This window comes from Pedobacter sp. KLB.chiD, assembly GCF_047040275.1.
Lineage (GTDB): Bacteria > Bacteroidota > Bacteroidia > Sphingobacteriales > Sphingobacteriaceae > Pedobacter.
On sequence record NZ_CP178207.1, the window covers coordinates 2,824,684 to 3,055,369 of the forward strand.

Genomic DNA, 230,686 nt, shown 5'->3' on the forward strand with positions numbered 1-230,686 from the left:
TACATGATGGGTAGTAGACCATTGCTTAATGATCAGCAATTTATCGTGTACCGCTCCGGCCTTTCCCTCATTTTGGTAATTTTTATAATTTGCTTCTCCGGCCGTACCCTTTGCAGATGGGGCCAAAGGAGGCATTTGGCGATCCTGGTAAGGAAAAGGGATACCCGTGGTAGATACCTGTTTTCCAATCCAATCGGCTCCCTGGTGGGTAAATATAAACGGTTCGTAAAAATGAAAGGTATATATGATGTTTTTAAATGGTAACGGGGTAATCCTGCTTAACTCATACATGCTGTTATAGTTTGAGGCTCCTACAATAATTGTCCTATCCGGCGACATCTTCCTAATAACCGCGATCAGCTGCTGCGCAACAGGGAGCCATTGCTGATCGCTTATTACCGGTTCGTTCAACAGTTCAAAGTAAAGGCTGTTGCAACTTATTTTTCGGTAACGTTTTTCAAGAAACGTCCAAAGTGCCGCCAGTTGTTGCGTATCATACGGTAAATATTCTGCCCTGAGGTTTCCATAATGGTTTACCAGTACCAATCGAACCTGGTATCGGATGGCTTTTTTAATCACTGCATCAATATCAGAAAGCAGTTTAGCTTTCTGCAAATCGTTGCCCTGTATATAGAACTGCTGAAAAGCAACAGGCAGACGGATTGTTTTAATTCCTAAGCCAGTAATCAACCGGAAATCGGCATCGGTTAATTTATCAAGATATAATGCCTTGGGATTCCAGTATTGTTCGAGCCAGGATACATTAATACCACGGCCTAACTGGCCCGCGCGCCATTGAGACAGACGGTATGTTTGTGCATAACCGAACTGCACAAAAACCATCAGAAGCAATACTACGTAATTTTTTTGTGTCAATTCTTTTTTTTTACTATGTTTAAAATTCATCCCTGACATTATGAATATCTCTACTGTAACTGGTACCACAGCCGCTGTTTACGTCAGTGATGCGGTATATGAAAAGCAATTAACAAAAAAATCGAAATACTACGCCAATATTATTATTTGGACCGTCATATTCTTATATCCATTATTGGCCATACTTGATTATATATACGCTTACCCAATTTATCAGGCGCTTTTCCTCACTAAAATAATCATTGTCGTAATAATATATGCGGTTTACGACATTTCCGTCAGGCTCGGAAAATCCAAAGATTTTGCCTTGCATACCACATTTCTCCTGATATCACTTAATGCTTCCATCATCTGCAATATCGTAACGTTCGATATTGCTCCTGTATTTTTCACGGCTTTTGCGAGTTTAGCAATGCTTTTCAACCTGATTGTTTTTTGGAATCCTATAAATTCCTTCGTCCATTTTTTTACTACACTCTTATTTATGGCTCTGGGATACCACCTGCTGAATACTGTTAGTATAGAAACATACATTACTCAGGGCGCCGGACTGTTTATCGTGATTCTTTTTTTTTCCAGCTTTATCCCGATGGCCAGGTATGATATTATCAGGAAAAACACTTTGAATAATCTGCGTGTAAAGCAAACTACAGCTCAACTTAATTTGCTTCATGAGGAACTGATAGAGAAAAACCAGCAGGTAGAAATATCAAACTCCAGGTTAACCGGCCTGGTCATGCAACAGGACAGCTTTATGGCCTTTGTACGTGAAGATATCCTGAGTTTTGTCCGTTCGATCAATATATCGGCCAATGCCATGAGGGATTTCGCCCATGAGCATCATCGCCTGCATCACATCGAAATCATCAACGAAAATATACTCAGGCTGAAACAGCTTGCGGAACTTTTCCCTGCTGACCATTCGGCACTATCAAGTGATATTGCACTATCTTTAAAAAAAGTCAATCTTCTTGCCAGTGCCCGGGCGGTAGCCAATTGTTTGATCAATAGTTTTGGGTATCCTGACATAAACTTTAGTATAGATCCGCAAAAACAATGGCCAACAGTTCAGTTGGACCAGCTTTATACCGATCAGATTCTTTTTAACCTCTTTGCAAACTGTTTTAAGTTCTGCAACCATAACGAAATTATTGATTGCCGGATGAAGGAGCGTAATAACAGGATTTATCTTATCGTCAACTGTATCCCTCCTGGCATAGCAGCAGATAGTGTGGCAAACGAATGGGAATCTGCAATAGTAACGGCACAAAGCCTTCATAAGGGGCTTGGCCCTGGTTTTTACATTGGGAAACTGCTCGCTGAAAAAATGGGGGGAGAACTCATTTACCACAAAAACCAAACCCATAACGGTTACGTACTGGCTTTTAACCTATAATACTTTTCAAATTTTTATCCAGATGAAAAAATTACTGATCGTTTTCGCACTTTTTATTTGCTATATACCAGGTTTCGCACAGAAATCTTTCGAATCTTACGGATATCAATCCCAGCTGATCAGAGGTACTGAAGGACAATTTATTTATTATATACGCATACTTCCGAGCCAACAGATGGATAAAAGTACCCTAATCATCCATTTCCAGGCGTCAAAGATATTGAATACAGCAAGATCATTTATCCATATACTGGTCAATGATATGCCGGCCATGAGCAGCAATTTTCAAACAGATAGCATCAACAGGCTTGTGGTACCCATACGTAAAAGCAATAACAGCACTTCTGATTTTTTAAAAATTACCGTCAAATCACAGCTGATGATTGGGGATGATATCTGCCAGGATGATAACCATGCTGGTTTATGGGTAAATATTTTGCCAAGCTCCACTATATATTGGGCAAAGAACAAGCAATATGGGCCTTCCAGCGTAAATCTTTCCAATGCTCTTTTTAGTAAAAAAGCGATTGTTTATCCTAATGATATTTCGGCTTCTGAACTACAGACGGTTGCATTAACCTATGCCAAACTGTTAAGGAGTGGTACAGACCGGGTAGATCTTTATCCGGTTTCTCAGATGCCACAAGGGCTGGATAATTTTATCGCTATCGGGCTAATGCATAAGCTCAAGCCAAAATTTGGCTCCAAATTAAATATTGCCCCGAAAAAGGGCCAGGGCATTCTTTATCTGAACAAAGAACCCGATACTACAAAGTTTGGATTACTCAGGCAGATCCTGTTTGTAACTGCAGCAGATGTTGCCGGAATGAGCAAAGCTACTGACGCACTGTTAACCCCGGGGATTTTGGGCAGTAGCTTTCAGGATATATTAAAAGTTGACAGAGCAGGTTATAAGCAATTGGAGAAAAAAAGCAGGCTGAATCTCTCAGATCTTGAACAGAATAACAATCTAATGACAGGGTCAGGAAGCTTAAGTCATGATTACCGATTTAAAACATCGGTATTCAGTGCACTTCCTGCAGCATTAAACTGTCAGTTTGAAATCAGGTTTTCTGGCATTGAGCAACGAGACAGGGGTTATTTTAATGTTTATTTAAATGATATATTGCTTACCAGCAGACAGTTAAATGAATCTGGCACATTACAGGTAAGTGCAGCAGCTAACCGCTACCAGATCAAAAAATTTAATATACTCAGAACAGAATTTGTTTTTTACCCTGCCAATGGATTATGTAAGGGTAATTTTCAACATTTTATCGGACAGGTTGATGCTTCAAAATCGTTTATAGAGGTGGCTGATAACCTGGAGGAAAAGCAGGTCAGTTTTTACAGTTATCCTGATGTTTTTCAACAGGGAACAGCAATTTTGGTTGCAAAAAATATGCTTTCTTACGCCGTAAAAGCAATTTGTGAGTTAGCCTACCAATTAAACGATCACCCTAGTAATGAGATTGTATACCGCCCTGTTATTGATTTCAGCAACAATGCGGCTAAGTATAAAGGACACAACATTGTATTGATCACCGACAGGCAGGATCGGTTGCTCAGCAATTTTAAGGAGATGCCATTGCAGTATAAAACTGATTTCACCATATATGACGAGCAGCCCGGTGAAGCGATCTACAAACTTTCGTCACCTGAAGCTGCATCCATTTCGCAGATATTCAAGGATCGGGATTATCCTTTGGTACTTTCAGTTACCGCATTGCCAGATCATGCCTCCGCTGTGCTATTAGCAAATAGCATTCTGGATTTAAATGAACAATTAAACCTGCTTTCCGGAAACACAATGATCAACAGTAAAGATAGCCATCTCATCTTCAACCTCGAAAGAAACAGTAACAATGTTGTTTACCAGGGTGACGGCACTGGCCACTGGCAAACACTTTGGCTTAAATACAAATTACTTTTACTTGCAGGCGTACTGTTCCTCATTTTCCTTGCCTACCTATATGTCCGTTCAAAGGTAAACAAGTCACAAAAAATTGTAACCCAATAACCTATTGCCATGAATATCAAAGCCATAAAATTTATTTTCGCAACCATTATCCCGTTTTTCATGGTACAATATGCTATAGCAAGTGGTTTTCCAATGCGGAAAGGCAAAGCGCTGCTTGCCCCATACCTAAGTTATTTTGTGGCCAACCAGTACCGGGATCTTAAAGGGCAGAAGTACGATTATGCCAATAACGGAAAATATAGCTCCTTTACGATGCAGCTTTATATGGAATATGGCATTACCGATCACCTCGATCTGGTTGCAAAACTTCCCTTGACTGCTGCACAGTTTAAAGATAATGTACAGCGAAACAGCAATACCGCACTTTCGGATGTAGAAATAGGTTTTAAATATAACCTGCTGGAATTTAACCAAAAAAAATACTTTCTGTCGGCACAGGCGCTGGCGGCAATTCCGCTGTATGGAAAAAATGGTAACCCCAGCACTGGTTATGGCCAGTTCGGTTCGGAACTTAAATTGCTATTTAGCGGGAGCATACCTGCAGCTTATTTTAATGTTGAGGCAGGTTACAGGCAATATTTTGGTAATAGGTTCGGTAATGTGGGGCAAGTGAGCTACATCGCCACATCAGGCTTGCATCTGGGCAAAAATAATCAGGTTATGGGTGAGATCAACGGGATCAGTTCGTTAAGATCGAATCTGTTTAATCCCGAAAATCCTGCCACTAACACCGAATTCACTTTTATAAAAGCCAACATCAGTTTTGGGCAGCGCATTACTGGTGATAACTGGATATTTGCAGGCCTTTTTCACGATATACTCAACAGGAACTCGGGCATTGGCCAGGGTGTTGCCTTGACCGGAATTATACGCTTTTAGCATGAGCAGGAAACAAGGGCCTTATATTATAGAAATACTCTCTGCTCAGGGTTATATTACGCAGGATGATGTGGTGCGGATTGCTTCGTTTAATGAAACCAGCGGACTATCGCTGGTAAAAATTCTGCTTAATTTTGGGTACATCAGCCGGAAGGATTACCAAAAATGCCTGAGGCAGGAGGGTTACGACTTTAAAGACCTTCGGTTAGAAGATACCGACCTCCAGGTAATAATGCCGATGGATCTTAAAAGGGTTGACCGCGACCTGATTCTGCCATTGCGTATAGAAGATGGCCATCTGGTCGTTGCAGTCGCCGATCCTACTGCAACGGCAGATTTTCTTTTGATGGAAGAAAAATACGGTTGTCCTGTAAAAGTCCTGCTTACCTCCGATCTGGATATTCTTTGGCTAGGGCATAAACTACTGGGTACAAACTATGTAAAAAAAGCGGTATTCGAATTGCTCAACAGAGATCCGAAAAGCTCAGCAATGGTTACCTTTACCCAAACTCAGCTCATTATCATTTTTTCAGTTATTACGCTGGTTACAGTTGCTCTCTTTCTTAGTTTTACAAACACTACGATCATCATTAACATGTTAATGAGCGGCTTTTTCTTAGTGTCTATTAGCTTTAAGCTGTTTCTTGCACTTACCGGCTCAAAGCTAGAACTTTTTCAAGCAGTGAGCAAAAAAGAACTTAAGGAGGTAAAACAGGCAGAATTGCCCGTTTTCACCATTCAGTTGCCTGTTTACAGAGAGGATAAACTGATCAAAAAACTGATCTGGAACCTGCAATCGTTGGATTACCCCAGAGAAAAGCTTGACATTAAACTGCTAATCGAAGAAGATGATGAAAAAACATTAAATGCCGTAAGAGATCTTGATTTTCCGGCTATTTTCGAAGTGGTTGTGGTTCCTTTCCACATGCCAAAAACAAAACCTAAAGCTTGCAACTATGGTCTTTATTTTTCGCGTGGTGAATACCTTACGATATATGATGCTGAAGATGTACCAGACCATGACCAGCTCAAAAAGGTGGTGGTGATGTTCGGCAAGCTTCCCAAAAACTACATCTGTATACAATGTGCACTGAATTATTTTAACAGGAATGAAAATTTTCTTACGAGGATGTTTACCCTCGAATATTCGTACTGGTTCGATTACATGCTGCCCGGCCTAAGCAGCCTCGACATTCCCGTTCCATTAGGTGGTACCAGTAATCATTTTAAGTTTGAAAAGCTGATGGAACTGGGTGGCTGGGACCCTTTTAACGTGACCGAAGATGCAGACCTTGGCATAAGGGCTTTTGCAAAAGGCTATAAGGTTGCATTGGTAAACTCTACCACTTATGAGGAAGCCAACAATGAACCTTTTAACTGGATCAGGCAACGTTCGCGATGGATAAAGGGTTATATGCAAACCTATCTGGTACATATGCGCAACCCTTCAAAACTGATAGAAAAAATAGGTTGGAGCGGTTTTTTGGGATTTAATTTTTTTATAGGCGCAACACCTATTACCTTCCTGATCTACCCGCTTCTGCTGTTGATTTTTATCTGCTACCTCATCTTCGATCTCGAGGATATCCGTACTATATTTCCCGATTGGGTACTTTATATTTCGATGTTCAACCTGGCAATAGGCAACATACTCATTATATACGTGAATATGATCGCTGTGTTCAAGCGACGATATTATGAACTTATTTTATTCTCTGTTCTTAACCCATTTTACTGGTTAATGCATTCCATAGCTGCTTATAAAGGCCTGTGGCAACTCATTACCAAACCTTTTTACTGGGAAAAAACAACTCATGGATTAAGCAAGTTACAAACAAAACGGGACAAAAAAATTGGATAACAGATGAACAGTTCACAATTAAATAAATCCCTAATCCTGATATCGTTTTCATTGTTTGGATATTATATTTATATCGCTTACATTCTTTATACGGGAGGAGTACATAGTAATGAAGCGCTTTTTTTTACAGAAAAATCTGCGCTGCTGCGAGAGGGTAATATAGATGAAATCAAAATTGCCGGGCTTACTTTCCCGCAGCTGCCTTTCATCCTCTCCTGGCTTTTCTCTTTTCTGGATATCAGGTTTTCTTCGGTTATCGCCTCAACCTTAGGTACTTCTGCATTATTCTACATCATTACATTTTCAATCAGAACGCAGCATTACCGAAACTGGTTGTCTTTGGGTATACTCATTACCTTCATGTTCCATCCGGCATTTATTTTTTTCGCTGTATCAGGAAAAAGTTCGTACATGGTGCTCATCTTTTTTTATCTTTTTGTAATCAGCATTTTCAGGTATTTTCGCAACAATACGTCTTACCATATTTCAGTTGCCAGTATCTATTTTACATTGCTTATTTTCTGTTCATTCAAGTTTATCTGGCTGATACTGTTCATTTTTCCTATTATTTTTTTTGTAGCGCTTCAATCCATGACCATTGCAAACAACGACCTCATGAACAAAATCGCAATCGCATTTAATACCATATCGATAAGACGTAAGCTAGTTAATAAAACTTTGGCTATCTATCTTATCATCTTTGCGCTTCCGATAACCGCGATGTTGATTTTCAGGATATTGAACCAGGCTTACACCGGAGATGCAGATTATTACTTAAATAGTCCTTACGCAAATTATACTGCTATTACCGATCAAACAGATAACCTCCTTAATTTAACAGACAACAAACTGGGACGCATACTTCCGGAGTGGCATTTTTTAACAACGGTAAGGATATTGCTATTTGCCCCTCTTATCGTATTCTGTCTCGGCATTTTCAAGAGCATTAGCCGTAACATCTTTGTGGTTTTTTCCCTTTTCTTCTTTATGGAATTTTTAAAAATAAAATATCCTAATGTTTTTATACTAAGTCACTTTTATGCTGCCTTTATTTGCCTTTCCTGGGCAGTTATAGCTAACGCGAAAGATATCAGAAAATTGAAATTCAGTAAATATTTTTATCTCTCCATTATTATCGTACAGCTAGTTACCGCATATTTCGCCATAAATTCGAGCCATATACCTGAAGAGAAAAAATTCCAGCATGCATTGGTATCTCTACTGATGGGAAAACCGATAGAAAGAGATGATACCGAAAAAATAACCAGCTACATCAAAAAGATCAAATCTGACGAAGTCATACTTGCAGATGATGCCAATGCATATCGGATGATTGCATTGACAGGATCTGCAGAAATGTTTCTCACACCGGGTGAGAATAGTTTCTTGGCTGCACTTGCCCGGCCGGCAAAACATGTATCCTACATATTAGCTACCAAAAAAGACAGTCCTTACGATTCGTTTGGACTATTAAATGCCAATATGATACAAACACTGGTTTCAAAGGGAGTTTTGCTAAATCCGGTCCGCTCCAATAAAAACTGGATATTGTGGCGTATCGAAAATAAGGGGAAATAAGAATTAAGTAAGTGTTATACCATTTAGGAGCATCACAGGATTGTTTATCAATAAAATTCAGGTTTTAGTATATCTTCAATCGGTTTATCGCCCATCAAATCGATAGCGGTATAACAAAACTTCATCACCCGGCTTTAAGCCCTTCCTGCCGACAAAAAACAGGAGAACAAATATACATCACAGAAGCTGTAATTTGTCACAAATAACTTATAACTGTATATAATGCAGAAACAGCAGATTCATCACAGATTTATGGTGATTCGTCAAACAAAAAAGCACCTTTGTAAATAAGCAATTAAAAAATCTCATTTACCCGTAAAATTTCCTCATTTTCGATGCTTTCACCATTGTAATTATCCATATTTTTATGGCTTAACGCGCTATATATTATGTTAAGGCGGATACTGATATTTATGCTTTCGTTTGTTTTTATTCAAGCACAAGCGCAGGTTCCTGTGAATGATGACATCAAAACGGCAATCACGCTTAAAAATGTTACGGCGTATTGTTCGGGCGATGCCGCTTATACCAGTATCAATGCTACTGCTAGTGGATATACAAAGGGAAGCTTTTGGAACAGTGAAGGAAACGATGTCTGGCTTAGGTTTACAGCCATAGGCACTGATGTTACCGCTACGGTGACCGGACAGGCTATAAGTAATAGCAATACGCTGCTTAGCCCCCTTATTGCATTCTATACCTATAAAGACAATATCCTTTCCGAGCAAATTGGTGCTATGGCTGCTGAAAATAACCTGACTACTGCATATAAAGGCGGACTGATTATCGGTGAAGTCTATTACATCCGTATCAGTGCTGAAAATAATGCCACTGGTAGTTTTAAACTCTGTGTAAATAGCTATAACCCACCAAACAAACCCGGACAGGATTTCTCGTCGGCATCGCTTTTATGCAATAAAGACAGTTTTACAGAGCTTCAGGTGAGCGGCGCGGGACTTAATAATCGCGAAGCCTATGGAACTTGTTTAAGCGTTGAATCGAACAGCGCCTGGTACACCTGGATAGCCGCCACTAGTGGTACGCTAGGCTTTACAATTACGCCAACAGCAGTTACTGATGATATAGATTGGGTACTGTTTGACCTGGGACCGGCCACTGCAGCTTCCGCGCCCTCATCTGCAAATTCAATCCGGTGTGCAGCTGGCAGTGGCGTTGACTGCACTCCAAGATATTACATTACCGGTGCAAACAACAGTTCTCTGGATCTTACAGAGCAAGGAGGCTGCAATATAAGCCAAGATGGTTTTGTAAAGGCTATTGATATGGTAGAAGGACATCAATACGCATTGCTGGTTGATAATTTTTCAAACAAAAATAATGGTTTTACACTTGCATTTAATGGTGACGGGGAGTTTGCAGGACCGAAATCGGACATCGAAGTAAAAACGGAAGACGCCTGTTTAAGCACACAGAAATTTATATTTTCGGCAAAACCCAGTAACTATAGTAGTTTAAAATGGAGTTTTGGCGAAGGTGCGAGCATAACTAATGCCACTACGTCCGGCCCCTTCGAAATTAGCTACTCTACCGCTGGCACCAAAACGGTAGTACTCGAAACCTTTTCAGCGAGAGGATGCCGTACCGTAAGCAGTTACACTTTTTATGTAGCTTCAAAACCTGACAAACCAGTTATCTCTGCCAATGCCACAAATTTTTGTCTTGGTGGAACAATGGAATTACGGATACCAGAGGTATCAGGTGCAACATATCAATGGACAGGGCCGGCCAATTTTAGCGATTCAACCGCAGCAATCAGTGTACAAATAAAAAATGTTGCCCACGCCGGTAATTATATGGTGACGGTAAAAGTAGGCAATTGCTATAGCGAAACGGCCACCATCAATATTCCTGGTATTGTAAAAAATCCTGTAGCAAGTTTCCAGACAGATCCTGTGGTACCGGGTAAGTTTTCAGCCCCGGTTCCCATCACCTTTTTAAACCATTCGCGTGATGCAGATTATTTTGAATGGAATTTTGGAGACAACGAAACTTCTACCGACTACCAGCCGACACACGTTTACCAAAAAAAGGGAACTTATACGGTAACCCTCAAGGCTTTTACCAATAATGGCTGTGTGGATATATATGCGCTTAATAATCTGATGATACTGGATGGTAGTACGCTGCAAATCCCTAACTCTTTTTCTCCAAACGGGGATGGCATTAATGACCTGTTGAATGTTAACGTCAGCAATTTAAAAAGATCCAGTTTTAAAATCTTTAACCGCTACGGAGATCAGGTCTTTTTTAGCACGAATATTTTCGACTCATGGGATGGTACATGGCATAACAAGCCTGTACCGGTAGGAGCTTATTATTATATATTAAATGGAACAGATGTCTTTAATAAAGAGGTACGCTTTACCGGATCAATTACACTGATCAGATAAGTTACCACCGTCTTTGTGGACAAACCACTTTGTAAACATTATTAAGCAATAAACCCAATACAATTTCATGACTTCCTTTACTAGCCTGATTAAGCGTGGATGTGGTTACATCATAACTATAGCTAAGGTTAATCAGGTGACTGATATTGAAGCCCGCCATCAAATTCAAGGCATCCTGTTTTCGATAACCTGCACCAATCCAGATCCTGTCTTTAAAACCCATTTTTACGTTTAAATCAAATGAAAATGGAACGTTAGGAACATATTTCACCAAAACAGATGGTGTAATATTCAGGTCTTCGACCAGATAAAATTTATAACCTGTATGTAGAAAAGTGTGCGGCACTTGTTTACCTTTTTGGTATCGTTCATCACCGGAGAAGTTTAGCTTTTGCGGCAAAACCTGCTGAACTGAAAGTCCGGAAAAAAAATTAGCGCCATATAACCATAAGCCTGCCGATAGATCAGGTAAAATCCTTACATCAGCTGCGTTGTTTAATGCAGGATCATTAGGGTTTTCGAGCAAAAGGGCATTAATATCGATTGCTGCCCGGTTAATCCCTCCGGCTATCCCTACAGAAAGGTTTAATTGATTATTTAATTGCAGGTGGTAGGCATAACTGACGTCAAAGGTAGTGTTAGCGAGCTGACCGGCGTGGTCAGACACCGCTACAAAACCTAGCCCATGGTGCGCCGGCGAAGCCGTATAGTTTTGCGTATAACTTCTGGAACGTGGATCGTTTCCATTATTTTCGAAAGATAAGGCATTTGACCATAAATATTCATTACCTAAAGCCCAATGCGCAGATACAAAGGCTGTTCTTGGCGACTCCTGAAGTCCTGCCCATTGGTGCCTGTAACCTATTTTTACATCCGTATAATTTTCGATACCGCTTAAAGCGGGGTTTAGGAGGTAACTATTTAAAAGGTATTGACTATATTGTGGCCGTTGCTGTGCGTGAAGGCTTAAGCAAACAAATATCGAAAATAAGAAAATCCAGTTTTTTCTTTCCATTCTTACTATCTTTGGCGGCCATTTACAGCTTACGCAACCTTTTCTCCAGTAAACGAATACGCTCATCCTGTTTTTTCACATTACCCAAAAGGCCGTTATACTGCTTATCTTTTTCTATTAAATGCAGCGTAAGTTCCTCTATCTTTTTCAACAGCAATTTGTTCATTTCTCCAACAGCCATTCCATCCCTTTCAAGCTCTTTTGCAGAAGGCACCTCAGGCAGGTGTTTATTTGCTTTGATATAACTTTCCAGCGCCGGCAAGGTTAAATTTTGGTAATTTTCTTCAAATACATAATCCGGTGCGCCTGTACCATCCACTCTTACTTCTTTCGCCTTTATTCTTCCATTAACACTAAGCATTTCAGTCGGATTTTTAAGACCAATTCCGACCTTACCCCAGGGATCGATCCGCATCTGTTCGATATTATCATTCGTGCTAAAGGTGATAAAACCACCAGTTACACCAGTGCCCCTGTAAAAATTAATTGAATTATTTGTACGCCCATAAAAACTGTGCTCTAGTGAGAATGTCTTTCCTTCGTAATCAGCTGGCTGAGTACCGTAGGCCTTTACGCCCAGATAAGTTCCCTCCCCATTTCCATCACCTTCAGGCAACCTGGAAAATACGGAACCCAGGCTTCCTCCTCCCTGATAATTGGCCACATCAAAAAAAGCCCTTGGGGCAATGGTACCAATCCCCACATTGCCATCTCCCGAAATCCTTAAACGCTCTGTCATACCTGAAAATAAGGCCAGGCCGGTTTTATTGCTGTGCAAGCTTTCTGAAATACTGGCAATACCTGCCCATTTATCTTCACCGATATAACCAGAATAGAATTTTAATCCATTTATTTCCCCTGCTGTTACTGCATTAACCCGGCTATTCATCGTCCAACCGCTTGTAGCCTGCATTACTTCTAATTTGGTGGCAGGGAAAGTAGTACCAATGCCCACATTACCTCCCTGTGGGTTGATAAAAGTATTGCCCTGATTATAGTAGTTGATATAGGTACCAAAACCGACTTTTGAATCAAGATGCAGATTCCCGTTTGTTACGGCCACAAAGGCATGATTGGTTACCTGTCCATTACCCCCTACCTGCAAATATTGACCCCAGACAGAATTAGGGCCATATAAGTGGTATTGATCGTTAGCCATGTTTACCGCTTGTCCATTTGCAGAAACAACCGCATAGAAAAAGTACAGCGCAATAAATGTGAAGCGTTTAATTTCCATTATTTTTTAGTTTTAGGTTCTCTGCCTCTAATTTTTCCATCCGCTTATTCATATCAATTACATGAATAGTAAGTTCCTCTATCTTTTTCAACAGCAATTTGTTCATTTCTCCAACAGCCATTCCATCCCTTTCAAGCTCTTTTGCAGAAGGAACTTCGGGCAGGTGTTTATTTGATTTGATATAACTTTCCAGCGCTGGCAAGGTTGCAAGTTCATATTCTTCTTCAAATACATAATCAGGTGCGCCAGCACCATTTACCCTGATTTCAGTAGCCGCTATCTTCCCGTTTACGGAAAGCATTTCCTTGGGTTCATACGTACCGATGCCTACTTTACTTCCGGTAGGGTTGATGATCAGATCGCCACCCCATTGGGTTAAGTTATAATTATGAGTACCAATGATTGTTCTTCCCCCAAAACCGCTTCCGATTACCAGCCGGTCTGATGCATTATCAGATCCGCCAAAATCTGCAGCAATCCATCCGGTATGCACGTTAGGATCTTGCCCGGTATTAAAGGAATTGATCGAATTACGACTATTGCCACTAAAGTTAGCATTACCTAAACGCAAGCGGTCTAACTGAACATTTCCGTTTACGTTAAAAAGTTCTGTAGGATTAGATGTTCCTATACCCACATATCCGTTTGATCTGATTGACATCGCCGTCCTTTTACTATCTGCTAAACCTGCATCCAGATGCACATTAAAATTAAGGGCAATATTTTTAATCCCTGGATACCCTCCTGAAGGATAACCGCCACAGCAAAGCCACTCTGGAACGGCTTCGATAGAAGCACCGAAATAGTTTGGAATAACGTCCCTGTAACCGGCAAACTGGATGCCTTTTACACCGCTGCCGGCGTCGTAACTGCCCAAGGTGATAAATTCATCGCCTGCGACATGAAGTTTGCTGGCAGGAAGCGGCGTGCCAATCCCGATATTGCCATTTTTATTTATCGAAAAAGCTTCCTGCTCGGGGCTTTGCCCACCATTTATAGAAAAAAAACCTAAGCGTTCATAGTGAGTATTGATGCCATTCATTTCGATTTTAAAACGCCTCGAATTATCAGACACATGGAAACCAATGCGTGGCCGTTCAGACGCTTCGGCTCCGATGGCAATGCCAGAATTATTATCATAACCATAAGCTTTAATATCGCCGCCCGCAACCGTTAGTTTATAGGCAGGATTTTGTGTACCAATACCCAAACCTGCGGCTAAATAGCCTTGTCCGTCTGCCCTTACCGTAAAATTGGTGATTCCGGCGGTAACACCTTCATAAAAAAAATTGCTCTGCCCGTTAGCGTTATCGGTTATGGCTTTAAAAATTCCACCAGGGTAGCTATAAGTACCCCCCGCCTGGTGACCGGTAAAAAAATTCTGACCACCTGAGGTAAGCATATATAACTTTCCATTTAGATTACCATTAGTCTCGGTAATTACCCTCGACCATTCTGCATTTGGTAAGTTATTCGTCTTTCTAAACCAAAGATTCTGATCAAAAAAACTGCCTGCAAACTGCATGGCGAAGTTGTTGTTCACGTTGCTGTGCCTCACATCAAGCAAGTGCCACCAGCCACCTGCCCCGGCAGGAAAGTTGACAGGATTATAAGTTTCGAAAAAACCGGAAGTGCCACCCATTTGGCCTGCATCGTCTTTAGGTTGAGTGGTTTGTGAGAAAAGAAAATACGGGATAAACGCGAAAAATAATAGTGCAAAAAATTTCATCATAAATTTGTTTGATTCTAATGACCCAAAAGAATTAAATGAGGCTAGTTAGGTCTCCAACATACATAATGGGCCAATCTAAAATCTCTAATTAAAATGGAATAAAAAACCACGTTTGATGAAACCCGGGTTTTTGACCGTCTGAAACCGTCAATTAACTGACCAATTTACCTGTTGTTATTTGTTAATCTTTTCCAATTTTAATAATCTTTCCTGTACATCGCTTAGTATTTTATCTTTTTCGATCAGGTGTAAAGTCAATTCTTCTATTTTTTTTAACAACAGTTTATTCATTTCACCAAGGGCAATTCCGTTTTCGGCGGCTTCATGAGCTGATGGAATTTCGGGCAGGTGTTTGTTCTTCTTGATGTATTGCTCGATTTCTTTAAGCGATAAAATCTTGTAATCCTCTTCAAAAACGTAATCTGGTGTTCCCGCACCATTAACCCTGATTTCATTCGCCTTGATTTTACCATTTACAGTGAGTTTTTCTGATGGGTTGTTGATCCCGATTCCGACATAACCAGAACCATCGATGATAATATCATCACCATAGTACCACTGTGGGCCGTTACCATTTTTATCGAACATTCTTCTGGTTCCTAAAATCATCCTACCCGTAGCATTATAACTTTGATCGTTCCCGGCAACTGTAATAATCCGGCCCTGACTATACATATTACTTCCATCGGTATTGGCCGGTATAACAAATTCCAGCTGCGCCCCGTTTATCTGGGACCGGCCCCCGGTATTGGCCTGAATGACCAGTCCACCCGCAGTAATGGGATTTTCATTTCCAATATTTTTCGAAATCCCACCATCAACAATATGGAGCTTGCTATGGGGGTTGGCGGTACCAATGCCCACATTCCCCGCGGCGCTCCATACTCCGTTTGGTAATCCAATATTTGCTTTGCCAAATCCACCGTCATAACCCAAATCAATGAGTCCGTTACCCGCCCGGATAAAATCAACCCGGCTGCCAGAATCGTGAAAACCAATCGTAGCATAATCCTGAGCATTCAGGAGTAACGTAGTTTTACTGGTCCAATCCTGGATGGTTGGCGAAGAGCTTTCTAAAATATTTCCTAAACTCATATAACCATCGGTATTATGGCCAGGTGTATGGCTCCCCAACACAAACGCCCCTCCTTTTACGGTAAGTTTAGCTTCAGGATTTGCCGTTCCTATACCTACAAATTGGTTATCCGAACGGATATGAAATAAGGCATCGTGCTGTATACTCCCTGCTTGATGGCTAATGGTAAAGTCATTTCCAGTTGAGCCAGCATAACCAATAGCCCAGTTCCCTTCATAATTTCCGGTACTGGGATCATTTCTGGTAAAGCGAAGGCCAGACCAGCCAATCGGTTTTACTATCGTTAGCCCCTCAGCCCAACCTTCATCTGTAGCCATGATTTTTACATTCCCCTCAAATAAACCCTTGCCCATAACATGTAGTGGCACCTGAGGCGCAGTTGTTCCAATGCCCACCTTACCACCACTTTCGGTTACAATTTTTACCCAGGGCTGTTGAGCATTGTCATTGGTTTTGCGCAGATAAAAGTTCTGATCGAAAAAGCTACCGGCAAGTTGCATCGCATAATTGTTCGCCCCATTTGAATGCCTTACATCAAGCAAATGCCACCAGCTGGAGGCACCGGCCGGAAAATTGACAGGTGCTGATGCTTCATAAAAACCAGCGTTGATGTTGGCCTGGCCAGCATCATTGCGGAAAATGGTTTGTGAAAAGGCGCCTATAGGTAAAAGTACCATTAAAAACGGGAATAGTTTGAGTTTCATCTAATTGTGCTTTGGTTTATGGCAATTGCGAAGCAGATCAGCTAATCTCATAACAATATGCCATATTAAATATCAGACAAAGGAAGCATTAAAAAAAACCTGATTGACGGAACCACGGTGTTTGATAGCTGAAAACCCTAAATTAAATGACTAAATCCCTCGACGTGGTTGTTAGGTTTATAACGCTGATGGATCAAATAGCGCTTATTTAACTTTGTATGCCCATTAAATTTCTGATATGGTTAAACACTGAAAACTACTAACCGCTAACTGAAACCTGTTCGTGCTTACATGAAAAAGAGGTATGATGAAAAGGATCTGGAAACGAATGGTTCCGTGTTTTGGGGTTTGCAGCCCTGCCATCGCTACAATCTTTTTGTTGCCGTGATCTCTGAGATTTATGGAAGTGGCAACAAAAAGGATTTCCCCTTTTGTCAGGTTTATTGAGAAGGGCTTGTAGTTTTTGGGAGAGGCTGAATAGCGACTGTTAACTTACATGCCATTAAAATTTCTGATATAGTTAGACAGTTAATTGTTTAGTAGACACTAATCAATAGTAAACCATCATATTTAGTTCTGAATATATCTTGATAGGATCCTGAAACACCCGGCCGGGCAGAAGTTCGGGATGACGATTTTTTGAGAAAAATCGTCTACACTATACCCGCACTGGTAAATGAAAATAATTTAACCACCTCCAGCCTTTGGGCACCCCTCCTTAAAAAGGAGGGGAGTGGCCCCTCATAGCTGAATAGGTAAAGGGCCAATTAGGATTTTGAACGTTTATAGCGAGGCTACTAATGAGATTGTTTCCCCAACTGGTGCGAGCTTGCAGCTCGGATCCAAATTAATTAAATTATATCGATTTCTAACAATCCCCTTTCTCCAGAAAAATCTATTGCACTAATATACTTCCAATGATAATCTGCTGTTAAAAAGCCTGCCTCAATTGGATTATGGTGTCTCGAAAATTATAAAAAATTAGGATTGAGACTTCTAAATTTTATAACTATAGCATTTTATATGGCGGGTTAATTATTTAAATTATAAGCATTTTAATTTTTCTATCCACTCTTTAGCGTTTCCTGTTCCTATTAGATAATCGTGATCATTATAAGCTATTAAAAAATCGCCATGCATATTTGTGATATAGAAAACAAATGAATAACAATTTTCTAAGATCTCAGTAAGTATTGAACCATCTTCTAAAAAAAACATGTTTTTATCATCGTCTAATTCAAAAAAGAAAACAACTTCTTTACCTTTTAGCATTGTTTCAAATTTTTCCCAACCATATTCACATTTAATAGAGCTAAATTCGAACATATATTCCCATAATGGGTAGACATACTTTTTTTTCGTTATATTTTTTTCAAATACTTTTTCCAAAAGAATGTAATTTTCATTTTTGGAAAGCTGAATAGTTTTTTTTTTAAAAAGTTTTAATGCATCTAAAAATTCAATACTATGACTTCTTAAAATTTCATAATTAAGGCTTTTTATCTGTTCTACCTGCAGGCACATAATCTACTATTATATGTCCGACTTTTTTGTCTTTACCTTTACCAGGTGTTTTCCATCCCACATGTGGTTTATCGGGTCCATTATTTTCACGACCAAAATCAATACTCACCTCTGCCCCCCCCTTTGCAGTATATTCAACAGGAAAAGATTTCCCATATTCATTTGTTCCCCACTTCGTAACTGTAAAATCTTTTCTGTCGACTACTGTTTTTTCAAAAGCATACTTTAATGCATCTAAAAAATTAATTCCACTACCCCTTAAATCTGCATCATTACTTCCTAAATCATATCTTAGTTTTTCTAAACCTGGGGAATTTCCTTGACCTAAACGACTATCTATTTTGCTTTTATATATTAAGTCTTGAGCAGTTGCCTCCGATCGACTAATTCTATCTTTGATTTGCTGAATTTCGAAATCTGATAATTTAGCAGGATCATTGGTTATTCTTTGGTAAGGTCTGTCACTGCCTTTACCTGCATCTAATGATGAAAATACTAAAGTTAGTGTTAAGCTAGCTGCTCTCCCTAAAAATGCAAAAGCTCCGCCAGCAGCTTTCTCAACAGTTATTCCCTTATCTGCTTGTGTCCCGCCATTCCTTACAGCTCCCACAAAAGCTTGTTTAGCCAACTCTTGTGTAGCACTTGTTCCAGTTGTAGCAAGCAGTGCAGTACCGGCAGCCTCTTTAACGCTATTATCCTTACTACTTTGTCTTTCTAATCCATCCAAATCAATACTTTCAATTGGACTATTACTCGCAAACTGATATGGTATTAATTCCGGATACTGATTAGCTATCGGATCCACGCTCAGAAACTTACCTATCCTCGGATCATAGATCCGCATACCATAACCGAGGCTTCGCCGAGCTCATGAACGCCTATAAAACTGCAAACAACTGTGAATAATCCTGCTGGTTACCCTGCCCTTTTACCTCATTATCATTCTCTTTACCATTAAAACCATAGCGGTAAGGTACAGATCCGCCGAGGTTGTAGCTCCGGCCGCCCATCTGCCCGCCAAAAGCGTAGTAACCGAGGCTTTGCCGAGCTCATGAACGCCATTGATCAACAACGATAACAGGTGAATAATCGTTGGCAGATATGACCGTAGGTTTATACGTTCCATTATCGTTTACGACCTCATCACTGATCACCGACATCACATTGCCCATCCCGATAGCTATCGGGAGATTGCTTAGTTCAAAGAACTTTTTGCCTGTTTGCGTCCATACTGAAGGCGCATTGGCAGAGGCTAAGTTAACATCCGGACGCCACATTCCCAAATGGTTGAAGCCATACAATTGCTGCTCTTTCCAGGTGACCGCTCCGCCGGAAGTTGCCGCCTCGTAAACCGCCAGGTTATTGCCCTGCGCATCCCGTACATACCAGCTATTCAGGTTGCCCACCGTTTTGCGTACCCTGTTTCCTGCAACATATTTAGATTTATGCGAAAGATCTTCTTATATCCATAAGAACATGACTCATTTAACCTAAAACTAGAAAAGAAAAAAGCCAGGCGAAGATTATTTTAAAGCACAATTCATCTGGCCCGCAATCCTGCTCGCTAAGACTTGCACTATCTTCAAGCTTGATTTTATAATTGCGCTAAATTTTGTTTCTCTAAACATTTTATTGCAATTATAAAATCCATTTGACATAGTTGTCTTTTCTCTTAGAACAAGAATATCATTATCAATATACTTTAAAATATCAAACTCGTTAATTTCATCTAATAAATAATGATTAAGAGGGCTTGGCCAATTAATATTCGACTTTGTTTTTGGGAGTTTTTTATGCCTTTTATGGTCTCTTGTTTTAACTTTTTATCTTCCAATTTTACATCTGAAAAATATAGTAAAAAGAATTGGTCAAGTCCACCTGATACGTCCTGATAAGGTAATCTAATGGCCTGTTTCTAAATTGAAATGGCTTCTTCTTTTTTGTTTAAAATCCATAATGCAATTCCCAAAAAATATAATCGCCAGCTGATGTTCCATCTAAAGCAATAATATCATATCCTAATTTTACTATATCATAGCAGAGACACTGCCTCCCCCCACTAAGACTTGCACCAGCGAGGGTCATTATTTAAAATTACGAAATTCATCTTGATGTAACTTTATCCAAGCTGTTTCTTCCTCTGAAATCTTACTATTTAAAGGATGTTCTGAATAATCTTTTATGACCTCCAAGCACTCTTTTTTTAATCGATTATCAGGGTTCCCATAATCATATATTATATGAGCTGCCCACAGTGAAACAAAATATTGGCTCTCTCTGAATAAATTCGCAAACTCTTCAATTTCATTACCATTAAGATACTCCATTCCAATATCAATTAATAGCTGGTAATCCAAGTCCTGATAATTAATTGGATTAGATGGAGTAATCCCTTTAAAATAGTTCACTTTGCATTGCAATAAAAAACGATCGCCTCTGTTATTCATTATTTTATTATTTAACTTTATTTAAGGTGACTCCTGCCGCATTTTTAGGTATCCCGTTAATAATACCTTCCGTAGTTCCACCAACTGTTTTTCCCCCTGGTATAAATAAATTATTTGCCCCTACTTCATTTCCAGTTGGTAATCTAAGATTTAACTCCTTTAATGTACTAGGTTTAATATGGACTCTTATTAAGTCACCCTTGAAAACAATGGATCCTCTATACCTAATTTTGCAGCTATTTGTTGTCTAGTTGCCCCGCTAGATAATAATGCATTAATCTCACTAGTTGGTGCTATAAATGTTTCTGCTGGGTTTCCTACAACAGGACTCCCTGGATACTTAGCAAGCATTTCAGAAGAAACCAACTTAGTTCCGCCACTTTCGAAAGCCGATAAAGCAGATTGACTAATTGGTTTAAAAAGCGAAGTGCTAAAATTAAAAATCTTACCTAAAGCAACCCCGGTTCAATAAGCAAAAACAGCTTGACTTATTGCATTTCGTGAATCCTTTTCTTGCTGAATACGCCCCTCTAATGTTTTAGCTTTGTTATCGTTAAACCCACTAAAAAATTGTGCTCCTAGAAAAAACTGGGATACTTTACCTCCAGTAAAGTATAAATCAGCTGCAACTGCTGATGCAGTAGTAACTGCAATCAGACCTTTTTTATGACCTTCTCTTAATCCTTTATTAAAGTTATCGCGTTCACTGGCCGGAACTCCTTGCAGGGCGCCAGCCCATGAACCTTCTAATCCGTCTAAATCAATAGCTTGAATAGGACTATTGCTGGCGAACTGATATGGAGTCAGCATCGGATAATTTGCAGTTATCGGATCCACACTCAAAAACTTCCCAATCCTCGGATCGTAGATCCTCATCCCGTAATCCTGCTGGTTACCTGCTCCCTTTACCTCGTTATCATTCTCTTTGCCGTTAAAGCCATAGCGGTAAGGCACAGATCCGCCGAGGTTGTAGCTTCTGCCGCCCATATGACCACCAAAAGCATAATAACCGAGGCTTTGCCGAGCTCATGAACGCCATTGATCAACAACGATAACAGGTGAATAATCGTTGGCAGATATGACCGTAGGTTTATACGTTCCATTATCGTTTACGACCTCATCACTGATCACCGACATCACATTGCCCATCCCGATAGCTATCGGGAGATTGCTTAGTTCAAAGAACTTTTTGCCTGTTTGCGTCCATACTGAAGGCGCATTGGCAGAGGCTAAGTTAACATCCGGACGCCACATTCCCAAATGGTTGAAGCCATACAATTGCTGCTCTTTCCAGGTGACCGCTCCGCCGGAAGTTGCCGCCTCGTAAACCGCCAGGTTATTGCCCTGCGCATCCCGTACATACCAGGTATTCAGGCTGCCTACTGTTTTGCTTACCCGGTTTGCTGCAGCATATTAAGTTTTATGCGAAGGATCTTATTACATCCATAAAAACAAGAATCATTTAACCTGAAACTAGAAAACAAAAAAGCCCGGCATAAAGGCCAGGCTAAGATTGTTTAAACGCACAAGTCATCTGCTCCGCTAAGACTTGCGCTAGTGAGAACAATTACTAACGATACATGTATCCAGTTGCAGTAACTGAATACTCACCAACTATTTCATCTTTATAAACTAAGCCATATTTAATTAAATTTTCTAAGCCTAAAGAAATAGCTTCCAGGCTAATTGATTTATTGAGTTTCAGTTTTTGCCAAAGGGAATTAATACCCTCAAAGATTTCTTTTTCACTTAAAAGAATATGTCCCCTCAAATAGGCAATAATACTTCCTCCATGATACTTTTCTAAAAGTTCATTATTAAAAAGCCATAAATGACTGCGAAAATTTAAAGTCAAAGCAGCAGCATTGTATAACTGTACCTTACACGCTAGTTCAAAATCTAGGTGATTCCTCAAATTAATTTTATAAGACTGTCCTTTAAACTTCAAAAGACTGGTTGTAAATTCATTTGGTTTGTAATCATATAATATCTTCCGAATCTCTTTATCCAAACTAAAAACCAAAGAACTTACCTTTTCATCTGCAATTATTAAGAATGGCCAGCAATTATTATCTTCATCGTAATCATCTACAAGTCTTCTACATAAATCTGCATTAATTGTCGTATAGAAATTTGATACACTTGAACTTAAACAAAAATTCTTCATATAATTTATTTAGTAAACGTAGCCTCAACTCCATTACCTATTCGCTGAACTACAACATTTTTAAAGCCAGCTGCCTTTGCTTGCTGACCTGACCAAGTAGAAAATGCAGCCTCTGTATCTTTAGCCCCCACTTTTATGGCATTATAAAAATCTTTTAAATTAGTAGACATTCCTCCCTCATATCCTTCATCCATAATCCACTTAGCTGTAAATTTATCAGCTTTTGTGGTCTTAACAGCTGTTTCGAAGATTTTACTACCTAAACCTTTTCCCTGCAATTGCTTTGGTATATTTAAATCTAATTCTAATCCCTTAGTAGACGAATACGAATAGGTTCCAAGGTTGTTCCCTTCGAATTCGGCGAAAGTTGTAGTACTACCTTTAAAGGAGATAAATTTGATTGATGATTTAAAAAAAGGTGCAGCAACAGAGAATACTTTTCCTAAAGCAACACCAGTTCCATAAGCAAAAACAGCTTGACTTATTGCATTTCGTGAATCCTTTTCTTGCTGAATACGCCCCTCTAATGTTTTAGCTTTGTTATCGTTAAACCCACTAAAAAATTGTGCTCCTAGAAAAAACTGGGATACTTTACCTCCAGTAAAGTATAAATCAGCTGCAACTGCTGATGCAGTAGTAACTGCAATCAGACCTTTTTTATGACCTTCTCTTAATCCTTTATTAAAGTTATCGCGTTCACTGGCCGGAACTCCTTGCAGGGCGCCAGCCCATGAACCTTCTAATCCGTCTAAATCAATAGCGTGAATAGGACTATTGCTGGCGAACTGATATGGAGTCAGCATCGGATAATTTGCAGTTATCGGATCTACACTCAAAAACTTCGCTATCCTCGGATCATAGATCCGCATACCATAATCCTGTTGGTTGCCGGTTCCTTTTACCTCGTTATCATTCTCCTTACCGTTAAAACCATAGCGGTAAGGCAAAGATCCGCTGAGGTTATAGCTCCGGCCTCCCATCTGACCACCAAAAGCATAATAGTCGTTACTGTTAATTACATCGGGTACATAAGTATTGCCGCTTTGTAAACGGTTATCGCTCACCACCGCCATTACGTTACCCAGGTAGAAGTACCAATTTAAGCTAGATTAAGAAATAGTTAAGAGCTTACTGAGGTAATTTTCAAGATAAAGTATATCTTGAATTGCTTCTTTAATATCTCCTCCAATTAGTAATCTTTGCTTAATATAATTCCATAATTCCGCATTATAACCAAAGGCCTCTCTCTCAACCCCAATCTCCAAATCCATTCTTTCATCCATACTTTTAATAATTGTACTATATTGGTTTTTTAAGTATTCTTTAACATCATTATAAAAACCATTAATCTTCGCATATTTCAATATTAATTCTAAAATATTGACTTCAATATATTTATAAGAGAATTCTATAAGCAAAAAATAAGAAATACTGTTGCTAAATTTTTTTAGTAGGTAATCAAAATCATCTTCGCTAAAGTTGGTCCATAATTCTGGCAAGCATAAAAAAAGCGCTTTAGTATAAGTTGGATTAATTAGCTCTATATTGTAAAGTATAAAATCAATATTATTTACAGAAACTATTTGATTAATGAACTGCTCTAAAAAAGCCCTATCAATTGGAAAGTACGTTGCTTCGTTTATTGACCTTGTCAATATTTCACGAGAAAGTGAAATTATTTCTTCATTAAAATGTAAATACATCAGTTCGCCTTAAAAGTTTTTTCTATCCTACCTTCACTATTATATAATTTAACATTTGCTCCTGTTGTATTTACTCCAGCCTTATTAAGTAAACCTACAGCACTTACGCCCTCAGCCAATGTTGGTTGATAATGCCCCGAATTATTTGATATTTCCATTACCTGTCCTTTATATATCTTTAACGTTCCAGCTGCCTTTACCGTTTCAGCCCCCCCAGACAAATTATAATGGCCTACGCCGATTTTTACTTGTCCTTCATTAGTAATTACGAAATCAAATCGACCATTAGTTACGGCTCTCTCACCAATGTTTATTTTTCCTCCCGCAATACTAGGACTATATGAGACAAAACCATCTCCTATCTGAGGGTTATTGTTCTTCAGTGTTACTCCTACATTGGCTGGTGATACGGATTTTTTTACATTTGAAGCTACATTTTGTTTTGCCAAAAATCCTAATGTTGCACCTTGTGTGATTTCACGTAAATTATAAACAATAGCATTGAATATAACTTGTTTTTGAAATGCTTGCGTCGCCTCATCTTGAGATATATAGTTATCAGGATTTGGGTTTCGAAGGAATGTTCTCATTTCTGTTAAAGAGTATACGGGTTCTAAACCATCTCCTTTTCGCGCATCAGAAAAATTATAGGTTTGTCCTTGATATTTAACATTATATTCTAATGGTACATCTCTTGTAAACGTCCCTCTTCCCAACATTTGAAGGAATGAAAGTTGTTTAGGGCCCTCACTTAATGTTTTTATTACAGGCTTTCCTTCTTTCATTGTTAACTTTACAGAAATCTTTTCAAGACCGTCCAGATCTATATTTTCTATTGGGCTATTGGATGCAAATTGATACGGTGTTAAATCTGGATACTGCTTCTGCAACGGATCCACACTCAAAAACTTCCCAATCCTCGGATCATAAATCCTCATGCCATAGTCCTGCTGGTTACCCTGCCCTTTTACCTCGTTATCATTCTCCTTACCGTTAAAGCCATAACGGTAGGCCTGTGCACCAGGGTTGGTAAAATCGCGGCCCTTCATCTGCCCACCAAAAGCGTAATAGTCATTGCTGTTAATTACATCAGGCGCATAAGTATTTCCAGTCTGCAAACGGTTATCGCTCACCACCGCCATAACGTTACCCAGGTGGTTACTCAACTCAAAGAACTTAAGGCCATAGCTGTTCCAAATACTGCTGCCATTGCCTGTAGCTAAATTAAGGTTTGGTTTCCACATTCCCAAACGGCTACTGCCATACAGTTGTTGCTCGCGCCAGTTGCTGGTATTGCCGGCATTGTCGTAAACTGCCAGACTATTGCCCTGTGCATCGCGCACGTAATAAGTGGTTATATTATTGTAAAGCTTGCTTACCCGGTTGCCCGATGGATCGTAAGTATAATTAATGCCTCCGCTGTTTTTGCTGATGCTCCTGATTTTACCATACACACTCCAATCGATATTGCTGATACCTTCGGCAGCATCGGTTTTTAAATTGCCGATTTCGTCGTAACTGTAATTGTTATTGCCAATATCGTTTCCATTGTTTACGCCAACGGCATCGTTTACAGCGGCCAGGCGGTTATTAAGCAGTTTGCCCTCGGCATTACGGTTATAGACATAGCCCAAATTATCCATTGCATTGCCATTCTGGTTATTGCGCAGCAGGTTTAAAATGTTTCCGTTACCATCGTAATTAAAACTTTCTTTAAACTTATTGCCTGCACTGGCAAAACTCCAGTTACCGGTACCCAAATCGTGCTGGTTTACATTTTTAATGCGGTTTAACTGATCGTAACCGTAACTGTAACCAACGGTTGCACCACTGTTAATACCTGCAATGGCGTAAGTGCTGTTACTGATGTTACCATTAAACAAAGGCTTACCCGTAAGATCGCCATTGGCCCCCACATAGGTTTGGGCAAAAGCACCATTGCCACCAATCGGGCTATAATCGCCATTGTAATAACCCAGGCTGTAAGCCAGGGCATCTTTGCCGATGGTGGTATTCTGGCCCGGTCCGGCATCCGCACCCATCTCTATGCCTGGTTCTAATCTGGTACCATTTACCCCCTTTAACCAACCCTGCAAGGTATAAGCATAATCCATTCCCTGTACTTTCTCCAGGTTCCGGCCAAGTTCCATCCTGGCCAGCGGGCCATGCAGATAATATTGGTAACTGGCATCCAGGCGCCGGCTGGGATCAGTCAGCGTACTACCAAAACCATAATTAACTACACTGGCCTGGGTGCTGCTCCATGCGGCGGTTAGGCGATTATCGGCATCATATTTATATTGGTAATAAAAGGCATCGTTCTGTCCATGCTGATAAGCCAGAAAATTAACTTTACCGCTAATTAAATCGTATTCGTAATTGATGGTTTTTAAACCCAGTCCGTTAATTTGCTGGTATAACGTTTTCACATTGCCACTTACATCATAGTTATAATACGTTGCATTGATGGCTGATGTTCCCGGTGTTTCACGGTACACACTTGCTGATACAAGCTTACGCTGGTTCTCCAACCCCAGGTTGGTTAATGTGCCATTACCGCTAATCAAACCATCATAGTAAGTTTGGGTAATCTGTGTATTATTTCCTGAGCTTAAAAAGTTACGGTAAAAAGTATTGTCTACGTAAGCCGGTTCGGTTAAACCGCTGCTTGTGGTGTTTTTTTGGCCTACCTCTTTTATCCTGCCCAATGCATCATAATCGGTATAGCTAAAATTATTACCTGTGGCCTGTTTTGCATTTTGCGAAATCACCAAACGGCTGAGGTAATCGTACCAGAACTTGCTGGTGCCGGCATCAGGGGTATATTGTTTTACCACCTGATTGGTGGCGTTGTAAGCATAAGTAGTGGTTAACCGGTGTAAAGGATAAGTACCGTTAAACTGGGTTTCCAGGGTACTGTTTTCGGCAATAGTGGTAGGTTCTCCCGCTGCCGGTATATTAAAACGGTACCAGGCCAAAGCTGTGCCATCGGCAACGGCAAAGCAGGGGCTTGCGGCGTTGGCGGCAATTTCGCCGGCCGCCATTAAACGACCGTTATAAATACGCAGGTGTTTCAGGTTAGTAAAATTGCGCGGCATATTAATCGGGTTACTGGTAATGGCCCAGCCACAACCTGCTGCCGGTGCGCCTGCCACCGGGTTATAGGCTTTCCCGTTTACCCAGATCTGTGCAATACCCTGCGCAAGATCTGTTCCCTGTACCACCACGTGTGTCCATGGCGATAATGGTAAAATATCGCTCACATTGGCGGTAATGTGCCTGCTTAATACAATACTTACCTGATCTGCTGCCGTTTGGTTTAAGGTAAAAATATCAACATTAACCAGGTTTCCGTTTACGCAGGCCTGTAACATGTATTTCATATCTGGCGTGGCCGCAATAAATTGCTTGCCCCCATCAGCATCTGTATACAACCACATTTCTACCGCGGTATTGCCGTGCGCCTGTAAAGTATTGCTTAGGGTTTGTAAAGCGGTATTCTGATCGGCCGCAGTTAGCGGGCCATTATAATTGCAATCTTCAGGCTGTGCTTTCCTGCCACGCTGTACCAGTTCAATCTCATTATCGTTTAAAAGTGTCACTCCTTCTGGCGGTACGGTACGGATGAGGTTACCGGCCAGATCGTAATAGTATAGTGTATAATGGTAAATCTGTTGCGAAGCCTTAAGCATAACATTAGCCTTTGCAGCTGCACAGGTGCTTACATAGGCATTAACAAATTTTCTTTTCTCTTCATTAATATAACTGCTGTATTGCTCGCTCCCTGTTCCGTAAGCCTGATCGATTAATGTTTTTACGCATGCCATCGGATCAACAGGTGCGGCAACATAAGGAGGCTCGTTACACAATAGGTCGCGGTTGCTGGAACTGTAATCCACGTAATCCTGGTACGACAGGAAAAAGCCGAATTTCTGGTTTAAGTAGTTGCTAAAAATGGTTTCGTAATGGGCAGATGCCGGATTTAAGGTATTACCAAAAGCTGTATTTAATTCGGAAACAGCCGTATTATAAGCATTTCTAGTTACACAACCAGTTGCCCCTGCATCCAGAAAAACAGGAAGTTTGATATCGTAATCAAGCAGGTGTTTACAGTTGGTACAGCCTTTGATCAGGGTATTTAATTCTGCTTCGGTTAAAGTCATTGCACCACCGTACTGCGCCACCAGTGTATTATAAAAACCCGATGTACCATAACCCGGCAGGTTCTTTAACTTAGTACAGATCGCATCTGTAGTAGCGGAGATGGAAACCTGGGTAGGTTGCTGTATCACCTCATGCGGATAAGGCGAATCGATTAACCATGGGTTCAGCAGATCGGTAAAAGTATTAATTCCTAGTGTGTATTTAATGACGTCGCCAAAATTTCTGGCCGCATGTCCATTAATATTTATAGTAGTTGAGCCGGGTAAACTACTGGCACCAAAAGGATGATCGAGGTCTCCTCCCAGCGTACATAAAGTGATTAAGTTGTTTCTGAGTTCATCTATTTTTGAGGTGAAGTTACCCGCTTCCAATCCTTTTTGAAGACGCTGAATCCAGCCATCGGCACTACCGGTACAGGAAGTATTGATCTGGCTGGTTAATGCAGCATATTGCTCTGCCTTATACTGCGCCTCGGTTAAACCTGTTTTGGGCGCGATGATATCCGGATCGAACCTGCTCTTTTTTTCAGCATAAATGGCCGGGCAATTGGCTGAAGGTGGTGTTGGAGTGCAAAAACTTGCTCCTGATATGGTATTCTGGCTTAAATATACCTTTTGGAACGGACTACAATTCTGTACTTGTATGTAATAGGTCGAGTCGTAAAAATAAGTAGCAGAGCTTTGTCCGTTTGGAACTGATATGACTACCGATTCGTATGTGCTTGAGTAGTCGTGGTCAACCCGGAAATTTACCGTTACCTGTACATCCATATGGAATGATACCGGATTACCATTCTGATCAACCAGTTCTACCGTTGTTTTTCTGGGATTGTGAAAGTAATAACCATAACAATCGATATATTTCGAAATATTACCATCGTTTAAGTTGGCCTCATCGCTTATTTTTGCACAAACCGTAACCGTGTTTGAAACCCGCATTGCATTTTCCTCTTGCGGCGCACTGCTCCTCGTGGTCATCGATGGTGTAGAGGCAAGCTCTGGCTGGTACCGGGCTACCCAAACATTTCGGTAAATCTGATAACTCCCTTTCTCATTTTGCACCGCGAAATAAGGTTTAAATTCATATTCACCAAATTGGCCTGGTGTATATGATACAGAAGTATCGCTATTACTTCTTCTGGCCTGTGTTGTAGCATGGCTATTGCCCTCTTCAGCGTTTACTTTACTAACGCTATAAATCTTATTGCTGTCAAAATCGGCCAATACCTGCTGCTCATCAGTATTATTGGCCATTAGCTGCATGGTAGTTTCGCAAGGCTGTTGTTCAACATTGCTCGTGGTGGCTTCAACTGCTTTAAAAAGTGCGGTAGGCTGCTGATCACATGGATTACCGCCACCTCCGCCGCCGCCGCCTCCTCCAATATAGTTACTACAAATACTTACCCATACATTATTGAATAAGTAACTTGTATTGTTATAAAAAACGGTATAACAAGGATAAAAAGTAAGATCGCTATTATATAAACCTCCGTTACAGCCTACAGCGGGTGGATCAGCTTCATCATAACCTTCAAAAATGGTATATTGATATTGATAAGGATAATTAACGGTATAATAAGAACCATAACCATAACTGCCATTGGGAGTCAAACTACCCTCAAAAGTGCAGCCTGCAGGAGTACTTTCTGTGCAGGTCATTTCCCACACATTGGTATACCTTATTGTTGCCCCCGACGGCATAGCAACCTCTAAGCAGCTGTAAAACTGCCTGGTTCCCAGATTGCTGCAACTAATTGCAGGCGGTGCACTATGCGTTCCCGTAATGTAGGTATATGTTACCTGCTGGTTATTGAGGTAATCGAATGTTTTATAGCTATTTGGAGACAGCTGCTGTGTGGACGCTGCGAATATTCTTGTTGAGCAATCGCCATTGTTAGTGTAATCATATTCAGCACTAACAGGTTTCCCTATGGTACAGGCAGTAGCGGGATTACAGGTTTCGTTATTTCGGATTATTTCTATATACTTTTCTTTAAGCTCGAGATAATAATCGCGGTAAAGTTGCCATTCGCGGTTTTCTACCCTGCAGGCATCATTGGGGCTGCAGGCATTCCAGTTCTGTACGGTTGTACTTGCCCCCAAATTAGCAGTACCTGTTGTATCAGAACAGTAAAGAACAAAATCAATAAAGCCATTGATATTTTTTACGGCAACATCATTACGCCCGGTTTTTACCACACTGAAATTATTCAGATCGAATTCCATATTGCTCTTGTAGGTCGCATATGCAGAATTGGTAAAAAAGGGATCGGTATTGAGCAGCCAGTTTATCGAATTGCTGCGGTGGTAACCAATTGCTGCTGCCGTTTCTATTTCCTTTAAATGGTTATCCCATGCTTTTTCTCCGGAGTGGTTAATACAAAACTGAAGTTTGCAATATTCGGGGTGGAAACGGAGAAATTGTTCTGCCCAATCGGGTTTCCAATACTTTACCAGGTCATCTAATGTAAATGAGGCATCATATGGATAAATAATACTGCCATCTTCTTTGGTTACGGCACTATTGATATAAGCGGGATCAGCACTATCCAGGTTATCAAATGCACCATGTTTAAAATATAGTTGTAGTACGTTGGTAGCCGTCTCTAAAAAGTTACCAGCATCATCAACCATGGCATATTGCCCGCCAGGCGAAACATCTGACAACATGGGGTTGCGGTAATCATCGCAAGGGCTGGCTGTGCTCACACAAGACGCTTCAAGTGCCGCTACTTTATTTAAAAGATCATCGTAAGTACTTGAAATCAGATTCTGATAAGCAGCCGGGGCTTCGCCAAGCTGATTCAGCCTGGCGATAAACATGGCTGTAAAATCTGCCTTATTGCCCAGTTTTGCCCTTGCCGTTTTACAATCGGCAAAACAATCCTGAAAGCGGCTTTCGGCAAGATACTTCAATACAAAATCAGACTGTTTTTGAAGGTAAAGCGCATTCTGGCCTTTTTTTACATATTCGTTTGTAAAGTAATTGATTACGCGCTCGCTCAGGTTAAAATTAAAGGTGATGTAGTATTCGCCGATCTGGTTAAATGCGGTTTCAATAGTACCATTTTGTATGCCTACATTTTCACAACTGGAACTATCAGCGCCAATTATAACGGGTGCAGCAGTATTATAAACCACAACATTACAGTTATCCCGGATGGTGATGTCCAGCTCATAATAGCAATTACTGCAGGGTTGAAAAGTGGTACCCGGATATTGGGCAATCAGTTTTTCTATATCATACTTTAGCGTAACAGGGCCTGGTACCGATGCGGTGTAAGTGGTAGTGGCATTTAGGCTCAAGCGGCTGGCATCAAAATTAAACTGCTCCGGTTTTAATATTTTCATATTAATCTCCTGTACAGCTGGCTTGTTATCCAGGCCGGAAACATTATCAGGTGTATTACCGGTTAATGCAGTAGCAATAGTTTTACCGCTGGCATTGAGGTAGCTGATACTGATCTGTCCGTTTGGATCGATCACCATATTTTTAAGGTAATGCTCTGCAAAGCCAACATCGTTACCAAACAGCCTGTCTAATTCCCACTGTTCAGGTTTAGCATAATAATATCGGGTAGTATGCTTTTCACCGGTACCGGGCTGAAAGGTATAACCCACACCGCCCTGCAATTTTATCCGACCGGTTTGATCTGGCGTATATTGTGTTACCGATAAAGGATAACCACCGGCATCAGGAAGATATTGATTAAATGAGGTAAGGTTTTTAAACTGATTTTGTGCTGAATAATAGCGTGACGCGCCGGATGATATATTCAGAGCCGACGGCAAAGGTTCGCAATTGGCCGCATTTAAATCGGTATAACTATATGGCAAATTGCTGGCATTCCGGTTAAAAGCTGGAAAATAATGCAAAGATTGGTTGGTTGTACTTTCTCTAACCGGCGCAGGTAAAATACTCGCTGCAGGGCGCCCAAACTCATCGTAAATATTCTCTTGTACAACAGCTACATCATCACTATTGTTGAGGGTTACGGTTTGGCGCCCCCTTAGCGAACCATCAAAGTAACTGACTACTTCTTTCTTTTTGCCTTCTTCGGCATAAGTAGCAGCATATTGCCAGTTTAAATTCTGCTCATGCCAGCCCGGCTCCCATATTGCATAGTTATTATTGTTATCCTGTTTATAAAACCAGTCGCCGGTATTTCTAAGCCCATCAGTAGTGTATTGCACTTGCCTCATCCTCACCAGAATATATTTGGCATTATACAGCAAAGAAATGGTATAGTTATTTTCGTGGGTGGTTATCCGTGTGGCATTGTTTCTGAAGATGGCTCCGATATCATCATTAGAATATGCTCCGCTGTTTAATTTTAATGCGTCTGCAATCGTTTCCCATTCTGATCCATTATCAATACTTACCCACTCTACATCATATTCTTCTGCACCGGGCACTAAAGACCAGCTCAACCTTAACTGATTATCCTGAACAGTTCCAACGCTTAACCTTTGCAAACCTTTATTTTTGGGTTGTTCTGCCTGCTCGCCATTAATACCTAAAAACAAGTAAGGTTTAAAAGCATATTTACGGTCGATATTGATCATGCTGCTCAATTGCAATACCGGAGGCAGCTGCGTTCCGAATTCCGGACTGTTAATAGAAACTACATATACTTTTACATAAAAACCATTTTGAAAACTATAGGTATCTATACCTTTGTAAACGGCTCCTGCATTTTTATTATAACTTACATTAAGCGTTACATCGTCAATTTTAGTTGCATCGATCTGCGCCGGAGAACTAAAATATTCAATCCTGATTTTTAAGCTACAGCTAAAAGACTGGCTGATGTCCTGTTCATCCAGGACCTGCAAATTAATGCTGTTTTTAACTGAGATATTGGTGATATCAGCCCAGTTGAACGTTGTATTTCTAAACTTTTCGTCTTTTACCGATAAGGAGTCGCCAGCTTTAATGTTCCCTTTCAAAAAGTTTTGATAGGGTTCTACCGCTGCAAATACATATTGTTGCAGCAATACCAATAAAGAAACCACAAAAACAAAACGGAGCGTTTTTAACATAACTAAATATTCTTAATAATATCTTATTTCAATCAGGCATCATTACCTGATTATTCTCATCTCAATAAGTTAAAACACCATGGGTGTTTAGTCGGGCACTTTGCCGCCTGGCTTCTCTTCTAATTGAAGGGCAGGTGTCAAGCTAATTAACGGCCTATCTCAATTACTTCGTAACCTGTATAGTCATGAACAGCTTTAAATCCGTGATCTGATTTCGCCAGTATCCGTTCTATGGACAATAACGCAGTTTCGTTCAGGTTGCTCCTTTCTGAATATCTCATCAAAATGGTTTTATCCATTTTTGAATTTAAAGGATCGTCCAGGTTACTTAACCGGATAAAAACTTCGGTTGGCTTAAAGGTATCGCGATTAAAAGTGATGCTATATTCTTTGCAGGTTACATGATGTGGATTGATAATGGATATTTTACGAAACCCTTCCGGAGCAGTCATTTCTACCACACGATATCTTTCTTCGCGTAAGCTTGAAACGAGCTTTTCTATTTGGGGGAACATGAATTGCGGGTTTATGCTTTTATGAGGCGAAAGCATTATTTTTTTTTGCTGTCCGTCTACCTGCACACAATAAGTATTCGTATTGATCATTTCCACCAAATTCATCTTATAGTAGAAACTACTGTCTTTTTTAATAAAACAATAAGCGGCATTGTCAACATTTACCGAACTATCATTCCCATCGTGAACACTTAAGGTACCTGATAAGGTAAGTTCGCCGGCATTAAAATCGATGGCTTTACCAGCCATTGCAAATAACTTCAGTTTTGCGGTATCGATATTAATCGTTTCAACAGTATCTTGTACAACAATTGCCATTGCTTCGCTTTTATTCGCAGCTATTTTTGCACTGGCAATGGCAACAAAAAGGATAGCCGCAAGGCCAACTGACGAAAAGAATAGTTTTTTATGTAAGGTTTTCATTAGTTCTTTTTTCTGTAAGATGAGCGGTTTTCTTTAATGGTAGCAATGCCCCTTTCGGTTTCTTTCTTCACCCTAACTAACGATCCCTCATCATCATATTCATAAAAGGTTGCGAATGCATTTTCATCCAACTCGGCCATGAGTTTAAAATTGCGGTTATCATAAGTGTATGACTTTAAAAGGCCATCTTTTGGATAGATCCTGATATCATCAATGTAAATTCCGCCATAGTTGGCTTTCAGTACCAAATCCATTTTTGAATATCCGTTTACCTTTGTATCTATTCTGCCTTCTAACAATTTCCATCCTTCTACAAGGGCTTTAAAGTTTAATGTTACCGGATAACTATAATTATAATATGGCACCTGGTAATAAGCGCTTATATTGACACTTTTATTGGTAGGCTGATTATCCTTAACCCAGACATTAAATACGTACTCATTGCCCTGTACAGGCTCGAAACCCCGAGGCAATAAACCATAATGATTAAGCAGGTTAAATTCACCGTTAGTGTTTCTTGTTAAGTAAGGTGAGTTTTTTTGTTCCTTATTATGCTTTACGGTAGAAAGCATAATTCCATCAGTTGACAATGCCAGGCTATGTTTACCAGTGTGTGATACCAAATCAGAAAGTGACGAATATAATGGTTGGTTATATGGTTTTGATACAAACTCTTTCACGATATTAGAATCTGGCATAACCGCGTGGCGGTTGCGGTCTTCAAAGCTATTGACATAGATTTCCCTGTTTCTGGCATTTGATGCCACTGCCGATGGTAATTCACCCTTAAAGTCAAAACTTGCAGCACTATATCGGTTTAAGGCATCTTTATTTTCCAACTCCTGACCATATTTATCGTATTGAGTAATGATATTGGAGGTAATCCATTTCGGTTCCCAGAAGTTTTCTACCAGGTATACCCAAGGACTACCAGTGGTCCAGTAAGACTTAAAACTTTTTAAGTAACCGGCATTGGTTGTATTCATTCCTTTTTTGCCTAACGTAAAAATATTATCGTAAGCTCTGTTCTCTTGAAATACTTTCTGTTGATACGGACGCCAGTTACCTTTTAGTCCTTGAACAAAAGGGTTGTAAAAGGTACTATAGGTAAAGTGCCATGTTTTAGGTGCATTGAGCGATCTAAAACTTTGAATCTCATTTGTATTTGCAAGATTTAATGTTGTAAAAATCGTTTTTGGCGGGTTACCGGCAGAAGATGCAAAAATCTGACCAATAGTGTTATCGTAAATTTCGACGCCTAAAGAACCTGGGTTTTGACTCCAGTTATGGCAACAGTTAGGCACATTGTAACCTTCAACTTCGATATTATGCGTTCCGGCTTCCAGATACAATGGAAAAATATTCCAATAATCACTTTGCCCTATATTGGTTAAGCCAGGTTGGAACACATTACCATCTATAGTAATGGTTATTCTATCATCACCGGCAAAGCCGATATAATATTGTTTACTTACCTCGGCATTAAATGTTGATGAAAACCCAACTGCCTCAGATAAAGCCGGTAAATCTTCACCTTGATATCTGTTTGGAAATATACCAATAGAAGCCATTCTGGTATTGAGGTAATTATTGCCAGAATTATAATAATAGTCTGGATTTCCCTGATATTCATTCGTACAATTTTCACAATAGGGGTCATAAGGATTATAAAAACGAACTCCTAGCCTTCCGTGTTCAACATGATTTCCAACTAATCTGAAAATAAAATTAAATGAGGTGTTTTCAATACGCTCTGTAACCTGCCCTTGTGCATCAACCGGCCATTCATCATCGTAAGTGGTTAACGATGCAGATATTACCTTTAACTGACTTAAATCGCCGTTAATATTAAGTTTATTGTTTTTTATCGGATTATTAACTGATACAATACTTTCGGTTGAGGCCAATAAAGTATTTCTAAATCCTGAACGCACTACTTTAAAAGTTTTGGCTACTCCTTCACCTGTAATCGATTTTAACACTTTACCGTTGCGGTCAATCAGTATTTTTGATGGTTCCAGGAGGTTGGCCGCAATTGTATTAGGATCTGTAGGGTTACCATAATAAATTGTACTTCGGTTATCGATAACCCAATAATGCGTCCCTGTTCCCAAATTAATTAATTCATCTCCCTGTGTTAACAAGGCCCAATACGTATCATTAATTTCATATAGATTGTTCAGGGACACATTTTTGAGCATCATCCCCAGGTTCTGGTAGGCTCCTCCCATTTTCCGGTAGGCCCAGTAAGCGGGTAAATTAAGCGAGTAATAATCTTTATTAAATTCATTTTGCGTTTTAGTCAGTAGTGCTTCTCCTGTTACACCATCATAGGCTACATTTTCTACCGCAATAGAAGAACCGTTCTCCTTTTTTATGACGGTTTTAATTAGACCATTGGTTTGAATAACCTTTACAGCACAAGCCGATCTGAATAACTTGTACTCATTATTGCTGTTCACCGGAAAATGCGGAATAACTAAAGGTGCGAAGATAAAAGGGATTACATCAACCCCTAAGTTTACCGCCAGCCCCGAATTGTTTGTTTCCTGCTCCCTAAAATCGGTATAAAACTCTATATTCCTTCCAATTACACCAGCACTAACATTTCCATCTGGTGCAACAATACTCACATTATTCTTTAATCTTTTCTCAACAGCATTCTGGTTTTCAACCTGATAATTATATTCAGTTGAGGATATATCTACTCCAGCATTGTTATATATACGGTTAGCCTTCGGTTTTCCATGCATATCGTTCAGTTCTATACAATAGCCTTGAGCGAGTACCAATTCTTCCACACTACTGGTCTTGATAAGAGAATAACTACTTTGGGGTTTTGGGTTGTATTTTTTTAAGGGCAAAACATTAACCCTTACCGGAAAATCTTTGGCGGTATAAAATTCGTTTACAACATAACCGGTTTTGGGGATGTGATCAGACGGTAAACTTCCACCGGCTTCAAGGTCCTTAATGATTACTTTACTGTACCCAACACCGGGCGATGGATACAGGGACTCGCCAAAAGGTGCTTCCAGTTCAAAATAATTATTAATTGCTCCCTTTATTTTCTGAATATATGGAACCGGCTGTTTCAAAGCATTTTCATCATTACCAATAGATGGTTCGTAAGTAGCTACCCCGCTGCTTATTTTTTTTCCGTTACCCGAAGTGGTTGTGTACTCATAACTTTGGCCATAAATCCCTTTAGGGGCATTGGTTCCGGTTAATGTATCCCATTCATCTTTTACGGTAACCTGTTTAACCCTGGAGCCCCCACCTAATTTTGGCGATGCCGTTAAACTGATACGTGCAAAAGCCTTGCCCCCTTCTACTGCACTGCAATAACCTTTACGTGTTGCTTTTTGATAAAAATTTTCACGGAGTTCTTTAAGGTTTCCTGCAGCGTTCATTACTGCGTTTACAGCTGCAGCAACGCCTGTATGCTGATTATCACCTACCCTGTTCTCATAGCCTGGATAGGCAAACTTCGGATATTCGTTTTTCATCTTTTGCCAGGCAGCAAAACGAATGGGGTTAGTTATTGGTCCACCTTCAGCGATTTGCTCTAAACTTAGTTTTGCTATGCCCGAATTCACATTAACTGAGGTAACTTTACAATATGCGGATACAAAATCGATTCCATTATTACTGGAGGGTGCATTTGAGGTACCTACCTTAACCTGCGATTTTGTGTAGATATAATCCGAACCATTTAGATAGGTATTTTTGAACCATTGGGTTTGGTTCTGGCCCGACGGCGGATCAGCATCTACGTTAAGCTGTATAGCAATGGCATTGGCTAAAGTTGTGCCATCAGGAAAACTATAGGGAACCATCACTGCAGCGTGCTTATTTTGCACATAGGCATAATCGTCTGCTTCGTACATTATTCCGATATTTCCACCAGAAGGCAATTCGATATTGCTGATGTGCCATAAACCAGCGGCCTGATCTGCATAAGCTTTATCCTGTGTAGCATAAGGATATTCCTCATTTGTTAAATTTCCGGGATTGGTCTGATTTTTATAATTACCCCAACGGTCAGTCATCATGGTTCCATAAGGGATGTCAATGCCATTTATTTTAGAGTTGTAGGTAAATACATAGGGGTGATATTGACCCTTGTGTGTATTTCCGTATTCAAACCAAACTTTTTTCAAGGTTAATTTGCCTGCACCGCTTGCGATAGAGTTAGGGGTATTCGGACATAAATCATATCCATACTCAAATTTTACCACCTTAATAGGCTTACTTAAATTCTCTTTTGAATACAGGCGGATTTCTTTTAAACATTTTTGTTTTGTGCCGGCATCCAAAGCACCTTTCCAATCTGTTACCCCCAGGCCATCAAGCCTGTCTTCGGTAAGAAAGTAGGCGATTTTTGTTTTTGATTCGATCGAGTGAACATAATAGATTTCCTTTTCTCCGTAAACGATAGATCCCTTGTCATCATCCGGATCGGCTAATAAGCCCCTGTTTAAACTTCCCTCGGGCACATGTGCACCTCCGTTTTTCTTATTGCCAAAAGGAGTACGCCATTTGTAGGAATCAATTTTGCTATAGTTAAATTTAATGCCGGTCCCATTATCGTCCGAACTGATTCCATCACCGGTTTTATCTACATAATCGGGAGATAAAATTCCGCTGATCAGATAGCTGTAAGCATATGCAGGTTGAATATCCCGATGATAATAGTTATCCAGCCCCTGATTTTCATGGAGAATTTGATTGCCATTTAAAGGCACGTCAACTTTTCCTGTACCATTATTTCCGGCATTGTTTACTGCAAATGAAATTTCTTCCTGACGTTTATTATATACGGGAATGCCATAAACCATTCGTTGTCCGGAGGCGTTTGTTACTGTTATTTCGGAGATATGGTGTTTTTTCCTTAAGGTATCAATCCTTGAAACGCGTGCAGGCAACACTGCCCCTGTTCCCATATTATTTGGATCAAAAGTTTGTGCATCTATAAAACTGTAGGTATCAATTGTTTTATTTAAACCGGCCATAGATGCTTCTCCAGCTGTTAAATATGATATTGATGTGCGCTGAATCTGGCGTTTATCTTTCTCAATTTTTTCGTTAGCCGGTAATGATACATTACTACCAAAGTTATTTACGGTGCTAAAACTCTGTGACGCTGTTTTATTGGACGTTGAAATCGAAAGCGGAGTTGCCCCGTATATCTTTGATACCATGGCGCTGTCTTCAATATTCTTATCTTCTGCATCCCGAAAGAAAACATGTTGCCTGGCCGGATTAGCTGTGGGTTCATCCTGAAAATCACCGTTTTTAAGATAACTGTTATCGTTAGTCCATTTTCTGGTTACAAGTGAGGTAGATTGATTAAAAACAGTTACCCCACCATGTGCATAAGCACCAAATCCAATATCGCCACCAAGGCTCCTAACTCTGCTATTATCCGCAACTTCATTATCAAAGTATATCCCTGTTCCACCCCTGTAGAGCCTGAATTGGCCCGAGCCCGTCTGACTATTATAGGTAAATACATCAGGTGTAGCAATGGGCAATGCCAGGTTAGGCAATTCTGGTATTACCGGATTATCTTTTTCCCTGATAAAATCATGTATAGCTTTTTTTTGATTTTTACCGCGCTCTGAATACAAATAACCATATTCCGGATTTCTGAATTTGCCTCCATTAGAGATATACCTTTCACTCTTATAACCTGTTCCGCCTGCACTCCCGTAAACGCCAAAAACGACTCCACCAACGTCTACACTAAAAGAACCATATTCTGAAGTATAAGGCACCTGAATTTTCGGCGTTACAGGTTCAGTGTTATAAGAGATGGATGAAGAGGTATTATAACTCATAAAACTCTTATTAAAACTTAATGCCTTTAAACCTGAGCGGCTATTGTACCCTAAAGAGGAACTGAAACCTGCGTTTACCAGGGTCTTTTCTTCTTTAAATGCGGATATAGCTAACGATGCATTTGGTGTAACATCTACTCCAGAAGCGGTATTGGATAAAATACCGATCCCCAAACCTGCTGTAAGCTGGCCATCATTAGCCAATGAAAAAGACATACCGGCATTTGCACCGATTTCGGCACCTATACCCGTATAATTATCACTAAAAATACCAAGAGTGAGAGAGCCGTTTATTCCGGCTCCACCTTTAAAAGCCGTATTCTTTCCAAAGAGCTCTACTTTAGCGGTTAATTTACCGCCCACCGTTATTTTTGGCTTAGTATATTGTTCTGTTACCAGCTCATCTCCGCTTAAATCATCTGGTACGCCTCTTAACTGCCTGTTAATGGCGCCCACGTTCAGGTTCCAGCCCAAACCAACCCAGCTGGCTTCATCATCAATGCCCACCCCCGATTGATAGTTTAAATTGATGGGATAGCCATCAACATCCAAAAGTGGGATATTGTATTTAAAATCACCGCTAAACAAATCTACCATGTCTGAAACACCTGCCGGTTGAAAAGATTGTGCTTCCGGCTGGGCCGGCCCGGTGGTTAACGCATATACAGCTAATGGCTGAAAAATCTGCAGAAGCCATAGTACAAGCAAAAACTTAGCAATAAATTTGGTCTTATTAATTAAAGTATAACCCATATTATTTAATCGTGAGAACGTATTTTTTTTTATTAATAATTTGGTCCTGATAAATCAGTGTATATTCTTTTGACGAAAGGTCCTGGTTGTTGAATCCTACAAGAAATTCGTAACTTCCTTTTATCCCATTGGCTATGGGTTCTACATATTCGGGATATAACTTTGCATTGTTTTTAAGTAGATAAAAGCAACTGTCAGCGTGATACAGAAAAGATTCGGTAATTTGTTCTTTTCCATGCTCCATAATTTTTTGATCAGGAAATACCCTAACCATAAAGGTCTGCATCCTATCGTTTGATGTTGTTTTTTTTAATTGGGCCATTACCTTAATGTCCTTATCGAAATACTGACCTGATGGACTCTTAGCAGTACAGGAAATGATACCAAATAAAATTATTATAGCGTACCTTCTCATTCTGCAGGTTGTTTATAAAGAAATCTTAAACTTTTCTGACTGCCATCTGGCATTTGAATTTTCATGATATAGGAATAGTTATCATCAAATGAAAAATTATGGCTCAAATCAATATTAACTTTATTTTGACCACGTTTAAGCCTTAACTTCGGTAGTTTTTTTATCTTTTTTGAGGGGTTATTAATGCAGAGAACAGTGTATTTAAGCGGCTGGTCATGATAGGAATTAATCAGTGCAAACCTGATTTGCCCGTTTGCCACATAAAAATTGCCCTTAACCAAATCCTCTATATCCCGATATCCATGATCGGTAGGAATCACATTATTTACGCTATCCTGACAGTTTACTTCGAACGACCAGATATCTGATCTGTTGATGATAGTTTGATCGCGGTAGGCGCTTACCTGCCAGGCATATTTTTTACCTGCAACCAATTCTTTCGAATTTGGTGGATAAACCAACAAATTGGCCACTACCCCTTTCTGGTTTACAATCGGCAAATTATAGTTTAGCGCTTCAACAGCATTTTGTTTATCCTTAATCTCTACGAGCATGACCTGATAAAGCAAACCATCAACCTTGGGTACAGAGGGCTGCCAGGTAAGTAACGGGCGTTTTTCACAGATTTGATCCTGATCGTAAGGCTCAATCAGATCCAGTGGTGCCGGAGGGGTAATTTCATTATTAAAAGTCTGATCGATAATAATCTCCTGACTTGAAGAGGCTGAATAGATATTAAATTCATACTCGTAATCGCCCTGTGGAAAGTATTGGTTACGCCTGATAAAATTTGCCGTTGCATTCTGCGCCATGGCTACACTGGCCGTACGGGCCACACCCGGCGGAATGATATTGTTCCCCGGTACAATGGTGAATGCTTCAGTTTGTATGGCAGCGATTTTTCCGGCGCGGGCTTCCCTCACGGTAATGTTCATCCTTACCGATTTAACTCCCGATGGATTATAGATAGATGCCCGGAAAAGTCCGTTAAGGGTATTACCATAAACCTCAGGAACAAATACGATACTGCTTTGCGCCCAAAGGCTGGAGACCCGGAAAATAAAAAAAACGACTACTATTAATTTAAGCTTGCTCATTGTCTGTCGAGATAATAACGTATAGATAACTCTCCCCTGTTGGTCGAAAAAAGATCGGGATAGGTTGGGGTAATCAGGTTTTTGCGAATGTCTACGTAAGCGGAGATATCGAAATGTTTCTTCAGCATAAACTGAATACTTTGTTTAATACCGGCCTGGCGGGCAAGATTTTGATTATCAAGATAACTTAGTCCGCTAGACATGGAAACGTTCCTAAATAAAAGATACTGCAAAGAAGCATCTGAGTTTAGCATATTGCCTAATATGGTGTTTGCATTAAGCTCGCGGTTGTAAAATACATTCCCTGAAAGTGAAAAGTTCTTAAATACTACAGTCTGTACATAGTTTAATTGCATCAAACTCGAATTGCCCAACGATAGTGGATTGGCAATTTCCTGCTGTGCTACACTTACATGGCTAAAACCGCGCTGACCAAAAAGTTTATAATTTGAATGGAGATCAAGCTGGAATTTTTTAGCCGCATAAACCGGTGTATTGCCCTGCGATACTTTATCCACTCCGTTATCAATATATTTTATACCTAAACTGGTTGATCTTGAAACCCGGAATCTTGAATCGAGCTGAATATTGTGGTTGCTCCAATGCGAATTATCGGTTGCGCTGACCGGCATATTCTTAAAATCGGAACGTACTGAAAGCGTTATTTTATTGTGAAAGAAATTTTTACGGATATTACCGCCAAACCTTAAATTGAGGTTGCCAATACTCTGCTGGCCTGGGTTTTGAAAGCCTGATCCGGCATAGTTAACAAATACAGTACTTCTAAGCCCAAGCTTTTTAGCATCAATGAAGTGGTTAAGCCCAACAGACATGGTTTGAAGAAAATCATCCCTGAAATAATTTCCATTGGTATTTCTATCTATCATTAACTGATCCGGACCAAATGCAGCAAGCTCTTTGTACTGGGTAGAAGATTTAGAAACATCGAAAGTGAACGTACCTGCTTTACTAAAATTAAAGGCCTGGCTAAGGGTAAATACCATGTTATTACGTGGCAAAGCACTTTGTGCAAAGCCAATGTTACCATTAAATTGCCGATCATAAGTACCCACCCATGAAAGCTTGCCCGAGCCGAATGAAAAGTTGGTAGTAGGTACACTTAAATAACTATACAATTTCGGAATTGTATAGGTAGAAGAGTTAAAACCAGCATCTTTTGATGAGTTAAGATCACGGTTTGTACTTACGCCTGCACTAACAGGTCCCCTTGCCGTACGTAAGGAGAAATGGAATCCATTTAAGAAAAGATCCCGATTAAGGAAACTACCGGGCAATTGGTGACCAAAATTACCAGCCTGAAATTCGCGCAGCCGGGCATAACTTTTTTGTAAAAATCCCATATCCTTTCCTTTAGAAAGTTCTGATACAAAGAAATCCTCCAGTTCTCTTTGTGAGATTTTACCCTGGGCAACTTTTTCGAGCAGTTCGAGTTTTTCGGGATCTAGACCGCTCTCGTAAACCGATTGCTGCACTTTTTGGATTTCGGTAAACAGCTCCTGCTTTTTAGCATTTAAAAGGTTGGTAAGCGAATCCTGCCCATTTTGGCTAAGCTGTCTGCCCCCATTCTGTGTCTGATTTTTAATTTCATCCGTAAACTCGTTCAATTTTCCTTTCAGTTCCAACTCATCCATTTTAAGCATGCTCCTTAAATTTTGTGGATTGTTTAAATAGGCCTGCAGTTTTGGGGAAGCAGAAAGATCGATGTTTTTAGCAATTTTATCCTGTATCTTTTTACGGAGAAAAGATTCGGCAGTTTGTCCGCTTAACATCTTTTTACGCAGATTACGATACTTATCCAAGTCGGCCTTAAAAAACTCGTTAAAGCTGGGTTTAGGTAAATTGAATTTAAAAAGATTGCCCTGATCGAACCTGAAATCGCGCATGGACGTATAATTATTTGCCAAAGAAAGATCGATTGGGATATTGTATATTTTTAGCTGCCCCGCAAAGGTTACGTTGTTCAACAGGTTTTTACCATTGGCAGGATTTTGCGTTTTAATGTACTGGGTTTCATTTCCTACAGAAACATCACTAAGTTGTATTTTATTGCCCTTATTAATCGTATCTTTCTTAAATAGCTTAGCAATATCAGATTGTTTTACCCGCTGTTCTGCCCGGGCCAATACCGATTTTTTAGCAGCCTGAATTTTGTCCTTCGCCAAAGAATCGGCTTTAGATAGCTTTTGCTTCCCAAATTTAAGTGTATCAATAAGGCTTTGCTTCGTTTTAACATATTTAGCTGTTGCTTCTGCTGAAATATTTACGGGTTCTCCTTTAGGTACTTTTTTAAGGGAATCTTTTTTTACCAATCCGGTTAAACCTGGTTGATTAAAACTTTCCTTCACCTGTGAGACAATCGCTCTTTTCGTTGTTTTGATTTTCTGTAAAGCCAGAGAATCTAATTTCTGAATTTTCTGCTTGCCCGATTTCAGGCTGTCTGCAGCAGCCTGCCCTATTGAAGGAAGCTGCGCAAAAAGCTGCACCGATTGCAGGCAGAAGAAGACCAGCACAGTAGCTGTTATTAGGGCTTTGTTCATACGTTATTTAGCGTTGCTTTATCAACGCTTTCCACACCATTAGGCAATAGCAGGGATAGACATCAATAAGGCGTTAATTTGTTTGGTTTATGAGCTGGAGAACTCATTTTCGAATATCATCATAAAATTAGCAGCAAAAAAGCTCAACAAAGCCCTTTTCCACAAACCGTAACTTTCTGCTGACGAAAGCGACCTAATGTTTGATGAAACCCATAATATGTAAATCTGATTTTTTAAAAAAATAATAAATGCCTGGTCATCGCAATTGCGTAATACGCCTATAAACATGGGAACCATCACTTTTTATTATTTCTAAATTGTTTTTTATATTAAAGTCTCGTTAAAATAATTGCTACTTTTTCATTTTCTTTTTGGTTGTTTGGTTATTAGTCGTATCACCTCTGCCCGTAATGTTAAAAGTATTTGCTTTTGATCTTCTGCCTGCTTTTTCAGTATATTGATATCGTTTTGCTGGACAATCAGGGCTTTATCTTTTTGAATCAGATGCAAGGTCAGCTCTTCTATCTTTTTCAATAGCAATTTATTCATTTCGCCGATAGCCATTCCATCACGTTCAAATTCCGCAGCTGATGGTATCTCAGGCAGGTGTTTGTTCTTTTTAATATAATTTTCCAATTCATTCAGCGTTCCGAGTTTATATTCTTTTTCAAAAACATAATCTGGTGCACCCTGGCCATCCACGCGGATCTCATTAGCTTTAATTTTACCATTTACCACAAGCCTCTCAGAGGGTAAATCAGTTCCTATACCCACGTTCCCATCCATCACATTCAGGTTGCCAACATAAGTATGAGCATTGTCCCTTATCTTATTATAGATAGTTACTATGGCACCATTATCATTTAAGTTATCGTCACTGGTGGAACCGAGTTCTAATGATCCTGCTAAAATGTTATTCACTTTAAAAATTCCCATATCAGCGCTTGGTGCTGCTTTTACCCATATTTGGCTTTCTCCTCCAAAATTTAATAGTGCGAACTGAGGCTGCAGCCATCTTGCATACCCCATGCTATGATGCTCCTGGATAGAAAAATTCTGTGAATTAATAAACTGGATTCTACCGGAAACCAGTGATGGAGTGTGCGCTGTGGTATGTTTATAAGTATATTCAAATTCAGTATGCTGACCTCCAATTTTGGCCACCAGATACCATTTCCCATCAGCAGGTAAATTGAACTGCTGGGCAGACAGGTTTATACTACTAAAAAAAACGAAGATTAAGATGTAAAAATGCTTCATTTGATCTTTCTTTTAAGTTCGGATATTTCCTTTTGTTGTTTGATTAATATTTCTGTCTGCTCATTCATTTTACACTCGTGCACGATCAAATGTAAGGTCAATTCTTCTATCTTTTTCAATAGCAATTTATTCATTTCGCCGATAGCCATTCCATCACGTTCAAATTCCGCAGCTGATGGTACCCCAGGCAAGTGCTTGTTCTGTTTAATATAATTTTCCAATTCATTCAGCGTTCCGAGTTTATATTCCTTTTCAAAAACATAATCTGGTGCACCCTGGCCATCCACGCGGATCTCATTAGCTTTAATTTTACCATTAACGGTTAATTTTTCACTTGGTGTAGAAGTACCAATTCCAATATTGCCGTTTGGCCATATGGTCATTCTGGTCTTTAACCCATCGCCATCACGGGTGTAAAATTTCAAACCTCCTCTGTCCACATACTGGCCAGTTCCGTAATAAGCTTCTACCCTTGCATTTTCCAGGGCAAAATTAGAATTAAAGAAACCCAAGCTACCATAATCACGGTCAACCCCCGTATTATTGGGATTAGGGGTATCTGCCTTACTCAATGCTAAATTGCTATAGGTATGGTTATCTCTTGCAGTAACGCTGGCAAATGTTTCTCCTTGTGATGGAATTCCAAGAAAGTTACGAACGCTGGTTACATCAAATTTTCGAACGAATTCATCTCCTGAAGAGGCAAAAATGCCTGTAAGTCCCGTCGCACCAACCTCAAGCATTGCCTGAGTTCTAAAATAGTTTGCCTTTAAATGCCCTCCTTCGTCTCTTCTGGCCATCGTGTAAGGATTAGCATCATAAGCAAACCCTATAAAAGCTGAATTCCCAAGTTCCGAAACCAAGGCTAAACGATCCCAAGGTGTATGTTGTATACCGGCACCCCAATCCCAGTTATTTCTTACCCATACAGCATTACTGGCAGTTTCAAACATTAGCTGGGCATTTCTGGAAGGCTGCCCTAAGCTGATTACCTTAAAATTAGAACTGGTTACTGTGCCATGTGGTGTGTTGGTTAAGAACCCTCCTGCTGTTTCAAATTCATATAAACCAGGTTCCTGATAAGTATTAAAATCTGTGTTCCCGGGAACATAAGTACTCAATGCATAAGGGCCAACAAATGTCCTCATAGAAACAACGGGTGGCGAATGATCTGTAGTTACGCTGATATCCCGTAACGAATAGATATTTATCTTATTTCGACCTGTCGTTTTATTTTTATTGATGGATCCAGCATCGGCTAAGAAATGAACATACTGTTGCGAAAATACAACAGTCGAATTGCACATCAATATCATATAAAGCAATATTTCTTTGATTTTCATAAGCTTTAATTTTTTATACTTTTTACCCTGGTATTTCTTTTCAATTCATCGATATCGGTTTGCTGTTTGTGGATTATTTTTTCCTGCGTTATCAAATGCAAGGTCAACTCTTCTATCTTTTTCAATAGCAATTTATTCATTTCGCCAATAGCCATTCCATCACGTTCAAATTCCGCAGCTGACGGTACCTCAGGCAGGTGTTTGTTCTTGTTAATATAATTTTCCAATTCATTCAGCGTTCCGAGTTTATATTCCTTTTCAAAAACATAATCTGGTGCACCCTGGCCATCCACGCGGATCTCATTAGCTTTGATTTTACCATTAACGGTTAATTTTTCGCTTGGTGCAGTTGTACCGATACCTACATTGCCTTTATGATAAACATTCCCCATTGCATCGAAGGAATGATACAGATTTCCACTGTAGTTTCCACAGCCATAGCCTACGCACGAGTTTCCATAAATCCTGAAAGATTCCGTTTCATCATCGTTAAGCTGAAGTTCTAACCAATTGGAATTCGACCCCCCTTGAACTTTCCTTAACCGGTATGGGTCTGAATCATCTCCTCCATCCGCATTTCGAAAAGCAATCTCAGGCGTACTAATAATCCCTCTTACATCCAAAGCTGTTGAGGGCGATGATGTACCAATTCCGATATTTCCGTTTCCATTCATGGTCATCAGCTCATTTTCAATACCCTGGTTATTATGGTTATAAAAAGTAAATCCACCACTAGAGCCGGCTCCCTGGTTCGCAATAAAGCTTGCCTCTCCCCTGCCACCTGACCGGTTTAAACCAATTAACAATTTTCCTGTCCCGTTCAGATAGCCCAGGTTCCCAATGCTGGAATTTGGATTGATGTTACTCCCAAATACAGCTGCACCCGAAACTTCAAATGCGGCAAGAGGACTCTGCGTACCAATACCAAATCCGTTTGAGCCAAAAAAGGTGGGATGATGATTCCCATTAGACAGCTGGATTACAGGCACGCCACCTGAATTGGCATCATTGATCCTAATTCCGTAGCTGAAACGATGAGTTGCCCAACTGTCATTCAAGTCAACAATATCTCCATCATCAGCTAGCTTTATACCACCTCCAGTTGCATTGTTTGCAGAAACATAAAGGGTGCCGGAAGATCTGATATGACCTGCCACATCAAGTTTAAAAGCTGGATCCTGATTGCCGATACCTATATTACCTGATGGAAGCATAAAAAGTCCTTCAGTTGTTGCATTACTCCCCCCCGGCTGCAAGCCAAAAGTGCTTGAATTATTCAGGAAACCTAAACCATAGACCATATTACTACTTCTGATTAGCGATATATGGAACAAATTTCCCTGGTTAGCCGGGCGTGCAACTTGCAAAAAACCGTATCTTGATGGATCATAAGCATCTCCTATATCAACCGAAGAATTAATTCTGAGTCCATTATTAGTGGTATTGCCCCTGTCTGTTACACTTTGCAGGGTTTCTTGTGCACTTAATTTCGAAAAGCCACTAACAATGGCTAAAACGGTTAAAATAAATCTTAATTTTTGATTGAAGTCATCTTTCATTTTAATATCTTATAGTAGATTACTCATTTTATTTGTTGATTATATTGTTAAACCAGCTGAACGTATCAGAACGAAAGGCCATACACTGCATGTGTATTTAGTTTGTTGGAATGAGGGAAAACTTAAATTCGAAGATGCGTCAAATAGCATAAAATTTATATATCGAAACTTCACTGTTACGCATAAAGGCAGTATTTGTAATATAAACAGGATAAAATGTATGATGAAACTGCTTTTTTTTTGTTATTTATCGCTACAGATTATATATTTGGTTGAAATAGCTCTCCCCTGTATGAAATTAAAGTGTATTGCAGTAGATGATGATCCTGCAAACTTAGATTTACTCCGTGATTATCTCACCTCGCTCGACGATTATGAGCTTTTAGAAAGCTTTACAGACCCCATTAAAGCGATGAAACACATTACTTCAGGTAATAGTCTTGATATGGTTTTCATGGACATTGAGATGCCGGGTCTTTCAGGAATAGATTTAGCCAAAATTATCCGTGATAAAACAAGAAACCTGATTTTTACAACAGCCCATTCCAAGTATGCACTGGATGCATTTGATATTGAGGCTGATGCTTTTCTCCTCAAACCTTTCTCAATGGGTCATTTTGCTTCGGTGCTACATAAATTACACAGCAGGCGTTTGCTCTGCACCCCGGAGAAAAAAACTGATGATCAGTATTTCTTTATTAAAAGTAAAAATGATAAATCAAAATTGGTAAAAATCAGATTTGATGAAATTGTGGCAATAGAAAGCATTCAGAATTACATTTCGATATACACTACCCAGAAAACTGTTGTTGCGCATATAACCCTTACAAAAATGAAAGAAATACTCAAGCACAATAACTCATTTATTCAAATTCATAGGTCTTTTATCATATCAAGAAACTATCTGGAGGAAATAGAAAATAATCTGGTAAGAATGAAAAACGATCTTTTACTAACCATTGGTGAAAATTACCGTGATGAACTTATCGGTTTCGTAAAGACAAAAACAATTAAAACCGGACGGAGTTAATCCTTCATTATGCTATCAGCGAGATAGATATCATCTCATTTTCTAATAAAATACAGGCATCATACATCGGCTAATCAAAACTAATCGTTGTTTTCTTTACGATGGCTAGAATTCAAGTTCAAGCCGAAGAAAGATAATAAACCAGGCAGATATCAGTAATGTAGCAAAATCAATTTTAAAATACCCCTTTTGGCAAAAATGCCATCGGTTTTTATCAATTTTCTCTCAAACAATATGAGGTGAATCCGGTTTTTTTTTACTGGTAAACTAACTGAGCCGACCTTCTTAGCCATGGGAAAAACATACAGGATAATGCGGCTCATTTTGGGCGATCAGCTTAACATACAGCACTCTTGGTTTAAGAAACCAGCACCCGATACGCTGCATGTATTGATGGAAGTAAAAACAGAAACCAATTATGTTTGGCACCACATCCAGAAAGCATGCGCTTTTTTTGCAGCAATGGAAAATTTTGCCGGACTGCTAACCAATAAGGGATTTGAAACCATTTACTTTCGACTTAATGATGCTAAAAACAAACAAAACTTTTCAGATAACCTGAACTATTTAATAGAAAAGTTTGGAATAGCAGAATTTCATTATCAATTACCCGATGAATACCGGCTTGATCAGGAACTGAACAATCTTTGCAAAAGCCTGTCTATTACTCACTGCGCTTTTGACACTGAACATTTTTACACCAGCAGAACTGAGCTGGCAAATTTCTTTTCCGGGAAAAAAGAACTGTTAATGGAAAGTTTCTACCGGGCGATGCGCTCAAAACACAACATCTTATTAGAAGATGGCCATGATCCGCTAGGTGGTAAATGGAATTTTGACGGGGAAAACCGACAAAAACTTCCTAAAAACCACAAGCCAAACCCTCCCCTGCTGTTCGATAATGATGTAAGCCAACAATATAACAGAATAAGGGCCGCAGAAATTGAAACCATCGGCAATATCGACCCTAAACACCTGCCCTGGCCTGTTAACCGGGATCAGTCATTAAAATTGCTGCATTATTTCTGCGCAAACTGCCTCCCGCTATTTGGCACTTTCCAGGATGCGATGCATACCAGAGAATGGTCCCTTTATCATTCGCGTTTATCGTTTAGCATGAATACCAAACTTATTTCACCGGTCGAGGTAGTCAACATTGCAATTGACTATTGGCGGGAAAATAAGAAATCGATCCAAATAAATCAGATAGAGGGGTTTGTTCGGCAGATTTTGGGCTGGCGTGAATACATGAGGGGGATTTACTGGATGAAAATGCCGGCATTTGAAAAAATGAACTTCTTTGACCATACCAGAAAACTGCCACAATGGTACTGGACAGGAAAAACGGATATGAACTGTTTAAAGCATTCCATTGTTCAGTCTCTCGAATATGCCTATGCACATCATATCCAGCGTTTAATGATAACAGGGAATTTTGCATTGCTTGCCGGCATCCATCCTGATGAGGTAGATTTTTGGTACCTGGGTATCTACATTGATGCGATACAGTGGGTAGAAATCACCAATACAAGGGGCATGAGCCAATATGCAGATGGCGGAATTACGGGCTCAAAACCATATACTGCAACTGCCAACTATATCCATAAGATGAGCAATTATTGCGATAACTGTAAGTATGATCGCACTGAAAAGACTGGCGAAAATTCCTGCCCGTTTAACAGCTTGTATTGGGACTTCCATGATCGAAACCGAGACCAGCTTGGCAAAAACCACCGGCTTTCTATGGTTTACCGGATCTGGGATAAAATGGACGCCAATTTGAGATCCCAGGTGCTGAAAAGGGCAGATATTGTCTTAAATAACCTGGATCATCTGTAGTAATGACTGATAGTATATTGCCTCAGATATAAAATACCATTTTTTGCTGATTGGTAGCTATTGCTAGGTAAAAGAAACTCAACACATCAGGTGTTTAGCTCGTTTTTATGATTCAGTCATTTGATCTGGGTATAATGTTTAATAAACCAGGTTAATGCCGGGTTTTCATTGAATTCTTTATAAGCCAATACTACTTCCGTGTTAATCGGAATGGCATCAAGTTCAATAAATGATACCTTTAACTGTTCGTATTGCGTTTTTAAAGACCGCGGCAGAATGGATACGCCCAAGCCTGCTTCTACCAATTGTAAAATAGAATGTACATTATTAGCCTCGTGGGTAATATCCGGAATAAAACCTATTCTCTTGCAAATCTCCATCAGTTTCTGGTTATATTGCGGTGCAAAATCTTTATTGAAAAAAATAAACGGACTCTTCCTTAAAAAATCAGCCAGTCTATACTGATCTGCTGTTTTTTGTTCCATTAGAGGAGTAACCACTACGAAGGGATCAAAAAATAAGGTTTTAACCTTCAATTTTTCGGATAAAACCGGGGCTCTCAAAATCCCAACATCTAAGGCACCATTTTCCAGTGCTTTAATTTGAGCCAGTGTAGGTATTTCGAACAAACTCGTTTTCAGATAGGGAAATTCCTGATGCATCAATTTTAAAATTTCGGCCAGATGCGATTGGTAAACCGAACTGATGTAACCGATCTTAAATTCGCCGCTTACCCCTTCATGGATTTTACGAACTACTTCTTTACTTTCTTCCAGCTTAGCCAACAGAATATCCACTTCTCTCTTAAAATATTTACCCGCATCTGTTAAGGTAACCCGCTTGTTATTCCGAACAAACAGCTTTACCCCGAGTGCTACTTCCAACTCTTTAATCTGCCTGCTCAGGGGCGGTTGTGAAATAAACAGTTTGGTTGCTGCTTTGGTAAAATGAAGTTCTTCTGCAACCGTTTTAAAATATAATAAGTGTCTAAGTTCCATTTCTATAATACTTATTAAGTATTAATCTATGCCAAAATTGATATTTTACAAATATGATCAACGACACTAACTTTACAAAAAAAATAAAAGCAATGAATAAAGATTATAAGCATAAAGCGACAAATGAGGAGATCAAGCAACGGTTTGATCACGATGTGGAACGTTTTTCCAATTTAGAAAGCGGTCAACAAACCACCATTGATGCACCGCTCACTATGGAACTTTGCACCGAAGCTGCCAAATACATTAATCCAAATGCTACTGAACTTTTAGATATTGGCTGTGGTGCGGGCAACTACACGTTAAAAATGCTGAGCAAAATCCAGAACCTGAACTGTACACTGAATGATTTAAGTTTACCCATGTTAACACGTGCAAAAGATAGGGTATCGGCACAGACCACAGGAAAAATAACCCTTGTACAAGATGATATGCGAAACCTTGATTTACCCGATAATCATTTCGACATCATACTTGCTGCAGCAACATTCCATCACTTGCGTACTGATGCCGACTGGGAACTTGTTTTTAACAAAGTTTTCCGGGCGCTGAAACCCGGAGGCAGTATCTGGATTTCAGACCTTATTGCACACCATTCAGTTTTGATAGATAGACTTTTTCAGGATCAATATGGGGCTTACCTGGAAAAACTTGGTGGTAAAGATTACAGACAAAAAGTACTAGATTATATTGAATATGAAGATACCCCACGGTCGCTAAACTATCAACTGGGCTTATTGCAGAAAGTGGGTTTCAGCGTTACCGAAATTCTGCACAAAAACTCCTATTTTGCAGCATTTGGTGCGATAAAATAAAAAGTTTATACCAGGTGGAGGATCACCAATATCTGGTATATCCTTATCAGAAAAAATACTTTATGTTTTCATCACAACAGAAATCGAAAAATAAATTTGGGTAAAATATGAAAGTAGCAATGTCAATTATCGGATGGTCTGGGGTAGTATTTTGCACGCTGGCATACCTTTTTTTAAGTATGAAATTAATCCGTTCCGATTCATTTTCTTTTCAGGCCCTCAACATTCTGGGTGGATTGTGTTTAGCCATAACTGCGTTAAACACAAACGATCTACCCAATGCTGTCGCAAATGTACTCTGGATGTCTATTGGTTTGTATGCTTTAAGCAAGCAGTTTAGCAAGCAGGAGCAGAAACAGCCTTAAGCGGTATACACAGCGCATCGTATGCCTTTTGTTTATAATAGGCTAAACGATCTGAATAAGCCTTCTTATCACTTTCCATTGATAGGTAAAAATAAGCACCATCTACCAGTACAAAAATAAAATCGGCAGTAACCTGAGGGTTCTCAACCTTCGTGATCTGCTGTTCGTTGCACTGCTCAATCATGAGGCACAGGCCATTACGCAGCGCATCTAAAATAAGTTTATATTTCAATTTGATCTTTTTTTCCCTGAATGCCAGGGCATAAAAGGTATAGAATAATCCATCATCAAACAGCAGATTCCATTTTTTGGAAAACAACAGCTCAATAGTGTCCTGTAAATCATCCAAGGTTGCTTTCCCTTTATTTTTTACAGTATAAATCAGTAAATACCGATCGAGTATATGATCGATCAATTCATAAGTAAGTCCCTCTTTGGTTTCAAAATAATGAATAATAAGACTTGGGTTAATATCCATCACCTTAGCAATCTTGGCAATAGAAGTATTTTCGTAGCCCTCTTTTTTGGCCACCTGGTAAAATACCTTAATTATTTCCTGTCGCCTTGTCTCTTTCAGGCTTTTACGTCCCATTATGCAGTTAATTTAATGGGGCAAACTAATCAAAAGTAGCGGGATTTTGCAAATTTATTTTTATGAATAGATTGAATGAATATTCAATTAATATAATAATTTAGTCTTAACCTAATTTTAACATGATATGTTCAATTTAGCGCCGCTGAAAAGAGCTTATCATTCCAATCAAACAACTAAATATTAAGAAAATGAAAAAAAAGCTACTCTGGATGTTTATGCTATTGATCCTGTCTGCCAGCGGCTTTGCGCAAGGGATCACCATAAAAGGTGTGGTCACTGATGCAAAGACAGGTGAAACCCTCCCTGCCGTAAACATTATTGTGAAAGGGACGAACCTGCATATCGCCACCAACAATAATGGTATTTATACCTTAAGTAATGTAAAACCTGATGCCACACTTATTTTTTCCTACATTGGCTATAAGCAACAGGAAATTGCAGTAAGTGGCAGGGCAAAAATCGATGTTTCTTTATCTCCTGATTTTGCCAACCTTGATGAGGTGATGGTCGTTGGCTTTGGAACCAAGAAAAAAATCAATGTTGCCGGTGCAATTGATCAGATTTCCGGTAAGCAGCTCGAATCGCGACCTGTTACCAATGTATTGCAGGGTTTACAGGGCATCAGTCCCGGGCTTAATATCACTTACACAGGCGGTGCGCCCGGCAGTGTACCCAACATCAACATCAGGGGCTATACTTCCATTAATGGTGGCTCGCCATTAATCGTTATCGATGGTATTCCTGCTACCAGTAATGATGATATGTTGCGCTTGACCCCTACCGATATTACTTCATTTACCGTATTGCGCGATGCGGCATCGGCAGCCATTTATGGGGCACGTGCAGCATTCGGTGTAATTCTGATCACCACTAAACAAGGTGTTGCCGGTAATAACGTAATCAGCTATAATACTTTCCAATCATGGGCAAAACCAACTGTACTGCCTAAACCGGTAACAGATCCCTACATTTTCTCCAGAGTATTAGAAACTGCTACAGATAATACTCCATGGGATTATGTAAATTATTCTGACGAATACTACCGTTGGGCGAAAGAAAGATCGGATAACCCTGCTATAGCCGATACCCGATTAAATCCAAACGATCCGACCAAATGGGCCTATATGGGCAGTAACGACTGGTATAAATATTTCTTTAATCACTCAAGTTTATCCAAAAGCCATACCCTTACTTTTTCTGGTGGAGCTGCCGTAAACGAGAAACCATTAACTTATTACCTTTCTGCAGATTATACCAGAGATAACGGGTTAAATAAACTGACTGCCGATTACTGGGACCGTTATGGATTGAGGTCAAAAATGGGTTTTTCTCCCCTTTCGTGGCTTAAAATTGATAATAACCTGAATATTTATCAAACTAAACGGGCACTTCCTAACGGGAACATTACTGACCTGTATTACCTGATGCCTACCGACGTAGCTACAAATCCTGATGGCACCTGGGCGAATACTGCTGCCGGAAAACTGGCTGCGAAACTTGTAGACGGAGGAAATAACCTTCAAAATATGTTTGGTTTTCAGAATATTACCAGTGCAACAGCTTTATTTTTAAAAGGTGATCTTCAGGTAAACGCTGACGCATCTTTTAAACGTGAACTCTGGAAAACACATAATGACAGCAAAAAATACAAAATCGGCTATGGTCCGAATGATATCCGTGAAGAAGGAGGAACCGGTTCTGTAACCGAAAACAACGGTTATCTGTTTAATAACGCATTTAATATCTATAGCACTTATAAAAAAACGCTTGGTGACCATTTTTTTAGTGCAATGGTGGGTTTTAATAGTGAAGATTACAGCTATTCTACCGTAAACGCGAGTAAAGACATTCTGATTTCTTCTTCTCTACCTTACCTGTCGCTCACCAGTGGAACGGCAACTGCCAGTGCAGGTTATTCCGCTTATGCTACCAATAGCGCATTTTCGAGATTAAATTACACGTATAAAAATAAGTACATCCTGGAAGCTACAGGAAGGTACGATGGTTCATCGCGGTTCCCGATAGACAGACGTTGGGGATTTTTCCCTTCGGCATCGATTGCCTGGATAGGAAGTACAGAGGATTTCTTTAAACCATTATTATCTACGGTATCTACTTTTAAACTTCGCACTTCATATGGCGATCTTGGGAACCAGAATGTAGGCGATTTTGGTTATATCCAATCTCTGGTACCTGGTACTTCAGGTTATTTAATCGGAGGCAATGGCCAGAACCAGGTGATCAATGGCGCCCCGGGATTAAACGTGGATCCACGCACCTATACCTGGGAAAGGGTATCTACCTTAAATATGGGTACCGATATTGGTCTGTTGAATGATAAACTTTCTTTCACTTTCGATTATTATATCCGTGATACCAAAGGCATGCTCACTGCAGGGCAGGAACTTCCGGGGGTTTTAGGCACGGGTGTACCACGTCAGAATTCGGCCGATCTTCGCACCAAAGGATGGGAACTTTCAGTAACTTACAGAGATAAGTTTGAACTGGGTTCAAAACCTTTCAACTTTGATGCTAAGATATTCCTGGCCGATTCAAAAGCCAAAATTACCAGGTTTAAAAACGATCAGAACCTCTTTTCGAATTACCGGGAGGGGCAGACACTCGGAGAGATTTGGGGATTACAGAATGATGGCTTTTTCCGCAGTAAAGCAGAAATTGCCGCTTTAGATGAATCTGCAATTGTTCCGTGGGGCGCACTTTCCATTGTTGAGGGATGGCCGAAATATGTTGATCTTGATGGAAATAAAAAAATTGAAAGAGGTTTAAGTTCAAACGACCCTAAAGATTTGAAAATTATCGGTAACAGTGCTGACCGTTATACAATCGGTGCCAACCTGAATATGGATTGGAGTGGTTTCGATCTTTCTGTATTTTTGCAAGGCGTACTTAAAAGAGACTTTTACCCTCACCATTATCTTTTCTGGGGGCCTTATCAGCAGCCTTATGCCAACGTATATCCATGGAACCTTGATTTTTACCGGGGAGCAGCAGATTCGCCGGAACAAAGAGCCAAACACTCTGCTTCCTATATCGCTGCCGGCCTTGCTGATGCCAATACCGATTCTCAATATCCGGTATTGCAATCTTGGCTTGCCGATGCCAATTATGGATCGGGTTTAGATATTCCCCAAACTAAATATTTGCTAAACGGTGCTTACCTGAGGATCAAAAATGTATCGTTTGGTTATACTTTACCTGTTCAGTGGACCAAAAAGTTTAATGTCAATCGTCTTCGCGTATTTGTGACCGGAGAAAACCTGTATGAGTTCTCTTCTATCAAGAAATTTATTGACCCGGAAGCGGTTAACCAGGGGCCAAGTGCCTGGGCATATCCTTACCAACGGAGATACGCCTTCGGTTTAAACCTCGATTTTTAATTTTTGGATCTATTACAATTAAATCATTTGAAAATGAAAAAGTATATACATATCGTATTTATTGCAGTTGCAGGTATGCTCGCAGCCTGTAAAAAAGCCGGGCTCGATCGTTTCCCTCAAACCTCCGTCTCCCCTGGCCTCTTTTTTAATACAGAAAGTGATCTATCGCTCTATGTAAATGGCCTACTCTCGCAGCCGGACCGCAGTACTTACCTTAATGATCAGAGTACGGATAACGTAGCCACTACTGCTGCAGTTGAGATCAAAAATATAATGGGTGGAAACGCGACCGCCCAAAACATTACCACTGGCTGGAGCTGGAGCAGGTTAAGAAACATTAACTATTTTCTAGAGAATTACGGAAGAGCACAGGTTTCTGCTGCCGTTAAAAACCACTACGCAGGTTTAGCCAGGTATTACCGCGCGGAATTCTATTTAGATAAAGTTAAGCGTTTCTCTGACGTACCCTGGTATTCAGGCACATTGGAACCTGGTGATGATGCACTTTACAAAGCCCGCGATCCACGGGCGTTGATTGCCGACAGTATCATGGCAGATTTAGATTTTGCCTATAAAAATGTAAGGGAGAGTGTTCCGGTGGGTACTCCGGGAAAATGGGCAGTGGCCACTTTATATGCACGGGCAGCACTTTATGAGGGAACTTATCGTAAATACCATAACGAACTGAATTTAAGCAGTTCGGCTAATGCTTTTTTAGAAACTGCAGCAAGAATTTCGGGGGAAATCATCTCCAGTAAAAAGTTTAACATTTACAACACCGGAAAACCGGAACAGGATTATGCAACGCTTTTCTCCAGTCAGGATTTAACAAGCAATAGCGAAGTGATTTTGGTTAACATCTTTGACCTGAGCAAGAGCAAAAGTCAGAATGTGAATTCTACTGTTTTCGGTGATTATGAGCAGGCACCAGCCAAAGACCTGTTGCAAACATATTTAATGAAAGATGGAAGCCGGTTTACCGATATAGCAAATTATGCGAAACTTGGTTTTGTGGCAGAATTTAAAAACCGCGATCCTCGGATGTCGCAAACAATGGTTTACCCGGGATGGATCAGGGTACCTGATCCGACACCTTACATCCAGCGTTTAAATAAAAATTTTACAGGTTACCACCAGTTGAAAGGTTATGTAAACAGCACTGATAATGCAACTTTAAACGGGGTGGATTTTCCGGTATACCGTTATGCAGAAATACTGTTAACTTATGCTGAAGCGCTTGCCGAACTGGGCACATTAACACAGTCTCAGTTAGACCAATCGGTAAATCTGCTTCGTAAAAGAGCGGGCTTACCTGATCTTAACCTGGCAGCAGCGAATGCCAATCCAGATCCGGTATTGCAGTTACAGTATCCAAATGTTGCGGCCAATGCAGGTGTTATACTTGAAATCAGAAGGGAACGAAGGGTAGAATATGCTTTCGAAAACATGCGCTTTGATGATTTAATGCGTTGGAAGGTGGGCAAACTGCTAACCAAAAGTCCGGAAGGCATGTATTTTGCCGGATTGGGCAAATACGACCTTACCGGTGATGGTGTTGATGACATTATTCTGATTGACAGAACGGCAACTATCCCCGGCGAAGACCAGAAAGAAAAGAATTCACTTGGGGTTAAACTTATTTATTACCGTGCTGGACTAATCGGGACTGATGCAACTGTTTATTTAAAGAATGGCAATAATGGCGGTAATATCGTAACAGAAAATGTGACCAGAAACTTTGAGGAACCAAAATTCTATTATCGCCCTATTCCGCAGCAACAGGTAATCCTGAATCCAAAACTGAAACAAATTTTTGGCTGGTAATGATGGAAGAAATAAAAAGAAGGTCTTTATTAAAGGCGATAGGGCTATCAGCAGGCGCAGCACTTTCGGGCACACTGCCTGCCCTAGCCTCCCAAACACTTTTGGTTAAACCAAAACACAAAAAACTGGTGCTTACTGTGCCACACATTACTGATGTTCATATCCGTGCAGGAGAAAGTGCCCCGGAACGATTTAAAGCATGTTTAAAACAGATTATCAGTAACCATAAAGTTGATTTCTTCTTAAACGGAGGGGATTCCATTCACGATGCTTCTTACGACAATGTAGTACGCGATCAGGTAACCGAACAATGGGGTATTTGGGATGATTGCATCAAAACAATTGATAAATATGAAATACACAGTTGCATCGGCAACCATGATCCCTGGTGGAAAGCGCCCGCAAAAGAGGATGAAATGTATGGTAAGAACTATGTGGTAAAACGGCTGAAAATGCCCAACCGTTATTATAGCTTTTCTAAAAAGAACTGGCATTTTATTATCCTTGACGGGAACAACAGCAAAATTTCTCTTGATGATGAACAGTATAACTGGCTGGAGCAGGAATTAAAAAACCTGCCTGCCGGCACGCCCACAGTGCTCATGTCACACTATCCAATCCTGGGCACCACCCAGGTATTGGTTGGTGGCGGACATTCGGACTGTAAAAGGCTAAAAGATCTTTTCTATAAAAACCGCGATAAGGTAAAAATCTGCCTGAGCGGACACAACCATCTTTCTGATCAAACGGTATACAATGGTATTCAATACTGTTGCAATGGAGCCATGAGTGGTTTTTGGTGGGGCAAGGGCGATGCGGAATCGGCAGGCCCCGGCTACTATCTGGAAACGCCACCCGGGTATGCCATACTTAAAATGTACGATGACGGAACAGTTGAAAACGAATATCTCCCTCATACTTTCTAATGATAAATGCTGTCAACTGTAACTTTTCGAAGGATCTTTTTCCAGCTTAAAGGCATTTAGATACTTCGTCTGGCCCCGTACAGGCTGAACTAAAACTGACCGGGTGTACTCCCGGCTTATGTCCAAGCCCCATTAGCACCACTATAACCGACGTTAAAGCATATTCGTACTTTTCAACCGATTTATAGGAGCTTTAGACCTTTTTTGAAAGCGGTTACTGATCGAAATTTGTAGTTAAAATTTCATCAATGCGAATCATCAACAATTTGATTTTCGCTGATCATTAATCCAAATTCATTAAGGTGGCTAATCATAAAATCACATCAAATCCAAAGGGTTTTAAAACTGCTCTTCTCCGGCTCATTATTTATAGTGCATTCATTTACCTGCTTGCCGAATTTCTTAAATGGAATGTACAACACGAAGCAGCAAGCAATAAGTTTAGCGAAGATTCAGCAGTAGAATATGTTCAGAGCCTATTGCTACTGATCAGTTCAATCATTTTTCTCTATATATCATTGAAATATAAATCCATATTTCCACTTTCTTTCGCCTTATTTGCTTTTATGATGGCCTCCTTTATCAGAGAACAGGATGCTTTTTTAGACGAGCATATCTATGATGGAGCCTGGCAAACCGGAGCATTCGGTCTCCTCATACTGGCCACCCTGCTTATTTACAGAAAGAAAGCGCTGTTTTTCTCCAACTTAAATGATTTTGTACACCAGTTCTCTTTCGGGATTTTATTATCGGGTATTGTAACCACCTATATTTTTGCGCGCCTTTACGGAAGAAAAGTTTTCTGGATGGCCGTTATGGAAACGCAATACACACGTGATGTAAAAAATGTATCAGAAGAGTCTCTTGAACTTTTCGGCTATACCCTGATTCTGGTTGCAAGCATAGAGTTTTATCTGTTGGTTAGGGCAAAAAGCAACAATATGGAATCAGAAATACAAAAAAGTCCGTCATCCTTTCCTATCTCTGCCTAATTATTAAATAAAACTTAGCCGATAGTCTATCTACTGATAGCCGTTATCATAACTGCCACCAGTCGTTTCAACCTGGCAATACGCATTAAATAATGAAATGAAATAATTCCCAAAAATGCACAGATTACTCCGGCCAATACATCAAACGTATAATGATGACTGGTATAAACAGCTGAAAACCAGATACCGAACATGACGGTAAAAAAGAATATATTAATTCTTCCTAAACGATTTTTTAAGCCATAATAAACCACAATAACAGGGTACGAAGAGTGTAAGGACGGCATGGCGGCAAACACATTGGAACCTTTAGTATATATCCCGTGAAAAAGCGTAACGTTAAAATAACGATCGAAACGGGCCAGGCCGGCAGTATTTCCTGCTGTTTTAGCAATAAATTCGAAGCCATGTTCCTGTACATACCATGGTGGCGCCGCAGGAAAGGCATAATAGACCACGAAACCCAATAAGTTTACCCAAACAAAGGTGAGCGAGAACCATATAAACTGTTCCTTGTTCTTAAAGAAAAGATAAGTAGCAAATGCCAACGGAACAGGCACCCACATCAGATAGAATAGCCCTGTTAACACATCTAAAAAAGTAGTACTGTTTATTTTCCAATACTCGTTGGGCGTAAGTATTAATCCATGGTAGTTAATGCCGAAAGTATTTTTTTCCAGGTTATATAAATCTTCAATGTGCACCGTATTAAAAAGATAGTTTGGAAAAGCCTTCATGTAATCAAACAGTATCCAATACACAATAAAGATGGAGAAACCAAGAATAAACTGCCTGGTTGCTTTTGAGATAAAAAATAAAGTATTAAAAATAAAGATCAACACCAGCTGATCGGTTTTAAAGCCGACGAGTAGTACTGATAACAACAGATATCCAACAGATATTGCAACTGTCAGATAAATATTCCGGATATTATAAAAACTGTTTTTAAGCAATACTTCCTGCTGCATGTTATTTCTTATCAAAATCAGATCGAAAAATATGGTCCCAAAAAGTCCAGCTTACCCCATATCCTTTGGTCGAATCGGAATAATGATGAAGCATATGATGTTGCTTTAAACGTTTCCAGAAACCACTTTTGAAATTAGCATGATGGAGCGCGTAATGCACCATATCGTAGAACAAATAACCGATCATAAAACCAGAAAAAAATGGATAAACGATGGTATCAGGCAACAACCAATCGAAAAGGAAGTAAAAACCCAGCGCCATAGGAATACTGGCCGAAGGGGGCATCACCAATCTTTTGGCATCGTTAGGATAATCGTGGTGTACCCCATGAAAAATAAAATGAATTTTCTTTCCCCAAGCTGCTTCGGGTTCGAAATGAAAAACATAACGGTGCAGGACGTATTCGGTGATGGTCCAGATACCTAGTCCGAGAATAAACCAACCTGCAAAGTTTAAAATGGGCATTTCAATCTGCCAGAGCGCTTTCCAGAAAAGAAAGCCTATAACGGGTATATAAACCACCAAAGGCACGTAAAACTGTACTTTAGAAAGGCTTTCTAAAAAGTCGTTTTTAAACATCCTGATGGATGCGGTCGAATTTGAAACAAAATTCTTTTTCATTGTAATTATTTAATTGGCTTTCATCTCCACTCATTTAATCGTCATCCTGAACTTCCGCCCGGCCAGTCGGACGGGTGTTTCAGGATCTTCTTCCCAAACAATCTGTCATATACAATACTTTATCCTCAAAGATTCTTCGTTACACTCAGAATGACAACTCACTCCTATTCAATCGTCATCTCGACTGAAGCTCACCGATCCTTCATCGGGAGTGGAACGCCTGCCCGTACAGGCGGGGAGAGATCTTTAAAACATACGTGAGGGGTTTCGACTCCGCTCAGACCGAAGTATTGATATAGATTTCTCGACTGCGCTGCGCTCCGCTCGAAATGACGATTCGAGAGCGATTGCTTCGTCGGCTGAAAAAGCCTTCTCGCAATGACGGGATGGATAGGAACGCTACCCGCAAAACGCCTAATGCTACACCTTTATCCTTTCCACTAGCACTTTCGAAGGCGCTGAAGCATCATAACCTTTTATTTCTACATATTTAACATTCGGAAACCAAAAGGTACCGCCCTCAATCCGAAGGAATATCCGTTCCAACTGCATTTTTTTATTGTTTATGGTTGCAAAAACATGGTATTTTTTATCTGCACCCGATTTATTCAGGTACATTGGCAGTTTTTTATGTGAAGTAAACCGCAGTTCGAACTGGCCATTTCCCAGATTTTTGCTGATAATGCCATAGGCAAATTTCCGCTGAATATAACTCAGCTCTTTTTTTTCTCCTTTATCTCCGTAACGCATCCAAAATACATTTACAGGCTGATCTTTATTTACTTCACCATATTTATCTACATTTAACTGGCAAATAATAGTATTGGTATTCGGATCGCGCTGTAAATAAAAAAGCTGATTAGGGATATCTTTTGGGGTTGGGAAAATAAGCGGCGAAGGATCACTTCCTTGTGCATTTGCACTGAATGAAAACACTCCGGTTAAACTCCCCAGCCACACTAAACCTGCAATTAATGCCGCCTTATTATTTCCTTTTCTTTCATTAAGTTCTTGTGCTTCCAAGCCTTTTTTTGCCTCTTGCAAACGTTTAACCGCTGTGATATTGGTCAATACCGCCATTATAGCAATCGGCATGGTAAAAATCGACATGGTTTCGAATACATGGAAAGAACCCCCCGGCACGTATACTTTGTAATCGCCACCAATAAAATGACCGGCGATGCCGCAGGCGATGGCAAAAATACCAATCGTTACCACGCGCTCCGGGCGCTGCATTAAACCTCCCTTACATTCTACTCCCAGTCCTTCGGCCCTTGCCCGGGTATAACTCACCATCATCGAACCAATAAGGGCAATAAACGCAAACAGCGAACTTAAAAAGTAATGATGCGCCACCAGGTAATAACAGATGCCCAAAAACATAATCATTTCGCTGTAACGGTCGAGTACCGAATCGTACAAGGCACCAAATTTAGAACTCATATTGCCTAAACGGGCCACCTGGCCATCGAGCATATCAAACAGACCAGCAAAAAGTACCAAAGCCCCTCCCCAACCGATGTACGACATATCGCCACGATTTGATTTTTCGGCCCCGAGCACAAAAATAACAGCTACACCGATATTCAGGACCAAACCGATGGTGGTTACTGCGTTAGGCGTTAAACCTATTTTAATCAATCCCCTCACAAAAGGATTGATTACCTTATATATTCCCTGTTGCAGGCTGTCTCTTAACTTTTTTTCCATAACCTTTTTTTAAAAATCAAATTTTACCCTTGCCCTTATTCCCCATTCTGAAACTTCCGGATTATTGAGATAGTTGAAGCGCTTGACCAGATCGACCCTTAACAGCTTAAAAATATTACCCACACCAACACTACCTTCCATATACGGATCGTTGCCCAGTGCATAAGTACGCTGTGCCCCGTTTTGGTAAACCGGCAACTGAACTAAACCCGGTTGAAAATTTGGATTATTCTCATCACGTAAACCACCATACAGGGCTTTAAATGACACCATTTCCCTTAATTTCAAACGTTTTAGCAGCGGCACTTTGTTAAAAAAGAAGCCGTTAAAATTATGATCGATATTGATGCTCACGTAATGATCACTTACAAACTCCAGGAAGTTCATCAGGTTGTATGAATTGAGCTGATAAGCATAGGTTTGGTTGGCACGGTGTATATCTAATAAAGGAAAAGGCACTTTTCCGGCGATATAGCCGCCTTCTACTGTTACATCACTATAACCCAACTGCGATAAATAAAAACGTTTATCGATCGTTCCGAGCAAATTATGGTAATTATATTCGCCGCCCAAAACACCTTTCAAGCCCGCGGTGTAACGTAAATTAAATACCGGGTAACGATCGGCGATGGGTACACGATAGATTTTACCCTGGTAAAACTTCTCATTCGGGGCGTACCTTAACTGTACAGATACCTCACTGGTGGTTAAACGGTTTACCAACTGGTTACTTTCGTCCAGGTAACTTAATCCGCCGGCAGGTGTCTGGCTCCATTTTTTAAAACCCAGGTTATATGAAAAATGGTTTTCGAACTCCTTAACATAATCCAGGCGATAAAAATCGTTATATAATAACATATCGTTTATCCCTCGTTTAAACGAGAGCAGGAAATTATCTTCCTGTACAAACTGTAACTCTTGTCCGGGTATTTTGGTATCGCGCTGAAAACTCGCCCTGACATAATTCTGCGGGAATGCATAAATTGATTTATTGTTCAGCGAATAGGTACCGGAAAGGAAAAACTTCCATTTCTCATCTTTAATACCATAAGCCAGATAATTTTCAAAATAATAGCGTTTGCTCAATTCCGGAGTAGTCCGTCCGCCAAACCGCAGTCTTAAACCTTCTACATTGTTAAAACTGTAGAATGTGTTTACCGGACCAATTTCGTAAGGGCCAAGGTTCTGATAACCTGCAAATAAAAGGGTCACAATTTTCATGGTCCGTTTGAAAGATGGCAGGTTCTGCAGGGTATCTATATTACTATAAATTTTCAACTGGTTGTCCGAAATGGTATCTAACCTGTTTTTCTCCCAGAATTTATCATCTTTTTTTGCTGCATCAGCCCGTACCACTATACTTTTTCCCTGAAAAATAGTATCGGGTAAAACCGTATCGAACTGGTAATTTTTGAATGTAACCGTACGCTCGCCTGTAAAGCCAATTCCTTTGGTTTTACCGATCCCAAAATCGGCCAGTAAATTGCTTTTGCTCAAACTGTATTTGCCTTTATTGTTCGGTTCAAAATTCAGATCGATTTTGAGTGTACGCACAAAGTTGAGGTTAATATTCCTGTTCACCCCAAAAGAAGCCCCCGTAACGGCATAATGACCATCATTGGTGACATAAATTTTTCCCTCGAACAACATATCTCCGGTATTACGCGGGGTAAAAGACAGTTCTATAATTTCAGGTTTCTGTGTTTTGAGTGTATCGGTAATAAAAAATTTGTAAAATGAGGGCGCACCATCGGCAATTGGACTTAAAAATTCATTACTGATTACGGAAATGTTGTTCTTGTAGATGTCAATATCCTGATACATCCTATCGAAATAGGTTTTCAATCCCTTGTTATCAATATAACGACTGTCAAACTGAACCTGTTTTTCCCCGATGATAATCGTTTTGTTCTTTTCAGGATTTTTATTCAGGTAATGATCAGACAGTTGCTCCTGAATATAAATCGGAAGGAGGTTTTTTCCACCAATCAATGTCGAATCCTGCTCCTGAAACAAAAACTGATAATTCCTGAACATTTTTTTGTTTTTAAACTTATCTGAAACATTGCTCAGGGAGAACAGCATTTTTTCGTACTGCCTGAAAGCAACCGTTTGATAATTTTTAATGCGGTTTTCCTCTTTATGGGCAATCACCTGGCGGATCAGTTCTACTGCAGGATTATCTTTATTCCGGTATTTTATTTTTTTACCACCCACAACAATCACTTCATCCAGGACTCTCGAATCGGGTACCAGGGCAACATCCAGTTCCTGCGTTGCAGCCGGTACAGTATTTTTAAAAACTGTGCGATAGCCTACATAATTAAAACTCAGCTCGCTTTGTGGGTTTGGAGAAACAAGCGTGTATTTCCCGTTAGCATCTGTCTGCGTGCCAATCTGGGTATCTTTAAAGAAAACCGAAACATTGGGCAGCGTTTCTTTGGTTACGGCATCGCGTACCGTACCAGATACTACCGTCCTCTGGCCAAAAGCATTTACCAGCAAAATAAAAATGAGCGCTACGGATAATAAAAATGAATAAATCGCTTTCATTTAATTGGAAAAAATAAACTGCTTTTGCATGATATAATTGTAGCTTATACCCGTTAAAACGGAACTCAAAACTTTGGCTAATACGTAATTGAGGTTAAAAAAACGGGTGAGTACAAATACAGCCGCGGTTACGATGATCAGGTTGCCTGCCCATACCAAAATATATTTTAACATCTGCCATTTAATGGCTGTAGATTCACTTTCAAACACCCACTTGCGGTTCACGTAGAAATTGACTACTCCACCTGCAACCGTACCCATAATACTTGCGGCCAGATACCACCAGCCAAAAAGATTTACGGCCATGATGGTCACCCCGAAGTCTGTTGCCGAGGCCACTAAGGATGATGCCTGTGCTTTTAGAAAAGTGAACAGCATGGTTAAAACAGTTCTAAAACAACAACCAGTTGCAGTACAACATTAGCATAAATCCCGGCCAATACATCATCAGCCATTACGCCCCAGCCACCTGGAAGTATCTCGAGTTTGCGGATGCCAAATGGTTTGAGGATATCAAAAAACCTAAAAAGAATTAGACCAATCAAGGTATATTGCCATTTTAAAGGTATAAAAAGTAAGGTAATGCACATTCCGGCCACTTCATCAATTACTACCCGATTATGGTCTTTGCCCCAAATCTCCTCTACCCTGTCGGCACTCATTATGCCGATCATCACGATCAACATGGTGAAAAGTACCGGCCATAAATAGGGATTGCTATAAGGACTCTGGGAAAGGTGCCAGCAGATACAGGTTGCTATTGCAGCATAGGTACCTGCACCTTTGCCGATATACCCGATTCCCAGAGCCGTTGAAAGAAATTTGTGGAAAAACACTATACCGTTTCTATTAATTCTTCTTCGTAATCCTGGCCTAAATGAGTGATCAATTCTTCGCCCATGATGTAACGTAAGGTATTCTGAAGTTTCATTAATTGTTTAAAAATGTCATTTTCTGCAGGTACACCCGGAATAGTTTGTGGTGATTTAAGGTAGAATGATAACCATTCCTGAATGCCCGACATATTTGCGCGTTTCGCCAGATCAATAAACAAAGCCAGATCTAACACTATCGGTGCGGCTAAAATCGAATCGCGGCAAAGGAAATTGATTTTGATCTGCATTTTGTAACCCAACCAGCCGAAAATATCAATGTTATCCCAGCTCTCTTTGTTATCACCGTGAGGCGGATAATAGTTGATCCTGATTTTGTGGTACATCTCGCCATATAAATCCGGATTTACTTCCGGTTTAAAGATATCTTCCAATACGCCCAGTTTCGATACTTCCTTGGTTTTAAAGTTATCAGGATCATCTAATACCAAACCATCACGATTACCTAAAATATTATCAGAAAACCAACCGTTTACCCCTAAAGAGCGTGCGGCTAAGCCCGGTGCTAAAATGGTTTTCATCAAGGTTTGACCGGTTTTGAAATCTTTACCTGCGATTGGGGTATCGGTTTCTTTAGCCAGTTCGATCAATGCAGGAATATCTACTGTTAAGTTTGGCGCACCGTTGGCAAAAGGAATTCCCAATTTCAAGGCAGCATAAGCATAAATCATACTTGGCGCAATACGCGGATCGTTATCTTTTAAACCTTGTTCAAAAGCAGCTAATGATTCGTGCACTTCAGAGGGTTCGAAATAAATTTCGGTAGAACCACACCAAACCAATACAATCCTATCGCAATGGTTTGCAGCCTTGAAGTTTTTGATATCTTCCATTACAGCCAAAGCGAGTTCGTAACGGTTATCGATATCTTTTACATATTTGCCATCCAGGTTTTTTACATAGTTCCTGTCGAAAGCAGCGCGCATCGGTTTAATGGCCTGTAATTCTTCACGCACATCGCGCAACAGGTTGGCATCCAGTACACGGGCGTTTAAGGCAGCTTCGTAAACATTATCTTCGTATACATCCCAGCCACCGAAAACTAAATCTTCGAGGTTGGCTAAAGGCACAAAATCTTTAATTTTTGGCTCTTTTTTTTCTGTTCTTTTACCCAAACGGATCGTACCCATCTGCGTTAAAGAGCCGATCGGTTTCGAGATGCCTTTTTTAATCGCAGCAACTCCGGCGATCATAGTTGTTGCTACAGCGCCTAATCCCGGCATTAATATTCCCAGCTTACCTTCAGCTGCTTTTACTTGTTCTTTCATGCTATTTTATTTAAAATCTTATAACCAATTGTTTTTACGGTACCAGTTGATGGTTTCATTTAATCCCTGCTCCAGGCCAAACCGGGGAACAAAGCCAAAATCATTCTGAATATTTTTAATATCGCAGCCCCAGTTAAGGGCCGTGAGTTCTTTTATCTTATCTACATTTAAGGCGGGTATTTTATTAAATGCGCCATATAAATGTTCCATTGACCAGGCTAAACCTTTAATCAACGGCACAGGTATATTTACCTTTATTGTTTTTTTGCCTAAGGCCTTACTTACATAATGAGCAAGCGATGAGCGCTTGTATACAGCCCCGTCAGATATATTATAAGCTTTGCCCACCACATCAGAGGCGAGTGCTTTAATGATGATGTCGGCCAGATCGGTTGCATAGATAAAACTGAGTTCCTGTTCCTGCTTGCCGATATAAAGCTCTAGCCCGGCTTTAATGGTTTTGATCAGTATGAAAATGTCTTTTTCCCGAGGGCCATAAACCGCAGTGGGCCGGAATATGATCAAGGGCAGATCTGGAAACCCTGCCAGATAAGTTTCTGCAAGTGCCTTACTGATGCCATAATGAGTTACCGGATTGGATGCACTTTTTTCCGTCAGTTTATCGTTTTTCTCCTTTAACGGACCCAGCGCCGCCAAACTACTGATGAATATAAATTTCTGTATGGCGTGTGCTGACTGGGAAGCGGCTACAGCGAGATTCCGGGTATATGTTGCGTTAATTTTGTTGTAATCGCTTAAAGTCTTTGCTTTTGTTACCGCAGCAGCATGCACGATATAATCATACTTTTTCTCTTCAATATTTTCTTTCAGCAGGTAGATCGACTCAAAATCGAGATTTACATAATTGATTTCAAAATTTTTGAGATGACCTGCAGCAGCCGATTGACGCACATTTGCGAATACCTCCAGATTGTTGTCCAAAGCAGATTTAATCAGGTGATAACCCACAAACCCAGTTGCTCCAGTAATCAACACCCGCTTTTTCATATCGTTTTTTCTAAAATCCTGTATTTACGATATAACTTTCCACCAATATCTTCAATGGGTTTATTGATCAGCTCATTATGATCCAAAGTCCAGCTGGCCTCTGCATATTTCATTTTTTTAGCTTCAAAATGTTTGATGATCCTTCCGTATAGACAGGCTTCGATTCCCATTTTGCGGTAACCATCAACCACACCAAGCAATAAAATACGGATCCCATCGATTTTCTTTTTGTTCGCTAAAAGCCTGAACAGTCCGGTTGGAAACAGCCTTCCCCGTTTAATTTTGATCAAAATCTGGTTGATATCGGGTATCGCTAAAGCAAAACCTATAATCTTGCCATGTTGCTCGGCCAGAATGCAAAACTCAGGATCGAGGATCAGTTTTAAATCGTTCGCGGTATAGTCAAACTCTTTATCCGTCATCGGCACAAAACCCAGGTTTTTATCCCAAGCTTTGTTGTATACCTCCCTTACCGCATTACATTCCTCCTTAAATTTCTTCATGTTGATTTTGCGGAGGATGATGTTGTTCCGTTTCAAACGTTCCTCGATCCTGTCCATTAGTTTCACCGACCGGTCGTTATAATTGCCTGCAGTGTAACGGTAGGCCCTTAAATCAACATTTTTCTGAAAACCGGTCTGCTCTAATAGCGACAGATAGTAAGGCGCATTGTAAGGCATCATGGCTACTGGAGGCCCGTCGAAACCTTCGATCAGCAGTCCGCATACCTCATTGGTCGAAAAATTTACCGGTCCTAAAATTTTTGTCATTCCTCTTTCCGAAAGCCAACCTTGCGCTGCATTTAAGAGCTGCAAGCCAGCCTCTGTATCATTTATACAATCGAAAAAACCAAAAAAACCATCATGCCCGCCATATACCTTGTTATGGTTTGTATTGTGGATCGCGGCAATCCGTCCGATGATTTTACCTTCGTCATAAAGCAAAAAAAGCTGTATTTCCGAATGTTCGTAAAATGGGTGCTTGCCGGGCGTAAGCAGATCGCGCTGTGCAATAAAAAGCTCGGGCACATAGTTTACATCGCCTGCATACAGTTCATGCGGAAAATCTACAAATGCTGCCAATGCTTTCTTACCGGAAACCTTTACCAATTCTCTCATGATTGGTTACCTACTGATTCTACATGAACAGCCTTAAAAGCCGCACTTAGTTTACTTATAGCTGATTCGATCTGATCAAAAGTATGCGTCGCCATTAGCGAAAACCTGATCAAAGACGAATCTGAAGGCACTGCCGGTGAAACCACCGGATTAACAAATACACCGTTTTGCTGAAGGATATTGGTAATCATAAAGGTTTTGGTATTATCGCGGATGTAAATGGGGATAATCGGGCTGTTACTGTGACCGATATCGAATCCTGCATCCAGCAAAAGTTGCTTCGCATATTCTGTATTGGCCCAGAGCTGATCAATCCGTTCAGGCTCCGATTCGATAATATCCAATGCAGCAATTACACTAGCTACTGCAGATGGGGGCATACTGGCACTGAACATGAGTGAGCGTGCGCGGTGCTTGATGTATTCGATGGTTTCGGCACTACCGGCAATAAAACCTCCCAATGAGGCCAGCGATTTGCTAAAGGTGCCCATAATAAGGTCCACATTTTCGGTAAGATTGAAATGCGATGCCGTCCCTGATCCGTTAAAACCGATTACACCAAGGCTGTGCGCATCATCCATCATGATATTGGCCCCAAATTCATTGGCAATTTCTACCATTTCAGGAAGATTTACCAAATCGCCTTCCATACTAAAAATACCATCAGAAACAATCAACTTAGCCGCATCTTCAGGTAGCCTGCTCAATTTCCGGCGCAGATCCTGCATATCGTTGTGCGCATATTTAATGGTACGCGAAAAGGCCAAACGGCTTCCGTCAATTATAGAGGCATGATCGTACTCATCCAATAACAGATAATCATTACGATCTAATAAACAAGATATTACCCCTAAGTTTACCTGGAAACCGGTACTAAAAAGCACTGTGGCTTCTTTGCCCACGTATTCGGCCAAACGACTTTCCAGTTCAAGGTGAATGTCGAGCGAGCCGTTTAAAAACCGTGATCCTGCACAGCCTGTCCCATATTTTTCAATGGCTGCCTTTGCTGCTTCTTTTATTTTGGGATGATTGGTTAACCCTAAATAGGAATTTGAACCAAACATGAGTACCTTTTTTCCATTGATAACTACTTCGGTATCCTGACCAGATTCTATCGACCTGAAATAAGGATATAATCCCTTTTCTTTTATTACCGCCGCATCCTTGAAAGAAGCAATCCTGTCTTGTAATTTTTTACGCATGCTGAACACTTATATTCTTCAGTTTTTAAAACCCTATTCTGAAAAGTTTGGTCTGCACCTGAATGCCACTTATAGAGACTAAGTCAACGATAGAGATTAAGGCTGCATTAACCAAACGATTTGATCACACAATTTTAACGCTGAATTAAAGGTAAAAAAAGGTTCAAATGTGGGATATATTGGTCAAAAAGTTGGATTGATAAAATGTGACATTCAGATGAATTGACCAATTGACATTCTGACTTTTATTATAAAATAGTAAAAAGGTTAAAAACAGCACACAAAGCATATAAATCGACATAAATACCTGTATTTAAGTCGATTAAAATTTAAAAAAATATTAATCAAAAACATTAAAATCAATCAGATATTAGTCATTTTAAAAAAATACACTTGCAAAAATGATCTTGAACACTACATTTGCCAGTACAAAATCCGACAGATAAAAGGGCAGGAATTATCCACTAAAGGGTGGCTGAAATTGTGGTGCAAAAGATGATCGAATCTGTTAAGAAATTATTAAAAAACACTGAACGATTTTATGCAGCAACAGTTACTCGATAAAACTTTTTCAGAAAAAAGCCATGAGGAAGCACTTTCTTTAAATGGGGGCTTAATGGCAAAAATCCATCATAGCAGCGATCCGCATTATTGCAGCTCGGAGCCTTTCCGCATATCAAGTTATGCTTTAATTCTGATTACAAAAGGAAAAATGAACCTGAGGATAAATTTTGTAGAGCATGTGTTAAATCAAAGAGATATTTTACTCATTTTTCCACAAGCCATTTATGAGATCAGGGAGAATAGTGATGTTTCTTTTATCAGTATCCATTTTAATAAAAGTTATTTAAAAACCAGGGGAGTATTTTTTAATACCGGGGAAGCTTACAGAATGTTCCAGGACGGTCCCAAACATAAATTTTCACTTTCAAAAGAGGATTATACATTCATTTACTACGATATGCTCGCCCTGCATAAAAAGCTAAATACATCTAAGGATACCCCGCAGATTAAAAACATTGTGCATAACAGCTTTCTGGAACTGCTTTACGATCTCTTTCTTTTAAAGAACAAACAGAAAGACGCAGTGCCTCTGGTACATGATAGCAAGACAGAACTCACCAATCGTTTTCTATCGCTGGTATCGGAGCATTTTAGAAAAGAAAAACGTGTAATTTATTATGCCAACTGTTTACGTATTACGCCAAGGCATTTATCGCAGGTGGTTAAACAGGTAACTGATAGAACAGCCGGGGAAGTTATTGATGAAATCGTGATCAGGGAGGCAAAATTATTGTTAACCAGTCACGTAATGAATATATCGGAAGTAGCCATGGCGTTACACTTCAGCAATTCCTCTTTTTTTGGCAAGTATTTCAAAAAACAGACGGGAATTACTCCGTCTGAATATAAATTATCGAATAATATTGCGGTTTAGCGAACTGATGAAATTAAGACGCAAAAAACATTATGACTGTACAGTAGTAAATTTGCAACAGCTATATCCTCCCATCTGTAAAAATGAAAAGTTATATCATCACTCATTGCCACCAGAAAACCATGTATGTAGCTTGCCGGTATTGCTTTCCTAAAAACCAAAATAATTAAGCCCAACACTTCATAACATCCCCTTGGCCCTATTTGTCCGTACCAGATGGAAACATCAGACATCGCAGATCAAAAAATGTTTTGCTTTAGTGAACTGACGATCAGTATTTAATCATCGGATGAAATAAGCAAGCCTGATAAAAGGTTTGATTTTATTTTTTTAAATGTAACTTTGTTGCATTGAATCTTTCAGAGAATAAATACCGCAAAGAAATTTTCACCCGCATATGGGCGCTATTGATATTGGCATTATTTCTTAACGGGGCCTTAATACAAAGCGTGCACCACCACGGCGCAAAAGAAACAACATCTCCTCAACCGAATTCAAAACACAGCAGCCAGCTTGACGCTGCAAAGTTAAGCTGTAAACTCTGTGAGGTACTGAAACAGCAATCACACTTTTTCGATATCCCTGCATGCTGTTCAGCTCTTTTACCAATAAGGAAACCAGGTATTAAATCCTATGTGTACCTCATTAAACAACCTGTTGCTTATATTTTATCTTATAGCAATAAAGGGCCGCCAGGTTTAACGGCCTAATCAATAACCAGGTTTACTTTATTTACCAGGCAATTCATTTTCTTTAACGTGCGGCTGTACACGGCATGCACTATATACTATAATTTTTATGCTTCAAGCTATTTCATTATCTAAAAATTACGGAACTTATCAAGCCCTGAACCAACTTAATTTAACTGTTAACGCTGGCGAGGTATTTTGCCTTTTGGGTCAGAACGGTGCCGGAAAAACTACCACCATTAATTTATTTCTCGGTTTTATCGAACCAAGTGCAGGTCAAATTTTAATCGACGGTAAAGCAGTGGATACGCACGATAACGAGCGCCGTAAACACCTCGCCTACATCCCTGAAGTAGTGATGCTTTATGGTAACCTTTCGGCCATAGAAAACCTCGATTATTTTTCGAAACTGGCAGGTTTTAATTACGACACGAAAAGTTTGACCGGTTTTCTAAACCGATGCGGTTTACAAGAATCAGCTCACCACAAACATCTGTCTGGTTTTAGTAAAGGCATGCGCCAAAAAGTGGGTATTGCGATTGCCCTGGCTAAAAATGCGAAAATCATTCTAATGGATGAGCCAACCAGTGGTTTAGATCCAAAAGCCACGGCCGAGTTCACCCTATTGGTTAAACAATTGGCTGCCGAGGGTAAATCCATCTTAATGGCAACGCACGACATATTTAATGCCGTAAATGTAGGCTCACACATCGGCATCATGAAACAAGGCGAATTGATCCATACCCTTAAAGCAAGTGAAATTAACGCAAACGACCTGCAGGAATTATACTTACAGACCATATAATAAATTAAATCCATTTCATGTACCCAAAATATAAGGCGCTTTCTGGTGCCGCTACAATTTCTTTGCTTTTTTTGTTCAATCTTTTTAACCTGCAGGCCCTGGCGCAAATTAAGGTAAGCGGAAAGGTGATCAATGCTCAGGATCAAAACATTTATAAAGCCACTGTTAAATTTAAAAATGGCAAACATCAATTGAATACCATTACCGATTCCTTAGGAAATTTCTCACTTTTTTTACCAAAAACAGCTAATTATACTGTTACAGTTAGTGCCGTTGGCTATAGCAGCTTTAGCCGCATGTACCCGATCAATGAAACAGGCAGTTTAAACCTTGACGCCATTGTATTGCAAGTTTCGAATGAAGAACTACAAACGGTTGAAGTTGTAGGCACCAATGGCAACAAATACTATGGCAATTATTCCTTTTCAGCCACAAAAACGGCCACTTTAAATAAAGACATTCCACAGGCCATTTCTTCAGTATCGAAAGAACTAATCGCCGATAGGCAGGCGGCTGTACTGGCTGATGCCGTTAAAAACGTAACCAGTGTATCGCAAAGCAGTTATTATAACCAATTCTCCATCAGGGGAATTAACCAAAATGAAGAAGGTGCCATTATTAACGGCATGCGTACCCGCCAGTTTTATTTTAACCAGCCCCTAACCAATAACCTGGAACGGATTGAGGTAATAAAAGGTCCGGCAAGTGCTACCTTTTCGAGTGTAGACCCTGGGGGAAGCATCAACCTGGTAACAAAAAAGCCTCTGGCAACGGATCGCAAGGAGATCAGTATCTCGGCCGGAAGTTTTAGTACAATACGTGGCGCATTAGATTTTACCGGTCCATTAAATGCGGATAAAACATTGCTTTACCGGCTGAATCTTGGATATGAAGACAGCAAAAGTTTCAGAGACCTGCAATACAGAAAGGGCTATATGATTGCGCCCTCTTTCTCCTACATTCCAAATGACCGTACCAGTTTAAATGTGGAGTTGGTGGTGAACAACAGCAACTCCAGATTAGACCGGGGCCAGGCGATTTTCGGTGCCATTGCCGGTCAAACCGACTTAAAAAGTACACCGATCAATTTTAACATGGGTGCCAGCAATGATCGTTTTAATACTCAGGATTTAATGCTAATGACCAATTTTTCTCATCGCTTTAACCAGGATATTGTATTTAACGTGGCTTATATGAAGCAAAACTGGAACGAAGATCTTTTGGAACATCGAACCACCAATGCTTTTGGCGTTGATGAGAACAATCAACCGATCCCTACCCTTGCCGCCATGCGGGCAGTTCAACGTCAGCAAAAGTGGAGTACCGATAATTTAAGCACCTATTTCAGTATAAATGCCAATACGTTTAGCTTAAACCATAAAATGGTTGTAGGCTACGATCGGATCAATACCCAGAAACTGCGTGGCGGTGGAGAAAATGCTGCACAGGGTTACCGGTTAAAGGACGGAACCATAGCCAGCAGGTATGATCCGGCCAAAAAAGAACTTTATTTATTTAAAATGGCAAATGGGGTAAATGCGCCTGTACCTAATGTTGAGCATTTTAACCTGGCTAACCCAAGCTACACGCTTAAAAATTTAAGCGATTATATTTTTACTAAAACTGAAATCCCGCCGGCCTATAATTTAGTTAATGCCGTTTATTTTCAGGATCAGATTAATTACGGTAAACTTACTTTAACCTTGGGTTTAAGACAGGAATGGTACGAAGATTACAGCAATTACAAACTGACAACTGAAAAGAAGATCGATCAGCAGAAGCTTTTGCCCAGAATCGGACTAACCTATGCGGCAACTTCGAACATCAACCTTTATGGAACTTATTTACAGGGTTACCAACCACAGGGCAATACCTCAACCCTGGTTATTGTACCACCGCCTGCAGGCACAAACTTTAAACCCTTAACCAGTGATTTAAAAGAGATCGGTGCAAAATCAGAATGGTTGAACAAAAGTTTAATGGTTAACGTTTCGGTTTTTGAAATCAACCAGAAAAACCTGCTGATGAATGCAAACGACCCGGTTGATGTGAACCGCTTAATTGAACGTGGCGCACAGCGCAGCCGTGGCTTTGAATTCGAAGCTTCAGGTTTCATCAGCCGGAATTGGCAGTTTAATGCAGGTTACAGCTATATAGATGCCATTATTAGGGATGATTTCAACGCATCCCTTATTGGTCAGCGGGTACAGAACACACCAAAGCACAGTGCCAGTTTATGGACACGTTATAATTTTGAAACTCAAAAGCTGAAAGGACTTGGCTTTGGTACAGGTTTACAATATAGCGGCACTAAACTTCCATTGTACATCAGGGATTTTACACTTCCGGCCTATACCCTTGTTGACGCCGCAATTTATTATTCGCCCGCAGGCGCAAAGGTTCAGTTGGCCTTAAACATGAACAACATCTTAAATAAAACCTATTGGGTAGGTGCTCAAAACTACCTGCGCCTTTTCCCGGGCACACCAAGAAATGTAATGTTTAACGTAACCTATAGAATATAATGTCAGGTAGAATAAGCACTATTGCAAAACAAACATTTAAAGCAGCCTTTAACAATGGCGCCACCATAGCACTAACTCTTTTACTGGGTTTATCGCTCTGCTTGGCCACTTATATTGGCTGGCAAAATTTTAAAATACAAAATAATCAACGGCTCCATTATAAGGCCTTGGTAAGAGCGAAATGGTTAGCCAAACCAGATAAACACCCCCACAGGATGGCACACTATGGTTATCTGGCCTTTAGAGAAAAACACGAACTCAGTTTCTTCGATTTTGGTATAGAAAGTTTTGCCGGGGTATCGATTTTTTTAGAGGCACATAAACAAAATACCGTTAATTTCAGCGAGGCTGGTTTTACGAACGGAATGCTAAGTTTTGGCGAAATCAGTGTAGCCATGGTATTACAACTGTTGGTACCTTTACTTATTTTCTTTTTGGGTTACAACAGTATATCGGCCGAACGTGAATCGGGCACCTTAAAAATCCTGTTGTGTCAGGAGGTAAGCTGGAAACAGCTCCTTTGGGGCAAAACTATAGGCATTATCGGCGTTTGCCTTTCTATATTTATTCCTCTCATTCTCCTCACCATTTTGTTATGGGCATCACTAAGCAATTGGCAGATCAGCATGGATTCGGCCTTACGCCTTTTACTACTGGTTTTAGTTTATGCCATCTATTTTTTCGTTATATCAGCCATTACGGTTTTGGTTTCGGCCTTTGCCCGCAGTTCTAAATCGGCTTTGATTACTTTACTGGCCTGCTGGATATTTTTTATGGTCATTATGCCGCGCATTACCCAGGCGGTTGGGATAAAGATCTATCCTTCGCCATCTAAAATAGAATTTGCCGATGCCATTGCGGCTGACGTTCACCAGCAGGGCGATAGCCACGATCCAAACGATCCGCATTACGCGGCCATTAAAGATTCGCTATTGAAAGCTTACGCTGTGGATGATGTTAAAAAGCTCCCTTTTAACTACGGTGGCTATATTATGGCCGAGGGAGAAAAGATTACCTCAAAAATTTATAGTGAGCATCAGGATAAGCTGAACAAAATTTTTGAAAAACAGAACAGCATCACTACTATTACGGGTTTCTTAAACCCCTATTTATCGCTGAAAAATATTTCGATGGCCTTAACCGCATCTGATTTTAATACCTACGTCGATTTTCAGCGACAGGCGGAAACTTACCGCTATCAACTTGCTCAAAAGATGAATAAGCTCCAGATTGAGAAAATCAGCAACATTAAACCAGGGGATGAAGAAAAACCGCCAGCCATTAGTAAGGCCAACTGGGCAGAACAACCCGATTTTAACTACCATTTTAAAAAATTAGATACTGTTTTGCTGAATGAGTTATTAGCGCTAAGTGCCTTAACGTTCTGGTTACTGGTTATGGTTATTTCGCTCCAATATTCAACCAGATGGATTAAAATGATATAATACGCATGAAAAAAAATAGATATCACCTCGAATTTAAATTGTTTTTTAGAAGCAGTTCTTCCTGGATTGGGATCTTTGTACTCCTGATAACCGGTTTTGCCGGCCTATATTTTGGCAAAACCTTCATCGCCAAGCAACAGGCTGTGATTGAAAAAGCAGCAACGTTACAAAAGAAAAATACCCTTAACAATATTGATCATTTTGGCAATGATATTGGCCTGTTATTTTTCCATAATAAGTTTTCGCTAGCCAATGCGCCTGATCACTGGGCGGCTTTTGCCAACGGACAGCGCGATATTAATCCTTATTTAATTTCGGTGACCATGTTGGCCCTTGAAGGCCAGCTTTACGATACCGATATCAACAATCCTGTTAGCCTGCTTTTGGGCAATATGGATCTTAGTTTCGTATTTATCTTTTTGTTCCCCCTGGTTATTATTGCCTTTACCTACAATCTCCTTTCAGAACAAAAGGAAAGTGGCATTTGGTCACTTTTAAAGGCCCAAACCAACCAATCCTTCCAGGTCATCTGGCAAAAATTTTTAGTCAGAGTGGTGGTGATTTTTAGTGTTGCACTTTTACTGTTACTCATCGCAATGCTTTACTTAACACTCCCGGTTGATTTAACCTTCCTTTCGGTTACCCTACTCATTTTACTCTATCTTAGTTTTTGGTTTGCCCTTTCATTTTTCTTCATCTCTTTAGGCAAATCTTCTAATTTTAATGCGTCTGCGCTGATAGCCGTCTGGGTACTGCTCTGCATCATCATTCCGGCATCATTTAATCTTTTCCTCACACGGAAATACCCGGTACCCGAAGCTTTGCAAAATGTGATTAACCAACGCGAAGGCTATCATGAAAAATGGGATATGGCCAAAGAGGTAACCATGAAACCCTTTTTTAAACATTACCCCCAATTAAAGAAATATCCCTTTCCGGAAAAGAAAACCTTTAGCTGGTATTGGTATTATGCCATGCAGCAAATGGGAGATGACCAGGCATTGGCAAGCAGGTTAGCCATCGAAAAAAAATTGGCAGGGAGACAGCATTTAACTGATATTTTTGCTTTTTTCATTCCTACGATACAAATACAGCTTGGGGTAAATCAAGTAGCAGGATCAGATCTCGATACACATCTTGAGTTTCAGCAGGCGGTCAGAAAATATCACGAACAGATCCGCTTACATTTTTATCCGGCCATTTTTCTCAACCAGCCTGTTAACGATACGGATATTAAAGATTATAAACTGGAAAAATATCAGCGGCAACAGGTTCCGGCGATATGGATAAATATGCTTTCGGTATTATTGCTAACGATAATCATTATTGGAGCCACGGCTTTCAATTTGAAAAGGTTCAATAATTAACAGAAAAATCGTTATTGCGAGGAGGCTTTTTGAGCAGGCAGTCTGTCGTGCCTTTTCAGGATTCCTCTCCGCAATGACATATTTATGGCGGATATGCGTAAGCTTCTGTATAGCTTGAATCAGTTCGAAAGTAACAGATTTTCATACAAACATGACCAATCAACCATTGACTGATAACTAATCAGCCACCACTACAGCGGATAAGCCGTTTCACTCTTTGGCTCGGAAAGCACAAAGTAGCTTTGAACGGTAGTAATGTTGGGCAGTGTAGCCAGTTTATTTCTCAGAAACTCATGATAAGCATCCATATCTTTAGTGGCAATACGGAGAATAAAATCATGTGCGCCAGTCATTTGCAGACATTCCATCACTTCTACAAACTTAGAAACCTCCGTTTCAAACTCGATCAGGGTTTTAGCAGTATGCTCTTTCAATAGTACATGCGAGAAAGCAATTAAATTGCTATTGATTTTTTTCCGGTCCAGAATGGCCACGATTCTTTTAATATAGCCCTGCTCTTTAAGCCTCCTTATCCGTTCGTGTATCGTTGCTATCGATTTATGCAGTTTCAACGCTATCTCCTTATGGGTTAAGGCGGCATCATGCTGCAATAGTTTTAATATTTCGATATCTACCTGATCTAAATCTCCATGTACCATGTAAGCTTGCAAATGAAAAAAAATATAATAGACCTTAAAAAAATCAGTCTAAACTGAAATAAAAATTAATTATGGTTAAAAATAACAGAAAATTTCTGAAAAAAAGCACATGTATTGACATAAATAAGAATAATCCAGAGTTTTACCGAAATTTAATTCATTGAAAATTCATTTTAATTGATTTAAAAATTCGCCATGCAAGCATTAACAGCAAATGAAATAACATCTTCCAATATGGGAAAATTTGAACATTTATCACTCCTGGTTGGCAATACCCCAATGCTGGAACTTACTTATACTTACCAGGGAAGTATGGGTAAAATTTATGTTAAATGTGAACATTATAACCTAACTGGTAGCATCAAAGACAGGATGGCGCTTTATACCCTAAAAAAAGCTTATGCTGAAGGCAAAATCAAAGCAGGAGACCGCATTATTGAGGCTACGAGCGGTAATACCGGGATTGCATTGGCTGCCATAGGTAAAGCTTTAGGTCATCCCGTAACCATCATTATGCCCAATTGGTTGAGTAAAGAGCGCATGGATATTATCAGAAGCTTGGGAGCTGAAATTATTTTGGTGAGTAAAGAAGAAGGCGGATTTATCGGTAGCATTAAACTTGCAGAAGAAATGGCTGCAAAAGACCCGAATATCTTTTTACCAAAACAGTTCGAAAATATTGCCAATCCGGAAGCACACGAACATACCACAGGGAAGGAAATCTGGGGGCAATTGCAATTGAAAAATATATCTCCCGATGCTTTTGTTGCAGGGGTAGGTACCGGAGGAACCATCATGGGGGTAGGTAACTTTTTAAGAAAGCGAAATGCTAATATTAAAATACACCCGCTTGAGCCTGCAGAGTCTCCAACTTTAACTACGGGTTATAAAGTAGGTAGCCATAGAATCCAGGGCATTTCTGATGAGTTCATTCCCGAAATTGTTAAACTGGGCGAACTGGATGAGGTGGTACAGGTAAACGACGGCGATGCCATACTGATGGCGCAAAAACTAGCAGAGAAACTGGGTTTAGCGGTAGGTATATCGTCAGGAGCCAATGTGATAGGTGCCATCAAACAACAGCAAAAAATGGGAATCGACAGCTGTGTAGTCACCGTCTTTTCTGATAGCAACAAGAAATATTTAAGTACCGATTTAATGAAGTTAGAACCCGTTAAAGCAGAATATATTACCCCCGAAGTAGATTTTCTGGATTACCAGGCATTTAGCAGATTAAACTAACCACCATAACCAATCAACAAAACATGAAAAAAATTATCCTTTTGCTATGTACCGTATGCCTGATTAACCTTGGGGCATACAGCCAGATTTTAAAACCCGTAACCTGGAGTTACGCTGCCAAAAAAACCGGTCCAAATACCGCTACTGTTTTTATTAAGGCTACTATAGATCAAGGCTGGCATCTTTACTCACAATTGATTAAAGATGGAGGTCCTGTTAAAACAACCTTTACCTTTCCGGCATCCGGTGCTTATACACTGGTTGGAAAAACAATCGAACCAAAAGCGATAACGAAGTTCGAGCCTACTTTCAAAATGGAGGTAAGCTACTTCGAAAAATCGGTAGTGTTTCAACAAAAAGTAAAGTTGAAAGGTAAAACCGCAACTGTTAAAGGCAGTTTAGAATTTATGGTATGCGATGATAAACAATGTTTGCCGCCAGAACAGGTCGACTTTAGTATTCCTGTAAAATAATAGCGTAGCAAGCATATGATATCCTTCAAAAAAATCTGTCTCGGGTTACTGCTCTGTGGTGCCATATCCCTTAACGCATATGCACAGGACAGCACAGGTACAGATGATCTTACATTTACTGAAATTAAGCCTGAAGCGGCTGACAGCAGCATTAAAGCTACTGATACCGTTGTTAAAACATCAGTTGCATTACCCGCTACGGTTAATCAGGCTGCTACACCGTCAAAAGAAGAAGATAAGACCTTATGGGGCATTTTTATTGCTGGCTTTGTTGGCGGTTTAGCAGCCCTGTTGATGCCTTGCATCTTCCCTATGTTGCCGCTTACCGTCAGTTTTTTTACTAAAGGTTCAGAAAAAGGAAAAGCTTTTCAACGGGCAGCATTATACGGTTTTTTTATTATCCTCATTTACGTGGTGCTCGGACTTTTGGTTACCGTGATTTTTGGTGCCGATGCCCTAAACAATTTATCAACCAATGGAATCTTCAATTTCTTTTTCTTCTTATTGCTTGTCGTTTTTGCAGCTTCATTTTTAGGGGCTTTCGAAATTACCCTGCCCTCTTCATGGGTAAATAAAATGGATGCCAATTCGGACAAAGGTGGCATTGCAGGGTTATTTTTTATGGCCGGAACACTGGCACTAGTATCTTTTTCCTGCACTGGTCCAATTATAGGTACCTTATTGGTACAGGCAGCAACCACTGGCGCCCTACTGGGTCCGGCGATTGGCATGTTTGGCTTTTCTTTAGCCCTGGCTATTCCCTTTGCCTTATTTGCTTTATTTCCTTCCGCAATGAACAAACTGCCAAAATCAGGCGGTTGGTTAAACAGTGTTAAGGTTGTACTGGGGTTTCTTGAACTTGCTTTTGCCTTAAAATTCTTAAGCAATGTAGATCTGGCCTATCATTGGGAATGGTTTGACCGCGAAATCTTCTTAAGCCTTTGGATCGTCATTTTCGGGATGATGGGCATTTATCTATTGGGTAAACTGAAGTTTTCGCATGATAGCCCGTTGGCATTTATCTCCGTACCAAGGCTTTTTCTGGCCACTATAGTATTAGCCTTTACCATTTACTTAATTCCGGGCATGTGGGGGGCACCATTAAAAAGCATTTCCGCTTTTCTTCCACCGCAGGAAACCCAGGATTTCGATCTGTATACCGCCAGTTTATTAGGCGGAAAACAGACCGCAACAACTGATGGTCCGCATAAATATGCAGACAAATTCCATGCGCCGTTAAAACTGAATGTCTATTTCGATTACGATGAAGGTTTGGCCGCAGCGAAAAAACTAAATAAACCTGTAATGATCGATTTTACCGGGCATGCCTGCGTAAACTGTAGAAAAATGGAAGCTAATGTTTGGCCCGATAAAGATGTATATAAAATGATCAGTAATGATTATGTATTAATCCAGCTATATGTAGACGATAAAACAGAACTGGCTCCTAATGATGTAACGGTTACACCAGAAGGGAAAAAACTTACCACTATTGGCAAAAAATGGAGCGACCTGCAAGCCAGGAAATTCCAATCCAATTCTCAGCCCTTTTATGTACTGCTCGATCCAAAAAAAGAAACCTTACTGGCACCACCGCAAGGTGCTGATTATGAAATAGCCAATTATAGAAAATTCTTAGTGAGTGGTTTAAACGCTTTCCACTAAACAGTTAGGGATAAAAGCGTTGAATTTAATTTTAGTTAATGATGTAAGGACAGTACCGGATGGTCTGTCCTTTTTCTTTTGCAGCCAGGTTATGGCAAGATAATCACGCCCGATGATGTGAATTTGTTATAAAGAGTCTATCGAATACCATTTTTTTTTATTTACTTTAATACACGCGTTTGCACTGCTTCACTCAAACAGCCACTATAAAGCACGATATGAAAATATTAAATAGCATTTACGTTTTTCTTGGTTTATCTGTTTTTTCTTATGTAGCGACAGCTCAATCGAAAGCTAACATTGAAGTTGATTTCGGCAAGAATACAGCGCCTATGAAATCTATATGGGCATGGTTTGGTTACGATGAACCGAATTATACCTATATGAAAGATGGTCAGAAGCTGCTTACTGAAATTTCAAAATTAAGCCCTGTGCCGGTGTATGTACGGACACACAACTTGCTTACCTCGGGAGATGGCACACCTGCTTTAAAATGGGGATCAACCAATGCCTACACTGAAGACGCCCAGGGTAATCCGGTTTATAACTGGAAAATTGTAGACCAGATTTTTGATACTTATGTAAAAAGAGGGATGAAACCTTTGGCACAGATTGGTTTTATGCCCGAGGCACTTTCAACCAAACCTGTTCCTTATCAGCACAAATGGAAACCGGGCGCTCGCTATGATGAGATTATGACCGGCTGGGCCTATCCGCCAAAAGATTATAAAAAGTGGGGCAATCTGGTTTACAAATGGGTTAAACATTGTGTAGAACGCTATGGTAAGGCTGAAGTAGAAAGCTGGTATTGGGAAGTATGGAACGAACCCGATGGTGCGTATTGGAAAGGTACCCAAGCCGATTTTTTTAAGCTTTATGATTACGCTGCCGATGGGCTGAAACGGGCTTTACCTACTGCTAAAATAGGCGGTGCCAATGTAACGGGCGGCGGTGCTAAATATCTGGATGCTTTTATTAAACACTGTTTATCAGATACCAATTACGTAACCGGTAAAATTGGTTCGCCTTTAGATGCTGTACTGTTTCATGCCAAAGGATCTCCACGTGTAGTAAATGGAACAGTTGTGATGGATATCAGGGCCCAGCTGCGCAATATAGAGTCGAACTTCAGGGTAATTAACAAGTACCCGCAACTTAAAAATATCCCGGTGATTATCGGCGAGTCGGATCCTGAAGGTTGTGCAGCCTGTGGCATGGCTACCAATCCGGAAAATGCTTATCGAAACGGCACCATGTATTCGAGTTATACCGCGGCATCTTTTGCCCGTTTGTATGCACTTACTGATCTATATCAAATTAACCTGCTGGGCGCTGTAACCTGGTCGTTCGAATTTGAAAACCAGCCCTGGTTTGCAGGTTTCAGAGATTTGGCCACCAATGGCGTAGATAAACCGGTACTAAATGTTTTCAGGATGTTTGGGATGATGAAAGGTAACCGTGTAGCGGTTAAAAGTAACCGCATGTATCCACTAAAACCAGTTCTTGATTCGAGTATCAGGAAACCACAAACTGATATTGGTGCGCTGGCGGCCAAAGCAGAACAATCGGCTACAATAATGGTATGGAATTACCATGACGAAGATAAAACTGGCAATCCCGATACAGTAAGGGTTATACTCCACAATTTACCTGTTAAAACCGTTACATTGACCGAATACCGTGTAGATGCCAATAACAGCAATGCTTATGAAGTTTGGAAAAAAATGGGTTCTCCACAAAATCCTGATGCCATACAAATTGCCACATTAGCAAAAGCCGGTCAGCTTAAAATGATTGGAAAGCCGATAAAGCAAAGTGTTTCAAAAGATCTAGCGCTGGTACTGCCCAGGCAGGGCGTATCGCTATTGAAAATGGATTGGTAAGTAAATCTTCACCGTTTTTTGAAAACTATGGGCCTGGTTTTGGTATCTTAAAAGGATTGAAATTCTAAGCCACCCGGTTGAGATTACAAATCAGAAACAACGGTAATTCTATAATTAGTTGCCTTGATCTCCTGTTCCGGGGTGCTGATTGGCAGCTACAGGCACTGTGCTTAACTGCGGGCTGAAATGAGTTTCGGCATACAGATCATCGTTTCCTTCACCTTTAGGATTATCGCCATATTCATTTGGCCCATAATCGCCGGGACCAAAAAATAAGATAAAGCTATAAAAAGGAATAAGCATCCACCAGCCGGAGTTACCTCTGTCATGACAACGTTTGGCACTTTGTGCGATCAAAATATAGAGTGGGATCAACATCAGTACACCAAAGGCTTCCGATCCACCTTCTGCTGCAGCGGCAATGATAGCAACAGAAATTAAACAAAAAATACGTGAAAGAGCATATTCCGTACGACGAATGCGGCCTTCAAAAGAAAAAACTGATTTAAACATGAGTGCGTTTTGATTGTTTGGTTAGCGCTAAAATAGCATTTTTTTTTTGTAAATCAGCCATTTGGTTACCAAACACAGTATGTTGCTTTTGCCGTGATCATATGTTATAGATCATTATAAGCCGACTGCCCGGGGAACTATTTCAACCTGTTGATCGACCAGATTGACAAGAAAGCGAAGTAAAACGCAGCTGATCGGTAATCGCCAAAAAACTACCTTACACTCATTTTCCAAAATATTAAAGCATATGAGAAATATAAGAGCCATGTAAGCTTATATTCACTTTAATGTCTTATGTGGCACAATTAAGTCGAAGCGAACAGGAAGTGAAACGGAGTAAAGCGCAAAGCGGGGCTAAAGTTGCCAGGTACCACATACTATTTATTTCCAAAAACCAATAAGAGAACGAAATACCAATACTCCACCTGTTTTGGTTTACCTAATTGTCAGAATTTTGCTTTGCAAACATATGATAAGAAATTTTTAACACTTCTATCATATCAATTTCTGTTTCCTATCTTATATGCTTTGATGCTAAGGTTGTAGAGTCACCAGATAAAAAACGGAAAACGAAAAAAAATAAATGTTCTTATGACGTTTATTATTTTTAAATAGTTTACTTTTACCTTTAGAATCTTCCAAATATTCAAAACCATATGAAATTAAATGAACCTGTAAAAAGTATCTTTTCGGCCTGCCTGGTGTATGCTTCCATTGCAATTGGATATACCACAGAAGTGCAGGCACAAGCTGCGAAAGTAATTAAAATTAAAACAGACCAAAGCATTGCCAAGGTGCAGCCGAACATGTGGGGTGTTTTTTTCGAAGATATTAATTTTGGCGCTGATGGCGGTATATATGCCGAACTGATTAAAAACCGCTCTTTCGAATTTACAAAACCCATGATGGGCTGGAGCATCCAGCGTGAAAAGCCGCAAGAAGGCGAGGTATTGGTGGTAAACCGTAAAGAGGTAAATACCGCCAATCCGAGATATTTACAGGTAAAAAAACAAACGGACGATTTTGAACTCATCAATGAAGGGTTTAAAGGCATTGGTGTAAAAAAGGGACTGCGCTACGATTTTTCATTGATGTACCGTCAATCAACGCCAGGGGTTAAACTGGTGCTGATGTTAAAAGATGGGAACAATAAAATTATCGGACAGAGAACTTTAACACCTGACCAAACAGGTAGCGACTGGAAAAAGCAGTCAGCAAGTTTTATCGCGACAGAAACCGATCCAAAAGCTAAATTTTCCATTCTATTTCAGGGAAAGGGCGATATTGATCTGGATATGATCAGTCTTTTCCCTGGCGACACCTGGAAAAACCGCCCGCAAGGATTAAGGGCAGATATGGTGCAGTTATTGGCTGATATGAAACCGGGCTTTATCCGTTTTCCGGGTGGCTGTATTGTAGAAGGAACCGATCTGGCCAACCGTTATCAATGGAAAAAAACCATTGGCCCGATTGAAAACAGACAACTGATTATCAACCGCTGGAATACCGAGTTTCCGCACCGTGCAGCACCAGATTATTTTCAGAGTTTTGGCCTGGGCTTTTTCGAATATTTCCAATTGGCCGAAGATATAGGCTCAGATGCCCTACCGATATTAAACTGCGGTATGGCCTGTCAGTTTAACTCTGCTGAAGTAGCTTCACTAGACGAATTGGATCCATATGTACAGGATGCTTTAGACCTGATCGAATTTGCCAATGGCGATATAACGACCAAATGGGGTAAAATGCGTGCCGATTTAGGTCACCCAAAACCCTTTAACCTCAAGATGATGGGTGTAGGAAATGAAAACTGGGGGCCACAGTATTTAGAAAGACTTGCTATTTTTACCAAAGCCATCAAAGCAAAGTATCCTGATTTCAAACTGATCAACAGCTCAGGAACAGATCCTGAAGGGGATCGTTTCAACCTCCTCAATACTACATTACGGAAAAATAATGCCGATTTTATAGATGAACATTATTACCGATCGGCAGATTGGTTTCTGAAAAATGCAGGCCGATATGACCATTATCCGCGCAACGGCTCGAAAGTTTTTGTAGGCGAATATGCTGTACATGCCGATGGCAAAATTGAAGGTAGCAACAGAAATAACTGGCAAAGTGCATTGGCTTCAGCTTCGTTGATGACAGGTTTGGAACGTAATGCCGATGTAGTACAAATGGCTTCTTATGCGCCGCTTTTCGCAAACATTGATGCCTGGCAGTGGGCACCTGATATGATCTGGGTAAATAACCTGAAATCGTATGGTACACCAGATTACTATGTACAGAAACAGTTTTCTACCAATAAGGGAACCGATGTCGTTTCGATTACCCTTGATGACAAGAACATCATCGGCCAGGATGGACTTTATGCGTCTGCGGTAACCGATCGGGTTAAAAAAGAACTCATCATTAAAATTACAAACAACTCCGGTCAACCGCAGCAAATCGATTTCGATCTTGAAGGAAAAATGAAACTAAAAAGTAAGGCCACTAATGAGGAAATCGCAAACAGCAACCTTAATCAGGTTAACTCTTTCGAAAATCCTGAAGCGGTAAGCCCGAAAAAAAGTACCATTAACCTAAAAGGCAAAAAATTAAATATTGCGTTAAAACCATATTCTTTTAACGTAATCAAAATTCCGTTTAACTCATAAAATTAACGAGATGACAATAAAGAAATTTCTCTTATCTGCAGCATTATGCTGCAGTTCTATTTTAGTGCAGGCACAAACAGAAACACAGCTTAGCATTAAGCCCGGGGGCGATCAATTGGTGAGCAGACATATTTATGGTCATTTTTCAGAACATTTGGGGCGCTGTATTTATGATGGTTTTTGGGTAGATGAGCATTCAACCATCCCGAATAAAGGAAGGATAAGGTTAGATATTGTAGAAGCCTTAAAAAAGATAAAAGTGCCTAACCTTCGCTGGCCGGGAGGCTGTTTTGCTGACGAATACCACTGGAGAGACGGCATCGGGCCAAGAAATCAACGTCCGAAAATGGTCAACACCAATTGGGGCGGTGTAACGGAAGACAATAGCTTTGGCACACACGAGTTTTTGGATCTTTGCCAGATGCTTAAGTGCGAACCTTATATTGCTGGAAATGTAGGTAGCGGAACTGTTGAAGAAATGGCCAAATGGGTTGAATACCTGAATTTTGACGGCGTAAGTCCTATGACAGCCATCCGCAGCCAAAACGGAAGAGAAAAACCATGGAAAGTTTCTTTCTGGGGCGTAGGAAACGAAAGCTGGGGCTGTGGTGGCAACATGACACCGGCTTATTATTCTGATTTATACCGCAGGTATGCCACCTATGCACGCAACTATCCGGGTGCGCCATTAAAAAGAATTGCCAGTGGCGCTAATGCCGGAGATTACAACTGGACGGAAACCTGTATGAAAAATATTGGAGACCAAATGTGGGGATTAACTTTACACTATTATACCATCCCGACAGGAAACTGGGACAAAAAGGGATCAGCCACTAAATTTGATGAAGCACAATACTTTTCGACCATGAGAAACTGCCTGCATATGGAAGAACTGGTAAGCAAGCATGCTGCGATCATGGATAAATATGATCCTAAAAAGAATATTGCCCTGGTAGTTGATGAGTGGGGAATCTGGACAGATGTAGAGCCTGGAACGAACCCGGGGTTCCTGTATCAACAAAACAGTTTACGCGATGCTTTGATTGCAGGTACTACCTTGAATATTTTCAATAACCATTCTGATCGTGTTAAAATGGCCAATCTGGCACAAACCGTAAATGTTTTACAGGCTTTGATTTTAACGGAAAAAGATAAAATGATCCTTACCCCCACTTACCATGTTTTTGATCTTTATAAGGTACACCAAGATGCCAGGTATTTACCGATTTCTTTTACCAGCCCTGATTATGTTGTAGGTGATCAAAAAATTCCAGCGCTAAATGTTTCTGCTTCGCAGGATGCCAATGGTGCGATCCATATTTCGCTGGTGAATTTAGATCCAAATAAAAAAATTGCGTTGAGTACGGTATTGGATGGCTTGAAATGGAATTCGGTTACCGGACAGATTTTAACCTCAGCTAAACTTACTGATGTAAACACCTTTAACGATTTGAACAAAGTACACAATGCGAAATTTACCGGTGCCAAAAAATCAGGTAATTTGTTAAAAGTAGAGTTACCTGCGCAATCTGTTGTGGTTCTGGAATTAAAATAATTTATGGAGAAAACTCCGGATGATCACGATTAAACAACTGAAAGATAAAGCTTTAACACAAAATTTTCTAACAGGCTTATTATCATTATGGAGGAAATCAAAAATTATGAAAAAATCAATATGCCTCTTTATTTGTTTTTTATCAGCGTATTTAAATGCGGAAGCACAATCTAATAAAGGGCCATACCTCTTTGCTTATTTTAAAGATAACGGTGAAGATGGCCTGCACCTCGCCTACAGTAAAGATGCCTACAAATGGACGGCCCTAAAGAATGATCAATCATTCCTGACTCCAATGGTAAGCAAAGATAAGCTGATGAGAGATCCTTGTATTATACGAGGTGAAGATGGCCTGTTTCATATGGTGTGGACAGTAAGCTGGAACGACAAAGGCATTGGTTACGCCAGTTCGAAAGACCTGATCCATTGGAGCGAACAGCAGTTTTTACCTGTTATGGTTAAAGAAGGGGGTGCCAGGAATACCTGGGCTCCGGAAATCACCTATGATGGTCGTACCAAAACCTATATGATTTATTGGGCCACAACGATTAAAGATAAATTTAATGAAACGGCCTCAACTGAAGAAAGCGGTTATAACCACAGAATTTATTATGTTACGACAAAAGATTTCAAAACTTATTCGGAAACCAAATTACTTTACGAACCGGGCTTTAATGTAATTGACGCAACTATCGTTAAAGATGGCAAACGGTTTATCATGTTTTTGAAAGATGAAACCCCGAAGCCTGCTCAAAAAAACATCAAAATGGCATATGCCGATCATTTGACCGGTCCTTATAGCAAAGCGGGAAATCCAATTACCGGAAATTACTGGGCTGAAGGACCAACCACCTTAAAAATCGGGCATAACTGGATGATATATTTCGATAAATATCGCGATCATCAGTACGGGGCGATTGAATCTTCAGATTTAGAAAACTGGACCGACGTTTCAGCTAAAATCTCGCTGCCGGAAGGCCTAAGGCATGGCACCATATTAACCATCAAAGAAAACGAACTGGAAGCCTTATTAAAGCAATGAGGTGATAAGCCGTTGAAAAATTTTACCCCTTAAAATTACATCCAGTGGTCTGTGTCCGCACAGGCCACATTTTAAACCACAGTAATTTAATCCGGCACCCATCTTGATGGATGAGTTTAAGCTTTTTTGTAATCTAAACTTTTGGCCAAAGATCCTGAAACACCCGTCCGACTGGCCGGGTGGAAGTTCAGAATGACGGATTGCAATGGGATTTGCCCACCTTGCCATGGCCTTTGTCCATACAGACCATATTAGCAAAATTTACTTTATCAACCTTACTTCGTATATATTGGCAATGGCTGATCCCTGATCGGCAACAAATTTTACTTCTAAATCTGCTTTTAACAATGCTTTTGGAATCTGATATTCCTGCTTGTAAAAAATATCTCCCTTACCCCCATCTAATTTTACATTTTCAATTGTAACACCATTGATCTGGATAGCGAAGCTTTTGTTTTTTTCATTTCCAAAATAGGTTAAACTAAGCTTATTGCCGGCAAGCCCTTTGTTTTTGAACATGTAACTAAACCACGCTCTGCCATTTCTAAAATGCCTTTCCTGGTAAGTCCCGTTATCGGTTTGTTCACCTTGAAAATTATGATCAGATTCTGGTTGCTGCTCGCCGGGATTAACCAGATCAACCGTTTGCCGTTCAATTTTCATATGTTCTTCTTCAGCCAATTTAATCGCCTTTGCCCGTTCCTGTAATGCCTGTTCACTGCTGTAAGGAAAATAAACCACGTACCGCTTTTCGGCAAGGGTGTAAAAAGGAACCAGTTTTAGCGATTTGTATTTGGGTTGATAAACCGCATTCCGGACACTAAACGTTAAGCTTTTTTTATCGGTCAACGTAATTTCATTGGCAAGTGAATTTTGAGGTCCGGTAACCAATGGTGCATCGCTGATCGGGAATAAAGCACCAGAGGCAATATGCCCCATCCGGCTGCCATCAGCGGTTAAATTCGGCTGGTTTAAAGTATCCATTTCTGCAGCAAGAACAATCGGTCCACGGAGAAAGGCTACCCAGTCAGAGCCATCAGGCATAAACTCCGTAGTGGTATGCATCGGTAGCGAAATATTCACCACATCACCCGTATTCCAGGTGCGATCGATACTCGCATAGCCATTCGCTTCACTTTTAGCAGTTACCTTTTTTCCATTTACCAGCACAGCCATTTTTCCTTTCTCTATCCAGGCAGGCTGACGGAAATGTAAGGCAAAACGCTGTTTATTTTTCAGCTGAAGTTTGATAGTCGTTTGCTCAGCATCAGGAAAAAGGGTTTTTTGTGTAAGTTGAATGCCTTTCTCTTTCCAGTTTAAGGTTGAAGGGATAAAAAGATTCACAAATATATCATTCGCACGGTGTGCATAAATCAGCTCTCCATATTTGCCATGGTTTTCCAATCCCGAACCTACACAGCACCAGAAACTTTCCTGCGGACTCGAATAGGTACGGTAATGTCCAGGTCGCATTGGGGTAAAATACACAAAACCACCTTCTGGCCTTTGCGACGAAAGGATATGATTATAAAGTGTGCGCTCGTAATAATCGAGATAAGTATTTGAAGGGTTAGCCAAAAACAATTGTTTGGTCAGCTTCAGCATGTTGTAAGAATTGCAGGTTTCAGGTCCTTCCCGCGACTCTGTCATCGAAGAAAAGTCGTTGGCGGGATGAAAATGCTCCCTAACACTATTTCCCCCAATGGCTACCGTTCTGTGCTCCACCACAGTTTTCCAAAAAAATGCAGCAGCATCTGCCCAGGCAGGATCTTTATCCAATAAAGCAATCTGTTCAAAACCAATCACTTTCGGGATCTGCGTATTGGCGTGTAAGCCATTCAGCGCATCCACATTTTTTAATAATGGATTTAAAATGGATTGGTCTGAAAACCGTTTGGCCAATTGGAGATACTTTTTGTCGCCCGTTATCGCATAAACATGAGCAAAAGTCTCATTTAATCCACCATGTTCGCTTTTTAATAATTCCTGTATCTGTTCATCAGACAATTTGGAAACCATATCCACGCACCAATCCGTTAGTTTAATAAGCATTTGTTTGGCTTTTAAATTGCCTGCAACGGCATACGCATCGTAAAGTCCGGCATAAATCTTATGGATATTATACAGAGGCACCCATTTTCCATTTAGCGAAAAACTCGACGATTTTATATCTCCGGCTTTAATCTCCTTCCAGATTTCCTTACCCCCCGGAATTCCCGCCAGGTAACCATCGCCGTTTTGGCGCTGACACCTGTCCAGTTCGGCAATCATATAATCGATACGCTTCTTCACCTCGGCATCGCCCGTAGAGGCATACATTAAAGATAGCGCAGACAAATAATGTCCACCAACATGCCCGTCCAAGCCTGTATTTTCCCAGTTCCCGTACGATTCGGCTTTAGGCTTTAGTCCTGCTTCCCTTAAGTATGGTGCCAAAAGCCTATCCGCATCCAGCGACAGCATGTATTTCTTATCGGTTTCCTGCGCTTGTTTAAAAGGGCCCTCAAGCAAACGCACTTCCGTTAAACTAAACGGTTGCAAGCCCTTCTGCCCAAAAACAGTTCCACTCAGGGCGGTGATTAAAATAACGGTGATTATATTTTTCATTTTTAAAAACTTCTTCATAACAAGGATGATTAAACGCATCTGGCAAAGTTTGGGTATCACATTTAAACCTTTAGTTATTAAATTAATCTTTTTTAAGTGCCTACTATTGACGATTAAACGCAGCATAATAAACAGCCCGGTAGATCATTTGAATGCTCATCACATCAAAAGTTTAGTAAACCATCGGCTTGGGGATTACACCCGGCCAAAAGCAGCACTTAATAAAATTTGGCTAAATAAACGTCTTAAAGACATTTATAAACGAAGATATAAAAAACAATTGCCAATTACGTCATGATTGAAACAAATCATTTAAACGTTTGAACATTTTTAATCAATTTGTTTAGTCTATACACAAACAAAAAAGCTCAGAAATTTAAAACCAGTAAGGCGTTGTAAACCGTGAGATCATTGATTATTATGGTGCAGTTCCACTTATCATAACTAACCCTCAACACAACAATGAACTACTCCAACCAAACCATTTGTGTAAAAGCACCGTTGGTAGCCACATCCCAAACTTCTACCCTTACCCATTTACGGCCTTTTAAATCAACCTGCCACTGAAAATCCTTTTTACCAAATGCCTGTGTTGAATTTAAATTTAGCTTTTCCCGATATACCTTTTTCCCATCACCCGATACGATTTCAGCAAAACTTAATGGGAATGTCCAATTCAGCTGTACATTTATCTTTGCTTTTCCAATGTTGTTAACCTTCAAAGTCTCACCTGCACCTTTCCCGTCAACATTAAAGCCTGGGATTAATACTTCACCTGTAGAAACGAAAAACTTTCCTTGTCGCATTACATCTAAAACCTGCTGCCATCCATCGGAATAGTCGGGTACTTTATCCAGCTGCAAATAATTTACATTTAAGTGTGCGTACATTTCGTTTTGTTTGGTAATGGTAAAGATGTCAGCCTCCGAGATCACATGTTTTTTTAAACCCCAATTGGCCATATCGTCCATTAAATTTAATACCCTTTTACTTAAAGTAGGCAAAGAAAGATCTGCCGGGATTGCTTTCCACGCTGCTCCCATAAAGGTTTCTGATTTAAAAAAATCTTCTTCCCGATATTTATCCGGATAACCCGTTGAAGCCTTTGTCCGGGCATGGGCAGTCCAGGCTAAGCCGTTTTCACGCTCCAGTAGTTTAAGCATTTCGGCCTTATCACTTACCCGATAAACTTTTCCGTATTTTGGGTCATTACTTTCAAAAGGCATGTCCTTCTTCCTCGACATAATCCAGTAAATCGGTTTAGGAAAAAACGCTAGCCAATGTCCGCCATAAAAATTATTGGCCTCTTCTCCCGGTAACAAAAGAAAATTATGGTCTGAAAGCCTTTTCGTCTGTTTAAATAAGGCATCCAATTCCTTCAAACGGGTAGAATGTGGTCCCTTAGGATGGCCAGGACCATGAAATTCAGCCAGTTTGACAATATTTAGTCCCGTATTTTTTAGTACATCAACAAATTCCGGTTGCTCCGGAACCGGTTTACCACTCAGCACTACATCTGAAATAAACTCATTGTGAAAATGGCTGGCCATTGTTTTATAGCCTGGCAGGGGTACGTAAGTATCATTATGGGTAAACTTTTTCACTTCATTTAAAACCATATCTGCTTTCCCGGTACTTAGCAAGCAGAAAAAATTAAGGCGTTGTTGGGTACCGGGAGGTGCATTAAACCAGGGTACATAACGTTTATCGCCCAAAGGATCCTGACGGATGCCAATTCCAAAATCAGAAATCAGGTTTAAGTAATTGCTCCCTTTCCAGGTAAATTTAAGGTTAAAAGCTTCGTCTAACGGATAAAAATATTGATGCGGAGCAGGAAAAACAGCTAAGCTTCCACCCGTATTTTCGCCGATTACAGTACGGTATTTTACCTCTAGATTTTTACTTTCATCAGTTTTAACAGCCTTTTCTACATGTAGATTACCTTTTACATCAGACCAGGCTACATTAGACCAGCTCTCTTTTTTGCTTATTAATCCGGCATCATACAAAATAGCAGTCGAATCCTTCTGGGTAGATACCACAGCAGCTACATTAAACAAAGGGCTTCCGTTGTAAAGTGTGATTTCTAAATGACCGCTAAAGTTTTCAGACTGTATGCCGGCTACTTTGACCACTGTTTGCGTACCCCGGGTAAATACACTTGCACTCCCTTTTTCGAATTTGACTAGATGTGTTGAGTAAGGCCTGGTGGGAACACGGTCGAAAAATACATCCCACCCCCCACTTTCAGGACTTAAAGTACGTTTACCTACACGCAAAATGAAAACAGGATCAAGATTTGTCGCAACTACTTTTAATGAGCCTCTTTTCCCCATCTGTAAACTGCTAAAGAGTGGTTTCCCCTTTTCCAGATCAAGAATCATTTTACCCGTGGTACTATTGCCAGCCGGCCAACTCACAACCAACTCTTTTTGCCTGACAGAAACAGTTGCTCCATTAGGTTTATAAGCTTTTAAATTAACCTGAGCTGATGCATTTATGAAGAATACACAGATCATTAAAAAAATCGGAAGGAACTTTTTCATCGAGAATATTGTTATCTGGTTAGTAGAGTTCATGCAAGATAATGATTGTGAGCAAAATATGTAATTTCAAATATAGACCTCCCTTACCACGAACATTTAATTTTTCATTTTAAAAACCTCACACTCTAAAAATTCGTAAACATAAAAAGCAACAAACATTTGACCATTAAGGAATTAGAACGTTGAAAGAGAAATAGAAATGCCTGTTCACAGCTGATACTGGTGCATTTTGTTCATTTTTTATTTTTTCATAAAAAAACCGTTACATTTCCTAACTTGATAATAAATTTTAAAACCAAACACATTGCATCCCATACTCATCAGAAATAATGTAAAGATACTTGGCGAAGGTAGCCAGGTTCTCCTGTTTGCCCATGGCCTTGGCTGTGCACAAAATGCCTGGAAATATATCACAGATGCTTTTCTGGAAGATTACAGAGTAGTATTATTTGATCATGTAGGCGCCGGAGATTCGGACCTCAGCCAGTATGATCAACAGAAATACGCTACACTGGAAGGGTATGCCTGCGATATCATTGAGATTATACAAGCACTTGATCTGAAGAACATCATATTTATCGGACATTCAGTTAGCAGTATGATTGGCATGATTGCAGCATTGCAGGTACCAGAAGTGTTTAAAAAACTGGTATTCATCGGGCCATCACCACGTTATTTAAATGACGGTAATTATATCGGCGGATTTAATGCTGAAGATATAGAAAACATTTTTACACATATAGCCCATGACTATGTAGCCTGGGGCAAACAGTTAGCAACTGAGGCAATGGCCAATTCCGATAAACCCGAACTATTTGATTTTTTACAGGAATGTTTTGAAGCCGTTGATCCAAGTGTGGCACTGGCCTTTGCAATGGCCACCTTTAAAGCCGATTACAGAGACAAATTGAAAAAACTGGAGGTACCAAGCCTCACCCTTCAGTGCAAAAATGATGCAATTGTTCCGTTATCAGTTGGAGAATTTATATATAAAAATACGCCAGACAATTTTTTGGTTGTAATGAAGGCTACGGGTCATTTTCCACATATCAGTGCCCCAGACGAAACCATCAGGGAAATAAAAGATTTTATCGAGGCTACCGGGTTAAAATCAACCTCAGATCATCCATATGCACAGGGAAATTTTTCTCATCCATAACTTATTTTAACCGAAAAATGGGCAAGGGATATCTCCGGGCCCGGAAAGGGGCTTTAAGAGATTTACAGAGAGCGGAACACTGAATAACTATTTTTAGCCGCAAAGCGGGCAAGGTATAGTGCTGAAATCATCAAGGTTTCAATCATCAAAATTTACAGAAAGCGTCACAAAGTAGCGATCAACCATTATTGGCATATCATTCTACTCCTAGTTATGAAGCCGCTGGCATTGAGCTTTATTTTAGCTAAACCGATTAGAAAGTACCGATGGCCGGGTAACATTTACAGAAAATCATACCGTTGCTGATCATCCAGCTATTTCGGGCTCAGGAAGTTAAGCCTCCATTCAATAATTGCCAAATTTCTTTTAACATCCTGTAGCTTTTATCCCTCATCAATCTTTTCCAAAGTCGAATAATTCCTTTGGTTAAATAACCTATTCAAAATCATAATACAGACCGCGAGTCAAGCAATGTATTTTCCATAAAAATGAACAAAATGAACAAGATAACTCTTAATTGAAATCTATTTTGATTTTCGTCACGTATATAAATTAATTTAATTTCTGCTTTTGCCTTTCATGTCAGTTAAATATGTACTAGATAAGTCCTTTTTAGCATTTAAATGCTTCATTTAAGTCAGAACTAATTATCCATAAAAAAAAATAAAATGAACAAAATTAAAAAAATTGCACTTTGCACAGCTGCCGTGCTATCTGTCTGTACCGCTAAAGCACAAAGCTTCAAAGAGCCGGTTGGCTATAAACTCAAAAACGGCATGAATATTATTATTGCTGAAAATAATAAATCGCCAAAAGCTTATTCTAGCTTTACCTTAGATGCTAATGCATTTGACACTAAAAAAGACGGCATAGTTGAACTATTAAATGCCGTACTAAATGAAAATGTGGGTAAAAATGCGAACATCAGTTTTAAAGACAACAGTGGCAAACTGGCTACAGCCAGCGCAGATTTAGAAAAAGATTTAACTGAAATGGCTGCTCTGATCCAGAATGCAACAATTAATCAAAAAATTTTCAACACTGCCAAAGCTAAATTAATAACCAGTATAAAGGCTCAGGATTACGATTATGATCAAACGGTAAATGAAAATTCGATCAACGCCTTAAGCCTGGCAGATGTTCAGGACTTTTACAGCCATATTTCTCCAGAGAATACATTTTTGACTATTGCAGGTAATGTTGAATTAAATACGGCTAAAGCTTCAGCCAAAAAAGCTTTTGGCAACTGGAACCGTACACGAGAACCTATACCGGGGGTTACAAAGTAACATTATAATTAAGTCTAAGCCCTTTGATTAGTTTCAGAGGGCTTTTTCACAGGCTAATTGTTACATGCCTTCTGGTTTTAGCCGTTCATATTCCAGTAATCATTTAATATCTTCGTTTTAAATAAAGCCATCATTTCCTAAAAAACCCGCAAATGAAAAAAGCCTATACCCTACTCACTTCTATTGCCATTAGTTTTTCACTAAATGCTCAGGTTGTGGTTAACCGAAATCAGGATATCGATAAAATGGTTAAGGCGGTAAACCCCGATTCACTAAAATCATACATCGGTAAAATGGTTTCTTTCGGAACCAGAAATACGCTGAGCGATATTAAAAGTAAAACTAAAGGAATTGGAGCCGCCAGGAACTGGGTAGTGAGCAAATTTAATCAATTTGCCGGGCAAACTGATGGCAGACTTACCGCATACCTGGATACCATCACCTTTAAACCTGACGGCAAAAGAGTAGACCGGCCTACACTTTTGGGCAATGCCGTGGCCATATTAAAGGGCACGGATGCCAGTGATAAACGTGTTTATGTGGTGAGTGGGCACCTCGATAGCCGTGCCGGACGAGCGATGCACCCGGTGCCAATGATGATGGCAGTGGCGTGGCAGGCGTAATAGAGGCTGCCAGGATTATGAGTCAGTATAAATTTCCGGCAACCATCATATTTGTAGCCGTAAGCGGTGAAGAACAATCTTTACTGGGTTCTGGCTTTATGGCCGCTAAAGCAAAAAAGGAAAACTGGAATGTAGATGCCATGATGAACAACGATATGATTGGAAGCAATAACAGCAGTGAAACCAATATCATCGACAATACCAGGCTACGGGTATTCAGCGAAGGATTACCCAGCCTCGATCTGGATAAAAATGCAAAAAGCATCCGTCAGTTTGGTTTAGAAAATGATGGTAAAAGCCGTCAATTGGCACGGTATGTTAAAGAAATAGGCGAACGTTATGTTGATCAGTTGGAAGTTAAATTAATTTACCGAAACGACAGGTTTCTGCGTGGCGGAGATCATACCCCATTTGTAGAAAATGGTTTTACAGCGGTACGCTTAACTGAAATGAATGAAAACTTTGATCACCAGCACCAAGACCTTCGAACAGAAAATGGTGTGAGGTATGGCGACCTGCAGGAATTTATGGATTTTGAATATTTGCGCAAAAACACAGGTGTAAATATTGCAGTTCTGGCCAATCTGGCTAAAGCCCCTTCAAGCCCAACCGAAGTAAAAATTGATGTTAAAAACCTGAGCAATTCTACTTTTTTATACTGGAAAGCACCTATTAATGGCACTGTAAAGGGTTATTATGTATTGATGCGCGAAACCAGCAGTCCTGTTTGGGAAAAGAAATTTTTTACTTCAGCTACCGAGTTAAGATTGCCCTATAGTAAAGACAATTATTTATTTGCCGTTCAGAGTATTGGAAATGATGGCAACGAGAGTTTACCTGTAGTACCCGGTATTGGCAGATAATAAAAACATTTAGGATTTGCCCTTGTTTAAACTCAAATTTGACGCATGAAATTCAAACCGCTGGCTTTTGTTATTAATATTGCCCTCACACTGGGTGTTGGTGCGCTAGGCGGATGGGCAACTGCCCAATCTGTTAAAACCTGGTATCCAACCTTAAATAAACCATCTTTTAACCCACCTAACTGGCTTTTTCCACCTGTTTGGACTTCACTTTATATATTGATTGGCATTGCCGCTTATCTGGTTTGGATAAAACGGGATAAAATTGTTCATTTTCCGCGTACAGTTGCCATTTATCTCATCCAGCTGATCTTAAATCTCGCCTGGTCTTTCATTTTCTTTTATCTGCATGAAATAGGATTTGCTTTGGCAGAAATCATTTTGCTCTTGCTGGTGATCATTATCAATGCCATTACATTTTATAAAATCAACAAATGGGCAGGTTTAATATTTATACCCTATATTCTTTGGGTAAGTTTTGCTACCTTTTTAACCTATAACATTTTTATATTGAACTGATTTTAAAAGAAAAACACCTATTTTTAGGGGTGGTAACTTTTAAAAGATATTTGCTGATCCTGTTCGTTCTGTGCTGTAGCCAATTGCAGGCGCAAAAGGTAGGTCTCGTATTTAGCGGTGGTGGTGCAAAAGGGTTGTCGCACATCGGCACATTAAAAGCGTTAGAAGAAAACCACATTCCTATCGATTACATTACCGGCACATCAATGGGCGGTATTGTTGGCGCCATGTATGCCTCAGGTTATAGCCCAAAACAGATTGAGGAAATAGCCCTCAGCAGCGATTTTCAGAATTGGGTAAATGGTCGTTACACGAGCGATTATACCTACTATTTCCAGAAAAATGCACCGAACGCCTCGATGCTTACTGCAAAAGTGGCTATTGATACCGGTTTCCATTTCAGTTTCCGCTCTAACCTGATTAATGATATCCCTTTAAATTTTGCTTTTCTTGAGCTTTTCTCGCAGGCTTCAGCCGTTTCAAAAGATAATTTCGATAATCTGTTCGTTCCTTATCGCTGTATGGTGGCTGATGTGCTTTCGCAAAAAAGCATCACGGTAAGTAAAGGAAGTTTAGCAGAAGCAGTAAGGGCCACCATGACGGTACCCATTATCTACCGACCGATTAAATTAGACGGCAAGTATGTTTTTGACGGCGGACTCTATAATAATTTCCCGGCAGATGTAATGGAAAGAGATTTTAAGCCCGATTATATGATTGGCGCAAATGTTTCTTCCAAAACCTATAATGAATACCCAAAAAACATAGACGATCGCTTAATGAACCGCTTTCTGGTATACATGTTCCTGTCTAAATCAGACTCTACCATGATCGGGAAAAACGGTGTATACATCCAGCCCGATTTAGCTACTTATAGTGTAACTAACTTCGCTCCGGTAGAAGAACTGATCAAAAAAGGATATGATGCGACCATGGCTGATATGCCAAGGATTAAAGCTTTGATCAGCAGAAGGGTGAGCGATGAAGAACTGGAACAGAAAAGAGCAAAATTTAATTCAAGAAAACCGGATCTCAAATTCAGTAATATCATCGTAACGGGTGTGAACAGCCAGCAAAAAAAATATGTAGAAAGGCTTTTCAAAAGCGACAAAGCCACATTTAACCTGCAAGATATTAAACGTGGGTATTACAAACTCGTTGCCGACCAAACTTTCGAAACGGTATATCCTAAAATATCTTATCAGGCTGCAACAGATAGCTATACTTTTGAAGTAGTAGCGCAACCTAAAAAGAGCTTTAAACTCGAATTGGGAGGCAATATTTCCACCAGGCCCATTAGCAATGTTTTTTTGGGCGCACAGTATAATTACCTCAACCGCAAATCTTACACCTTCGGAACCAGCTTTTACTCCGGTCGTTTTTACGAATCGGTACAGGTAAATGGCCGCGTAGATTATCCAACCAGGCTCCCTTTGTTTCTGGCTGCAGAGTTAACCTATAATCACTGGAACTTTTATAATACCAGTCAGATCTTTATCGAAAACCCACGCCCCATTTATATTGAACAATCAGACCGGAAAATTGATCTCATGATGGGAATGCCCTTAAATTACAATACCAAAATTGTGCTCCATGCTAACTTTATCAACAACAACGACCGTTACAGTCCAAATAATACCTTTGCAGTAGGCGATTTGTTAGATCAAACCATATTTAATGGTTTCAGGGGTTCGTTAAACTTCGAAAAAAATTCGCTGAACAGAAAACAATATGCCACCAATGGCCAAAGTTTTTCGTTAAGTTTTAATTATACCACCGGACGCGAAAATTACAATCCCGGTAACATTTTCCGTAACACTCCAGGTTTTGTGAAAGTTCCCGGCAGTAGCCAGCTACGCCAATGGGCCAGTATTAAGCTCACACAGGAGAACTATTTTCTGCATCTTAAAAAATACACGCTGGGTTATATTGTTGAGGGTGTAATTTCAAATCAGCCCTTGTTTAGCAATTACTACGCAAGCCTTTTAACCGCTCCGGCTTTTTACCCCCTGCAAGATAGCCGCTCGCTATTTCTGGATAAGTTCAGGGCCACCACCTATGCCGCTGGTGGAATAAAAAATATTTATAATGTTAAAAAAAATCTTGATTTTAGATTGGAGGCTTACTTATTTTTACCACATAAAGAGTTTGAGCTGAATAATTTCCAGGATATCAATTACGCAAAGGCCATTACAAAACTACGTTATGCAGGTACCGCTGGCCTGGTTTATCACTCGCCTTTGGGTCCGGTTAGCCTGAGTTATAATTTATATAATGATGCTATTAAAAGAAATGGTGTATTATTGCACATCGGTTATTTAATTTACAATAAACGTTCTATCGAATGAAACGAATCGTACTCTTGCTTTCGCTGTGTTTAATCGGGCTTTTCAGCACTGCACAAACGGCATCAATCAATAATTTTCTCGTAAAAGAGAATTTGCTTAAAAATAGTAAACTGGCCATCATAGCAGCCGATTCGCTCAACAACCCTAACGAAAATATAAACGGAACCTATACCTTTAGTGTAAGTGGTTTTACACAGGTACTGAAATTTAACGACGGCATAGCGGTGCTGCCCTTACCAATTGATAAATCTACCTTTGTTTATATTAAACATCAAAATGATGCTGGCACACATAGCAAACTGGTCTATGTATATAAAAAAGATACCGATTTAAGTCCTTACACCATTAATAGTTTATGGTTGTTCATCATCCCTATTGCACTTGTCATTATTGCATTTGCCTTCCGAAAACTCATTATATTTGTGGTGATTGTATTTTTGATATTCGTTTACTTTAACCATAGTAACGGATTAAACCTTTCTACCTTTTTCGAAAGTATTTTTGACGGTTTAAAGAACCTGGTCTGATCATCCGTGGTGCATGAAGTTTCCTTATTTATGGCGTCAGGCGTTACCATCTTACACAGAAAGCATAAATTGGTGTATTTGTGGTGTCTGATGTTACCCTCTGGCACGGAAAAAGTTATAATGATTACTACTCATGCTCACGCTCGTTTCCAACGAGTGTGAAATAACAAATCGTTTTTTTAACGATTAACTCTATCTTTTGCACAAAAGGTCTAGTACGATTTCTATTTTTAGAAAAGCAATACCTGTGGTACTTCGGTCCCAGCAGTCCCGCCCTTTGCTTAACCCCGATAAATGTTCTATAATTAAATACCAAAAAAATCGGGGTAACGCTGTCGGTCTCCCGCCTGCACTGGCAAGAGTTTATTGAACCTAAGTCCTGTGCACTATCGAATTTCCCCGTGCTCATCCGTTTATCCGGGGCAAAAATATAAATGGGTTATTTTGGTGGTGTCTGATGTTATCATCTGACACAAAACCACTAAATTAGCCAGAAAAAAAGTTTATTTAAAATAAGATGGTTCGTGTTTGAACGAACCATGGCATAGATTAACTAAACCGTAATCCCCAATTCATTAAACCACTTCACATTTACTAATATTTTTAGTAAGTTTGTTTTATGGAAAATCTATTTTTAGTGTGTTTAATTCCGCCAATTTCTATCTCAGAAGATATAGACGAAATCAGGACTTATATTTCAGATAAATTTAAGGTACATGAATCATTAAAGCGTCCGGCGCACATTACTTTATATCCTCCTGTAAAACTTACTGGATATGATGCAGAAAAGCGCTTTTTTAATGCTTTGGAAAAAACGTCTTTCCACAAACCCTTTACACAGGTACTCCGGAATTTCCATTCATTTCCGGAACATACCTTTTACCTCGATGTAGAGCAAAATGAAGGATTAATATTCCTTGAGAAACAGATAAACAAAGCATTACAACCTTTGAAACTGGTAGACAAAAGAGAAAAATTTAATCCACACTTAACCCTGGCTTTCAGAGATATTAAACCCGTTTTCAAACAGATTTGCGCCGAGTTTAAAGACCGCAAATTTAAGCGGGAATTTTTGGTCTCATCTTTCTCCGTTTATAAGCATGTAGATAAAAGATGGCAACCTTTTAAAGAATTTACTTTCAAAGATCCTGAAACCAAACCCAAAGTTTTAAGCCTATTTGATTAATTAAAATGGCATCCCAATACCAAAATTATACTGTATAAAACGATAGGTATCAGGTCCGTGTGTGGCATTATAACTATTTTTGAAATCCCTTGCCCCTGATAAAAACTTACTGATCACCCATTGATCTGAACCTGCAAACTGAGGATCTTTAAGCTTTAACCCCACATCGAACCTAAAAACAAAATATTGTACATCATATCTCAGCCCTACACCCGTTCCAACAGCTAACTGTTGTGCTAATTTACTCAATCTAAATATAGTTTGTTCATCAAGTGACGGACTGGCGACAAGAATGGATTCGCCTTTACGTAGGTTCCATACGTTACCGATATCAACAAACGCAGCACCTTTTAATGTGGCACCTAAAAACTTCTTTGCCACGGTAAAACGGTATTCAAAATTGGTTTCGATGCGCATGGTTCCAAGCTGGTCTAGCCCAAAAAATGCTCGCCTTAGCGTATCACTCCGTAATAAACCTCTATCATAGTTACCCGGCCCAATGGTTCTGGCCTGCCAGGCCCTTATTCCGCTTGATCCACCAGCAAAAAACTGCTTTTCGAAAGGTATACCCGTTAATACCGAATTTCCATAGGCATAAGCTACGCCTGCATTTAAACGGGCAATAAACTGTCGCTCACCACCTAAGTGTTTGTACCATCTTAAATCAACTTCAGGGCGCATATATTGGTTAAATGGCAGGCCCAATATTCTTGCCGGTTGGTTATTTGCCGGATCACCTTTTTTACCGATCAATGCGGATATCCCCTGCAACATATTCCCCGCAATATCCATTCCTGCCCTTAAATAAACGAAAGACCGATACTCATTTAACTTATTTGCATTTAAGGTATAGGTATATTTCATCCCGAGGGTTAAATCCTTACGGCCTAACAAGGTGGAATAATAAAGGTTATTCAATACGGTTTGCTGATCAACATTAGGGTCTAAATAACCAAAGCGGTATTCAAAATTTAAGGGTGTAAATGAATGTAATTTAGATTTGGTTTCAAACCAATCATAAGTGACGGAGTTGATAAAAATCCTTCTAACCGATACATCTTTTTGTAAGGCATAAATATAACTGGATGCAAAAGTAGTGTGCGGCATCCCATTCCCCCCTAAAACCGGATTGTAAAAAGGAATCAACAAACGTGGCACGGTAATACTCGAACTGATCGAAAAATCGCGTTGATAAATATCGCTAAAAGGTTTTGCACCATTGCCAATTCTTGATTGCAAACCACCTTTCACCTGAAGTTCAAAACGTTCTGCCCCTCTGAAAATATTGTTATTGGTATAAGTATTTCCAATCGTAAAACCTACTGTACCACCATTAAAAGGTACTTCCCCTTCCACCCGGTTACTCATTACCTTCTGTGGGATAAGCTGGATTACGGTATTTATCTTATTTGAAGTACTGTCTCTCCTGTAATAATCGATTTTTACATTTTTAAAGATATTGAGTTCATATAGCCGATCGTAAGTGAGGTTTTCATTCCGGATATCATAAAGATCGCCCTGCTTCAGAAAATCGTACCTAACGATGGGGTTTCTGCGGTAGCGCTTGGAAAAATCGGTGAATATGATACCATTAACTGTGTCTTTATTAAGCTTATAGCGCACGGAATCTGGAAAACCATCAGGGTTTGGCGCAATAATCATGTGGGTATAATCAATATTAAACTGCTTATGCTCACCATTTTCAGGATTGGTTACATTCAGGTTCAGATCAATTTTATTGGTTTTGGAAGTAGGTTCGGCACCGTAAACGTCGAAGTTAACATAGGGCCTTAAGAAATAGAAATATCCATTTTCTTTCATGATGCGGTAAATCTGCTCCCTTTCATACGTTAAAGAATCTTCGTCGTACTGCATTCCCATATGCAAATGGCTTATTTTAGCTTTATTCGATTCGTAAAGGTTTTTAATATTTACATTGGGTATCGAATCGGAAATTTTATCTATTGTATAAGCAGGTCCTGGTTTTGCCGTGAACACAATCTCGGCCTTTTTATCTGCAACCTTTATCGCTGCTTTAACTTCGGCCCGGCGGTAGCCTTTGCTTTTTAAAAACTTCTGTATCTGTGTTCGGGAAATTTCGACCAATGTGCTATCCAAAATGGCTGGCGGAGTACCAAAAGGTTTTATATCACTGGTTTTGTACCTTCCATCTTTGGTATTGAAGAAATTGTATAAAGGCACATTGATACTCAACTTCGATGCCGGCCTGATGTCTTTCTGAACATAATTGTAAGCCTGTTCTTCAAATTTGGCATCAACACTATCAATAGTTACCTTTTTCACAATCGACTGATAGTCTGCAATGTACTTAGTTGACGAGCAGGCCTGAATTAAAACAATAATAAATAGTAATATTGCAGTTCTTTTCAGTTTAATATTTATAGAGTTTTGGTATGCTTTCAAAATCACAGATTAGTTTTATAAAATCGTTACATCAAAAAAAATATCGTAAAGAACATGGTTTGTTTATTGTTGAAGGTATAAAATCCATACAAGAATTTTTCCAATCAAGCTACCAGATCCACACTATATTTTATAACAGCGAGCAATATCATTTGTTACCCAAATTGCCTGCAAATATAAACTTATTTGAAGTAAAGAACGTCGAATTAGACAAGATTAGTACGCTGCAAACACCACAGGGCTTTCTAGCGCTTGTTCATATCCCCAAAAACAATACATTCGTACCGAAAGAGTTAAAAAACCAGTTTACTTTGGTATTGGATGGCGTGCAGGATCCTGGCAATATGGGTACCATTATCCGTACGGCAGATTGGTTCGGTTTTAAAAATATCATCTGTTCTGCAGACTGTGTAGAAATATACAATCCTAAAACCGTGCAGGCCACCATGGGCTCTCTGGCAAGGATAAATGTGTATGAAACAGATTTACCGGCCTTTCTGGAGAGAAACACCATTCCCGTATTTGGTGCCTTATTAGATGGGGAATCAATCTATAAAACGCAATGGGGAACTGAAGGAATGGTGGTTTTAGGTAATGAAGGAAAGGGAATATCGGCAGAAGTGATCAAAAAAATAAATCATCCAGTCACCATTCCAAGAGTCGGAAAAGCCGAATCGTTAAACGTAGCGGTAAGTGCAGCAATCTTTTGTGCTGAATTAGTGCGAGTTCGAAATTAAATTCGATAATTATTGCAATAATGTTTGCGCACTAACTAATAATTGCTATTTTTGCAGCCTTGAATTTAAGGTCGAGTGGCCGAGTGGCTAGGCAGAGGTCTGCAAAACCTTCTACAGCGGTTCGAATCCGCTCTCGACCTCCATTTGTACAAATAAAATAATTAAAAGGTTATTACCATGGCAGTTACCAGATTAAAAAGAAAAGACAGAAGAAATAAAAATACAGCTCACCAAGAGGTAGCATTTTTAAAAAGAGCAACTAACATCGAGTTAGGAAGCCGCTCTGCACAACCTAAAAACGATCAATTAGCTAAAAACAATGCTGTTTTAGCTGCTTTGGCAAAATAGTTTTAGAGTCTTCTAAAAAATTCAAAAGCATCCTTCTGATCAAAGGATGCTTTTTTTTGTTTATGGGTAAAGGTCTTCGACAGGCCATCAATTACAGAATCTATTAGTATTGTCATCATTCCCGCGCAAGCGGGAACCACGAATTGCTCAGCGAAGCTAATCTTAAAGCGCTTGCATCAAGACCCCCATCCGATAGCATTCGGATCAAGTTGGGAATGACGATATCGGATTCATTTTACAAGTATAGCTAGCCTTTTCAATTTCCTAATAGCAAATTCGTAGTCAGCATCTTCGCATGAAAACCCTGAAATAAATTTACTGCGTAGCTTTCCGCTGCGCTACAGGTCAGGGTGACGAATACATTAAACCAGCGCTTTACAGATACTTTTGATCAATCCTGGTCCTTCGTAAATAAAACCGGTATACAACTGAATGAGACTGGCACCTGCGTCGAGTTTCTCTTGCGCATCTTTGGCAGAGTGTATACCACCTACCCCAATAATCGGGAACGCTTTATTCGATTTTTCTGAAAGATAGCGGATCACTTCAGTTGAGCGTTCCTTAACTGGTTTTCCGCTTAACCCACCGGTTTCGGCTTTTAAATCTGGCTCTGTAGCCAGGTTTTCCCTGCTAATGGTGGTATTGGTGGCAATAATGCCCGCAATTTTTGTTTCTGCCACAATTTCGATGATATCATCCAATTGTGCGTCCGTTAAATCAGGCGCAATTTTCAGTAAAATCGGACGTGATACATCGTTTTTACGGTTACGCTCCTGTAGGGTATTGAGAATTTTTTTCAGGGGTTCCTTTTCCTGTAGTTCGCGTAGGCCCGGCGTATTAGGAGAGCTTACGTTTACCACAAAATAATCTACCACATCGAACAAACGGTCGAAACATTTAATATAATCGCGTACCGCATCTTCATTTGGGGTAGCCTTGTTTTTACCGATATTTCCGCCCACCACAATGTCAGGATGTTTATCTTTTAACAAGCGCAAACGTTCTGCCATTACATCTACGCCCTTATTGTTAAAGCCCATGCGGTTAATTAAGGCTTCATCATTAGGCAGGCGGAACATTCTGGGTTTATCATTTCCCGGTTGCGGCATGGGTGTTACCGTACCTACTTCGATAAATCCGAAGCCCAGATTACTAAGAGGCTCTACATATTCGCCATTTTTATCAAATCCGGCGGCCAAACCAACAGGATTTCTGAATTTGATACCAAAAACCTCTCGTTCCAAGCCTTTAATGTGTACATCAAAACTGCTACGGATAATGGTTTTGCCCAGCGGAAATTTATCATTAAACCATTTTAACCGTTTTACTACAAAATAATGTACATTTTCAGGGTCAAATTTGAAGAATATTGGTTTAATCAGGCGATACATGCCACGAAGATAAGAACTTATAGGTAAATATGGAAAAAAGGTTAATTGGTTCAGCAGCCATTTGTTCATTATTCCAGGCGATAATTCACAGTTGATGGTTTGATAGCCATAAGGTATAACCCGGCATGCTATTGACTAAAACACAAGAACATTAACACTTATCAATAAACATTGGCCACCAACCATCAACTAGCAAACCATGAACCAACTAACCATTAATCTTAATCCACCTACCTGTGAACCAATGACCAATGCACTAATAACGAGCTAGTACGCGGCCGTAAACTGCTCCTGGTGGTGTGCGTTGTTTTCCAGCTCATCGACAATAACAATTGCCAAATCTTCTACTGATAATATAGAACGACCCTCTTCGTTAAAAACCGGAGTGGTTTTGCCCAAACGATATTTCCCTGTACGGCCGGTGGTGATACCCTGATGCATCTCAATTGCCGGACTAAAAAACAACCAGTCTAATTCTTTCTCCTTTTTCAGTGTATTAAAATAATCTCTTACTGCGGTTGCGCCTGGTTTGATTTCGGCAGGGAAATCTGGTCCATCTACAATCTGGTGACCATCGATCTGCAAAGTACCGGCCCCGCCTATAAAAATGTAACGTTTAACGCCTGATGCTTTTACTGCGGCCTGAATGGCATTTGCTCCGGCTATGGTATCATTATATAAATTTGGATTGGTCCAACCTGCGTTAAAAGCACTTACTACGGCGTCAGCACCTGCCAGAACTGCTGCCAGTTTCCCGGTGTCCAAAACATCCACAGCTGCTTTACTCACCTTTTCATCGTTACTTTCAATTTTGGCAGTATCGCGTGCAATGGCAATCACTTCATTTCCGCGACTTACCAATTCATCTAAAATTGCTTTGCCTACAAATCCGGAGGCGCCTATTAATGCTACTTTCATGTGATTTAATTTTTAGTTTATATATCTATTTTAATTGTAATGTTTTTTATTACAGTTATGTTTAAAAAAAATTATTCAAACATAGCGGCAAAATCTGCCAATGTCTGCTTCGATAAGTTGTTAATCAGTGCTTGCTCTGCAGCACTATACAAAGTATCTAAATGTTGATTGATCTGTCTGCCGATCGGGCATTTAGGATTCGGTTCATTTTTGTGTTGCCCTAAAATTTTGCTGCCGCTCACTGATTGATATACTTCGCCCAGGTTGATATCTTTCGCATTTTTAGCCAGAAATGAGCCTCCCCCCTTACCTTCTTTACTTTCAACAAAGCCATGTTGACGCAAATTCATGATTTCCTTGCGTACCAAAACCGGATTTACATTGATACTTCCTGCCAGGTAAGCTGAACTCACAACGCTGCCTTTCGCCTCATTTAATAAGGTTAAAATGTGTAAGGCAATTGGAAACCTGCTTGTGCTCATTCTGTAATTATTTTTATTACAGTACAAAGGTAAGAAGGTTTTATAGAAATCAAAATAAATTTTAAAATTCCATAACAACAGCTTCTCCACTTCCCTACCGTTGACTGATTTTAAAAATCTCCGTCATTTCAACTGTAGCGCAGCGAAATGGAGAAATCTTTGAACTATGTAGAAAGATTTCTCCACTGCGGTCGAAATAACGACTTTTCGCGGCTTATCATTTCGCCAGGATTCTTCTGTCACTGATATTGATCAGAATAACAGTTTTCCCTATTTGACTTTCCAACTGAAAAAAGCCTTGAAATTTCGTACTTTTGCAGCCGAAATGATTTCAATAAACAATTTAACTTTCCTGATTGGCTCAAGAGCCTTGTACGATGACGCAAACTGGCACATCAAACCTGGCGACAGAGCTGGTTTAATTGGCGCTAACGGAACAGGAAAATCAACACTTTTAAAAATAATTGTAGGCGAATACGCACCAAGTTCCGGTACTGTTTCCATGTCTAAAGACCTGAAAATTGGCTACTTAAACCAGGATTTACTTTCTTACGATTCGCACCATAGCATTTTACATGTGGCCATGGAAGCTTTTGAGCGCCAGAACCAGTTGCATGATGAAATTGAAGAACTGCTTAAAAAAATCGAAACGGACTATAGCGAAGAGGTTTTATTTAAGTTAAGTGATAAACAGCAGGAGTTTGAAGCTTTAGATGGCTATAACATCGAATACAGAGCCAACGAAATTTTGGCTGGTTTAGGTTTTAGTCCGGCAGATCAGCTACGTCCGTTAAATACCTTTTCGGGAGGCTGGCGGATGCGGGTAATGCTGGCCAAAATATTGTTACAAACGCCAGATATCTTATTACTGGATGAGCCGACCAACCACATGGATTTACCTTCCATCAAATGGCTGGAAAACTATTTAATGAGTTTTGAGGGTGCTATTGTAATTGTATCTCACGACCGGTATTTCCTGGATAAGATTGTAAACCGCACGGTAGAATCGCGCAAAGGCAAATTAACCGTATATGCCGGTAACTATAGCTTCTATGTGGAAGAAAAAGCCCTGCGTAGCGAAATCCAAAAGGGAGAATTTAAGAACCAACAGGCCAAAATTAAACAGGAAGAACGTTTAATTGAGCGTTTTAAAGCCAAGGCGAGCAAGGCTAAAATGGCCCAGTCGAGGATGAAAGCTTTAGACAGGATGGAGCGTATTGATGACGTGGATGATGAAAACCCTACCGTAAATTTTGCTTTCAAATTCTCCAAACCATCGGGCAGGCATGTGGTACGGATAGAGCATGCCCATAAGAGTTATCCAAATGTGCATATTCTGGATGATGCCGAAGGTGTGATCGAAAAAGGCGACAAAATTGCCCTGATTGGTGCAAATGGTAAGGGTAAATCTACTTTATTGAGAATGATTGCCGGAACCGAAAAATTTGAGGGCCTCTGCGAAACAGGGCATAATGTTACCACCACCTTCTTTGCTCAGCACCAGTTAGAGTCGCTGCATTTAGAAAATTCAATTTTAGAAGAATTACAGGCATTTGCCCCAAAACATACTGATACTGAATTGCGGAGTATTTTAGGTTGTTTCCTGTTTACCGGTGATGATGTTTTCAAAAAAATCAAAGTGCTCTCCGGAGGAGAAAAATCGCGTGTGGCCCTGGCTAAATCTTTAACTACAGATTCAAATTTCCTGATTCTGGATGAGCCGACCAACCACCTCGATATTCAATCGGTAAACATCCTGATCCAGGCCTTACAACAATTTGAAGGTACTTTTATTACGGTTTCACATGATAGGTATTTCCTGGATAACGTAGCCAACAAAATCTGGTTTATCGAAAATGGAAAAATTAAACAATACCCTGGTACTTATGCCGAATATGAAGAATGGAACAGCAAAAGGGTAATTCCGGCAGCTAAACCTATTCCGGTTAAAATGCCTGAAAAACAAAAAGAACAGCCAAAACCGGTTGCACCCAATACGGCCAATCAGTTAAAGAAACTGAACGACGAACTGCAAAAAACAGAAAAACTGATTACGGAACTGGAACAAAATGTGAAAAACATTGAAGCAGAACTGGCCGATGAAAATGTTTATGGCAATGCCGAAAAACTGGCTGAAGCCAACAACCGTTATTTAACTGCTAAACAAGATTTGGATAACAGCCAAAGTAAATGGGAAACACTGGCAGCTGAGATTATGGAGCTCGAAGGTTAGTTTTCAGCGCCAGTTCATATTGATATAGCCGTTTCGATGTAAAATCGGGACGGCTTTTTTTTCAATATCTTTTGCCACGGAGACACAGAAACGCGAAAAAAGGTTTTTGATTTCAGAATCCACTAACGCGATCGTCCGAGGAGGAACGACGAAGCAATCTTTCATACTAGCGATTCATGCTATAAAGATTGCTTCCCCGTAAAGTCGGGGCAGGCTATCGGCTGAAAAAGCCTACTCGCAATGACGATTCAACGAAAAGACACATACAGTTGAATACTACTATCAATCATATTGATTTTTTTAAAATATATTATTCGTTGAAATGAAGCTGCGTTGAAAAATCTTCCGTGTTGATCCGTGTTTCCGTGGCTTATTTCTAAATTATAGCAATTAAGTGTCAGAGGAATATCTGACACCACAAATAATCCGTGTTTCCATGTCACTCCTTCACAACTCCATTTTGTCCCTTCCCAATAAAACTTTACTTTTAACCATGCAGAAAATAGTATTTACAGTTTTATTTTTCATCTCTATATCCGCCTTTGCGCAAAACGATACCAGATTTACCAACGAGAACAAAATTTATCTCCCCAATATTAAAACTGTACTTTGCTATAACAGTAATAAAGAACAGAGCTTACCTGTAATTACGCTCAACTCTTCAGAAACGATCACTTTTTCTTTCGATGATTTACTTGCCGGCACCCAAAATTACTGGTATACCATTGAACATTGTACGGCAGAATGGGAAACTTCCAAAATTTCAAGCATTGATTATTTAGAGAGTTTTAACGACGACCGCATCATCAATTACCGCTATTCATCCAACACGGCGAGAAAATACACCCATTACGAAATCAGTTTGCCGAATACGCAAATTCAACCCAAAATAAGCGGCAACTATGTGTTAAAAGTCTATTTGGATGGCGACAAAAACAAACCGGTTATTTCGCAACGCTTCTACCTGCTCGATAATCAGGTTGTGGTGGCAGCAGATATCAGCAATTCCATGCAGGTGGAGAACCGGAACTACAAACAAAAAATCAACTTTACCATTAATCATCCATTTGCTATACCAAACCCTTATCAGGATATAAAAGCCGTGGTAATGCAGAATTTCAATGCCAATACCATCCAGGTGAATACTAAACCAGCCTTTGTACGGCCAAATCAACTGGTTTTTAACGACCTGAATACGAATGATTTTTGGGGAGATAATGAGTTTAGGAAATTCGACACCAGGAGTTTGCGTTATAAGGCAGATAACGTAAAAGATATTTATCGCGATAACCAATCCGTAAATGTGATACTTTTTCAGGATGCACCGCGGACAGTAGGTGCCTTTGCCAACCAGTTTGATGAAAACGGAAACTTTTTTATCCGCAATACCGACGGCCGTGACGATAAAACGGAAGCAGAGTATATGAGTATTTTATTCACCTTAAATGCACCTGCACCCAGTCTAAATGGTGACGCTTATGTGGTTGGCCGGTTTAACAATTATACCATGAGCAATGAGAATAAACTGCTCTACGATACCAACAGAAAACAATTTTATGGCAATGTGATCCTTAAACAAGGCCTTTATGATTATGAGTATGCCTGGTATAACCGGGATACGAAAGTACTGGAAACTAAACCTTTTGAAGGTGCTTTTTTTCAAACCGAAAACAGCTATCAGATTTTTGTTTATTACCGCCGCCCGGGCGCACGCTGGGACACGCTGGTGGGTTTTACCAATTTAAGCAATAAAATTTCAGACCGCAGATAACCAACTGAAAAGAAGCGCCATATCAATTGTCAAATTGACCTTTAAATAGCAATACCTACCTTTATTGTTACATAAATTTTCGTTGTTTTAAATGTGGTTATTTACTTTAGTGTTTCAGAAAGCAATCAGATAAACACTAGAGGATTAAGCTTATCTAACCAAAAATTATGTTTAAAGAGTTAATTGCCATAGCGTTAATAACCTATCCCTGCGCGCAGATTTTAGCGCAAACGCCTAACCAACCGTACACACAATCCATTAATGGAACCAAATTAAAATTTGATATGCAGGCGATACCGGCAGGCAAATTCAAAATGGGCAGTAAAACAGGAAAACCAGATGAGCAACCCATTCATGAAGTTAAACTTGATGCTTTCTGGATGGGAAAACATGAAGTAACCTGGGATATTTTCGAGCCTTTCCTCTACCGTGATTATGAAAAACAAGCCAGTGTTGGTGCTATTCCGGCTGAAGTAGATGCCGTTACCAGGCCTACAAAACCCTATCTCGATATGACTTTTGGCATGGGTAAAGCGAACCAGCCGGCGGTAGCCATGACCCAATATAATGCCATCCAGTTTTGTAAATGGCTTTACATGCGTACAGGTGTTTTTTATCGCCTGCCAACTGAGGCGGAATGGGAATATGCCTGTAAAGCCGGAACGGAAAGCAATTATTCTTTCGGGGATGATGCCTCCAAATTAGGAGATTATGCCTGGTATAAAGAGAACAGCGACAACAAAACACACCAAGTGGGACAGAAAAAACCAAACCCATGGGGATTATTTGATATGCATGGAAACGTTAGCGAGTGGACCTACGACCAATACCTTCCTGATTTTTATAGTAAGAGTAAAGATAAAACGGTAGAAAACCCGGTCGCCATACCCGATAAACTTTATCCAAATGTAGTTCGTGGCGGCTCTTACGACGAAACACCGGATAATTTAACCTCTACAGCCAGACTGGCATCCGATCCGGCGTGGAAACAATTGGATCCGCAAATTCCGAAAAGCAACTGGTGGTTTCCTGAAGCGCCTTTCGTAGGTATGCGACTGGTACGCCCGGTAAAAACACCGTCAAAAGCTGAAATAGATGCCTATTATAACAAACAACCTATAAAAGACTTTTAACCTACACTATCTAACCAAAATAAAAAAACTAAACACATGAAAAAACCAATCAACCAACAAGATCGTCGCGATTTTTTAAAAGCAACAGCCATGCTGGCCGGCGGGGCCATGTTAAGCAACATTCCACTGGCCGGCGCATATGCATCAGGATCGGATACAATTAAAATTGCCTTAATCGGCTGTGGCGATCGGGGTACCGGAGCAGCTTTTCAGGCGCTGAGCACTAAATTTAACCTGAAACTGGTGGCCATGGCCGATGCTTTTCAGGATCGATTGGATAGCAGTTACCAATCGTTAAGTTCTAAATTTGCAGCCAAGATGGATGTTCCGAAAGAACGCCAGTTTGTAGGATTCGATGCCTATTTAAAGGCGATTCCGTTAGCAGATGTAGTGCTGTTAACCACACCTCCCGGTTTCCGCCCTATCCATTTTGAAGAAGCGGTTAAACAGAACAAACAGATTTTCATGGAAAAACCTGTTGCGGTAGATGCACCGGGCATCAGAAAAGTATTGGCCGCAGCCGAAGAAGCAAAAAAGAAAAAATTAAACGTTGTTGTAGGTTTACAACGCCGCTACCAGACCAACTATCGCGAGTCGATGAAGCGTATTAACGATGGTGCCATTGGCGATATCATGTCGGGCCAGGTATATTGGAACAGCGGTGGCGTTTGGGTACGTCCGCGTACAGCAAACCAGACCGAAATGGAATATCAAATGAGAAACTGGTATTATTTCAACTGGTTATGCGGCGATCATATCGTGGAGCAACATGTGCATAATATCGATATTGCCAACTGGATCAAAAACGGACATCCGGTTTCAGTACAGGGAACAGGCAGCCGTGCCTGGAGAACAGGAAAAGATTACGGAGAGATTTATGACAACCACTCTATCGAATTAACCTATGCCGATGGTGCGGTAATCAACAGCCAGTGTCGCCATTTCGAAGGCATCAGTAACCGGGTGGATGAAACTTTTCAGGGTACCAAAGGCAAAATTTACCTTTCAGGCAGTAACCAGGCCATTATGAAAGATTATAGCGGCAAAGAACTGTATAATCACAATACCAAAGGGAACGCCAATCCATATCAAACCGAGCACGACGAACTTTTCGATGCCGTTTCGAAGGGAGAATATAAATTCAGTAATGTAGATTATGCTGCAACCAGTACATTTTCAGCAATTATCGGCCGCTATGCTACTTATTCCGGTCAAATCATTAAATGGGACGAGGCTTTAGCTTCGAACATCAGTTTGATGCCCGAGCGTTTGGCATGGGATGCTAAACCAAAGTTGATGCCTGATGAAAAAGGACTATACCCTATCGCCATGCCCGGACAAACAAAGGTGATCTAAAACTAAATTGATGCGCTACAGGTTTTTGCTTTTTATTTTACCGTTGATACTCGCTTTTTCCCTGAAAAGAGAGCTTAAGCAATACAAAATTAACGGTTTTGCGCAAGGAACCGATTATGCCATCATGTACTATGCCACTGATAGTGTAGCTACTAAAGCAGGCATAGATAGTTTATTAAACGAAATTGATTTATCAATGTCGCTTTACAAAAAGGGATCATTGATCAATCAATTTAATGCGGCCGAAAAAGCAGTTAAAACCGATCGTTTCATGAACGACGTGCTTAAAAGAAGTTTCGAGATCAACCAGGATACCAAAGGCATTTTCGATATCACCGTTGCGCCTTTGGTCCAGGCCTGGGGTTTTGGACCAAAAGAGGCTAAAAATGAGCCCGGTCCGGAAGTGATCAAATCAATATTAGCCTGTGTTGGCATGAAAAACCTAAAATTGAAGAATGGTTTACTGAGCAAACTAAAGCCCTGTGTTAAAATCGATTTAAATGGAATAGCACAAGGCTACAGTGTAGATTTGATTGCCGCTTATCTTCAAAAAAAAGGAATTAGGCAGTATGTGGCCGAATTAGGGGGTGAAATCCGCATTTCAGGGCCTAAGCCTAATGGAGAAAGCATGAAAATCGGCATTGAAGGTCCGGATAAAGACGGAACGCCGGTCATCAGACACATTGCATCCCTTAATTCAGGTGCCATCACCACCTCGGGTAACTACCAGAAATTTCACCAGAGCGGAAAGAAAAAAATTTCGCACCTGATTGATCCTAAAACGGGCTACCCGCTGGATAATGAGATGATCAGCGTTACGGTTTACGCCAATGATGCCATTACCGCCGATGGATATGACAATGCCTTAATGGCGATGCACCTTAAAGATGCCATGGCCTTCGTAGAAAGCAGAAAAAACCTGGAAGCTTATTTTGTATATCGCCAAAAAGATGGTAAGGTAGCTGACACCCTGACTACGGGATTTAAAAAGTTAATTACACCATGATCCTTTCAAAAACAAACTGATGAAAAGAAGTGAATTTATAAGAAATAGCCTATTTACTGCAGGTGCAATGGCCACTGGAGCAGGAATAACCAATACCTTTGCAGCTGAAAAGACAACTATCGCTGGTGATCAGGTTTTTAATCTCGATTATGCCCCACACCAGGGCATGTTCCAAAACCATGCAGGCAAGAGTTTTTTAGATCAGATCCGGTTTATGTACGATAAAGGCTTCCGTTCAATCGAAGATAACGGTTATCTGGGCCGTTCTGTTGAAGAACAGGAGAAAATCGGAAATTTGCTGACTAAACTGGGCATGCGCATGGGCGTTTTTGTGGTAGATGGTGGCGATAACTGGAAAACTTCTTTAACCACCGGAAAAAAGGAGTTTAAGGATAAATTTGTGGAAACCTGCAAAAAATCAGTAGAAGCTGCCAAACGCTGTAATGCCAAATGGCTTACCGTAGTGCCAGGATTTTATGAGCGCAACCTGCCTTATGGAAACCAATTTGCCAATGTAATTGATGCCATGCGTGCAGGCACCGAAATTTTTGAGCCCCATGGTTTGATTATGGTTTTAGAAACTTTGAGTGATACCCCCGAGCTTTTCCTGCAAAAAACAAATGAAACCTACGCCGTTTGCAAAGCGGTAAACAGTCCTTCGTGTAAAATTCTTTATGATATTTACCACATGCAGCGCACGGAAGGCGACTTAATTAAAACCATCGACCGCTGCTGGGATGAAATTGCGTACATCCAGATTGGTGATAATCCGGGCAGAAAAGAACCTACAACCGGCGAGATCAATTACAAAAACCTTTTCAAACACCTGCACGGCAAAGGTTACAAAGGTATTATGGGCATGGAGCATGGCAATTCGAAAGGTGGAAAAGAAGGCGAACTAGCCGTAATTTCGGCTTACAGGGAAGAGGATAACTTTTTATAAGTTGTTCAAATAAAGCGCCGTCATCTCGACTGAAGCGCAGCGAAATGGAGAGATCTTTAAAGTCGCTAAAACTATGTTCAAAGATTTTTCCACTACGGTCGAAATGACGATTCCGCACCGTGGTCTGTGTCCGCACAGACCACAATATTATCTCTTCACTATCCAATGGTTCGGTGACACACCAACCATCTTCATCATGAAATTAACCACAGATAAAAAGAATGAACACAGATATAAAAATCCGTGTTGGATTTATAGATAATGACCTTTGCGCCACAGACCTTGGAATTGGTTCAAAGGACAACTTTTTGTAGATAATGTTCAAATAAAGCGCCGTCATCTCGACTGAAGCGCAGCGAAATGGAGAGATCTTTAAAATTGCTAAAACTATGTTCAAAGATTTCTCCACTACGGTCGAAATGACGATTCTACGCCGTGGTCTGTGTCCCCACAGACCACAATATTATCTCTTCACTATCCAATGGTTCGGTGACACACCAACCATCTTCATCATGAAATTAACCACAGATAAAAAGGATGAACACAGATATAAAAATCTGTGTTGGACTTATAGATAATGACCTTTACGCCACAGACCTTGGAATTGGTTCAAAGGACAACTTTTTGTAGATAATGTTCAAATAAAGCGCCGTCATCTCGACTGAAGCGCAGCGAAATGGAGAGATCTTTAAAATTGCTAAAACTATGTTCAAAGATTTCTCCACTACGGTCGAAATGACGATTCCTCCGCACCGTGGTCTGTGTCCCCACAGACCACAATATTATCTCTTCCCTATCCAATGGTTCGGTGACACACCAACCATCTTCATCATGAAATTAACCACAGATAAAAAGGATGAACACAGATATAAAAATCCGTGTTGGACTTATAGATAATGACCTTTGCGCCACAGACCTTGGAATTGGTTCAAAGGACAACTTTTTGTAGATAATGTTCAAATAAAGCGCCGTCATCTCGACTGAAGCGCAGCGAAATGGAGAGATCTTTAAAGTCGCTAAAACTATGTTCAAAGATTTTTCCACTACGGTCGAAATGACGATTCTACGCCGTGGTCTGTGTCTGCACAGACCATACATGCATTACCTCTTCTCCTATCCCACCTTCAGCACCCATACCGAAACACTGCCCGCATTGCAATGAAACTCAGCCCAGCCATTTTCATCAATAATCACTTCCTGTTCCCTGTATCCCAAAGCATCAACAAAGGTTTTTCCGGCAAAGTGTTTACCGATTTCCATTTCTTTAAAACCTTCTTCTCCCGTACTCAACAAGACGGCTAAGCCGCTATTTTCATGTTCTTCATCACCGGCACGGGTCCAACCTACGCAAACGCCATGATCAAAATAATCGCGTTGCTCACCATAAGCAAGTGAGGTACGGATTTTACTCATAGTTTCTACCGCAGGGATAGCCGCCAAGTCCACATGTACCTCATCCCCCTCTTTGTCTTTATCATCATAAATGCCGCCATAAAGATCAGGAAAGAACAAACACGGAATGCCCTGCATGCGGAGGAGGATCATGGCATAGGCTAAAGGCCTGAACCAAAAATCGACGTAAGATTCCAGTGCCTGCAAGGGTTGCGAATCATGATTATCCACAAAGGTTACCGCTAAATCAGGCTTAACCTGCACCAGTGTTCCGTCGAAAATCGTCCGCATATCAAAATCTTCTTCCTTACTCGCCAGGAAAAAATTATGGTGTAACAACGAATCGAATATTTGTGTCCGCCCACCGGTAATTTCAATATAGTTCAATTGTCCCGCTACATCTACCACGTTCCAATCTTCGGCCACGAGAAAAAACTCGCGGTTATATTTTTGGTTCAGGTGATCAATCCACTCCACAATAAAATCAGGATTAATGTGTTTAACGGCATCTAATCTAAAACCGTCTACCTTGGTGGTCTCCACAATCCATTCGCCCCAATATTTTAATTCTTCAACCACTGATCGGTTACGAAAATCAATATCGTTGTACATCAGGTAATCATAATTGCCAAATTCAGTAGAGGGAACCTCCTCAAAGCCTTCACCTAAATGGTTTTGGATCGAATAAATAGCCGTTTGTTTAATATCCTCTGCCCAATCTACCCCGCTAAAACATTCATGGTTCCAGATAAATTCGGAATATTTGCCCTGTCGCCCGGGGAAAGTAAATTTCGTCCAGGCTTCTATCTCGAAAACATCGCTGGTAAATTCATTTCTATCTTCAGGATTTACCGTTCTCACCGCAATTTTCTCCAATTCATCCCCTCCGGCTTTGTGGTTAAATACGACATCGGCCAACGCTCCTATTTCGTTCTCATGTAAGGCTTCAATCGCTTTGATGTACTCCTCTTTAGAGCCATATTTGGTATTTATACTTCCTTTCTGATCAAATTCACCCAGATCAAAAAGATCGTAAACCGAATAACCTACATCATAAGTTGCATTGTTCGATTTATAAGCCGGTGGCAACCATACTGCGGTTATGCCTATTTCTTTTAAATGACTTGCTTCAGCAGCTACTTTAGTCCACAAATTTTGTTCTTCGTTATAATACCAATGGAAAAATTGGATAAGGGTCTGGTTTTGCATTAATTAGGATTTTTTTCAAGGATAACAGGATAGGAGATGAATTGTTTTTTTTACTATGCCTTACCCTATTTCCCGCTGATTTCGCAAATCACGGCAGAATTCTCTTTGTGCCATTACTAGCGCAAGTCTTAGCGTATGACGAATCGATTGGGGGAACCTAATTTCATCATTGTGAACTGAAGAAAGGGACTTCGGGTTGGAGTGAAGCAATCTTTTTTGACTATGGCCACGAAAACACAGAAATCACGGAGCAATAAAGTTTTCCGTGTTACTCGTGGTTCCGTGGCAAACGTTAGGCACCCCCAGAGACGAATAATGATTTCGGAAAAGTTAAAAGTGATTTCCCTGCGCCGGAATCTATTTCTAATACCATTTTCACCACATTTTAACTACTTTTGCACTCAAATGAGTTTAAAAAAGAAATTTGCCAGAGAAAGTTTTACCATTATGAACGAATTGGTATTACCCAACGATACCAATACCTTAAATAACCTGATGGGTGGGCGTTTGCTCCACTGGATGGATATTGCAGCGGCAATTTCGGCTCAAAAACATTGTAACCGCATTGTGGTTACGGCTTCGGTTGACAATGTTTCTTTTAAGCAGCCCATTAAATTAGGCGATGTGATTACCATCGAAGCCAAAGTAACCCGGGCTTTTAATACCTCGGTTGAAGTGCGTTTAGATGTATGGTCAGAAAATATCCCTAGCGGTGCAAGACAGAAAAGTAATGAGGCTTATTATACCTTTGTGGCTGTTGATCAGAGTGCCCGTACCATTCCTGTGCCCGAACTGATTCCGGAAACGCCCGAGGAAATCGATTTATTTGATGGTGCCCTGCGCCGCCGGCAGTTACGCCTGGTTTTGGGTGGCAAAATGAGTCCGGATGAGGCCAGCGAACTGAAGGCACTTTTCTTTAAAGCGTAATTTTTTCAACAATTTCCTTTCAGCTTGGTTTGATTATTTTACATTAGTGTTTACCTTACGCTAAAAAATATGACAACTTATACCATTCTTATCATTTTAAGCGGATTAGTCATCTTCTCTTATCTGTTTGATTTAGTGGCCAGTAAAACCAAAATACCATCGGTTTTATTGCTGTTGTTACTGGGCATCGGCCTGCGTTTCCTGGTCGATTACCTCAAGATACAAACCTTTAATTTCTTTTCCATATTACCTACACTCGGCACCGTAGGTTTAATCCTCATTGTTTTTGAAGGTTCACTGGAACTAAAATACGATCGCGAAAAAAATAAAATCATCAAAAGTGCTTTCTTCTCTGCATTAACCATTTTACTCGCAACAGCATCCATCATTACGCTCATTATTTATCAGATTACCCATAAAGATCTATATACCTGTATTGCCAATGCCATTCCTTTCAGCGTCATCAGTTCGGCCATTGCCATACCCTCTGCTGCTGCGCTGGGCAAGCAAGACCGGGAATTTGTCATCTATGAATCTTCCTTTTCTGATATCCTTGGTATCATCATTTTCAACTTTGCCATCACCAACCATTCCATTACCACATCGGCCTTTATAGGCTTGGGGCTGAGCACTTTTCTGATTATTTTATTGTCGGCTATTGCCTGCGTGGTACTGCTTTATGTAATGGGCAAACTGGTGCACCACATCAAATTCTTCCTCATTATTTCTATACTCATCCTGGTATATGCCATCGGGCAATCGTACCATTTATCGTCACTGGTGTTGATTTTAAGTACCGGGTTGTTTCTGAACAATGCCGATACCATCCGGAATGTATGGTTCAGGAGTGTATTTCTGTATAAAAACCTTTCTGCAGATTTATCGCAGCTTTATCAGCTCTCTGCCGAAAGTGCCTTTATTTTAAGAACGTTTTTCTTCGTCATTTTTGGCTTTACCATGAACATCAGCGAACTTAATGACAAGCCCGTATTGGCCAATGGTTTTTTCATCTTACTAACCATTTTCGCCGTTCGGTTTTTCTTTTTGAAGGTATTTAAAAATGGCGCCCTCAGCCCTATCGGTTATATTGCACCACGCGGCCTGATTAGTATTTTATTGTATTTCAATTTGCCTAAATCGCTAAAAGTTGCCGAGGTTGGTCCATCTTTTCTGTTTTTGGTGGTATTGGGTACTAGCCTGGTGATGACTTTAGGGATTACCTTAAGCAAAAGAAATACGGCGGTTCATTAATGATGAGGTCAATTCCTCTGGTTAACTGCTTAATTGTTCAAATCGGTTAATCGACGCCAAACGCTACACCCCTGGCGCTAAGGTTTATCAACGTAGTAAGCTTTAGCGTATATTTCCAATTTTTTGTACTCATTGGCAAACATTTTTTCATCTTTATTGATCTTCAAAAACATTTTTTTAGCCTTAAGTTCGGCTATAAGACCATAAGTTGTGCCTACTGCAGCCCCCAAAGTGGTAACAGCCAAAAACGCTACAAGTTGTTCGTTGCCAGACACATTTTGATGACCCGTAAATGCCAGTGAACCAATTGCTGCGCCTGATAGTGTCCCGATTAGAAATCCTTTACCTGTATTGATGCCTTTTTTCTTTAAGCGGATGCTGATGATATTTTTAGCACGGAGTGTGATGTAATTCCCATCACCTTTATGCACAGCGACACCTTCAGGAGAAATTTTCTCCAAAGTACCTTTTACAACAGGTAAAGAATCTGAAACTACTTTTACCTGATAATTGATAAATTCTTGCGCCTTAGTTTTACTCAGAAACAGATTACCTGCAAAGAAACACAGTAATAAAAAGAAAATTTTCATTAGAGCGCGATTTAGTTGGTTAACGGTAATAATTGGTTAAATAGTTAATGAACTGAGGACTAATGACCTAGAACTCCCGACTTGGGACTCTGGACTGAGGACTAAAGACTCCCAACTCCAAACTCCAAACTTTATTGCCCCCTCGTTCAATAGACTCATGACTTCCGACTAATGGTCCAGAACTCCGGACTTGCGACTCTGGACTGAGGACTTGGGACTAAAGACTCAGGACTCCAAACTCCCAACTCCAAACTTTATTGCCCCCTCCTTCAATAGACTCATGACTTCCGACTAATGACCCAGAACTCCGGACTTGGAACTCTGGACTGAGGACTTGGGACTAAAGACTCAGGACTCCAAACTCCCAACTCAAAACTAATCAGCGCTCATTTCCAGTATCTTATCAAATTCACTAGCCTTAAGCGGCATAACCGATAAACGCCCCTGTCTGATTAATGAAATGTCAGCTAAGCTGGGTTCGGCCTTAATCTGCTCTAACGAAACCGGATTCATCAACGTTTCAACCGGAGCTAAATCGACCACCACCCAATTCGTATCATCAGTGGTGGGGTCTTGGTAAAACTCTTTTACAACCTTGGCAATACCCACCACGTTTTTACCCTCGTTACTGTGGTAAAAAAGCACCAGATCGCCTTCTTTCATGGCTTTCAGGTTATTCCGCGCCTGGTAATTACGCACGCCATCCCAAAAGGTACGGCCATCTTCGTTAAATTTTTCCCAACTATATTTAAAAGGCTCTGATTTGACTAACCAATGGTTCATGCTGCTTTGTATTTATTTCGATTATTTTATCCTCAAAACTAAGAAAAGGGAATGGATTAGGAAATAGGTTGGAGAGATAAGCGATAACCAGATAAAATGAGCTACTTACTTATGTGTAATTATGGTTTCCCATATTGAAGACTAAAATGAAATTTATAGTTTAGTAAAATCTAATCGTTGTAATACTCAGTCATTTTCTCTTTTTAAAAAGGTTCTTCGACTAAGTGCGCTTAACGAGTATAAAATAGAATTATGTTTACCAATTATCAATTATATTGCTATACCTTTACGGAATTCGCCTCAATTTTAATCTGAATTAACAATGAACAAATTAACATTCTCTAAAGGCAAAGCCATGGTTTGCCTAATCTTAATGTGCCTGTTATTGGTACAAAGCTGTAAAAAAGAACTTTTACTACCCAAAGAAACTGAAAACAGCTCCACCGATAAAATTCGTTCTATTTCCTATTCTCAATTCGTAAGTGCCATAGACCTCAACTCTACCGGAAGTTTAAAAGCAGTACTGTCTGGCCAAAAAGCAAAAGTGATGAGCACCCAGGCCCCACCAGTAAACCTCGACCTGGAGATGGATAGCGTCAAAAGGCTGAGCCTTGGCGATACGATAAGCTATGTAATAGCTATTAAGCCCCAAACCCCCAGAGCGACTGCCTTTCAGAATCTGACTATACAAGTGATCAAAACAAAGACCTCTGCCTTTTTATCTACCTATTATCCTGATAAGGAATGGATAGACAACTGGCGGAAGAACCTTAAAACTACCTTTAAAGGAACAGTAGTTTTCAACAAGATAAATTTGGAAGATGTTAATTCAGGTTTAGCAAATGGTCTGGAAAAGAAACAGACCGGTCTAAAAGATAGGATGCTGGCTAGTATTAACGGAAAATCGGAATTGGGAAATGTGATCAGTTTGCTGCCAGGGGAATGTGAGATATACGATATAGTCACGGTAGTTCAAGTTCCATGCAAACATGGTCACTTAAGCAGAAGTGAATGCAACTATTTTGACTACTATGGAACCTGGGAGCCACGCTCTGATGATTGGCCACCAAGCACATCAATTAACACCACAACAGTTGTAAACTGCGCAATGCCAAATCTTCCGTCAGATGGTGGTGGTGGCGGTGGTGGTGGCAGCACAACACCTAACCCTCCGGGTACGTACAATCCTTGTGATGGTACGCCACAGCCGGTAGGTCCGGGCGGTATATCGTTTGAAAGAGGCACCAGGCTGATGGTTGCTGCCCCAACAGATTGTGATGAAATATCTGGTCCACCGGTAATCACGACCACCCAAACGCCGCAACAATATTTAATGAATAACCTCGATCTTGATGTGGCGGAACAAAACTTTGTTAACAATCCGTTGAATGGAGTAGCGGTTGCCGAATTAAGTAAATACCTGATAAACAACGGCCTATCAGTAGATAATACTAATTTCATTCATTGGTCTTTGAGGTATCTGATTGAAAATCCAGAAACCATTTGTAGAGAGTTAATAGACAATAATACGTTAACCATCAATTTGCCAAATTTAGATGTTTCAGAATTAAACGGATATCCAAAATTCAAAGCTTTAGTTAATGATTTGCCAAATTTCCTTACGCATTATCCTAACATTCTTAAAGCTTTAAGTTTAACAACAGGGCTTACAGAAAAAAGAATCAGGGAGCTAATGCAACCAGGTAAAGGCCCCAAAGTAATAGTGATTAACAACCTAAAAGATGCTAACGGAAACGACGTTGTTGGTCAATTTGATGATAAAAATAAAATTTTGAAAATTGATAATGGATACGTCAACGATTTAGATATAGCTAATACCCCTACCAAATATCAGGCAATTGGCTTAATTTTGACAATAACAACATTACATGAATTTGTCCATTTTGGCAGAGATGCTAACAATCTACCAAAAAGAATGGCAGGAATTGTAACAGGTAAAGGTTCTTATGAAGCAGGCTGGTACTTTGAAGATATTATTGCGGCCCCAGGTTCTAATAGATTAGAGCCTGCCAATGCACAAGAATGGTTAAGACATTATAGAGTAAAATCACGACAATAAATGAAGAACAAAGCATACCTGTTCCTGATATTTTTATGCTTAATAGCATGTAAAAGTAGTATTAAGTCACGCACACAAGCAATTGATACAAAAGAAGTTATAAGTGAAATATTAGACGACAATCAACTATTTAATCATCTAACCGCAAAGCCAGATACTATATTTATCATTAAAACAAAACTTGTTAATGAGAATTGGCCAGATAGAACAAAAAAATTTAAGATCAGATATATTGATTCTGATAAAAAGAATGAAGACATCATCAATCTTAGTCCAAGCTCTTTTAATAATCACAGAATAAGAATTGATTTTGGAAAAATCTTTCTCCAGAACGATACTGCAAAAGTTTCTTTTGGTATCTATGAATTCCAAAAATTTACGATTTATGATTATAAATTATGTCATAAGCTGAATCATTGGTCAATTTACAGTAGAACGAAAAGAACACACTAGGCTAATAAAATGTCTTTAAATCTTTATGATGAGATATATAATGGCTTTAGTTTAATTGATTTGTATGGATATTGCAATGGGACAAAGCCGTCAAACAGAAAAACTAGCTCTGGAACAGGATGGGGATTAAATGTTATTAATTCAGACCTTAATGGAAATGAGGTGATCACAAAAATGGAAGAGCCTGATGGCCCAGAAATCATGGGTCAAAAAATGGCGAGAATTTCTTATGAAATAAAGACTATCAGTCCTTATAATGAGCCAGCTTACCTATGGGCTAGTTTTCAGAAGGAATAAGACAAGCTGAGCACAGAGCCAATAGCTCAGGGATTAGTGCATCCGTCTTAGTATTTGATACAGATTCCTTTATTAAATTAAAAAATTCTAGCTATGGGCCACAACTATTAAGCCGGCTTGAGATGATGTTCTCTAGAAAAAATGGCAATAACGAACAAAAAGTGTATTTAAGGTTAGAGAAAAATTTATATGCTAATGCAAGATCTTCGTATTTTGCTTTAATGGGCAGAATTAAAAATTTACCAGAATGAAAATAGCTTCTTTAATCATATTTTTATTTTTTTTAAGTTATTACAACGTAATGAGCCAATCAACAGACAAAAATTTGGGGGTAGTGGTAACCGAATTTGACCCTAATTTTTCAGATTATGTAAAAAAGTATTCTCAATTGGAAGGTTTAATATTGCTTAATCCTGGTCAGACAATCTTCCCTCCCGGTAATGTTATGCCGATAAACCCATACTATTATAAGCTCACGGAGAAAATTAATGATTTCAAAAGGTTAAAGCACCTTCGATTACAGAGTTTATATGTCTTAGATTTACCGAATAACATTATGAAGTGTAAACTGGAAACACTAGCTATTCCGTTCTGTCCTGATTCTAACATGGAGTCAATTGTTGCAAAATTAAAAAAATGCAAGTATTTAAAAGAAATTGACCTGGTTAGTGTGGTACTTCCTGATGACAAAATTGCATTTTTGAAAAAAAGTTTGCCTCATGTAAAGTTCGTTAATTCGTTGGATGACATTTCATTTGAGGACGAAATTGAAAATTGAAAGAAAGCCCCTATTGCCAGTGCAAGTCTTAGCGCCTTAGCTGCTTTGTGCTTTTCCTTATTAATCTTGATTAAACTACCAAAGCACGAGTCAGGCCAAGGCATAGGCATTGGGCGAAGGCTCGCGCTAGAATGGGTACATTTCTAATCCTGCGGCCTCTTCAACAGAGAAGCCAACTATTTACTACTTTAGAAATGGTAAAGATATTGGAAGGTTTAGATTTAATAATTAATTTATAGCGTTATGAGTGTATCAATAAAAGAATTGCAAGAAGATATATTCTGTAGGTTTACTAAAAAAACCGACGGAGGCGATTTTGGCATTATTAATATAGAATTTCCGTTGACTACAGAAACCCTCGTTGTTTCTCTGGAACATTACAGAAATCAAAATACTGTTTATAAATTTTCATTTGAAAATATTCAGTCTTATATGCTAATCCAAGAAAATCTTCCTGACGAAAAAAAGAAGGCGTATTGTATTCACCAGATTTTAAATCAATTATATTAAAGGAGTTAATCAATTCCAAGTATATGGAATATTTACATAGCTGGACGGATCTTCCAATTTTCTTCGAAGGAACCGCCTTAAAAAAAGTCAGGCATTATTGTGTATATGCACAAAATGTGATAGTCAATGTGGTGACTAATCAAGTTCCAATTATTAAAATAATAGAGAAAGATTGATATTTAAAAGTCGTTTAATAATCTCGGATCATTTGTTAACATTTTAAATTCTATACTACCTTTTGAAACAGTTCGAATGCGCCTATATAGTTTAAATAATCAGTCTACCGGGCTGGATGGCTTATGCTTTTATTATTAATTCCGATAAAACTACCAAAGCAGTCAGGCCAACGCATAGGCTTTGGGCGCTAAGACTTGCGCCTAGAATGGGATAAAACCTAAAAAATTATGAGAACTTTAAAAATAATAATTTATATCTTTTTTATATTTCTATTATCATGTAAATATAATCGAAAACAGAAGGCTTTAAGTGGAGAAGATACCACAAAAATTTTTCAATCAGTATTTGACAGCAAGCTGTTTGTAAGGGAAAATAGGCGTTCGAACGCAGATAGTATTTTTTTACTAAAAAATAAATATTATAATAAAGCATGGCCTGGAAAAAGCAAATATTTTAATATTCTTTTTCTAAGTGATATATCCCGTTCTAAGATGTTAAACTTCGGTCCTGGTTCTCCATATGATGCCAGAATTAGAATAAGTATTCTAAAACTGGAACAACGTAAGGATTCCGTTTCTTTATTAATGCTAAATCATGGGCCAAATATCTTTTATGAGTATCAGTTGGTAAAAAAAGGTGAAATCTGGAAAATTATCAAGGAATATGCTGCAGTGGGTGGCCGAAGAGAACTTTATGAATTTGAAAATGAGCAATGGTATTTGGATTTAAAGAAAAAAATAAAACAAAGCAATGATCTCGATTCCTTCAGACCAATCAAATTAGACTAGTCTACCTTTCTACGTTTATTAAATTTAATCTCACTACTAGCACAAACCTTAGTATTTAGGCTAGCATATTGGGTGACTTGTGCTTTCATTATTAATTTTGATAAAACTACCAAAGCACAAGTCAGGCCAATGCAAAGGCAATGGGCGCTAAGACTTGCGCTAGAATGGTTTTTAAAATAGCTACATATGTAGAGGATATTGATGTCATAAACCATCGAACCAATAGCTTAACAAAAAAACAAATATTTTAGATTTGAATTTTACTTTTAAGAGTAAACCATGGATGAAATAATAAACACTTTTTTTACCTCATATTTTAATTTTAGTAGCCTACGTGGTGTATATATAGAGGAAAAAACTCCAAAAAACATGATGGCTACACCTGTTGATGAAGAAGGATGGTACACCTGGAAACCCATTAAGGGAGCATTAAATAATAATGATTATCGCCGAGTTGAGGAGAAATTGGGTGTAAAATTTCCTGAAAGTTTTATAGAATGGCATAAGCAATACTTTTTTTGGATTGCGACTGCTCATTAGTAAGACTACCCCACTCTTCTCCCACAGAGCCATTGCAGGAGATAATAGATAATTTAGATAATGACTTTGCTGAAAGCTTGATTGCAGCTAACATTTATCCTTTTGGCCAGGAAGGTAATGATATGGGGCCATTGGTTTTTGACGGTAGACGAGAAGTAAGTGAAAATGAATTTCCTATCAGGTTCTTCGACTACAACTACTATGGCGATTTGGAAGGAATAAGTGAAATCATTTTCTCCTCTTTTTCGAAACTACTAGAGTGCATTACCTATTTCCTAAAGGAAGTTGAGACCAGAAAAATATTTGAAATAATACCTGATTTTTTTCATATTGACCCAGAAGGGGCTGGAAAAACAGGAGTAGATTATTGGCTGGAACAAGCAGCTATGTACAAACAAAACGAGGAACATTTTTTAGGTAATCCAACATCTGGCTTATAGATTTATTCAAACAGGCTACCTAAATTGAGATTGCTTACCTCACTTATTCCTTAAAATCAATTACCAGTGCAAGACTTATTCTATAGATCAGTAGGCTAGATGACTTCCGCTTTCATTATTAATCTTGATAAAACTGCCAAAGCAGTCAGTCCCATACTTTGGCCAGGGGCACTAAGACTTGCGCTAGATATGGGTAAAAAAGCACCAGATCGCCTTCTTTCATGGCTTTCAGGTTATTCCGCGCCTGGTAATTACGCACGCCATCCCAAAAGGTACGGCCATCTTCGTTAAATTTTTCCCAACTATATTTAAAAGGCTCTGATTTGACTAACCAATGGTTCATGCTGCTTTGTATTTATTTCGATTATTTTATCCTCAAAACTAAGAAAAGGGAATGGATTAGGAAATAGGTTGGAGAGATAAGCGATAACCAGATAAAATGAGCTACTTACTTATGTGTAATTATGGTTTCCCGTATTGAAGACTAAAATGAAATTTATAGTTTAGTAAAATCTAATCGTTGTAATACTCAGTCATTTTCTCTTTTTAAAAAGGTTCTTCGACTAAGTGCGCTCAACGAGTATAAAATTAAGAATTATGTTTACCGATTATATTGCTATACCTTTACGGAATTCGCCTCAATTTTAATCTGAATTAACAATGAACAAATTAACATTCTCTAAAGGCAAAGCCATGGTTTGCCTAATCTTAATGTGCCTGTTATTGGTACAAAGCTGTAAAAAAGAACTTTTACTACCCAAAGAAACTGAAAACAGCTCCACCGATAAAATTCGTTCTATTTCCTATTCTCAATTCGTAAGTGCCATAGACCTCAACTCTACCGGAAGTTTAAAAGCAGTACTGTCTGGCCAAAAAGCAAAAGTGATGAGCACCCAGGCCCTACCAGTAAACCTCGACCTGGAGATGGATAGCGTCAAAAGGCTGAGCCTTGGCGATACGATAAGCTATGTAATAGCTATTAAGCCCCAAACCCCCAGAGCGACTGCCTTTCAGAATCTGACTATACAAGTGATCAAAACAAAGACCTCTGCCTTTTTATCTACCTATTATCCTGATAAGGAATGGATAGACAACTGGCGGAAGAACCTTAAAACTACCTTTGAAGGAACTGTAGTTTTCAACAAGATAAATTTGGAAGATGTTAATTCAGGTTTAGCAAATGGTCTGGAAAAGAAACAGACCGGTCTAAAAGATAGGATGCTGGCTAGTATTAACGGAAAATCGGGATTGGGAAATGTGATCAGTTTGCTGCCAGGGGAATGTGAGATATACGATATAGTCACGGTAGTTCAAGTTCCATGCAAACATGGTCACTTAAGCAGAAGTGAATGCAACTATTTTGACTACTATGGAACCTGGGAGCCACGCTCTGATGATTGGCCACCAAGCACATCAATTAACACCACAACAGTTGTAAACTGCGCAATGCCAAATCTTCCGTCAGATGGTGGTGGCGGCGGCGGTGGCAGTACAACACCTAATACTCCTGGCACCTACAATCCATGTGATGGTACGCCACAGCCAGTAGGTCCGGGCGGTATATCGTTTGAAAGAGGCACGAGGCTGATGGTTGCTGCCCCAACAGATTGTGATGAAATATCTGGTCCACCGGTAATCACGACCACCCAAACGCCGCAACAGTATTTTATCAATTATTTCGATCCCAATGGGGCGGAACTGAGCTTTATTAATAATCCATTAAATGGTGAAGCAGTTATCGAATTAAGTAAATACTTAATAAAAAATGGATCGTCAATAGGTAATACGAATTTCATTCATTGGGCTATAGGACATTTAAGTGAGGACAATAGCCGCTTTAACCAAGCATTTAGAGATTTTTTAAATAGTAGTGATGATGCTATTGACGAAAATGAAAATACCAATTCGTCTTTAAATCTTAATATTCCATCTAACTTTACACCAACTTTTTCATCAAACGGATTTGGTGTTTTTACAACAAACGGATCTCAAACTGATACTTACCCAGAAACCCATCCTGTTTCTGTTACAATAGCAAATTATAATCAATGGATATATCGTGCTCTTATAGGTGCTAATAATACTTCGGTGAAGCATTTACATTTAAATAGTAAAGGACTAGCAGCTTCTGATGCTTATGCCAAAGCTATAGGCGCAATAGGCGAAGGAATTTTTGCGCAAAGAGTTACAACCGAGTACCCTACGAGTCCAGGTGGGAACATGTACATCGGCTACTATATCAATACTACGCACATAGACGCACTACAAGAACACTACTTGCCTGGTGCTGGAGGTAGTTACTATGGGTTGCTGGTCAATTATACTGATATAAATGGCAATCCATTGAGTAAGAAATTTGAATATCCTGATCCATCCCATAGCACAACATTAGAAAAAGGCCGAATTGCTTACGAGATTAAGACCAATAACGTCAATAGAAACTCCGCGGCGACTTTATATCAAACATTTATGATGGGAATAAACCAAACCGTGCATAGAGCTAATATAAGAGGAATTGATGCGAGTGTGCTCGTTATGGATTATGATGCTTGGAAAAAGCTTTTGAACTCGTCATATGGCCAGCAGGTGGTTGCAAAACTTAACGAAGTTTATAACATTAAAAACGATAAAAACGAGCAAAAAATATTCATCAGAATTCAGAAGAATTTATGGTCAGACGCAAATAAAGCATACTGGGATATTCTCGGAAAAATAAAAAATTTATGACAAGATATATAGTAACTTTAATTTTTATTTATTTAAGCTGTATGGATACTGCAATGGGACAAAGCCATAAAAAAGATCTGACGATAAATTATTCAAAATTTATTTCTTTAAATAATTTTGAAGAGATTAGGGATATCAAACGGCTATATGTATTCAATGATTCGACATTGGTTTTTCCAGCCATCAAAACTGAAATAATGCCAAAAAATGGCATTCTAATAAATATGCCGAAAGGAATCACCAACTTGAAAAATCTAAAAGAACTTTACCTAGTTGGCTTATTTATTTCTGAATTCGAAGCTAACATGATGGCATTAACAGAATTGGAAAAGCTGAAATTCTCAATTCCTAGAAATGTAGACATCGATAAGCTAATAGCTGATCTTCGTAAATTTAAATCACTTAAAATTATAGATATATCAGATTCTGTAGTTGATAAAAAACAAATTGAAAAACTTGAAAAGGGTTTGCCCCAAATTAAAATTGTTGATACAACGTTTTTTAAGTAATAGATTATTTTTTCATTTGTATTCATATAAAGGGACAGTTAATTGAAGCAGTTTAATTAGGGCTGTTCCAAATTAATTATCCTTATTAGCGAAAATCTTATGAACCGACAATGTGAATAGCTAATTTGACTTTCCTTATTAATCTTAAAATACGACCAAAGCACAAGTCAGGCCAAGGCTCGAGGCATAAGCGCCAAGATTTGCGCTAGAATGGGTACAGGACGATTCAGCCGCTGACTTTCTATCACAGATCGCCGCTATGGACAGAAAATCAAGCCCAATTAGATGCCTTATTGCCAAACTGGTAAACAACTCAAAAGTCAGCTGACATATTTTATATAAATCGATTTATCGTCATAACAAAGTAGCCCCAGCATTTCCAATTCCTTAAATGCCTACTCAAAATCGTTTTAATCCTAAACGTCTGAAAGAGAACAAATAACAGAATGTCTGCCAGTCTGGCACATTAATATTTGTCATTAAAATGTATTATTAAAACCTCCCCTACTAGCGCAAGTCTTAGTATCTAGCCTGACGGGCTAGATGACTTGTGCTTTGATGAGATGGTGTTTTTAACTGTTATAATGATAAATTTAAGTATACCTTGGCCAAAACTATCTTCTTGACAGTAAGCTAACCTTTTAATCTCAAATGAATCATTATATTAGCAACTATGTCCTTATATATCTGCCCTAAATGCGGCACTAATAGCTTTACATGGGTTATTGAAGATGAGCCGTATATTAAAACTAGTTGGGGCTGCTACACCTGCAATTATTTGGCTTTGGAAGATGAAAGTCTAATACGCAATTGTAACGCGTGCAAGCAAAAATCAAAATCACTATTAAAAGATATGGATAGAGAATACTGGTGGTGCTTTACTTGTAATAAGGAGAAAGAACATTACTAGCGCAAGTCTTAGTGTCGTGGCAAGCGGGCTGGATGACTTGTGTTTTAATTAATAAGTATGGTACTATGATTTTACAATAGCGCGTGCAAAAAATTTGCAGTATCGATTAGCCCGTTCCTACGCAGGCTTTCCAGTACTTGATATTCATCCATTGCGGGATTCTTCCGGTTCAGCACCGTCTCGCGAAAAGCCTTAATCGCCTGCTCCTGATTCAGATCGATGATATCGGTGAGAAAATCATCGGCATTTTTGGCCTTCAAGCCGAACGTGTCCAGATATTCCTCCGGAAAATCCTTGAGGTTATTGGTAACGATCACATTTGCGTTCGTTTTAATTGCAGCCGCAAGCACATGACGGTCATCCGCATCCGGTAGTTGAAGCTGCGAAATAAGGCTTTCATAATTACCCACCAAAGCATCTGGGAAAGCCTGGTTTGCCTTTTGCACCCGCTTTTCAGCTTCCCCTTCTTTCACGCCGTGCCTGAGCATCACTTCTTTCCACTCACAGAAAATATTAGTCCCCCACTTGGGCGTATAAAGATCATAATGGGCAAACCAAAAAAGCAGGTCCCTGATTACAACCGGATAAATGACATTGGTATCCAGTAATGCCTTAAACCTTACACTATGAATCATACAAGCCGAGTTCCTCGTCAGCGCCCATAATGTCGATAATATTGTTCTTCTGTTGCACCTTCATTTTTTCTCTGTAAGCCACAACATCCTCGAATTTAATCCTGCGGTGCTTGCCCACCTTAATAAACTCAATAGCCCCCTCTTCCAGTAATTTTACCAAATATGGCCTTGAACATCCCAATATCTCGGCTGCCTTCTGGGTAGTTACCTCTGTTGCCACCGGAACGATAGAAACAGGCTTACCTTCACCCATAGCCTTTAAAATATCGCCCAGAAATACCAAAGCCCGTGCAGGTATCTTAATGCGTTCGCCCGTCTCCTCAATCTCAATCTCAGTCTGTTCGGAATGGATGTTGGAGAGTATGGATGATAAAGCTGGTAAAGATTCTATGGCCATCTTCTGCTCTGTTTTGGAAGGACGGCGTATTTGATCAGTTGACATCATGCTGAAATTTTATACAAAGTTAACAAAAATACGCAAACGAAATAAACGAAATAAATAAAATAAACAAAACAGTAACAAACGAAATTAACCAACAGTTTGAAAAAAGGAATACAGCATAACAATACGAACCAGAAAACTGTAGAACGTTGAGGATACAAAAACAGGAGAAATGAAATTTAACAATAGTAGAGAACAAGCTCATGGTGGCACAATGACTAACTGACGATCGGCTACAAAATCTGAACTATCGACCGTAACGTCTGAACTACCGACTGCAAGGCCTAAACTATCGACCGCAACCTCTAAACTGTCGACTGCAACGTCTGAACTATCGACCGTAACATCTGAACTACCGACTGCAAAGTCTGAACTATCGACTGCAAAGTCTGAACTGCCGACTGCAAAATCTGAACTAACGATTACAAGATGAAACAGCCCTCATTTATGCCCTATTCGAGCAAAAAGATTTTGTAGATTTATTTATTGTTGCTATCTTGCCTATGCTAAATGATAATTAACATATTTTACAAATCTTAAAAGAGAAGCCAATAAGTAAATCAATTTTTAAACAATATTCCTGAGACGAGCGGTGGTCCCGTATCTATATTTTCTCTGTAAAGAGTTAATTGTCGTTTAGCAGCGTCTCAGGATCTTTTTATCAATGTTATGCTAAACGACAATTTTAAAAACCCAGACACACAGCTCCCAAATGAGGTAGCAGCTGTAAGCACCTTCCGGAAACTGATTGAGGCCTATTTCGATATGATCAGTCTATCGGACGTCAATCAACTCCTTACCAAAATGCTCAGTGCCAGTACCGGCCCCGATCCACGTTCGGGCAAACACAAAGCCTTTACCATTGCCAACACGCTTTACAATGTAAACAACATCATCAGGCTATTGAGCAAAGCAAAACCGCTGGCCAATGAAAACACCTTTAAGCAATATGCCCAAAACCAGGTTCATCCATTACAGGCCGTTGGCCATTTTGATATCGAAAACCTGACTGAACTGTTATATTATGGTTTAAATGAATACATTTTCCAGGAAGAAGGTTATGAAGGTGCAAGCCTCCACTTTGCTGCCGAAATTACCGCTGCCTATAAAATGATTTTTGATTGGCTTGCCGCTTGCGATGCCTGGCGTAATGCTTTTGAGGTTGATGAATCTAATGAAAGGATCTGTTTAGCAGCCACAGCATAAACCCTTCAGATTTTGATTGGTCCTTTACCTTATACAGCTATGGGGGCTACTCCCCTCCTTTTTAAGGAGGGGTGCCCAAAGGGCGGGGTGGTTGAGGTTGTTAACCACAGATGCACACAGATAAACACAGATTTTTATAGCTGTGTGCATCTTTTTATCTGTGGTTAAATTATTTCCGTTACCAGCTCCTCCAGGCAATAGATACCGACACCCGGGGCAGAATGAAAATGTTTGTTAGTCTGAGCATAATCGAAAGCCTTTGAGCTAAACAAATCGAAAATAAATACCTTTCGACTGTGCTCCCCATGACAGAACCAATTAGTACGATCGTCATTTCGACTGAAGCGCAGCGAAATGGAAAAATCTTTGAACTATGCTAAAAGATTTCTCCCCGCACAGGCGGGCACTACGGTCGAAATGACCCCTTTATAAATCTAATTGCAAGCTAAAGTCTCAGTGTATAAGCCAGCGGACTGGATAAACTTGAGCTTTGATGAATAATCTTTAAGATACTGCCAAAGCACAAGTCAGGCCAAAACTTAAGCCAATGCACGCCAAGGTTTATACTATAACGAAGATCCGGGCGGTGGCTGTAAAACGACCTCAACCCTGCTTTCAGGATTGGGGAGCGGAAGTTTAGCAAGCAACGTAATTCCTAACGATTGATAATCGCCCTCCCCTTTAATCATCATACCCACCAGCGTACATCTTTCATCATCAAGACGTATGATATCTGCCGATGGTTCAGATTTTTCAAATAGGGTTTCGAAGTTTAAAGCTTGCTTTGCGTGTTTAATACAGGTATCATATACTGCTTCATCCCTCATCTTGTATTGCACGTTTGTTACCACACCACTTTCTTCAGTCAAAGTAAAAGCCTCGCCATGCGCCTGATAAAGCATTAAGTTTTCTATCCGTTGAAGAAAACGAAAGCCATGAGCAATAAGCAGTTCATGAGCACTATTTATAGAGATATCGTATAAATCCCAAAGCTGTTGTGGCTTAATCTTATTTTCGTTCATAGCTAAAGTTAAACAATTTACAGCTATCGGTACTAACACAAGGTTTTATGTAGACACAGCAGGCACTAAAACTTACGCTAGAATGGGCAGTTAGCACTAAAATGAATAGGCTAACAAACTTTAACAAACAATAAATAGCGTTTTTTATACTTTACCTTGTGTGCTATCACTCAAACGAAAATCATTAAAAGTTAATGCTAACTTTATCAAATGACAATCGACGAACTAACCCTTGAAGTTTTAGCAGACAGAGCCCTATCTCAATTTGACAGTAAAAAACTCGTAAGCTGGGCAGTTAGTGTTATGGAACTGGGTTACGAAACCGAGAATTTACTGATTCTTGCAGGCTTAGACTTCAATTCGACAGCAGAACGAGAATATTATTTTTGGAAAAGTATTGAAGATTTAAAAATCAATGTTGAAAAAACGGAAGAGGAATTACTCGAAAAATATGCCTTGGCGATTGCCAATAGCGTAATAAGTAAAAAGATCAGCATTGAATATGCCTTTCAGCAAATAAATAAAGTAGTTTCAGTAAGCAGATACGACAGCAAATACTTAGCCTTTTACGAAATAAACGAAGATCTGGAGTACCTGAAGTACGAGAATAAAACGATATATCACTCCGGGCTAACTATGGAAAATGCAAACGAATTTATCTCTGAAGAGTTTAGGATTTTTGCCTTAATGGAAGATTTGAAAATTCCACAAGAGTTAAGAAACCAGTGTTATTGTCAACGATGCAAAAAGCTCAATATTCCGGTTACCAGAAATAAGTTTCAATTAAAAAGACCTTTTAGATATGCAGCCTGGACTTGTGGCATTTGTGGATCTGAAAAGCTTAAACACAGCAGTGATCACGAAGTGAAGTGGATCATAATTAATGAGTATAAAAAGGCAATGTTAAATGCTCAAGCATTCAGTTAGCACAACACTAAATCAAAAGGAATAGAATTAATGATTTCAACAAAAAATCTCAGTTTACTCCCAGATAGAACATCACTGGAGAATATTTGTAAAGCGATTTCAGCTTTAGACGCAATAATTTGTCAGGAATGGCAGTACCGTTATTATTCATTCTATTCGAACTGGGGCCTCGACGAACAATGTTTGCAAATGCGAAATGGTTCGGGTGAAGAAATTCATATATTATTTCTACCGAACGGCTGTGCAATAAATGGTACTGCGCTGCACTATAAGCAACAAGATAAGACTAAATTAACAGCCAATTTGCCTGCAATTTTTAATGAATTTGTTTTTGGGGAGCCAGTCGCATCACTGGGTACTACATTTTGTATATGGACCACTGAACCGAAAAACTGGCAAGTTGGACAACTTGAAAACATTGAAGATCATTCAGGAGAAATGTTGAGCATTTTTGACGGAGATCCTCAGACTTATGTTGATTGGGCGACTGATTATTTTGAAGGTAGTTACAAAGCAAGTGGAATCCCCCTGGAAACCGTATCAAAAATTTATAGTGGACAAACCTTGACAAAAGAAATGGTTTTATCCATTGTTGAGGAACTGGAAGATTGGGAACAACTCGAAACTGATCTAAAAGAAATCAGTTATCCTTATAACTTCAAATAGCAAAAAAACCTTACAAAATGAGCGGAGCGCAAAAAAGACTATACTTTTAAATGGTTGACAAAAATATAGAAAAACATGGCTTTCATGTAACCTATGTTTTCGAAGAGCAAGACGTTACTTCTTATGGTTATTCAAGTGGACTATATAAAAATTTTGGGATGCCAGAAGCTTTTGTTTCTGGCTTACCAAATGGCTTAACCAATAAACTGATAACCAATTATGCCCAGGCATTCAGAAACAAAAAAATACCTTTGAATGAAAAATTAAATGACCTGATAGATCGTTTCCCGGTATATATTATTCCGGTAAAAAATGAAGCCTTGAATGAAAAAATACTGAGTACGTTCAGATTATATGAAAACGATTACTTCGAATCTGTCCAAATCATTTTTCCGGATTTAGATGGAAAGTTCCCTGAGGAGACTGGTTATGATTATGATCAGGAGATTTTCGGCGACTAAAAATTAAAACAAAAGCAATCTACCTAAACACAAGTCAGTTCCCACTTAGGGCAATTGGTGCTAAGACTTGCACCGGAATGAACATATTCCATTTTCAATAAAAAATTAATACCTTAGCGCACTAAATTAAATCTATACTCCATCTTAAGTGTCCGATTAAATTAAGATTGCGCATCATCAAACATATACAAAACCTGTTCAAAATCCCCATACAATTATCAAACTAATTACATGCTAAGGGTAAAAATTTTAATCATGATGAGTTTCATATCAACAATATTAAACTTGTTTGGTTGTTCCGGTCAGGTAAAAAAAGATGATGGCAAACTGTCAAAAGAAATTCAGGACCAACTTGCCAATTCAATAGAAACATTCAAGAACAGGCCAATACATAAAAAATTAACAAGTCAAATTATCGACAGCACTCCTGACACAGATTTATTGCAGGTAGTTTTTGATAACTTATCAGAGAAACAACCAACAGATTACAAAAAAGAATATGGAACTGTAATGCGTTGGAACAAATCAAGACAGGCTATCTATATGATTTGGCTACTGGAATCTGAAGTAAATAATGGTGGTTACAATCAATTTTATTTTAATTCAAGCGGACAGTTTTACGAACATTTACCTGAGGCCTTAAAATTTGTAGGGGCAAACAAATTTGCCAATTTGACCAAGCAGGCTAATGACACCTTTCTTAAGGAAAATTCCAAAATAACACAACATCAAGACGGAACGTTAGAAGGTTTTAGCAAATCCTATGATGACAATCCACTAAACGAATTTGACCAGCAATTTTATAAGCTGTATAAAACCGAGAATTTGCAACAATTACAGGTAGATTTTATCAGAAAAAATAAAACTGAATTTGTAGACGAATGACAGGCTCTGGTTGCACAATTCTAACTCATTACCTAAGTAAATCTTAATATCTGGATTAGTGCACTAGATCAATTATGTTGTAGGCTTGAATCTACAGGCACTAAAACCAGCGTTAGGATGAGTGAGAGACTTGATGATTTTTCGGTAAAAGTAAAACGGCTTACTCAAGTGAATGAGTAAGCCGTCTTCTATTCGTGATATTACTTAACCACTTTAATCTGGCCCTTCATCACCATATAATGGCCAGGATAGGTACAGATAAAAGGATATAGGCCGGGTTTGTTCGGTACGGTAAAATAAATCGTATCCGATTTGCCGGGTTGTAACAATGAGGTATACGCCAATACCTTAGGTGTGGCGGGAACAAAATCATACTTTTCGCCGTCAAGCCCCATTTTCAAGGCCATTTCTCCCACGGCATTACCCGATGCCGGCAGAGTAAGCACAAAGTTGTGCAACATATCATCCACATTTTTAAAGGTCAGTTTTACTTTGGTACCTGCCTTTAGGGTGATATTGGTCAAATCGAACTTCAAACCTGGTTTGGTTCCCAGTACAATTGTTTTATCCGGTCCTTTGGTCCAGGTTTCGGGCTGTTGCGTGACATGTTTGGTGATATCGGTATTGCCTTTAACGGCGCCGCCCGCTGCAGGCTTGTTGCCCATCTGGTGATGATCCATACCCTCCATATGGTGTGCTATCGGTGCAGTACCGGTGGGTTTATTTTCGTCAGTCAGTGCCAGCTTTTCTCCATCAGGAATTTTATTCATGGTGTAATATCCATAATCGTGCAATAAAGGGATCTTGCTGTTTTCAGCGCGCAATCCTTCCATTTTAATTTCATGGATATAACCTTCTTTTAAGCTATCCAAAACCAAACGTACTTTTTTATGATCCGGAGAAACTACTATCGCTTTAATGTTACGTGCCGATTGATTGATAACCGGACTACCGTAAATGTGATGGTATTTATAGATAAAGGTAGAGAGTTTATAGTTGCCGGCATCGCGTGCTGTTTTTTCGTCAACCGGAAGGGTAAACTCCAGTTCGAAACCATCCGGCTGGGCCTTTACCGTTTGTACCTCAAACGGCATAATACCCGACCAGGTTAAACGCTGCAGGCCATATTCGGCTTTCCCTGTTGATGACCATCCTCTGGAAGTCATCCCCACCAGCATACTGCCATCTGAACCCCAGTTCATCCGGAGTATGCCCGAAGAAAATCCCCTGCGGAATGGAAATACCACGCCCTGGTATACACCTTTGACTTTTTCTAAAAATACCCTGTTGATGTTACTCTGCGATTGGTCACCTACGAAAAGCTGTCCTTTAAAAGGCCCCATATTGCCTTTATCGGTATAATTGAGGATGCCTGATGTAGAGTTGCCCATAATGGAATGCGGAATCCATACCGAAGGCGTTTTTAATCCGGGCACCCTTTTGGCCACTTCAAATTCGGGCTCACCGGTATCTGGGATATCTTGTTTGCGCAGCTTTACCGGCGACCCTGGCTGATCGGCCCACACCAATCCGGCGGGGTTCCCTACGAAATCGCCTTCCTCTACATGGGTAATGCTACCTGAGCCTACCCAGTCGCCCTGGTTTTCGGCATAAAATATTTCACCATCATCATTCAGTGCCATTGCTGCCGGCGAGCGGAAACCGGTTGCGAATGGTTTCATTTTGAAATCAGGCGTAAATTTAAGCATCCAGCCGTGCCATTTAGATAAGCTGGCACCGTAACCGATCCAGCCCACATTAAGCGTAACCACCATGTTGCCATCTTTATCCAATATAGGGCCATAGGCGTATTCATGGTAATTACCCGATAATGGCCAGGAGTACATCGTGCGGTATTCATCAGCTTCACCATCACCATCCAGATCGCGCAGGCGCGTAATTTCTGCACGCTGGGTGAGGTAAAGATCTCCCTTGATATAGTTTAAGCCCAAAATTTCGTGCATGCCATGTGCAAACAAACGGTATTTGGGTTGTTGTCCGTTTTTCATATAGGGATTAGTGATAATCCAAACTTCGCCTTTCCGGGTAGCCACTGCCAGCTCATCGTTAGGTAAAAAGGTCATCCCACCCACTTCAAGCGCAATTTCTTTTGGAATGGGAACGGTTACGATGGGATAAATCTGTTTTTCTGTTTGTGCTTGTGTTTGTGCCTTTACCGTTACCAGACCAGTGCCCAGCAACAAAAGAAACAATAAGTATGTTGATTTTTTCATGTCTTGATTACCAGCTTATGGAATAAGTTAACGAATCGGTTGCATTGGCCAGCTGTACCAGCAATTCTTTCCCGTTTTGGGTTTTCCTGATGAAAGCTTTTACACCATCAGCTATTTTTATAGTGTAGGCTTTGTTGCCAACCACGTAACTGTTGTTTTTATGCGCTTCGATATTTGGTCCGGCTGCAATACGGCAATACAGCGGCTGCTTGCTGTTTTTAATACTGATGGTACGGCTGAGTCCTGCTCCGCCATCTAAAACGGCTATTTTATCACTTACATCTGTACCGTTGGCCGAGTACAAAAATGTAGGCATTTTGCTTTTATCTAAAACATAGCCCTGGTTCTGAAGATCATCGAATGCGATGGAATCCGGCCATGCGGCATCTTTATCAGACAATACTGCAAGAGCTGGTGCTGCCGAAAGTGTTAAAACGGTACCTAAAGGTTTGGCCAGCTGAGGTTCTCCCCTATCTTCCCACATTTCTCTTGCATCTATAAAATCTCCCCGCCATACTTCCAGCAAGGCGCCCTGTTTCAGATCGTAAGCATAATTTACCTTTTCGGGCGTACCTACAGAAATCACATGGGTACGTTTCTTCCCTTCAAACATCAGGAAACTTCGTAACAAGTAAGGTTTAGTTGTTGGATTGATGACATAAGGGTTGGCGTTTTGTGCCAAAGAATAAGCTACGCAGCTGGTTAAAAGCGCCAGGCAGCAAATCATTCGTTTATAGATCATAATTTCATTTGGTTTAGTGCTGCAAAACAATCGGTTGCATAACAAATATATCATTAGCAGATCAGTTTACAAAAACAATCACCCGCAAACCTTACAATCGGTTAATTTACAACCAATTAAAGTTAAATTTAAATAAGGCAAACGATAGCATAATCATGGTATAGATTAGTAAAACCTTTTACTAAAAATGAATGAATCCTACCTAAGATGTTTTAGGTTTTTCCTGTAGGCATGAGAAGATTTATGGTGTTGCATTGAACAGAAAATCACCGCTAATTAGCCTGATTTTCTGCCAGGAAGTTTTCCGCTGAATTCGGAATACTGATAAAGAATGGATTTGTATGCTTAGTGAACGATCTTAAATACCAGTTCTTTCAAGAGTTCGCCATCATCAACGTTGCCAGTGCTATCCAACCCTTTGCTTTTTAAATCGTATTCACGGAGTAAACCGATCACCTGAAAAACTTTTCCTGTATTGTAATTTCTTGCCGCTACCTCATAATCTTTGATGAAAAATGGCGGCACGCCCAATGCCGATGCAGCATCAGCCTTATTCGGAATATAATGATATTTAAGGAGTTTGGTGAAATAACCGCCCAAGTTGGCTAAAACCATAACGGTTGGATTGGCTTTGGGGTTGCTGGCGAAATAATTGATAATTTTATTACATTTTAACACATCGCGGATGGCCAAGGCTTTCTGCAATTCGAAAACGTTATATTCTTTACTAATCCCTATATTTTTCTGAACCAGATCGGTATTAATAGTTACATCTTTCGACACGTTCAGCATCAGCTTTTCGATCTCATTGGCAATTTTAGAGAGATCGGTACCCAGATATTCGGCCATTAGCGCCGAGGCCTGCTGATCGATTTTGTAACCTTTTTCTTTAACAAATTCTTCGATCCAGGGTACCAGTTTATAATCGCGCACCGGATCAGACTGAAAAATCAGTCCGCTTTTATTGATGGCTTTATAGATTTTTTTTCGCTTGTCGAAATTTGCATATTTGTAAGCCAGCACCAGAATGGTACTGGGTAGTGGTTTCTCGAAGTAACTGAGTACAAATTCTCCCTCCTTTGAACTATCTTCCTTGCCCCACTTTAAATCCTGTGCCTCTTTAACAATCACCACCTGGTAATCAGACATCATCGGGTAACGCTTGGCCGCACCCAAAACCGTAGCCATATCCGTATCTTTCCCATATAAAACCGTTTGGTTGAATCCTTTCTCGGCATCATTCAGCAGCTTATCTTCAATATAATCGGTTACCTGATCGATATAGTAAGATTCTTCACCATGCAATAAATATACAGGTTTGAATTTCCGGGCTTTAAGATCTTTAATAATTTCGGCAGCAGTCATTGCCTGTAAAATTACAATTTAGGTTTTAGGATTTGGTTAAATGTTTATAAAATAAGAGATATGAGATATTAGACCGGAGACTTCATCGCATCATCCAAAATTAACTAACTTTGGAGCTGCAATGGTTGATCAATGTTTTATTGTTGCGTTGTTAAGCGACTTAAAACTGTTAACTGCAAACTGAAAATTGCAAACTGAAAACTGCCAATTGAAAACTGCCAACTGAAATGTTCACCCCTACCCCGCTTAACCTTCCGCCCTACCCGTTTAAAATTACCAAAAAAGATAATGTGGTATTTATTTTTGATGAGCTAAGGAAGAAACACCTGGTGCTAACACCAGAGGAATGGGTGCGCCAACATTTTATACATCATTTGATTCTGGAAAAGAAATTCCCGCGTACCTTGATCCAGATTGAAGGTGGTTTGGTATTAAACCAGCTACAAAAACGAAGTGATATTTTAGTCTACAATACTGCTGGTGAAAAACTGATGTTGATTGAATGCAAGGCGCCTAAAGTGAAAATTACACCATCGGTTTTCGAGCAGGCCTCGCGGTATAATTCAGTCCATCAGTCTAAATGGATAGTATTAACCAATGGTTTGCAGCATGTTTATGCGAAAATGGATACGCAAAAGGGCAGCTTTAAATTTGTACCGGAAATGCCGGAATACCTGGCGCTTTAGTTTAAATGATTACAAACCAGAAAATAAAATCCGTCATTCCCAGCCCGACTGGGAATCGTAATGCAGTAGCTGGGGTCAAATGGTGAATTTTTTTTCGCTTAACTTTATTTTGTTTTATTTACTACGATGTGTCTGGTAAAACTGGTTGATTTTTGCAAAAAGTAGTTCTCATTTACAGTTGCAAGATTCAAAAAGCCTTCGTTCCTAAACCCGATTGTAATGGAAAGCCCGGATCCCGATTTCATCGGGAGAGGACTTGTAATGGAAAGCGGGACTAAAGCTGCCAAGCACCTCAAACCGTTCATTTCCAAATAAGTACAGGGAAAATACCAATATGCAACACCATGCGCCCGCCTAATTGTCAAAATTTACTTTTGTTTACAGGTTGTATCTTAAACGACCGACATTTAACCGGCATCCACTAAATGAAAAAAGAGTAATACTTCTCTCGTAGATGACGTACGACCAATAGAAAAGATTTGCTTCGCAGAGCCTCCGGGTTCTTCAATCGTTCAGTATGACCACAAAAAATATGATTTAAACGCTATATTCGTTCTTCCACACCTGTTTATTACCACTATAAATCGCCTCGTTACACATGGCCACACATATAGCGGCCTGCGTTCCGGTATTGATATTCGATGCCGGTTCTGTCCTGGTAGTGATCGATTTATAAAATTCATCAAGCGCATAATTTGTACCATCTATGGTAGGTTGTTCCAGAATTGGAATCCCACCATCTTTATTGACGACTATTTTTGTCGCCCCGGTTACGCCATCAACAATACCCAATTCTTTCTTGGTACGCGCTTCCGGGTAAAATAAGCCCGTATTGGTTAGCAGAGAAACCGAACCCTTTGTCCCTTTTATTTTAAACAGGTATCCATCATGTGCGTTGCCACAAGTGGCGCCAAAATTGCCAATCATACCTTTTTCCTGATAACGCAAAATGGCCTGAATGTTATCATAGGTTTCGCGGCCATCCTTAAAAACGTCTATCCCTCCCGAGCCCATAATTTCATCAGGCTGGGTTTCGAAAGCCCAGTTGATAAAATCGATCTGGTGCGAGAGCAATTCTGCAGCCAATCCACCAGAATACTCCTTGTACATGCGCCAGTTGATTTTGCGCTCTAAAGCCGGATCCGGCACAGCCCTCCGCCAGTTCCCATTGCGGTCCCAACGGCAATCGATCTGGCTAACCTTACCCAAATAACCACTTTGGATCATCTCTTTTACCTTAAAATATAACGGCGAATAACGGTATTGATAACCCACCTGAAAAACCTGGTTAGGATGTTGCTTAACCAGTTTCTTAAGCTCGAGTGCCTGGGTAATATGATAAGTCATGGTTTTTTCTACATACACATGTTTGCCGGCCAGCACGGCATCTTTTGCAATACGGAAATGCTCGCTTAATGGCGTAGCAATAAAAACCGCGTCGATTGTTTTATCGTCTAAAATTTTTCGATAATCTTTTACGGCTTTGGCCTCCGCAGGCACATATTTTTCGGTTTCCTTCAGCCTAAAATCAAGTAAATCGCAATAGGCTTTAATTTTGTACTTTGCAGGCATAGATTTAATGACCGACAAAACGCCTTTACCGCGATCGCCACAACCAATCATGGCCACATTAATCATTTCATCAGCCATTAAACTGGCAAAGCCCTGGTTGCCCAAAAGTAAACCAGAACCTATTAATGCTGATGTTTTAACAAAAGATCGACGATGCATGATATATTAATATTTTATTTTTTTTTAAAATGATGATTTGGAGCGCCAAACTACTGCTGCTATTAAAGTCTGGTCCCGCCAATGCTGCAATCTTTTTGTTCCGGTTTGGCCGCTGTATGATCGGACATGCAACAAAAAGTATTTCCGCGTCCGTCGGGGCTAATTAACTTGTGTCAGTACTCATGGGATGAGCCAGCTAGCCTAAAGCCTGGCATAGATGTTAGACAAAGCGGTACCCCGGACCATCGTATTCAATCGACGCTCATTTTCACACCAAAAACTTATAAAGTCTTGATTTTAATCGTCCTGAAATCTACTTTATTGCCATGGTCCTGTAGCAGGATATGCCCTTTTGGCGCTTCACCAAAATTTTTCCAGTTTTTATATTTGCTAATGGCAACGAGTTTTCTGAATTCTGCTGATCCCCGCGTATATTCCAGCACTTTAACGCCATTTAGATAGTGTTCTACTTTGTTATTAGGATAAACCACTACACGGCCATTGTTCCAGCTGCCGATAGGACGCAGGTAACGTGGTTCTTTTTTTGAGGTCATTAAATCGTATAAGGATGCCAAAGTGCGGTTTCCATCTCTACCCAATTTAGCGTCGGGATGTAATTCGTCGTCCAAAACCTGGTACTCCAAACCAATGGCCGAACCTGCATTATTTTCGCTCAGGGTGACAAAATATTTCACACCGCTATTGGCTCCGGGCGTAAGCTTAAACTCGAAGGATAAATCAAAAGCAGCATATTCATCTTTGGTTACAATATCGCCGCCATTGGTCGATTCTGCACCGCTCGAAGGTTCAACACTGATTACACCATCGGCAATTTTCCATCCTTTTGCAGGGAAAGAAGTTTTATAAGCCCCAACCCAGCCTGCATTGCTTTTACCATCAAATAACAGTTTATATCCTTCCGATTTTTCGTAAGCAGATAAAGTATTCGGCGTTAAATTAACCGTATAAATCCCCTTTGGAAAGGGTTTGGCTTTTAAACCTTCTGTTTGAATATTGATGTTCTTGAAATAAACTTTCTTGCCATCGTTGTCGAGATTATTGCCAATACCATGAACCTGTAGGCCAATAAAGCCCGATTTATCCAAAGTATCGATCACATAAGCAACAGATTTTCCGTTTACCCAGGTTTTGGTTTCATTACCGATACATTCTATCCTGTAATGGTTAAATTCATTCTTTTTATACAGGGGCTTTGCCGATGGGTTAAGTTCTAAAGGGTAAAGCCACAACCTTCTGGCTTCATCATAGATACCACCCGTCCATGCCCGAGGCGTAGGGTCTATTTCTACCTGCCTGCCAAAAACCAAACCTTTACCATTATTGCCTTCCGGTTTTATATGGCTACGGGTTTGTACACCCGAGTTGGTGGTTTCGCCTTCCAGTTTCACATCCAGTTCCAAAATGAAATCGCCATATTCTTTTTCGGTAATCAAAAATGAATTGGGCGTGCCTTTGGTCATGGTTCCCACAATCATTCCATCTTCAACTTTGTATGGAGCGGCTCCTGCAACGGCTTTCCAACCGGTAAGCGTTTTACCGTCAAATAAGGGTTTTGTTTTTTGGGCAGCTGCTGATAAACTGATTAGCGAAAGCGCCAGAACACTATACTTTTTTAAATTTAACATAGTAGTTTTTTATTGCCATCATTGCAAGGAAGGACGAAGCATTTTGCTGAATAGCTTGGTTTCTGTTTCGCAATGACAGTGCTTTTTATCTTAATATTTGAATACTTTTCCGTTTGCCATCACTTCCTGTCTGCCTTCATCAAAAACAGCTTTTGCCCCTGTACGTACCGCAGCATTGGTCATGATATTGGCAATAGAATGCGAATAACCGGCTTCTACAGGAGCATTTGGTGTTTGTCGGCTCCTCACACATTCCATCCAGTTGCGCATATGGCCAGAGGTTAAGCTGTCGCCACCCATACTGGCTCCCGTAGCTGTTTTAATTTCTTTTTTACTTAAATCAAACTCGGGCAATAAATTGGCTTTCAAGCCCATGGCTGCAGCTTCTTTTTCCCTTAAGCCACCTTTTGGCGAAACTTTATTGGTAATCAGGTTCAGCTCTCCACCGTTTGAATAATAAACCTCACCTACATCGCCCACACTATTCTGCATCCTCGAAGTAAAAGTAACCTGGAAACCGTCGGTAGTATCAGGCTGACCGTAATCAAATACAGCAACCATCGAATCCCAGTTTCTCCGGCCATCTTTCCAGGTGTAAATACCACCGTTGGCAACCACACTTCGCGGGTGTTTTAAATTGGTAAACCAGTGCACGGTATCAATCTGGTGACTCATCCATTGTCCTGGCATTCCTGATGAATACGGCCAGAATAAACGGTACTCTAAGTATTTTCTTGGGTCAAAAGCTTCTTTCGGACGATTGAGTAAAAATCTTTTCCAATCAATATCTTCTTCCTTTAGTTTAGCTACTAAATCTGGCCTGCGCCATCTGCCGGGCTGGTTTACATTCCATACCAGATCAACTGCAGTGATCGGTCCGAATTTTCCGTCCTGTATAAATTTTGCCGCATTGATATAATTTTCTCCGCTCCTTCTTTGCGAGCCAATCTGCACAATCTGCCTACTGGCCTTAACGGCTTTAAATGCAGCTTTAGCATCATCCATAGTTTCGGCGAAAGGTTTTTCTACATAGGCATCGCAATTGGCTTTTACAGCCTCAATGGTGTGAAGCGCGTGCTGAAAATCGGCTGTGCTGATAATTACGGCATCCAGATCTTTTGTAGCATAAAGCTCCTCGTTGTTACGGCAAGCTTTAATATCATGACCGAATTTTTCTTTCAAATGGGCAATTCCTAAATCCCTACGGTAGTTCCAAAGATCAGAAAGACCTACAATATCGAAGTTGAGTTCCTTATTATGGTTCAAAAAACAAGGTAAAAGCGTGTCCTTAAAACGATCAGAAAACCCAACAACACCCACACGCACCCTATCATTTGCACCAATGATACGTCCATAACTTTTAGCACTCATACCCATGGTGCCTGCATAGGTTGCTGCAGCAAATATTGCTGATTGTTTAATAAATGTTCTTCTGGAATTTTCCATTTCAGGATATTAGGTTAGATTATCGCTTCATCATTTACGATCTAGCAGACCGTCTTATTAAAAACTAAAATATGGTTAATAAAAACAAAGCTTAAATATTTGTAAGTAATATTTTTGAAACCTTATTTTAAATTAACGGCTCATAATCGTATTAACCCTACATAAATAGCCGGGAGACCAATATTTAAAGCATAAACTATTTTATTTGGTAGGTAGGAAAACGTTTGAAATAATGATTTAAGTATAAATATGGTAGCAGAAAAGCCCTCTGGTTGTTGGATGTCATAAATTCCTTACTATAGGGGTATTTTCAACATCTTTAATATCATCTTCTAGAAACATTTACGCTCTAGCGGTTATTTTATTACTTGATTCGTAAATGCAAAATAAACAGTTATAACGCTATGTTTACAAAAAACTGATTATTATATTAGAACAATCAAATAGATCCGGAAAATATTTTGAGATTAGGAACATCCGCTTAAAAACCTGGTCAAAACATCTTATCATGAAAGCATTTGGTACCGTGGCTAAATGGTTTATGGGGCCTATTGGAGTTGCTATTGCAGTAGTTTCATTTGGAGTATGTTTAGCAGAGAGAAACGATTAACGAAATATGATACTTACTTTTATATTATTATTATCATTCTCTATTCGTCCGTTGTATACATTTGGCAGAGAAGCTTATATTGGGTTCAAATTGCGCGACTTTTCAAAGATGAAAGCAAACCTACTTTTCCTGGGCATTACAGGTTCTATAATAATGGGTCTTACAGCTATTATTATCAGAAACTAAAAAGTTACTACTATTAATAAAGGCTCCGATCGCGGAGCCTTTATTTTATATATTCTTAAATAAAAAAATTGGTTCAAGAAACTTTTTGACTTCCTATTCCTGAAGTTACAGCTATCCTAACACCGCTAAACTTTCTTCAATAATTTTAATTTTTGCCTCAGCATCTGCTTTTTTATTTCGCTCATTGGCAATAATTTCAGGTTTGGCATTCTGCACAAAACGTTCATTGCTCAATTTGGCATCAACCGATTTTAAGAATCCCTGCAGATAAACCAGGTCAGCACTTAAGCGTTGGCGCTCGGCCTCTACATCAACGTTTTCGGTCAATGGAATAAAAAACTCATCTTTTCCGGCCATAAAAGTTGTTGCACCAACAATTTTATCGTTTACAATTTCTGCTTCTGATACATTGGCTAGTTTGAAAACAATGTTTAGCCATTTTTCATAATCAAGCTCAGAATTTATTTTGATACTTAAAGGCAATGCCTCTTTAGGAGAAATCTGTTTTTGGTTCCGTACATTTCTAATTTCAGCTACAACGGTCTTAACTACCTCTGCATCTTTCAACAATTGCTCATCAAAAGTTCCGCCTTTCGGAAATTCGGCCACAATACAACAATCCATTTCTGCACGATCGCCAAACAGATCATCATGCCACAACTCTTCGGTAATGAAAGGCATATTCGGATGCAATAACTTGATGATATTTTCGAAAAATGCAATTGTAGCTTGATAACTTTCCGCATCAATTGGCTGTTGATAAGCAGGTTTAACCATTTCTAAATACCATGCACAGAAATCATCCCAAACCAACTTATAAGTGATGGTTAGTGCTTCAGAAAGTCGATATTGTTTAAAGTTGGCTTCAATTTCTACCAATGCTTCATTAAAACGGTTTTCAAACCATGATATGGCCTGGGTATTTGGATTCGCCAGGTTTTCATCAACTTCCCATCCTTTTACCAAACGGAAGGCATTCCATATTTTACTCGCGAAATTACGGCCTTGTTCACAATAACTTTCATCAAACATTAAATCGTTACCTGCAGGTGATGACATTAACATGCCCACGCGAACGGCATCTGCACCGTATTTTTCAATCAAGCCGATCGGGTCAGGTGAATTACCTAAAGATTTAGACATTTTACGCCCTAATTTATCACGTACAATACCGGTTAGGTATACATTTGTGAATGGCTTTTTGCCCATAAACTCATGTCCAGCCATAATCATGCGGGCCACCCAGAAAAATAAAATTTCAGGTGCAGTAACCAGATCATTGGTTGGGTAATAGTAGTTGATATCTTTATTTTCAGGATTTTTAAAGCCATCAAAAACAGAGATTGGCCACAACCATGATGAGAACCAGGTATCCATCACATCATCATCCTGTCTTAAAAATGGCGCTAGCTGATGTTTGAATCCAGCTTTTTCCGCTTCTGAACAATTTTCATCAAGATGTTTTTTCTTCCAGAATTCTTCCAAGGCTTCATCTTTTGTTTTGGCAACTACCCAATTTCCTTTATCATCATACCAGGCCGGAATTCTTTGCCCCCACCATAACTGGCGACTAATGTTCCAGTCGCGCACATTTTCCATCCAGTGGCGGTAGGTATTTTCAAATTTATTCGGGATCAGGTTTACTTCGCCATTCAGCACGTCATCCAACGCAGGCTGGGCCATTTCTTTCATTTTTACAAACCATTGCATCGAAAGTTTAGGTTCAATAGCGGCATTGGTACGTTCAGAGAAACCAACCTGCGATTTGTAATCCTCTACTTTCTCTAAATGATCGGCCTCCTCCAGCATCTTGGCAATTTTTTTACGGGCAACAAACCTGTCTTCGCCCACTAAAATCACAGCCAGTTCGTTTAGGGTACCGTCATCATTTAAAATATCAGTAACTGGTAAATTATGCTTAACGCCCAGCTCGTAATCATTAAGATCGTGCGCCGGCGTTACTTTTAAACAACCGGTACCGAATTCAATATCAACATATTCATCTTCAATAACCGGGATTTCATGATTAACTAAAGGCACGAAAACCTTTTTGCCTTTTAAATGCGTAAAACGTTCGTCGTTCGGGTTGATACAGATGGCTGCATCGGCCATAATGGTTTCCGGACGCGTTGTAGCGATGGTTAAAAACTGATCTTCAGTTCCCGAAATCAGGTATTTAATATAATATAACTTCTGGTTTACTTCCTTACGGATTACCTCTTCGTCAGAAACCGCGGTTTTGCCAGCGGGATCCCAGTTCACCATACGGATTCCGCGATAAATCCATCCTTTTTTATATAAATGGATAAATGAGTCGATAACCGCTTCAGAAAGATCCTCTTCCATGGTAAAACGGGTACGGTCCCAATCGCAACTTGCTCCTAATTTCCTTAACTGATCTAAAATAATACCACCATATTTCTCTTTCCACTCCCAGGCATATTTCAGAAATTCTTCACGCGAAAGATCTTTTTTATCAATTCCCTGCTCCTTTAACATGGCTACCACCTTTGCCTCAGTCGCGATAGAAGCATGATCGGTTCCGGGTACCCAGCAGGCATTTTTGCCCTGCATACGGGCTTTACGGATCAATACATCCTGAATGGTATTGTTAAGCATATGTCCCATGTGCAGTACGCCTGTGACGTTTGGAGGTGGAATGACGATGGTGTAAGGTTCGCGCTCATCAGGTTCTGAGTGGAAAAACTTTTTAGATAGCCAATAGCTATACCATTTATCTTCTGTTTCTGCAGGATTGTACTTGGTGGAAATGCTCATGAAAATTGTTATAAAAGCCCAAAAATAGCTAATTAAGCTGAAAGCCCAAAGCCTAGGTAATCGGAAAACTGAAAGACTAAAGCAGGCAAACCGCAGATAAGGGTATCAGTTTTGGAAAGCGGGTTACCTTTAATTTTAGGCCTGTCCTGCTTTTGGTTTGCAGGTCCGAAGTGAAGTTGGAAGCTATCACGTCAATCAGGACTGGTAAAATTGGTTACTGCAAAACAAGCATTATAATAAAGTTTTATTCTACGTCATCAAAAACATCATCCAATGCCAACCCGAAACCCGGCAAAACGGTTGATGTAATTTTTTCGCTCAAGGTAAATATTTTAGAGGGCTGGAATTTACCCGTTTCATCCAGGGTATAAATCAAAATACTTTGATCGCCCTGGCTCACCACCCAGTACTCCTTAACGCCGAATTCTTCGTAAACGCGATATTTATGAAGCAATTCAGTTTTAGTATTTCCCGGCGATAAAACCTCTACAACTATATCGGGTGCGCCGATACAGCCCCGGACATCGATTTTGCTTCTATCGCAGATTACGCAAATATCTGGCTGTAAAACAGTAAATATTGCTTTGTCATCATTACTTCCTGTTAAAAAACGCACGTCAAATGGAGCGATAAAGACCTTACAAGGATGTTTTTCAAGAAAATTACCTAATCTGCGGTAAATTTTACCCGAAATCATTTGATGAAAACTTGATGGCGCAGGACTCATCTTAAAGATTCTGCCTTTAATCAGTTCTACCCTTTCAGGAAAAAGCCAGTTTGAATAATTGGCATAGCTGTAAGTTAATGATGCATCAAGCTCATTGAACTGCCTGACAGGCTCATCATCATTTAAAAAAGGATATGGAACAGGTTCAGACATATTCATTCAAGATACTAAAAAAAGTAGTAATACAAAAATATTGATGAATTTTATAAATCTTCAAAAACATCATCCAATGCCAGTTCAAAACCGGGTAATACGGTTGACGTAATTTTTTCGCTTAAGGTAAATATTTTGGAGGGCTGAAATTTACCCGTTTCGTCTAGTGTATAAATTAAAATACTTTGATCGCCCTGGCTCACCACCCAATATTCCTTAACGCCAAACTCTTCGTAAACACGGTATTTATGAAGCAGTTCCGTTTTGGTATTTCCCGGTGATAAAATTTCGACAACCAGATCGGGCGCACCGATACAACCGCGGGCATCCAGTTTGCTCTTATCGCAGATGACGCAAATATCAGGCTGGAGGACAGTAAATACATCTTTATCAGCCTTACTTTCTTTTGGAAAGCGGACATCAAAAGGCGCTGCATAAACTTTGCAAGGCTTACCTTTTAAAAAATTGATTATTGGATTTAACAAATTAATAGAAATACCCTGATGCACCCTTGATGGCGCAGGACTCATCTTAAAGATTTTACCTTTAATGAGTTCTACCCTTTCAGGAAAAAGCCAGTTTAAATAATTGGCATAGCTGTAAGTTAATGATGCATCAAGCTCATTGAGCTGCCTTACAGGCTCGTCATCATTTAAAACAGGATATCGAACTGGTACAGACATAACCAAATATACTAATTTTGATAGTAATCTGCTCTTATATTTTTCAACATATCTTGCTCAGAGCCCACAAATTTCGGTGGGCAAATGGCATTTGGCAGTTAAATTGATTAAGCAAAAAAATTGAGTCCCAAACCTTAAATCGATATGTTCAGCTCAGGTAACCGGGAAGCCTGTTTAAAAATTAGTCAAATTTCATTTTCTGTATGCGCACAGCATTTAAAATGGCGAGCAGTGCCACACCAACGTCGGCAAAAACAGCCTCCCACATGGTTGCTACACCTCCTGCTCCTAAAATTAAAACAATTGCTTTGACAGCAAATGCCAATGCAATATTCTGGACCACCACATTTTTGGTTGCCTTCCCTATTTTAACCGCAGTGACAATTTTTGAAGGCTGATCAGTTTGAATCACTACATCTGCGGTTTCGATAGCGGCATCGCTGCCCATTGCCCCCATCGCAATACCAATATCACTGATTGCCAATACAGGAGTATCGTTAATTCCATCGCCTACAAAAGCCACCACCCCGCTTTTTTCGCTTTTAATTTCTTCCAGTCTGGCTACTTTACCTTCAGGCAACAAATCCCCAAAATAGGTATCAATTCCTAAACTTCTGGCTACTTTTTTAACGATTGAAGTTTTATCACCACTTAACATCACCACCTGTTTTATTCCATTTTCATAAAGCTGTTTAATTGCCCTGGAGGCATCTTCTTTTATTTCATCGGCAATGAGCACATAACCCACATATTTCTGGTTGATAGCAGCCACAACTATGCTCTCTTCTATCAATGCAATCTTAGGCTCAAAGTCAATATTAAATTGCTGCAAAAGCTTAACATTACCGGCTAAAACTGCTTGACCATTAACGATGCCTTTTAAACCCATTCCGGCAATCTCCTCGATGTTTTCGGCGGGATGAATGTCTTTCACACCTGCATATGCTACAATGGCCTTAGCAATTGGATGAGTGGATTTAGCTTCCAACGCTGTTAATATGTTTAGAAATTGGGCTTCATCGATAATGCTTTCTACCTTCTGAACCTTAAAAACACCTTTTGTTAAGGTACCTGTTTTATCCATTACAACCGTATTGAGCTTGGTAATCAGATCCAGAAAATTGGCGCCTTTAAAAAGAATGCCATTTGCCGATGCCGCACCAATCCCTCCAAAATAGCCCAATGGAATAGAAATGACCAGCGCACACGGGCAGGAGATAACCAAGAAAACCAGCGAACGGTATAACCAGGTTTGGAAATGATATTCACTTCCTAAAACCAAAATCGGGACCGTAACCAGCGCAAGGGCTAAAAAGAAAACAATCGGGGTGTATATTTTCGCAAACTTACGGATAAAGAGTTCGGTTTTGGCTTTGCGCGTTGTGGCATTTTGAACCATTTCCAAAATGCGGGATAATGCGCTGTCGGCAAAAGCCTTGGTAACTTTAACTTCTACTACTTTATCCAAGTTAAGCATCCCGGCCAAAATCGATTCGCCTTTGTTAATGTTTCGCGGTTTGCTCTCGCCCGTTAAAGCAGCAGTATTAAAACTGCTTTTATCACTAATTAATTCGCCATCTAAAGGAATTTTCTCTCCGGCCTTAATCTGTATCGTTTCACCAATTTCTACCTGTTCAGGCTTAACATCCCCGTACTTTCCATTTCTGAACACATGCGCTACTTCTGCCCTTACATCAAGTAACGCTTTAATATTTCCTTTGGCACGGTTTACGGCAGCCATCTGAAACAATTCGCCAATGGTGTAAAAAAGCATAACCGTTACCCCTTCCGGGTACTCACCAATGGCAAAAGCACCTATGGTAGCGATAGACATTAAAGAGAACTCGGTAAAGAAATCTTTAGCCTTAAATGTTTCCCAAACCTCTTGTAAAACCGGAATACCTACCGGTAAATAAGCCACGATATACCAATAAGGGCGAATGATCTGAAATGCCGGAATGGTAAAAAGATTATCAAATGCAATTCCTATCAACAGCATTATCAAGGTTACGAGGGCTGGCAAATAAGTTTTAAAGGCTGATGGATCTCCACCATGATCGTGGCCGTGGTCATCAGCTTCTGCATGTACGTGGTTATGATCATGGGTATGTTTTGGTTCAGCATGTACTTTACTACTGCAACAGCTATCTTCTTTATCGTGTGAGTGGCTCATTATTCTATTATATGCTAAACATCATTGTTATTTATTATCCATAAAACCTGGCTGGTTCTGATAACCTTTTCAAATTTATGGAAATAATATGTTTTATTCTGAATCATTCTTAATAGCAATAATTTTTACAAGCGCACAATATTTTTTGTTAAAAAATGTTAATAATGGTATAAAAGATTTAAAATCATGAAATCTATCAAAATTCCTTTTTCAGCATCCGATTTGATCAGGAGGCTTGGCTTAGCCAAAATCTACTACTGGTTTAACAAGTAATATTCTTAATATATAATACCAGTATTAATTAGTATTTCATAAATTTCGCATTATTACTAACTTATTAAGCGAATGAAATACCAAAATTTGAAAAGATGTTTTGCGGCGCTGGGTATAGTCGCTGCTGGCTTTTCTGCAAATGCACAAACAAAAAAATTTATCGACCCTGCCAACATGGATCTGTCCGTTAAACCAGGCGACGATTTCTACACCTACGCGAGCGGTAACTGGATAAAAAACAATCCGGTTCCTGCTAAAGAAACACGCTGGGGTTCGTTTAACGAACTTCGCGATTTTAACATCAACGCCGTAAGATCTTTAGTGGAAGAGGCAGCTGCCGATAAATCTGCTCCGGCAGGGTCGGTGAAACGTAGGGTTGGCGATTTTTACACCGCTGCAATGGATAGTGCAACCATCGAAAAATTGGGTTATACGCCTATAAAAGCCGATTTAGCAAAAATTAAGCAAATTAAAAATATTCAGGGGGTACTTGACCAGGTAGCCTACATGCGTACCAATGGTTTGGGCGGCGGAATGTTTGGTTTGGGTGTTGGCCAGGACCGCAAGAATGTAAATAAATATATGGTAAATATTAGCCAGGGTGGTACCACACTTCCTGATCGCGATTATTACCTGAAAGATGATGCCCGCAGTGTGAAAATCCGCGATGCTTATAACACCTATATGGTTACTTTATTTACTTTAACTGGAAGTACGCCTGAAGAAGCCAAACAAAAAGCAGCAACCGTTTACAAAATTGAAAAGCAATTTGCTGAAGCGCAGATGAGCCGTTTAGAAATGCGCGATCCTTACGCTACCTATAACAAGCTTACCGTGGCCGAGCTAAACAAAAAAACGCCAGACATTGACTGGACAAGCTATTTACCTAAGTTCAAAATCAAAAATCAGGACACTGTTCTGGTTTCATCGCCTAAATTCATGGCAAGTCTGGATGGAATGTTGAAATCAATCCCTGTTGAAGATTGGAAAACCTATTTGGAATGGAACATTTTAAAAGGATCCGCTTCTAGTTTAAGTTCTCCGTTTGTTAAGGCGAGTTTCGCTTTCACACAGGCTCAAACTGGTCAAAAAGTACAAACGCCACGCTGGCAGCGCATGTCATCTTTAACAGATGGCACCATTGGCGAATTATTAGGCCAGCTTTATGTAGCCAAATACTTTAAGCCGGAAGCTAAAGAGCGCATGAACCAGATGATTGTAAACTTACGTAAAGCATTCGAAATCAGGATTAAGGGTTTGGAGTGGATGAGCCCTGAAACCAAACAAAAGGCCCTGGCTAAATTACATGCATTTACACCAAAAGTGGGTTATCCTGAAAAGTGGAAAAACTACGATGGTTTAGTGATCAATAAGGATACTTATTTCCAAAATTTACGCAATGCAAGTATTTGGGGCTATAATGAGATGGTTAATCAATTAGGCAAACCTGTTGACCGCAAACGCTTTGGAATGACACCTCCAACGGTTAACGCTTATTACAGTCCTACATTGAACGAAATTGTTTTCCCTGCTGGTATTTTACAGTTTCCTTTCTTCGATCCGAACGCTGATGATGCGGTTAACTATGGTGGTATAGGTGCCGTAATCGGTCACGAAATGAGCCATGGTTTTGATGACAGCGGAAGCCAATATGATGCAGCCGGTAACTTGAAAAACTGGTGGACAGCTGAAGATAAAGCTAAATTTGATGCCAAGACTAAAGCCTTGGGCGAGCAGTTCGATGCTTACACCGTCTTGGATACCATTCATGTAATCGGTAAATTAACCATGGGCGAAAACATTGGTGATTTAGGAGGCTTGAATGCTGCTTATACTGCTTTTAAAATGACCAAACAAGGTCAGAGTAACGAAAAAATTGACGGTTTTACACCAGATCAGCGTTTCTTCCTGGCTTGGGCACAAGTATGGAGGGGTAACATTTTACCTGAAAGTGCAGCTCAGTTAATTAAAACAGATCCGCATTCTCCAGGCCCGTACCGTACCATTGGTGCACCTGTAAATATGGATGCATGGTATGAAGCTTTTGATGTAAAACCCGGCGATAAACTATATAAAAAACCAGAAGACCGGATTAGAATGTGGTAATGATGGCAGAAGGCTGGAAGGTGGAGGGTGTAAAGCCTTTTAACCAGCTAGTTTTAGTTGCTATTGGAGGATGGATTTTTAAGGATTAAGATTTTATTCCCTTAACTTTTAAAGTTAATTTACTGCATCTTATATCAACCAATATTGCGGGCGTCCTGATTTCTTTCGGGACGCTTTTTTCATATACATGGTATCAGATTTACCAATTCCGTTTCTGCCTTGGTTCCTGTCCTCACGAACCAATAATGAATTTCAACTTTGATCTGAATCAAAAATTAATTCCGCTCTTGTCAGCAATTCTTAATTATCATCCTATCTTTGAAAAAACATATTATCCTATCTATGAAAAGCCCCATCACCTTCTTCTTTCTCTTTGGTTTAACTCTATTTTCATTAACCAGTTTTGCTCAGGAAAACAACTTGATCAGTATAGAGAAATTAGTTAATAAAACAGATCCGGCGTGGCCATTGGTAAAAAAATGGATTGATTCTGCAAAAAACAAGGTAGAAATCCTCCCTGTTGATTCTGCAAAAGCGAAAGAGGTACTATATCATTCGCAAATGACCACCTACGCCACGCTTGGCTCGGTAATTTATAATACAGGCGGCATTATGGTTGATAACGGATGGATTAGAATTATAGGTTCTGGCAGCGAAAGACTAAACAGGAATATTGCCGATTGGAATAAAGGAAAAACCTTGAAAGAGTATGGCGATAACATTCCCTACCTTTTAATAGCCGACGATGCAGTAGGCGGTTTCTTCGCTATTAATTACGGTGGTTTGGGCAAAGACATAAAAAATGTGTATTACCTTGAACCCAATACGTTAACCTGGCAACCACTTGGGGCTGGCTATGGCGAGTTCCTGATTTTTTGTTTCGATAGTGATCTTTCTAAATTTTATAAGGGACTACGCTGGAGCAGCTGGAATCAATTTATTGCCAATTTAGATGGAACCAAAACCTATAGCTTCCGCCCTTACTTATGGGAAGATGGTACCGACATTGATAAATGTACGCGAAAACTGGTTGGGATAGAAGAAATGTACCGTTTTAATATTATGAAATCGAAGGAACTGAATGCAGATAAAGGCATAAAAAAAGACGAAAACACAAAAGAGGAAACTAGAGGAGGCCAGTAAGTTAATCAGTTATCAAACTAATCTGATAACACTTGCAAAAGCCCAAACAGTATAATTTAAGCGTATTTTGCCTGCGTTTTCTTTGGTAATTTAGCTAAAACCATTGCTCTTGAATCAGCTACCCTGCTTTTTAGCTCATGATCGTTCAATACCTCTAAATTCTCGATCTGGATCCATTGCCGCTTTGCCATATGATAGGCCTGCCCAATGCCATCTCTTGCTGCGAGCTCATCAAATTCATCCGGATCACACTTTATTGAAAAACGGTTACCTTCATCAATAGCGATAATGACATAGATTTTCTCTTCTATCATAAAACATAGGTGTTCCCATTTCATGCCTTCGGTAGTACCGGGTAAACTCAAACAATATTCTCTGAACGATTCGATATCCATGTTATCAGGGTTTAGGGTAAGACCAAAGCTAATCACAAAAGATTAAAGGTTAAAGACAAAAGACACAAATAGCAAGATGAAAAGTAATAAAACACAAGTATCAAGATGCAACTATAAAGACAAATCTAATCTTTGTCTGGTTGATTCTTACTCATTAAATCCTGGAAACGCACATTGATCTTCGAAATCCAAAAATCTTATTAATCCTGTTCCTATATTTGCAGCATTACCTTAAGAAATAAATAATCCGAGTCCATGAATATCATTACGCCTACAGCAGATGGTTCCAACACACTTTATAACGAAACCATAGGCGAACATTACCATAGCAAACATGGTGCACTACAGGAAAGCAAACATGTTTTTATTAATGCCGGATTAAAATATGCTGCTCCCGGTTTAACTGAAATTTCCATCCTGGAAGTTGGTTTCGGTACCGGACTAAACTTTATTTTAAGTTTCGAATATGGTACAGCGCATCACCTGAAACTTAACTATACCAGTATTGAAGCTTTTCCGCTTACTACAACAATAATTGAGCAAACAGGCTATGCGGCATATGTTTCTGCAGAAATATGGTCTGGTTTTATTGCTAATTATCCGGAAGCATTAAAAGGCCCTCAAAAATTAACACCACTTTGCACATTAGAAATTCCACATACTACATTGGCCGAATACCATAGCGATAAAAAATTTGACCTGATTTATTACGATGCGTTTTCGGTACAGCACCAACCCGAAATGTGGAGCGATGAAATTATTGCACATGCCTGTAGTTTCTTAAAACCGGGTGGCACCTTGGTTACCTATGCCATCACCGGAAAACTAAAAAGAGCTGTAAAAGCCTGCGGATTTGAAATTGAAAAGTTGCCTGGTGCTCCTGGAAAAAGGGAAATGCTTAGAGCAGTAAAAAAGATGTAAAGAATGGAAAATGTAAGATGGATGATGGAAAAGTCCGATGTCGGAGGTCAGATGATAAAATTGTAAAAAAATGCTCTTTGTGTCTTCGTTATGATTAAACGAGTCCGGGGTCGGAGGTCCTAAAGTTGGAAGATAAAATTTCAAAAGAAAACAATGAATAAATAGCGCCTACCTTCCCTTAGCGCTTTCTCTGTGCGTACTTTGCGGTTAAAACCTACGATATCCTGACATAATTAAGACCTCTGTATAAAACCTCAGCCTATATAATTTGTTAGCATAACATTAACATTCATATCATGGAAAAAAGAACCTTGGGAAAAACCGATTTAAATATTTCACCCATCGTATTTGGAGGAAATGTTTTTGGCTGGACGATTGATGAAAAGAAATCGTTTGAAATATTAGACCAATTTGTAGAAGATGGTTTCAATTTTATAGATACGGCAGATGTGTATTCGCGTTGGGTACCCGGAAATAATGGTGGTGAATCGGAAACGATTATCGGCAACTGGCTAAAAAAGCACAATAAGCGTCACGACGTTATTATTGCAACCAAAGTAGGTTCGGACATGGGACAGGGCAAATCGTTGAGGAAAGATTATATCATCAACGAAGTAGAACATTCTTTATCTCGCTTGCAAACGGATTATATCGATCTTTATTTTTCTCACTTTGATGACGAAAGCACACCTGTTGAAGAAACTTTGGGTGCCTACGAAACTTTAATTAAGGCCGGTAAAGTCCGCTGGATCGGGGCTTCAAATTTTTCTGCCGATCGGCTTAAAGAATCATTAATTTATGCTACCGAACATGGCTTGCCACGTTATGAAGTTTACCAACCCGGATACAACCTTTATGACAGAGCAGATTTTGAGCAGGAACACGAAAAAATCTGCCTGGATTATGGCTTGGGCGTCGTGGTTTATTATTCGCTGGCCAGCGGTTTCTTAACCGGAAAATACCGCGATGAAAACGATCTGAACAAAAGCCAGCGTGGCGGGGGCATTAAAAAGTTTTTGAACGAACGGGGCTTTAAAATTTTAGCAGCTCTCGATCAGGTTGCCGGGAAATATAGTGTTGAGCCAGCTTCTGTAGCCCTGGCCTGGTTAATTCACCAACCATCAGTTACGGCGCCAATTGCAAGTGTAACTAGTTTAAGCCAGTTAAAATCGTTTACCGAAGCCGCTAATTTGAATTTATCAGCAGAAGACATTTCCCTGTTAAACGAAGCGAGTAACTATTAAAAATAATCTCTTATATTTAAATGCCCGGTTAATGAAACAATTACTCGGGCATTTTGTATTAAACAGGATTTTTTAAAACATATGAAAGACAAACTATCATTTCTACCCAAATTGGCATTGGTTCTTTTCTGTTTAATCAGTTTAACTTACATCGCCATTCTAGGCCACTCTTTGCTGGCCCCCTTACTTTTCTCTTTTCTAATGGCCATTTTATTATTGCCTGTAGGTAATTTTTTAGAACACAGGTTTAAATTCAAAAGAAGCTTATCAACCTTGGTATCTGTAATCCTGATGATTGCTGTGATTGGAGGAATTGTATACTTTTTTGGCAATCAATTAAGCGATTTATGGGCAGACTGGCCATTACTTAAAGAAAAAGCTAATGTTTCTTATCACGAACTCCAAAAATGGATTTCACATACTTTCGGTATCAATTCTCAGAAACAACTCAGTTACTTAAACGATAGCACAGAAAAAGCTTTGGCAACCAGTGCTGCAATTGTGGCTACTACCCTGTCTACTTTATCTTCTACCCTATTGTTTTTAGGTTTCACCCTATTGTTCACTTTTTTTATTTTAAACTACCGCAGGGTTTTATTTACTTTTTTAACCTCTGTTTTTAGTGAAGAACATAAAGAAAAAGTGGCAGAAATTGTGAGTCAGATTCAGTATATCATTAAAAAATACATTATAGGTTTATTCTTACAAATGCTCATTGTTACGGTATTAATGATTACCGTGCTGAGTTTACTGGGCGTTAAATATGCCGTTTTATTGGGATTGGTAGCAGGTATTTTTAATGTAGTTCCTTATCTGGGAATATTCTTTGCGCTGTTGGTAAGCTGTCTGATTACTTTCGCCACAGCGGGCGCTGGTAAAGTGCTGCTGGTTCTGATTGCTTATGTTGGGGTACATGCTATAGATGGAAATGTACTAATGCCATTAGTGGTAGGTTCCAAAGTAAAAATAAATGCCCTGTTTGCCTTTATCGGCATTGTCGTCGGAGAGATGATCTGGGGCATTTCAGGCATGTTTTTATGTATCCCTTATCTGGCCATTTTAAAAATAATCTTCGATAGAGTAGATAGCTTAAAACCCTGGGGGTTATTAATGGGCGAAGAACATAAGCCTGATAAAAAGAAACGGGTTTACCGGATTACAAAAAAGATTAAATTAGAAGAAAAAGATTAAAATGGCAGAAAACAGATCGCCCCATATTTTAAGCACTTCGGCCAATCTCCTGGGTATTTGCTTTATTGTGCTCACGTCTTTAAAAAAACTTGCACTCAATGATGGCTCTTTGATTGATGAATTTGCCGTAGCTGCTGTAATGTTTTTTATGACCAGCTGTATCTTATCTTTTATCTCCATGAGAAGAAAAATAACCGCAAGCCAGCGGTTGGAAAAAGCAGCAGATTTCATTTTTTTATCTGGCCTGTTGGTATTGTTTATCGCAACCATTTTAATTGCCTTTAATTTAATAAAGTAGATAAATCCATTAAATGAAACCCTTATTTGTACTGGTAATAGTTTACGTTGCGCTATTGGCTTTTGGCAGGCATACCACCTTTGATAAAGGAAATATTTTTGCAGGCAATATGGCAATGGCTACGATGCTCCTGTTTACGGCTGTCGGACATTTCAAATTTAAAACCAGTATGGCAGCCATGGTTCCACTATTCATCCCGAAAAAAGTAGAACTCGTAATTTTTACAGGGGTTTTGGAAATCTTATTTGCCGTTGGATTGGCAATACCAGCTGCCAGGCATTTCACCGGAATAGCATTGATTATCTTCTACATCGCCATTCTGCCCGCAAATATTTATGCTGCCAAACACCGCATCAATTACGAAAATTTATATCAACCAGGCCCCGGACCAAAATATTTATGGTTCAGAATTCCTTTTCAGCTTTTCTTAATCGCCTGGGTTTGGTACTTTAGCGTTCGATAAATCTATTTCAACTATAAAACATGCCTAACAATCCAATTCCTGCAAGCGCCAACAATCCAGCTGATGCCTTTACACGTTTACTTACCGTTTTAGATACCTTGCGCACACAATGTCCCTGGGATAAAAAGCAGACCATGGAAACACTTCGCCATTTAACTATTGAGGAAACTTATGAGTTAAGCGATGCCATTTTAGAGGGTGATTTAGATGAAATAAAAAAGGAACTTGGTGATGTGATGATGCATTTGGTTTTCTATGCCAGAATTGCTTCTGAAACCCATGATTTTAACATTACTGATGTATTAAACGGAGTTTGCGATAAACTCGTCAACCGGCACCCTCATATTTATGGTGATGTTGATGTGAAGGATGAAGAAGATGTTAAACGCAACTGGGAACAAATTAAATTAAAAGAAGGCAATAAATCGGTATTGGCCGGTGTCCCCTCGTCACTGCCCGCTTTAGTTAAAGCTGCCCGTATTCAGGAAAAAGCGCGCGGGGTAGGTTTTGATTGGGAAGATAAAAATCAGGTTTGGGAAAAAGTAGAGGAGGAACTGCAGGAATTTAAAACTGAATTTAATGTAGCAGACAGTACGGCAATCGATATCGAAAAAGCTGAATCAGAATTTGGCGATGTATTGTTCTCATTAATCAATTATGCCCGTTTTATCAACATCAATCCAGAAAATGCCTTAGAAAAAACCAATAAAAAATTTATCAAACGTTTTCAGTACCTCGAAACAAAGGCAAAAGAAAATGGAAAAGCCTTGGCCGATATGACACTTGCCGAAATGGATATATACTGGAATGAGGCAAAGAAAATATAGCTAAAAGGAGTGAATTCGCAAAATTAATATAAATTTTGCGAATCGATTCGCAAGATTTATATTAATTTTGCGATTATGATTTCAAGAGCCATATCTGATTCTATACAAAAACGCCTGAAGGATGAAAAAGCAATCATCCTTTTAGGTCCTAGGCAAGTTGGAAAAAGCACGCTTCTACAACAACTATCAGCTAAATTTACCAAGCCGATAATGTGGTGGAATGGTGACGATGCCGACGTCAGAACTATACTTTCTAATACCAACGCTACCTCATTACGTTCTCTTTTGGGGAAACCGAAAACATTGATTATCGATGAAGCGCAGCGAATTGAAAACATAGGACTATCGATCAAATTAATTATAGATCAGCTTAAGGATGTTAAAGTGATAGCAACAGGTTCTTCAGCTTTTGAATTAGCAAATCACATCAATGAACCGCTTACCGGTAGAAAATGGGAATATCATCTTTTTCCATTTTCATTCGGAGAAATGGTGGATGAACAAGGCCTCCTCATCGAGAGAAGGTTATTACACCATCGCTTGATTTATGGATACTATCCAGAAATTGTTAACAATCCAGGTGAAGAAGAAATACGCCTAAAGCAATTATCTGATAGCTATCTGTACAAAGATGTTTTGATTTGGGAAAAAATACAAAAGCCAGATAAGATGGAAAAATTAATCCAGGCTTTGGCTTTCCAGGTTGGCAATGAGGTATCATACAATGAACTGGGTCAGTTATCAGGATTGGATAATCAGACAACAGAAAAATATATTGATCTGCTTGAAAAGGCTTTTATTGTGTTTAGATTAGGTTCTTTGAGCAGAAATTTAAGAAATGAGTTAAAGAAAAGCAGGAAGATTTACTTTTACGATAACGGAATCAGAAACGCTGTAATTAATCAATTTAGTCCGGCAGAATTAAGGCAGGATATCGGTGCCCTTTGGGAAAATTTTGTGATTAGTGAGCGGGTTAAACTTCTTGCCTACAAACAGATCAATTGCAACCAATACTTTTGGCGTACACATGCCCAACAGGAAATAGATTATATTGAAGAAAGGAATGGATTGATGACTGCTTACGAATTTAAATGGAATCCGAAAGCTAATGTAAAATTTCCGAAAGCATTCTTAGGAGCTTATCAAAATGTAGAAACAAAAGTAATCACGCCAGATAATGCAAGTGAATTTTTGCTATAAATAATATTCTCCATCCTCGTAATACCATTTCCCATCTTCCAACTTAAAGTTAGATTTTTCGTGCAATACCTCAGTTTGAAATTTCTTATTCAGGTAATAGGCCTTAAACTCTACCACATCAAAAGCCGAAAAAATAATCTCGAGCTTTAGCCATTTGTTATTTTTTGCACTGTTTAAGTAACCTTTTTTGGAATGGTTCTTTCTTTTGCTGATATGTGTAGTTTCATAGAGATAATCCACATCAGCTACTACGAAAGCCGAATATCTGGAGCGCATTAACGCTTCGGCAGTAGGTGCTGTTTTCTTTTTTAAGTGATAAGGCTGGCAACAGTGCTGAAACGTTATTCCACTTCCGCAAGGACAGTTTATTAAATCCATGATTAAAATTAAGCACAAAAGTATCATTTAATATCCCTGCTGCTAAAATTTCCGTAAAATTGCAGTAGAATAATGAGGTATTTCTTTCACATAGCCTATCAGGGCCAGCACTATAATGGGTGGCAAAAACAGCCTGGCATAAAAAGCGTTCAGGAAGTTATAGAACAAACCCTGTCGAAAATTTTAAAATCGCCAATGGCCATTAACGGTTGCGGGCGGACAGATGCACATGTGCATGCCAGTCAGTTTTTTTTTCATGCTGATATCGAAAATGAAATAAATTCCAATCTGCTTTACATTTTGAATAAAGCTTTACCTTCCAATATCGCCGTCTTCGACATTATCAAAATGGAAGGCAAGCCCCATGCCCGGTTTGATGCCGTACAGCGTAAATATGATTATTTTGTCCATACCTATAAAGATCCTTTTTTAACAACCCAAAGCTCTTTTTATCTATTAAATGATTTAGATTTTGATAAAATGAAAGCTGTAGTCAAATTATTGCCTCAACATAAAGATTACAGGGCTTTTTGTACCCATCCGGATAAATACGAACATACCATCTGCAATGTAATGGAAGCCGATTTATTTGTAAACACCAAGGGCAACAGACTAAGGTTTCATATTGCCAGCAACCGTTTTTTGGGTAAAATGATCCGTTTAATTATGGGCAAAATACTAATGGTTGGCAAGGGACAACTCAGTTTTGATGAGTTTGAAAGCGAACTGATTACCCTTCAACCTTCAAAAATATCATTACCCGCTCATCCTACCGGCCTATATCTTTCAAAAGTTACTTATCCGTACTTAAACCTCGAACCAAGGACTGACTTTATCCACAGCACTCAAGGTGTAGAATGGATTTCGATTTAAGTGTAGCGTTTTTATTTTCAACTCCGTTTAAGGGATATGAATGTCCAAATCTGTATTGTCCTTTTTATCCTGATTCTATCTTTAGGCTGTAAAAAAAAACCAACATAGGTATTTTATAAAATGGTAACGTTACTGGAGTATCAGTAAATACCAATGGCGTTAAGGCTGCACCTGTAACCCGCCAATTGCGTTACGGAATGGAAATTCAAGCTTGTACCAGATGCAGATGCGAATTTAAAAGCATTGAAAGGGAAAAGAAACCTTTACTTTTAAATCAGCAATTATGAAGATAAAAAACCTGACAGCAGATTTTGATTGGAATACGATTTTAGACAGCGTTCTTTATCAGAAATGGAATATAACACAAAAGTCAAGGTTTGAGAGAAAAAGGGCTTAGTTTAGGTTGCTTGGGCATCGGGAAATGATCTGTCCGGTGTCCCAAGTTTTTTATTTAAACCGGATTGCCTTAAGGGGCGACACTTTGCTCACCAATAGCGAAGGAATAACCAAAACGGTTAAACACACCACTACCGTAACGATATTAAGCAGCAGCACATCAATAAAATGAAATTCTATTGGTGCATAAGCTAAAAAGTATGACGCCTGATTTAGTTTAAAAATGTGCGTAGACTGCTGTAAAAAACCAAGCCCTAAGCCCAAAATATTGCCCAGTAACAAGCCGATGCCGATTAAGTAAGCCGCATTGTAAAGGAAAATTTTCATAATGCTCCAGTTGCTGGCCCCAAAAGACTTTAACATCCCGATCATATTGGTTTTTTCCAAAATCATAATCAACAAGGCTGTAACCATGTTAATTACACCTACAATGAGCATCAGGATCAACAATACTTTGGTATTTACATCAAGAAGGCCTAACCAGGTAAAAATATTAGGAAAATTCTCTTCAATGGAATACGAGCGTAAATTACGCGGGAGACTTTCATAAATATGATCAGAGACAGGCTTAAGTCTGTTAAAATCCTTAATCCTGATTTCTATGCCACCAATTTCGTTAGCCTTCCAGTTATTCAGGCGTTTAATGATATTCAGATTGCCCAGCACGAAGCCCTTATCAATATCTTCCACACCAATATCGTAAATACCTACAATTTTAAACTTACGTGGGCGTAACTGGTTTTGAACAAAATACATGATAAAATCGTCTCCTGTTTTAAGTTTTAATCGATTAGCCGTGTATTTCGAAATCAGCAGTTCCTGCATGGCGGCTGTACTGTCAGAAAAATCGATGATGGTTCCACTGATGATATGCTTTTTAATGTAATCCCATTTATAGTTTTTATCAATTCCCTTAAAATTAATGCCTTCTATTTCATTATTGGCAGATAAAATACCTGGTTTTGTAGCAAAAGGGTAGTAATATTCAATATCGCGATTGCTATTGAGCATCTTTTTCGTTGCTTCATCCAATATAAAGGGAGAATGTTCAAAAGAATTATTTAAATCATAACGGGTAATCTGTATATCGCCCAAATACCCCCTTACTTTATCCTGAATTTCAGTTTTAAAGCCTTTAATAATGGCTATGGAAAGAATCATAACAGCCAAACTCAACATCACGCCTGCTATTGCAATGCGGACAATGAGTTTTGAAAAAGTACGTTCTGATTTAATGGCTATGCGCCCCGCTATGAAATATTCGAAATTCAATTTAATGGGTTTGTAAGTAACAAAAATGCTCAATTCCTTTTTAAAAATGGCATTTTCGAAAATAAATAACCAACTTTAAATATCAATCGTTAACTTATAAAAAGAAAACACCAATAGCATAATTAAAATATGCTTTAAATTGTTTTATTATAATACCAGAAGACACTAAAATGAAAAATTACATCAGCTTCACTCTAGCGAGTTTAATTGCATTATCAGCCTGTGGGCAATCCAAACCGCAAGAACAGGAAGTTTTGGGCAAGAAAAGTCCCGAAAACAAAAAACTCATGATTAAGAGCGTAAAGCTGCCAACTACCATTAAAACCGGTGCAGAGCAGACTGAAAAGTATCTGCCACTATTAAAAGGCAAACGTGTTGGTATGGTGGTTAACCCGACATCGATTATTGGTACGCAAACATCGGTTGATAGCCTGTTGAAAAGAGGTGTAAAAATCCAAAAGATATTTGGTCCTGAGCATGGCTTTAGAGGCGATGCCAGCGCTGGTGTGAGTGTTAATGATGATGTTGACACTAAAACAGGCATAAAAGCCATCTCACTTTATGGTAAACATAGCACACCTACAGCTGAAGATTTGGCTGATATTGATATCATGATATTTGATATCCAGGATGTTGGCGTCCGTTTTTACACCTATATCAATACCTTGCAGCATGTGATGGAGGCTTGTGCTGCTAACAACAAAACGTTATTGATCTTAGACCGCCCAAATCCAAATGGTTATTTAATCGACGGACCGATTTTAGATCCAAAATTTAAATCGGGTGTCGGCCTGCAGCCTATTCCTATTGCGCATGGCTTAACGGTTGGTGAGTACGCACAGATGTTAAATGGCGAAGGCTGGTTGAAGGATAAGGTGAAATGCAAAATTACCATTATCAAAAATGCCAATTATGATCATAACATGGAGTATACATTACCCGTTAAACCCTCTCCTAACTTAAATACGCAGCAATCTATTTTACTTTATCCATCTACTTGTTTGTTTGAAGGCACTTATTTAAACCATGGCCGTGGAACCATGTTTCCTTTTACCATTGTTGGTGCACCATACCTTAAAGGTAAATTCGATTTTAGTTTTACGCCAAAAAGCATAAAAGGCATGGCTGAAACACCATTATTCCAAGATCAGGTTTGTTATGGATTGGATTTAAGAACTTACGATACGGCCGAACTGCGCAAAAGCAAACAGATCAACTTATCCTGGTTAATCTCGTTGTATCAGGCATCTCCTAAAAAGGAAGATTTTTTCAACAGTAAACTTAGCAAACAAATAGGTACCATCGAAAAACTGGTGGGAGTAGCAGATTTTAGACAGCAAGTAATGGAGGGGAAAAGTGAAGCGGAAATCAGAGCAAGCTGGGAACCAGGTTTAAGTACATACAAAACTATGCGTAAGAAATATTTGCTTTATAATTAAAGATAAAAGCGGGGTGACGGCTGTGAACGAAAAGTGTCTGAAGTAAGCTTTTAAAGGAATAATAATTGAACTGAGGTATAACTGGATTGAATTTTGAATGAATCACGCATTGAAAGATTATTTCAAACTTAACAGATTATGATTTGTTGTAAAGGATAGAAATTGTTCTAATTTTAATCAATCAAAATTCAATCAGTTAATCATTATAGCTATGAGCGGTCCAAAAGTTAAAAGCGATAAACCCGGAAGCAATTACGAGAAAGAAGTACCCCAAGGCAGGGAGCCTGTTGATCATAAAACAGTGAGAAAAGAAAACGACAGTACGCCAAATAAACCCGTTCGCACGAATAATCCGGCCAAACAGCGTGAAAACGAGGAGCAACCGGTGCACCCGATTAAAAAAGCACCAAAGGCATAAATTATCTTTCAGATTATACTTGGTTGTATCATCTGAAAGATTTTATTTTTAGCGCAAAGAAAAAAGTAGCGCCCTCTCCCATCGCACTATTTACCCAGATCCTGCCGCCCTCACATTTTATTATTTCGGATGAGATGTAAAGGCCTAAACCCAAACCGGGGTACGTATGATGCAAATTGCCATCTACACGGTAAAACTGATCAAAAACCAGGTGCTGCAAATCCTTTGAAATACCGATACCGTAATCTTTAACGCTTAATATCACTTCACCGTCCTGGCTATAAGTGGCTATATCTATTTCATCAGCGTCAATAGAGTATTTAATTGCATTAGATAAAAAATTGGTAATAACCTGCCCAATGCGTTCTTTATCAGCAAAAACAATTGCATTACTGGCCAGGTTACAAATTAGTTTGTGTTTAGAACTGATGTGTTGCATTTCATCTACAATGTCTTCAACAGCAGCATCAAAATCAAATTCGATTGGGTTAAAATTCATTTTCCCGGATTGAATTTTGGTTACATCAAGCAAATCGCCAATCAGGCCCGTTAGCCGGTTTAACTGCTGATCCATTTTACGCACCATAATAGCCTTTTTTTCATCGCCTTCACTCCTGATCATGCGCTCGAGTACCTGGGCGTAAGCTTTTATACTGGTAACAGGTGTTTTCAATTCGTGACTGGCAATCCCCAAAAATTCATCTTTTTGTTGTTGGAGCTGTACCTGCTTGGTCACATCCATCGCAGCATGTATAATAGCATATACCTGGCCGTTCGAATCTTTTAATGGCTTAAAGGTGAAGCTTAACCACCTTTTTTCTTCTTTACCATCAACAATCACCTGAACTTCTTCCTGATCAGCATGGTAAGTTATCCCTGTCCGGTATACCTCTTTTAAGATATTTACCGATGGCTGTACATTTAATTCAGGGATGGCCTCAGCAACGGTTTTACCTATTACACTTTTGTCTTTTCCCCAAAAGCGGATCATTTCATCATTTGCCAGGCTGATAATAATGTTTTCAGTTTCGTAGTAGGCTGTAGCCATCGGTATATCGTACATGAAATTGCGAAAACGCTCTTCGCTTTTGGCAGCCTCCATTTTTGACACCACCTGCAAGGTAATTTCGCTAGCCACTACCATAATGCCTGTAACCTCGCCATCCTGACCAAAAATGGGATCGTAAACAAAGTTGAAATAAAAATCACTTTCCACCCCATTATGCTCCAATCGTGCTTTCGTTTCGTAGCCATAATGGGCAACACCGCTATCATAAACCTTTTGTAAAAGTTCTGGAAAAGGCTGGTCGATAATTTCGGGCAGCCCATCTAACAGTTTTAAACCAATTACAGCTTTACTTTTCCGCCATATTTTTAACAGCTCATCATTGGCTTCTTCTATAATCAGGTCTCTACCCCTTAAAATGCCAATGGCCACTGGTGCATCGTAAATCATCTGCCTGAATAGGGCTTCACTCTGTTCCACTTTAAATTTGGCATTTACCAATTCGGTTACATCGGTAGCATTATTTAAAATGCCCCAAACCTTACCGTCTTGATCAAACAGCGGCTTATAAGTAAAATCGAAATAAAAAGTTTGGAGCACATCATCATTCAGGAGTACCGCCTTATCTTCTTTGGCTTCGTAAGGTATGCCGGTATGTCTTACCTGTTCCAGGATATGAAGAAAAGGTTGATCTTTTAATTCGGGCAATGCCAGAGCCAGTTCTTTGCCTATTACAGAAGCATCTCTGCCCCATGCTTTTAGCATCGCCTTATTAGCCACTTCAATAACCATGTTTTCTCCAGTGTAAAGCGCGATTGGCATTGGAGATTCCTCTATAAGCGTAATAAAAATACTGGATTTATCGTCGACGTTAAGTTGCATAATAATGATAAACAACAAATATAAATGCTTTTTACTTGCTACCTGACTTTAAAAAAGATAATAATACCTTTTCATTATGTTCCAAGTTCACTTTACCCTGAAGCGAATGATTGTTCATCTTTTTCAGGTATTTCTCCAGCTGATTATTCTCGTAAGCCGTAAGCAAAAGCGGGTAAACATAAGAACTTTTGCATACTGCACGGGTATTACCTAATTTTTTAGCTACACAATCTAAAACAGCAACAATTGTTTTTTTACTGTTTAAACCGGCATTCTCATTGATCTGGCACTGGGCAAACTGTCGAAGGGCCTCGAGGGTACCGCCCCAGGTCCTGAAATCTTTAGCGGTAAAATCATCGCCTGTAATCTCTTTTATATATGCGTTTATTTTACCTGAATCGATGCTTTTATGTTCGCCATCGGGCGTATAAAACTGAAAAAGCTCCTGACCGGGAATATCACGGCATTTTTTTACCAGTTTAGCCAGCGTACGGTCGTTAAGTTCTAATTTCTGCTTCACGCCTTTCTTACCCACAAAATCCATGGTAATTTTACTTCCATTTATTTTTACGTGCTTATCGCGGAGGGTGGTCAGGCCAAAAGAGCCATAAAGCTGTTTATAACTTTCATTTCCTACCCTGATCAGTGTTTTTTGAAGCACATCTACTGAAATGGCCAATACCTTACGCTCATCAAAATCTTTTCTGCGGAGGTCTTTCTGCAAGTGTTTACGGGCTTTGGGCAGGGCTTTGCCAAATTCGAGCAGGCGAAAATATTTATCTTCCGCGCGCCGACTAGTCCACTTTGGATGGTATTTGTACTGTTTACGCCCGGCAGCATCAATTCCCGTAACCTGCAGATAAGCATTGGGTTTATTGGCAATCCATACATTTTGCCATGCAGGCGGAATAACCAAGGCTTTAATCCGGTCGAGGTGTTTATTGTCGGTAACTTTGTTATCGTCTTTATCTACGTAATAGAACTTTCCCGGTTTTCCTTTACGGTAAATACCAGGCATGGCATCAGTTACATACACCAATCCACTTGCTTTTACAACATCTTTGCCTTGTACCATTTTTTGCCTATAAGTATGGGTTTATTTTTAGTTATTTTGCAAAACTTAAACGTGGCTGTCCACGTTATTTTTAGAAACACAACACTTTCATATGAAAATAGTTTTTATGGGTACCCCAGATTTTGCGGTAGCCTCTTTAGATGCCCTGGTACAAGCCAATTTTGATATAGTTGCAGTGGTTACCGCACCCGACAAGCCTGCAGGGCGTGGCCAAAAACTGAATGAAAGTGCAGTAAAAAAATATGCAGTAGAAAAAGGTATTCCTGTTCTGCAGCCAGAAAAGTTAAAGAATCCTGGATTTCTCGAAACGCTGGCCAGCTATAAAGCCGATTTGCAAGTGGTTGTGGCTTTTAGAATGTTGCCAGAGGTAGTATGGAATATGCCACCAAAAGGCACTATTAACCTGCATGGATCGCTCTTACCTCAGTACCGTGGTGCTGCACCGATTAACCATGCCATTATAAACGGAGAAAAGGAAAGTGGTGTAACCACTTTTTTCCTCACACATGAAATTGATACCGGTAATATTATCCTCAGTGACAGCACTGCAATTGCAGATGATGAAACCGCTGGTGACTTGCACGATAAACTGATGCACATTGGTGCCAACCTATTGGTAAAAACGCTCAAAGCCATTGAGGCTGGCGAGGTTAACGAACAACCACAGCCAAAAAGCGACAACTTAAAACATGCGCCTAAAATTTTCAAAGAGGATTGCAAAATCGATTGGAACAACCAGGCACAAACGATTTATAACTTAATCCGCGGGCTGAGTCCTTACCCTACAGCCTTTACTTTTTTAAACGAGAAAACCTTAAAGATATTTAAAGCCGAAATAGAAGATAAAGAACCGGGCATTGTTGCCGGCGGTTTTTTAACAGATGGCAAAAACTATTTAAAATTTGCAGCTAAAGATGGTTTTATCAAATTATTGGATATCCAGTACGAAGGTAAAAAACGAATGCCCATCGAAGATTTTTTAAGAGGAATGCGGTTGTAGGCTTGTCTCAGTTCAGAGTCAAAAGTCCCTAGTCTGGAGTTAGATAAACTATATTGAAAATACCTCCCATCCTTAATGCCATGAAGAATCTCTCTATTAAAGTTTGCTTTTTTAATTAAGAAATTACGCTTTGACCAGGCTGAGGTGCGCAGTCCGTGCTTAGGCTAGAGTTAAATAAACCCGACCGACCGCGTTAACCTGAATAGTTTATTTGTAAAATCAATGTAAATGGCAGCTTTTTTCGCCGGGTTGTAAGCCTGTAGAAATCGTCATTCCCAACTTAATCGGAAACCACGCCGTGCTCATGAATGCCACTAAATAAAAAAACAATCATGAATAATCTTAATTGAATCGTTTTAAGATTAGCTTCGCTGAGCACTTTGTGGTTTCCGCATTCGCGAGAATGACGACTTCATCACCAGCAGACTCTGTCAACACTACCTTATCAAAGAAACTGTTTAAAAATCTATCAGCATTTCGACTACTTATCCAAAACCCCTGGGAGCGTAACATGACAAATAAATAAACGATAATTTATGATAAAGCCTATCTGCAATCTTATTTACCACCGGTTATAATTATCGATAGCTCTTTCTATATTCTTTTTCCCAGATTCGCCTGCCAGAAATCCTCCCAGACTTAAACCGGCACCGAGCCCAAGTAAAACAAAACTGCCGGTATAACTGCGATCCTGATATGTTGGCATTCCGTGAAAACCAGTACCGGTTTGTTTAAGACCTGATCCAGCCATAAGTGTAACCCCACTGGCAATAATTGCAGCTCCTGCTGCTACATACATGGCAATGCCGGTAAGTTTAGTATGTCGGTATCGATTTAACAGCGCTAAACTATTGGGGTTATCGGCCATGGCTTCGTTTAAATTACGATAATTTACCTTTTTTAAATCGGAATAACCCTTGTTAATAAACATCCGGTTATTTACCGCTTGTCGCCTGTAATCTCCAAATCCAAAATATTCATCTTCCAAAGGAACATCGTCATAAATCACTTCCTGATACACATTGAGTTTACCTTCAATAATCCGCTCGGCAAAAGAGGCCTGTCCTAAAAGATTGAATTTTCTTGTGTTGGCGAAAAAGCCATCCTGATTGTTAAAAAATTTGACCTGAGACACCGGCACCCGTCTTGAATCGGCCCGAAGCGACCAACCGCCGGTAAAATCGGGTCGAAGCTTGATCTTTTGTGCATAAGCTGTAGAATCTGAAAAGAAATACAGAAAGTTTCTGGATTCGTTCAACTGTTGTGAACGGGCGTTCAGGCCATAGCAAGCCATTACGAGAATGAGTAATTTTTTCATTTCGGTTAAATTTGTGTGTGTAACCAATAATACAAAAAATACAGTTTAGCTAAACACAAACCGATAGAAATAAAATGTAACATCGCCGAAGCAAAAGAAATTTTCCTCCTAAGTAAGGATACTTATTCTTACAAAGCGTTCAACTTCTCAGCCAAAAATTTCGAAACCTCGTTAAAATAACGTTTTCTGCCATAACCCATTACCCATTGTATACCTTGCGTGGCATTGGTAATAAAAACTTCTTCAGCTTCTTTTAATATTTCTGGATTGATCTGCGCCTCGATTAAAGGCATATCGTTCATTTTGCATAATTGCATAACAGCTATACGCATTACGCCACTAATGCAGCCTTCAGCAAGGGCAGGCGTATAAATCTGTTTGTTATATACCACAAAAACATTTGCACTGATGCTTTCGCAAAGAAAACCATATTGATTAAGGATCATGGCCTCATCCAGGCGATGCTGGCTTTTAAAAAGTCCGGCCATAACATAAAGCAAAGCATTGGCTGTTTTAAAATTAGAGAGTTTATTAACTGGTTTGGTCATCTCGTCAAAAACATCAATGATCAAACCTTTGCTGTTTAACTCATATGTGGACGTTTTAAGCGGAATACCCTCCAGAATATAACCTGCCTTATTGATTTCGGGTGTATAAACGCCGGCCCCGCCCCTGTAAACAGAAAGGCGGAACCGTACATTACCGTTCCATTTATTGCGTTTTACCAGATCAGCGGTTTTTTGACGCAGGAAATAATCGTCCATTAAAGCATGACCGTCGATTTTTAGCGCTTTCATTCCCGATATTAGCCTATCAGCATGCAAGTCAGCAAATTGCAACTTATTATTGATCATCCGCATACTTTCAAACAATCCATCTCCAAATTTGAAACTTCTGTTAGAAGCTGCCAAAATCGGAACATCAACCGAATGAAATTCATCATTAAATAAGAGGTACTCTTGAAGCATATTTTATGATGTTGCGATATAATTTTCCCATTTGGTTAAACCAGCCTTAAAATCGGGCGGTAATGACGATTCAAAATGCATGTATTCTTTAGTAGTAGGGTGTATAAAACCCAAACTTTGCGCATGTAAAGCCTGCCTTGGCAATAATTCGAAACAGTTATCTACAAACTGTTTGTATTTATTAAACGTAGTGCCTTTTAAAATCTTATCTCCACCGTACATGGCATCATTAAACAACGGGTGGCCAATATGTTGCATGTGGGCTCTGATCTGATGCGTACGACCAGTCTCCAGTTCACAACTGATCAAGGTAACATAACCCAAACGCTTTAATACTTTATAATGTGTTACCGACCATTTGCCTTTTTCTTCGTCATCGTAAATATCCATTACGCGGCGATCCTTAACGCTACGGCCAATATAGCCTGTAACAGTACCATCAGTTTCAATATCGCCCCAAACCAATGCGATATACTTACGGGTAATACTATGATCAAAAAACTGACGGGCCAAATGCGTAATTGATTTTTCATTTTTACTGATAAGCAATAAACCTGAAGTATCTTTATCAATACGGTGTACCAGGCCCGGCCGGCCATCATTGCCTGGTAGCTGAGGAAGTTGTTCAAAGTGGAATGCCAAGGCATTAACCAATGTGCCGGTATAATTATTAAAGCCAGGGTGTACTACCATCCCTGCAGGTTTATTTACCACCAGTAAATCGCCGTCTTCGTAAACGATATCCAGCGGAATATCTTCAGGATAAACTTCTGTATCGCGCGGTGGATGAGGTAAAACGATAGATATTTCATCAAAAGGTTTAACTTTATAACTCGCTTTTATCTGTTTTTGGTTAACCAGTACATTTCCTGCATCAATTGCATTTTGAATCCGGTTTCTGGAGGCATTTTCTACACGCACCATCAAAAATTTATCGATACGCAGCAAAGACTGCCCTTTATCAACAATAATCTTTAAATGTTCGTATAGTTCCTGTTCTTCTGATTCCTGCAATCCGGCCACATTTTCCATGGCGCAAAAATAAACTTTTAACTTCAAGAATTTTTTAATGATTGCTGTTTTGCAAAAAACAGTTTTATCTTTACTCTTAATCAAATTATTATATATGAAAAAATGCTACGCTTTAAAGGCCGTATGTGCCTTATTTTTATGGGTAATGGCTCAAAATGCAAGTGCTCAACAAGATGTCGGAGGACTATTTGTTGGAGGGCCGGCCGATGCGACCAAACTGGTTAATGCCTATTTTGACCCGCTATACAAAGGCCTGGGCTTAGGTTTAACTGACGGCTGGTCGAACACGGCCCAGTCCAAAGGATTTTTGAAATTTGATGTCCGTGTGTCTGCTTCTGCAGCCTTTGTTCCGCAATCTGCCAGAAGCTATGATGTAAATACATTAGGTTTAAGCAATGTTAAACCGGCACCTGGATCGTCTTCTATAGGCCCTACCGCATTTGGCGATGACCGCGAAGGTGGAAGAATGCAGATTTACACCAGCAGTGGGATCCCTACCAATAAGTTTTTTAATCTTCCACAAGGTTTGGGTTTCCACGTGGTACCGTCGGCACAGATACAAGCTACTATGGGCTTGCCCAAAAACATTGATATTACCTTGCGGGCCATGCCAAAGATTAAGCTGGGAAATGATCTGGGAAGTTTATCGATGATCGGCTTCGGTGCAAAAGTTGAACTTTTACCCCTTTTTATGGGCTCAACCACAGAGAAATTAATCCCGGTTGATATTGCAGTAGCAGGAGGATTTACGCAGTACAAATATAATCTGCCTCTGAATATTAATAATACCGCAAATTCAGATCAGCGTATTGATGCTAAATTCAATGGCGTAAACTTTGATGCGATCGTTTCTAAAAAAATAATTTTCTTCACCCCTTTTGCCAGCATCGGTTATCAAACTTCGAACACCAATTTAAAAGCACTTGGTACCTATAAATTTGAAGATGGTGCAAACAACGCCACTTATGTTGATCCTATCTCTGTAAAACAAACTGATATTGATGGTATAAGAGGAAGTCTGGGTTTTCAGTTAAAATTTGGTTTCTTTAAATTTTACGGGTCATATACTGCTGCTAAATACAGTATGGTTAATGCTGGTATAGGATTGGGCATCGGGAAATAAAGACACCCAATATATTATATTTCTAAAAAACATCTGGAATACCCGGGTGTTTTTTATTTTTACACGTGTTCGAAGAAATATTCAGTCCGGTACAAAAGATAGCATTTACACCTTTTAGCAACTTCTATGTGAAAAGGGATGATCTTATTGATCCTTACATTTCCGGAAATAAATGGCGCAAACTTAAACATATACTGGCCAAAGCACAAGCCGAAAACAAAACGCATCTGGTTACTTTTGGTGGTGCTTATTCTAACCACCTGGTGGCCACAGCAGCCGCAGCATCGCGTTCAGGACTTAAATCAACTGCTTTTGTACGTGGAGAGGAAGTAAAAAATGAGATGTTGCTGCTATGCCATTTATTTGGGATGAAACTCATTTTTACCGACCGCGAAAGTTACCGGGAGAAATACCAACTGTTTAATATACATTTTAAAAATGATGATCAGGCGTATTTCATAGATGAAGGCGGGGCATCAATGGAAGCCACTTTTGGCTGTGCGGAAATAATCAATGAGCTTACCGAAACATACGACCACATCTTTTGTGCTGCCGGAACCGGAACTACAGCGGCAGGCTTGTTGAGCGGGATCCAGGAACAGGGATTAAATACGAAGTTGCATATCATTCCTGTATTAAAGGGAGCTTCTTTTATTCAAACAGAAATAGCAAAATATACCGCTGTATCCGGTCATCTCAAACTGCATCTTGATTATCATTTTGGAGGTTATGCCAAAACCACTCCCGAACTGATTAGCTTTATCAAAAACTTTACGGCAAAAACCGGAGTACTCCTAGATCCTGTTTATACGGCAAAAATGTTTTATGCCATTCAGGATTTAACAAAAAAAGGCGTTATTGGCAAAGAAGAAAAAGTATTGGCTATTCACACCGGGGGGCTAATGGGCCTTTTCGGAATGAAAGATAAGTTTTAGAAGATCCTCTTAGTTCAATTGCTTTTGATCATGTTTGAACGGTTTGCAGAATCCAATGCCTTATGTTTATCTCCCCAACTTTCCAGTTGTTTTATAACGGCTTTCAGTTCGTAACCTATTGGCGTTAATTCGTATTCTACACGTGGCGGTACCTCTGCATAAATAGTGCGTTTAACAATTTTGTTTTCTTCCAGTTTTCGAAGCTGAAGGGTCAACATGCGTTCGGTAATATTGGGCAACAGTTTTTTCAACTCGCCAAATCTGAGCTTGCCATTAATTAACCAGGAGCAGATGACCAATGCCCACTGCCCTCCGATGATATTGGCCGCATAAACTTCTGAACATTCATCGGCCAGCGCCTGTTTATTAGCAAAATTGGTCGATGTTTCCTTGATCTTCGACATTACTTACATTTTTTATAGTACCACACAATTGGTAGCCAATATACCTATTTCAGGTAAACTATCTTATTTTTGTAGCTGATTATTTACGACTACCAATATGAAAACACTCATTATCGTTATTCATCCCGATATCCAAAACTCTATTGTCAACAAGAGATGGATTAAAGAACTTCATAAATTCCCCGAGAAATTCCAAGTGCATCAATTGCATGAGGTTTATCCTGACGAAGAAATTAATGTGCCTGCTGAACAAAAGCTGATTGAAGAACATGAAAAAATCGTATTCCAGTTTCCTTACTACTGGTTTAACTGCCCGGCCTTTTTTAAAAAATGGTTAGATGAGGTACTTACACATGGCTGGGCATACGGAAGCAAAAGTGGCTACAAACTCGCGGGAAAAAAAATTGCCTTAGCCATTTCATTAGGTGTGGATCAACAAGAACTCAGTTCTTCCGGTGTTTATAAATATCCCCTTGAAGAACTCACACGTCCTTTTGAGCTTTCCTTTGAATATGTTAAGGCCGATTATAGACCATTTTATGCCTATTATGGAATTGAGCATAACACCTCAGCAGAATGGGTTGAAAAAAGTGTTCCGCTGTACCTTGATTTTCTTGACAAACTATGAGATACCATTCTTCACCAACAAATACTATTCAATATGTAAACTATATGGCAAAAAGTATTTATTGTGCAGAATTCCATCTAAAAAGTTTTCCACATCTGTGAAGTCCAAAACCCGATTTTGTCTATAATCATACTTTAAACTGTTTAAACCTATTTTTTAGGCAAAATGCAGAAAAAGTGCTTAAATTTTGATTTTAGGCACATTTAGCTAAATTTGGATTATACCAAAACCAAGTTTATGTATCAATTAACAGTACCTGCAGATCGCGTTAACGAATCGTTAAGTAAACACATTTTGGCCGATGGTTTCGACCTGACTTATGATATGGAAAAAAGTCACGGCGCTTACATTTACGATTCCAAATACAATAGGACTTTACTCGATTTTTTCACTTGTTTTGCTTCGGTTCCTTTAGGTTATAATCATCCTAAAATGGTTAATGATGAAACTTTTAAAAAGAATCTTCTGCTCGCCGCTTTGGCCAATCCATCAAACTCCGATGTTTATACGCAACAGTACGCACAGTTCGTGGAAACATTTTCTAAAATTGGCATTCCTGATTATCTGCCACACGCTTTTTTTATTGCAGGTGGAGGCTTAGCGGTAGAAAACGCCATTAAGGTGGCCATGGACTGGAAAGTTCAGAAAAACTTTTCAAAAGGATATATTGAAGAAAAAGGTTTTAAGGTTTTGCACTTTGAAAAGGCTTTCCACGGCCGTACAGGTTATACGCTGAGCTTAACCAATACCCTGCCCGATAAAACAAAATGGTTTGCCAAGTTCGATTGGCCAAGGGTAGCTGTTCCGGAAGTTAAATTTCCACTTACAGGAAATAATTTAAATCATGCCATTGCTACTGAAGAAGTTTCATTGGCCCAGATCAAAAAAGCCTTTGCAGCGCATAAAGATGACATCTGCGCCATCATCATAGAACCTATTCAATCAGAAGGCGGAGATAATCACCTACGGGAAGATTTTTTGATTCAACTTAAAGCTTTAGCCGATGAAAATGATGCCTTTTTGATTTATGATGAAGTACAAACCGGTGTAGGGTTAACCGGTAAATTCTGGTGTCACCAGCACTTTAGCGAAAAAGCCCGACCAGATATTATCGCTTTTGGTAAAAAAATGCAGGTTTGTGGCATTCTTGTTGGCAACAAGGTAGACGAAATGGAAAGCAATGTATTTAAAGTGCCCAGCCGGATCAACTCTACATGGGGCGGCAATTTGGTTGATATGGTACGTTCCTCACAGATTTTACAGATCGTGGAAGAAGATCAGCTGTGTGAAAACGCAGCAAAAGTAGGCGCTTACTTAAAAGATCAATTAGAAAACCTATCGCATAAATTTGATCAAATGACAAATGTACGCGGACGAGGCTTATTATGTTCTTTCGATTTCCCGACAAAAGAAATGCGCAATACATTTATTAGCAAAGGACTGGAAAACAATGTGATGTTTTTAGGTTGTGGAGAGAAAACAATACGTTTCCGTCCGGCACTTTGCATAGCGCAAAAGCATATTGACGAAGGCCTGACGGTTATGGAAAAAATATTGCCTTTATTGTAGGCATGAAGAGAAAATCGTTTGTTTATTTTCTGGTTGCTGGGGTTTTGGCATTGATCTTTTTCATGGTTAAAGATATCGTTAATCAACCTGGGGTTGACGATATGAAAGCTGGCTTCAAAGAAATCGCCAAATACAGAAACGCCAACAACACCGGCCCGGTACAACGGATTTATGTGGTAACGGTCAAAGATTCGATCTGGAAAGAAATGGAAGATTATGGTAATTTAATGCCCCATACCAAATATGGTAATACCAAAGTTTATTTTTTCATGCAAACTGCAAAGATTCCACAAATCCTACAGCCCGGTGCGGTAAATTTCGATCCCGCTTTTAACAAAGACTGTATTGCACTATATGAAAAAAGCGCGATGAGCCAGGTAGCATTTAATAAATATCCGTATTAAAGGAATCTAAACCTCAGCGCGTTGATATAGAATAGGTTATTCCTGTGATTTGCAAATGAAGGGTTCTGAGCATTTCGTATTTTCTGCCCCGCTTTCCATACTGCCAATTTGAAGGAAATTGGCATCCGTTCCAATCGGGTTTATAAACCAGGTTTGTGCCACAGAGAAAAAACTCCTCTCATCCGCCCCGGTCTGTGTCCGCACAGAACGGAACATTCAGAATATATACTAGTCGTCTAGTCAAGGTATAATTGTTCAGCAACCTGACATAGGCTGTCCGTAGCATTCTGAAAGGCTCTACGGAATACCAATGGCAAAGAGTCTCCGACCCATTGCCTATTATTGATTATAAACCAAGTTGGTGCCAAGGGAAAAAACGCTAATCCGCCCCGGTCTGTGTCCGCACAGAACGGAACATGCAAAATATATAATACTAATAGTCTAGTCAAGATATAATTGTTCAACAACCTGACATAGGCTTTCCGTAGCTTCTGAAAGGCTCTACGAATAACAAATGGAAAAGATTCTCATACCCCTTGCTTATCATTGAGTTTAAAAACTCATTGCCATAAGCGAATTCGTACAGACGCTATGAACAGAATAGGACATTTAATAAGCATCCGTATTAAAGGAATCTAAACCTTAAAGCGTTGATTATAAAATAGATTATTCACGTGATTTGGAAATGAAGGGTTCTGAGCATTTGGTATTTTCGGCCGCTTTCCCTCCTGCCAATTTGAAGGAATTTGGCATCCGTTCCAATCGGGTTTATAAACCAGGTTTGTGCCACAGAGAAAAAACGCCGCTAATCCGCCCTGGTCTGTGTTATCTTAGGCTGCCAGTTAAGTGCTGAAAGAATCTACGGGTTAACGAATGGGAAAAAGTCTCCGACTCATTTTTGCGACACCGAATTTGAAAACCCAATACCATTAGCCTTTTCACCAGAAACGCTGCGCTCAACGCCCCTCACAAGCCATTTAAAGATTAAACAAAAGCTGAAAATCCCGTTATTGCCCTACCAACAATCAAGGTGTTAATTTCTTTGGTACCCTCGTAAGAATAAATCGCTTCAGCATCGGCCACAAAACGTGCTACGTTGTATTCCAGTAAAATACCATTCCCGCCCATCACTTCTCTTGCTTTGCTTACTACATCACGCGTTCTTAATGAACAGAAAACCTTGGCTAGCGAAGCATGTTCATCTTTTAATAAACCTTGGTCCTGTAGTTGCGATAAACGGAAACAAAGTGTTTGCATTGCCGTTAAATTCGATAACATTTCTACGAGGTGATTTTGAATCAATTGAAAAGATGCTATAGGTTTACCAAACTGTTTTCGGCTACGCGTATATTCCAAAGCATTTTCATAAGCGCCGCGTGCACAACCTACTGCCTGCCAGGCCACGCCTGCCCGTGTCATTTGTAAAACCTTTGCGGTATCTTTAAATGAGTTGGCATTTTGCAGGCGATCAGCTTCTTCTACTTCACAATCGGTTAAGGTAATAATTCCATTCTGTACAATCCTTAGGGCCATTTTATCCTGCATTTTCTCTACAGCAAAACCCGGATTATCTTTTTTTACGATAAACCCTTTTACTTCCCCGCTTTCTTCATCACGCGCCCAAATAATTAAGATATCAGCAAACGTGGCATTACCAATCCATTTTTTCTGACCATTTAATACCCATTTGCCATTTACTTTTTTGCATGTTGTGGTTAGTCCGCCGGCTGCAGCAGACCCTACTTCAGGCTCTGTTAACCCAAATGCCCCGATGATTTTAAATTGTTGCATGAGCGGCAACCATTGCTGCTTTTGTTCTTCGGAGCCACATATGTAAATCGAACCCATGGCCAAACCACTCTGTACACCAAAAAAAGTAGATATGGAAGTATCAATCCTGGCCATTTCCATGGCTAAAATGCCTTCCATCAAATTTGATTTCCCCGGACAACCATAACCCTTATAGGTTAAACCACAAATGTTGAGTTCAGCCAGTTTTGGAATTATTTCAAAAGGAAATTCTGCTTTGTTCCAGTAATGGTTAACAAGGGGTTTTACTTCGCGCTCTAAAAAAGCCCGCACTTTTAGCTGAAGCTCACGGTCTTCGTCCTTTAAAGCTTCATCGCCCAAATGATAAAAGTCGCCTTCAATAGGCGGCAATTCTTTCTTTTTGCCTGATCCGCCCATCATTTTCATCATCCCCTGAATCTGTTTATCGTCCAGGCTGGATATCGTTTCGACCATTTTGGGTAAATCGACTTTTTTTGATAAGGCTTCCAACTTATCGAAGTCTACATGTTTGAAAAGTTGGTAAGCGTTTTTAAGAGATGAGAATATATTCGCCATTATTATTCGTTTTGAGAATAACAAATGAAGGGCTGTTTTGTTGGACTGTCAAAATAACCGCAAAGGGCGCAAAGTTTTTCCGCAGAGAAACGAAAAGCATCATGTTATTTTTACCACAGAAGGCACTGAGGTTTGCCCAGAGGAACACAGAGATTTTAACCGCTAAGGGCGCAAAACTTTTTCACAAAGACATTTGAGGTTTCAAGTCATTAAAAAATGGACCCAGCTCGATGCGCTTTGTGCCTTTCTCTGAGAGTCTCTGTGGTTAAGATCAAAGCATTATTTAAGTTTTTCCACAGAGGGCATTGAAGTTTAAACACATCAAGGAAAATGTGGCCGGCTTTGCACCTTTCTCTGCGAGCTTTGCGGTTAAAAAAAGACCTACCTTAAATCAAATAAATTATCTACGCCCAACAATTTTCGCGAAGTAAAACCTTCGCCAAAAGTGGCGCCTATGCTTTTACCAAACTCTCTTGAACGGCCGATTACGCTTTCAAAAAATTCCGGAGAGGAGATATAGGTCTGTTGACCTTCGACATCCGGATTATAAAACTGTGTTTTAAAAGCCTGAATCGATTCTATCTTTTTATCCATATGATCAGATATATCGACGATAATATCAGGTTTTAAATACCGATCCTGAATAAATTGCAATAACAACCTGGGGCGATGTGCATCTTGCTTAATCCCATCTATTGAGGTTTCTATTTTTGGTAAACCCGATAAAAAAACCGAATCGTAAACCAGGTCGCCCGCTCTCCCATGGTCGGGATGGCGGTCTTCCAGTGCGTTGCTTAAAATAATTTCTGGCTGATATTTTCTAATGGCTTTAATCACTTCTAAACGGTGAAATTCGTCGTTCTGAAAAAATCCATCTCTCATTCTCAAATTTTCACGGATATGCAAGCCTAAAATTTTAGCTGAATCTGCAGCTTCTTCATCTCTCGTTTCTGCTGTACCACGTGTACCCAGCTCACCTCTGGTTAAATCTACAATGCCCACTTTTTTACCTAGGGCAATATGTTTTAAAATCGTACCTGAACAGCAAAGCTCCGCATCATCGGGATGCACGGCAATCACTAGAATATCTAATTTCATGTTGTAATTAATGGGCATTTTGGTTCAGCAATTGCTGAATTTTCTTTTTGATTTTTGAACTCAACGGTTTGGTAAATGGTAAGAAATAATCCTCCAGTTCGCCATTTTTGTTCACGAGGTATTTATGAAAGTTCCAACGGGGCTTCGAACTTAATTTAGAGTTTTGTTTTTTATCGCTCAGGAACTGATAAAGTGGGTGAGCATGTGGCCCGCGAACGATGATCTTATCAAAAACCGGAAATTTTACTCCATGGTTAATCTCACAAAAAGATTCAATATCAGATCCGTTTAAAGGCTCCTGCTTTCCAAAATCGTTGGCAGGAAAGCCCAGGATTTCAAAATCGGGGCTGTTAATCTCATCTTTAAGCTGTTGTAATTCCTTCAATTGAGGCGTAAAACCACATTCGGATGCAGTATTTACAATTAAAATAACTTTGTTTCGGTAGGCTGACAACTGCTGTTCTTCGCCATTAATTCTCTTAACCTTAAATGAATAAATATTTGGGATGCTATCCGGCATGATGTATTATTGATAAAACCCTGAGGTACGGATAATAGATTCTATATCCCTATCTGTATTCGGATCGTAAGTACTTTTTAAATTATGTCCTACCACTCGGGCAACAATCTGATAAGAAAATGCGGCAAAACCACCCTTGGTTTGCTTTACAATATCATATGTTGTTCTGCCCAGTTCACGATCGATCAGTTTCGTTAAAATCTGACCTTGAGTAATCGTTAACTCTTTTATTTCACGGTTAAACATGTCTTTGATTTCTTTATCACATTGCTTAACCAATTGTTTTTGTTCTTTCTTTTCTGAAGTTTTGGCTAAATCCTGTTCCAATTGTTCGTAACGGCGTTTGGCAAACAGAGCATAAGGCATTACCTTTAATACATTATACCGTAAACGGTTATAAGCGGCCTGTTCAGCCGGCGATTTCCAAATTCTGGCCGCATAAATGTTAACCTCATTCAATTGCATCCATGGGATCATCACTCCGTTATCGTTTGTAGAGGCTACTTTTATAGTATCGCTTTTACCCAATTTAGGGAATACAGGGGCAGTTGGCTCCTGCGCCTGCAGTGAAACACCATAAATCATTACAATACAAAGAAAAAATAGCCCTTTAAATTTCATAAATTTATACTTTTACAAAGTTAGGTGTTATTTCATATATTAGTTGTTTCACAGAACTAATATAAGTTTTATTCATAAATAAGACGCAATTTTTACGCAAAAAATACAAATGAAAACAGAGTTAGTGATTGATTTAGAGGCGGAAAAGCAAGAGATTCTAAAAAGATATAGGGCATTACTTCGGGCAAGTAAATCTACATTACAGAAAGGTGATAAAAAAGAAATCCGAAAAGCTTTTGATATGGCACTCGAAAGCCATAAAGATATGCGCCGGAAGTCGGGAGAACCCTACATTTATCATCCCATCGCTGTAGCACAGATTGCTGCCGAAGAAATTGGACTGGGGACAACCTCCATCGTATGTGCGTTACTCCATGATGTGGTGGAAGACACTGATATCACTTTAGAAGATATTGAAAGGGAATTTGGCAAAAAAACGGCTAAAATTATCGATGGCTTAACCAAAATATCAGGTGTTTTCGATACCAACAGCTCATTACAGGCAGAGAATTTCCGTAAAATGCTGCTTACCCTGGCGGATGATGTACGCGTAATCCTGATCAAACTCGCCGATCGTTTGCACAATATGCGCACCATGGATTTTATGCCCCGCCACAAGCAGCTTAAAATCGCTTCAGAAACCATTTATCTGTACGCCCCCCTGGCTCACCGTTTAGGTTTATACGCCATAAAATCAGAATTGGAAGATCTTTCCATGAAATATCTTGATCCTGATACTTATAAGTTCATCGCCAAAAAATTAAACGAGAAAAAAGCCGAACGTGCGCTTTTTATCAAAAAATTCGTAGAGCCTATTGATGAGATCGTGCATGAACAAGGTTTAGTTGCCGATGTTTATGGCAGACCTAAGTCTATACACTCCATCTGGAACAAGATGAAAAAGAAAAACATCCCTTTCGAGGAAGTGTACGATCTTTTCGCCATCCGGATCATTCTGGATTCAGCTCCGGAAAATGAAAAGGCCGATTGCTGGAAAGCATATTCCATCGTAACCGATTTATACCGCCCAAATCCGGATCGGTTACGCGACTGGGTGTCATCGCCGAAAGGAAATGGCTACGAAAGTTTGCACACCACGGTAATGGGACCCCGCGGACAATGGGTGGAAGTGCAGATCCGTACGCAACGCATGAATGAGATTGCAGAAAAGGGTTTCGCGGCACATTGGAAATACAAAGAATCAAGCAACGACAATGGTCTCGATCAATGGATCCAGAAAGTACGCGAAATGTTGAGTAATCCTGAAGCCAACGCTTTAGATTTTCTCGACGATTTTAAAATGAACCTTTTCTCGGATGAGATTTTTATTTTCACACCAAAAGGTGCTTTAATCCAGTTGCCTTTGGGCGCTACCGCATTGGATTTTGCTTTCGAGATCCATACCGATGTAGGTGCAACCTGTATTGGTGCCAAGGTTAACCACAAGCTGGTACCTATCTCCTATAAACTTCAAAATGGCGATCAGGTAGAGATCATAACCTCGAGTAAACAAACTCCTAAAGAAGACTGGCTGAATGTTGTGGTTACGGCTAAAGCCAAATCGAAAATTAAATCGTCATTAAAAGAAGAAAAGCGGAAAATTGCGGAAAATGGCAAGGAGATTTTAGAAAGAAAACTGAAATCGCTTAAAATCACCTACAATACCGATAATATCCAAAAACTGAGTTACTTCTTTAAGCTACCTTCTACCCAGGAACTCTTTGTGAATGTTGCCCTTGGAAAAATAGAACTGAAAGATATTAAAGAGTACCTGTCTAGTGGAAAAGAAGTGGAAAGCCGTAGTCCGGAACGCCCTGAAAATCTTTCTGTTGATGGAATAAAAAGTAAAATTAAAGGTGGAGAATCTGATATTTTACTTATTGGCGAAGATATGCAGCGTATCGATTATACGCTGGCAGCCTGCTGTAACCCAATACCGGGCGATGACGTTTTTGGATTCATCACCGTGAGCGAAGGAATAAAAATACACCGCACCAATTGCCCAAATGCAGCACAGCTGATGGCCAATTACGGCTATCGTGTGGTTAAAGCCAAATGGAACAAACAACAGGAATTAACTTTCTTAACCGGCTTACGTATCGTGGGTATTGATGATGTTGGCTTAATCAACAACATTACACGCGTTATTTCTACTGATTTTAAAGTAAATATGCGCTCAATTACTGTTGATACCAATGAGGGGATTTTTGATGGTTCAATTATGATTTTTGTAAATGATACCGAACACCTCGAAAATCTGATTAAAAATTTATTAAAAGTTAGAGGCGTTACCGGAGTAACCAGGTTTGATGCCTAAAGGAGTCCGAAAGTCGGGAGTCCGGAGTCGGACGTCAGGGTTTCGAGTCTAAGTCAGAAGTTTTGCGATTTCAACTTCTGACTCCTGACCTCAAACCTCCGACTTATTACAACATTTAAACAATCTGATCCTCGAACAATCAAACTAATTAACTACCTTTGAATGGAGTTTAAAAACTATGTCTGAACAAAAAACAAATGAGCTCGTTCGCAAGATTTTTGAGGCTTATTTAGAAAACAAAAATCTACGTAAAACACCAGAGCGTTTCGCTATATTGGAAGAAATATATTCAAGAAACGACCACTTTGATGTAGAAACCCTGTATATCCACATGAAAAACCAAAAGTATCGCGTTAGTCGTGCTACGGTGTATAACACATTGGAGTTATTGGTTTCCTGCGATTTAGTTACCAAGCACCAGTTTGGTAAAAACATGGCACAATTCGAAAAATCTTATGGTTACCGCCAGCATGATCACGTGATCTGTATAGAATGTGGTAAAGTAGTAGAATTCTGTGATCCACGTATCCACCAGATCCAAACCATGGTTGGAGATCTTTTAAAATTTGATGTTAAACACCATTCGTTAAATCTTTATGGTTTCTGCTCTGATTGCAGCATGGCCAGAAAAGTAAGTGAAAGTGTGGCAACAGTCGAAAAAATTGAACAAAATTAAATCAAAATACAAATAAAACCAGCCTAATTTATTAAATAATGACGCAAGTAGATGTACTTCTCGGCCTGCAATGGGGCGATGAAGGAAAGGGAAAAATCGTTGATGTACTAAGTCCAAAATATGATCTTATCGCCCGTTTCCAGGGTGGCCCAAATGCCGGACATACTTTAGAGTTTGATGGCAAAAAATTCGTTTTAAATACCATCCCATCAGGAATTTTTAACGAAAAAACTATGAATCTAATCGGTAACGGAGTAGTAATCGACCCGATTATCCTGAAAAGAGAGTTAGATAATTTAAAAAAAGCTGGTCACGACCCGATTGCCGATGGCAAACTGGTGATTGCCCGTAAAGCACACCTGATTTTACCAACCCACCAGTTATTGGATGCAGCTAATGAAGCGCGCATGGGTAAAAATAAAATCGGATCGACCTTAAAAGGTATTGGTCCGACGTATATGGACAAAACAGGGCGTAATGGTTTACGCGTTGGCGATACAACCCTACCTGATTTTAAAGAGCGTTATGCCAAACTGGTAGAAAAACATACCGAAATTCTTTCTCATTACGAAGGTTTTGAATATGAATTATCAGAAAAAGAAGCATTATTTTTTGAAGCAATCGAATTCTTAAAAACCATTCCGCATGTAGATAGCGAACATTATGTAAACGGGTTCCTAAAAGAAGGAAAAGCGGTTTTAGCAGAAGGTGCACAAGGAACATTGTTAGACGTTGATTTTGGCTCCTATCCTTTTGTAACTTCAAGCAACACCACAACTGCAGGTGCCTGTACCGGTTTAGGTATTGCGCCTAATAAAGTAGGTGCTGTTTATGGTATTTTCAAAGCCTATTGCACTCGTGTTGGTGGCGGTCCTTTCCCTACCGAGTTGGATAACGAAGTTGGTGAGAATTTACGTGCCCTTGGTCATGAATTTGGTGCAACTACAGGGCGTGCCCGTCGTTGTGGCTGGATTGATCTTCCTGCGCTAAAATATGCCATCATGTTAAACGGTGTTACCGAATTAATTATGATGAAGGCCGATGTTTTAGATACTTTCGAGACCATTTATGCTTGTACCCACTACGAATATAACGGCGAAACGATTGATTACATGCCTTATGACATTATTTCTATCGAACCAAAACCGGTATTAAAGGCAATTGATGGCTGGGCTACAGATGTAACTAAAATCACGTCGGTTGAGGAAATTCCTGCTAAACTAACTGAATATATTGCATTCCTGGAAAAAGAACTCGAAGTGCCGGTCAAATTCCTTTCTGTAGGACCAGACAGGGCACAGACTTTAGAATTAAGATAAATACCATTTTCGTCCACATGAATTCATTTCAAGGAATGTAAGATGCTTAAATAAATCCGATAGCTATCGGATCAGCATGACGACAGATATAAGAAAGCAATCCTTAACGGATTGCTTTTTTCGTTCAACAGTTGTTGACTTAAATAGAAATAGCGTTAGAGCGTTGACAACTCTTTTTGAATTGAGATAATAAATTGATTTCAGCAGTTTGTTTTCCTTCTTCAATTTAGTTATTTTTGAGTATAAATATTTTATTATGGCAACTATCTTAGAAAGCGAAATGTTAAATTATTTTACCCAGCTAGACGATGCCGAAAAAACTTCTTTAGTAAAAATGCTTAAAGCATTTATAAAAGAAAAAAAAGAAAATTCAAACGTTACCATCGAAGCCTATAATAATGAGCTTTTAGCAGCAGAGCATGAGTTTAGAAATGGCAATTATATTTCCCACAGTGATTTATTAAATGAGATTAAAAGTTGGTAACCAAACATCTTGTAATTGTCTGGACTAAGCAGGCAAAAAGCCAATTAAGAGAAATCTATAATTACATTAGCCAAGAATCTGTCCAAAATGCAATAATGGTTATAAATGATTTAACCCAGGCAGTAGAAAATATAGTTCAGTATCCTGAAAAACATAAGATTGATCAATATAAAAAAGATAACGACGGGACATATCGTGCTTTTGAAAAACATCATTTTAGGATATCTTATCGAAACGAAAATCAGGTAATAAGAATATTGAGGGTTAGACATACCAAAATGAATCCTAAAAAACATTAATTCTATTATTTTATAGTCTCCTCTCTCCAGAAAACTACGTTGTTCTTTCAAGAGATAAAAATTAATTTCTTACAATTGCCATCTCTATTTTTACCTTTGCGGCAACTTGAAAACTTCGCAAAACATATCCGATTTTAAACGAAAAGCATTACACTGGGCCAACCAGTTCGAAGTCTGTTGCTTTTTGGATTCAAACGATTATAAAGATGCTTATTCGGCGTATGATTTCATAATCGCTGCTGGTGTAGGCAACGAACTAAAGTGCTCATCGGGCAATGGTTTTGATCAGTTAAAAAGTTTTTATGATGTACACACACAATGGGTTTTCGGTTATTTCAGCTACGATTTAAAAAACGAAATAGAAACACTTCAATCTCATCATCCTGATGGATTAAATTTTGCAGATTTATATTTTTTTGTTCCCAGATACCTGATTGCTTTTAAAGATGGCAAAGCTGAAGTTCTGCTTGGCGATCGGCCTGTTTTAGAAGAGATCGAATCATTCACATTTGATGTTAAAAAACAATCTGAAACCACACAGATTTTAACAAGATTATCAAAAGATCAATATATAGATAAAGTTGAAGCGCTAAGGAACCACATCCAACGAGGGGATATTTATGAAATCAATTTTTGTCAGGAGTTTTTTGCAGAAAACGCCGAAATAGAGCCCGTCCATACTTTTGAAGTCTTAAATCAGGTGTCTCCTACTCCATTTGCAGGTTATTTTAAGGTTTATGGTAAATACATTTTGTCTGCCACACCAGAAAGATTTCTGTGCAAACGTGGATCAAGGCTTATAACGCAACCTATCAAGGGCACGGCAAAAAGAAGTTCGGATCCTGAAAAAGATATTGCTATAAAAGTACAGCTCCGAAACAGCATTAAAGAACAGGCAGAAAATGTAATGATTGTTGATTTGGTACGTCATGATCTCACTAAATCTGCAGTCAAAGGTTCTGTTACCGTTGATGAATTATTTGGCATCTATAGCTTCCCGCAGGTTCACCAAATGATTTCGACCATTAGCTGCGAATTAAATCCTGAGATCCATTGTGTTGATGCAATCAAAAATACATTTCCAATGGGCTCCATGACGGGGGCGCCAAAGGTTAAAGCCATGAAATTGATTGAAGAATATGAAGTGACCAAAAGGGGCATTTATTCAGGCTCTTTTGGATATATAACACCTGATGGCGACTTCGATTTTAACGTGGTGATCAGAAGTATCTTATATAATGCTGAATCAAAATATTTATCATTTCAGGTTGGAGGAGCCATCACCTACCAAAGTGATGCTTTTTTAGAATACGAAGAGTGTTTATTGAAAGCGAGCGCAATTTTAAAGGTATTAGCGGGTTAAATAGGTTAAGGGCAAGTCGTCATTCTGAATTCATTTCAGAATTTCAATAAGAAAGACCCTGAAGGATAAAGAGAACGGAGGCACTATATTAGTCGTAGCGTCCCGCTACAGCTTTACTAAAAGAGTCTGTCATTCTGAACGCAGTGAAAAATCTTTAAACAAAAAGGTCTTAGCGAGATGCTAAGACCAGACGCGTGTTTGTTTCACAATAAACCTTTCAACCTTTCACCCTTAACCTTCATCCCTACACCTTCAACCCTAAGGCTTATCTTTTATAATACTGTTGCGCTTCAGGTAAATATTTTTGAATCTGTGCAATACGGGTCGCGTCACTTGGGTGGGTGCTCAAAAACTCAGGTGGTCTTTGTCCGCCTGCAGAGGCCGAAGCCATCCTATTCCAGAAAGCAGTAGCATTTTGTGGATTATATCCGGCCATGGCCATAAAAATCAGGCCTAAACGATCGGCTTCTAACTCTTGGTTACGGCTAAATTTCAACATCGCAACAGGCGTACCTACACCATATAATGTATTAAAAATAGATTGTGTTCGCGGATTTTTAGACAGCGCTACACCTGCAGCGGCCCCAATCCCCTGAGCGACCATTTCCTGCGACATCCGTTCTGCTGAATGGCCCGCAATGGCGTGGGCAATCTCGTGCCCCATAACAGTTGCTAAACCGGCATCATCCTGGGTAACAGGCAAAATGCCTGTATAAACCACAATTTTACCTCCGGGCATACACCAGGCATTTTTTTCATTATTTTGCACAACATTAACTTCCCATTGATAATCAGCAATCAGATTACCATAGTTGTTGCTGTTCATATACGACTTTACTGCGGTAATTAATCGGTTCCCAACAGTTTTAACCTTCAAGGCCTGAGCATTTGAAGCGGGTAAAACGGCTGATTTATTTTCTGTTAAAAAGGTATTATAGGCTTGAAATGCCATTGGCAAAACCTGGTCGTTACTTACCAGATCAAATCGGCTACGGCCTGTTAAAGGAACAGTAGAACATGAATTAAACAATAAGACCCCAGCAACACTGGCTGCTAAAAATATTTTTTTCATAAATGCGATTTTAAATAATTCGTAAACTGATAAGCAAAAAGCCGTTGATTAAACAGTAAGCCTATAAATAAGTTTTAAAGAAATGTGTTTTGTAAGTTAATTAGTTTTCTTTCTAAACAAATACACTTTTGATTCTTTGCCTTTCAGCAATCTTTCGAGGTTTTTCTGATGGGTAACCAGAATTAAAATACAAACCACCATGCCATAAAGCACTTCAGATTTGATGGAAACCTGAAACAGGAAAACGACACTTAACGGAAATGTAAATCCTGCACAAATGGAGCTTAATGAAACATATTTAGTTAAAAGCAGTACGATCACAAAAACCAGAACGCAAAGCATAGATGCTTCGAAGTTGACTGCCAAAATCATTCCAAAAAGTGTAGCTACACCTTTACCGCCCCTAAAACCGGCAAAAACAGGAAACAAATGCCCCATTACTGCGGTTACGCCTAAAGCGAGCTGATAGTTAACAAAAACAACTGAATTTTGTGGCCCGGTAACTGACATGCCAATCAGATAGGCTAAATTGGTTGCGGTGTAGCCTTTTGCAATATCAATAATCATCACGGCAATTCCGGCTTTTTTGCCCAATACCCTGAAAGTATTTGTTGCGCCGGCGTTGCCACTCCCATATTCCCTAACGTCAATGCCATAAAAGGCCTGACCTAGCCATACAGCTGTTGGTATAGACCCGAAAAGGTAAGCAACTAATAACGCGCTGAGAGAATAAACCGTAACCATAGCCTACAATGTTACAAAAAATAAGCTTTTAATTTTATAGCAAATCAATTTAGTATGCTTTTAAACTCATATCCAGGCTTTTCACAGAATGTGTAAGCGCGCCCATCGATATAAAATCTACTCCGCAAGAAGCGTATGCGGCTACGTTCTCTTCAGTAATCCCTCCGGAAGCCTCGGTAATAAATTTTCCGTCGATTAATGCAACTGCAGCCTTTAAGTCTTCGAAACTGAAATTATCCAGCATAATCCGGTCTATTCCGCCAACAGCTAAAACCTGTTTTAACTCTTCCAGGTTCCGAACCTCGATTTCAATTTGAAGTGATTTATTTTGATCTGCCAGATATTTTTGAGCAGCTGTAATGGCATTTGAAATTCCTCCTGCATAATCTACATGGTTATCCTTAATCAGGATCATATCATATAAACCTATGCGGTGATTTACTCCTCCACCAATCCTTACTGCCCATTTTTCTAAATAACGCAAACCAGGAGTGGTTTTACGGGTATCTAAAATCTTGGTCTTAGTCGTTTTCAACAGCGAAACGATGCGATGGGTTTTAGTAGCAATACCGCTCATGCGCTGCATACAGTTTAATACCAATCGCTCGGCTATTAAAATGGAATGTGTACTTCCCGCAACGGTTAGGGCGATATCACCAAATTTAACGGCCACACCATCTTGCAGCAACACATCAACTTTCAAGCTGGGATCAACCTCCTTAAATATTTCAATAGCCAGTTCGATTCCAGCTAAAATACCATCTTCTTTGATAATCAGTTTCGTTTTTCCTTGTGTTCCTTGCGGAATGGTAGAAAGTGATGTATGATCGCCGTCCCCAACATCTTCGGCAAGGGCATTTTTGATGAATTGATGTATCAGTTGAATATCCAAAATGTTGATTTTAGTGCCGCAAAAATAAGAATTATTTGTTAGCAGGCAATTTCCTGAATGTTTAATGTGAATGGTAAATCCAATTTAGCCTGAGATTCAGAAGGCTTCTAAAATCAAACAGATAATTAAAACTAATCCTTTGCAGGCTCTATTCTTAGTTCTGTAATAGAAAAGCTGGTATTGAATTTTTTCATGGTGATTGAAACCCTGAAGGTTTCTTTGGCAGTACTCAATATGATTACACCAAAACGATAATTTGGATTGGTATTGATTTTATGGAAAATACTTGTTTTTACCGGGGGGTGCTTGATAAAAAAATCCCTCAGAATCTGTTCACCCTGTGCTTTAGAATATACATCTTCTTCATCAATAATGATCAGTTCGATGGTTGAAGCAAAATCTTTAGCAATTTCTTTAGCGTTTCCAGCCTTAAAATACGACGACAAATCATCGATTATATCAGCCTGGAAGGCATTTGGGTGATATAACGATGACAAACTAATTATGAGTAAAAATAAGCTCCGGATCATTTCTGTATTTTATACAGAACCCTATAGCTAAAATTATGCCATTAGCATATCAAAAAAAGGATTTCTTCATTTGTATACGCCTCAATAAAGTTATATTTGCCATGCAAACAAAATACTAAACATGGTATCCATGAAAATGTTTTGACATAGATCAATAAATTTTACAATAAAAATGGTAAACGATAAAAAACTCGCGCTTATAATCCTAGATGGCTGGGGTTATGGAAAACAAGATAATTCTGATGCTGCGTATGCTGCCAATACTCCTTTTTTCGACTCATTATTACAGAAATATCCAAACTCTAAACTGGAGGCATCTGGTGAAGCCGTAGGCTTACCTGCAGGACAAATGGGTAATTCAGAAGTTGGGCACATGAACTTAGGTGCAGGCAGGGTAGTTTACCAGGAGCTTGGAAGAATTAATAAAGCGATAGCCGACAGGGAATTGCACCACAACCCTGTTTTAGTCAGCGCATTCGATTATGCCAGGCAACATCATAAAGCGGTTCATTTTATCGGGCTGGTTTCGAATGGTGGTGTACATGCACATATCGAACATTTAAAAGCCTTGTGCGATGCCGCGAATGAAGCAAATGTACCCAACTCTTTTGTACATGCTTTTTTAGATGGCCGTGATACGGATCCAAACTCTGGTCTGGGCTTTATTACCGATCTGGAAAACCACATACAAAATTCCAATGCTAAACTGGCTACCATGGTTGGCCGTTACTACGCCATGGACCGTGATAACCGTTGGGAACGCGTTAAGCAAGCTTATGATGTGATGGTTAATGGCATTGGCGAAAAAACCCAGGATGCTTTAGCTGCAATCAAAAAATCTTATGCAGATGGTATTACTGACGAGTTTTTAAAACCAATCGTGTTGACACAAGATGACGGTACTCCCGTAGCCACCATTCAAAATGATGATGTGGTTATCTGTTTCAATTTCCGTACCGACAGGGGACGTGAGATTACAACAGCTTTGACACAAAAAGATTTCCCGGAGCAGCAAATGCATAAACTGCCATTGTATTATGTTACCATGACTACCTACGATGAGAGTTTTGAAAAGGTAAATGTAATCTTCACCAAAGATGATTTAACCCAAACCATTGGCGAAGTATTGGCCAATAACAATAAAAATCAGATCCGTATTGCCGAAACTGAAAAATACCCTCACGTAACTTTCTTCTTCTCTGGCGGTAGAGAAGCTGAATTTGCCAATGAGAAACGCATTTTAATTCCTTCGCCAAAAGTAGCAACTTACGATCTTCAACCTGAAATGAGTGCTGCAGGCATTACGGATGCCATCACCAAAGAAATGGAAACAGGATGGGCTGATTTTATCTGCTTAAACTTTGCCAACCCGGATATGGTGGGCCATACCGGTGTTTTTGAAGCCGTGGTAAAAGCAGTCGAAACTGCAGATAAATGTGCCGAAACCGTTGTAAACAAAGGTTTGGAAAATGGTTATTCGTTCATCCTCCTGGCCGATCATGGAAACTCCGAATTTATGATAAACGCAGATGGATCTGTCAATACTGCACATACCACCAACCTGGTTCCCTGCATTTTGATTGACAAAGACTATAAAACCATTGCAGATGGTAAATTGGGCGACATTGCCCCTACTATCCTCAAAATAATGGGTGTGGCTATTCCAGCAGAAATGACAGGAAATGTTTTAGTATAATGATCAAAAAACTTTTTATCCCGGTATTTGCTTTGGCATTGCTTTCCTGCAACCAGCGAAAAGAAGCTGAAGCAAATACCAATTTAGTATATTTCAATATAAAAGGATATTTTGAAAAAGAAATTTCGCGTTTACAAAAACTAAACCCCACTGTAAATAAAACCGTTAGTGTAAACGGGACAATTGAAAGCAAAAGTGCTAAAATTGCCGACTGGACAAAGGAGCTCGCTATTTTTGTTAACGCAGACATCAATAAAACATCCTGGAAAGGAAGTTTTAAAACGAAAGAACAAAACGGTGTAGATGTTTATACTTCAGATCATAATAAGATTCCCGTTAAAAAGGTTTCGATTAGCTGGAAAGGTAAGAAGGTAGGTAAAATAGAGATCATTATCGATAACAAAAATATCGTTTACCGATCTCAGGATACGTTAACTTACTTTCCTGACAGCTTGTACAGCATCAAAAAACAACAGAAAATCAAGCTATTAACGGCTAAAAGATACGCTGTTATTGGAAAACTGAAATAAAAAAAGGGACCTGATCTACATCAGGTCCCTTTTGATTGTAAAGGCCATATTTATTTCAGGCTTGCAATCTGCGCCTTATCGTAGGTTACCCAATCAATAATATCTTTTCTTAAAGGCTGCAAAGTGAGTACTTTCTGAAAATCAGCGATAGAGTTATTGAATAAAGCTATACAAGCTGCTTTTTCTTCTTTTTTCTTTGCTTTAAAAGATCTGAAAATTGCATAATCCTTATAAGCTAAACCACGGTTCTGAAACATTTGAGCATCTTCATCACCGTTAATCTCAATGGCTTTTGTAAAATCTTTAAGGGAGGCCAGATAAAAATTTTCGCGCATGGTATTTAACGATTCTTTAGGATCGTTAGCTATTTTCAACCTTGCTATACCACGATAATAATATGCCGAAACCTCAGAAGGTTTGATGTTTAACAAGCGGCTGTAAGTGGCAATACATTTTTCGTATTCGCGGTTTTGGAAGTAAGAATATCCAAGCATTTGGAGTACGTGTGCATTATCGGGAGTTTTAGCGTCAGCCTTTTCTAATTGCATAGCCGCGGTTTTATAATCACCTTTCATCATCGCCTGCATGCTCCTTTCGTAACTGCTCTGCGCGAAACTACCTGTTGATGTGAAAATCATTAATCCTAAAATCGCCTTTTTAAAATAGTCCATGTATGAGTAATAAGTGTAACCAATCTAACCCCTAACCAAATTTATTAGAGGAATTTTTTTGCAATATAATCCTATTCTGATAATTTAAAAGTTTTTAATTTTCTTTCATTAAAAACCAGTTGCCCTAAACACTAGCTTAAACGCTAAAAAATACTTTATATGATATTGGCAAAAATATTTATATTACTCTGCCTTTTTAACATATGATTAATATTATTTTCATTTTGGCACAAGAGTTGAATTTATGAAATGAATACTAAAATTAAACAAATTAAATACGACTAAACTGCCAGTTTGTCGTTAGCGGAAAATGTGATAATGAGTAAACAAGATATATTTGATTTCCAAACAGCAATGCCAATCATAAATGAAGATACCGAGTTTTTTCCTTTAATGTCTCAACAGGACGAAGAGGAAATGAACAATGAGGAAACGCCGGAAACCCTGGCCATATTGCCTTTGCGAAATACCGTTTTATTTCCGGGAGTCGTTATTCCGATTACCGTGGGAAGAGACAAATCGATTAAGTTAATTAAGGAAGCTTATAAAGGAAATAAGATTATTGGGGTGGTTTCTCAAAAAGACGTTTCTATTGAAGATCCTACTTTTGAGCAGCTTAACACTGTTGGTACGGTGGCCAATATTATTAAACTGTTGCAGATGCCGGATGGAAATACGACAGTCATTATCCAGGGTAAACAACGTTTCAGTTTGATTGAAGAAGTACAGAACGAACCTTATATCAAAGCAGTTGTTAAAAAATTTGTAGAGCAAAAACATAAGGCAGATAAAGAATTTAAAGCCCTGATTGCTTCTATTCGAGAGATGTCTGCGCAGATTATCCAGCTTTCACCAAATATCCCGAGCGAAGCCAGTATTGCGCTGAAGAACATAGAAAGCAATTCATTTTTGATCAATTTCATTTCATCAAATATGAATGCCGAAATGGCCGATAAGCAAAAAATCCTTGAAATGGATAAATTGCAGGAAAGAGCGCAAAAGGTAATGGAGCTCTTGATGGTAGAACTGCAGATGCTGGAATTGAGAAACCAGATCCAATCAAAAGTACGTACTGATTTAGATAAACAGCAACGCGATTATTTTTTAAATCAACAGCTAAAAACCATCCAGGAAGAACTTGGCGGTAATGCTGCTGATTTAGAATTCGACGCATTACAGGAAAGGGCTAAAAAGAAAAAATGGACGCAGGCCGTAGCCGATCATTTTGATAAAGAAATCGATAAACTAGGTAGAATGAATCCTGCCGCACCTGATTATTCGGTACAGTTAAACTACCTGGAATTACTTTTGGATCTACCCTGGAACGAGTTTACAAAGGATAATTTCGACCTAAAAAGAGCACAGCGCATTTTAGATAAAGACCATTTTGGTTTAGAAAAAGTAAAGCAGCGTATTATTGAATATCTGGCTGTATTAAAACTAAAACGCAATATGAAAGCCCCGATTTTGTGTTTGGTTGGCCCTCCGGGAGTTGGTAAAACATCTTTGGGAAAATCAATTGCAAAAGCATTAGGCCGTAAATATGTGCGCATGGCTTTAGGCGGTATCCGCGATGAAGCAGAAATACGTGGTCACCGCAAAACCTATATCGGTGCCATGCCGGGCCGTATCATTTCATCTATTAAAAAGGCTGGAGCAGATAATCCCGTTTTTGTGCTGGATGAGATTGATAAAGTAGGTACCGATCACCGTGGCGATCCATCATCAGCTTTGCTGGAGGTTTTAGACCCTGAGCAGAACAATGCTTTTTACGATCATTATGTAGAGGTGGATTATGATTTGTCGAACATCCTGTTTATTGCTACGGCAAACTCTTTAAGCACCATACAGCCCGCTTTATTAGATCGTATGGAGATTATTGAAGTGAATGGATATACCATTGAAGAGAAAATAGAGATTGCCAAGAAATACCTGTTGCCCAAACAGAAAGAAAATCATGGTTTGCAGACCAAAGATATTTCCATTAAACCTGCCTTGATTGAAAAAGTAATTGAAGATTACACCAGAGAATCTGGTGTACGTGGTTTAGAGAAAAAAATAGGCTCTTTAGTACGTGGCGTAGCTACAAAAATTGCCATGGAAGAAACCTATGATGCAAACCTGGGCAATGATGATGTAGAACGTATTCTTGGCGCTCCTATTTATGATAAAGATTTGTACGAAGGCAACGAAGTGGCCGGTGTTGTTACAGGTTTAGCGTGGACGAGTGTTGGTGGAGATATTTTATTTATCGAATCGAGTTTAAGTCCTGGAAAAGGGAAATTGACCTTAACTGGTAATCTGGGCGATGTAATGAAAGAATCAGCGGTAATTGCACTGGCTTACTTACGCGCACATGCTGCAGAATTTGGCATCGATTATACTTTGTTCGATAATTGGGATGTACACGTACACGTTCCGGCAGGTGCTACGCCTAAAGATGGTCCATCGGCAGGAATAACGATGTTAACGGCGTTAACTTCAGCCTTTACCCAACGTAAGGTAAAACAGCATTTAGCCATGACCGGCGAGATTACTTTGCGCGGAAAAGTGCTTCCGGTAGGTGGCATTAAAGAAAAAATACTGGCTGCCAAAAGGGCTAACATTAAAGAAATTATCCTTTGCAGAAGCAATCGTAAAGATATTTTAGAGATTAAAGAAAGTTATATTAAAGATTTAACTTTCCATTATGTAACTGAAATGAGCGAAGTGATTGAATTGGCATTGACTAAAAACAAAGTAAAAAAACCTTTAGATTTAAGCATTAAAATTGCGCCGATTGTGAACTAATTTCTAATCTTTTAACAGAGAACGATCAAAAATCCAATTACATTAAATACTTTTATAGTCCCGGTAATTATCGGGACTTTTTTATGAAATCACTTTTATTTGCAATAGTTTTTTGTTTGGCTGTATCAACCGGTTTTGCCCAGTCTTTTAAAAACGAATTCGGTTTTAAAACCGAAAACGATGCTTATCTGGCTACATTAAATGACCGGTATTATACCAATGGTTTATTTATTTATTTCCGCGGGGCACTTAATACCGAAAAACTACCGGATAAGATCGAAAAGAAAACCTACGAAATTTCTGCCGGACAAAAAATGTATACACCTTATTGGGGTCAGGTACCGAAGAAGGAAGATCAGGACAGACCTTTTGCAGGTTACCTTTATTTTGGTGGCGCATACTCGGTTTTTTATAAAAATGAAAGTGTTTTAAAAACCAGTGTAGAATTGGGTACAGTTGGTCCTCACTCACTTGCCCAGGATGCGCAACGTTTTCTTCATAAAACAGTTGGCTTCTATACGCCGGCAGGTTGGGATTACCAGATCAAAAATGAGCTGGCCGTAAATCTGGCTGCCAGCTACAGTAAATTGCTCTTCAGACCTGATGATCCGATTGTAGATATCAGTACACAGGGTTATGCCAATTTGGGTACCACTTTTTCTGGTTTGGGTGCATCACTACTTTTTAGAGCGGGCAAAATCAATCAGCTGTTCAATAGCGCCTACCACAATGCAGTTATTGGAAATTCGAAAACCAAAAGCTTAAATAATGCTGAATTTTTCTTTTATGCAAAACCGCAGCTTAATTTTGTTGCTTACGATGCCACTATACAAGGCAGTCTTTTCAACAATGATAGCCCGGTTACCTTTGGTGTAAAACCTATCGTTTTTGAACAACAATTTGGGGTGAATTACAGTTCAAAAAGATTTACAGCCGATTTTAATGTGATATTTAAAACAAAAGAAGTTAAAAGCATAGCCAAAGCACAAAATTATGGTGGCTTGAGTTTGTATTACAGGTTTGGGAAGATTTAATTTAACTGTTTCATTGATCAACATTTACATACCGTCATGCCGATATAGCTATAGAATTATTTAAGCATCACCCCTATACACAATAAAATAAATTCAGGATGACGACTCTTTTTTGTGATGTCAGATATTTCTATCTGACATGATAAATCTTTGGACAGGTTTAATTCCATTTAAATAAAAATTAAACCCTTAAAAATCAACAATTTTCCTATTTCTCTTCTTTTCAGCTGTTGAGGCCTTATTCTTTAACCTTTTTTCGATAACGCCTTTAGGAATTTTAGTTGCTTTTCTTTTTTTTTGAACAATTAATGCTTTTTTCAGCAGATCAATCAGCTTGACAATAGTTTTTTCCTTATTAAGCAGCTGGCTCCTATCCTCCTGCGAAACGATATGCAGCAAACCTTCACTATCCAAACGGTTTTGCAGCTTTACTTTAAGCTGTGCTTTTTCCTCATCAGTAAAATATGTAAAGTTTTCTACATCAAAAACCAGCTCTACCTTACTCGAAACCTTATTTACATGCTGGCCGCCTTTACCCCCACTACGCGAAGTTTTAAAAGTGGCAGATCGTAAAATTTCTTCTCTGGTCGGTAACATACGGCAAAAATATAAAGAATATCGATCTAAAAAAAGTTAGCAAACCTATCGGCTTTTTTTACCTTTGTAGCAGAATGAAGAAAAACTTGGTTATAGCTATTGATGGCTATTCATCTTGCGGAAAAAGTACACTGGCGAAGGCACTGGCTAAAAAATTAGGTTTTATTTATGTTGATAGCGGGGCCATGTACCGTGCAGTTACCTTATATTTTTTACGTAACAGCATAGACGTGAGCAATGATACCCAGGTTAAAGATGCTTTACAGCACATCGAACTCAATTTCCATTCGCGCGATTATGAATCGCATATTACCCTTAACGGTGAAGAAGTTTCAGATGAAATCCGTTTAATGCCGGTTTCAGAAAATGTAAGCGGGGTTTCCGCACATAAAATTGTCCGCCATGAAATGGTGAAACAACAACAGCGTATGGGAAAATCGAAAAACATTGTAATGGATGGCCGTGATATCGGCACCACCGTTTTTCCACACGCACCTGTAAAATTCTTCATGACCGCCGACCCCAAAATCAGGGCTGAACGCAGGTTTAAAGAATTGGAAGCCAAAGGCAATAACAAAACTACTTTAGAAGAAGTTTTTGAAAACCTTGCGCACCGGGATTATGCAGATACTACACGCAAAGAAAGTCCGCTGGTTAGGGCCGATGATGCCATTATTTTAGATAATACCGATCTGACACAGCAGGAACAACTGGATTTTGCCCTGGAAAAAGTAAATCCCTTTTTGGTTTATTAGTTACTGGTTCATTGGTCATTAGTTCATTACCGATGACCAATTTTAATAGAATGGTCGTCATCTCGACTGTAGCGAAGCGGAATGGAGAGATCTATTAGGATAGATTTATTTCGCAAATACTCACATCACTTAAATCCCCTCCCCAAAACCATCTATCAGCCATTGACTTCGGGAAAAAATTCATATTTTTAGCACATAACCCAAAGTTGCTATGAAATTAAAATCAATTTACCTTACCTTACTATTCCTGTCCTTCTTTATTTTAAATGCAAATGCCCAGAAAGGCTGGATCAGTCTCTTTAATGGAAAAGATCTAAAAGACTGGAACATTAAGATTGCCAAACACGAATACAAAGAAAATTATGCCAATACTTTCCGGGTAGAAAACGGTGTAATGAAAGTAAGTTATGATGGCTATAATGATTTCGACCAGCAATACGGTCACATTTTTTATAAAAAGCCTTTTTCAGCGTATCTTTTAAAAGTAATTTATCGTTTTGTTGGAGAGCAGGCAAAAGGTGGCGAAGGTTGGGCTACCCGTAACAGTGGTGCCATGCTACATTGCCAGGATCCGGCAACCATGTTAAAAGACCAGGATTTTCCAATATCAATCGAGGCTCAGATTCTGGGCGGAGATGGTGAACATGAACGCCATACCAGTAATGTATGTACGCCGGGAACATTAATCGACTACAATGGAAAATTGTTTACGGGCCATTGTTTAGATTCTAAATCTAAAACCTATGCTGGCGACCAATGGGTAACTGCAGAATTCCTGGTTTTAGGAGATTCCGTAATCAAACACATTATATCAGGCGAAGTTGTTTTAGAATATACCAAACCTCAAATTGGCGGCGGCAACGTTTCGAATTTTGACCCCAAAGTTAAAATAGATGGTAAACCGCTCACTTCGGGTTATATCTCCCTTCAAAGTGAGAGTCATCCAATTGAATTTAAAACGGTACAGCTATACGATTTGGCGCCATACATGAAAGATAAAGCAAAATTGGATAAGGTATTGGCTAAAATATTAAAGGAGTAAACCATACCGGCAACTGTTTGTTAAATGATGACGCTATAATTTTATACGATGCTCACAAAACATTTAATCAAACCTCTTACCCTCTTCATTTTCCTTTTTTTAGGTAATTTTGCTGTTGCACAAACGGCCTATCAGGTAAAAGATATTCCCGATCCTAAAAAAAATGGTGGCGGCTACATTAGCGACCCCGATAACATTCTGGGTGCGGGAGCAGTTGCACAACTCAACAATACCATTGCCGATTTTGAGCGCGAGACCAAGGTGCAGATGGCTGTAGTGGTGGTTAACGATTTTGCCCATGATCAGGAAGATTTTGACTTTGCCTACGAATTGTTCAATACCTGGGGAGTAGGCTCAAAAACCAGCAATAACGGCTTATTGTTATTTATTTCGAAGACCCGGCGAAAGTATAGGTTTATTACGGGTACGGGTGCCGAAGGCGTTTTGCCCGATGTAAAACTCAAACATATTGCCGAACAGCAGCTTTTACCCGCTTTCAGGGAAAATGATTTTGCCACCGGTATTACCAATACCATTAATGCCATTGGAGAAATTATTTTAAATCCCGAAAACAAATCGGAGCTGAACCAATTGTTCACCCAGAAAGAAAGCAATAGTGATTTTGAAAATTTCTTATTACCTACCGGTATCATTATCCTTCTTTTTTGGGGAGCATTTAAAATTGTAAACCGGCAGGCTAAAAATACATTAAAAGACAAACCTCAATCAGATGGCTTCCAAAATGAAAAGATAGGAAAAGGCTGTGCGGTGGCTATGATGGTTACTTTTGTAGTTGTTTTTATATTCATCTTCCTTGGAGGCTTTGGATTGGTTGAAAAAATAAGACCAGAAAATATTCCTGTTATTTTGTATGTTATTTTGGCACTTGTACTTTTCGGCAGATACCTTTTCCACATTTCAGCGCTACGAAGCGTTTATAATGACGATAAAAACTTTTTTAATTCGGTAATTAGCTTTCACAAAAAAAACTTTTGGCTGATCATCTTTTCTCCCCTTATTTTAATCAGTATCCTGATATATTTATTTAAAAGGGTTAAGAATATTAGTCGGTTTAAGGCTGTACTGGATAGTAAGGGACGGGCAATGGTGCGTTTGGACAGGGATATTAATATTGAAGGTAAACCTTTTTTAACAAAAGGCCAACGTGAGGAGGAAATAGTAAAAACCTATGATTATGATATCTGGGAAAGTATTGATCATCAGGAACATATTATCAAGGCTTGGCCTGCTGAAGCATATAATAGCTACACCGAATGCCCTGACTGTTATTTCCGTACCTACCAACTCAATAAAAAGGTAATTACTAAAAAGGCTACCTATAGTCATGAAGGGCAAGCGAAAATAATAAACGAGTGTAGCTTCTGCAAAAAAACGGAATTTATAAAATGGATTACCTTGGCCATGCTGGTTGAATCGGGTTCATCATCCAGTTCTTCATCATCCGGCAGTTCATCATCTTCATCCTCAAGCAGTAGCTGGGGCGGTGGCGGTAGCAGTGGTGGCGGTACCGGAGGTAGCTGGTAACTTAGTTTACCAATTTATAAAACAAACCGCCTCGGTAAAAGGTATTTTTTTTAGAAAGATGCTCCTTTTTTCAAACTTATCGCGACCTATTAAAAGTATTTTCTAATTTTGAAACACTTAGCACGGTGTTTGCTTACAGCGTGTTTGCGATTACTGATTAAACTGTTCGCAGAAACTTATATTTATGACTAGAATTTTCTTCCTCCTCATTGCGCTTTCTATTTTTGCTAACCGATTAAACGCACAAGATCAGTATCGTGTTAAGGCCGATCAATTGCGTGTTAGAGAAAGCAGCAATCCCAATAGTAAGATCATTGGAAATATAGCTCAAAATGAGAAGATTACGGTTTTAGATGCCAGCGACACCAGGTTTTACAAAGTAAAGTTTAAAAACCGCGAAGGCTGGGTAAGCAAAGATTTCGTTGAAAAAATTGCTCCGGCAGCCAGCCCTACAAGTCCACAGACAACCAATACACAGCCTGATGCTGCTGCTTCCCAAACGGCAGCAAACACTGACATGTATCGGGTAACTGCCGACGACTTAAGGGTTAGGCAACAGGCTGATCCAAAAAGTAAAATAGTTGGGTACCTGCCAAAAAATGAAAATGTTGCCGTTATCGATTCTTCTAATACCAGTTTTTATAAAATTAAAGTTACCAATGGCGAAGGATGGGTGAGCAAAGAATTTTTGGTCAGGATTTCGCCTGTAAAAGCAAAAGCCGAAAAAACAAACGTCGCTGCATCTGTGCCTCAGGTAAAACAAAATTATACAAACATTATCTTTTTTGCAGTAGTAGCCTTAATACTGATTACCATATTATACTTTTCGATTAAATATGCCAGTGGCAATAAGTTTTTGATCGGTTTTTCAGTAATTGTGATTCTCGTAATCGGGTATTTCTGTTACATCACTTTTATACAGGCAAAAGTGGTAACAGGCACCTTTGCCAGCAATGAAGATATACAATATAAATCTTTCAATTTTAAATCGAAAGATTCAGTAACGGTTACCGATGCCTATACAGATTCTGTTTTCACCTCAAAATACGTGATTGATGGCGATATGATTAAATTATACGACCAGCAAAACACCATTATGCTTTTAATCAGGGATGAAGAGACATTAATTGGAGAAGGTTTTACGAGGGGGACTTTTACGAAAAAATAGAAGTTCATTAATTAGATGCTGACGATAACGGGCTGCGAGGTATCGTCATCTCAACCGCAACGCCTGCCCGTACAGGCGGGTAGAGATCCTTTAGCTTAGTCCAAAGATTTCTCCATTCCGCTTCACTACAGTCGAAATGACGCCGTTTATAATAATCTGCGATGGTAACTTGCTTCCAAACCCTTAAAGGATAAGCGCTCGTCCTATGACAGGCTCAGGATGACAATATTTTTTTAACTTAACTAATCACTTGAGTTCGATTAATATTTGCAGCAAGTATCTACTTTTTATCGCTTCTAGGCTAGGCGTCGCGTCATGCTGAATTTATTTCAGCATCTTATTTGCAGGAAATACCCTGAAATGAATTCAGGGTGACGACCTGTTCATACAAAATATTCATACAGAAAAATAAAAAAGCATTATTAATCGAACTCAGGTTAATAAACTGTTCTAAAGGAACGTTTTGGCAGGTATTTTTCACAGCCCCTTGTTTCTAAACCCGATAGAGCGGAATAGCCCGGAGCGCAGCGAGGACTATAAGCGATAGCGGGACCGCTGCTCCCGATGAAACAAGGAGCGCTGATTTTCAAATAAATAACTCAATAAAATGCGATAATAAAACAGTTCTATTGTAAAAGAACAGGCTTTCAATAGAATAGCAACCCTGCCTTTCAGGCACCCCTGCATAGGACGGCATTGATAAAGCGCTAAAAATCAGCCAGATTTATTAAAAAAAACTTTTTCATAATTAAAAAAAGTATTACCTTTGCAGTCCCTAAATAAGGGAAAAAGGAGACAATTAATTAATGGCTAAAAAACAAGTAGCAGAAAAAGAATTAGCAGCAAAAACAGCTGAACTTCAGGGAGAAGGCGGACGCCTGACTGAAAAAGAAACGATTGAATCAGAAGCTGATTCAGTTTCGATCGAATCGATCAAATCATCATTAGCAACACCAAGCGAAGATTTCGACTGGGATGCAGATGAAAAAGTTTTTGGTAACTACAATGAAGCAGACCGTAAAAAGTTTGAAGATATGTATGCCGGAACATTCAACCAGATCACTAAAGGTGAAATCATCAGCGGTATCGTTGTTTCAATCAACAACAAAGATGTAGTATTAAACGTAGGTTTCAAATCAGACGGTTTAGTTTCTACTTCAGAATTCCGTGATACACCAGATCTAAAAATCGGCGATTCAGTTGACGTATTCGTTGAAGCACCAGAAGATGCTAACGGTCAATTGATTCTTTCCCGCAAAAGAGCTAAAACCCAAAGATCATGGGAAGCCATTAACGAGGCGCTTGAGAATGACAGAATCATCAACGGTTTCGTTAAGAGCCGTACCAAAGGTGGTTTAATTGTTGATATCATGGGCGTTGAGGCTTTCTTACCAGGATCTCAAATTGATATTAAACCTATCCGCGATTACGATGTATACGTGGGTAAAACAATGGAATTTAAAGTTGTTAAAATTAACCACGAGTTTAAAAACGTAGTTGTTTCTCATAAAGTGTTAATTGAAGACGATTTAGAAAGCCAAAAAGTAGAGATCGTTTCTAAATTAGAAAAAGGTCAGGTGTTGGAAGGTACTGTTAAAAACATTACTGATTTCGGTGTGTTCATCGATTTAGGTGGTGTTGATGGTTTACTTCACATAACTGACATTTCTTGGGGCCGCATAGAGCATCCAAAAGAAGTATTGTCATTAGATGAAAAAATCAATGTGGTTGTTTTAGATTTCGATGATGAGAAAAAACGTATCGCTTTAGGCTTAAAACAATTAACTCCACACCCTTGGGAAAACTTAAGTGCTGACATTCAGGTTGGTTCTAAAGTAAAAGGAAAAATCGTTACTGTTGCAGATTACGGTGCTTTCTTAGAAATCATCCCAGGTGTTGAAGGTTTAATCCACGTTTCTGAAATGAGCTGGTCGCAAAACTTAAGAAACCCACAAGAGTTCTTAAAAGTTGGTGACGAGATCGAAGCTGAAGTTTTAACTTTAGACAGAGACGAGCGCAAAATGAGCTTAGGTATTAAACAATTATCTAACGATCCATGGCAAGAAGTTGCTGCTAAATTCCCGGTTGGAAGCAAGCACAAAGCAACAGTTAAAAACATGACTAACTTCGGTGTATTTGTTGAAATCGAAGAAGGTATTGATGGTTTAATCCACATCTCTGACTTATCATGGTCTAAAAAAGTTAACCACCCTAACGAATTCACTAAAGTTGGTGACGTGTTAGACGTAGTTGTTTTAGAATTAGACGTTGATAACCGTAAATTAAGTTTAGGTCACAAACAACTGGAAGAAAATCCTTGGGATACTTTTGAAACGATCTTTACTTTAGATTCGGTTCACCAGGGTACTGTTGTTAAAGTAACTGATAAAGGTGCTGTTATTGCTTTACCTTACGGTGTAGAAGGTTTCGTACCAACTAAACACATGGTTAAAGAAGATGGTACTTCAGTTAAAGCTGAAGAAACCAATGACTTCAAAATCATTGAATTCAACAAAGAAGCAAAACGTATCGTAGTATCTCACGCCCGTATCTGGGAAGAGGTTAAAGCTGAAGCTGTAGCAGAAGAAAGAAATGCTAAGAAAAAAGAAGCTAAAGCTGCTGTAACTGCGGTTAAAAAAGTTAAAGATTCTGTAGAGAAATCTACTTTAGGAGACTTAGACGTATTGGCTCAATTGAAATCGCAATTAGAAGGCGAAGAAAGCAAAGCTAAAAAAGGCTAGTTCTTTTTAACTAAATATTTAATCCCGATAGCGAAAGTTATCGGGATTTTTTTTGTCCCATCCAGTAAGGTCTTTGATACCTTACAGGATTGTTTTTTTCTATAACAGCCACGGAAACACGGAGTTCGGGAATTTTCTTAATAAATCGTTTAGTAGTAACGAAGTTCCCTCGAAACGTCATCTCGACTGAAGCGCAGCGAAACGGAGAGATCTATCGAGACAGATTTCTCGACTGCGTTGCACTTCGCTCGAAATGACGGCATTACTTTATGTAACAAAATAATCCAATCTCCTCTACTTATTCTGTACATCCCTTCTATTATCACTACTTTTGAAATTGTAATTCAGCCTTTCCCGCATGAAAAAAATTATCTTTTTGTTTCTGATCCTTCTTTCGTTTAAACTTTCTGCACAGGAAATTAATATTATCCCGCAGCCTGTACAATTGAAAACCAATTCGAACGAGCTGCCATTTAAAATAGATAGTACTACAGTATTATATACAAACGATTCTTCTGCCATTGCATCGATAGAATTCCTACAAAATTATCTTAGTTCAAACTATAATTTCAAACTCAAAACAGCTAGAATTCCGGATATAAACCGAACCAATGCTATAAATTTGATGATAGTTGAAAAAATTTCTAATCAAAAAGAATACATTTTAGCGGTAACCAGTAAATCAATATTAATAGGTTCCACTTCTGACACATCAATTTTTCAGGGAATCCAAACACTGATACAACTTTTACCTACTTCAAAATACTTTCCGCTTCAAATTCCTGCGGTTTCCATAACAGATTATCCGCGCTTCGACTACCGAGGCATGCACCTAGATGTAAGCCGACATTTTTTTGATGTAGATTTCATCAAACAATACATTGATTATTTGGCCCTGCATAAAATGAACTATTTCCACTGGCATTTAACCGATGATCATGGCTGGCGCATTGAAATCAAAAAATACCCAAAACTGACCGAGATCGGTGCCTGGCGCAACGGAAGTATCATTGGTTTATGGCCGGGAAAAGGAAATGAAAATATTAAATATCAGGTTTTTCCAACCGAAGTTAAAATTACACCAAAAGATGCTGTAATTAAAACTGATGGCATTCGCCATGGTGGTTTTTATACCCAGGAGCAGATTAAAGAAGTGGTTGATTATGCGGCCAAACGTTACATTACCATCATCCCCGAAATTGAAATGCCAGCCCATAGTATGGCATTATTAGCCGCTTATCCGGAACTGGGCACCGAACCCAATAAAAAGTATGAAGTTGCGCAAACCTGGGGCATGATGAACAAATACAACAACGTACTACAGGCATCAGACACTACTTTTAAGTTTTTAAAAAATGTTTTAACCGAGGTGATGGATTTATTCCCTTCTCCATATATCCACCTAGGTGGCGATGAGGCTTCTAAAATATGGTGGAAACAATCTGCCGTTTCGCAGGAAATTATGAAGGCCAATGGCCTGAAAAACGAAAGCGAATTACAAAGTTATTTTATCCGCAGGATGGAGAAGTTTGTGAACAGCAAAGGTAAAACCATTATTGGCTGGAATGAGATTTTACAGGGAGGCCTGGCACCAAATGCGGTGGTAATGAGCTGGCAGGGTGAAAAAGGAGGCATTGAGGCAGCCAGGCAAAATCACAAAGCCATTATGACACCCGAAAATACGATGTATTTTAACCATAGGCAGTTTGTAAAAGAAGATAGCCTGGCTGCCAATAAGTTTTCTCCGCTGATTGATGTTTACCATTATGAGCCCATACCGACAGCATTAAATGCGGAACAGGCAAAGTATATTTGGGGTGCTCAGGGTTGTTTGTGGAGCGAATATGTTACCAATCCGGCTAAGGTACAATACCAGCTATTTCCACGCCTGGATGCTTTGAGCGAAGTGTTGTGGAGTCCGAAAGAAAAACGTAATTATCCGGATTTTCAGAAAAGGCTAAAAACGCAGTTTAAACGATACGATCTAATGGGAATTACCTACTCGAAAAGGTATTTAGAAAATTAATGAATGATCTTTTTTGTCACCTGCAACTGATAAGTACCCGGTGTAATGCCTACGATCTTTTTAAATGCCCTGATAAAATAATTCGCATCGTTAAAACCAAGTTCATAACTTATCGAAGCCACTTTTGCCCTGGGCTGGGCAAGTAAAATTTTGGCTTTGTTAATTTTTTCAGCCAGGATAAAATCATTAGGACTAATTCCCAATTCGCGTTTAAACAACCGATAAAAGGTTGCCTTGCTCATACAGGCCTTATCGCTCAGGCTATTGATGCTGATCTTCTCGTTCAGGTTAGCTTTAATGTAATTCAGCACAAAGGCCAATGGATTTTGATTGATGTTATAACCTTCATCGCTGATGGTTTTTAGATTTTGGGTCTGCATAATGCGCACCAGTAATTCTTTTAAAGTTAAATCAGCCAGCACATCTTTTTCTTTGCTATGCTCAGAACAAATGCGGACAACCTTATTGATCAGGTAGGCAATTTCTTCATTATTGTAAAAATGGTATTCATCATAATTCAACAACCACTTATCGTTACTTCCCTCCTTTGGGAAAAACTCGTTTAAATAAGCAATCGTTTTTTGGATCTGTTCCTGATCAATAGCCAGAGCAATACATTGCGTAGGATTTTGATTGGTAGCTTCCGGAAAATCGATTTCCATGGTAACCGATGGGGGGACAATAACGGTTTGACCGGGAAAATAATCGAAACCCACTTTATCGAACAGATGCATTACCTTTTTTCCCCTCAGCATACTCGTAATTACAAAATCGTTAAAAGTAAGGGGAACTTTATAAGATTGCGTATAGGTTTCGAAAACATTTAATTCGCAGCGCTCTAAAGTGTAGGAGGTTCTGTTCTCTACCAGAGTCTGCAAGGTCTCCGTAGTACTGAGTTTCACCTGATCTAATGTATGTTGCATAAACCGAAATAATTGGTTAGACTATTTATAATAATCAAATATAATGATTTCCATCTTCTTAAACTCCTCATCCGAAGCTCCTGTTACCCAACCACACACCACCATTTCCGCTGACCGGACTGCAAAGCGGGCAGGGTTATAAAATGGTTACACAACCTGAAACAATAATGCTACCGATTGATGCGATTATCCTATCTATACCATCTGCTTTGCCTTTAGGTTTGTATCAACCAAATCTTATTACTGTAAAATCATGATGAGCCACCCTATTAAAAATCCTATATCAACCCCGCTCAAAATGGTTTTTAAAATTTAATCATTAATAATAATTATGGAAAACTTAATTGAAAAACCTTCATTCAGATCCCACTACGATAACTATATCGGGGGAAAATTTGTAGCGCCGGTTAAAGGTGCGTATTTCGATAATATATCCCCTATTGACGGTAAAGTTTTTACCAGGGCGGCACATTCTACCAAAGAAGATTTAGAATTAGCTGTTGACGCTGCACATGAAGCCTTTAAAACCTGGAGCAAAACCTCTTCTACCGAAAGAAGCATTATTTTAAATAAGATTGCACAACGGATGGAGGATAACCTCGAATATCTGGCCACTGTTGAAACCATCGACAATGGCAAAGCAGTTAGAGAAACTTTAGCTGCTGACTTACCGCTTGGCATAGACCATTTCAGGTATTTTGCCGGCGTGATCCGTGCGGAAGAGGGTTCGTTGTCGGAACTTGATCAAAATACAGTTTCCTTAATCGTACATGAGCCGATTGGCGTGGTGGCACAAATTATTCCATGGAATTTCCCCTTGCTTATGGGTATCTGGAAACTGGCCCCTGCCCTGGCTGCAGGAAACTGTGTGGTATTAAAACCTGCAGAAAGCACTCCCGTTTCAATTATGGTACTAATGGAACTAATTGGTGATTTACTGCCTCCGGGTGTGGTTAACGTGGTAAACGGCTTCGGATCAGAACTCGGCCGTGCATTGGTTACCAATCCTAAAATTTCAAAAGCAGCATTTACGGGTTCTACCCCTACCGGAAGATTAGTGATGCAATATGCTACCGAAAATATCATCCCGGTTACACTGGAACTGGGTGGAAAATCGCCAAATATCTTTTTCAGCTCGGTGATGGCAGAAGATGATGCCTTTTTAGATAAAGCCATAGAAGGCGCGGTGATGTTTGCCTTAAATCAAGGCGAAATTTGCACCTGTCCCTCGCGTTTATTGATTCAGGAAGATATATATGAAAAATTTATTGCTAAAGTAATCGAGAGGACAGAAGCTATCAAAATTGGCAGTCCGCTGGATAGAACAGTTATGATGGGGGCGCAGGCTTCGAAAATCCAATACGAAAAAATTGCGCAATACATTAAATTAGGTAAAGAAGAAGGTGCAGAAGTATTAACCGGCGGAGCGATAAATGAACTACCTGGCGAATTGGGTGGCGGTTATTATATTAAGCCAACCATTTTTAAAGGCCATAATAAAATGCGGATTTTCCAGGAAGAGATTTTTGGTCCGGTATTGGCCGTAACTACTTTTAAAACCGTTGAAGAAGCCATCGAAATTGCAAATGACACTTTATATGGTTTAGGTGCAGGCGTATGGACGCGCGATGCCCATGAGCTTTATCAGGTACCCCGTGCTATCCAGGCAGGACGTGTTTGGGTAAATCAATATCATGCTTACCCTGCAGGTGCGCCTTTTGGCGGCTACAAACAATCTGGTGTGGGTAGGGAAAATCATAAAATGATGCTGGGGCATTACCGCCAGACTAAAAACATGCTGATTTCTTATGATAAAAACAAATTGGGTTTCTTTTAGTTGGATTATAGTTGATGGTTTATTGCATCATATAGAAGACCATAGTTGATGGTTTGTTATTTCATAGCTTGGTGTTTCATTAAAACTAAATCTTTAGCTAAGTGAAATAAACATCGAGGCTATCAACCACCTGACCATCAACTATAAAAATATTTGCTTCTTAAAAACCCATTAATAAAATTGGTATTATGGTATCCCGAATAGACAGTACAGAAAAAGCAAAAGAATTAATTGCAGTACTCAAAGAAAAGCACGGAGAACTGATGTTTTACCAGGCTGGTGGATGTTGCGAAGGTACCCAGCCGCAATGTTTTGAAAAAGGCGGTTATTACCTGCGTATGCGCGATGTTTGTTTGGGTGAAGTAGAAGGCTGCGAATTTTGGGTAGACAGGGATCTTTTTGAATACTGGAAATTTTCGCATTTTACTTTAGATGTGCTGGATGGTTTTGGAGTAGGTGGTTTTTCTTTAGAAACTCCAATGCAGAAAACCTTCAAAATACATTACCGTTTATTCACTGAAGAAGAATTAGCAAATTTAACTCCGGTTAAAACAGCAGAATAATTTTTGTGTATTTGGTGAACACAGGTCAGCTTGGAGTAATCCGGCTGACTTTTTTGTTGTTTGTTCTATCATGCTGATTTAGACCAGCATTTTTCTTGTTTTTAAAAATTTATGCAATCTTTGCAGTCAAAACAAAACCATGCGTAAACTATTTGCTGTCCTTTCTACCATCATCACGCTATTTGCCATTAAAGAAGCAATATATGTTTTTATTTCTCAGGAAGCAGACATGGTTAAACAGCGCCCGATCCTCATCGTAATTTCATTGAGCATCTGTATTCCATTGATTGTGCTATCGCTGTGGTTATGGTCGCCGCGAAATAAAAGAAACCAAAAATAGCAGATCGCTATTCTTTACTATCATCAATTATCCATGGTTTACTTTTATTATTAGTTACTTTTTAAAGAAATTTATTATGAAACAGACATTTTTAGTGTAGCGTACTCCACTTTCAATTAAACAATTGAATCAATTTTCTTCAAATCTACATTAAACTGGCGCAAAATCTTTTTTGCATGTTCCCCTTGCAAAGCGGTAAACCTCAAAACATCTTCTTATCGCGTCCAATTGCAAACTGTACAGATGGGTTACAGAGATTGCAAACACCATCAAAAAATCACAGTGTTTTTCGATATCATTGTCACAAAGCTATCCAATTTATCAAACTAAAAGCTAAAACACTATTTTTAGCAAAAAAAGTAAGCCTATGTCAATCACTACAGAAGAGGAATTATCAGGAATGAAACGTGTAAGCAAAGCTGTTGCCTATACGCTTAAGGAAATGCGGAATTTTGCGAAACCAGGTATCTCTACTAAACAACTAGATGATTTTGGTGGTGAGATTTTACAAGATTTAGGTGCGAGATCTGCACCCAAATTAACCTATCAATTTCCCGGGTGGACTTGCATTAGTGTAAACAACGAAGTAGCACATGGCATCCCATCAGCTCATAAAATATTAATGGAAGGTGATTTAGTGAATGTAGATGTATCTGCCGAATTAAATGGTTTTTGGTCTGATAATGGTGGTTCTTTTGTTTTGGGAAAAGATTTACACCAACATCAATTATTGGTAGATGCTTCCAAAAACATTCTTAAAAAAGCAATTAATCAGATAAAAGGCGGAGTTAAAATTTCAGAAATCGGTCGATTAATTGAAACGGAAGCCAGAAAATCAGGATTTCGGGTCATTAAAAATTTAACCGGACATGGTGTAGGCAGGAGCCTCCATGAAGCACCTCATGAAATTGCGAATTTTTACGATCGTTATAACTTTGAAAGGTTTAGAAAGAACACTACCGTGGCAGTAGAAACCTTCATTTCAACCGCTTCCAGCATTACTGAAACTCAGGACGATGGCTGGACACTGATTGGAAATAAGGGTGGATTTGTAGCCCAACATGAACATACCATCTTAATTACCGGCGATAAGCCATTAATCTTAACTGCAGAAAACGACATCTGGATTTAACAATCAGCTATTTTCAAATTCGACTTCTCAACCTAGAAACATTTTTCTATATTTGCCCAATCCTTCTTCAATGCAAAAGAAAACACTTCTTGACGGACAAAAAATTCAGATTACAATTAAGCGGCTTTGCCATCAATTAATTGAAAACCATGACGATTTCGCAAATACCGTTTTAATTGGCATCCAGCCAAGGGGTATTTTTTTGGCTGACCGCATTCATCAGGATCTTCAACAGATCTTAAAAAACAAGAAAATTTTAAAGGGAAACCTGGATATCACTTTCTTTAGAGATGATTTCCGCCGTAAAGACGGATTGGTTACCGCGAGCAGCAATTCGATGGATTTCATTATAGAGGGTAAAAAAGTAATCCTGATTGATGATGTACTTTGGACCGGCAGGACCATTAGGGCAGCGCTTGATGCCCTGCTTGCTTATGGCCGGCCAGAGAAAGTAGAACTTTTAGTTTTAATAGACCGCAGGTTTAGCAGACACTTACCTATAGAACCTGATTATATTGGCCATCAGGTAGATAGTTTAAACTCGCAACAGGTGAAAGTAACCTGGGCGAGCGAAGGAAGTGAAGATAAAGTGATTTTAATATCAGAACCATCACTGCAAAAATGAGCCTAAATACCTTCCAAAAGGAGTACTCTGGCATGAAAGCTCTATCTGACAATTAAAACAATATCATAAAACAGATCATAACAATAAATAAAATGGCAGCAGAAAAACTATCAACCCGACATCTTTTAGGCATTAAAGATATTAACCGGAATGATATCGAATTGATTTTCGAAACTGCAGATAATTTTAAGGAAGTGATAAACCGCCCGATCAAAAAGGTCCCTTCACTCCGTGATATTACGATTGCCAATATCTTTTTCGAAAACTCTACCCGCACGAAACTTTCGTTCGAACTTGCTGAAAAAAGACTTTCGGCCGATGTAATTAATTTTGCCGCCTCGTCATCTTCAGTAAGCAAAGGTGAAACCCTGATCGATACGGTAAACAACATCTTATCTATGAAAGTGGATATGGTGGTGATGCGCCATCCTTATGCCGGGGCAGGTCAGTTTTTGAGCAAACATGTTAAAGCACAGATTGTAAATGCCGGAGATGGCGCACATGAACATCCTACACAGGCCTTACTTGATGCTTTCTCCATCCGTCAGAAATTGGGCGATGTAGCGGGTAAAAAAATAGTTATCGTGGGTGATATTCTGCATTCCCGTGTAGCCATATCCAACATTCTCTGCCTGCAACGCCTGGGTGCGGAGGTTATGGTTTGCGGTCCTACCACTTTAATTCCGAAACACATCCACCAATTGGGTGTAAAAGTTGAACATAATTTAATTAAAGCGCTGAACTGGTGCGATGTAGCTAACATGTTACGTATCCAGTTAGAGCGTCAGGACATTAAATATTTCCCATCTTTAAGGGAATATGCCATGATGTATGGCTTAAATAAAAAGATCTTAGACAACCTCGATAAAGAAATTGTCGTAATGCACCCCGGTCCGATAAACAGAGGTGTGGAGATTACCAGCGATGTAGCCGACAGCAAACAATCGATCATTTTAGAACAGGTAGAAAACGGAGTGGCCGTGAGAATGGCCGTGCTGTATCTGTTGGCAAGCCAGGGGTAAATTAGTTTGGAGTTGAGAGATAAGGGTTTTCGAGTCCGAAGTCTTGAGTCTTTAGGCCAGAGTCTTGAGTCTGGAGTTGATATTTTGCAATTAACAGATTTAAAGAATTAATCCTCCTGCTGATCCTTGCGTTGACTGAAGAATCCATTTTACAGTTAAGAATGGTGTGGCAACTCATGAACGGTTAGATCCTAATTTTCCACATTATTCCACCCCCTGATACCAAACCAAAAATCCTGTCGTTAATTTGTGTTATTAACAGATGTTAATTACTTCTGTTGATAAGCTTTGATACTATTTCTAATTTAGTACCAACCATATTTGAAACCAATGCAGAAAAGATACCTACTAATTCCGCTACTTTTAGCAGGAAGTTTTAGCACATACGCCCAAGTTAGCGCTGTGCAAAACCTCAACAAAAACTATCAAACGGGCTTAGAATTATTAGACAAAGAAAAATACACGGCAGCCGCGCAACAATTTAAACTGGTTGAGCTGCAACGTTATAAACCTTCTACCCAAACAGAAAGCAATGCCGAGCTGTCCTTACTAAAGGAGAATGCGAAATTTTATGCAGCCGTTTGCGCATTGGAATTAACCAATGCCGATGCCGAAAGTCTGTTTCAGGCATTTATCCGTGATTATCCGTTGAATCCCAATACCAAACTGGCTTATTTCTACGTTGGCAAAACTTATTTCAACCAAAAAAACTATAAAAAAGCGTTAGAATGGTTCGAAAAAACCGATCCTTCTACCCTTTCGGGCAAACAAAGAAATGAATATCAGTTTAAGCAGGGTTATGCTTATTTCGAGCTTAAAGACTACGATAAGGCTGAACCCCTATTCGAAAAAGTAAAAAAAGAAGAAGGCGATTTTCAGGAAAGTGCCACTTACTACTTTGCTTATATCAATTACCTAAACAAAGAGTATAAAACGGCGCTGGCCAATTTCGAAAAATTAAAAGGCTCGCCTACTTATGAGGCCAGTTATCCGTATTACATCACATCAATGTACTATTTGGATGAGCGTTACGATGATGTGATCAGCTATGCGCTGGCAGCGATTCAAAAAACCAAACAACAGTTCGAGCCTGAAATGTTGAGCCTTGTGGCGGCATCTTATTTTGCAAAATCTGAATTTAAAAATGCGGAAAAATATTTTGCTGAATATTATGCAAAAGATAAAAGCGAAACCAAAAACAATCTTTTCATTTATCAGTACGGTTACGCTTTATTCCAGAATAAAAAATATAAAGAATCGATCAGCGTTTTAGAAAAATTAAATAACGACGACATTTACCTGCAAAATGGTATGCTTACCCTGGGTAAGGATTTCATCCAGCTGGGCAACAAACAAAAAGCTCAAAGTGCATTTTTCAGGGCTTCGCGTTTAAGTTTTGATAAAGTAATCCAGGAAGAAGCCTGGCTAAATTATGCCAAATTAAGTTACGAACTCGAGTTTCACCAACAGGCTTTAGAAGCTACACAGGGATTCTTGAAAACCTTCCCAAGATCTCGTAAAATAAACGAGGCTAAAACCTTGCTGGGTGAGGTTTTATTAACTACTAAAAACTATCAGGCTGCTGTTGATATTTTAGAACCTATCCCTGATAAAACATTAGAGGCTAAAGAGGCTTATCAGAAGGTAACTTATTTCCGCGGGTTGGAGTTTTATAACGAAAGGGCATTTCCAAACGCCTTATCCATGTTTCTGCGTTCTGACAAATATCCGGAAGATAATGAAATTTATGCTTTAAACACCTATTGGAAAGCAGAATCGATGTACGAACTGCGTAAGTACGGAGAAGCGGTTACGACTTTCGAAAAATTCCTGAAAATGCCTGATGCCGATAAAACGGGTGTATACAATTTTGCCAACTATGCTTTAGCGTACGCAGCATTCGAAGATGAGAAATACAGCAAGGCGGCCAACTATTTCGAAAAATTCCTTGCAGGAAACGATAAAGATCAGAAAACCATTGATGATGCCACGATTCGTTTAGCCGATTCGTATTTCGTTAATAAGAATTATGGTGATGCGATGGCAAATTACAACAAGATCATCAACAGACATACCACTTCCGAGGATTATGCCACTTTCCAGAAAGGAATGATCCAGGGATTGGAAAACCAGTATGATGCGAAAATTGCCACCATGCAGAATTTATTGAAGGCTTTTCCAAACTCAAACTACGCGGATGATGCCGGTTTCGAAACGGCCTATACCTATTTCAACAAAGGTGATTTTGATAAATCCAAATCTGACCTCGTAGAACTGGTGGCCAAATATCCACGCAGCAGCTATGTAGCCAAAGCTTTAGTTACCATTGGTTTGGTTCAGTATAACCAGGATCAGGACGATGCCGCTTTAGAATCATTCAAAAAAGTGATCCGTGATTATCCAACTGCCGATGAAGCAAAACAGGCAATGGAATCAATTAAGAATATTTATGTAGACCGTGGTGACGCAAATGGTTTTATTGCTTATGCTGCCACTACCCCGCTGGGAAATTACTCTGGCGCAGAACAGGATAACATCGTGTTTGCGGCAGCGAACAATACCTATTTAAAAGGAGATGCAAACGGTGCATTCCAGGCGATAAATGCTTACTTTGATAAATTTCCTAAACCAATACATGAAAAGGAGGCTAAATTCATCAGGGCCGAATCGCTGGTTAAATTAGGTCGACCGGATGAGGCCATTCCTGATTACGAGTTTATCTTAAACGACTGGACAAGCGATTATACAGAGCGTTCATTGGTGAGTATCTCACAATTGTTTTTAAACCAGAAAAAATACAATGAGGCGATTGTTTACCTCAAAAGACTGGAAACAACAACCGATTACAAATCGCATTATAGTTTTGCCATCAATAATCTGTTAAAGGCTTATACCGCCCTAAACATGCCTGATGACATGTTGAAATATGCACAGTTGACCAAAGAATCTGAAAAAGCATCTGAAGAAGAAAAAAACAGTTCAAGCTTATACTCCGGTAAAGCCTACCTGTTAAAAGGCGACACTACAACTGCCATAAAAGAATTCAAAAATGTAGTAGCCAAAACAAAAACCATTGCTGCTGCCGAAGCCAAATACAATTTAGCTTTATTGGAATACAACAAAGGCGATTTCAAAACTTCATCTAAAACCTGTTTTGATCTGATCAACAACATGGCTGCTTACGATTACTGGGTAGCGAAAGCCTTTATTCTTCTATCTGATAATTACGTGGCCCTTAAAGACAATTTACAGGCAAAAAGTACACTTCTCAGTATTATTGATAACTACGAAGGCAAGGATGACATCATCCCTACGGCCAAAGAAAAACTAGAAAAACTAAACCAGAAGAAGTAACAATTATGAAATCGATTAAGTATATATATAGTTCACTGTTTTTTATAGCCGCCGGATTAATGACCGCACAGGCACAGGATAAAAAAACGGAGGAAAAAGGGGTAGTAAATGAAGAGATTGAAGTAGTACGCCCCTATAAACCAATTTTGGCAGAAGCGGTAAAGTTAAGGAGAAGCCCGAATTTAGACGACGTTAAAACGTACAAAGCGAAACTAAACTACAGCATTATGGATAGGAAACTGGAGTTGAACAGTGATATCCAAAAGTTGCAGGCACAGGCGCTTGCCGAAGAAAAAGCGAGCATTTTAGTTAACAATTATGTAAAAGGTGCTTTCGGTTCTTTGTCTACTCTTTTGGGCGAGGCCTATTTTAACACCGGCAAAGATGAAGGATTACAGGTTGGTGGTTATTTTAAACACTTTAGTCAGGAAGGAAAGTTAAACAAACAGAACAGCAGCAACCAACAGTTAAGCGTTTTTGGCCGCAGCATTTTAGATGAAAACACAGTAAGTGGCCGAATTAATTTTGAGCGTAACGGCACTTATTTTTACGGCATCGACAACAGCAGGCCTGCCTTAAATCCTAATCCCGATAAGCAGGCGTTGACCACCATCGAATTAGAAGGCGAACTGGTGAAAAACTTTACCGAAGATGAAGATGCCTTTAGCTATGCATTAAAAGCCAATGGCTATGTCTGGAACGATAAATTTAGCGCTAAAGAAAATTACCTGAGCTTAAATGGTTATGTAAACAAGCGCATTAATTCTTTAAACCTTGGTTTAGCCGCATCAACCGAATTTGGAAATTCCAAAGATGCTTCGACCAGTGTTGGCAATAATCTGTTGCGTTTAAATCCTTATATCCGCTTACAGGTTAAGGGAGCTAAAATTACGGCTGGTGTTAATTTTGTTCAGGAATTTGGTGCCTACAGCAGCTCAAAAATATTCCCTGCAGTTACAGCCGATTTTACGCTGATTCCTGATTATTTACAGGTT

Annotated in this window: 180 protein-coding genes, 1 tRNA gene and 2 pseudogenes (2 of these 183 running past the window's edge); 103 read left to right on the forward strand and 80 right to left on the reverse strand. The window is 39.5% G+C overall.

What is annotated here, in order from left to right; all coding sequences use genetic code 11:
- Window positions 1-906, reverse strand: the 5' portion of a protein-coding gene (locus tag ACK1I8_RS11640) for a glycoside hydrolase family 5 protein (RefSeq protein ID WP_412465557.1). Its footprint begins 207 nt before the window's first position; the window shows 906 of its 1,113 coding nt (coding positions 1-906); the start codon lies at window positions 904-906; its stop codon lies off the left edge, out of view.
- A 10-nt stretch (window positions 907-916) separates the two neighbouring features.
- On the opposite strand from ACK1I8_RS11640, the gene ACK1I8_RS11645 reads away from it, so the two are divergent.
- The 6 genes from ACK1I8_RS11645 (at window position 917) to ACK1I8_RS11670 (ending at window position 10,982) form a co-directional block, all read left to right on the forward strand.
- Complete coding sequence (locus ACK1I8_RS11645; RefSeq protein WP_412465558.1) at window positions 917-2,272, forward strand: hypothetical protein; 1,356 nt, start codon at window positions 917-919, stop codon at window positions 2,270-2,272.
- 22 nt (window positions 2,273-2,294) lie between these two features.
- Entirely contained in the window at window positions 2,295-4,292 is a 1,998-nt protein-coding gene (locus tag ACK1I8_RS11650) for a cellulose biosynthesis cyclic di-GMP-binding regulatory protein BcsB (RefSeq protein WP_412465559.1), read from the forward strand.
- A gap of 9 nt (window positions 4,293-4,301) precedes the next feature.
- Window positions 4,302-5,132, forward strand: coding sequence for a hypothetical protein (locus ACK1I8_RS11655; protein ID WP_412465560.1), 831 nt, complete (start codon window positions 4,302-4,304; stop codon window positions 5,130-5,132).
- Window position 5,133: 1 nt separating this feature from the next.
- Window positions 5,134-6,993 carry a glycosyltransferase family 2 protein gene (locus tag ACK1I8_RS11660; RefSeq protein WP_412465561.1) on the forward strand — a complete coding sequence of 620 codons (1,860 nt, stop codon included), beginning with the start codon at window positions 5,134-5,136 and terminating at the stop codon, window positions 6,991-6,993.
- A gap of 3 nt (window positions 6,994-6,996) precedes the next feature.
- Window positions 6,997-8,571, forward strand: a complete 1,575-nt coding sequence (locus ACK1I8_RS11665; protein WP_412465562.1) for a hypothetical protein — start codon at window positions 6,997-6,999, stop codon at window positions 8,569-8,571.
- A 389-nt stretch (window positions 8,572-8,960) separates the two neighbouring features.
- Window positions 8,961-10,982: a gliding motility-associated C-terminal domain-containing protein gene (locus ACK1I8_RS11670; protein ID WP_412465563.1), complete on the forward strand. Its 2,022-nt coding sequence runs from the start codon at window positions 8,961-8,963 to the stop codon at window positions 10,980-10,982.
- Between the two features lies 1 nt (window position 10,983).
- Here ACK1I8_RS11670 and ACK1I8_RS11675 read toward each other — a convergent pair whose 3' ends face one another.
- From ACK1I8_RS11675 to ACK1I8_RS11780, 22 genes and pseudogenes are all read right to left on the reverse strand, one after another.
- Complete coding sequence (locus ACK1I8_RS11675; RefSeq protein WP_412465564.1) at window positions 10,984-11,997, reverse strand: type IX secretion system membrane protein PorP/SprF; 1,014 nt, start codon at window positions 11,995-11,997, stop codon at window positions 10,984-10,986.
- A 22-nt stretch (window positions 11,998-12,019) separates the two neighbouring features.
- Window positions 12,020-13,234: a hypothetical protein gene (locus ACK1I8_RS11680; RefSeq protein ID WP_412465565.1), complete on the reverse strand. Its 1,215-nt coding sequence runs from the start codon at window positions 13,232-13,234 to the stop codon at window positions 12,020-12,022.
- Window positions 13,224-14,966: a hypothetical protein gene (locus ACK1I8_RS11685; protein WP_412465566.1), complete on the reverse strand. Its 1,743-nt coding sequence runs from the start codon at window positions 14,964-14,966 to the stop codon at window positions 13,224-13,226. The genes ACK1I8_RS11680 and ACK1I8_RS11685 overlap by 11 nt, the downstream gene beginning before the upstream one ends.
- 174 nt (window positions 14,967-15,140) lie before the next feature.
- Entirely contained in the window at window positions 15,141-16,766 is a 1,626-nt protein-coding gene (locus ACK1I8_RS11690; RefSeq protein ID WP_412465567.1) for a hypothetical protein, read from the reverse strand.
- A gap of 1,044 nt (window positions 16,767-17,810) precedes the next feature.
- Window positions 17,811-18,290: a hypothetical protein gene (locus ACK1I8_RS11695; RefSeq protein ID WP_412465568.1), complete on the reverse strand. Its 480-nt coding sequence runs from the start codon at window positions 18,288-18,290 to the stop codon at window positions 17,811-17,813.
- Window positions 18,256-19,134, reverse strand: a complete 879-nt coding sequence (locus ACK1I8_RS11700; RefSeq protein ID WP_412465569.1) for a polymorphic toxin type 47 domain-containing protein — start codon at window positions 19,132-19,134, stop codon at window positions 18,256-18,258. Before ACK1I8_RS11700 ends, ACK1I8_RS11695 begins: the two co-directional genes overlap by 35 nt.
- 205 nt (window positions 19,135-19,339) lie before the next feature.
- Window positions 19,340-19,696: a hypothetical protein gene (locus ACK1I8_RS11705; RefSeq protein ID WP_412465570.1), complete on the reverse strand. Its 357-nt coding sequence runs from the start codon at window positions 19,694-19,696 to the stop codon at window positions 19,340-19,342.
- A gap of 678 nt (window positions 19,697-20,374) precedes the next feature.
- On the reverse strand, window positions 20,375-20,737 hold the full coding sequence (locus tag ACK1I8_RS11710; protein ID WP_412465571.1) for a hypothetical protein: 363 nt from the start codon (window positions 20,735-20,737) through the stop codon (window positions 20,375-20,377).
- Between the two features lie 465 nt (window positions 20,738-21,202).
- A pseudogene (locus tag ACK1I8_RS11715) lies at window positions 21,203-21,733 on the reverse strand (RHS repeat domain-containing protein); the annotation flags it as partial.
- Between the two features lie 30 nt (window positions 21,734-21,763).
- Window positions 21,764-21,991, reverse strand: coding sequence for a hypothetical protein (locus ACK1I8_RS11720; RefSeq protein ID WP_412465572.1), 228 nt, complete (start codon window positions 21,989-21,991; stop codon window positions 21,764-21,766).
- Window positions 21,992-22,307: 316 nt separating this feature from the next.
- Window positions 22,308-22,904: a hypothetical protein gene (locus tag ACK1I8_RS11725; RefSeq protein WP_412465573.1), complete on the reverse strand. Its 597-nt coding sequence runs from the start codon at window positions 22,902-22,904 to the stop codon at window positions 22,308-22,310.
- A 5-nt stretch (window positions 22,905-22,909) separates the two neighbouring features.
- Window positions 22,910-23,977 (reverse strand): RHS repeat domain-containing protein, encoded by a 1,068-nt coding sequence (locus ACK1I8_RS11730; RefSeq protein ID WP_412465574.1) that lies wholly within the window; start codon window positions 23,975-23,977, stop codon window positions 22,910-22,912.
- Between the two features lie 36 nt (window positions 23,978-24,013).
- Window positions 24,014-24,607 carry a hypothetical protein gene (locus ACK1I8_RS11735; RefSeq protein ID WP_412465575.1) on the reverse strand — a complete coding sequence of 198 codons (594 nt, stop codon included), beginning with the start codon at window positions 24,605-24,607 and terminating at the stop codon, window positions 24,014-24,016.
- On the reverse strand, window positions 24,607-33,813 hold the full coding sequence (locus tag ACK1I8_RS11740) for an RHS repeat-associated core domain-containing protein (RefSeq protein WP_412465576.1): 9,207 nt from the start codon (window positions 33,811-33,813) through the stop codon (window positions 24,607-24,609). The genes ACK1I8_RS11735 and ACK1I8_RS11740 overlap by 1 nt, the downstream gene beginning before the upstream one ends.
- A 146-nt stretch (window positions 33,814-33,959) precedes the next feature.
- Complete coding sequence (locus ACK1I8_RS11745) at window positions 33,960-34,751, reverse strand: hypothetical protein (protein WP_412465577.1); 792 nt, start codon at window positions 34,749-34,751, stop codon at window positions 33,960-33,962.
- On the reverse strand, window positions 34,751-41,347 hold the full coding sequence (locus ACK1I8_RS11750) for a hypothetical protein (RefSeq protein ID WP_412465578.1): 6,597 nt from the start codon (window positions 41,345-41,347) through the stop codon (window positions 34,751-34,753). Before ACK1I8_RS11750 ends, ACK1I8_RS11745 begins: the two co-directional genes overlap by 1 nt.
- Window position 41,348: 1 nt before the next feature.
- Window positions 41,349-41,762: a hypothetical protein gene (locus tag ACK1I8_RS11755; protein WP_412465579.1), complete on the reverse strand. Its 414-nt coding sequence runs from the start codon at window positions 41,760-41,762 to the stop codon at window positions 41,349-41,351.
- Window positions 41,759-42,859 carry a DUF928 domain-containing protein gene (locus tag ACK1I8_RS11760; protein ID WP_412465580.1) on the reverse strand — a complete coding sequence of 367 codons (1,101 nt, stop codon included), beginning with the start codon at window positions 42,857-42,859 and terminating at the stop codon, window positions 41,759-41,761. Before ACK1I8_RS11760 ends, ACK1I8_RS11755 begins: the two co-directional genes overlap by 4 nt.
- The gene (locus tag ACK1I8_RS11765) at window positions 42,856-45,417 is read right to left on the reverse strand and encodes a hypothetical protein (RefSeq protein ID WP_412465581.1); all 2,562 of its coding nucleotides are present in this window, start codon (window positions 45,415-45,417) and stop codon (window positions 42,856-42,858) included. Before ACK1I8_RS11765 ends, ACK1I8_RS11760 begins: the two co-directional genes overlap by 4 nt.
- 360 nt (window positions 45,418-45,777) lie before the next feature.
- Window positions 45,778-46,677 carry a hypothetical protein gene (locus tag ACK1I8_RS11770; protein ID WP_412465582.1) on the reverse strand — a complete coding sequence of 300 codons (900 nt, stop codon included), beginning with the start codon at window positions 46,675-46,677 and terminating at the stop codon, window positions 45,778-45,780.
- On the reverse strand, window positions 46,674-48,020 hold the full coding sequence (locus ACK1I8_RS11775) for a hypothetical protein (protein WP_412465583.1): 1,347 nt from the start codon (window positions 48,018-48,020) through the stop codon (window positions 46,674-46,676). The genes ACK1I8_RS11770 and ACK1I8_RS11775 overlap by 4 nt, the downstream gene beginning before the upstream one ends.
- Before the next feature lie 5 nt (window positions 48,021-48,025).
- Window positions 48,026-49,579 carry a hypothetical protein gene (locus tag ACK1I8_RS11780; protein WP_412465584.1) on the reverse strand — a complete coding sequence of 518 codons (1,554 nt, stop codon included), beginning with the start codon at window positions 49,577-49,579 and terminating at the stop codon, window positions 48,026-48,028.
- 292 nt (window positions 49,580-49,871) lie between these two features.
- Between ACK1I8_RS11780 and ACK1I8_RS11785 the strand changes: the two genes are divergently transcribed.
- On the forward strand, window positions 49,872-50,609 hold the full coding sequence (locus tag ACK1I8_RS11785; protein WP_412465585.1) for a LytR/AlgR family response regulator transcription factor: 738 nt from the start codon (window positions 49,872-49,874) through the stop codon (window positions 50,607-50,609).
- A gap of 291 nt (window positions 50,610-50,900) precedes the next feature.
- Window positions 50,901-52,448, forward strand: coding sequence for a cryptochrome/photolyase family protein (locus ACK1I8_RS11790; protein ID WP_412465586.1), 1,548 nt, complete (start codon window positions 50,901-50,903; stop codon window positions 52,446-52,448).
- 116 nt (window positions 52,449-52,564) lie between these two features.
- On the opposite strand, the gene ACK1I8_RS11795 is transcribed toward ACK1I8_RS11790, so the two are convergent.
- Complete coding sequence (locus ACK1I8_RS11795) at window positions 52,565-53,446, reverse strand: LysR family transcriptional regulator (protein ID WP_412465587.1); 882 nt, start codon at window positions 53,444-53,446, stop codon at window positions 52,565-52,567.
- A 92-nt stretch (window positions 53,447-53,538) separates the two neighbouring features.
- Here ACK1I8_RS11795 and ACK1I8_RS11800 point away from each other — a divergent pair, with 92 nt between their 5' ends.
- On the forward strand, window positions 53,539-54,261 hold the full coding sequence (locus ACK1I8_RS11800) for a class I SAM-dependent methyltransferase (protein ID WP_412465588.1): 723 nt from the start codon (window positions 53,539-53,541) through the stop codon (window positions 54,259-54,261).
- Window positions 54,262-54,380: 119 nt separating this feature from the next.
- A complete protein-coding gene (locus ACK1I8_RS11805; RefSeq protein WP_412469368.1) occupies window positions 54,381-54,626 on the forward strand; it encodes a CBU_0592 family membrane protein in 246 nt (81 codons plus the stop codon).
- Here the strand turns inward: ACK1I8_RS11805 and ACK1I8_RS11810 are convergent.
- A complete protein-coding gene (locus ACK1I8_RS11810) occupies window positions 54,598-55,218 on the reverse strand; it encodes a TetR family transcriptional regulator (protein ID WP_412465589.1) in 621 nt (206 codons plus the stop codon). The two genes, ACK1I8_RS11805 and ACK1I8_RS11810, sit on opposite strands and share 29 nt — an antisense overlap.
- A gap of 191 nt (window positions 55,219-55,409) precedes the next feature.
- Here ACK1I8_RS11810 and ACK1I8_RS11815 point away from each other — a divergent pair, with 191 nt between their 5' ends.
- The 4 genes from ACK1I8_RS11815 to ACK1I8_RS11830 all read left to right on the forward strand — a co-directional run bounded on the left by ACK1I8_RS11815 (window position 55,410) and on the right by ACK1I8_RS11830 (window position 62,361).
- Window positions 55,410-58,619, forward strand: a complete 3,210-nt coding sequence (locus tag ACK1I8_RS11815) for a SusC/RagA family TonB-linked outer membrane protein (RefSeq protein ID WP_412465590.1) — start codon at window positions 55,410-55,412, stop codon at window positions 58,617-58,619.
- A 33-nt stretch (window positions 58,620-58,652) separates the two neighbouring features.
- Window positions 58,653-60,443: a RagB/SusD family nutrient uptake outer membrane protein gene (locus ACK1I8_RS11820; protein WP_412465591.1), complete on the forward strand. Its 1,791-nt coding sequence runs from the start codon at window positions 58,653-58,655 to the stop codon at window positions 60,441-60,443.
- Window positions 60,443-61,369, forward strand: a complete 927-nt coding sequence (locus tag ACK1I8_RS11825) for a metallophosphoesterase family protein (RefSeq protein ID WP_412465592.1) — start codon at window positions 60,443-60,445, stop codon at window positions 61,367-61,369. The genes ACK1I8_RS11820 and ACK1I8_RS11825 overlap by 1 nt, the downstream gene beginning before the upstream one ends.
- Before the next feature lie 302 nt (window positions 61,370-61,671).
- The gene (locus ACK1I8_RS11830) at window positions 61,672-62,361 is read left to right on the forward strand and encodes a hypothetical protein (protein WP_412465593.1); all 690 of its coding nucleotides are present in this window, start codon (window positions 61,672-61,674) and stop codon (window positions 62,359-62,361) included.
- 26 nt (window positions 62,362-62,387) lie between these two features.
- Here the strand turns inward: ACK1I8_RS11830 and ACK1I8_RS11835 are convergent, their stop codons facing one another.
- The 10 genes from ACK1I8_RS11835 to spt all read right to left on the reverse strand — a co-directional run bounded on the left by ACK1I8_RS11835 (window position 62,388) and on the right by spt (window position 73,703).
- Complete coding sequence (locus tag ACK1I8_RS11835; RefSeq protein WP_412465594.1) at window positions 62,388-63,329, reverse strand: phosphatase PAP2 family protein; 942 nt, start codon at window positions 63,327-63,329, stop codon at window positions 62,388-62,390.
- A 1-nt stretch (window position 63,330) separates the two neighbouring features.
- Window positions 63,331-63,951 (reverse strand): sterol desaturase family protein, encoded by a 621-nt coding sequence (locus ACK1I8_RS11840; protein ID WP_412465595.1) that lies wholly within the window; start codon window positions 63,949-63,951, stop codon window positions 63,331-63,333.
- A 420-nt stretch (window positions 63,952-64,371) separates the two neighbouring features.
- The gene (locus ACK1I8_RS11845; protein WP_412465596.1) at window positions 64,372-65,661 is read right to left on the reverse strand and encodes a DUF4833 domain-containing protein; all 1,290 of its coding nucleotides are present in this window, start codon (window positions 65,659-65,661) and stop codon (window positions 64,372-64,374) included.
- Window positions 65,662-65,670: 9 nt separating this feature from the next.
- Window positions 65,671-68,214: a DUF5686 family protein gene (locus ACK1I8_RS11850; RefSeq protein ID WP_412465597.1), complete on the reverse strand. Its 2,544-nt coding sequence runs from the start codon at window positions 68,212-68,214 to the stop codon at window positions 65,671-65,673.
- Entirely contained in the window at window positions 68,215-68,592 is a 378-nt protein-coding gene (locus tag ACK1I8_RS11855) for a GtrA family protein (protein WP_412465598.1), read from the reverse strand.
- A gap of 2 nt (window positions 68,593-68,594) precedes the next feature.
- A complete protein-coding gene (locus tag ACK1I8_RS11860; RefSeq protein ID WP_412465599.1) occupies window positions 68,595-69,050 on the reverse strand; it encodes a phosphatidylglycerophosphatase A in 456 nt (151 codons plus the stop codon).
- The gene (locus ACK1I8_RS11865; protein ID WP_412465600.1) at window positions 69,050-70,375 is read right to left on the reverse strand and encodes an inositol-3-phosphate synthase; all 1,326 of its coding nucleotides are present in this window, start codon (window positions 70,373-70,375) and stop codon (window positions 69,050-69,052) included. The genes ACK1I8_RS11860 and ACK1I8_RS11865 overlap by 1 nt, the downstream gene beginning before the upstream one ends.
- A gap of 18 nt (window positions 70,376-70,393) precedes the next feature.
- Window positions 70,394-71,383, reverse strand: a complete 990-nt coding sequence (locus ACK1I8_RS11870) for an NAD-dependent epimerase/dehydratase family protein (protein ID WP_412465601.1) — start codon at window positions 71,381-71,383, stop codon at window positions 70,394-70,396.
- Window positions 71,380-72,501 (reverse strand): hypothetical protein, encoded by a 1,122-nt coding sequence (locus ACK1I8_RS11875; protein ID WP_412465602.1) that lies wholly within the window; start codon window positions 72,499-72,501, stop codon window positions 71,380-71,382. The genes ACK1I8_RS11870 and ACK1I8_RS11875 overlap by 4 nt, the downstream gene beginning before the upstream one ends.
- Window positions 72,498-73,703 (reverse strand): serine palmitoyltransferase, encoded by a 1,206-nt coding sequence (gene spt / locus ACK1I8_RS11880; RefSeq protein ID WP_412465603.1) that lies wholly within the window; start codon window positions 73,701-73,703, stop codon window positions 72,498-72,500. Before spt ends, ACK1I8_RS11875 begins: the two co-directional genes overlap by 4 nt.
- A 541-nt stretch (window positions 73,704-74,244) precedes the next feature.
- Between spt and ACK1I8_RS11885 the strand changes: the two genes are divergently transcribed.
- From ACK1I8_RS11885 to ACK1I8_RS11905, 5 genes are all read left to right on the forward strand, one after another.
- Window positions 74,245-75,141 (forward strand): helix-turn-helix domain-containing protein, encoded by an 897-nt coding sequence (locus ACK1I8_RS11885; RefSeq protein WP_412465604.1) that lies wholly within the window; start codon window positions 74,245-74,247, stop codon window positions 75,139-75,141.
- A gap of 798 nt (window positions 75,142-75,939) precedes the next feature.
- On the forward strand, window positions 75,940-76,635 hold the full coding sequence (locus ACK1I8_RS11890) for an ABC transporter ATP-binding protein (RefSeq protein WP_412465605.1): 696 nt from the start codon (window positions 75,940-75,942) through the stop codon (window positions 76,633-76,635).
- Window positions 76,636-76,652: 17 nt separating this feature from the next.
- Complete coding sequence (locus tag ACK1I8_RS11895) at window positions 76,653-79,160, forward strand: TonB-dependent siderophore receptor (protein WP_412465606.1); 2,508 nt, start codon at window positions 76,653-76,655, stop codon at window positions 79,158-79,160.
- Window positions 79,160-80,605 carry an ABC transporter permease gene (locus tag ACK1I8_RS11900; RefSeq protein WP_412465607.1) on the forward strand — a complete coding sequence of 482 codons (1,446 nt, stop codon included), beginning with the start codon at window positions 79,160-79,162 and terminating at the stop codon, window positions 80,603-80,605. Before ACK1I8_RS11895 ends, ACK1I8_RS11900 begins: the two co-directional genes overlap by 1 nt.
- A 5-nt stretch (window positions 80,606-80,610) precedes the next feature.
- Window positions 80,611-81,972 carry a DUF3526 domain-containing protein gene (locus ACK1I8_RS11905; protein ID WP_412465608.1) on the forward strand — a complete coding sequence of 454 codons (1,362 nt, stop codon included), beginning with the start codon at window positions 80,611-80,613 and terminating at the stop codon, window positions 81,970-81,972.
- A gap of 191 nt (window positions 81,973-82,163) precedes the next feature.
- Here ACK1I8_RS11905 and ACK1I8_RS11910 read toward each other — a convergent pair whose 3' ends face one another.
- Window positions 82,164-82,631 carry an Lrp/AsnC family transcriptional regulator gene (locus ACK1I8_RS11910; protein WP_412465609.1) on the reverse strand — a complete coding sequence of 156 codons (468 nt, stop codon included), beginning with the start codon at window positions 82,629-82,631 and terminating at the stop codon, window positions 82,164-82,166.
- A gap of 195 nt (window positions 82,632-82,826) precedes the next feature.
- Here ACK1I8_RS11910 and ACK1I8_RS11915 point away from each other — a divergent pair, with 195 nt between their 5' ends.
- The 4 genes from ACK1I8_RS11915 (at window position 82,827) to ACK1I8_RS11930 (ending at window position 87,894) form a co-directional block, all read left to right on the forward strand.
- Complete coding sequence (locus tag ACK1I8_RS11915; protein WP_412465610.1) at window positions 82,827-83,873, forward strand: PLP-dependent cysteine synthase family protein; 1,047 nt, start codon at window positions 82,827-82,829, stop codon at window positions 83,871-83,873.
- Window positions 83,874-83,896: 23 nt separating this feature from the next.
- Window positions 83,897-84,346: a protein-disulfide reductase DsbD domain-containing protein gene (locus tag ACK1I8_RS11920; protein WP_412465611.1), complete on the forward strand. Its 450-nt coding sequence runs from the start codon at window positions 83,897-83,899 to the stop codon at window positions 84,344-84,346.
- Window positions 84,347-84,361: 15 nt separating this feature from the next.
- Window positions 84,362-86,011, forward strand: coding sequence for a protein-disulfide reductase DsbD family protein (locus tag ACK1I8_RS11925; protein ID WP_412465612.1), 1,650 nt, complete (start codon window positions 84,362-84,364; stop codon window positions 86,009-86,011).
- A 218-nt stretch (window positions 86,012-86,229) separates the two neighbouring features.
- Window positions 86,230-87,894, forward strand: coding sequence for a GH39 family glycosyl hydrolase (locus ACK1I8_RS11930; protein WP_412465613.1), 1,665 nt, complete (start codon window positions 86,230-86,232; stop codon window positions 87,892-87,894).
- Window positions 87,895-88,008: 114 nt separating this feature from the next.
- On the opposite strand, the gene ACK1I8_RS11935 is transcribed toward ACK1I8_RS11930, so the two are convergent.
- Window positions 88,009-88,407, reverse strand: a complete 399-nt coding sequence (locus tag ACK1I8_RS11935; RefSeq protein WP_412465614.1) for a DUF805 domain-containing protein — start codon at window positions 88,405-88,407, stop codon at window positions 88,009-88,011.
- A 656-nt stretch (window positions 88,408-89,063) separates the two neighbouring features.
- Between ACK1I8_RS11935 and ACK1I8_RS11940 the strand changes: the two genes are divergently transcribed.
- From ACK1I8_RS11940 to ACK1I8_RS11950, 3 genes are all read left to right on the forward strand, one after another.
- Entirely contained in the window at window positions 89,064-91,067 is a 2,004-nt protein-coding gene (locus ACK1I8_RS11940) for an alpha-L-arabinofuranosidase C-terminal domain-containing protein (RefSeq protein WP_412465615.1), read from the forward strand.
- Window positions 91,068-91,077: 10 nt separating this feature from the next.
- On the forward strand, window positions 91,078-92,622 hold the full coding sequence (locus ACK1I8_RS11945) for an alpha-N-arabinofuranosidase (protein ID WP_412465616.1): 1,545 nt from the start codon (window positions 91,078-91,080) through the stop codon (window positions 92,620-92,622).
- A 106-nt stretch (window positions 92,623-92,728) separates the two neighbouring features.
- Window positions 92,729-93,664, forward strand: coding sequence for a glycoside hydrolase family 43 protein (locus ACK1I8_RS11950; protein ID WP_412465617.1), 936 nt, complete (start codon window positions 92,729-92,731; stop codon window positions 93,662-93,664).
- A gap of 261 nt (window positions 93,665-93,925) precedes the next feature.
- Here the strand turns inward: ACK1I8_RS11950 and ACK1I8_RS11955 are convergent, their stop codons facing one another.
- The gene (locus ACK1I8_RS11955; protein ID WP_412465618.1) at window positions 93,926-96,271 is read right to left on the reverse strand and encodes a beta-L-arabinofuranosidase domain-containing protein; all 2,346 of its coding nucleotides are present in this window, start codon (window positions 96,269-96,271) and stop codon (window positions 93,926-93,928) included.
- 467 nt (window positions 96,272-96,738) lie between these two features.
- Window positions 96,739-98,817 (reverse strand): hypothetical protein, encoded by a 2,079-nt coding sequence (locus ACK1I8_RS11960; protein WP_412465619.1) that lies wholly within the window; start codon window positions 98,815-98,817, stop codon window positions 96,739-96,741.
- A gap of 304 nt (window positions 98,818-99,121) precedes the next feature.
- On the opposite strand from ACK1I8_RS11960, the gene ACK1I8_RS11965 reads away from it, so the two are divergent.
- The 8 genes from ACK1I8_RS11965 to ACK1I8_RS12000 all read left to right on the forward strand — a co-directional run bounded on the left by ACK1I8_RS11965 (window position 99,122) and on the right by ACK1I8_RS12000 (window position 107,331).
- Window positions 99,122-99,976, forward strand: coding sequence for an alpha/beta fold hydrolase (locus ACK1I8_RS11965; protein ID WP_412465620.1), 855 nt, complete (start codon window positions 99,122-99,124; stop codon window positions 99,974-99,976).
- A 668-nt stretch (window positions 99,977-100,644) separates the two neighbouring features.
- Window positions 100,645-101,265, forward strand: coding sequence for an insulinase family protein (locus ACK1I8_RS11970; RefSeq protein ID WP_412465621.1), 621 nt, complete (start codon window positions 100,645-100,647; stop codon window positions 101,263-101,265).
- 152 nt (window positions 101,266-101,417) lie between these two features.
- Window positions 101,418-101,888 carry a hypothetical protein gene (locus tag ACK1I8_RS11975; RefSeq protein WP_412465622.1) on the forward strand — a complete coding sequence of 157 codons (471 nt, stop codon included), beginning with the start codon at window positions 101,418-101,420 and terminating at the stop codon, window positions 101,886-101,888.
- Entirely contained in the window at window positions 101,876-102,751 is an 876-nt protein-coding gene (locus tag ACK1I8_RS11980; RefSeq protein ID WP_412465623.1) for a M28 family metallopeptidase, read from the forward strand. The genes ACK1I8_RS11975 and ACK1I8_RS11980 overlap by 13 nt, the downstream gene beginning before the upstream one ends.
- A 45-nt stretch (window positions 102,752-102,796) precedes the next feature.
- Complete coding sequence (locus tag ACK1I8_RS11985; RefSeq protein WP_412465624.1) at window positions 102,797-103,270, forward strand: TspO/MBR family protein; 474 nt, start codon at window positions 102,797-102,799, stop codon at window positions 103,268-103,270.
- Between the two features lie 29 nt (window positions 103,271-103,299).
- Complete coding sequence (locus tag ACK1I8_RS11990; RefSeq protein ID WP_412465625.1) at window positions 103,300-105,618, forward strand: patatin-like phospholipase family protein; 2,319 nt, start codon at window positions 103,300-103,302, stop codon at window positions 105,616-105,618.
- Complete coding sequence (locus tag ACK1I8_RS11995) at window positions 105,615-106,145, forward strand: hypothetical protein (protein ID WP_412465626.1); 531 nt, start codon at window positions 105,615-105,617, stop codon at window positions 106,143-106,145. Before ACK1I8_RS11990 ends, ACK1I8_RS11995 begins: the two co-directional genes overlap by 4 nt.
- 619 nt (window positions 106,146-106,764) lie before the next feature.
- The gene (locus tag ACK1I8_RS12000; RefSeq protein WP_412465627.1) at window positions 106,765-107,331 is read left to right on the forward strand and encodes a 2'-5' RNA ligase family protein; all 567 of its coding nucleotides are present in this window, start codon (window positions 106,765-106,767) and stop codon (window positions 107,329-107,331) included.
- On the opposite strand, the gene ACK1I8_RS12005 is transcribed toward ACK1I8_RS12000, so the two are convergent.
- Window positions 107,332-109,755 carry a BamA/TamA family outer membrane protein gene (locus ACK1I8_RS12005; protein WP_412465628.1) on the reverse strand — a complete coding sequence of 808 codons (2,424 nt, stop codon included), beginning with the start codon at window positions 109,753-109,755 and terminating at the stop codon, window positions 107,332-107,334.
- On the opposite strand from ACK1I8_RS12005, the gene ACK1I8_RS12010 reads away from it, so the two are divergent.
- From ACK1I8_RS12010 to ACK1I8_RS12020, 3 genes are all read left to right on the forward strand, one after another.
- Complete coding sequence (locus ACK1I8_RS12010) at window positions 109,746-110,492, forward strand: TrmH family RNA methyltransferase (protein WP_412465629.1); 747 nt, start codon at window positions 109,746-109,748, stop codon at window positions 110,490-110,492. The two genes, ACK1I8_RS12005 and ACK1I8_RS12010, sit on opposite strands and share 10 nt — an antisense overlap.
- Window positions 110,493-110,561: 69 nt before the next feature.
- Window positions 110,562-110,635 (forward strand) — tRNA-Cys (locus ACK1I8_RS12015).
- Window positions 110,636-110,669: 34 nt separating this feature from the next.
- Window positions 110,670-110,840, forward strand: coding sequence for a hypothetical protein (locus ACK1I8_RS12020; RefSeq protein WP_029275070.1), 171 nt, complete (start codon window positions 110,670-110,672; stop codon window positions 110,838-110,840).
- Between the two features lie 362 nt (window positions 110,841-111,202).
- Here the strand turns inward: ACK1I8_RS12020 and ACK1I8_RS12025 are convergent, their stop codons facing one another.
- The 3 genes from ACK1I8_RS12025 to ACK1I8_RS12035 form a co-directional block, all read right to left on the reverse strand.
- Window positions 111,203-112,231 (reverse strand): quinone-dependent dihydroorotate dehydrogenase, encoded by a 1,029-nt coding sequence (locus tag ACK1I8_RS12025; protein WP_412469369.1) that lies wholly within the window; start codon window positions 112,229-112,231, stop codon window positions 111,203-111,205.
- Window positions 112,232-112,498: 267 nt separating this feature from the next.
- Window positions 112,499-113,149, reverse strand: a complete 651-nt coding sequence (locus ACK1I8_RS12030; RefSeq protein WP_412465630.1) for an NAD(P)-dependent oxidoreductase — start codon at window positions 113,147-113,149, stop codon at window positions 112,499-112,501.
- 71 nt (window positions 113,150-113,220) lie between these two features.
- A complete protein-coding gene (locus tag ACK1I8_RS12035) occupies window positions 113,221-113,631 on the reverse strand; it encodes an Rrf2 family transcriptional regulator (protein WP_412465631.1) in 411 nt (136 codons plus the stop codon).
- 325 nt (window positions 113,632-113,956) lie between these two features.
- Here ACK1I8_RS12035 and ACK1I8_RS12040 point away from each other — a divergent pair, with 325 nt between their 5' ends.
- The 6 genes from ACK1I8_RS12040 to ACK1I8_RS12065 all read left to right on the forward strand — a co-directional run bounded on the left by ACK1I8_RS12040 (window position 113,957) and on the right by ACK1I8_RS12065 (window position 122,073).
- Window positions 113,957-115,864: an ABC-F family ATP-binding cassette domain-containing protein gene (locus ACK1I8_RS12040; RefSeq protein WP_412465632.1), complete on the forward strand. Its 1,908-nt coding sequence runs from the start codon at window positions 113,957-113,959 to the stop codon at window positions 115,862-115,864.
- 493 nt (window positions 115,865-116,357) lie between these two features.
- Window positions 116,358-117,635, forward strand: a complete 1,278-nt coding sequence (locus ACK1I8_RS12045) for a DUF5103 domain-containing protein (protein ID WP_412465633.1) — start codon at window positions 116,358-116,360, stop codon at window positions 117,633-117,635.
- A 167-nt stretch (window positions 117,636-117,802) separates the two neighbouring features.
- Window positions 117,803-118,768 (forward strand): formylglycine-generating enzyme family protein, encoded by a 966-nt coding sequence (locus ACK1I8_RS12050; protein WP_412465634.1) that lies wholly within the window; start codon window positions 117,803-117,805, stop codon window positions 118,766-118,768.
- Window positions 118,769-118,804: 36 nt separating this feature from the next.
- Complete coding sequence (locus ACK1I8_RS12055) at window positions 118,805-120,124, forward strand: Gfo/Idh/MocA family oxidoreductase (RefSeq protein ID WP_412465635.1); 1,320 nt, start codon at window positions 118,805-118,807, stop codon at window positions 120,122-120,124.
- Window positions 120,125-120,134: 10 nt separating this feature from the next.
- Window positions 120,135-121,130 carry an FAD:protein FMN transferase gene (locus tag ACK1I8_RS12060; protein ID WP_412465636.1) on the forward strand — a complete coding sequence of 332 codons (996 nt, stop codon included), beginning with the start codon at window positions 120,135-120,137 and terminating at the stop codon, window positions 121,128-121,130.
- A 19-nt stretch (window positions 121,131-121,149) separates the two neighbouring features.
- A complete protein-coding gene (locus tag ACK1I8_RS12065; RefSeq protein WP_412465637.1) occupies window positions 121,150-122,073 on the forward strand; it encodes a hydroxypyruvate isomerase family protein in 924 nt (307 codons plus the stop codon).
- A gap of 1,113 nt (window positions 122,074-123,186) precedes the next feature.
- On the opposite strand, the gene ACK1I8_RS12070 is transcribed toward ACK1I8_RS12065, so the two are convergent.
- Window positions 123,187-124,674, reverse strand: coding sequence for an alpha-amylase (locus ACK1I8_RS12070; RefSeq protein WP_412465638.1), 1,488 nt, complete (start codon window positions 124,672-124,674; stop codon window positions 123,187-123,189).
- Window positions 124,675-125,079: 405 nt separating this feature from the next.
- Between ACK1I8_RS12070 and ACK1I8_RS12075 the strand changes: the two genes are divergently transcribed.
- Window positions 125,080-125,601 (forward strand): acyl-CoA thioesterase, encoded by a 522-nt coding sequence (locus ACK1I8_RS12075; protein ID WP_412465639.1) that lies wholly within the window; start codon window positions 125,080-125,082, stop codon window positions 125,599-125,601.
- Window positions 125,602-125,670: 69 nt separating this feature from the next.
- Window positions 125,671-126,852, forward strand: coding sequence for a sodium:proton antiporter (locus ACK1I8_RS12080; protein WP_412465640.1), 1,182 nt, complete (start codon window positions 125,671-125,673; stop codon window positions 126,850-126,852).
- Window positions 126,853-126,929: 77 nt separating this feature from the next.
- On the opposite strand, the gene ACK1I8_RS12085 is transcribed toward ACK1I8_RS12080, so the two are convergent.
- Both ACK1I8_RS12085 and ACK1I8_RS12090 read right to left on the reverse strand, forming a co-directional pair.
- Window positions 126,930-127,442, reverse strand: a complete 513-nt coding sequence (locus ACK1I8_RS12085; protein WP_412465641.1) for a hypothetical protein — start codon at window positions 127,440-127,442, stop codon at window positions 126,930-126,932.
- Window positions 127,443-127,817: 375 nt separating this feature from the next.
- Window positions 127,818-128,225, reverse strand: a complete 408-nt coding sequence (locus tag ACK1I8_RS12090; RefSeq protein WP_412465642.1) for an EVE domain-containing protein — start codon at window positions 128,223-128,225, stop codon at window positions 127,818-127,820.
- Between the two features lie 322 nt (window positions 128,226-128,547).
- Between ACK1I8_RS12090 and ACK1I8_RS12095 the strand changes: the two genes are divergently transcribed.
- From ACK1I8_RS12095 to ACK1I8_RS12130, 8 genes are all read left to right on the forward strand, one after another.
- Window positions 128,548-130,305 (forward strand): hypothetical protein, encoded by a 1,758-nt coding sequence (locus tag ACK1I8_RS12095; protein WP_412465643.1) that lies wholly within the window; start codon window positions 128,548-128,550, stop codon window positions 130,303-130,305.
- Window positions 130,306-130,758, forward strand: coding sequence for a hypothetical protein (locus ACK1I8_RS12100; protein WP_412465644.1), 453 nt, complete (start codon window positions 130,306-130,308; stop codon window positions 130,756-130,758). It abuts the gene before it with no gap.
- Window positions 130,759-130,767: 9 nt separating this feature from the next.
- Window positions 130,768-131,055, forward strand: a complete 288-nt coding sequence (locus ACK1I8_RS12105; RefSeq protein WP_412465645.1) for a hypothetical protein — start codon at window positions 130,768-130,770, stop codon at window positions 131,053-131,055.
- 247 nt (window positions 131,056-131,302) lie between these two features.
- Window positions 131,303-131,833, forward strand: a complete 531-nt coding sequence (locus tag ACK1I8_RS12110) for a hypothetical protein (RefSeq protein WP_412465646.1) — start codon at window positions 131,303-131,305, stop codon at window positions 131,831-131,833.
- A 243-nt stretch (window positions 131,834-132,076) separates the two neighbouring features.
- Complete coding sequence (locus ACK1I8_RS12115) at window positions 132,077-132,343, forward strand: hypothetical protein (protein WP_412465647.1); 267 nt, start codon at window positions 132,077-132,079, stop codon at window positions 132,341-132,343.
- Between the two features lie 404 nt (window positions 132,344-132,747).
- Window positions 132,748-133,308 carry a hypothetical protein gene (locus ACK1I8_RS12120; protein ID WP_412465648.1) on the forward strand — a complete coding sequence of 187 codons (561 nt, stop codon included), beginning with the start codon at window positions 132,748-132,750 and terminating at the stop codon, window positions 133,306-133,308.
- A gap of 279 nt (window positions 133,309-133,587) precedes the next feature.
- Window positions 133,588-133,848 carry a hypothetical protein gene (locus ACK1I8_RS12125; protein ID WP_412465649.1) on the forward strand — a complete coding sequence of 87 codons (261 nt, stop codon included), beginning with the start codon at window positions 133,588-133,590 and terminating at the stop codon, window positions 133,846-133,848.
- A gap of 32 nt (window positions 133,849-133,880) precedes the next feature.
- Entirely contained in the window at window positions 133,881-134,288 is a 408-nt protein-coding gene (locus tag ACK1I8_RS12130; RefSeq protein WP_412465650.1) for a hypothetical protein, read from the forward strand.
- Window positions 134,289-134,481: 193 nt separating this feature from the next.
- Here ACK1I8_RS12130 and ACK1I8_RS12135 read toward each other — a convergent pair.
- A pseudogene (locus tag ACK1I8_RS12135) lies at window positions 134,482-134,631 on the reverse strand (EVE domain-containing protein); the annotation flags it as partial.
- A gap of 317 nt (window positions 134,632-134,948) precedes the next feature.
- On the opposite strand from ACK1I8_RS12135, the gene ACK1I8_RS12140 reads away from it, so the two are divergent.
- Complete coding sequence (locus ACK1I8_RS12140; protein WP_412465651.1) at window positions 134,949-137,015, forward strand: hypothetical protein; 2,067 nt, start codon at window positions 134,949-134,951, stop codon at window positions 137,013-137,015.
- Window positions 137,012-137,524, forward strand: coding sequence for a hypothetical protein (locus ACK1I8_RS12145; RefSeq protein ID WP_412465652.1), 513 nt, complete (start codon window positions 137,012-137,014; stop codon window positions 137,522-137,524). Before ACK1I8_RS12140 ends, ACK1I8_RS12145 begins: the two co-directional genes overlap by 4 nt.
- 981 nt (window positions 137,525-138,505) lie before the next feature.
- Here the strand turns inward: ACK1I8_RS12145 and ACK1I8_RS12150 are convergent.
- Both ACK1I8_RS12150 and ACK1I8_RS12155 read right to left on the reverse strand, forming a co-directional pair.
- Complete coding sequence (locus tag ACK1I8_RS12150) at window positions 138,506-139,069, reverse strand: PIN domain-containing protein (RefSeq protein WP_412465653.1); 564 nt, start codon at window positions 139,067-139,069, stop codon at window positions 138,506-138,508.
- On the reverse strand, window positions 139,059-139,514 hold the full coding sequence (locus tag ACK1I8_RS12155; RefSeq protein ID WP_293741617.1) for a helix-turn-helix domain-containing protein: 456 nt from the start codon (window positions 139,512-139,514) through the stop codon (window positions 139,059-139,061). Before ACK1I8_RS12155 ends, ACK1I8_RS12150 begins: the two co-directional genes overlap by 11 nt.
- 666 nt (window positions 139,515-140,180) lie before the next feature.
- Between ACK1I8_RS12155 and ACK1I8_RS12160 the strand changes: the two genes are divergently transcribed.
- Entirely contained in the window at window positions 140,181-140,717 is a 537-nt protein-coding gene (locus tag ACK1I8_RS12160) for a hypothetical protein (RefSeq protein ID WP_412465654.1), read from the forward strand.
- A 566-nt stretch (window positions 140,718-141,283) separates the two neighbouring features.
- Here the strand turns inward: ACK1I8_RS12160 and ACK1I8_RS12165 are convergent.
- Complete coding sequence (locus tag ACK1I8_RS12165; RefSeq protein ID WP_412465655.1) at window positions 141,284-141,739, reverse strand: hypothetical protein; 456 nt, start codon at window positions 141,737-141,739, stop codon at window positions 141,284-141,286.
- A 210-nt stretch (window positions 141,740-141,949) separates the two neighbouring features.
- Between ACK1I8_RS12165 and ACK1I8_RS12170 the strand changes: the two genes are divergently transcribed.
- From ACK1I8_RS12170 to ACK1I8_RS12185, 4 genes are all read left to right on the forward strand, one after another.
- On the forward strand, window positions 141,950-142,666 hold the full coding sequence (locus ACK1I8_RS12170) for a hypothetical protein (RefSeq protein ID WP_412465656.1): 717 nt from the start codon (window positions 141,950-141,952) through the stop codon (window positions 142,664-142,666).
- A gap of 30 nt (window positions 142,667-142,696) precedes the next feature.
- A complete protein-coding gene (locus tag ACK1I8_RS12175) occupies window positions 142,697-143,332 on the forward strand; it encodes a hypothetical protein (protein ID WP_412465657.1) in 636 nt (211 codons plus the stop codon).
- A gap of 50 nt (window positions 143,333-143,382) precedes the next feature.
- Window positions 143,383-143,793, forward strand: a complete 411-nt coding sequence (locus ACK1I8_RS12180; protein ID WP_412465658.1) for a DUF4262 domain-containing protein — start codon at window positions 143,383-143,385, stop codon at window positions 143,791-143,793.
- Window positions 143,794-144,048: 255 nt separating this feature from the next.
- Window positions 144,049-144,678 carry a DUF4375 domain-containing protein gene (locus ACK1I8_RS12185; RefSeq protein WP_412465659.1) on the forward strand — a complete coding sequence of 210 codons (630 nt, stop codon included), beginning with the start codon at window positions 144,049-144,051 and terminating at the stop codon, window positions 144,676-144,678.
- A gap of 200 nt (window positions 144,679-144,878) precedes the next feature.
- Here ACK1I8_RS12185 and ACK1I8_RS12190 read toward each other — a convergent pair whose 3' ends face one another.
- The 3 genes from ACK1I8_RS12190 to holA form a co-directional block, all read right to left on the reverse strand.
- On the reverse strand, window positions 144,879-146,912 hold the full coding sequence (locus tag ACK1I8_RS12190; protein ID WP_412465660.1) for a plastocyanin/azurin family copper-binding protein: 2,034 nt from the start codon (window positions 146,910-146,912) through the stop codon (window positions 144,879-144,881).
- Window positions 146,913-146,919: 7 nt separating this feature from the next.
- Window positions 146,920-147,654, reverse strand: coding sequence for a hypothetical protein (locus tag ACK1I8_RS12195; RefSeq protein ID WP_412465661.1), 735 nt, complete (start codon window positions 147,652-147,654; stop codon window positions 146,920-146,922).
- 345 nt (window positions 147,655-147,999) lie between these two features.
- A complete protein-coding gene (gene holA, locus ACK1I8_RS12200; protein WP_412465662.1) occupies window positions 148,000-149,019 on the reverse strand; it encodes a DNA polymerase III subunit delta in 1,020 nt (339 codons plus the stop codon).
- A gap of 227 nt (window positions 149,020-149,246) precedes the next feature.
- Here holA and ACK1I8_RS12205 point away from each other — a divergent pair, with 227 nt between their 5' ends.
- Entirely contained in the window at window positions 149,247-149,705 is a 459-nt protein-coding gene (locus tag ACK1I8_RS12205) for a type I restriction enzyme HsdR N-terminal domain-containing protein (RefSeq protein WP_412465663.1), read from the forward strand.
- 537 nt (window positions 149,706-150,242) lie between these two features.
- On the opposite strand, the gene ACK1I8_RS12210 is transcribed toward ACK1I8_RS12205, so the two are convergent.
- The 7 genes from ACK1I8_RS12210 to ACK1I8_RS12240 all read right to left on the reverse strand — a co-directional run bounded on the left by ACK1I8_RS12210 (window position 150,243) and on the right by ACK1I8_RS12240 (window position 161,838).
- On the reverse strand, window positions 150,243-151,436 hold the full coding sequence (locus tag ACK1I8_RS12210) for a Gfo/Idh/MocA family protein (protein ID WP_412465664.1): 1,194 nt from the start codon (window positions 151,434-151,436) through the stop codon (window positions 150,243-150,245).
- A gap of 281 nt (window positions 151,437-151,717) precedes the next feature.
- Window positions 151,718-153,082: a DUF1080 domain-containing protein gene (locus ACK1I8_RS12215; RefSeq protein WP_412465665.1), complete on the reverse strand. Its 1,365-nt coding sequence runs from the start codon at window positions 153,080-153,082 to the stop codon at window positions 151,718-151,720.
- Between the two features lie 90 nt (window positions 153,083-153,172).
- Window positions 153,173-154,528, reverse strand: coding sequence for a Gfo/Idh/MocA family protein (locus ACK1I8_RS12220; protein ID WP_412465666.1), 1,356 nt, complete (start codon window positions 154,526-154,528; stop codon window positions 153,173-153,175).
- Between the two features lie 907 nt (window positions 154,529-155,435).
- Window positions 155,436-158,102 carry a valine--tRNA ligase gene (locus ACK1I8_RS12225; RefSeq protein WP_412465667.1) on the reverse strand — a complete coding sequence of 889 codons (2,667 nt, stop codon included), beginning with the start codon at window positions 158,100-158,102 and terminating at the stop codon, window positions 155,436-155,438.
- A gap of 244 nt (window positions 158,103-158,346) precedes the next feature.
- Entirely contained in the window at window positions 158,347-158,988 is a 642-nt protein-coding gene (locus tag ACK1I8_RS12230; RefSeq protein WP_412465668.1) for a Uma2 family endonuclease, read from the reverse strand.
- A gap of 44 nt (window positions 158,989-159,032) precedes the next feature.
- Window positions 159,033-159,665: a Uma2 family endonuclease gene (locus tag ACK1I8_RS12235; protein ID WP_412465669.1), complete on the reverse strand. Its 633-nt coding sequence runs from the start codon at window positions 159,663-159,665 to the stop codon at window positions 159,033-159,035.
- A gap of 181 nt (window positions 159,666-159,846) precedes the next feature.
- Complete coding sequence (locus ACK1I8_RS12240) at window positions 159,847-161,838, reverse strand: heavy metal translocating P-type ATPase (protein ID WP_412465670.1); 1,992 nt, start codon at window positions 161,836-161,838, stop codon at window positions 159,847-159,849.
- A 345-nt stretch (window positions 161,839-162,183) separates the two neighbouring features.
- On the opposite strand from ACK1I8_RS12240, the gene ACK1I8_RS12245 reads away from it, so the two are divergent.
- Together ACK1I8_RS12245 and ACK1I8_RS12250 are read left to right on the forward strand one after the other, a co-directional pair.
- Window positions 162,184-164,217 carry a M13 family metallopeptidase gene (locus ACK1I8_RS12245; protein ID WP_412465671.1) on the forward strand — a complete coding sequence of 678 codons (2,034 nt, stop codon included), beginning with the start codon at window positions 162,184-162,186 and terminating at the stop codon, window positions 164,215-164,217.
- 342 nt (window positions 164,218-164,559) lie between these two features.
- A complete protein-coding gene (locus ACK1I8_RS12250; RefSeq protein WP_412465672.1) occupies window positions 164,560-165,360 on the forward strand; it encodes a DUF2625 domain-containing protein in 801 nt (266 codons plus the stop codon).
- A 56-nt stretch (window positions 165,361-165,416) separates the two neighbouring features.
- Here the strand turns inward: ACK1I8_RS12250 and ACK1I8_RS12255 are convergent, their stop codons facing one another.
- Window positions 165,417-165,755 carry an MmcQ/YjbR family DNA-binding protein gene (locus tag ACK1I8_RS12255; RefSeq protein WP_412465673.1) on the reverse strand — a complete coding sequence of 113 codons (339 nt, stop codon included), beginning with the start codon at window positions 165,753-165,755 and terminating at the stop codon, window positions 165,417-165,419.
- 255 nt (window positions 165,756-166,010) lie between these two features.
- Between ACK1I8_RS12255 and mnmD the strand changes: the two genes are divergently transcribed.
- The 7 genes from mnmD to ACK1I8_RS12290 all read left to right on the forward strand — a co-directional run bounded on the left by mnmD (window position 166,011) and on the right by ACK1I8_RS12290 (window position 171,899).
- A complete protein-coding gene (mnmD, locus tag ACK1I8_RS12260; protein ID WP_412465674.1) occupies window positions 166,011-166,676 on the forward strand; it encodes a tRNA (5-methylaminomethyl-2-thiouridine)(34)-methyltransferase MnmD in 666 nt (221 codons plus the stop codon).
- Between the two features lie 296 nt (window positions 166,677-166,972).
- Window positions 166,973-167,920, forward strand: coding sequence for an aldo/keto reductase (locus tag ACK1I8_RS12265; protein WP_412465675.1), 948 nt, complete (start codon window positions 166,973-166,975; stop codon window positions 167,918-167,920).
- A gap of 81 nt (window positions 167,921-168,001) precedes the next feature.
- A complete protein-coding gene (locus ACK1I8_RS12270; protein WP_412465676.1) occupies window positions 168,002-169,111 on the forward strand; it encodes an AI-2E family transporter in 1,110 nt (369 codons plus the stop codon).
- A 1-nt stretch (window position 169,112) separates the two neighbouring features.
- Entirely contained in the window at window positions 169,113-169,409 is a 297-nt protein-coding gene (locus ACK1I8_RS12275) for a hypothetical protein (RefSeq protein ID WP_412465677.1), read from the forward strand.
- A 13-nt stretch (window positions 169,410-169,422) separates the two neighbouring features.
- Entirely contained in the window at window positions 169,423-169,872 is a 450-nt protein-coding gene (locus ACK1I8_RS12280) for a hypothetical protein (protein ID WP_412465678.1), read from the forward strand.
- 20 nt (window positions 169,873-169,892) lie between these two features.
- Window positions 169,893-170,699 carry a nucleoside triphosphate pyrophosphohydrolase gene (mazG, locus tag ACK1I8_RS12285; RefSeq protein ID WP_412465679.1) on the forward strand — a complete coding sequence of 269 codons (807 nt, stop codon included), beginning with the start codon at window positions 169,893-169,895 and terminating at the stop codon, window positions 170,697-170,699.
- A 75-nt stretch (window positions 170,700-170,774) separates the two neighbouring features.
- The gene (locus tag ACK1I8_RS12290; protein ID WP_412465680.1) at window positions 170,775-171,899 is read left to right on the forward strand and encodes an ATP-binding protein; all 1,125 of its coding nucleotides are present in this window, start codon (window positions 170,775-170,777) and stop codon (window positions 171,897-171,899) included.
- Here the strand turns inward: ACK1I8_RS12290 and ACK1I8_RS12295 are convergent.
- Window positions 171,894-172,277: a YchJ family protein gene (locus ACK1I8_RS12295; RefSeq protein ID WP_412465681.1), complete on the reverse strand. Its 384-nt coding sequence runs from the start codon at window positions 172,275-172,277 to the stop codon at window positions 171,894-171,896. The two genes, ACK1I8_RS12290 and ACK1I8_RS12295, sit on opposite strands and share 6 nt — an antisense overlap.
- 72 nt (window positions 172,278-172,349) lie before the next feature.
- Between ACK1I8_RS12295 and truA the strand changes: the two genes are divergently transcribed.
- Window positions 172,350-173,150: a tRNA pseudouridine(38-40) synthase TruA gene (truA, locus tag ACK1I8_RS12300; protein WP_412465682.1), complete on the forward strand. Its 801-nt coding sequence runs from the start codon at window positions 172,350-172,352 to the stop codon at window positions 173,148-173,150.
- Between the two features lie 447 nt (window positions 173,151-173,597).
- On the opposite strand, the gene ACK1I8_RS12305 is transcribed toward truA, so the two are convergent.
- Window positions 173,598-174,851, reverse strand: coding sequence for an ABC transporter permease (locus tag ACK1I8_RS12305; RefSeq protein WP_412465683.1), 1,254 nt, complete (start codon window positions 174,849-174,851; stop codon window positions 173,598-173,600).
- 137 nt (window positions 174,852-174,988) lie between these two features.
- Here ACK1I8_RS12305 and ACK1I8_RS12310 point away from each other — a divergent pair, with 137 nt between their 5' ends.
- Window positions 174,989-176,257 carry an exo-beta-N-acetylmuramidase NamZ domain-containing protein gene (locus ACK1I8_RS12310; protein ID WP_412465684.1) on the forward strand — a complete coding sequence of 423 codons (1,269 nt, stop codon included), beginning with the start codon at window positions 174,989-174,991 and terminating at the stop codon, window positions 176,255-176,257.
- 211 nt (window positions 176,258-176,468) lie between these two features.
- Complete coding sequence (locus tag ACK1I8_RS12315; protein ID WP_412465685.1) at window positions 176,469-176,675, forward strand: hypothetical protein; 207 nt, start codon at window positions 176,469-176,471, stop codon at window positions 176,673-176,675.
- Window positions 176,676-176,703: 28 nt separating this feature from the next.
- On the opposite strand, the gene ACK1I8_RS12320 is transcribed toward ACK1I8_RS12315, so the two are convergent.
- Both ACK1I8_RS12320 and ACK1I8_RS12325 read right to left on the reverse strand, forming a co-directional pair.
- Window positions 176,704-178,563 (reverse strand): ATP-binding protein, encoded by a 1,860-nt coding sequence (locus ACK1I8_RS12320; RefSeq protein ID WP_412465686.1) that lies wholly within the window; start codon window positions 178,561-178,563, stop codon window positions 176,704-176,706.
- 31 nt (window positions 178,564-178,594) lie between these two features.
- Window positions 178,595-179,638 carry a DNA topoisomerase IB gene (locus ACK1I8_RS12325; protein ID WP_412465687.1) on the reverse strand — a complete coding sequence of 348 codons (1,044 nt, stop codon included), beginning with the start codon at window positions 179,636-179,638 and terminating at the stop codon, window positions 178,595-178,597.
- 91 nt (window positions 179,639-179,729) lie between these two features.
- On the opposite strand from ACK1I8_RS12325, the gene fmt reads away from it, so the two are divergent.
- Entirely contained in the window at window positions 179,730-180,638 is a 909-nt protein-coding gene (fmt, locus tag ACK1I8_RS12330) for a methionyl-tRNA formyltransferase (protein ID WP_412465688.1), read from the forward strand.
- A gap of 562 nt (window positions 180,639-181,200) precedes the next feature.
- On the opposite strand, the gene ACK1I8_RS12335 is transcribed toward fmt, so the two are convergent.
- The 3 genes from ACK1I8_RS12335 to ACK1I8_RS12345 form a co-directional block, all read right to left on the reverse strand.
- Entirely contained in the window at window positions 181,201-181,956 is a 756-nt protein-coding gene (locus tag ACK1I8_RS12335) for a hypothetical protein (RefSeq protein WP_412465689.1), read from the reverse strand.
- A gap of 128 nt (window positions 181,957-182,084) precedes the next feature.
- Window positions 182,085-182,924 (reverse strand): aminotransferase class IV, encoded by an 840-nt coding sequence (locus tag ACK1I8_RS12340; protein ID WP_412465690.1) that lies wholly within the window; start codon window positions 182,922-182,924, stop codon window positions 182,085-182,087.
- A 3-nt stretch (window positions 182,925-182,927) separates the two neighbouring features.
- Entirely contained in the window at window positions 182,928-183,956 is a 1,029-nt protein-coding gene (locus ACK1I8_RS12345) for an RluA family pseudouridine synthase (protein WP_412469370.1), read from the reverse strand.
- A gap of 94 nt (window positions 183,957-184,050) precedes the next feature.
- On the opposite strand from ACK1I8_RS12345, the gene ACK1I8_RS12350 reads away from it, so the two are divergent.
- Together ACK1I8_RS12350 and ACK1I8_RS12355 are read left to right on the forward strand one after the other, a co-directional pair.
- A complete protein-coding gene (locus tag ACK1I8_RS12350) occupies window positions 184,051-185,079 on the forward strand; it encodes a DUF6588 family protein (protein WP_412465691.1) in 1,029 nt (342 codons plus the stop codon).
- Between the two features lie 65 nt (window positions 185,080-185,144).
- On the forward strand, window positions 185,145-186,014 hold the full coding sequence (locus ACK1I8_RS12355) for a 1-aminocyclopropane-1-carboxylate deaminase/D-cysteine desulfhydrase (protein WP_412465692.1): 870 nt from the start codon (window positions 185,145-185,147) through the stop codon (window positions 186,012-186,014).
- A 14-nt stretch (window positions 186,015-186,028) separates the two neighbouring features.
- Here ACK1I8_RS12355 and ACK1I8_RS12360 read toward each other — a convergent pair whose 3' ends face one another.
- Window positions 186,029-186,418 (reverse strand): winged helix-turn-helix transcriptional regulator, encoded by a 390-nt coding sequence (locus ACK1I8_RS12360; protein WP_412465693.1) that lies wholly within the window; start codon window positions 186,416-186,418, stop codon window positions 186,029-186,031.
- Window positions 186,419-186,515: 97 nt separating this feature from the next.
- On the opposite strand from ACK1I8_RS12360, the gene ACK1I8_RS12365 reads away from it, so the two are divergent.
- The 3 genes from ACK1I8_RS12365 to ACK1I8_RS12375 all read left to right on the forward strand — a co-directional run bounded on the left by ACK1I8_RS12365 (window position 186,516) and on the right by ACK1I8_RS12375 (window position 189,019).
- Window positions 186,516-187,046 carry an NAD(P)H-dependent oxidoreductase gene (locus ACK1I8_RS12365; protein WP_412465694.1) on the forward strand — a complete coding sequence of 177 codons (531 nt, stop codon included), beginning with the start codon at window positions 186,516-186,518 and terminating at the stop codon, window positions 187,044-187,046.
- A 237-nt stretch (window positions 187,047-187,283) separates the two neighbouring features.
- Complete coding sequence (gene lat / locus ACK1I8_RS12370; RefSeq protein ID WP_412465695.1) at window positions 187,284-188,615, forward strand: L-lysine 6-transaminase; 1,332 nt, start codon at window positions 187,284-187,286, stop codon at window positions 188,613-188,615.
- Between the two features lie 2 nt (window positions 188,616-188,617).
- Window positions 188,618-189,019 (forward strand): hypothetical protein, encoded by a 402-nt coding sequence (locus ACK1I8_RS12375; protein WP_412465696.1) that lies wholly within the window; start codon window positions 188,618-188,620, stop codon window positions 189,017-189,019.
- Window positions 189,020-190,003: 984 nt separating this feature from the next.
- Here ACK1I8_RS12375 and ACK1I8_RS12380 read toward each other — a convergent pair.
- The 4 genes from ACK1I8_RS12380 to ACK1I8_RS12395 form a co-directional block, all read right to left on the reverse strand.
- On the reverse strand, window positions 190,004-191,365 hold the full coding sequence (locus ACK1I8_RS12380; protein ID WP_412465697.1) for an acyl-CoA dehydrogenase family protein: 1,362 nt from the start codon (window positions 191,363-191,365) through the stop codon (window positions 190,004-190,006).
- A 381-nt stretch (window positions 191,366-191,746) separates the two neighbouring features.
- Entirely contained in the window at window positions 191,747-192,463 is a 717-nt protein-coding gene (gene bshB1 / locus ACK1I8_RS12385) for a bacillithiol biosynthesis deacetylase BshB1 (protein ID WP_412465698.1), read from the reverse strand.
- Window positions 192,464-192,470: 7 nt separating this feature from the next.
- A complete protein-coding gene (locus ACK1I8_RS12390; protein ID WP_412465699.1) occupies window positions 192,471-192,983 on the reverse strand; it encodes a glutathione peroxidase in 513 nt (170 codons plus the stop codon).
- A 6-nt stretch (window positions 192,984-192,989) separates the two neighbouring features.
- Window positions 192,990-193,604, reverse strand: a complete 615-nt coding sequence (locus tag ACK1I8_RS12395) for a DUF4294 domain-containing protein (protein ID WP_412465700.1) — start codon at window positions 193,602-193,604, stop codon at window positions 192,990-192,992.
- Between the two features lie 109 nt (window positions 193,605-193,713).
- Here ACK1I8_RS12395 and ACK1I8_RS12400 point away from each other — a divergent pair, with 109 nt between their 5' ends.
- The 6 genes from ACK1I8_RS12400 (at window position 193,714) to ACK1I8_RS12425 (ending at window position 200,062) form a co-directional block, all read left to right on the forward strand.
- Window positions 193,714-195,921, forward strand: coding sequence for a RelA/SpoT family protein (locus ACK1I8_RS12400; protein ID WP_412465701.1), 2,208 nt, complete (start codon window positions 193,714-193,716; stop codon window positions 195,919-195,921).
- Between the two features lie 178 nt (window positions 195,922-196,099).
- Window positions 196,100-196,597 (forward strand): Fur family transcriptional regulator, encoded by a 498-nt coding sequence (locus tag ACK1I8_RS12405; RefSeq protein WP_412465702.1) that lies wholly within the window; start codon window positions 196,100-196,102, stop codon window positions 196,595-196,597.
- Window positions 196,598-196,635: 38 nt separating this feature from the next.
- Complete coding sequence (locus ACK1I8_RS12410; RefSeq protein WP_412465703.1) at window positions 196,636-197,916, forward strand: adenylosuccinate synthase; 1,281 nt, start codon at window positions 196,636-196,638, stop codon at window positions 197,914-197,916.
- 256 nt (window positions 197,917-198,172) lie between these two features.
- Window positions 198,173-198,400: a hypothetical protein gene (locus ACK1I8_RS12415; RefSeq protein ID WP_412465704.1), complete on the forward strand. Its 228-nt coding sequence runs from the start codon at window positions 198,173-198,175 to the stop codon at window positions 198,398-198,400.
- Window positions 198,394-198,699 carry a type II toxin-antitoxin system RelE/ParE family toxin gene (locus ACK1I8_RS12420; protein WP_412465705.1) on the forward strand — a complete coding sequence of 102 codons (306 nt, stop codon included), beginning with the start codon at window positions 198,394-198,396 and terminating at the stop codon, window positions 198,697-198,699. Before ACK1I8_RS12415 ends, ACK1I8_RS12420 begins: the two co-directional genes overlap by 7 nt.
- 106 nt (window positions 198,700-198,805) lie before the next feature.
- Window positions 198,806-200,062 carry an anthranilate synthase component I family protein gene (locus tag ACK1I8_RS12425; RefSeq protein WP_412465706.1) on the forward strand — a complete coding sequence of 419 codons (1,257 nt, stop codon included), beginning with the start codon at window positions 198,806-198,808 and terminating at the stop codon, window positions 200,060-200,062.
- A 265-nt stretch (window positions 200,063-200,327) separates the two neighbouring features.
- Here ACK1I8_RS12425 and ACK1I8_RS12430 read toward each other — a convergent pair whose 3' ends face one another.
- From ACK1I8_RS12430 to ACK1I8_RS12445, 4 genes are all read right to left on the reverse strand, one after another.
- Window positions 200,328-201,134, reverse strand: coding sequence for a M48 family metallopeptidase (locus tag ACK1I8_RS12430; RefSeq protein ID WP_412465707.1), 807 nt, complete (start codon window positions 201,132-201,134; stop codon window positions 200,328-200,330).
- 96 nt (window positions 201,135-201,230) lie between these two features.
- Window positions 201,231-201,878, reverse strand: coding sequence for a glycerol-3-phosphate 1-O-acyltransferase PlsY (gene plsY / locus ACK1I8_RS12435; protein ID WP_293785107.1), 648 nt, complete (start codon window positions 201,876-201,878; stop codon window positions 201,231-201,233).
- Between the two features lie 49 nt (window positions 201,879-201,927).
- Complete coding sequence (nadC, locus tag ACK1I8_RS12440; RefSeq protein ID WP_412465708.1) at window positions 201,928-202,770, reverse strand: carboxylating nicotinate-nucleotide diphosphorylase; 843 nt, start codon at window positions 202,768-202,770, stop codon at window positions 201,928-201,930.
- Window positions 202,771-202,901: 131 nt separating this feature from the next.
- Window positions 202,902-203,267 (reverse strand): DUF4783 domain-containing protein, encoded by a 366-nt coding sequence (locus tag ACK1I8_RS12445; RefSeq protein ID WP_412465709.1) that lies wholly within the window; start codon window positions 203,265-203,267, stop codon window positions 202,902-202,904.
- Between the two features lie 205 nt (window positions 203,268-203,472).
- Between ACK1I8_RS12445 and gpmI the strand changes: the two genes are divergently transcribed.
- The gene (gene gpmI / locus ACK1I8_RS12450) at window positions 203,473-204,996 is read left to right on the forward strand and encodes a 2,3-bisphosphoglycerate-independent phosphoglycerate mutase (protein WP_412465710.1); all 1,524 of its coding nucleotides are present in this window, start codon (window positions 203,473-203,475) and stop codon (window positions 204,994-204,996) included.
- Window positions 204,996-205,526, forward strand: coding sequence for a hypothetical protein (locus ACK1I8_RS12455; protein ID WP_412465711.1), 531 nt, complete (start codon window positions 204,996-204,998; stop codon window positions 205,524-205,526). The genes gpmI and ACK1I8_RS12455 overlap by 1 nt, the downstream gene beginning before the upstream one ends.
- A gap of 50 nt (window positions 205,527-205,576) precedes the next feature.
- Here the strand turns inward: ACK1I8_RS12455 and ACK1I8_RS12460 are convergent, their stop codons facing one another.
- Entirely contained in the window at window positions 205,577-206,197 is a 621-nt protein-coding gene (locus tag ACK1I8_RS12460) for a tetratricopeptide repeat protein (RefSeq protein WP_293785117.1), read from the reverse strand.
- Window positions 206,198-206,515: 318 nt separating this feature from the next.
- On the opposite strand from ACK1I8_RS12460, the gene lon reads away from it, so the two are divergent.
- Window positions 206,516-208,987, forward strand: a complete 2,472-nt coding sequence (gene lon, locus ACK1I8_RS12465; RefSeq protein ID WP_412465712.1) for an endopeptidase La — start codon at window positions 206,516-206,518, stop codon at window positions 208,985-208,987.
- A gap of 83 nt (window positions 208,988-209,070) precedes the next feature.
- The gene (locus ACK1I8_RS12470; protein ID WP_412465713.1) at window positions 209,071-210,021 is read left to right on the forward strand and encodes a lipid A deacylase LpxR family protein; all 951 of its coding nucleotides are present in this window, start codon (window positions 209,071-209,073) and stop codon (window positions 210,019-210,021) included.
- A gap of 189 nt (window positions 210,022-210,210) precedes the next feature.
- Here ACK1I8_RS12470 and arfB read toward each other — a convergent pair whose 3' ends face one another.
- Window positions 210,211-210,618 (reverse strand): alternative ribosome rescue aminoacyl-tRNA hydrolase ArfB, encoded by a 408-nt coding sequence (gene arfB, locus ACK1I8_RS12475; protein WP_412465714.1) that lies wholly within the window; start codon window positions 210,616-210,618, stop codon window positions 210,211-210,213.
- 74 nt (window positions 210,619-210,692) lie between these two features.
- Here arfB and cmk point away from each other — a divergent pair, with 74 nt between their 5' ends.
- The 6 genes from cmk (at window position 210,693) to ACK1I8_RS12505 (ending at window position 219,895) form a co-directional block, all read left to right on the forward strand.
- On the forward strand, window positions 210,693-211,373 hold the full coding sequence (gene cmk, locus ACK1I8_RS12480; RefSeq protein WP_412465715.1) for a (d)CMP kinase: 681 nt from the start codon (window positions 210,693-210,695) through the stop codon (window positions 211,371-211,373).
- 211 nt (window positions 211,374-211,584) lie between these two features.
- Window positions 211,585-212,415, forward strand: coding sequence for a DUF1080 domain-containing protein (locus tag ACK1I8_RS12485; protein ID WP_412465716.1), 831 nt, complete (start codon window positions 211,585-211,587; stop codon window positions 212,413-212,415).
- A 48-nt stretch (window positions 212,416-212,463) separates the two neighbouring features.
- Window positions 212,464-213,960, forward strand: a complete 1,497-nt coding sequence (locus ACK1I8_RS12490; RefSeq protein WP_412465717.1) for a TPM domain-containing protein — start codon at window positions 212,464-212,466, stop codon at window positions 213,958-213,960.
- Window positions 213,961-214,144: 184 nt separating this feature from the next.
- Window positions 214,145-215,128 carry an SH3 domain-containing protein gene (locus ACK1I8_RS12495; protein WP_412465718.1) on the forward strand — a complete coding sequence of 328 codons (984 nt, stop codon included), beginning with the start codon at window positions 214,145-214,147 and terminating at the stop codon, window positions 215,126-215,128.
- An 806-nt stretch (window positions 215,129-215,934) separates the two neighbouring features.
- Window positions 215,935-217,869 (forward strand): 30S ribosomal protein S1, encoded by a 1,935-nt coding sequence (rpsA, locus tag ACK1I8_RS12500; RefSeq protein ID WP_039482263.1) that lies wholly within the window; start codon window positions 215,935-215,937, stop codon window positions 217,867-217,869.
- Window positions 217,870-218,227: 358 nt separating this feature from the next.
- Window positions 218,228-219,895, forward strand: a complete 1,668-nt coding sequence (locus ACK1I8_RS12505) for a beta-N-acetylhexosaminidase (protein WP_412465719.1) — start codon at window positions 218,228-218,230, stop codon at window positions 219,893-219,895.
- On the opposite strand, the gene ACK1I8_RS12510 is transcribed toward ACK1I8_RS12505, so the two are convergent.
- Window positions 219,892-220,818, reverse strand: coding sequence for an AraC family transcriptional regulator (locus ACK1I8_RS12510; protein WP_412465720.1), 927 nt, complete (start codon window positions 220,816-220,818; stop codon window positions 219,892-219,894). The genes ACK1I8_RS12505 and ACK1I8_RS12510 overlap by 4 nt on opposite strands.
- Window positions 220,819-221,149: 331 nt before the next feature.
- Here ACK1I8_RS12510 and ACK1I8_RS12515 point away from each other — a divergent pair, with 331 nt between their 5' ends.
- From ACK1I8_RS12515 to ACK1I8_RS12550, 8 genes are all read left to right on the forward strand, one after another.
- Window positions 221,150-222,655, forward strand: a complete 1,506-nt coding sequence (locus tag ACK1I8_RS12515; protein WP_412465721.1) for an aldehyde dehydrogenase family protein — start codon at window positions 221,150-221,152, stop codon at window positions 222,653-222,655.
- 188 nt (window positions 222,656-222,843) lie between these two features.
- The gene (locus tag ACK1I8_RS12520) at window positions 222,844-223,218 is read left to right on the forward strand and encodes a DUF779 domain-containing protein (RefSeq protein WP_412465722.1); all 375 of its coding nucleotides are present in this window, start codon (window positions 222,844-222,846) and stop codon (window positions 223,216-223,218) included.
- A 139-nt stretch (window positions 223,219-223,357) separates the two neighbouring features.
- A complete protein-coding gene (locus tag ACK1I8_RS12525; protein ID WP_412465723.1) occupies window positions 223,358-223,558 on the forward strand; it encodes a hypothetical protein in 201 nt (66 codons plus the stop codon).
- 367 nt (window positions 223,559-223,925) lie between these two features.
- Window positions 223,926-224,690, forward strand: a complete 765-nt coding sequence (gene map / locus ACK1I8_RS12530; protein ID WP_412465724.1) for a type I methionyl aminopeptidase — start codon at window positions 223,926-223,928, stop codon at window positions 224,688-224,690.
- Window positions 224,691-224,760: 70 nt separating this feature from the next.
- Entirely contained in the window at window positions 224,761-225,315 is a 555-nt protein-coding gene (pyrR, locus tag ACK1I8_RS12535) for a bifunctional pyr operon transcriptional regulator/uracil phosphoribosyltransferase PyrR (protein ID WP_412465725.1), read from the forward strand.
- 92 nt (window positions 225,316-225,407) lie between these two features.
- Window positions 225,408-226,337 carry an aspartate carbamoyltransferase catalytic subunit gene (locus ACK1I8_RS12540; RefSeq protein WP_412465726.1) on the forward strand — a complete coding sequence of 310 codons (930 nt, stop codon included), beginning with the start codon at window positions 225,408-225,410 and terminating at the stop codon, window positions 226,335-226,337.
- A 330-nt stretch (window positions 226,338-226,667) separates the two neighbouring features.
- Window positions 226,668-229,691 (forward strand): tetratricopeptide repeat protein, encoded by a 3,024-nt coding sequence (locus ACK1I8_RS12545; RefSeq protein ID WP_412465727.1) that lies wholly within the window; start codon window positions 226,668-226,670, stop codon window positions 229,689-229,691.
- Between the two features lie 5 nt (window positions 229,692-229,696).
- On the forward strand, window positions 229,697-230,686 hold the 5' portion of the coding sequence (locus ACK1I8_RS12550) for a hypothetical protein (protein ID WP_412465728.1). The gene runs 708 nt beyond the window's last position; only the first 990 of its 1,698 coding nucleotides appear in the window; its start codon is at window positions 229,697-229,699; the stop codon falls past the right edge of the window.

Excerpts from the sequence above, each read along its gene's own strand:
- cmk (WP_412465715.1), top strand. The coding sequence starts at position 210,693 with ATGAAGAAAAACTTGGTTATAGCTATTGATGGCTATTCATCTTGCGGA.
- ACK1I8_RS11770 (WP_412465582.1), bottom strand. The coding sequence starts at position 46,677 with ATGAAGCATTTTTACATCTTAATCTTCGTTTTTTTTAGTAGTATAAAC.
- mazG (WP_412465679.1), top strand. The coding sequence starts at position 169,893 with ATGCCTAACAATCCAATTCCTGCAAGCGCCAACAATCCAGCTGATGCC.
- ACK1I8_RS12320 (WP_412465686.1), bottom strand. The coding sequence starts at position 178,563 with ATGCAACTTAACGTCGACGATAAATCCAGTATTTTTATTACGCTTATA.
- mnmD (WP_412465674.1), top strand. The coding sequence starts at position 166,011 with ATGAATATCATTACGCCTACAGCAGATGGTTCCAACACACTTTATAAC.
- ACK1I8_RS11780 (WP_412465584.1), bottom strand. The coding sequence starts at position 49,579 with ATGAAAGATGACTTCAATCAAAAATTAAGATTTATTTTAACCGTTTTA.
- ACK1I8_RS11800 (WP_412465588.1), top strand. The coding sequence starts at position 53,539 with ATGAATAAAGATTATAAGCATAAAGCGACAAATGAGGAGATCAAGCAA.
- ACK1I8_RS12315 (WP_412465685.1), top strand. The coding sequence starts at position 176,469 with ATGAGCGGTCCAAAAGTTAAAAGCGATAAACCCGGAAGCAATTACGAG.
- ACK1I8_RS12065 (WP_412465637.1), top strand. The coding sequence starts at position 121,150 with ATGAAAAGAAGTGAATTTATAAGAAATAGCCTATTTACTGCAGGTGCA.
- ACK1I8_RS12395 (WP_412465700.1), bottom strand. The coding sequence starts at position 193,604 with ATGAAATTTAAAGGGCTATTTTTTCTTTGTATTGTAATGATTTATGGT.
- ACK1I8_RS11785 (WP_412465585.1), top strand. The coding sequence starts at position 49,872 with ATGAAATTAAAGTGTATTGCAGTAGATGATGATCCTGCAAACTTAGAT.
- ACK1I8_RS11915 (WP_412465610.1), top strand. The coding sequence starts at position 82,827 with ATGCAAGCATTAACAGCAAATGAAATAACATCTTCCAATATGGGAAAA.
- arfB (WP_412465714.1), bottom strand. The coding sequence starts at position 210,618 with ATGTTACCGACCAGAGAAGAAATTTTACGATCTGCCACTTTTAAAACT.
- lat (WP_412465695.1), top strand. The coding sequence starts at position 187,284 with ATGTATCAATTAACAGTACCTGCAGATCGCGTTAACGAATCGTTAAGT.
- ACK1I8_RS11790 (WP_412465586.1), top strand. The coding sequence starts at position 50,901 with ATGGGAAAAACATACAGGATAATGCGGCTCATTTTGGGCGATCAGCTT.
- map (WP_412465724.1), top strand. The coding sequence starts at position 223,926 with ATGTCAATCACTACAGAAGAGGAATTATCAGGAATGAAACGTGTAAGC.
- ACK1I8_RS11855 (WP_412465598.1), bottom strand. The coding sequence starts at position 68,592 with ATGCTGTTCACTTTTCTAAAAGCACAGGCATCATCCTTAGTGGCCTCG.
- ACK1I8_RS12365 (WP_412465694.1), top strand. The coding sequence starts at position 186,516 with ATGAAAACACTCATTATCGTTATTCATCCCGATATCCAAAACTCTATT.
- ACK1I8_RS12515 (WP_412465721.1), top strand. The coding sequence starts at position 221,150 with ATGGAAAACTTAATTGAAAAACCTTCATTCAGATCCCACTACGATAAC.
- ACK1I8_RS12110 (WP_412465646.1), top strand. The coding sequence starts at position 131,303 with ATGAAAATAGCTTCTTTAATCATATTTTTATTTTTTTTAAGTTATTAC.
- ACK1I8_RS12400 (WP_412465701.1), top strand. The coding sequence starts at position 193,714 with ATGAAAACAGAGTTAGTGATTGATTTAGAGGCGGAAAAGCAAGAGATT.
- ACK1I8_RS12220 (WP_412465666.1), bottom strand. The coding sequence starts at position 154,528 with ATGGAAAATTCCAGAAGAACATTTATTAAACAATCAGCAATATTTGCT.
- ACK1I8_RS11975 (WP_412465622.1), top strand. The coding sequence starts at position 101,418 with ATGAAAAAAGCCTATACCCTACTCACTTCTATTGCCATTAGTTTTTCA.
- ACK1I8_RS12380 (WP_412465697.1), bottom strand. The coding sequence starts at position 191,365 with ATGGCGAATATATTCTCATCTCTTAAAAACGCTTACCAACTTTTCAAA.
- ACK1I8_RS11650 (WP_412465559.1), top strand. The coding sequence starts at position 2,295 with ATGAAAAAATTACTGATCGTTTTCGCACTTTTTATTTGCTATATACCA.
- ACK1I8_RS11820 (WP_412465591.1), top strand. The coding sequence starts at position 58,653 with ATGAAAAAGTATATACATATCGTATTTATTGCAGTTGCAGGTATGCTC.
- ACK1I8_RS12295 (WP_412465681.1), bottom strand. The coding sequence starts at position 172,277 with ATGGATTTAATAAACTGTCCTTGCGGAAGTGGAATAACGTTTCAGCAC.
- ACK1I8_RS11905 (WP_412465608.1), top strand. The coding sequence starts at position 80,611 with ATGAAAAAAAATAGATATCACCTCGAATTTAAATTGTTTTTTAGAAGC.
- ACK1I8_RS12085 (WP_412465641.1), bottom strand. The coding sequence starts at position 127,442 with ATGAAAATTTTCTTTTTATTACTGTGTTTCTTTGCAGGTAATCTGTTT.
- ACK1I8_RS11665 (WP_412465562.1), top strand. The coding sequence starts at position 6,997 with ATGAACAGTTCACAATTAAATAAATCCCTAATCCTGATATCGTTTTCA.
- ACK1I8_RS11950 (WP_412465617.1), top strand. The coding sequence starts at position 92,729 with ATGAAAAAATCAATATGCCTCTTTATTTGTTTTTTATCAGCGTATTTA.
- ACK1I8_RS12235 (WP_412465669.1), bottom strand. The coding sequence starts at position 159,665 with ATGTCTGTACCAGTTCGATATCCTGTTTTAAATGATGACGAGCCTGTA.
- gpmI (WP_412465710.1), top strand. The coding sequence starts at position 203,473 with ATGGTAAACGATAAAAAACTCGCGCTTATAATCCTAGATGGCTGGGGT.
- ACK1I8_RS11970 (WP_412465621.1), top strand. The coding sequence starts at position 100,645 with ATGAACAAAATTAAAAAAATTGCACTTTGCACAGCTGCCGTGCTATCT.
- ACK1I8_RS11815 (WP_412465590.1), top strand. The coding sequence starts at position 55,410 with ATGAAAAAAAAGCTACTCTGGATGTTTATGCTATTGATCCTGTCTGCC.
- ACK1I8_RS11710 (WP_412465571.1), bottom strand. The coding sequence starts at position 20,737 with ATGAATAACAGAGGCGATCGTTTTTTATTGCAATGCAAAGTGAACTAT.
- ACK1I8_RS11765 (WP_412465581.1), bottom strand. The coding sequence starts at position 45,417 with ATGAACAAAGCCCTAATAACAGCTACTGTGCTGGTCTTCTTCTGCCTG.
- ACK1I8_RS12190 (WP_412465660.1), bottom strand. The coding sequence starts at position 146,912 with ATGAAAAAATCAACATACTTATTGTTTCTTTTGTTGCTGGGCACTGGT.
- ACK1I8_RS12055 (WP_412465635.1), top strand. The coding sequence starts at position 118,805 with ATGAAAAAACCAATCAACCAACAAGATCGTCGCGATTTTTTAAAAGCA.
- ACK1I8_RS12170 (WP_412465656.1), top strand. The coding sequence starts at position 141,950 with ATGACAATCGACGAACTAACCCTTGAAGTTTTAGCAGACAGAGCCCTA.
- ACK1I8_RS12310 (WP_412465684.1), top strand. The coding sequence starts at position 174,989 with ATGAAAAATTACATCAGCTTCACTCTAGCGAGTTTAATTGCATTATCA.
- ACK1I8_RS11930 (WP_412465613.1), top strand. The coding sequence starts at position 86,230 with ATGAAAATATTAAATAGCATTTACGTTTTTCTTGGTTTATCTGTTTTT.
- truA (WP_412465682.1), top strand. The coding sequence starts at position 172,350 with ATGAGGTATTTCTTTCACATAGCCTATCAGGGCCAGCACTATAATGGG.
- ACK1I8_RS12545 (WP_412465727.1), top strand. The coding sequence starts at position 226,668 with ATGCAGAAAAGATACCTACTAATTCCGCTACTTTTAGCAGGAAGTTTT.
- ACK1I8_RS12510 (WP_412465720.1), bottom strand. The coding sequence starts at position 220,818 with ATGCAACATACATTAGATCAGGTGAAACTCAGTACTACGGAGACCTTG.
- ACK1I8_RS11900 (WP_412465607.1), top strand. The coding sequence starts at position 79,160 with ATGTCAGGTAGAATAAGCACTATTGCAAAACAAACATTTAAAGCAGCC.
- ACK1I8_RS12470 (WP_412465713.1), top strand. The coding sequence starts at position 209,071 with ATGAAATCACTTTTATTTGCAATAGTTTTTTGTTTGGCTGTATCAACC.
- ACK1I8_RS11925 (WP_412465612.1), top strand. The coding sequence starts at position 84,362 with ATGATATCCTTCAAAAAAATCTGTCTCGGGTTACTGCTCTGTGGTGCC.
- ACK1I8_RS11775 (WP_412465583.1), bottom strand. The coding sequence starts at position 48,020 with ATGAAAATCAAAGAAATATTGCTTTATATGATATTGATGTGCAATTCG.
- ACK1I8_RS12195 (WP_412465661.1), bottom strand. The coding sequence starts at position 147,654 with ATGATCTATAAACGAATGATTTGCTGCCTGGCGCTTTTAACCAGCTGC.
- ACK1I8_RS12325 (WP_412465687.1), bottom strand. The coding sequence starts at position 179,638 with ATGGTACAAGGCAAAGATGTTGTAAAAGCAAGTGGATTGGTGTATGTA.
- ACK1I8_RS11735 (WP_412465575.1), bottom strand. The coding sequence starts at position 24,607 with ATGTATTTACATTTTAATGAAGAAATAATTTCACTTTCTCGTGAAATA.
- ACK1I8_RS11940 (WP_412465615.1), top strand. The coding sequence starts at position 89,064 with ATGAAATTAAATGAACCTGTAAAAAGTATCTTTTCGGCCTGCCTGGTG.
- ACK1I8_RS12525 (WP_412465723.1), top strand. The coding sequence starts at position 223,358 with ATGCGTAAACTATTTGCTGTCCTTTCTACCATCATCACGCTATTTGCC.
- ACK1I8_RS12035 (WP_412465631.1), bottom strand. The coding sequence starts at position 113,631 with ATGAGCACAAGCAGGTTTCCAATTGCCTTACACATTTTAACCTTATTA.
- ACK1I8_RS11695 (WP_412465568.1), bottom strand. The coding sequence starts at position 18,290 with ATGTGCCTGCAGGTAGAACAGATAAAAAGCCTTAATTATGAAATTTTA.
- ACK1I8_RS12430 (WP_412465707.1), bottom strand. The coding sequence starts at position 201,134 with ATGAAAAAAATATTTTTAGCAGCCAGTGTTGCTGGGGTCTTATTGTTT.
- ACK1I8_RS11935 (WP_412465614.1), bottom strand. The coding sequence starts at position 88,407 with ATGTTTAAATCAGTTTTTTCTTTTGAAGGCCGCATTCGTCGTACGGAA.
- ACK1I8_RS12040 (WP_412465632.1), top strand. The coding sequence starts at position 113,957 with ATGATTTCAATAAACAATTTAACTTTCCTGATTGGCTCAAGAGCCTTG.
- ACK1I8_RS11885 (WP_412465604.1), top strand. The coding sequence starts at position 74,245 with ATGCAGCAACAGTTACTCGATAAAACTTTTTCAGAAAAAAGCCATGAG.
- ACK1I8_RS12165 (WP_412465655.1), bottom strand. The coding sequence starts at position 141,739 with ATGAACGAAAATAAGATTAAGCCACAACAGCTTTGGGATTTATACGAT.
- ACK1I8_RS12205 (WP_412465663.1), top strand. The coding sequence starts at position 149,247 with ATGTTCACCCCTACCCCGCTTAACCTTCCGCCCTACCCGTTTAAAATT.
- ACK1I8_RS12335 (WP_412465689.1), bottom strand. The coding sequence starts at position 181,956 with ATGAAAAAATTACTCATTCTCGTAATGGCTTGCTATGGCCTGAACGCC.
- ACK1I8_RS12455 (WP_412465711.1), top strand. The coding sequence starts at position 204,996 with ATGATCAAAAAACTTTTTATCCCGGTATTTGCTTTGGCATTGCTTTCC.
- ACK1I8_RS12115 (WP_412465647.1), top strand. The coding sequence starts at position 132,077 with ATGAGTGTATCAATAAAAGAATTGCAAGAAGATATATTCTGTAGGTTT.
- ACK1I8_RS11675 (WP_412465564.1), bottom strand. The coding sequence starts at position 11,997 with ATGGAAAGAAAAAACTGGATTTTCTTATTTTCGATATTTGTTTGCTTA.
- ACK1I8_RS11805 (WP_412469368.1), top strand. The coding sequence starts at position 54,381 with ATGTCAATTATCGGATGGTCTGGGGTAGTATTTTGCACGCTGGCATAC.
- rpsA (WP_039482263.1), top strand. The coding sequence starts at position 215,935 with ATGGCTAAAAAACAAGTAGCAGAAAAAGAATTAGCAGCAAAAACAGCT.
- ACK1I8_RS11995 (WP_412465626.1), top strand. The coding sequence starts at position 105,615 with ATGAAACGAATCGTACTCTTGCTTTCGCTGTGTTTAATCGGGCTTTTC.
- pyrR (WP_412465725.1), top strand. The coding sequence starts at position 224,761 with ATGCAAAAGAAAACACTTCTTGACGGACAAAAAATTCAGATTACAATT.
- ACK1I8_RS12060 (WP_412465636.1), top strand. The coding sequence starts at position 120,135 with ATGCGCTACAGGTTTTTGCTTTTTATTTTACCGTTGATACTCGCTTTT.
- fmt (WP_412465688.1), top strand. The coding sequence starts at position 179,730 with ATGAAAATAGTTTTTATGGGTACCCCAGATTTTGCGGTAGCCTCTTTA.
- ACK1I8_RS12270 (WP_412465676.1), top strand. The coding sequence starts at position 168,002 with ATGAAAGACAAACTATCATTTCTACCCAAATTGGCATTGGTTCTTTTC.
- ACK1I8_RS11865 (WP_412465600.1), bottom strand. The coding sequence starts at position 70,375 with ATGAAAGAACAAGTAAAAGCAGCTGAAGGTAAGCTGGGAATATTAATG.
- ACK1I8_RS12050 (WP_412465634.1), top strand. The coding sequence starts at position 117,803 with ATGTTTAAAGAGTTAATTGCCATAGCGTTAATAACCTATCCCTGCGCG.
- ACK1I8_RS11690 (WP_412465567.1), bottom strand. The coding sequence starts at position 16,766 with ATGAAACTCAAACTATTCCCGTTTTTAATGGTACTTTTACCTATAGGC.
- ACK1I8_RS11655 (WP_412465560.1), top strand. The coding sequence starts at position 4,302 with ATGAATATCAAAGCCATAAAATTTATTTTCGCAACCATTATCCCGTTT.
- ACK1I8_RS11870 (WP_412465601.1), bottom strand. The coding sequence starts at position 71,383 with ATGAAAAAGCGGGTGTTGATTACTGGAGCAACTGGGTTTGTGGGTTAT.
- ACK1I8_RS11680 (WP_412465565.1), bottom strand. The coding sequence starts at position 13,234 with ATGGAAATTAAACGCTTCACATTTATTGCGCTGTACTTTTTCTATGCG.
- ACK1I8_RS11755 (WP_412465579.1), bottom strand. The coding sequence starts at position 41,762 with ATGAGAAGGTACGCTATAATAATTTTATTTGGTATCATTTCCTGTACT.
- ACK1I8_RS12180 (WP_412465658.1), top strand. The coding sequence starts at position 143,383 with ATGGTTGACAAAAATATAGAAAAACATGGCTTTCATGTAACCTATGTT.
- holA (WP_412465662.1), bottom strand. The coding sequence starts at position 149,019 with ATGACTGCTGCCGAAATTATTAAAGATCTTAAAGCCCGGAAATTCAAA.
- ACK1I8_RS11700 (WP_412465569.1), bottom strand. The coding sequence starts at position 19,134 with ATGCGGATCTATGATCCGAGGATAGGTAAGTTTCTGAGCGTGGATCCG.
- ACK1I8_RS12140 (WP_412465651.1), top strand. The coding sequence starts at position 134,949 with ATGAACAAATTAACATTCTCTAAAGGCAAAGCCATGGTTTGCCTAATC.
- ACK1I8_RS12225 (WP_412465667.1), bottom strand. The coding sequence starts at position 158,102 with ATGAGCATTTCCACCAAGTACAATCCTGCAGAAACAGAAGATAAATGG.
- ACK1I8_RS12490 (WP_412465717.1), top strand. The coding sequence starts at position 212,464 with ATGCTCACAAAACATTTAATCAAACCTCTTACCCTCTTCATTTTCCTT.
- ACK1I8_RS11660 (WP_412465561.1), top strand. The coding sequence starts at position 5,134 with ATGAGCAGGAAACAAGGGCCTTATATTATAGAAATACTCTCTGCTCAG.
- ACK1I8_RS12415 (WP_412465704.1), top strand. The coding sequence starts at position 198,173 with ATGGCAACTATCTTAGAAAGCGAAATGTTAAATTATTTTACCCAGCTA.
- ACK1I8_RS12520 (WP_412465722.1), top strand. The coding sequence starts at position 222,844 with ATGGTATCCCGAATAGACAGTACAGAAAAAGCAAAAGAATTAATTGCA.
- ACK1I8_RS12160 (WP_412465654.1), top strand. The coding sequence starts at position 140,181 with ATGCTAAACGACAATTTTAAAAACCCAGACACACAGCTCCCAAATGAG.
- ACK1I8_RS11845 (WP_412465596.1), bottom strand. The coding sequence starts at position 65,661 with ATGGAAAAAAAGTTAAGAGACAGCCTGCAACAGGGAATATATAAGGTA.
- ACK1I8_RS12105 (WP_412465645.1), top strand. The coding sequence starts at position 130,768 with ATGTCTTTAAATCTTTATGATGAGATATATAATGGCTTTAGTTTAATT.
- ACK1I8_RS11795 (WP_412465587.1), bottom strand. The coding sequence starts at position 53,446 with ATGGAACTTAGACACTTATTATATTTTAAAACGGTTGCAGAAGAACTT.
- ACK1I8_RS11750 (WP_412465578.1), bottom strand. The coding sequence starts at position 41,347 with ATGGGTTATACTTTAATTAATAAGACCAAATTTATTGCTAAGTTTTTG.
- ACK1I8_RS12540 (WP_412465726.1), top strand. The coding sequence starts at position 225,408 with ATGGCAGCAGAAAAACTATCAACCCGACATCTTTTAGGCATTAAAGAT.
- ACK1I8_RS12485 (WP_412465716.1), top strand. The coding sequence starts at position 211,585 with ATGAAATTAAAATCAATTTACCTTACCTTACTATTCCTGTCCTTCTTT.
- ACK1I8_RS12460 (WP_293785117.1), bottom strand. The coding sequence starts at position 206,197 with ATGGACTATTTTAAAAAGGCGATTTTAGGATTAATGATTTTCACATCA.
- ACK1I8_RS12405 (WP_412465702.1), top strand. The coding sequence starts at position 196,100 with ATGTCTGAACAAAAAACAAATGAGCTCGTTCGCAAGATTTTTGAGGCT.
- ACK1I8_RS12255 (WP_412465673.1), bottom strand. The coding sequence starts at position 165,755 with ATGGATATCGAATCGTTCAGAGAATATTGTTTGAGTTTACCCGGTACT.
- ACK1I8_RS11760 (WP_412465580.1), bottom strand. The coding sequence starts at position 42,859 with ATGAGCAAGCTTAAATTAATAGTAGTCGTTTTTTTTATTTTCCGGGTC.
- ACK1I8_RS12145 (WP_412465652.1), top strand. The coding sequence starts at position 137,012 with ATGACAAGATATATAGTAACTTTAATTTTTATTTATTTAAGCTGTATG.
- ACK1I8_RS11875 (WP_412465602.1), bottom strand. The coding sequence starts at position 72,501 with ATGAGAGAATTGGTAAAGGTTTCCGGTAAGAAAGCATTGGCAGCATTT.
- ACK1I8_RS11985 (WP_412465624.1), top strand. The coding sequence starts at position 102,797 with ATGAAATTCAAACCGCTGGCTTTTGTTATTAATATTGCCCTCACACTG.
- plsY (WP_293785107.1), bottom strand. The coding sequence starts at position 201,878 with ATGGTTACGGTTTATTCTCTCAGCGCGTTATTAGTTGCTTACCTTTTC.
- ACK1I8_RS11745 (WP_412465577.1), bottom strand. The coding sequence starts at position 34,751 with ATGAAAACCTTACATAAAAAACTATTCTTTTCGTCAGTTGGCCTTGCG.
- ACK1I8_RS11825 (WP_412465592.1), top strand. The coding sequence starts at position 60,443 with ATGATGGAAGAAATAAAAAGAAGGTCTTTATTAAAGGCGATAGGGCTA.
- ACK1I8_RS11920 (WP_412465611.1), top strand. The coding sequence starts at position 83,897 with ATGAAAAAAATTATCCTTTTGCTATGTACCGTATGCCTGATTAACCTT.
- ACK1I8_RS12340 (WP_412465690.1), bottom strand. The coding sequence starts at position 182,924 with ATGCTTCAAGAGTACCTCTTATTTAATGATGAATTTCATTCGGTTGAT.
- ACK1I8_RS12070 (WP_412465638.1), bottom strand. The coding sequence starts at position 124,674 with ATGCAAAACCAGACCCTTATCCAATTTTTCCATTGGTATTATAACGAA.
- ACK1I8_RS11850 (WP_412465597.1), bottom strand. The coding sequence starts at position 68,214 with ATGAAAGCGATTTATTCATTTTTATTATCCGTAGCGCTCATTTTTATT.
- ACK1I8_RS12025 (WP_412469369.1), bottom strand. The coding sequence starts at position 112,231 with ATGTATCGCCTGATTAAACCAATATTCTTCAAATTTGACCCTGAAAAT.
- bshB1 (WP_412465698.1), bottom strand. The coding sequence starts at position 192,463 with ATGAAATTAGATATTCTAGTGATTGCCGTGCATCCCGATGATGCGGAG.
- ACK1I8_RS11810 (WP_412465589.1), bottom strand. The coding sequence starts at position 55,218 with ATGGGACGTAAAAGCCTGAAAGAGACAAGGCGACAGGAAATAATTAAG.
- ACK1I8_RS11835 (WP_412465594.1), bottom strand. The coding sequence starts at position 63,329 with ATGCAGCAGGAAGTATTGCTTAAAAACAGTTTTTATAATATCCGGAAT.
- ACK1I8_RS12125 (WP_412465649.1), top strand. The coding sequence starts at position 133,588 with ATGGATGAAATAATAAACACTTTTTTTACCTCATATTTTAATTTTAGT.
- ACK1I8_RS12240 (WP_412465670.1), bottom strand. The coding sequence starts at position 161,838 with ATGAGCCACTCACACGATAAAGAAGATAGCTGTTGCAGTAGTAAAGTA.
- ACK1I8_RS12390 (WP_412465699.1), bottom strand. The coding sequence starts at position 192,983 with ATGCCGGATAGCATCCCAAATATTTATTCATTTAAGGTTAAGAGAATT.
- ACK1I8_RS12100 (WP_412465644.1), top strand. The coding sequence starts at position 130,306 with ATGAAGAACAAAGCATACCTGTTCCTGATATTTTTATGCTTAATAGCA.
- ACK1I8_RS12505 (WP_412465719.1), top strand. The coding sequence starts at position 218,228 with ATGAAAAAAATTATCTTTTTGTTTCTGATCCTTCTTTCGTTTAAACTT.
- ACK1I8_RS11955 (WP_412465618.1), bottom strand. The coding sequence starts at position 96,271 with ATGAAAAATATAATCACCGTTATTTTAATCACCGCCCTGAGTGGAACT.
- ACK1I8_RS12360 (WP_412465693.1), bottom strand. The coding sequence starts at position 186,418 with ATGTCGAAGATCAAGGAAACATCGACCAATTTTGCTAATAAACAGGCG.
- ACK1I8_RS12095 (WP_412465643.1), top strand. The coding sequence starts at position 128,548 with ATGAACAAATTAACATTCTCTAAAGGCAAAGCCATGGTTTGCCTAATC.
- ACK1I8_RS12265 (WP_412465675.1), top strand. The coding sequence starts at position 166,973 with ATGGAAAAAAGAACCTTGGGAAAAACCGATTTAAATATTTCACCCATC.
- spt (WP_412465603.1), bottom strand. The coding sequence starts at position 73,703 with ATGCGTAAAAAATTACAAGACAGGATTGCTTCTTTCAAGGATGCGGCG.
- ACK1I8_RS12375 (WP_412465696.1), top strand. The coding sequence starts at position 188,618 with ATGAAGAGAAAATCGTTTGTTTATTTTCTGGTTGCTGGGGTTTTGGCA.
- ACK1I8_RS12150 (WP_412465653.1), bottom strand. The coding sequence starts at position 139,069 with ATGATTCATAGTGTAAGGTTTAAGGCATTACTGGATACCAATGTCATT.
- ACK1I8_RS12090 (WP_412465642.1), bottom strand. The coding sequence starts at position 128,225 with ATGAACCATTGGTTAGTCAAATCAGAGCCTTTTAAATATAGTTGGGAA.
- ACK1I8_RS12030 (WP_412465630.1), bottom strand. The coding sequence starts at position 113,149 with ATGAAAGTAGCATTAATAGGCGCCTCCGGATTTGTAGGCAAAGCAATT.
- ACK1I8_RS12280 (WP_412465678.1), top strand. The coding sequence starts at position 169,423 with ATGAAACCCTTATTTGTACTGGTAATAGTTTACGTTGCGCTATTGGCT.
- ACK1I8_RS12230 (WP_412465668.1), bottom strand. The coding sequence starts at position 158,988 with ATGAATATGTCTGAACCTGTTCCATATCCTTTTTTAAATGATGATGAG.
- ACK1I8_RS11890 (WP_412465605.1), top strand. The coding sequence starts at position 75,940 with ATGCTTCAAGCTATTTCATTATCTAAAAATTACGGAACTTATCAAGCC.
- ACK1I8_RS12020 (WP_029275070.1), top strand. The coding sequence starts at position 110,670 with ATGGCAGTTACCAGATTAAAAAGAAAAGACAGAAGAAATAAAAATACA.
- ACK1I8_RS12290 (WP_412465680.1), top strand. The coding sequence starts at position 170,775 with ATGATTTCAAGAGCCATATCTGATTCTATACAAAAACGCCTGAAGGAT.
- ACK1I8_RS12010 (WP_412465629.1), top strand. The coding sequence starts at position 109,746 with ATGCTTTCAAAATCACAGATTAGTTTTATAAAATCGTTACATCAAAAA.
- ACK1I8_RS12410 (WP_412465703.1), top strand. The coding sequence starts at position 196,636 with ATGACGCAAGTAGATGTACTTCTCGGCCTGCAATGGGGCGATGAAGGA.
- ACK1I8_RS11740 (WP_412465576.1), bottom strand. The coding sequence starts at position 33,813 with ATGTTAAAAACGCTCCGTTTTGTTTTTGTGGTTTCTTTATTGGTATTG.
- ACK1I8_RS11645 (WP_412465558.1), top strand. The coding sequence starts at position 917 with ATGAATATCTCTACTGTAACTGGTACCACAGCCGCTGTTTACGTCAGT.
- ACK1I8_RS12495 (WP_412465718.1), top strand. The coding sequence starts at position 214,145 with ATGACTAGAATTTTCTTCCTCCTCATTGCGCTTTCTATTTTTGCTAAC.
- ACK1I8_RS11720 (WP_412465572.1), bottom strand. The coding sequence starts at position 21,991 with ATGTGGCGTCCGGATGTTAACTTAGCCTCTGCCAATGCGCCTTCAGTA.
- ACK1I8_RS11895 (WP_412465606.1), top strand. The coding sequence starts at position 76,653 with ATGTACCCAAAATATAAGGCGCTTTCTGGTGCCGCTACAATTTCTTTG.
- ACK1I8_RS11670 (WP_412465563.1), top strand. The coding sequence starts at position 8,961 with ATGTTAAGGCGGATACTGATATTTATGCTTTCGTTTGTTTTTATTCAA.
- ACK1I8_RS12250 (WP_412465672.1), top strand. The coding sequence starts at position 164,560 with ATGAAAAGCCCCATCACCTTCTTCTTTCTCTTTGGTTTAACTCTATTT.
- ACK1I8_RS11840 (WP_412465595.1), bottom strand. The coding sequence starts at position 63,951 with ATGAAAAAGAATTTTGTTTCAAATTCGACCGCATCCATCAGGATGTTT.
- ACK1I8_RS11910 (WP_412465609.1), bottom strand. The coding sequence starts at position 82,631 with ATGGTACATGGAGATTTAGATCAGGTAGATATCGAAATATTAAAACTA.
- ACK1I8_RS12185 (WP_412465659.1), top strand. The coding sequence starts at position 144,049 with ATGATGAGTTTCATATCAACAATATTAAACTTGTTTGGTTGTTCCGGT.
- ACK1I8_RS11730 (WP_412465574.1), bottom strand. The coding sequence starts at position 23,977 with ATGGCGGTGGTGAGCGATAACCGTTTACAAAGCGGCAATACTTATGTA.
- ACK1I8_RS12075 (WP_412465639.1), top strand. The coding sequence starts at position 125,080 with ATGAGTTTAAAAAAGAAATTTGCCAGAGAAAGTTTTACCATTATGAAC.
- ACK1I8_RS11685 (WP_412465566.1), bottom strand. The coding sequence starts at position 14,966 with ATGATGAAATTTTTTGCACTATTATTTTTCGCGTTTATCCCGTATTTT.
- ACK1I8_RS11725 (WP_412465573.1), bottom strand. The coding sequence starts at position 22,904 with ATGAAGAATTTTTGTTTAAGTTCAAGTGTATCAAATTTCTATACGACA.
- ACK1I8_RS12215 (WP_412465665.1), bottom strand. The coding sequence starts at position 153,082 with ATGTTAAATTTAAAAAAGTATAGTGTTCTGGCGCTTTCGCTAATCAGT.
- ACK1I8_RS11945 (WP_412465616.1), top strand. The coding sequence starts at position 91,078 with ATGACAATAAAGAAATTTCTCTTATCTGCAGCATTATGCTGCAGTTCT.
- ACK1I8_RS12120 (WP_412465648.1), top strand. The coding sequence starts at position 132,748 with ATGAGAACTTTAAAAATAATAATTTATATCTTTTTTATATTTCTATTA.
- ACK1I8_RS12155 (WP_293741617.1), bottom strand. The coding sequence starts at position 139,514 with ATGATGTCAACTGATCAAATACGCCGTCCTTCCAAAACAGAGCAGAAG.
- ACK1I8_RS12275 (WP_412465677.1), top strand. The coding sequence starts at position 169,113 with ATGGCAGAAAACAGATCGCCCCATATTTTAAGCACTTCGGCCAATCTC.
- ACK1I8_RS12045 (WP_412465633.1), top strand. The coding sequence starts at position 116,358 with ATGCAGAAAATAGTATTTACAGTTTTATTTTTCATCTCTATATCCGCC.
- ACK1I8_RS11960 (WP_412465619.1), bottom strand. The coding sequence starts at position 98,817 with ATGAAAAAGTTCCTTCCGATTTTTTTAATGATCTGTGTATTCTTCATA.
- ACK1I8_RS12245 (WP_412465671.1), top strand. The coding sequence starts at position 162,184 with ATGAAATACCAAAATTTGAAAAGATGTTTTGCGGCGCTGGGTATAGTC.
- ACK1I8_RS12345 (WP_412469370.1), bottom strand. The coding sequence starts at position 183,956 with ATGGAAAATGTGGCCGGATTGCAGGAATCAGAAGAACAGGAACTATAC.
- lon (WP_412465712.1), top strand. The coding sequence starts at position 206,516 with ATGAGTAAACAAGATATATTTGATTTCCAAACAGCAATGCCAATCATA.
- ACK1I8_RS12080 (WP_412465640.1), top strand. The coding sequence starts at position 125,671 with ATGACAACTTATACCATTCTTATCATTTTAAGCGGATTAGTCATCTTC.
- ACK1I8_RS12350 (WP_412465691.1), top strand. The coding sequence starts at position 184,051 with ATGAAAAAATGCTACGCTTTAAAGGCCGTATGTGCCTTATTTTTATGG.
- ACK1I8_RS12210 (WP_412465664.1), bottom strand. The coding sequence starts at position 151,436 with ATGCATCGTCGATCTTTTGTTAAAACATCAGCATTAATAGGTTCTGGT.
- ACK1I8_RS12000 (WP_412465627.1), top strand. The coding sequence starts at position 106,765 with ATGGAAAATCTATTTTTAGTGTGTTTAATTCCGCCAATTTCTATCTCA.
- ACK1I8_RS12175 (WP_412465657.1), top strand. The coding sequence starts at position 142,697 with ATGATTTCAACAAAAAATCTCAGTTTACTCCCAGATAGAACATCACTG.